The 230,686-nt window shown below is 62.5% G+C and carries 206 protein-coding genes, 10 tRNA genes and 2 pseudogenes (2 of these 218 cut by a window edge); 151 read left to right on the top strand and 67 right to left on the bottom strand.

The window, feature by feature from the left end; genetic code table 11:
* From HCH03_RS00895 to HCH03_RS00975, 17 genes are all read right to left on the bottom strand, one after another.
* A protein-coding gene (locus HCH03_RS00895; protein WP_221687990.1) for a 4Fe-4S dicluster domain-containing protein crosses the window boundary here: on the bottom strand, window positions 1-484 show its 5' portion. The gene continues 137 nt to the left of window position 1, outside the view; only the first 484 of its 621 coding nucleotides appear in the window; it begins with the start codon at window positions 482-484; the stop codon falls past the left edge of the window.
* Between the two features lie 15 nt (window positions 485-499).
* Entirely contained in the window at window positions 500-2,980 is a 2,481-nt protein-coding gene (locus tag HCH03_RS00900) for a molybdopterin-containing oxidoreductase family protein (protein ID WP_221687991.1), read from the bottom strand.
* Window positions 2,981-3,352: 372 nt separating this feature from the next.
* A complete protein-coding gene (locus HCH03_RS00905; protein ID WP_080144121.1) occupies window positions 3,353-4,060 on the bottom strand; it encodes a response regulator transcription factor in 708 nt (235 codons plus the stop codon).
* A 42-nt stretch (window positions 4,061-4,102) separates the two neighbouring features.
* Complete coding sequence (locus tag HCH03_RS00910) at window positions 4,103-5,755, bottom strand: ATP-binding protein (protein ID WP_221687992.1); 1,653 nt, start codon at window positions 5,753-5,755, stop codon at window positions 4,103-4,105.
* A 105-nt stretch (window positions 5,756-5,860) separates the two neighbouring features.
* Complete coding sequence (gene rsgA / locus HCH03_RS00915) at window positions 5,861-6,859, bottom strand: ribosome small subunit-dependent GTPase A (protein WP_221687993.1); 999 nt, start codon at window positions 6,857-6,859, stop codon at window positions 5,861-5,863.
* A 143-nt stretch (window positions 6,860-7,002) separates the two neighbouring features.
* Window positions 7,003-7,635: a hydrolase gene (locus HCH03_RS00920; protein ID WP_246599543.1), complete on the bottom strand. Its 633-nt coding sequence runs from the start codon at window positions 7,633-7,635 to the stop codon at window positions 7,003-7,005.
* Between the two features lie 5 nt (window positions 7,636-7,640).
* Window positions 7,641-9,179 carry a TrkH family potassium uptake protein gene (locus tag HCH03_RS00925; protein WP_185903978.1) on the bottom strand — a complete coding sequence of 513 codons (1,539 nt, stop codon included), beginning with the start codon at window positions 9,177-9,179 and terminating at the stop codon, window positions 7,641-7,643.
* Window positions 9,180-9,229: 50 nt separating this feature from the next.
* Window positions 9,230-9,367, bottom strand: a complete 138-nt coding sequence (locus tag HCH03_RS00930) for a hypothetical protein (protein WP_221687994.1) — start codon at window positions 9,365-9,367, stop codon at window positions 9,230-9,232.
* Window positions 9,368-9,625: 258 nt separating this feature from the next.
* Window positions 9,626-12,286, bottom strand: coding sequence for an ATP-dependent chaperone ClpB (gene clpB, locus HCH03_RS00935; RefSeq protein WP_221687995.1), 2,661 nt, complete (start codon window positions 12,284-12,286; stop codon window positions 9,626-9,628).
* A 52-nt stretch (window positions 12,287-12,338) separates the two neighbouring features.
* Entirely contained in the window at window positions 12,339-12,731 is a 393-nt protein-coding gene (locus tag HCH03_RS00940; RefSeq protein WP_080144125.1) for a heat shock protein transcriptional repressor HspR, read from the bottom strand.
* The gene (locus tag HCH03_RS00945; protein ID WP_080144126.1) at window positions 12,728-13,684 is read right to left on the bottom strand and encodes a DnaJ C-terminal domain-containing protein; all 957 of its coding nucleotides are present in this window, start codon (window positions 13,682-13,684) and stop codon (window positions 12,728-12,730) included. The genes HCH03_RS00940 and HCH03_RS00945 overlap by 4 nt, the downstream gene beginning before the upstream one ends.
* A gap of 136 nt (window positions 13,685-13,820) precedes the next feature.
* A complete protein-coding gene (locus HCH03_RS00950; RefSeq protein WP_221687996.1) occupies window positions 13,821-14,594 on the bottom strand; it encodes a nucleotide exchange factor GrpE in 774 nt (257 codons plus the stop codon).
* A 4-nt stretch (window positions 14,595-14,598) separates the two neighbouring features.
* Window positions 14,599-16,509 carry a molecular chaperone DnaK gene (dnaK, locus tag HCH03_RS00955; RefSeq protein WP_185903981.1) on the bottom strand — a complete coding sequence of 637 codons (1,911 nt, stop codon included), beginning with the start codon at window positions 16,507-16,509 and terminating at the stop codon, window positions 14,599-14,601.
* Between the two features lie 430 nt (window positions 16,510-16,939).
* A complete protein-coding gene (locus HCH03_RS00960) occupies window positions 16,940-17,128 on the bottom strand; it encodes an ATP-binding protein (RefSeq protein WP_080144129.1) in 189 nt (62 codons plus the stop codon).
* Between the two features lie 186 nt (window positions 17,129-17,314).
* A complete protein-coding gene (hypE, locus tag HCH03_RS00965) occupies window positions 17,315-18,337 on the bottom strand; it encodes a hydrogenase expression/formation protein HypE (protein ID WP_080144130.1) in 1,023 nt (340 codons plus the stop codon).
* Between the two features lie 153 nt (window positions 18,338-18,490).
* Window positions 18,491-18,913 carry a nickel-responsive transcriptional regulator NikR gene (gene nikR, locus HCH03_RS00970; RefSeq protein ID WP_080144131.1) on the bottom strand — a complete coding sequence of 141 codons (423 nt, stop codon included), beginning with the start codon at window positions 18,911-18,913 and terminating at the stop codon, window positions 18,491-18,493.
* Between the two features lie 9 nt (window positions 18,914-18,922).
* Entirely contained in the window at window positions 18,923-19,177 is a 255-nt protein-coding gene (locus HCH03_RS00975; protein WP_080144132.1) for a dynein gamma chain protein, read from the bottom strand.
* 114 nt (window positions 19,178-19,291) lie between these two features.
* Between HCH03_RS00975 and HCH03_RS00980 the strand changes: the two genes are divergently transcribed.
* Window positions 19,292-19,774 carry a hypothetical protein gene (locus HCH03_RS00980; RefSeq protein ID WP_368042399.1) on the top strand — a complete coding sequence of 161 codons (483 nt, stop codon included), beginning with the start codon at window positions 19,292-19,294 and terminating at the stop codon, window positions 19,772-19,774.
* Between the two features lie 113 nt (window positions 19,775-19,887).
* Here HCH03_RS00980 and HCH03_RS00985 read toward each other — a convergent pair whose 3' ends face one another.
* Complete coding sequence (locus tag HCH03_RS00985) at window positions 19,888-21,300, bottom strand: phosphoglucosamine mutase (protein ID WP_221687997.1); 1,413 nt, start codon at window positions 21,298-21,300, stop codon at window positions 19,888-19,890.
* 888 nt (window positions 21,301-22,188) lie between these two features.
* Between HCH03_RS00985 and galE the strand changes: the two genes are divergently transcribed.
* Window positions 22,189-23,319 (top strand): UDP-glucose 4-epimerase GalE, encoded by a 1,131-nt coding sequence (gene galE / locus HCH03_RS00990; RefSeq protein ID WP_221687998.1) that lies wholly within the window; start codon window positions 22,189-22,191, stop codon window positions 23,317-23,319.
* An 84-nt stretch (window positions 23,320-23,403) separates the two neighbouring features.
* Here galE and HCH03_RS00995 read toward each other — a convergent pair whose 3' ends face one another.
* On the bottom strand, window positions 23,404-25,254 hold the full coding sequence (locus HCH03_RS00995; RefSeq protein ID WP_221687999.1) for a GGDEF domain-containing protein: 1,851 nt from the start codon (window positions 25,252-25,254) through the stop codon (window positions 23,404-23,406).
* 351 nt (window positions 25,255-25,605) lie between these two features.
* Between HCH03_RS00995 and HCH03_RS01000 the strand changes: the two genes are divergently transcribed.
* On the top strand, window positions 25,606-27,354 hold the full coding sequence (locus tag HCH03_RS01000) for a DUF6020 family protein (protein ID WP_221688000.1): 1,749 nt from the start codon (window positions 25,606-25,608) through the stop codon (window positions 27,352-27,354).
* A 201-nt stretch (window positions 27,355-27,555) separates the two neighbouring features.
* Here the strand turns inward: HCH03_RS01000 and HCH03_RS01005 are convergent, their stop codons facing one another.
* Window positions 27,556-29,085, bottom strand: a complete 1,530-nt coding sequence (locus HCH03_RS01005) for an LCP family protein (RefSeq protein WP_246599432.1) — start codon at window positions 29,083-29,085, stop codon at window positions 27,556-27,558.
* Window positions 29,086-29,435: 350 nt separating this feature from the next.
* On the opposite strand from HCH03_RS01005, the gene HCH03_RS01010 reads away from it, so the two are divergent.
* Window positions 29,436-29,753, top strand: coding sequence for a helix-turn-helix domain-containing protein (locus HCH03_RS01010; RefSeq protein ID WP_221898845.1), 318 nt, complete (start codon window positions 29,436-29,438; stop codon window positions 29,751-29,753).
* Here HCH03_RS01010 and HCH03_RS01015 read toward each other — a convergent pair.
* The 9 genes from HCH03_RS01015 to HCH03_RS01055 all read right to left on the bottom strand — a co-directional run bounded on the left by HCH03_RS01015 (window position 29,727) and on the right by HCH03_RS01055 (window position 41,430).
* Window positions 29,727-30,218, bottom strand: a complete 492-nt coding sequence (locus tag HCH03_RS01015) for a VanZ family protein (RefSeq protein ID WP_221688001.1) — start codon at window positions 30,216-30,218, stop codon at window positions 29,727-29,729. The genes HCH03_RS01010 and HCH03_RS01015 overlap by 27 nt on opposite strands.
* Before the next feature lie 26 nt (window positions 30,219-30,244).
* Complete coding sequence (locus tag HCH03_RS01020; protein WP_221688002.1) at window positions 30,245-31,120, bottom strand: ParB/RepB/Spo0J family partition protein; 876 nt, start codon at window positions 31,118-31,120, stop codon at window positions 30,245-30,247.
* 6 nt (window positions 31,121-31,126) lie between these two features.
* Window positions 31,127-31,822: an HAD family hydrolase gene (locus tag HCH03_RS01025; protein WP_221688003.1), complete on the bottom strand. Its 696-nt coding sequence runs from the start codon at window positions 31,820-31,822 to the stop codon at window positions 31,127-31,129.
* Between the two features lie 60 nt (window positions 31,823-31,882).
* Window positions 31,883-31,957 (bottom strand) — tRNA-Gly (locus HCH03_RS01030).
* Between the two features lie 131 nt (window positions 31,958-32,088).
* Window positions 32,089-32,634, bottom strand: coding sequence for a MarR family winged helix-turn-helix transcriptional regulator (locus HCH03_RS01035; RefSeq protein ID WP_221688004.1), 546 nt, complete (start codon window positions 32,632-32,634; stop codon window positions 32,089-32,091).
* Window positions 32,635-33,096: 462 nt separating this feature from the next.
* A complete protein-coding gene (locus HCH03_RS01040; protein WP_166521699.1) occupies window positions 33,097-33,249 on the bottom strand; it encodes a DUF5679 domain-containing protein in 153 nt (50 codons plus the stop codon).
* Between the two features lie 147 nt (window positions 33,250-33,396).
* A complete protein-coding gene (locus HCH03_RS01045) occupies window positions 33,397-36,690 on the bottom strand; it encodes an aminopeptidase (protein WP_246599433.1) in 3,294 nt (1,097 codons plus the stop codon).
* 63 nt (window positions 36,691-36,753) lie between these two features.
* A complete protein-coding gene (locus HCH03_RS01050; protein WP_221688005.1) occupies window positions 36,754-38,124 on the bottom strand; it encodes a hypothetical protein in 1,371 nt (456 codons plus the stop codon).
* Window positions 38,125-38,151: 27 nt separating this feature from the next.
* Window positions 38,152-41,430, bottom strand: a complete 3,279-nt coding sequence (locus HCH03_RS01055) for a helicase C-terminal domain-containing protein (RefSeq protein ID WP_246599435.1) — start codon at window positions 41,428-41,430, stop codon at window positions 38,152-38,154.
* 493 nt (window positions 41,431-41,923) lie between these two features.
* Between HCH03_RS01055 and HCH03_RS01065 the strand changes: the two genes are divergently transcribed.
* Window positions 41,924-42,565 carry a hypothetical protein gene (locus HCH03_RS01065; protein WP_246599437.1) on the top strand — a complete coding sequence of 214 codons (642 nt, stop codon included), beginning with the start codon at window positions 41,924-41,926 and terminating at the stop codon, window positions 42,563-42,565.
* Window positions 42,566-42,763: 198 nt separating this feature from the next.
* Here HCH03_RS01065 and HCH03_RS01070 read toward each other — a convergent pair whose 3' ends face one another.
* Window positions 42,764-43,711 (bottom strand): D-alanine--D-alanine ligase family protein, encoded by a 948-nt coding sequence (locus HCH03_RS01070; protein WP_221688007.1) that lies wholly within the window; start codon window positions 43,709-43,711, stop codon window positions 42,764-42,766.
* Window positions 43,712-43,856: 145 nt separating this feature from the next.
* Here HCH03_RS01070 and rlmN point away from each other — a divergent pair, with 145 nt between their 5' ends.
* Entirely contained in the window at window positions 43,857-44,888 is a 1,032-nt protein-coding gene (gene rlmN, locus HCH03_RS01075; protein WP_221688420.1) for a 23S rRNA (adenine(2503)-C(2))-methyltransferase RlmN, read from the top strand.
* A gap of 101 nt (window positions 44,889-44,989) precedes the next feature.
* Here rlmN and HCH03_RS01080 read toward each other — a convergent pair whose 3' ends face one another.
* A complete protein-coding gene (locus tag HCH03_RS01080; protein WP_221688008.1) occupies window positions 44,990-46,045 on the bottom strand; it encodes a ParB/RepB/Spo0J family partition protein in 1,056 nt (351 codons plus the stop codon).
* Complete coding sequence (locus HCH03_RS01085; protein WP_438821530.1) at window positions 46,038-47,024, bottom strand: ParA family protein; 987 nt, start codon at window positions 47,022-47,024, stop codon at window positions 46,038-46,040. Before HCH03_RS01085 ends, HCH03_RS01080 begins: the two co-directional genes overlap by 8 nt.
* Before the next feature lie 296 nt (window positions 47,025-47,320).
* On the opposite strand from HCH03_RS01085, the gene HCH03_RS01090 reads away from it, so the two are divergent.
* A complete protein-coding gene (locus HCH03_RS01090; RefSeq protein ID WP_221688009.1) occupies window positions 47,321-47,701 on the top strand; it encodes an endonuclease domain-containing protein in 381 nt (126 codons plus the stop codon).
* An 85-nt stretch (window positions 47,702-47,786) separates the two neighbouring features.
* Here the strand turns inward: HCH03_RS01090 and rsmG are convergent, their stop codons facing one another.
* From rsmG to rpmH, 6 genes are all read right to left on the bottom strand, one after another.
* Window positions 47,787-48,440, bottom strand: coding sequence for a 16S rRNA (guanine(527)-N(7))-methyltransferase RsmG (rsmG, locus tag HCH03_RS01095; protein ID WP_221688010.1), 654 nt, complete (start codon window positions 48,438-48,440; stop codon window positions 47,787-47,789).
* 218 nt (window positions 48,441-48,658) lie between these two features.
* Window positions 48,659-49,192: a protein jag gene (locus HCH03_RS01100; RefSeq protein WP_221688011.1), complete on the bottom strand. Its 534-nt coding sequence runs from the start codon at window positions 49,190-49,192 to the stop codon at window positions 48,659-48,661.
* Between the two features lie 80 nt (window positions 49,193-49,272).
* Window positions 49,273-50,043 (bottom strand): YidC/Oxa1 family membrane protein insertase, encoded by a 771-nt coding sequence (locus tag HCH03_RS01105; RefSeq protein ID WP_221688012.1) that lies wholly within the window; start codon window positions 50,041-50,043, stop codon window positions 49,273-49,275.
* Between the two features lie 48 nt (window positions 50,044-50,091).
* Window positions 50,092-50,334, bottom strand: a complete 243-nt coding sequence (yidD, locus tag HCH03_RS01110; protein ID WP_185903996.1) for a membrane protein insertion efficiency factor YidD — start codon at window positions 50,332-50,334, stop codon at window positions 50,092-50,094.
* Window positions 50,335-50,344: 10 nt separating this feature from the next.
* Window positions 50,345-50,674: a ribonuclease P protein component gene (gene rnpA, locus HCH03_RS01115; RefSeq protein ID WP_080144155.1), complete on the bottom strand. Its 330-nt coding sequence runs from the start codon at window positions 50,672-50,674 to the stop codon at window positions 50,345-50,347.
* 14 nt (window positions 50,675-50,688) lie between these two features.
* On the bottom strand, window positions 50,689-50,823 hold the full coding sequence (gene rpmH / locus HCH03_RS01120) for a 50S ribosomal protein L34 (protein ID WP_041239173.1): 135 nt from the start codon (window positions 50,821-50,823) through the stop codon (window positions 50,689-50,691).
* An 859-nt stretch (window positions 50,824-51,682) separates the two neighbouring features.
* Between rpmH and HCH03_RS01125 the strand changes: the two genes are divergently transcribed.
* From HCH03_RS01125 to HCH03_RS01160, 8 genes are all read left to right on the top strand, one after another.
* Window positions 51,683-52,525, top strand: coding sequence for an ATP-binding protein (locus HCH03_RS01125; RefSeq protein ID WP_185903997.1), 843 nt, complete (start codon window positions 51,683-51,685; stop codon window positions 52,523-52,525).
* Window positions 52,526-52,659: 134 nt separating this feature from the next.
* Window positions 52,660-54,258, top strand: coding sequence for a chromosomal replication initiator protein DnaA (gene dnaA, locus HCH03_RS01130; protein WP_221688013.1), 1,599 nt, complete (start codon window positions 52,660-52,662; stop codon window positions 54,256-54,258).
* 731 nt (window positions 54,259-54,989) lie between these two features.
* A complete protein-coding gene (dnaN, locus tag HCH03_RS01135) occupies window positions 54,990-56,090 on the top strand; it encodes a DNA polymerase III subunit beta (protein ID WP_221688014.1) in 1,101 nt (366 codons plus the stop codon).
* 31 nt (window positions 56,091-56,121) lie between these two features.
* A complete protein-coding gene (gene recF, locus HCH03_RS01140) occupies window positions 56,122-57,246 on the top strand; it encodes a DNA replication/repair protein RecF (RefSeq protein ID WP_221688015.1) in 1,125 nt (374 codons plus the stop codon).
* A complete protein-coding gene (locus HCH03_RS01145; protein WP_080144159.1) occupies window positions 57,243-57,863 on the top strand; it encodes a hypothetical protein in 621 nt (206 codons plus the stop codon). The genes recF and HCH03_RS01145 overlap by 4 nt, the downstream gene beginning before the upstream one ends.
* Before the next feature lie 346 nt (window positions 57,864-58,209).
* Complete coding sequence (gyrB, locus tag HCH03_RS01150) at window positions 58,210-60,180, top strand: DNA topoisomerase (ATP-hydrolyzing) subunit B (protein ID WP_221688016.1); 1,971 nt, start codon at window positions 58,210-58,212, stop codon at window positions 60,178-60,180.
* An 11-nt stretch (window positions 60,181-60,191) separates the two neighbouring features.
* A complete protein-coding gene (gene gyrA / locus HCH03_RS01155) occupies window positions 60,192-62,954 on the top strand; it encodes a DNA gyrase subunit A (protein ID WP_368042400.1) in 2,763 nt (920 codons plus the stop codon).
* A gap of 586 nt (window positions 62,955-63,540) precedes the next feature.
* A complete protein-coding gene (locus HCH03_RS01160; RefSeq protein WP_221688017.1) occupies window positions 63,541-65,265 on the top strand; it encodes an MATE family efflux transporter in 1,725 nt (574 codons plus the stop codon).
* Between the two features lie 52 nt (window positions 65,266-65,317).
* Here HCH03_RS01160 and HCH03_RS01165 read toward each other — a convergent pair whose 3' ends face one another.
* Complete coding sequence (locus HCH03_RS01165) at window positions 65,318-65,821, bottom strand: bifunctional nuclease family protein (RefSeq protein WP_080144163.1); 504 nt, start codon at window positions 65,819-65,821, stop codon at window positions 65,318-65,320.
* Between the two features lie 236 nt (window positions 65,822-66,057).
* Here HCH03_RS01165 and HCH03_RS01170 point away from each other — a divergent pair.
* Together HCH03_RS01170 and HCH03_RS01175 are read left to right on the top strand one after the other, a co-directional pair.
* A tRNA-Ile gene (locus HCH03_RS01170) sits at window positions 66,058-66,134 on the top strand.
* Between the two features lie 112 nt (window positions 66,135-66,246).
* Window positions 66,247-66,322 (top strand) — tRNA-Ala (locus HCH03_RS01175).
* Window positions 66,323-66,380: 58 nt separating this feature from the next.
* On the opposite strand, the gene HCH03_RS01180 is transcribed toward HCH03_RS01175, so the two are convergent.
* Window positions 66,381-67,274, bottom strand: a complete 894-nt coding sequence (locus HCH03_RS01180) for a TraX family protein (protein WP_221688018.1) — start codon at window positions 67,272-67,274, stop codon at window positions 66,381-66,383.
* A gap of 93 nt (window positions 67,275-67,367) precedes the next feature.
* On the opposite strand from HCH03_RS01180, the gene HCH03_RS01185 reads away from it, so the two are divergent.
* From HCH03_RS01185 to HCH03_RS01390, 42 genes are all read left to right on the top strand, one after another.
* Window positions 67,368-68,219 carry a CPBP family intramembrane glutamic endopeptidase gene (locus HCH03_RS01185; protein WP_221688019.1) on the top strand — a complete coding sequence of 284 codons (852 nt, stop codon included), beginning with the start codon at window positions 67,368-67,370 and terminating at the stop codon, window positions 68,217-68,219.
* Between the two features lie 500 nt (window positions 68,220-68,719).
* Window positions 68,720-69,274 (top strand): J domain-containing protein, encoded by a 555-nt coding sequence (locus HCH03_RS01190; RefSeq protein ID WP_221688020.1) that lies wholly within the window; start codon window positions 68,720-68,722, stop codon window positions 69,272-69,274.
* Window positions 69,275-69,370: 96 nt separating this feature from the next.
* Window positions 69,371-71,182 (top strand): translational GTPase TypA, encoded by a 1,812-nt coding sequence (typA, locus tag HCH03_RS01195; protein WP_080144166.1) that lies wholly within the window; start codon window positions 69,371-69,373, stop codon window positions 71,180-71,182.
* Window positions 71,183-71,666: 484 nt separating this feature from the next.
* On the top strand, window positions 71,667-72,971 hold the full coding sequence (locus HCH03_RS01200) for a SurA N-terminal domain-containing protein (protein WP_221688021.1): 1,305 nt from the start codon (window positions 71,667-71,669) through the stop codon (window positions 72,969-72,971).
* Window positions 72,972-73,075: 104 nt separating this feature from the next.
* Window positions 73,076-73,837, top strand: a complete 762-nt coding sequence (locus tag HCH03_RS01205; protein WP_368042401.1) for an ABC transporter ATP-binding protein — start codon at window positions 73,076-73,078, stop codon at window positions 73,835-73,837.
* 65 nt (window positions 73,838-73,902) lie between these two features.
* Window positions 73,903-73,994 (top strand) — tRNA-Ser (locus tag HCH03_RS01210).
* Window positions 73,995-74,088: 94 nt separating this feature from the next.
* Window positions 74,089-74,181 (top strand) — tRNA-Ser (locus HCH03_RS01215).
* 245 nt (window positions 74,182-74,426) lie between these two features.
* Window positions 74,427-76,202, top strand: a complete 1,776-nt coding sequence (kdpA, locus tag HCH03_RS01220) for a potassium-transporting ATPase subunit KdpA (protein ID WP_221688023.1) — start codon at window positions 74,427-74,429, stop codon at window positions 76,200-76,202.
* Window positions 76,203-76,236: 34 nt separating this feature from the next.
* The gene (gene kdpB / locus HCH03_RS01225) at window positions 76,237-78,330 is read left to right on the top strand and encodes a potassium-transporting ATPase subunit KdpB (protein WP_246599439.1); all 2,094 of its coding nucleotides are present in this window, start codon (window positions 76,237-76,239) and stop codon (window positions 78,328-78,330) included.
* A 115-nt stretch (window positions 78,331-78,445) separates the two neighbouring features.
* Complete coding sequence (kdpC, locus tag HCH03_RS01230) at window positions 78,446-79,048, top strand: potassium-transporting ATPase subunit KdpC (RefSeq protein WP_221688024.1); 603 nt, start codon at window positions 78,446-78,448, stop codon at window positions 79,046-79,048.
* 289 nt (window positions 79,049-79,337) lie between these two features.
* On the top strand, window positions 79,338-79,859 hold the full coding sequence (locus HCH03_RS01235) for a hypothetical protein (RefSeq protein WP_221688025.1): 522 nt from the start codon (window positions 79,338-79,340) through the stop codon (window positions 79,857-79,859).
* Between the two features lie 632 nt (window positions 79,860-80,491).
* Window positions 80,492-80,695: a hypothetical protein gene (locus HCH03_RS01240; protein ID WP_221688026.1), complete on the top strand. Its 204-nt coding sequence runs from the start codon at window positions 80,492-80,494 to the stop codon at window positions 80,693-80,695.
* A gap of 172 nt (window positions 80,696-80,867) precedes the next feature.
* On the top strand, window positions 80,868-83,348 hold the full coding sequence (locus HCH03_RS01245; RefSeq protein ID WP_221688027.1) for a molybdopterin-containing oxidoreductase family protein: 2,481 nt from the start codon (window positions 80,868-80,870) through the stop codon (window positions 83,346-83,348).
* Between the two features lie 3 nt (window positions 83,349-83,351).
* Window positions 83,352-83,777: a 4Fe-4S dicluster domain-containing protein gene (locus tag HCH03_RS01250; RefSeq protein WP_221688028.1), complete on the top strand. Its 426-nt coding sequence runs from the start codon at window positions 83,352-83,354 to the stop codon at window positions 83,775-83,777.
* A 319-nt stretch (window positions 83,778-84,096) separates the two neighbouring features.
* Window positions 84,097-85,347: an MFS transporter gene (locus tag HCH03_RS01255; RefSeq protein ID WP_221688029.1), complete on the top strand. Its 1,251-nt coding sequence runs from the start codon at window positions 84,097-84,099 to the stop codon at window positions 85,345-85,347.
* A gap of 287 nt (window positions 85,348-85,634) precedes the next feature.
* Window positions 85,635-86,765, top strand: coding sequence for a hypothetical protein (locus HCH03_RS01260; RefSeq protein ID WP_221688030.1), 1,131 nt, complete (start codon window positions 85,635-85,637; stop codon window positions 86,763-86,765).
* Between the two features lie 90 nt (window positions 86,766-86,855).
* On the top strand, window positions 86,856-87,986 hold the full coding sequence (locus HCH03_RS01265; RefSeq protein WP_221688031.1) for a hypothetical protein: 1,131 nt from the start codon (window positions 86,856-86,858) through the stop codon (window positions 87,984-87,986).
* A gap of 62 nt (window positions 87,987-88,048) precedes the next feature.
* Complete coding sequence (locus tag HCH03_RS01270; protein ID WP_221688032.1) at window positions 88,049-89,374, top strand: MFS transporter; 1,326 nt, start codon at window positions 88,049-88,051, stop codon at window positions 89,372-89,374.
* A gap of 2 nt (window positions 89,375-89,376) precedes the next feature.
* A complete protein-coding gene (locus tag HCH03_RS01275) occupies window positions 89,377-89,796 on the top strand; it encodes a NifB/NifX family molybdenum-iron cluster-binding protein (protein ID WP_221688033.1) in 420 nt (139 codons plus the stop codon).
* Complete coding sequence (locus HCH03_RS01280; protein ID WP_221688034.1) at window positions 89,781-91,484, top strand: PucR family transcriptional regulator; 1,704 nt, start codon at window positions 89,781-89,783, stop codon at window positions 91,482-91,484. The genes HCH03_RS01275 and HCH03_RS01280 overlap by 16 nt, the downstream gene beginning before the upstream one ends.
* Before the next feature lie 472 nt (window positions 91,485-91,956).
* Entirely contained in the window at window positions 91,957-92,250 is a 294-nt protein-coding gene (gene rpsF / locus HCH03_RS01285) for a 30S ribosomal protein S6 (RefSeq protein ID WP_080144173.1), read from the top strand.
* Between the two features lie 53 nt (window positions 92,251-92,303).
* Window positions 92,304-92,777 carry a single-stranded DNA-binding protein gene (locus HCH03_RS01290; protein ID WP_080144174.1) on the top strand — a complete coding sequence of 158 codons (474 nt, stop codon included), beginning with the start codon at window positions 92,304-92,306 and terminating at the stop codon, window positions 92,775-92,777.
* Window positions 92,778-92,800: 23 nt separating this feature from the next.
* Complete coding sequence (gene rpsR / locus HCH03_RS01295) at window positions 92,801-93,061, top strand: 30S ribosomal protein S18 (protein WP_080144175.1); 261 nt, start codon at window positions 92,801-92,803, stop codon at window positions 93,059-93,061.
* Between the two features lie 15 nt (window positions 93,062-93,076).
* The gene (rplI, locus tag HCH03_RS01300; RefSeq protein WP_221688035.1) at window positions 93,077-93,634 is read left to right on the top strand and encodes a 50S ribosomal protein L9; all 558 of its coding nucleotides are present in this window, start codon (window positions 93,077-93,079) and stop codon (window positions 93,632-93,634) included.
* Between the two features lie 330 nt (window positions 93,635-93,964).
* Window positions 93,965-95,377 carry a replicative DNA helicase gene (dnaB, locus tag HCH03_RS01305; RefSeq protein ID WP_221688036.1) on the top strand — a complete coding sequence of 471 codons (1,413 nt, stop codon included), beginning with the start codon at window positions 93,965-93,967 and terminating at the stop codon, window positions 95,375-95,377.
* Window positions 95,378-95,416: 39 nt separating this feature from the next.
* Window positions 95,417-96,700: a metallophosphoesterase family protein gene (locus HCH03_RS01310; RefSeq protein WP_221688037.1), complete on the top strand. Its 1,284-nt coding sequence runs from the start codon at window positions 95,417-95,419 to the stop codon at window positions 96,698-96,700.
* A complete protein-coding gene (locus HCH03_RS01315) occupies window positions 96,697-98,910 on the top strand; it encodes an ATP-binding protein (RefSeq protein ID WP_221688038.1) in 2,214 nt (737 codons plus the stop codon). Before HCH03_RS01310 ends, HCH03_RS01315 begins: the two co-directional genes overlap by 4 nt.
* A 117-nt stretch (window positions 98,911-99,027) precedes the next feature.
* Window positions 99,028-100,425 carry an ATP-binding protein gene (locus HCH03_RS01320; RefSeq protein ID WP_221688039.1) on the top strand — a complete coding sequence of 466 codons (1,398 nt, stop codon included), beginning with the start codon at window positions 99,028-99,030 and terminating at the stop codon, window positions 100,423-100,425.
* A gap of 175 nt (window positions 100,426-100,600) precedes the next feature.
* Window positions 100,601-101,917, top strand: coding sequence for an adenylosuccinate synthase (locus HCH03_RS01325; RefSeq protein WP_221688040.1), 1,317 nt, complete (start codon window positions 100,601-100,603; stop codon window positions 101,915-101,917).
* Window positions 101,918-101,929: 12 nt separating this feature from the next.
* Window positions 101,930-103,219 (top strand): phosphoribosylamine--glycine ligase, encoded by a 1,290-nt coding sequence (gene purD, locus HCH03_RS01330; protein WP_221688041.1) that lies wholly within the window; start codon window positions 101,930-101,932, stop codon window positions 103,217-103,219.
* A 175-nt stretch (window positions 103,220-103,394) separates the two neighbouring features.
* Window positions 103,395-104,702: a coproporphyrinogen III oxidase family protein gene (locus HCH03_RS01335; RefSeq protein ID WP_221688042.1), complete on the top strand. Its 1,308-nt coding sequence runs from the start codon at window positions 103,395-103,397 to the stop codon at window positions 104,700-104,702.
* Window positions 104,703-104,918: 216 nt separating this feature from the next.
* Window positions 104,919-108,875 carry a type II secretion system protein gene (locus HCH03_RS01340; RefSeq protein ID WP_221688043.1) on the top strand — a complete coding sequence of 1,319 codons (3,957 nt, stop codon included), beginning with the start codon at window positions 104,919-104,921 and terminating at the stop codon, window positions 108,873-108,875.
* A gap of 41 nt (window positions 108,876-108,916) precedes the next feature.
* A complete protein-coding gene (locus HCH03_RS01345) occupies window positions 108,917-109,534 on the top strand; it encodes a hypothetical protein (protein WP_221688044.1) in 618 nt (205 codons plus the stop codon).
* Window positions 109,535-109,877: 343 nt separating this feature from the next.
* Window positions 109,878-110,423: a hypothetical protein gene (locus HCH03_RS01350; protein ID WP_221688045.1), complete on the top strand. Its 546-nt coding sequence runs from the start codon at window positions 109,878-109,880 to the stop codon at window positions 110,421-110,423.
* Window positions 110,424-112,124 carry a GspE/PulE family protein gene (locus tag HCH03_RS01355; protein ID WP_221688046.1) on the top strand — a complete coding sequence of 567 codons (1,701 nt, stop codon included), beginning with the start codon at window positions 110,424-110,426 and terminating at the stop codon, window positions 112,122-112,124.
* A gap of 163 nt (window positions 112,125-112,287) precedes the next feature.
* Window positions 112,288-113,343: a type IV pilus twitching motility protein PilT gene (locus HCH03_RS01360; protein WP_185904028.1), complete on the top strand. Its 1,056-nt coding sequence runs from the start codon at window positions 112,288-112,290 to the stop codon at window positions 113,341-113,343.
* Window positions 113,343-114,551 (top strand): type II secretion system F family protein, encoded by a 1,209-nt coding sequence (locus HCH03_RS01365; RefSeq protein WP_221688047.1) that lies wholly within the window; start codon window positions 113,343-113,345, stop codon window positions 114,549-114,551. Before HCH03_RS01360 ends, HCH03_RS01365 begins: the two co-directional genes overlap by 1 nt.
* 116 nt (window positions 114,552-114,667) lie before the next feature.
* Window positions 114,668-115,048 carry a type II secretion system protein gene (locus HCH03_RS01370; protein WP_246599561.1) on the top strand — a complete coding sequence of 127 codons (381 nt, stop codon included), beginning with the start codon at window positions 114,668-114,670 and terminating at the stop codon, window positions 115,046-115,048.
* A gap of 84 nt (window positions 115,049-115,132) precedes the next feature.
* Window positions 115,133-116,044 carry a prepilin peptidase gene (locus HCH03_RS01375; protein ID WP_246599441.1) on the top strand — a complete coding sequence of 304 codons (912 nt, stop codon included), beginning with the start codon at window positions 115,133-115,135 and terminating at the stop codon, window positions 116,042-116,044.
* 218 nt (window positions 116,045-116,262) lie between these two features.
* Entirely contained in the window at window positions 116,263-117,255 is a 993-nt protein-coding gene (pilM, locus tag HCH03_RS01380) for a pilus assembly protein PilM (RefSeq protein WP_221688050.1), read from the top strand.
* Window positions 117,252-118,025 (top strand): hypothetical protein, encoded by a 774-nt coding sequence (locus HCH03_RS01385; protein ID WP_221688051.1) that lies wholly within the window; start codon window positions 117,252-117,254, stop codon window positions 118,023-118,025. The genes pilM and HCH03_RS01385 overlap by 4 nt, the downstream gene beginning before the upstream one ends.
* Window position 118,026: 1 nt before the next feature.
* Window positions 118,027-118,614: a hypothetical protein gene (locus HCH03_RS01390; protein ID WP_246599443.1), complete on the top strand. Its 588-nt coding sequence runs from the start codon at window positions 118,027-118,029 to the stop codon at window positions 118,612-118,614.
* Between the two features lie 5 nt (window positions 118,615-118,619).
* Here the strand turns inward: HCH03_RS01390 and HCH03_RS16530 are convergent, their stop codons facing one another.
* The gene (locus tag HCH03_RS16530; protein ID WP_281421036.1) at window positions 118,620-121,169 is read right to left on the bottom strand and encodes a GGDEF domain-containing protein; all 2,550 of its coding nucleotides are present in this window, start codon (window positions 121,167-121,169) and stop codon (window positions 118,620-118,622) included.
* Window positions 121,170-121,494: 325 nt separating this feature from the next.
* On the opposite strand from HCH03_RS16530, the gene HCH03_RS01400 reads away from it, so the two are divergent.
* A tRNA-Phe gene (locus HCH03_RS01400) sits at window positions 121,495-121,570 on the top strand.
* A 69-nt stretch (window positions 121,571-121,639) separates the two neighbouring features.
* Here HCH03_RS01400 and HCH03_RS01405 read toward each other — a convergent pair.
* The gene (locus HCH03_RS01405; protein ID WP_221688052.1) at window positions 121,640-124,672 is read right to left on the bottom strand and encodes an EAL domain-containing protein; all 3,033 of its coding nucleotides are present in this window, start codon (window positions 124,670-124,672) and stop codon (window positions 121,640-121,642) included.
* Window positions 124,673-124,966: 294 nt separating this feature from the next.
* Window positions 124,967-125,092, bottom strand: a pseudogene (locus HCH03_RS01410) (twin-arginine translocase TatA/TatE family subunit); the annotation flags it as partial.
* 257 nt (window positions 125,093-125,349) lie between these two features.
* On the opposite strand from HCH03_RS01410, the gene HCH03_RS01415 reads away from it, so the two are divergent.
* From HCH03_RS01415 to HCH03_RS01445, 7 genes are all read left to right on the top strand, one after another.
* Window positions 125,350-126,015, top strand: a complete 666-nt coding sequence (locus tag HCH03_RS01415; RefSeq protein ID WP_246599444.1) for a TetR/AcrR family transcriptional regulator — start codon at window positions 125,350-125,352, stop codon at window positions 126,013-126,015.
* 126 nt (window positions 126,016-126,141) lie between these two features.
* Window positions 126,142-126,612, top strand: a complete 471-nt coding sequence (gene purE / locus HCH03_RS01420; RefSeq protein ID WP_080144197.1) for a 5-(carboxyamino)imidazole ribonucleotide mutase — start codon at window positions 126,142-126,144, stop codon at window positions 126,610-126,612.
* Between the two features lie 39 nt (window positions 126,613-126,651).
* Window positions 126,652-128,604: a thiamine pyrophosphate-dependent enzyme gene (locus HCH03_RS01425; protein WP_221688053.1), complete on the top strand. Its 1,953-nt coding sequence runs from the start codon at window positions 126,652-126,654 to the stop codon at window positions 128,602-128,604.
* Window positions 128,597-129,205 (top strand): indolepyruvate oxidoreductase subunit beta, encoded by a 609-nt coding sequence (locus HCH03_RS01430; RefSeq protein WP_221688054.1) that lies wholly within the window; start codon window positions 128,597-128,599, stop codon window positions 129,203-129,205. The genes HCH03_RS01425 and HCH03_RS01430 overlap by 8 nt, the downstream gene beginning before the upstream one ends.
* A 212-nt stretch (window positions 129,206-129,417) precedes the next feature.
* A complete protein-coding gene (locus HCH03_RS01435) occupies window positions 129,418-130,359 on the top strand; it encodes a diguanylate cyclase domain-containing protein (protein WP_246599447.1) in 942 nt (313 codons plus the stop codon).
* Window positions 130,360-130,578: 219 nt separating this feature from the next.
* Complete coding sequence (locus HCH03_RS01440; protein ID WP_080144203.1) at window positions 130,579-131,814, top strand: phenylacetate--CoA ligase family protein; 1,236 nt, start codon at window positions 130,579-130,581, stop codon at window positions 131,812-131,814.
* Window positions 131,815-132,637: 823 nt separating this feature from the next.
* Entirely contained in the window at window positions 132,638-134,182 is a 1,545-nt protein-coding gene (locus HCH03_RS01445; RefSeq protein ID WP_221688056.1) for a sodium:solute symporter family protein, read from the top strand.
* Window positions 134,183-134,193: 11 nt separating this feature from the next.
* Here the strand turns inward: HCH03_RS01445 and HCH03_RS01450 are convergent, their stop codons facing one another.
* Complete coding sequence (locus HCH03_RS01450) at window positions 134,194-134,715, bottom strand: hypothetical protein (protein ID WP_221688057.1); 522 nt, start codon at window positions 134,713-134,715, stop codon at window positions 134,194-134,196.
* Between the two features lie 328 nt (window positions 134,716-135,043).
* Between HCH03_RS01450 and HCH03_RS01455 the strand changes: the two genes are divergently transcribed.
* Both HCH03_RS01455 and HCH03_RS01460 read left to right on the top strand, forming a co-directional pair.
* Window positions 135,044-136,045 (top strand): YdcF family protein, encoded by a 1,002-nt coding sequence (locus HCH03_RS01455; RefSeq protein ID WP_221688058.1) that lies wholly within the window; start codon window positions 135,044-135,046, stop codon window positions 136,043-136,045.
* A gap of 264 nt (window positions 136,046-136,309) precedes the next feature.
* Window positions 136,310-137,968, top strand: coding sequence for a Na+/H+ antiporter NhaC family protein (locus HCH03_RS01460; protein WP_221688059.1), 1,659 nt, complete (start codon window positions 136,310-136,312; stop codon window positions 137,966-137,968).
* 30 nt (window positions 137,969-137,998) lie between these two features.
* Here the strand turns inward: HCH03_RS01460 and HCH03_RS01465 are convergent, their stop codons facing one another.
* Window positions 137,999-138,622 (bottom strand): 5-formyltetrahydrofolate cyclo-ligase, encoded by a 624-nt coding sequence (locus tag HCH03_RS01465; RefSeq protein ID WP_221688060.1) that lies wholly within the window; start codon window positions 138,620-138,622, stop codon window positions 137,999-138,001.
* Between the two features lie 348 nt (window positions 138,623-138,970).
* On the opposite strand from HCH03_RS01465, the gene HCH03_RS01470 reads away from it, so the two are divergent.
* On the top strand, window positions 138,971-139,444 hold the full coding sequence (locus tag HCH03_RS01470) for an RrF2 family transcriptional regulator (protein ID WP_080145265.1): 474 nt from the start codon (window positions 138,971-138,973) through the stop codon (window positions 139,442-139,444).
* Window positions 139,445-139,513: 69 nt separating this feature from the next.
* Here the strand turns inward: HCH03_RS01470 and HCH03_RS01475 are convergent, their stop codons facing one another.
* The 6 genes from HCH03_RS01475 to HCH03_RS16245 form a co-directional block, all read right to left on the bottom strand.
* Window positions 139,514-140,893: an Nramp family divalent metal transporter gene (locus HCH03_RS01475; RefSeq protein ID WP_246599449.1), complete on the bottom strand. Its 1,380-nt coding sequence runs from the start codon at window positions 140,891-140,893 to the stop codon at window positions 139,514-139,516.
* 4 nt (window positions 140,894-140,897) lie between these two features.
* Window positions 140,898-142,250, bottom strand: coding sequence for a magnesium transporter (locus HCH03_RS01480; protein WP_221688061.1), 1,353 nt, complete (start codon window positions 142,248-142,250; stop codon window positions 140,898-140,900).
* Between the two features lie 182 nt (window positions 142,251-142,432).
* Window positions 142,433-142,509, bottom strand: a tRNA-Arg gene (locus tag HCH03_RS01485).
* A 299-nt stretch (window positions 142,510-142,808) separates the two neighbouring features.
* Window positions 142,809-142,976, bottom strand: coding sequence for a hypothetical protein (locus HCH03_RS01490; RefSeq protein ID WP_221688062.1), 168 nt, complete (start codon window positions 142,974-142,976; stop codon window positions 142,809-142,811).
* A 143-nt stretch (window positions 142,977-143,119) separates the two neighbouring features.
* On the bottom strand, window positions 143,120-144,034 hold the full coding sequence (locus HCH03_RS01495; RefSeq protein ID WP_246599451.1) for an ATP-binding cassette domain-containing protein: 915 nt from the start codon (window positions 144,032-144,034) through the stop codon (window positions 143,120-143,122).
* Window position 144,035: 1 nt separating this feature from the next.
* Window positions 144,036-145,808: an ABC transporter permease/substrate-binding protein gene (locus tag HCH03_RS16245; protein ID WP_246599566.1), complete on the bottom strand. Its 1,773-nt coding sequence runs from the start codon at window positions 145,806-145,808 to the stop codon at window positions 144,036-144,038.
* Window positions 145,809-146,202: 394 nt separating this feature from the next.
* Between HCH03_RS16245 and HCH03_RS01510 the strand changes: the two genes are divergently transcribed.
* Window positions 146,203-147,552, top strand: a complete 1,350-nt coding sequence (locus HCH03_RS01510) for a citrate/2-methylcitrate synthase (RefSeq protein ID WP_221688063.1) — start codon at window positions 146,203-146,205, stop codon at window positions 147,550-147,552.
* 707 nt (window positions 147,553-148,259) lie between these two features.
* Here the strand turns inward: HCH03_RS01510 and HCH03_RS01515 are convergent.
* From HCH03_RS01515 to HCH03_RS16725, 4 genes and pseudogenes are all read right to left on the bottom strand, one after another.
* Window positions 148,260-149,432, bottom strand: coding sequence for a tyrosine-type recombinase/integrase (locus tag HCH03_RS01515; protein WP_221688064.1), 1,173 nt, complete (start codon window positions 149,430-149,432; stop codon window positions 148,260-148,262).
* A 94-nt stretch (window positions 149,433-149,526) separates the two neighbouring features.
* Window positions 149,527-150,291: a hypothetical protein gene (locus HCH03_RS01520; RefSeq protein WP_221688065.1), complete on the bottom strand. Its 765-nt coding sequence runs from the start codon at window positions 150,289-150,291 to the stop codon at window positions 149,527-149,529.
* 2 nt (window positions 150,292-150,293) lie between these two features.
* Window positions 150,294-150,743 (bottom strand): LexA family protein, encoded by a 450-nt coding sequence (locus HCH03_RS01525; RefSeq protein ID WP_221688066.1) that lies wholly within the window; start codon window positions 150,741-150,743, stop codon window positions 150,294-150,296.
* 45 nt (window positions 150,744-150,788) lie between these two features.
* Window positions 150,789-150,962 (bottom strand): annotated as a pseudogene (locus tag HCH03_RS16725) (helix-turn-helix domain-containing protein); the annotation flags it as partial.
* A 125-nt stretch (window positions 150,963-151,087) separates the two neighbouring features.
* Here HCH03_RS16725 and HCH03_RS01530 point away from each other — a divergent pair.
* The 50 genes from HCH03_RS01530 (at window position 151,088) to HCH03_RS16545 (ending at window position 185,711) form a co-directional block, all read left to right on the top strand.
* Entirely contained in the window at window positions 151,088-151,306 is a 219-nt protein-coding gene (locus HCH03_RS01530; RefSeq protein ID WP_221688067.1) for a hypothetical protein, read from the top strand.
* A gap of 196 nt (window positions 151,307-151,502) precedes the next feature.
* The gene (locus HCH03_RS01535; protein WP_221688068.1) at window positions 151,503-151,715 is read left to right on the top strand and encodes a hypothetical protein; all 213 of its coding nucleotides are present in this window, start codon (window positions 151,503-151,505) and stop codon (window positions 151,713-151,715) included.
* A complete protein-coding gene (locus tag HCH03_RS01540; protein WP_221688069.1) occupies window positions 151,708-151,875 on the top strand; it encodes a hypothetical protein in 168 nt (55 codons plus the stop codon). Before HCH03_RS01535 ends, HCH03_RS01540 begins: the two co-directional genes overlap by 8 nt.
* A complete protein-coding gene (locus HCH03_RS01545) occupies window positions 151,872-152,285 on the top strand; it encodes a hypothetical protein (protein WP_221688070.1) in 414 nt (137 codons plus the stop codon). The genes HCH03_RS01540 and HCH03_RS01545 overlap by 4 nt, the downstream gene beginning before the upstream one ends.
* On the top strand, window positions 152,282-152,665 hold the full coding sequence (locus HCH03_RS01550; protein ID WP_221688071.1) for a RusA family crossover junction endodeoxyribonuclease: 384 nt from the start codon (window positions 152,282-152,284) through the stop codon (window positions 152,663-152,665). Before HCH03_RS01545 ends, HCH03_RS01550 begins: the two co-directional genes overlap by 4 nt.
* Entirely contained in the window at window positions 152,659-152,919 is a 261-nt protein-coding gene (locus tag HCH03_RS01555) for a hypothetical protein (RefSeq protein WP_221688072.1), read from the top strand. Before HCH03_RS01550 ends, HCH03_RS01555 begins: the two co-directional genes overlap by 7 nt.
* Before the next feature lie 4 nt (window positions 152,920-152,923).
* A complete protein-coding gene (locus HCH03_RS01560) occupies window positions 152,924-153,886 on the top strand; it encodes a DUF1351 domain-containing protein (RefSeq protein ID WP_221688073.1) in 963 nt (320 codons plus the stop codon).
* Entirely contained in the window at window positions 153,883-154,740 is an 858-nt protein-coding gene (locus HCH03_RS01565) for a hypothetical protein (protein ID WP_221688074.1), read from the top strand. Before HCH03_RS01560 ends, HCH03_RS01565 begins: the two co-directional genes overlap by 4 nt.
* Window positions 154,741-154,748: 8 nt before the next feature.
* Window positions 154,749-155,378 carry a Lin1244/Lin1753 domain-containing protein gene (locus tag HCH03_RS01570; RefSeq protein ID WP_221688075.1) on the top strand — a complete coding sequence of 210 codons (630 nt, stop codon included), beginning with the start codon at window positions 154,749-154,751 and terminating at the stop codon, window positions 155,376-155,378.
* A gap of 9 nt (window positions 155,379-155,387) precedes the next feature.
* Window positions 155,388-155,990, top strand: coding sequence for a hypothetical protein (locus HCH03_RS01575; protein ID WP_221688076.1), 603 nt, complete (start codon window positions 155,388-155,390; stop codon window positions 155,988-155,990).
* Entirely contained in the window at window positions 155,984-156,169 is a 186-nt protein-coding gene (locus HCH03_RS01580; RefSeq protein ID WP_221688077.1) for a hypothetical protein, read from the top strand. The genes HCH03_RS01575 and HCH03_RS01580 overlap by 7 nt, the downstream gene beginning before the upstream one ends.
* Window positions 156,166-156,393 carry a hypothetical protein gene (locus HCH03_RS01585; protein ID WP_221688078.1) on the top strand — a complete coding sequence of 76 codons (228 nt, stop codon included), beginning with the start codon at window positions 156,166-156,168 and terminating at the stop codon, window positions 156,391-156,393. Before HCH03_RS01580 ends, HCH03_RS01585 begins: the two co-directional genes overlap by 4 nt.
* Before the next feature lie 76 nt (window positions 156,394-156,469).
* Entirely contained in the window at window positions 156,470-156,811 is a 342-nt protein-coding gene (locus tag HCH03_RS01590) for a hypothetical protein (RefSeq protein WP_221688079.1), read from the top strand.
* A 65-nt stretch (window positions 156,812-156,876) separates the two neighbouring features.
* Entirely contained in the window at window positions 156,877-159,363 is a 2,487-nt protein-coding gene (locus tag HCH03_RS01595; protein WP_221688080.1) for a DNA methyltransferase, read from the top strand.
* Window positions 159,360-160,427: a DNA polymerase III subunit beta gene (gene dnaN / locus HCH03_RS01600; protein WP_221688081.1), complete on the top strand. Its 1,068-nt coding sequence runs from the start codon at window positions 159,360-159,362 to the stop codon at window positions 160,425-160,427. Before HCH03_RS01595 ends, dnaN (HCH03_RS01600) begins: the two co-directional genes overlap by 4 nt.
* A gap of 24 nt (window positions 160,428-160,451) precedes the next feature.
* Complete coding sequence (locus HCH03_RS01605; protein WP_221688082.1) at window positions 160,452-161,612, top strand: hypothetical protein; 1,161 nt, start codon at window positions 160,452-160,454, stop codon at window positions 161,610-161,612.
* A gap of 276 nt (window positions 161,613-161,888) precedes the next feature.
* Window positions 161,889-162,092 (top strand): hypothetical protein, encoded by a 204-nt coding sequence (locus HCH03_RS01610; protein ID WP_221688083.1) that lies wholly within the window; start codon window positions 161,889-161,891, stop codon window positions 162,090-162,092.
* Entirely contained in the window at window positions 162,089-162,256 is a 168-nt protein-coding gene (locus tag HCH03_RS01615) for a hypothetical protein (protein ID WP_221688084.1), read from the top strand. Before HCH03_RS01610 ends, HCH03_RS01615 begins: the two co-directional genes overlap by 4 nt.
* The gene (locus HCH03_RS01620; protein WP_221688085.1) at window positions 162,253-162,567 is read left to right on the top strand and encodes a hypothetical protein; all 315 of its coding nucleotides are present in this window, start codon (window positions 162,253-162,255) and stop codon (window positions 162,565-162,567) included. Before HCH03_RS01615 ends, HCH03_RS01620 begins: the two co-directional genes overlap by 4 nt.
* Window positions 162,568-162,885 (top strand): hypothetical protein, encoded by a 318-nt coding sequence (locus HCH03_RS01625; RefSeq protein WP_221688086.1) that lies wholly within the window; start codon window positions 162,568-162,570, stop codon window positions 162,883-162,885.
* On the top strand, window positions 162,882-163,004 hold the full coding sequence (locus HCH03_RS16535) for a hypothetical protein (RefSeq protein ID WP_281421038.1): 123 nt from the start codon (window positions 162,882-162,884) through the stop codon (window positions 163,002-163,004). The genes HCH03_RS01625 and HCH03_RS16535 overlap by 4 nt, the downstream gene beginning before the upstream one ends.
* On the top strand, window positions 163,004-163,222 hold the full coding sequence (locus tag HCH03_RS01630) for a hypothetical protein (RefSeq protein WP_221688087.1): 219 nt from the start codon (window positions 163,004-163,006) through the stop codon (window positions 163,220-163,222). The genes HCH03_RS16535 and HCH03_RS01630 overlap by 1 nt, the downstream gene beginning before the upstream one ends.
* Window positions 163,219-163,446 carry a hypothetical protein gene (locus HCH03_RS01635; RefSeq protein ID WP_221688088.1) on the top strand — a complete coding sequence of 76 codons (228 nt, stop codon included), beginning with the start codon at window positions 163,219-163,221 and terminating at the stop codon, window positions 163,444-163,446. The genes HCH03_RS01630 and HCH03_RS01635 overlap by 4 nt, the downstream gene beginning before the upstream one ends.
* Before the next feature lie 32 nt (window positions 163,447-163,478).
* On the top strand, window positions 163,479-163,949 hold the full coding sequence (locus HCH03_RS01640; protein ID WP_221688089.1) for a hypothetical protein: 471 nt from the start codon (window positions 163,479-163,481) through the stop codon (window positions 163,947-163,949).
* A 193-nt stretch (window positions 163,950-164,142) separates the two neighbouring features.
* Window positions 164,143-164,526 (top strand): hypothetical protein, encoded by a 384-nt coding sequence (locus HCH03_RS01645; protein WP_221688090.1) that lies wholly within the window; start codon window positions 164,143-164,145, stop codon window positions 164,524-164,526.
* 226 nt (window positions 164,527-164,752) lie between these two features.
* On the top strand, window positions 164,753-165,172 hold the full coding sequence (locus HCH03_RS01650) for a hypothetical protein (RefSeq protein WP_221688091.1): 420 nt from the start codon (window positions 164,753-164,755) through the stop codon (window positions 165,170-165,172).
* Window positions 165,144-166,835, top strand: a complete 1,692-nt coding sequence (locus HCH03_RS01655) for a terminase large subunit domain-containing protein (RefSeq protein WP_221688092.1) — start codon at window positions 165,144-165,146, stop codon at window positions 166,833-166,835. The genes HCH03_RS01650 and HCH03_RS01655 overlap by 29 nt, the downstream gene beginning before the upstream one ends.
* Window positions 166,836-166,869: 34 nt before the next feature.
* Window positions 166,870-168,042 (top strand): phage portal protein, encoded by a 1,173-nt coding sequence (locus HCH03_RS01660; RefSeq protein WP_221688093.1) that lies wholly within the window; start codon window positions 166,870-166,872, stop codon window positions 168,040-168,042.
* Window positions 168,029-168,862 carry a head maturation protease, ClpP-related gene (locus tag HCH03_RS01665; protein WP_221688094.1) on the top strand — a complete coding sequence of 278 codons (834 nt, stop codon included), beginning with the start codon at window positions 168,029-168,031 and terminating at the stop codon, window positions 168,860-168,862. Before HCH03_RS01660 ends, HCH03_RS01665 begins: the two co-directional genes overlap by 14 nt.
* Before the next feature lie 3 nt (window positions 168,863-168,865).
* The gene (locus HCH03_RS01670) at window positions 168,866-170,086 is read left to right on the top strand and encodes a phage major capsid family protein (RefSeq protein ID WP_221688095.1); all 1,221 of its coding nucleotides are present in this window, start codon (window positions 168,866-168,868) and stop codon (window positions 170,084-170,086) included.
* Window positions 170,087-170,099: 13 nt separating this feature from the next.
* On the top strand, window positions 170,100-170,429 hold the full coding sequence (locus tag HCH03_RS01675) for a hypothetical protein (RefSeq protein WP_221688096.1): 330 nt from the start codon (window positions 170,100-170,102) through the stop codon (window positions 170,427-170,429).
* A complete protein-coding gene (locus HCH03_RS01680; protein WP_221688097.1) occupies window positions 170,392-170,751 on the top strand; it encodes a hypothetical protein in 360 nt (119 codons plus the stop codon). Before HCH03_RS01675 ends, HCH03_RS01680 begins: the two co-directional genes overlap by 38 nt.
* Entirely contained in the window at window positions 170,748-171,110 is a 363-nt protein-coding gene (locus HCH03_RS01685; protein ID WP_221688098.1) for a hypothetical protein, read from the top strand. Before HCH03_RS01680 ends, HCH03_RS01685 begins: the two co-directional genes overlap by 4 nt.
* On the top strand, window positions 171,103-171,510 hold the full coding sequence (locus HCH03_RS01690) for a hypothetical protein (RefSeq protein WP_221688099.1): 408 nt from the start codon (window positions 171,103-171,105) through the stop codon (window positions 171,508-171,510). Before HCH03_RS01685 ends, HCH03_RS01690 begins: the two co-directional genes overlap by 8 nt.
* A gap of 16 nt (window positions 171,511-171,526) precedes the next feature.
* Window positions 171,527-172,105, top strand: a complete 579-nt coding sequence (locus HCH03_RS01695; RefSeq protein WP_221688100.1) for a hypothetical protein — start codon at window positions 171,527-171,529, stop codon at window positions 172,103-172,105.
* Between the two features lie 13 nt (window positions 172,106-172,118).
* Window positions 172,119-172,406: a hypothetical protein gene (locus tag HCH03_RS01700; protein ID WP_221688101.1), complete on the top strand. Its 288-nt coding sequence runs from the start codon at window positions 172,119-172,121 to the stop codon at window positions 172,404-172,406.
* 62 nt (window positions 172,407-172,468) lie between these two features.
* On the top strand, window positions 172,469-172,870 hold the full coding sequence (locus HCH03_RS01705) for a hypothetical protein (protein WP_221688102.1): 402 nt from the start codon (window positions 172,469-172,471) through the stop codon (window positions 172,868-172,870).
* Window positions 172,871-173,042: 172 nt separating this feature from the next.
* A complete protein-coding gene (locus HCH03_RS01710; protein ID WP_221688103.1) occupies window positions 173,043-177,461 on the top strand; it encodes a phage tail tape measure protein in 4,419 nt (1,472 codons plus the stop codon).
* 1 nt (window position 177,462) lies between these two features.
* Window positions 177,463-178,308 (top strand): hypothetical protein, encoded by an 846-nt coding sequence (locus HCH03_RS01715; protein ID WP_221688104.1) that lies wholly within the window; start codon window positions 177,463-177,465, stop codon window positions 178,306-178,308.
* 3 nt (window positions 178,309-178,311) lie between these two features.
* Entirely contained in the window at window positions 178,312-178,776 is a 465-nt protein-coding gene (locus HCH03_RS01720; RefSeq protein ID WP_221688105.1) for a hypothetical protein, read from the top strand.
* A gap of 1 nt (window position 178,777) precedes the next feature.
* Window positions 178,778-180,478, top strand: a complete 1,701-nt coding sequence (locus HCH03_RS01725; RefSeq protein WP_221688106.1) for a phage tail protein — start codon at window positions 178,778-178,780, stop codon at window positions 180,476-180,478.
* The gene (locus HCH03_RS01730) at window positions 180,479-180,772 is read left to right on the top strand and encodes a hypothetical protein (protein ID WP_221688107.1); all 294 of its coding nucleotides are present in this window, start codon (window positions 180,479-180,481) and stop codon (window positions 180,770-180,772) included.
* Between the two features lies 1 nt (window position 180,773).
* Window positions 180,774-182,165 (top strand): hypothetical protein, encoded by a 1,392-nt coding sequence (locus HCH03_RS01735; protein ID WP_221688108.1) that lies wholly within the window; start codon window positions 180,774-180,776, stop codon window positions 182,163-182,165.
* Window positions 182,166-182,168: 3 nt separating this feature from the next.
* Window positions 182,169-183,344 (top strand): hypothetical protein, encoded by a 1,176-nt coding sequence (locus tag HCH03_RS01740; RefSeq protein WP_221688109.1) that lies wholly within the window; start codon window positions 182,169-182,171, stop codon window positions 183,342-183,344.
* Between the two features lie 9 nt (window positions 183,345-183,353).
* Window positions 183,354-184,013 (top strand): carbohydrate-binding protein, encoded by a 660-nt coding sequence (locus tag HCH03_RS01745; protein WP_221688110.1) that lies wholly within the window; start codon window positions 183,354-183,356, stop codon window positions 184,011-184,013.
* A gap of 5 nt (window positions 184,014-184,018) precedes the next feature.
* Entirely contained in the window at window positions 184,019-184,426 is a 408-nt protein-coding gene (locus HCH03_RS01750; protein WP_221688111.1) for a hypothetical protein, read from the top strand.
* Window positions 184,427-184,438: 12 nt separating this feature from the next.
* Complete coding sequence (locus HCH03_RS01755; protein ID WP_221688112.1) at window positions 184,439-184,687, top strand: phage holin; 249 nt, start codon at window positions 184,439-184,441, stop codon at window positions 184,685-184,687.
* Entirely contained in the window at window positions 184,677-184,811 is a 135-nt protein-coding gene (locus HCH03_RS16540) for a hypothetical protein (RefSeq protein ID WP_281421039.1), read from the top strand. Before HCH03_RS01755 ends, HCH03_RS16540 begins: the two co-directional genes overlap by 11 nt.
* Window positions 184,798-185,583 carry a hypothetical protein gene (locus tag HCH03_RS01760; protein ID WP_221688113.1) on the top strand — a complete coding sequence of 262 codons (786 nt, stop codon included), beginning with the start codon at window positions 184,798-184,800 and terminating at the stop codon, window positions 185,581-185,583. Before HCH03_RS16540 ends, HCH03_RS01760 begins: the two co-directional genes overlap by 14 nt.
* 2 nt (window positions 185,584-185,585) lie before the next feature.
* Window positions 185,586-185,711, top strand: a complete 126-nt coding sequence (locus tag HCH03_RS16545) for a hypothetical protein (RefSeq protein ID WP_281421040.1) — start codon at window positions 185,586-185,588, stop codon at window positions 185,709-185,711.
* Between the two features lies 1 nt (window position 185,712).
* Here HCH03_RS16545 and HCH03_RS01765 read toward each other — a convergent pair whose 3' ends face one another.
* A complete protein-coding gene (locus HCH03_RS01765; protein WP_221688114.1) occupies window positions 185,713-185,958 on the bottom strand; it encodes a hypothetical protein in 246 nt (81 codons plus the stop codon).
* A 79-nt stretch (window positions 185,959-186,037) separates the two neighbouring features.
* Between HCH03_RS01765 and HCH03_RS01770 the strand changes: the two genes are divergently transcribed.
* Window positions 186,038-186,805 (top strand): hypothetical protein, encoded by a 768-nt coding sequence (locus HCH03_RS01770; RefSeq protein ID WP_221688115.1) that lies wholly within the window; start codon window positions 186,038-186,040, stop codon window positions 186,803-186,805.
* A gap of 51 nt (window positions 186,806-186,856) precedes the next feature.
* Here the strand turns inward: HCH03_RS01770 and HCH03_RS01775 are convergent, their stop codons facing one another.
* A complete protein-coding gene (locus tag HCH03_RS01775) occupies window positions 186,857-187,075 on the bottom strand; it encodes a hypothetical protein (RefSeq protein ID WP_221688116.1) in 219 nt (72 codons plus the stop codon).
* Between the two features lie 75 nt (window positions 187,076-187,150).
* The gene (locus tag HCH03_RS01780; RefSeq protein ID WP_368042402.1) at window positions 187,151-187,360 is read right to left on the bottom strand and encodes a helix-turn-helix domain-containing protein; all 210 of its coding nucleotides are present in this window, start codon (window positions 187,358-187,360) and stop codon (window positions 187,151-187,153) included.
* Window positions 187,361-187,713: 353 nt separating this feature from the next.
* Here HCH03_RS01780 and HCH03_RS01785 point away from each other — a divergent pair, with 353 nt between their 5' ends.
* Window positions 187,714-187,986, top strand: a complete 273-nt coding sequence (locus tag HCH03_RS01785) for a hypothetical protein (protein WP_221688117.1) — start codon at window positions 187,714-187,716, stop codon at window positions 187,984-187,986.
* A 235-nt stretch (window positions 187,987-188,221) separates the two neighbouring features.
* On the opposite strand, the gene HCH03_RS01790 is transcribed toward HCH03_RS01785, so the two are convergent.
* Window positions 188,222-188,309 (bottom strand) — tRNA-Ser (locus HCH03_RS01790).
* A 104-nt stretch (window positions 188,310-188,413) separates the two neighbouring features.
* Here HCH03_RS01790 and HCH03_RS01795 point away from each other — a divergent pair.
* From HCH03_RS01795 to HCH03_RS01815, 5 genes are all read left to right on the top strand, one after another.
* Complete coding sequence (locus tag HCH03_RS01795; protein ID WP_221688118.1) at window positions 188,414-188,902, top strand: nucleoside deaminase; 489 nt, start codon at window positions 188,414-188,416, stop codon at window positions 188,900-188,902.
* Between the two features lie 13 nt (window positions 188,903-188,915).
* The gene (ispE, locus tag HCH03_RS01800) at window positions 188,916-189,992 is read left to right on the top strand and encodes a 4-(cytidine 5'-diphospho)-2-C-methyl-D-erythritol kinase (RefSeq protein WP_246599454.1); all 1,077 of its coding nucleotides are present in this window, start codon (window positions 188,916-188,918) and stop codon (window positions 189,990-189,992) included.
* A 219-nt stretch (window positions 189,993-190,211) separates the two neighbouring features.
* The gene (locus tag HCH03_RS01805; RefSeq protein ID WP_080144217.1) at window positions 190,212-190,766 is read left to right on the top strand and encodes a LemA family protein; all 555 of its coding nucleotides are present in this window, start codon (window positions 190,212-190,214) and stop codon (window positions 190,764-190,766) included.
* Window positions 190,767-191,024: 258 nt separating this feature from the next.
* Entirely contained in the window at window positions 191,025-192,950 is a 1,926-nt protein-coding gene (locus HCH03_RS01810; protein ID WP_221688119.1) for a hybrid sensor histidine kinase/response regulator, read from the top strand.
* Between the two features lie 94 nt (window positions 192,951-193,044).
* Entirely contained in the window at window positions 193,045-193,422 is a 378-nt protein-coding gene (locus HCH03_RS01815) for a guanylate cyclase (protein ID WP_080144220.1), read from the top strand.
* A 141-nt stretch (window positions 193,423-193,563) separates the two neighbouring features.
* Here HCH03_RS01815 and HCH03_RS01820 read toward each other — a convergent pair.
* A tRNA-Ser gene (locus HCH03_RS01820) sits at window positions 193,564-193,654 on the bottom strand.
* A 62-nt stretch (window positions 193,655-193,716) separates the two neighbouring features.
* Here HCH03_RS01820 and HCH03_RS01825 point away from each other — a divergent pair.
* Complete coding sequence (locus HCH03_RS01825) at window positions 193,717-195,738, top strand: DUF2207 domain-containing protein (RefSeq protein WP_368042403.1); 2,022 nt, start codon at window positions 193,717-193,719, stop codon at window positions 195,736-195,738.
* Window positions 195,739-195,787: 49 nt separating this feature from the next.
* On the opposite strand, the gene HCH03_RS01830 is transcribed toward HCH03_RS01825, so the two are convergent.
* From HCH03_RS01830 to HCH03_RS01840, 3 genes are all read right to left on the bottom strand, one after another.
* Window positions 195,788-195,874, bottom strand: a tRNA-Leu gene (locus tag HCH03_RS01830).
* Between the two features lie 126 nt (window positions 195,875-196,000).
* Window positions 196,001-196,582, bottom strand: coding sequence for a sugar O-acetyltransferase (locus tag HCH03_RS16250; RefSeq protein ID WP_246599455.1), 582 nt, complete (start codon window positions 196,580-196,582; stop codon window positions 196,001-196,003).
* Between the two features lie 19 nt (window positions 196,583-196,601).
* Window positions 196,602-197,867: an MFS transporter gene (locus HCH03_RS01840; RefSeq protein WP_221688120.1), complete on the bottom strand. Its 1,266-nt coding sequence runs from the start codon at window positions 197,865-197,867 to the stop codon at window positions 196,602-196,604.
* A 139-nt stretch (window positions 197,868-198,006) separates the two neighbouring features.
* Between HCH03_RS01840 and HCH03_RS01845 the strand changes: the two genes are divergently transcribed.
* The 3 genes from HCH03_RS01845 (at window position 198,007) to HCH03_RS01855 (ending at window position 201,124) form a co-directional block, all read left to right on the top strand.
* Window positions 198,007-198,963 (top strand): helix-turn-helix transcriptional regulator, encoded by a 957-nt coding sequence (locus tag HCH03_RS01845; RefSeq protein WP_221688121.1) that lies wholly within the window; start codon window positions 198,007-198,009, stop codon window positions 198,961-198,963.
* A gap of 228 nt (window positions 198,964-199,191) precedes the next feature.
* On the top strand, window positions 199,192-199,545 hold the full coding sequence (locus HCH03_RS01850; protein ID WP_221688122.1) for an Hpt domain-containing protein: 354 nt from the start codon (window positions 199,192-199,194) through the stop codon (window positions 199,543-199,545).
* Window positions 199,546-199,597: 52 nt separating this feature from the next.
* A complete protein-coding gene (locus tag HCH03_RS01855) occupies window positions 199,598-201,124 on the top strand; it encodes an HD domain-containing phosphohydrolase (RefSeq protein WP_185904054.1) in 1,527 nt (508 codons plus the stop codon).
* Window positions 201,125-201,175: 51 nt separating this feature from the next.
* Here the strand turns inward: HCH03_RS01855 and HCH03_RS01865 are convergent, their stop codons facing one another.
* Complete coding sequence (locus HCH03_RS01865) at window positions 201,176-202,870, bottom strand: helix-turn-helix transcriptional regulator (protein ID WP_246599457.1); 1,695 nt, start codon at window positions 202,868-202,870, stop codon at window positions 201,176-201,178.
* A 336-nt stretch (window positions 202,871-203,206) separates the two neighbouring features.
* On the opposite strand from HCH03_RS01865, the gene HCH03_RS01870 reads away from it, so the two are divergent.
* The 9 genes from HCH03_RS01870 to HCH03_RS01915 all read left to right on the top strand — a co-directional run bounded on the left by HCH03_RS01870 (window position 203,207) and on the right by HCH03_RS01915 (window position 215,623).
* Window positions 203,207-205,639: a DMSO/selenate family reductase complex A subunit gene (locus HCH03_RS01870; RefSeq protein ID WP_221688123.1), complete on the top strand. Its 2,433-nt coding sequence runs from the start codon at window positions 203,207-203,209 to the stop codon at window positions 205,637-205,639.
* A 3-nt stretch (window positions 205,640-205,642) separates the two neighbouring features.
* Window positions 205,643-206,260 carry a DMSO/selenate family reductase complex B subunit gene (locus HCH03_RS01875; RefSeq protein WP_221688124.1) on the top strand — a complete coding sequence of 206 codons (618 nt, stop codon included), beginning with the start codon at window positions 205,643-205,645 and terminating at the stop codon, window positions 206,258-206,260.
* A gap of 1 nt (window position 206,261) precedes the next feature.
* Complete coding sequence (locus tag HCH03_RS01880) at window positions 206,262-207,110, top strand: dimethyl sulfoxide reductase anchor subunit family protein (protein WP_221688125.1); 849 nt, start codon at window positions 206,262-206,264, stop codon at window positions 207,108-207,110.
* A gap of 95 nt (window positions 207,111-207,205) precedes the next feature.
* Window positions 207,206-208,495, top strand: a complete 1,290-nt coding sequence (locus HCH03_RS01885; protein ID WP_185904058.1) for a Fic family protein — start codon at window positions 207,206-207,208, stop codon at window positions 208,493-208,495.
* 22 nt (window positions 208,496-208,517) lie between these two features.
* Window positions 208,518-209,420, top strand: coding sequence for a dimethyl sulfoxide reductase anchor subunit family protein (locus HCH03_RS01890; protein WP_221688126.1), 903 nt, complete (start codon window positions 208,518-208,520; stop codon window positions 209,418-209,420).
* Window positions 209,421-210,118: 698 nt separating this feature from the next.
* Window positions 210,119-212,323: a serine/threonine-protein kinase gene (locus tag HCH03_RS01900; RefSeq protein ID WP_246599458.1), complete on the top strand. Its 2,205-nt coding sequence runs from the start codon at window positions 210,119-210,121 to the stop codon at window positions 212,321-212,323.
* A 192-nt stretch (window positions 212,324-212,515) separates the two neighbouring features.
* On the top strand, window positions 212,516-213,025 hold the full coding sequence (locus HCH03_RS01905) for a GNAT family N-acetyltransferase (RefSeq protein WP_221688127.1): 510 nt from the start codon (window positions 212,516-212,518) through the stop codon (window positions 213,023-213,025).
* A 204-nt stretch (window positions 213,026-213,229) separates the two neighbouring features.
* Window positions 213,230-214,126: an acetamidase/formamidase family protein gene (locus tag HCH03_RS01910; RefSeq protein WP_080144234.1), complete on the top strand. Its 897-nt coding sequence runs from the start codon at window positions 213,230-213,232 to the stop codon at window positions 214,124-214,126.
* 81 nt (window positions 214,127-214,207) lie between these two features.
* Window positions 214,208-215,623 (top strand): APC family permease, encoded by a 1,416-nt coding sequence (locus tag HCH03_RS01915; protein WP_221688128.1) that lies wholly within the window; start codon window positions 214,208-214,210, stop codon window positions 215,621-215,623.
* Window positions 215,624-215,733: 110 nt separating this feature from the next.
* Here the strand turns inward: HCH03_RS01915 and HCH03_RS01920 are convergent, their stop codons facing one another.
* Both HCH03_RS01920 and HCH03_RS01925 read right to left on the bottom strand, forming a co-directional pair.
* Window positions 215,734-216,609 carry a PfkB family carbohydrate kinase gene (locus HCH03_RS01920; RefSeq protein WP_221688129.1) on the bottom strand — a complete coding sequence of 292 codons (876 nt, stop codon included), beginning with the start codon at window positions 216,607-216,609 and terminating at the stop codon, window positions 215,734-215,736.
* 136 nt (window positions 216,610-216,745) lie between these two features.
* A complete protein-coding gene (locus tag HCH03_RS01925; RefSeq protein WP_185904063.1) occupies window positions 216,746-216,943 on the bottom strand; it encodes a DUF6724 family protein in 198 nt (65 codons plus the stop codon).
* Between the two features lie 169 nt (window positions 216,944-217,112).
* Here HCH03_RS01925 and HCH03_RS01930 point away from each other — a divergent pair, with 169 nt between their 5' ends.
* Window positions 217,113-219,854 carry an ATP-binding protein gene (locus HCH03_RS01930; protein WP_221688130.1) on the top strand — a complete coding sequence of 914 codons (2,742 nt, stop codon included), beginning with the start codon at window positions 217,113-217,115 and terminating at the stop codon, window positions 219,852-219,854.
* 86 nt (window positions 219,855-219,940) lie between these two features.
* On the opposite strand, the gene HCH03_RS01935 is transcribed toward HCH03_RS01930, so the two are convergent.
* A complete protein-coding gene (locus HCH03_RS01935; protein ID WP_221688131.1) occupies window positions 219,941-220,900 on the bottom strand; it encodes a hypothetical protein in 960 nt (319 codons plus the stop codon).
* An 881-nt stretch (window positions 220,901-221,781) separates the two neighbouring features.
* Between HCH03_RS01935 and serS the strand changes: the two genes are divergently transcribed.
* The 9 genes from serS to HCH03_RS01985 all read left to right on the top strand — a co-directional run.
* On the top strand, window positions 221,782-223,071 hold the full coding sequence (serS, locus tag HCH03_RS01940) for a serine--tRNA ligase (protein ID WP_221688132.1): 1,290 nt from the start codon (window positions 221,782-221,784) through the stop codon (window positions 223,069-223,071).
* A 36-nt stretch (window positions 223,072-223,107) separates the two neighbouring features.
* Window positions 223,108-224,289, top strand: a complete 1,182-nt coding sequence (locus tag HCH03_RS01945; protein ID WP_221688133.1) for a hypothetical protein — start codon at window positions 223,108-223,110, stop codon at window positions 224,287-224,289.
* Window positions 224,290-224,709 (top strand): cyanophycin synthetase family protein, encoded by a 420-nt coding sequence (locus HCH03_RS01950; protein WP_221688134.1) that lies wholly within the window; start codon window positions 224,290-224,292, stop codon window positions 224,707-224,709.
* On the top strand, window positions 224,706-226,055 hold the full coding sequence (locus tag HCH03_RS01955; protein WP_080144242.1) for a PLP-dependent aminotransferase family protein: 1,350 nt from the start codon (window positions 224,706-224,708) through the stop codon (window positions 226,053-226,055). Before HCH03_RS01950 ends, HCH03_RS01955 begins: the two co-directional genes overlap by 4 nt.
* A gap of 188 nt (window positions 226,056-226,243) precedes the next feature.
* The gene (locus tag HCH03_RS01965) at window positions 226,244-227,230 is read left to right on the top strand and encodes a D-alanine--D-alanine ligase family protein (protein WP_185904068.1); all 987 of its coding nucleotides are present in this window, start codon (window positions 226,244-226,246) and stop codon (window positions 227,228-227,230) included.
* Between the two features lie 50 nt (window positions 227,231-227,280).
* Complete coding sequence (locus tag HCH03_RS01970; protein ID WP_221688135.1) at window positions 227,281-227,772, top strand: hypothetical protein; 492 nt, start codon at window positions 227,281-227,283, stop codon at window positions 227,770-227,772.
* Between the two features lie 168 nt (window positions 227,773-227,940).
* Window positions 227,941-228,621, top strand: a complete 681-nt coding sequence (locus HCH03_RS01975) for a PspA/IM30 family protein (RefSeq protein ID WP_185904070.1) — start codon at window positions 227,941-227,943, stop codon at window positions 228,619-228,621.
* 251 nt (window positions 228,622-228,872) lie between these two features.
* The gene (locus HCH03_RS01980; protein WP_221688136.1) at window positions 228,873-229,997 is read left to right on the top strand and encodes a hypothetical protein; all 1,125 of its coding nucleotides are present in this window, start codon (window positions 228,873-228,875) and stop codon (window positions 229,995-229,997) included.
* 65 nt (window positions 229,998-230,062) lie between these two features.
* Window positions 230,063-230,686, top strand: the 5' portion of a protein-coding gene (locus tag HCH03_RS01985; protein WP_185904072.1) for a PspA/IM30 family protein. Its footprint extends 57 nt past the window's final position; the window shows 624 of its 681 coding nt (coding positions 1-624); the start codon lies at window positions 230,063-230,065; its stop codon lies beyond the right edge, outside the window.

Below are 230,686 nucleotides of genomic sequence, written 5' to 3' on the forward strand. Positions count from 1 at the left end.
GCTGCATGCAGGCGGGAACCTCGCCGCGATCGATGAGGTTGTGGCAGAACGTGCACTTCTCCACCGTGCCCGCCTTGTGCGTGGGAGCGTCGAACTCGCCCACGACGACGTCGAGGTAGTATTCGGGCTCGGTGCTGATCAGCGTGCGCACGCCTTCGTACGGGCACGCCTTGATGCAAGACTCGCAGCCGATGCACAGTTCGTTGTCCACCCACACGATACCGTCGTCGCGCTGCTGCGTGGCACCCGTGGGGCACACGGCCAAACACGCCGGTTTATCGCAATGCTGGCATTGCATGGGCAGGAAGTCCAGCGTGCAGTCGGGGTAGGTGCCCGCGGCGCAGTCGTTGCTCGTTCCGCCCACGGTGAGCACGCGGTTGTACACCAGATCCTTCGGCAGGTTGTTGGCCACTTTGCATGCGGCGGCGCACGTTTGGCAGCCGTAGCAGCGGGTCATGTCGATAGCCATTCCGTAACGCGTCATGATCAACCACGCTCCCTACATCTTCTCGATCGCGACGGCAACGTCGTTGAACGCCTGATTCGCGCATACTTGGTTGTACTCCCTCGAGGGCAGACTGGCAAAGTGGCCGTCGATGAAGTCGTCTATCTGCCAGCTACGGGCGGAGCTTATCATCTTGCGCGGCAGGCCCGCGTTGATAGCGGCCTTCATAACCACGAAGCCCTGATCGTTGAAGAGCTTCACCACATCGCCTTCGGCAATGCCCATTTCCGCAGCATCGTCGGGGTTGATGCGCACGATGGGCTCCGGCTCGTATTCCTTCACGTACTCGCAATCCCACCACTGTGTGTGGGTATGAGTGCGCATGTGCTCGGACAGCAGGTGGAATGGGTAGGTCGCGCGATACTCGCGATCTTCGCCCGCGAACGTGGGCGTCTCCCAGTGCAGGCCTCGTTCGATGGACTCGTCCACTTCGTGGGCAGATACGTAGGCGCGTTTCACCTTGTCTTGGTACAAGTTGATGCGCCCAGTTTCCGTGCCGAACACCTCGGCCGACGCTATCTTGTCGCCTTCCGGGTAGATGCGGGCGGCCTTGTCATTCTTCAGCTTCTCAACCGTGCAGCCGACGCTCTTCCAATATTCGGTGTCGAGCAAGGTTTCGAGGTACTCCTCCTCGGTGATGTTCCAGAACTCGCCTTTGCCCATTTTCTCCAGCAGCAGGCCGAATATCTGGAAATCGGGCTTGGCCTCGCCAAGCGGTTCGACGCACTTGTCCTGCCAGAGCAAGTAGGGATGGGAGGAGAACAAGAATCCCAGATCAACCTGCTCGAACCAGTGAGCGGACGGCAGGACGATGTCGGCATGCTTGCACGTCTCCGTCATGCACATATCGGCCACGACCACGAATTCCAGTTTGTCGAACCAACCCGTCGTGTAGTCGTGGTCGCACATGGTGACCACCGGGTTCGAGCAATGGATGTAGGCGCTCTTGATAGTGAGGTCCTGGCCCAGAAGCTTGCCCGTTTCCAGCACGTCTTGAATCTGAACCGTGTGGATGAGGTTCGCCTGGCCCGGGCACGGTTTGCCCGAGGCGTCCGTCGGATAGCAGGCGGCCTTGCTGTTCGAGTACACCATTTGCGGCAGGTACTCTTCCGATTGGCCGATGGCCGCGCCGGGTTTGCCGACGTTGCCCGTCAAAAGCGACACCAGATACACGGGCCAAGCGCTGTAATGTCCGTTGCGGTAGTGGTTCATGCCCATCATAATCTCGGTGGTGACGGGGCCGTCCTCATGGTAAATGCGGGCGAGCTCGCGGATGTGGTCTTCGGTGAGACCGCAGATCGCGGCCGCCGTCGCAGGCGGGTACTGGGAGATGTGGCTCATGGCGTTCTCGTACACCGTCTGAACCTTCACGCCGTTGACGTCGGGAACGCCCTCGAGAGCGGGAGCGGTCGTCTCGCTGAAGGCGACGGCCTTGCTCGCGGCCCCGTCCCACACTGCCGGCGGATCGATGACCGTAGGCTCTCCGGTCAGCGGATCGGGGTCGCCCTTCGTAGGTTCGACGCCCAGCTCGCTCATGCGCAGGAACGTTCCATCCTCCTTGATGAGAAGGCCGCAGTTCGTCTTGTTGCGCAGCGTGTCGTCGTCGATCCAGCCGTTCTCGAACATGACGTTGAGCACGCTCAACGCCAAGGCGCCGTCGGTGCCGCCCTTCACGGGAACCCACCAGTCAGCCTTGGAGACCGTGGCGTTGTACACCGGGTCGATCACCACGAAGCGCGTGCCGTTCTCCTTGGCCTCCAAGAAGAAGTGCATGGTGTGCATGAGCGAGATCGTAGGGTTGTTGCCCCAAATGACCTGCGTTTTAGCGTTCTTGCGGTCGGTGAGCTCGTTGGCCAGGTCGATGCCGCCCGTGGCGCGCGAGCTGCCGAAGCCCACGGCGGCGTCCACATCGAGGCTGCAGTACGAGCAGCCCATGGCGTTGACGAAACGCTGGTACGCGCCCACGCTGTTGCAGGAGCCGCTCAAGGCGGCGTAATTCCCCGAACCCAGGAAGAACATGATGGCCGTGGGGCCGTACTGCTCGGTGTAGCCCTTCCACTTCTCGGCGATGGTGTCGAGCGCCTCGTCCCAGCTGATGCGCTCGAAATCACCGGAGCCGCGCTCGCCCACGCGCTTCATGGGATACATGACGCGGTTCGCGCCGTACATGCGTCCCACATGGGTCAGGCCCTTGGTGCAGATGCGGTTGTACTGGGGATCGGGCATGTCGCGCGCCGAGGTGCGTACCACTTGCCCGTCGCGCACATGCACGTTCAGGAAGCATCCGCCGCCGCAGTTGCCGCGGCACGTGCCGGAGAAAATCTGATCGGGCGATTCGGCAATACTCGAATCGACTTTATCCTTGTCGTCCGTCTTGGGCGCACAGCCCACCAGGGCGCCGGCTGCCGTGAGAGCGGCGGCCCCTTTGATGAAACTCCTGCGCGAGAAACCGCGCGGCTTCGACGTTTCCGTCATGCGATACTCCTCTCGTCCTTGTGCCGAAGCCGACGCGTGGAGTGGCTCACTGCGACACTCCACGCGTCGACCCGAGTGGCCTCACCTGCGGAGGAGCGAGGAGGGAGGGTTACCGCCCCCGCACGGCAAGGTTCGAAAAGCCATTCGCTTCCCCCAGCTTTTCGTTGCATCCCACTCTATAAAGCTTCGAGGCTAATTACGATAAACCCGAAATAAGATTTGGATTAAGTAGTTGTTAACCACGTATTAATGATTTATATGCACATCTATTACGCCTTCTGCGCCCGCTAGCTTTGCGGCTCCCGAAAGCGAGCTCTGCCATCAAAGGAATCTGCTCTGCGCAACATGAAACGCCTTTCCACTCGGGCGATCCTATAGCGCATCGGTCATCTTGTAGCCTACCCGTTGCACGGTGAGCAGGTATTTCGGCTCGGAGGGGTTCTCCTCGATCTTCTCGCGGATCTTGCGCACGAACACGGTGATGCTGTTCGTTTTCACGTCGGCCTCGCCTTTGCCCCAGATGTACTCCTGAATCTGGTTGCGCGTGAACACCTTTCCGGGGTTCGACGCCAGAAACGCAACGATCTCGAACTCCTTCGTGGTGAGCGTCACGGGCTTGCCGTGCACGAGCACCTGGTACTCGTCGAAGTGCACCTCCAGATCGCCGATGCGCGCCACGCCCTCGCGGTTGCAGCAGCGCGCGAACTCGATCGTGTCCTTGTGGCGGCGGATGTTCGCCTCGATGCGCAGCAGCAGCTCGGTGGCGTTGAAGGGTTTGGTGACGTAATCGTCGCCGCCCGCTTTGAAGCCGATGCTCTTGTCCACGATGTCGCATTTCGCCGAGAGGAAGATGATGGGGATGCGCCGCCCCTCCTCGCGTATGCGGTGGCACAGGTCGAACCCGTTGATGCCGGGAAGCATGACGTCGAGCAGCAGCAAGTCGGGTTTCTCGTCGGCCAGAACCGCCAACCCGCTCTCCCCGTCCTTTGCGCCGCAGAACTCGTAGCCGTTCTGCTCGAGCAGTTTCCTGATAGCCTCGTGCAGGTTGTCCTCGTCGTCGATGAGCATGACCTTGTACATAGTGCGTCCCTCCCCGGGCGCGCAGCAGCGCGCCCCACTCTTTTAGCCGACGATCGCGTCGGACGGTATGGTGATTGTGAACGTGCTTCCCTGCCCTAGCTCGCTTTCCACCGACACGGAAAAGCCCTGCACGGCCGCGTACTCGCGCACGAGCGCCAGGCCCAAGCCGCTGCCGTTGTACTTGCGCGTGGACGTGCTGTCCACCTGGAAGAACCGCTCGAATATGCGCTCGTGGTCCTCGGGCGCGATGCCGATGCCGTCGTCGATCATGCGCAGGCGCACGCCACCTTCGCCCACGTCGACGCGCAGTTCCACGGTGCCGCCGTCGGGGGTGAACTTGATGGCGTTGCTGGCCAGGTTCTCCAGCATGCGCTGCGTCTTTTCGAAATCACCGTTCACGAGCGGCACGTCAGACGCCACGCGCGTGCAGAACGCCACGTCGTATTTCTGGGCGAGCGGAGTCATGGTGCCCCTCACCGAGGACACGATGTCCCCCAAATCCATAGGCTCGCACGCTGTGCGGATGCTGCCCGCGTCGGAACGGGCGATATCGAGCATGTCGTTGATCATGGCCAGCAATATCTGGCTGTTCTTCTCGATCTCCTCCCACGAATGACGCTCGCTCGCGCGGTCGGGCGGACATGCCTCGCGGGAAATCTGCGCGAACGTGATGATGGACGTGAGCGGCGTGCGCAGCTCGTGGTTCACCATGGACAGCAGATCGGACTTGAACTGCGTCTCCTTGGCCAGCTCGACGTTGAGGCGCTCAAGCGTGTCACGCTGCCGCTCGAGCGCGGCGTTCGCCTTCCGCAGCTCGTCCGTGCGGCTTTCAACCTGCTCTTCCAGATGGTCGTACATCGTATGGAGCTCCGCCGCCGTGCTGTTGAACCGCTCGATGAGCCGGCTGATCTCGCGGGCGGCATGGGCGTCGTCCAGCGACACGGCCAGCCTGCCCTCGCCCATGTCGGCGAAAGCGAGTTTCATGCGATCGAGCGGGCGGAACACAAAGAACGTGGTGACCGCGTACACCACAGCCCCGATGAGCAGCGTGATGAACAGGAAGTACGCCACGTCGCGCACCACGTTGTCGCGCATGGCCTGCTGTTGCTGGTCGAGCGGGATGACGATGCTGATGGCGCCGCCCACGGAATCGAGCGTCCAACCCTCCTTCGCCTTGCCGGTGATGTCGATCTCGCCCGCCGGCTCTCCGTGGCACTCCAGGCAGCTCTTGTCCACTTCGAGCGCCTGAGCGTAACGGAAGCGCTCGACCCCCTGGAAGTCGGTTACCCCGTAATGCTCCGTGACCGCGGCGTCGGCGTTGAATTTCTCGAGCGCCTTCGTCTCGAACGCGTCGGGCTCGTCTTGAAGGTTGCGCGGGTTGAAGTTGGTGTAGCGGATGGTGTAGTCGCTGCCTTTCGAGAACAACCTACCCACGCTCTTGCCCACGCGTGAGCAATGAAGACCCTTGAATTCATATATCCCGTCCGACGTGGTGTTGATGACCGGCTGCGAGATGTCCATGAATTGCCAAACGGCGTCCATCTCGCGCGCGAACGTGCGCGCCTCCTCCAGCATGGCCGCCTCGGTCTGCCGCTGCTGCGATTGCAGATCGAACAGCACGAACATGAGAAACGACACGGCGAACACCGCAGAAAGCGCGACCAAGTAGATGGTCTTCAGGCTGACTTTTTTCATATCTCCCCCGGCGGACTGCGGCCAAGCGGCCGCCCCTCCCCGCTCGCGCAGACTTTATCACGAAAGAGGGGGATACGCAAAAAGGTCAGCGATTCGGACGGCCGCTCAGCGCTTCTTCCTGCGCGCTTTCCCGCCGCGAGGCTTGGCGCTGGTGGACGCTTTCTCGCCGCGCATGCGACGCGCCTCCTCGCGGCGCTCCTTCACCTGCACGGTTTCCTGGCGCAGAGCCTGGTAGGAAGCGAAGCGCGCCTCGCTCAGCTCGCCGGACTCCACGGCGGCGCGCACGGCACAGCCGGGCTCGTCCACATGACGGCAATCGCGGAAACGGCAACTCTCAGCCAGCTCCTCCACGTCGGCGAACGCGGCCTCGATGCCTGCGTCGGCGTCCCACAGGCCCAAGCCCCGCACGCCGGGCATGTCCACCACGTAACCGCCGTTCGGCACCCGTATCATCTCGCGGCTCACCGTGGTGTGGCGGCCCTTGCCGTCACCCTCGCGCACCTCGGCCGTCTCCTGCACTTCGTCGCCCACCAGCAGGTTCACCAAGCTCGACTTCCCCACGCCGCTCTTGCCTATGAACACGGCCGTGGTGCCCGGCGGCACGAGCGCGCGCACGGCCTCCACGCTGGCAGGGTCCTCGGCCGACACGACGACGGTTTCCGCAGCAGGCCCGGCCAGATCGTGCACGCGGGCGCGCACGGAGCGCACGGCCTCGTCGCTCTCGGCGAGGTCGGCCTTCGTCAGCACCACCGCCACATCGGCGCCCGTCTCGTAGGCCAGCACGAGCTCGCGCTCGAGGCGCTTGAAATTCATGTCGGAAAGCGGTTGCGCCACGAGCACGCGGTCGAAGTTCGCGGCCAGCACCTGGGGAAGCGCCCGCTCGGTGGGATCCTTGCGCACGAACTCCCGCGAGCGCGGGCAGATACGCTCGATGATGCCCTTGTCGTGGCCCTCGGGGGCGTCGACCTCGACGAAATCGCCGATGACGGCGCGAACCCGCTCGCCTTTCACCAACGCCGTGGCGTGCTCGCAGCGCACCAGCCGTCCTTCGTCCGTCCGCACGAGCGGATACCCGCGATCTAGCTTGACAACTTGTCCCCGCAAACACGCCTCCTTCGGTCATCGGTTCCTGTTGTTTTTCGCGCTGCGCGCGAGCGGGCGCTCTGAAGAACGCCCCTACGGCCTACCTACCGCAACGTGCCAACGCCTACGCGGCATCGATGCCCGCCGTTGCCCGTCGCCCCGCATCAGCGCTGGCGCTCCCGCAAATAGTAGAACACGCCCAAAAGCACCAAGCCCACCGCAACGGCGACGGCTCCCGGCACGAACGCGCCCGCGTCGAACGCATCCTCGTGGAGCTTGCCTTTCTCGACCACCGTCACGATGTCGGCATGCAGGTCCGTAAGCCCCTCGTGCTCGGAGCACACCAGATGGAACGTGCCGCGCACCTGGAGCTTCGTGCCCGTGGTGCCGTACTTTCCGTAGGTGTCGATCTTCGCGGCTTGTTCGGCCGTCATGTACACGGACACCGTGGCGTCAACGCCCTTTTCGATGGCCATGAGCGTGATCCACCGGTGCCGACCGTCCACGCCTTCGCGGATGCTGTCGCCCACAACCTCGCCCACAACCTGCACGGTTTGGTTGTCGTAGTACGCGTCGGCCTCGCCCAAGGCGGCGATAGACGTGTCGTAGATGAACGAGCTGTCGGGCCGCTGCTGAGGATTCACCAGGTTCTCGTCATCGTCCGCGAATGCCGACAACGGGGAGAGCGCAACCGCCAGAGACACGGCCAGCGCAAGCGCGATCAACATCCAGCCCATGCGGCACGAGCGAAGAGCGGCGCAAAAGCCGCCCGGCGTTTTCGTCGTTCTGTCGAGCATCGTTCTCACCGAGCCGCCCTCTCCCGCTCGTGGGGCGCACGACGGCGCGGCTTGAACGATACGAATATCTCGACGACGAGCGCCAACAGCGTCACGAACTCCAAACGGCCGGCCCACATCTGCACGATGTAGAACACTTCCAAGGTGGCCGGCATGCCGGGCGAGGCCAAAGCCGAAGACACGCCGCCGTTCGAAGCCATGGAAATCGATTCGAAGACGGCTTGCGTGGCATCGTATCCGTGAGCGATGCCCACGAGCGCCCCGACAACGTAGGTGAGCGCGTACAGCGTGAACACCGTCATGGCCTCCTTCACCACCTCAGGCGTGATCATACGGCGCCCGACATGGTTGTACGCCACCACCACGCGCGCCGAGTCGGGCGCGAGCGCTTCCTTGATGGTTGCCACGATGGATTTCGCGATGATGCCCATGCGGCTGAACTTCACGCCGCCCGACGTGGACCCGCCGCTGCCGCCCACGGCCATGAGGATGGCCACCACCAGAAACGCGCCCGACGACAACGCGCCGGTGAGCTGGTTCGTGGTGATGTTCTGAAAGCCGGTGGTGGAGAACGCCGAAACGATCATGAACACGCCGCGGCGAAGCATGGCCGGCAGATCAGAAAAGTTCAAGCTGGCGGACAACGAAGCCGCGAACACGCACGTCATCACGGCCAGCCACAGCACCATGGTGCGTATCTCAAGGTCGCGGAAGAACACGGCGACGTGGCCTTTCCACAGCTCGGAATGCAGCACGAAGTTGATGGAGCCCAGCAGCATGAGCAGCATGAGCACCACCTCGATAGGGAACGAGTGGTAGTACATGATGCTCTGGCTCATGGGGGCGAAGCCGCCCGTCATGAATCCCGACACGGACAGCCAAAACGATTGAAGCACCGCGCGCAGCGGTTCCATGCCGATGGCCAGACACATGACCGAGAGGACGGCCGTGGCCGCGATGATGAACCCCATGCCGATCTTCGCGATGAACTGCGTGGTTTGCACGACGTTGGGCACCACGTGCTCGCTTCGACCCTCCGACGAGTACAGGCTCGCGCCGGAACGCTTGCCGAACAGGCCGAACGACAGCGCCACCACGATGAGGCCGAAGCCGCCCAGCAGATGCATCATGAAGCGCCACATGTTGTCGGCGTACGACAGATGGTCGAGGTCGATGACGATGCTCGCACCGGTGGTGGTTATGCCGGACACGCCGTCGAACAGCGCGTCGAGATAGTTGGCGTAGTGACCCGACATGAACAGCGGGATGCTGGCCACGACCGCGAGCACGATCCACGCGAACCCCGTGACGGCCAGCGCCTGCTGTCGGCCGAGCCGACCCGGCTCGATGCGCAGAAAGCGCAGCCCCGAGCCCAAGATGAGCGTTATGCCGATGGTGAGCAGGTAATGGGTCGCGGGCACCCACTCGCCGCATGCGATGGCCGTGAGCAGCGGCACGAGCAGCGCGATGGTGGAGAACAGCACGAGCACGCCCAGATAATGGCCGATGACGCGTATGTCATAGAGGGAGAATCGCTGCCACATGGCCTATCTCCGTCGAAGGTCGCCGCGCGCCGCGACCCGGCAGCCCGTCGTCATCCCGCCACAACCCGCACCAAGATAGTGAGCGTCCACAACAGCAGCAGGAAGCACACGAGAAACAGCAGCACGATACCGTACCCGATCAGCGGGGTGGTAAGGCGTTGCCGTATGCTCTGCTTCGAAGTGCGCATGCCGGTATTCTAGTACAAAAGCCCCGCGCGCGATACGCCCGGCACGGCAACACCGCGAAACGTTGATGCTACGCAAACGGAGCCGCGATCGCTCGCAGAGCGCAACTGCGGGCATTCCCAAGGCGCGAACTGCGAGGGACCGGACTTCCCCTGTCATCCTGAGCGAGCGAAGCGAGTCGAAGGATCGAGCCGCTAGCGACGAGATCCTTCGACTCCGGCGTTTGCGCTGCCTCCACTCAGGACGACAAGGGAGGGAAGCTAGTTTTCCAGCAGCAGGTCGTCGAGGGCGGTGGCGTCGAACTCCAGCGGCTGCTCCACCTTGCACTCGTAGTTGCCGTCGGCGTCGATGTCGATGAGCACGTGGCTGCGGTCGCGCAGCTGGCCTTCCACCACCTTCTGGGCGATGCGGTCCACGATCTCGCGCTGGATGAGGCGCTTCAAGGGACGGGCGCCGAAGATGGGATCGTAGCCGTCGATGGACAGGTGCTCCATGGCTGCCGGGGTCACGTCGAGCGTGACGCGGCGGTCGGCCAGGCGGTCGCGCACCTCTTCCAGCTGCAGGTCCACGATGGGCTCGATGTTCGTCATGTTCAGCGCGTTGAACACCACCACGTCGTCGATGCGGTTGATGAACTCGGGCCGGAACGTGGCGCGCAGGGCGCCGTCGATGGCCTGCTTCATGGCCTTCTCGTCTCCGTGCTCGGCGAACTCGCGGATGAACTGCGAGCCCACGTTGCTCGTCATGATGATGATGGCGTTCTTGAACGACACCACGCGGCCCTGGCCGTCGGTCAGACGGCCGTCGTCGAGCACCTGCAACAGGATGTTGAACACGTCCGGGTGAGCCTTCTCGATCTCGTCCAGCAAGATGACGCTGTACGGCTTGCGACGCACGGCCTCGGTCAGCTGGCCGCCCTCGTCGTAGCCCACGTATCCCGGAGGCGCGCCGATGAGGCGCTGCACGCTGAACTTCTCCATGTACTCGGACATATCGATGCGCACCATGGCCTTCTCGCTGTCGAACAGGTACTCCGCGAGCGCCTTCGCCAGCTCCGTCTTGCCCACGCCCGTGGGGCCCAGGAACAAGAACGAGCCGATAGGACGGTCGGGATCGGAAAGCCCCGCGCGGTTGCGTCGGATGGCGCCGGCCACCGAGGACACGGCCTCGTCCTGGCCCACCACGCGCTCGTGCAGCTTCTCTTCCAAATCAACGAGCTTCGCCATCTCGCCTTGCATCATCTTCTGCACGGGGATGCCCGTCCACGTGGACACGACCTCGGCGATCTCGTCGTCGGACACCTCCTCTTTGAGGATGGCGCCGTCCTGCTGCTTCACGTTGAGCTCTTCCTCGGCGGCATGCAAGCGCTGCTGCAGCTCGGGAATGCGGGCGTAGCGGATCTCGGACGCCTTCACCAGGTCGCCCTCGCGGGTGGCGCGCTCTTCCTCGAGCTGGGCCCCTTCGAGTTCGGACTTGAGGGCCTGGACGTTCTCGATGACGTCCTTCTCGTTCTGCCACTCGGCCTTGCGCTTGTCCAAGTCCTCCTGGGCGGCGGCGATGTCGCGACGCAGCGCTTCGAGGCGCTCCTTGGAGGCCTCGTCGCTCTCCTTCATCAGGGCCTGCTCCTCGATCTGCATCTGGGTGAGCTTGCGGTCGGCGGCGTCCACCTCCTCCGGCATGGAGTCGATCTCGATGCGCAGGCGGCTGGCGGCCTCGTCCATGAGGTCGATGGCCTTGTCGGGCAGGAAGCGGTCGGATATGTAGCGGTTCGAAAGCTCGGCTGCGGCCACGATGGCGGCGTCGGTGATGCGCACGCCGTGGTGGATCTCGTACTTCTCTTTCAAGCCGCGCAGGATGGCGATGGTGTCCTCGACCGAGGGCTCGGTCACCAACACGGGCTGGAAGCGGCGCTCGAGGGCGGCGTCCTTCTCGATGTACTTGCGGTACTCGTCAAGCGTCGTGGCGCCGATGGCGTGCAGCTCGCCGCGCGCGAGCGCGGGCTTGAGCATGTTGCCGGCGTCCATGGAGCTGTCGCCGGTGGAGCCGGCGCCCACGATGGTGTGCAGCTCGTCGATGAACAGGATGATCTGCCCCTCGCTCTGCTTCACTTCGCGCAAAACGGCCTTCAAGCGGTCCTCGAACTCGCCGCGGTATTTCGCGCCGGCCACCATGGAGGCCAAATCGAGCGCCACGATGTCGCGGTCCTTGAGCGAGGAGGGCACGTCGCCGGCCACGATGCGCTGGGCCAGGCCCTCGACGATGGCCGTCTTGCCGGTGCCGGGCTCGCCGATGAGCACGGGGTTGTTCTTCGTGCGGCGGCTGAGCACCTGGATGGTGCGGCGGATCTCCTCGGCACGGCCGATGACCGGGTCGAGCTTGCCCTCGCGGGCCTGCTGGGTGAGGTTCTGGCCGTACTGCTCCAAGGCCTCGAACTGCACCTTGTTCTGCTGGTCGGTCACGCGCGTGTCGCCGCGCAGCTCCTCGTAGGCCGCCTCGATGGTCTTGCGCGTCACGCCGGCCACGTTGAGGATCTTGCCCGCCGCGCCCTTGTCCTCGGAAAGGGCGATAAGTAGATGCTCGCTCGTGGCGTAGCTGTCGCCCAGTTTCTCGGCGATCTTCACGGCGTTGTCGATCACGTTCATGAGCGCAGGTCCCGGCACGCCGCTCATCATCATGCCGCCGCTGGCGCTCACCTTCGGCATGTGCAGTATCTCGTCGTCCACGTTGGCAAGCAGCTGGAACGGCTCGGCGCCGATGCGCTTGATGATGGCGGACAGGTTGTTCTCCTTAGACTCGAGCAGGGCCTTCAGCATGTGGATAGGCTCCGCTTGAGAAGCTTCCGCTTCGGAGGCGATGGTGATGGTTTGCTGCAGGGCCTCCTGCGCGGTAAGGGCTAATTTGTTCAGATTGCCCATGTTCATATAACGTTCCTCCTTCGCTTTCGTCCAATGGCAAAAGCCGAGAATGCAGTGGTTACGGCAGACGCCGCAGGGCCGTGGTTATGTCGGAGGCGCGCACGAGCGAGTTCACGCTCTCGCGCGTTTCCAACTCGTGCACGCGATCGGCCAAGCGGCGCACGCGCTTGTGCAGGTCGTCCAGCTCGGTATCGCGCTCGTCCAAGCGTCCCTGGAGGTCCAGGATGCGGATGACGCCGGCCAGGTTGATGCCCTCGCCGGTGAGCTCGTTGATGAGCTCGAGCCGCTCGATGTCGGCCTGCGAGTACATGCGCGTGTTGCCGCTCGTGCGTTGGGGCGTGACGAGGCCCTTCTGCTCGTAGGTGCGCAGCGTCTGCGGGTGCACGCCGGCGAGCTGGGCGGCCACGCTTATCATGTAGAGCGGCCGGTTGCGGTCGTTCCGATCGTTCATTGCCAGCTCCTCACGTCGTCCGTCGTGGCCGCCAGGAAGTCCTCCATGGCCTTCTTCTGGCCGTCGTTCATGTTCTTCGGCACCTGCACGTCTATCTTCACCTTCAAGTCGCCCGTGCCTTCGCCTTTCACGCGCGGGGCGCCCTTGCCCTTGATGTTGAGCACGGTCTCGTCCTGCGTGCCGGCCGGCACCTTCACGCGCACCTTCGTGCCGTCGGGCGCGGGAACCACGATGCTGGCGCCCAAGGCGGCCTCCGCCACGGTCACGGGAACGCTCACCTCCACGTCGGCGCCCTTGCGCGCGTAGTAGGGATGCTCGTCGATCTTCGTTGTGATGAGCAGGTCGCCCGCCGCGCCGCCGTTCTCGCCGGGGCCGCCCTTGCCCTTGAAGCGCAGCCGCCCGCCGTCCACGGCGCCGGCCGGGATCTTCACGGTGAGCGTCTCTTTGTCGGCCCTTCCGGGAACGCGCACGGTCACAAGCTTCTCGGCACCCTTGAACGCCTCGTCGAACGACACGTTCAGCGTCACGTTCATGTCCTGGCCCTTGCGCGGGCGCGGCTGGCGTGCGCCGCCTCCGAAGCCCGACAGGTCGCCGAAGTCCCAATCGCTTCCGAAAGCGCCTTCGCCGTGGCGGATGCTCTCCAGGATGTCGGCCCAGCTGCCGAACCCGCCGCCTCCGCCGCCGAAGATGTCCTCGACGTTCACGTTGCCGCCACCGCCCCAACCTTGGGGGATGTGGTTCTCGTTCGCGGTTCCGTACTGGTCGTACAGCTTGCGCTTCTTGTCGTCGGACAGCACTTCGTACGCTTCGTTGAGCTCCTTGAACTTCGCCTCGTCGCCACCCGTGTCGGGATGGTGCTTGCGGGCGAGCTTGCGGAACGCCTTCTTTATCTCGTCGGCCGTGGCCGTGCGTGGAACGCCCAGCGTCTTGTAATAGTCGGGAGTCGCCGCCATGCGCTCCACCTCCTTTTCAATCGGACGGGACTTCGAAAGGTCGTCTGCATCGCCTTGAAGCCCCCGTTGCTTCCATTGTCGTCAAACCCGTTTCTACGCGGAAGCGGGCCTTATATCCGCCCGCTTCCGCCTGCCTCTATTTCTTGTCGTTGCCGCCTTCGTCAGGCGTCTTCTCGCGTTTCGGACCTCCGCTGGTCACGGTCACCATGGCTGGTCGCAAGACTTTCGATCCCATCTTGTAACCTTTCTGGTAAACCTCGGCCACCGTCTCGTCGGGCACGCCGGCGTCGTCGACCGTCGCCACGGCTTGCGCCTCGAGCGCGTCGAACGCCTCGCCCTGCGGGTCGATGATCTCCACGCCGTCTTTCTTCAGCACGTCGACCATCTTCGTGTGCACGGCGCTTACGCCGTCCAGCAAACCCTGCTCGCCGTTCTTCGTCGCGTAGTCGATGGTGCGCTCGAAGTCGTCCAGCACGGGAAGCAGGCTCGACACCAGCTTCTCGGCAGCGCGGGCTTTCTCCGCCTCGCGCTGCTCCGTGGTGCGGCGGCGGTACGTGTCCCACTCGGCATGCAGCCGAAGGAACTTGTCCTGCCATTCCGCGGCCTCGGCCTTCGCGGCAGCCACTTGCTCGCTGTCGGACGGCTGGGCGTCCATCGGCTCTCCTTCGAGGGCGGCCTCCGCCTCGGCCACGATGCGCTCGGCATCGCTGCCCGCGGCCGACCCGTTCGGGTCGGCCGCCTGGGCGGTGGCGCCGGGCTCAGAGGAGGGGGAAGAGGAGCCGGCGCCCGTGTCGGCGGGGTTCGCGGAGGATCGAGAAGCCTCGGCCCCTCCGCGCGTGTCTTCAATAGGGATGTTCTTGCCTTCGCCGCGCGGCGAGCGCCCCGGCGAGGGTGTGCTCGGCTTGGCCATGACGTTACTTCCCTTCCTTGCCGTCGTTCTCGTCGACGACCTCGTAGTCGGCCTCGATGGTGTCGTCGGCCGGAGCCGTCTCGGCGGCGGCAGCGGCGGCGCCGTCGGCCGCGCCCTGCGTGGAGTACACGACCTCGGCCAGCTTGTAGCCCGCCTGCTGCATCTTCTCGGTGGCAGCCTTGATGGCATCCAGGTCGGAGCCCTCGAGCGCGCTCTTAGCCTCGGTGATAGCCTCCTGCGCGGCGCTCTTCACGTCCTCGGGGGCCTTGTCGCCCACTTCGGACAACGTCTGCTCGGTGGCGTTCACCAGCGCGTCGGCGTTGTTGCGGATCTCGACTTCTTCCTTGCGCTTCTTGTCTTCCTCGGCATGCTGCTCGGCGTCCTTCACCATGCGCTCGACCTCGTCGTCGTTCAACGCGGTGGAGCCGGAGATGGTGATCTGCTGCTGCTTGCCGGTGCCCAGGTCCTTCGCAGACACGTTCACGATGCCGTTGGCGTCGATGTCGAACGTGACCTCGATTTGCGGAACGCCGCGGCGCGCGGCCGGGATGCCGGTGAGCTGGAACTTGCCCAGCGTCTTGTTGTCGCCGGCCATCTGGCGCTCGCCTTGCAGCACGTGCACCTCGACGGACGTCTGGTTGTCGGCGGCCGTGGAGTAGATCTCGGTCTTGCGCGTGGGGATGGTGGTGTTGCGGTCGATCATCTTCGTCATCACACCGCCCATGGTCTCCACGCCGAGCGACAGCGGGGTCACATCGAGCAGCAGGATGCCCTCGACGTCGCCGGCCAGCACGCCGCCCTGGACAGCCGCGCCCATGGCCACGACCTCGTCCGGGTTCACGGACATGTTCGGCTCTTTGCCGGTGAGCTTCTTCACGATGTCCTGCACGGCGGGCATACGGGTGGAGCCGCCCACGAGGATGACCTCGTCGATATCGCCGGCCGCCAGACCCGCGTCCTTGAGCGCCTGCTCCACAGGCTTCTTAACGCGGTCGAGCAGGTCCTTCGTGATGCGCTCGAACTCGGCGCGCGTCAGCGTGTAGTCCAAGTGCTTCGGGCCGGAGGCGTCGGCCGTGATGAACGGCAGGTTGATGTTGGCCTGCGTGGTGGAGGACAGCTCCATCTTCGCCTTCTCGGCAGCTTCCTTCAAACGCTGCAGGGCCATCTTGTCCTGGCGCAGGTCGATGCCGTTCTCGGCCTTGAACTTGTCGGCCAGCCAGTCGATGATGCGCTGGTCCCAGTCGTCGCCGCCCAGGTGGTTGTCGCCTGCGGTGGCCGCAACCTCGAACACGCCGTCGCCCAGCTCGAGCACGGACACGTCGAACGTGCCGCCGCCCAGGTCGAACACCAGGATCTTCTCGTCCTTGTTCGTTTTGTCAAGGCCGTAGGCCAGCGCCGCCGCCGTGGGCTCGTTGATGATGCGGAGCACTTCGAGACCCGCGATCTTGCCGGCGTCCTTCGTGGCCTGGCGCTGCGCGTCGTTGAAGTACGCGGGCACCGTGATGACGGCCTGCGTCACCGGGGTGCCGAGCTGCTTCTCGGCGTCGTTCTTCAGCTTCTGCAGCACCATGGCGGAGATTTCCTCCGGGGTGTAGTCCTTGCCGTCGATGTCGACGACCGCGCGGCCGTCCTTGCCCTTCTGCAGCTTGTAGCTCACGGTCTTGCGCTCTTCCGGCGTCTCGTCGAACGAGCGGCCGATGAAGCGCTTCACGGAGGACACGGTGTTCTCCGGGTTGGTGACCGCCTGGTTCTTCGCGGCCTTGCCGACGACGCGCTCGCCGTCCTTGCGGAAGCCTTCGACGGACGGCGTGGTGCGATCGCCTTCCGCGTTCACGAGAATTTCGGGCTCGGAGCCCTCCATGACCGCCATGGCGGAGTTCGTGGTGCCCAAGTCGATGCCGAGAATCTTAGCCATTATCGTTCCTCTCTGTTGGAGTTGTTACCTAGTTCGTCGTGCTCGGTGGTTCGCGTTCTATGCAAAGAGGCGCGCTTTCGCGCACCCGTTCGCCGTCCGAACATCGGGCGGCGGCGTTGAGCTCTTTGCCACTCAATCTTCTTTCGACGTTTTGCACTATATAATCTAAGTCTCTTGTTGTCAAGTTATTTCATATATCAATGTAGATGTTTTGTAACAATGCAAACTATACTCATGCCGAAGCGATGCGGGCGGCGCGATAGCGAGCGTTACGGCCCTTGCATGCGTTCGTTTACTACACGATTCCCGAACGGTCCGCATGTGTGCGAAGGATGGAGGGAAGCCGCCTGAACGTAAAAGAGCCCCCGCTCCGTTCGGAAGCGGGGGCTCTTCGGCCGATTGGGTATCGCCGGATACCCTGCGACGAGCGCTAGTCTTCGACGACCTCCGGGATGGCGCCCATGGGGCACTCCTCGACGCAGTCGCCGCATGCGATGCAGGCGTCCTCGTTCACGACGTCGGCCTTGCCGGCAACCACTTCGAGCACTTCCTGCGGGCAGGCGTCAACGCAGATACCGCAGCCAATGCACTCATCGGCATCGATAACCGGGTGAGACATGTCATTCTCCTTCTCGTCCGAAAACCCGCGGAACACGGGCAACTTCCCCAAAAACTTACTGCCCGCAAGATACCATGGTTCCCTGCAAATGCAAGAAAAAACGACGATTTTTCAGGGTGCGGTATAAAAATGTTCACCAGCACGTCGCAGGCCGCCCGCCAAAGCGGGCCGCGCTTGCGAACCGCGCTAGCAAATCCTCGGCAGCTGTTCGCCTACGAGCATGTCCAAGATGCGCGTTCCGCCGAACGCCGTGCGCAGGAACACCTTCGAACCTCGATCGGGCTGCGAAGCGGCCACTTCGCCGATGACGGCGGCGTCGGCTCCGTAGCGGTTCGCGCGCATGGCAGCGAGCGCGGCGTCGGCCTCTTCGGCCGCCACCACGCACACCATCTTGCCTTCGTTCGCCACCTGCAGCGGATCGTAGCCCAGCATCTCGCAGGCTCCAAGAACCGCCGGCTTCACCGGCACGGCGTCTTCGTCGACCGTGATGTCGGTGCCCGACTGCGCAGCCAGCTCGTTCAGCGTGGAGGCCAGGCCGCCGCGCGTGGGGTCGCGGAAGCAGCGCGTATGCGGCGCGGCCGCCAGCACTTCCGCGATAAGGTGGTTGAGCGGAGCGGCATCGCTTTCCAAATCGGACGAGAAGGACAGCGACTCGCGGCAGCTCATGATGGTGATGCCGTGATCGCCCAGCGTGCCGGTGACGAGCACCTTGTCGCCGGGGCGGCACTGGGCGCCGCCCAGCTCCACGCCTGGGGCGAGCGTGCCCACGCCGCTCGTGTTGATGAACACGCCGTCGCCGTGGCCGCGGTTCACCACCTTCGTATCGCCCGTGACCAGCGCGACGCCCGCCTCGCGCGCGCATTCCGCCATGGAGGAGCAGATGCGCTTGAGGTCCTCGATGGGAAAGCCCTCTTCCAAGATGAAGCCGCAGCTGAGGTAGCGCGGCGTCGCGCCGCTCGTGGCCACGTCGTTCACCGTGCCGCACACGGCCAACCGTCCGATGTCGCCGCCGGGGAAGAAATGGGGCGTTACCACAAAGCTGTCGGTGGAGAAAGCCAGCCGCTCGCCCGATGCCGGCGTCGGCAAAACGGCGGCATCGTCGCCGCGTAGAAGCTCGTCGCCCGCATAGGCGGCGAAGAACACGTCGTCGATGATGCGCTTCATCATCGTCCCGCCGCTGCCGTGGCCGAGCATGACCGTGGTGTCCATAAAGCTCCAATCATCGAACTTTGTCATCCTGAGCGGAGCCGCGCAGCGGCGCGGTCGAAGGATCCCGTGCGGCGTTAGCAGGAGATATCATGGCTAACGCCGCACGGGATCCTTCGACTTCGGCCTACGGCCTTCGCTCAGGATGACAACACACTATATATGCTGCCCGGTGGTGGTGACCACCAAGCGGCCGTTCTTCACGCCCTTCGTGCCCAGGATGAGGTTCGCGATATCCTGCACGAGGCCCGTCTCGCCGCGCAACACGATGACTTCGAGGCAGTTGTGCTCGTCGAGGTGCACGTGCATGGACGACACGATGGAGTCGAGGTATTCGTGCTGGATGGCGTGCAGCTTCTCCTGCAAGTCGCTGGCGTGGTGGCTGAACACGATGGTGAGCGTGCCCATGACCTCCGTGCCGGGCGTCGCGCATTCCTCTTCCACAAGCGCATCGCGCACCAGATCGCGCACGACTTCGCTGCGATTCTTCGCCAGGCCGCGACGCGCGACGAGCCGGTCGAACCGCACGAGCAGGTCCTCGGGCATCGCCACCGAAAATCGCATGAGGTCGTTGCTCATGAGCGCGCCTTAGACCAGGTTGACGGTGACGCCGCCAGCTGCCTCGGCGTCATCCTCGAGCGCGTCTTTCGCCTCGTCGAGCAGCGCGCGCACGTCGTCGAGCATCGCCTGGGCGGCGTGCATCTTCTCGGACACGGTGGCGAAGCCGGCGTCGCCCGCCATATGTCCCAGCGTGTGCGCCCAGCGGCGCTCCAGCTTCAGGTGGTCGTCTATCTGCTCGATCATCTGCTCGAATTGCCCGGTGTTCACTCCGTTGGTGCACATAACATGCCTCCTGTATCGTTTTGCGGCGACCGCCCATACGTGCGTCGCCGTTTCCGTTTGTTCTTGCTATCATGATCGTTATACGTGGAACGCCCGGCGACTGCAAGGGACAGTGTGAAAAATTCCGCAAAAGGTAACATGTACGAGGCGACGCTCGAAGAGACGCGGGAGCTGTTCGCGCCCTATCTGGAAGGCGCGCCCTCCGGCGTGGTGTGCGTCGTTGCGGCGCGGACGCTCGGCGACCAGGCGCGAGGAGCCCTTGAAAGCTCGGCGGCGGCGCTGGGATACGGACGCTCCTGCTGCATGTACGCCACGTTGCGCCCCGTGCATGCGGAAGACGATGCTGCGCTCGACAGCCAGGCGCTGTTCTTGCTGATGGAAGGGCTTGACCCGCTGGTCGTTGTCGCGGCCGACGCCGAGGCGGCCCGGGCGCTCGGCGGCGCGTACCGGCAAGACGTTCCCGTCGACGCGCCCTGCCGCCTGTTCGGCCGCGACGCCGTTGCGTTCGCCTCGTTCGAAGGCATGCTGGACGATCCGCAGAGCAAGCAGACCGCCTGGGCCCTGCTGAAGAAGCTGCCGAGGTTCGGCGAACGCTAGAGGCAGGTTTGCGTCGAGCGCCGCCGGGGGCTTAGCGACTGCTGCAGGTTGGCCGACACCCTTGCCTTGAGCGGGTCGAGCCGCTTCGCTCGACCCGCATTTCCACGGTGCGCTTACGCGGTCACCACGCGTTCGGCAGCGTCCAGCAGGTCGCGCACCTCATCCACCGTCTCGGCCTCGGCGTACACGCGCACGAGCGGCTCGGTGCCGGAGGGGCGCATCATCACCCATGCGTCGCCCTCCAGGTAGAACTTCACGCCGTCGCGGCGGTCGACGTCCACGACCTTCTTGCCGCACACCTCGTCGGGCGCGTAGCCGGGCACGACGCTGGCACGGAAGTTCGCCATCTGCTCCTCGGTGATCTTGAGACCGCGGCGCTCGAACTCCAGCTTGCCCACCTTCTCGAACATGTCGTCCACCAGCTGGCCCAGGCTCATGCCGCGCTGCGCCATGGTCTCGGCCAGGAGCAGCGCCATGAGCAGGCCGTCGCGCTCCATCACATGGCTGGGGATGCCGATGCCGCCCGACTCCTCGCCGCCCAGCATGACGTCGCCCTTCTCCATCTCGGCGTAGATCCACTTGAAGCCCACCGGCGTGCTGGTGAGCTCCAGCCCCAGGCGCTTGCACTGGCGCGCGAGCATGGCAGATGCCGTGATGGTGGACACCACGCGGCCGTGTTGGCCTTTGTCCTCGGCCAGGTGGGAAACGAGCAGCGTGATGATGCGGTGCGGGTTCACGAAGTTGCCGCGCTCGTCCACCGCGCCGATGCGGTCGGCGTCGCCGTCGTTGATGAACCCGGCGTCGAAGCCCAGCTCGGGCACCTTGGCGATGCAGCGGTCGACCCAGGGCGGAATGGGCTCGGGGTGCAGGCCGTCGAACGTGGGGTCCTCGGCGTTGTTGATCTCGCACACCTCCACGCCCAGGTCGCGCAGCAAACCGGCGAGGTGCTTGCGGCCCGCGCCGTACAGCGGGTCCACCACCACGCGCAGCCCCGCCTTGCGGATGGCGTCGGCGTCGACGCCCTGTTTGAGGGTGTCGAGATAGGCGGTCATGAGGTCGGTTTCCTCGCAGGTCCCGCGCGCGTCGGTGGCGGTTTCGGGCAGCATGGCCTCCACGCGGTCGGTGAACTCCTTGCCTGCCGCGCCGCCGTCGGCCATGCGCAGCTTCACGCCCAGGTACTCGGCCGGGTTGTGGCTGCTGGTGAGCATGATGCCGCCCACCGCGTCGGCGTCCTGCGCCACCGACCAGCACAGCGTGGGCGTGGGGCAGTAGTCCTGCGTGAGCAGCGCGCGGAAGCCGTGGGCCGCCGCGACCTCGGCTGCGAGGCGCGCGTAGGCGTGCGCGTCTTGGCGGCAGTCGTGCCCCACGATGAGGGTGCCGGGGGCGTCGGCCGCACGGCCGGCCGCAACGGCGTCCTCCTTGAAGATGCGGGCCGCCGCGTCGACGACGCGCACCAAGTTGTCGTTCGTGAAATCTTCGCCGATGATGGCGCGCCATCCATCGGTGCCGAAGTGTATGTCTGCCACTGGTTGTCCTTTCCACATGGGAAGCTTCGGGGGCGAGTAGAAAACCTCGCTCGCCATGTTCTCGTATTATAGTCAATGGCTTCGGCGCGCGGCCGAATCTAGCCAAGTCGATGCAGGATCATCATCGACCTCGCAAAAACATCGGGAAAACCCAAGGCGAAGCGAAGGACCCGAAAAAATCCGAAGGACCGGAAGAGTCCGAAGAGTCCGAAGGATCAGAAAAACCGAACTCAATTTTTCAGTGATCAAAAAATCATCGTCGTTATTTGGCGATCGGAACAGCATCGCTGACTTTTGTCGATCGAAGAACCATCGTCCGTTTTTGTGGTGCTCGGGGAATCGTCATCGTTTTTGCGATGCTCGAGGTTGGGAAGTCGCCGTCCATTTTTTGGTGGTTGAGAAACTCATTGCTGTTTTTTCGGCTGTCTTTTTTGGATGCCGATTTTCGAAGCGCAGCTCCTTTTTGGTTCCGAAAATATCATGCCGAGACTTCGAGCACTTCCTTGAAGGACAGCTCAGAAGCGATGGCTCTAAGGATGTGATTCCCCCGACGCGGCGCCGGAATGTTTCACGTGAAACGAAGGCTGAACGCAGATCGAGGCCGCAGGGGGGAGCGCGGCCTCGATCTGGACGAGTGAAGAGAGAAAGAGTGGAGGAGTTTTTCTCTTGCTCGCGGCATATCTTATCGGACTAATTATACTTTGTCAAGAATATCTTTATGTTCGGATAAATAATAGTTCATGTGTGTTGCGCAAGCGTTACGCCTCGTTAGCTACTGTGTTGCTTTCGACGAGGACGTTCCTCACCCGCTTCGTTGCCGTTACAATATCCGCGACGGACAAGCTCACACGCGGCGCAGCGGCGCCGGAAACGAAAGCGAGAATTGCCATGGCGAACAAGAGCCTTGCGAAGGATCATGCCGACACCTGCGTACTCGTCACCGGGGGCGCCGGCTTCATCGGCAGCCACACGTGCGTCGAGCTGCTGAACCAGGGATACCGCGTGGTCGTGGTGGACGATCTGAGCAATTCGAGCGAAGTCGCGCTCGACCGCGTGCGGCGCATCACCGGCGTGGACGACGACCGGCTCGCCTTCTACGAGGCGAACGTGCTCGACCGCGCGGCGCTCGCGCAGGTTTTCGAAGAGCACGACGTCGACGCCATCATCCACTTCGCTGGTTTCAAGGCCGTGGGCGAAAGCGTGCAGAAGCCGCTTGAGTACTACTGGAACAACTTCGCCGGCACGCTCGTGCTGTGCGACGTGGCGCGTGACCACGGCGTGAAGAACATCGTGTTCTCGTCGAGCGCCACTGTGTATGGCGAGCCCGAGTTCATCCCCATAACCGAGGATTGCCCGAAGCACGAGGCCACCAACCCGTACGGCCAGACGAAGAGCATGCTCGAGCAGGTGCTCACCGACCTGTACGTGGGCGACAACGAGTGGAACGTCGTGCTGCTGCGCTACTTCAACCCCATCGGCGCGCATGAGAGCGGCCTGATCGGCGAGGACCCGAAGGGCATCCCGAACAACCTGCTGCCCTACGTGGCGCAGGTGGCCGTGGGCAAGCTGGAGCGCGTGGGCGTGTTCGGCGACGACTACCCCACCCACGACGGCACGGGCGTGCGCGACTACATCCATGTGGTCGATTTGGCGCGCGGGCATGTGGCGGCGCTCGACTGGATGGGCGGCAAAGTGGGAACCGGCAAGGCCGACACGCTCGGCACCCTCGCCGGAGAGCCGGCCGACGATGGCACGCGCCGCGGCGTGGATATCTTCAACCTGGGCACGGGCACCGGCTCGAGCGTGCTCGACGTCATCCATGCCTTCGAGCGCGCGTGCGGCAAAACGCTGCCCTACGAAGTGAAGCCGCGCCGCGCGGGCGACGTCGCGGTGAATTACGCCGCTTGCGACAAAGCCCGCGAGGAGCTGGGATGGACGGCCGAGTACGACCTCGAGCGCATGTGCGCCGACGGTTGGCGTTGGCAGTCGCAGAACCCGAACGGCTACGCCACGGCCTAACGCGCGGAAACGCGAAGCGCTTCGCCGCGATTGCAAGGCCCTCGGCACACGAGCCGGGGGCCTTGCCTTTTGCGGGGCCCCGGGTTAACGGTGCGTCCGCTTTTCCTGGTACATGGCGCGGTCGGCGGCGTCGAACAGCTCTTGATACGTCGTTCCATCGCCGGGATAGCGCGCCACTCCCACGCTGAGGGTGACCGGTACGCCCATATCGCGCGAAACGATGGCCAGGCGGTCGCGAAGCGCCGTGCGCTTCGCCGCGATGGCATCCGCGTCCTCGGCGCCCGCCGCGAACGCGACGAACTCGTCGCCGCCTACGCGCCCCACAGGATCGTCGCGACGGAACACGTCGAACAACGCTTCCGCGATGGCAACCAGGGCCTGGTCTCCCATGCTGTGCCCGCAGCTGTCGTTGATCTGCTTGAAGCGGTCCACGTCGATCACGAACAACAGCCCGCGATCATGCTGGAGGAGCGCCTCGGCGATCCGCTCCTCCGCGGTGACCTTGTTGAGCGCTTTCGTCAACCCATCCATCTGGGAGCGCATGGTAAGCTGCTCTTCCAAAGCGCGCTGCTGGGTGACGTCGACCATTTTCCCCACGACGGCGTACGGTTCGGAACCTTCGTACAAATACCGGAAGGTGATCGAGAACCAGCGGTACTCGCCGGTGAGCACGCGCACGCGGACGGTGGACTCACGCGTCTCGCCCGGCGGCGACGGATGCTTCAACACCTGGTCGATCTCGGCAAGATCGTCTTCGTGGAAGTCGACGAGTTTCAGATCCCGTTCCAGATAGCGCTCCCGTCGCAGGCTGTCGAGCGCAAACACGTTGCGGGCGTTGGGAGTTAGCTCCAAAACGTCGTCGGCGTAGGAGTACTCGAACAGCACCGTGTCGGAAAACTCCGCGAGCACCGCGTAGCGCTCGGCCTCCCGCAGCGCGCGACGCCGAAAACGGCCGATGACGAGCGCCACCACGATGCAGGAGATGGTGCTGACAACGATGAGCGCCGCTCCGGCGAGCACGGTGTCTTGCAAAATGACCTGGGAGTGCTCGGCGATCGTGTTCTCTTCGGTGAAGTTGACGATGGTCCAATCGTTCACGTTGAGCCGCACGGACGTGAAGAACAGCATCTTGTCGTCACGCTGCCCGATGGACACCGTGGCGACATCGTGCTCGTTTTCCACGTTTGCACGCATCTCTTCCACGGTGGGGTCAGAGAACCCGTTGTCGCGCAGAACGTCGTACAGGTTAAGGCCGTCGTAGGCCTCCGACTCTCCCGAGTCGATGATGATGGTGCCGTCGCCCTTCATGAGCACGGATCCCAGCAGTATCACCTGCGATTTGATCTGGTTGGTCTCGATGAGGGTGTGCGCATCGACCACGCTGCGCAATACGCCCACGACTTCGCCGTCTTTCGTCACCGGTTCGGCGATGCTGTAGAAATACCCGTCCAACCGGTTCGACTTGCGAACCTCCGATACCACGTCCTGACCGGCCTCGAGCATCCTGAGCGTTTCCCTATCTCTCGCGTGCTCGGAGGATTCGTCAACCCCCTCTTCGAGCGACGCGATCGAGGAGTACGTCACCCGATATGACCCGCGCTCGTTCCAGGTATCCAGAAACTTCGAGAACGCCTCACCTTCGGGATCGACGTCGGACGACTCCGCCAACGTTCTGATAGTCGATATCGTGTTGCGGATCTCGCTCATCGACGATTCCACTTCGACCTTCTGCGCCGTGGTGAAATCGTTCATCCCCTCACTCGACATCTTGTAGAACTCGCTGTTCAGAGACGCGGAGTACGCAGAGAACACACCGTAGATGATAAGCCCCACAACAAGGATCGGCGCAGCGAAAAGGATGACCGACCGCGGAGAGTCGAACAGGCGGCGCAGAACATGCCGCCTGCCTAACACATTGTCGCCAAGTTTTCCCATCTACGGATTGTTTCCTCGCTATTGATAGCCAACCTGAGAACGCAAGGGTTCCCGGCCGTCGACTGCATCGCGGAATCGTCAGTATGCCTCGAACAGATAGAAAAAACAAGCCTGAAGGAAGACGAGGCTGTTTCGTTACGCGCCGTTTCGCCTGCCACCGAGTAGGCGGCGGCAGGCAGGAGTGCGGTCGGTTCGAGCGCAAGGTTTTAGGAGAGGCGCGAAGCCGCAGCCGAAGAACCTTGCATTATAATGAAATCGCTCCCGATAAGAGAAAAGACGATGCCAGCTTTGACTTCCCCACGTCCACTGACTGCACGCTCCAAAATTCGGCTGCTCGGAAAGCCGTCGACCATGCTTGTAGCATTGCTCTCGATTTTCTTCGCCGGAACCGGTGTGCTTGGGACAATTGGCTGGTCGGCATACCAGTCGGGAACTTTCGCCCTTGACGAATCGTTGGCGAAGGCGCTTGTTGCCGGGCTTCCGTTTGCCCTATTCTGCGCGATCGCCTGCTTCTTTGCACTCCTCACCGTGTTCTCCCGCCTGAAATACCGCTCGGAGCTTCGCATCGAGAACCCAGACTCGGCTTCGACCGACGAGAACGAACGGAAACACGCAGCCGCTCGAAAGGGCATCGCTTTCTTCACAGGCTCGTGGTCGGTGCGATGCGTTGCGAGAACCGCACTGCTCGTGCTCGTCTGTTGGATTCCCTATCTCGTGTTGTACGCGCCAGGCGTTCTCACGTTTGACCCCCTTTGGTCTATCATGCAATGCTTCGGATCGGGTGCCCTTCCCATGATCACGCCCCTGGACGGCGGAGGGGCGTTCAGCGCCCACAAGCCTCTTGTACATACGTGGATATTGGGCGGCTTTTTGCTGGCGGGCAACGCGTTCGGCAGTCAAACGATCGGATTGTTCCTCTACGTGCTTCTGCAGTGCGTCTGCATGGCAGCTTCCTTGGCCGCTGCCTGTTGCTACCTTGCGAAGCTGGGCGTTTCGTGGCGCGTGCGATGCGGCGCCCTGGTGTTTTGCGCGGCGTTCCCTTTCATCCCCCTCTATGCCGTGAACTGCTTCAACGACGTCATGTTCAGCTGGATATACCTTTTGTTCCTCATAGCCACCATCGAGGTGGTGAGAACCCGAAGCACCGTTTTGCATCGCGTCGGGTTCACTGCCACGTATGCCTTTCTAGGCGTGGCGCTCGCCTGCACGAAAAATCCGGGAATATACTTGGTGCTGATAACGGTGGCCATCGAAGCCCTCGTCTACCGACGAAACCTGATTCGATTCGCCATCCCCTTCTTCACCCCCCTTTTGATTTCAGCCTTCGTTTTGCCGATGTTCGTCTACCCCGCCGCAGACGTCGTCAGCGGTTCGAGCAGCGAGGCTTTGGGGCCGCTCTATCAATCGACCGCCGCGTACGCGAACCGTTATCCCCAGGAGATAACCGACGACGAGCGCTCTGCGATAAATGCGGTTCTGGAATACGATGCCTTGAGCAGCACGTACGATCCCGTCACTCAGGACCCCGTCAAGACGCTCCAGCGAACGGAAGCGACCGGCGAGGACAAACTGCGCTACTTCGCCGCGTGGGTCCACATGGGAATGAAACATCCCGAAATCTACCTCGTGTCCATCGGCCTGGTACCCATGCCCTTTTGCTGTCCTTCGGCTGAATTCACCTATTACGACAACAGCGCACCGACCACGATCGACTATTACCTTGAAGGCTTCGATTCCCCATCCCCCCAGCTTGCGCAGGCAATGGCGCACCTCGATGTGAACGAGAACCCCGCATTCGACGAAGCCCGAACGACGCTGAGAACAGCGCTTTCGACCGTGGGGAGCATCCCCGTGCTGGGATGGCCGCTGGGGCTTGGATTCTGGGCCTCCTGGGTACCTCTATTCTGCGTAGTCGGAATCTGCGTATCCCGGAGACGCTGGACGCCCACTCTTGTGCCCACCTTCCTCTCGGTCGCCCTGCTCGCCCTTTCACCTTGGGCGATGGCGCGTTATGCGCTGCCCTTGGTGCTTTCGGCCCCCTTGCTCATCGGAGTCTTGTATGCGCGCATCGAACCCTATCCACCTTCGGCTACGAACTGAAGAGGGACTATGCGACATGCAAGAGGTATCGTCGGCTTCGAGGAACCTCCCTTGCGGCTTGTGTGGAAAATAGACCTAAACCGGGACGATAGACCTGAAAAGCGGCAGGCTTCGCTTCCGCATGAGCGGAAAGAACTGCGTTGAACGACACGGTGCGCTTTGGCAGGTCGACGCTATGCGTCGCGATGTCGAATAGGCCGCCTATGCGGCGTAACCCGCTCCGTCGTTGCTCGAGGGGTAGTCGTTGCCGCCGTAATCCTCGTAGCCTTCAGAGTAATCGTACCCTGAATCGTAATCGGATCCGCCGCCTTGCGTTTGCGAACCGTAATTCGGTTCATAGTTGGGTTCGTAGTCCTCGCTGTACGCCTCGCTATAATAACCAGTGTTCCCCGAGCCAGTCGAGCCCAAGTGCGAACTCGAAGATCCCGTTGAGCCTGTTCCATTAGAGTAGCCGCCCGGTCCCGAGCCGGTAACACCCACGATACCGCTCGGATCACCGCCTTCCTCGATCGTCTTTATCATCTGCTTCGTAGCGGTGGGATCGTTTAGAACGTACGATTGACCGTCAACCAATTGATCCATAAAGACGGTCGGCACCATGGCCGAATACACCGTCAGGCCTCCTTTGTCTTTGAACTGCTGGGCCAAGGCGACGATATCGGTAACGGAAAGGTCTGTGGACACGCACTTCGCAGCGCTTTGGATAATGCCGGGAAGTTCGGTGACGGGCAGTTCGAGCACTTTGTTCACTATGGCCATGATCAGCGCACGCTGGTTGGAGGTACGTGTGAAGTCACCGTCAGCGTAAGCACGGCTTCGAGCGAACACCAATGCTTCTCTACCGTTTAGATGATGCATCCCCTCTTCGAGAATGACAGGCTCGGCGTTTGGATCCCATGAGCTGTTATCCGCATCGGGGTCATCTATGCGCTCCGTCACCTCAACGTCGACGCCGCCCACGGCATCGACCAAATCGATCAAGTTGTCGAAGTTCACCTCAGCATAATGCGAAATGTCCACATTGAGCAACTGACTAGCTTCCCTGATGGTAGCCGATACCCCTCCGTAATTGAAGGCGGCGTTGAACTTCGCACGCCCTACATCGTCGATCTCGATCATGGTATCGCGAGGAATGGAAAGAAGGGAAACCTGGTTCCTCGTGGGGTCAACGTACACGACGATGTTCGTATCGGAACGCGCGCCGTCCTCGTCGCTGCCCGCTCGCTCATCAGAGCCCACGAGCAGCATGTAAAACGGTTCGTCGAAGCTTTTCTTCGGAGCGAGAACGTCTTGGATGGCCTGCATCTCCTCCGACGTCTTGTTACCGGAAAGCTCGCTGTTGATGGAGTTGACGTACAGGGCGAACGCCGTGCCGCAGCCGACGACGGCTACGAGAACGGCGGCGAGCACGCCGATGGCGATTTTCTTGCCGCGCCCCATGCGCCTGCCCGCGTTGCGGGAGTACTGGGGGTTGTTGCGGGAGTACTGGCTTGCCGCCGTTTGCCGCGAGTACGCGGTGTTGGCGCTGCGTCCCTGGCTGCCGGGCGTGTAGGCCGACCGATACGCCGAAGGGCTCGCCTGCTGCCCGCCCCGGGAGAACTGCTCGGCCGTCCCCCGCGAGGCGATGCGCCCCGACTGGGCCGCTTTCGCCGAGCGAACGGCGCGCGCGGACTGAGGGGCGCGCGACGAGCGCGCGACCGGTCGGTTGGTGCGAGAGTTTCGTGACGCCATGTACTTCTCCTCAACAGCCACGGCCCCGCGGCGCTCCTGCGCGACGCGGGGCCGGCGGGCGCGCCGCCGCCGATTTTCCCGATGGCGTCGGCCGCGCAGGCGAAGCTCGCGTCAAACGAGCGCCGATCCGCGCCGCCGCGGTCCCACCCGGGCGACGTTCGCTCCATCGTCCGAGGTGGTATGCGCAAACCGCACAACATACCCGTATATTCTAACACCGATGGGCGATTCGCCATAAAAAGGGCATGGCGTAGGGACAAACCATTCACAGCCAAGCATTTCTCGGGAATTCGCCAAAACGTATTCTTGCGGTTACATCATAAGCCTCAAGAGCGGCTAGGCTTTTGCCCATGGTGAACAAAGTCGGACAGACGACGGACGTTTTGCACGCGAATCCAGGCGAGGGAAGCGAAGTTTCCAGCGTGTTGGGCCGCAACGTCACGCGTTTGCGCAAGCAAGCCAAGATCACCAAGCAGAAGTTCGCCCTCATGGTGAACGTGGGCCGGCCCTTCCTCAACCGCATCGAGAACGGCACCGCCGATCCGCGCCTTTCCGTCATCCTCCGGCTCGCCGCCGCATTGGACACCACGCCGCAAGAGCTGCTGACCGACCGCAGCGACAACCCTGCTAGAAACGACGTTTCACCGCGCCATGCGCGTCTCGGCTGATCGCCCTTCCTCCGGCGAAGCGGTTTTCGCGCGCCGCCTGAGCAAAAGGTAGGCCAGCCCGCTGCCGAGGCTGCCGCCTGCGGTGTCAACGAGCCAATCAATCGGATCGCACATACGTCCCGGCACGAACAGCTGGTGGAACTCGTCGCTCGCGCCATACAAACTGGCGCACGCGATACCCACGAGACAGGCGCGACGCAACGGCATATGGCAGCGCAACGCATTCGCCAAAAGCGCTCCGAACAGCGTGTACTCGCAGAAATGGGCGAAGGAGGATACCACGTCCGCATCGGGACCCAGCACGTGGGCTTGCAGGGATTTCAGCTCTTGGAACAGGTACGAAAGCGGCCCCAGATCGTGGTCGAGGCCGGTGTCGGTGTTCGACGACATGAAGAATATGAAGCAGGCCCACAGCACGACGAGCGCCCAGCTCGCAACAACGAAAGCCGTCGGTTTCCTTGACATGGCAGCATTCCCTTCTTGGCGGTTCTTCACAGCTGATCGATAAGGCTGCGCAGCTTGTGCACGAGGCCTTGGGGTATCGGCACGTTGTCCCGGGCCATAACCTGTACATCCTCGACGCATTTGACGGCCGTCTGCAGGGCGCGGCGAGCATCGTCCTGCGTCTTGGGGCGCAGCTCGCGGATGCGCGCCTTGAGCTGCGCGGGGGTGAGTTCGTCGCGTTGGTATTGGACGAACAGGTCGGACTGGCGTGGGGCGGGAAGTTCGGATATCTCCTTGAGCGTGAGCGGGTCGATAAGCCCTGTGGAAGCTTCCGTGCGCCAGTTCTCGTCGAGTTCGCCGGTGAGCTTCTCGGCCTGCTCGCGCGCTTCGCGCATACGCCGCTCGGCGGCTATGGCCCGTTTGACCGTGGCCGCGCTCACCGCTTGGCCGGTCTCTTCCGTGACGATGCGGGCGATGATGTCGTTCGTGCGCACGCCCTTGAGCGACGGGTCGGCGGCGCGCAAAGCCGGCACCTCTCGGCCGATGGCGGCGTAGCGCGCGCCCCGTTCCTCTTGCGACAGGCGACGGGCGACGAGGTTCGTCACGTTCAGCAGCACGGTGGCCTGGCTGTCGTTCAAGCCCTCCACCAGCGTCACCGGCAGCTCGCCGTAGGCCAGCGGGTCGCGCTCGGCCAGGCGCCGGTACGCCTCGAGGCGGCGGTGCCCGGCTATCATCTGGTACGATCCGTCGCCCAACTGCCGAACGAGGGGAAGCTGGCCCAAGCCGTCGGACGCTATGGAGGCGACGAGCTCGGCAAGTTCGTCTTCGTCCATGGAGTAGTCGTTGTCCGGATGCGGCTCGATCACGTCGAGAGGCAGCGACAACGTCGTGTACGACGAGCGCGTGGAAGCGTTTCGGCCCATGGCCGCCTACTCCATCAAGCCGACGAGGTCGCCCGGAGCGTCTATCAAAAGATCGGGCGCCGCCGCCCGCAAACGCTCGACGTCGTGGTACCCCCACGTCGCCGCCACGGCAAGCGTGCCGGCGTTGCGCGCTACCGCCACGTCGCCCGTCGAGTCTCCCACGTAGGCGGTGCGCTCGGGAACGGATCCGAGCTCCGCTATCGTGCGCAGCAGTCCGGCGGGGTCGGGTTTGCGCGGTATGTCGGCGCGCTCCCCGTGCGCGACGGAGAACAACCCGGGCAGATAGGCTCCGATGACGTCCTGCACGCCCGCATCGAACTTGTTCGACAGCACCGCCAGCTTCGCGCCGCGGCGCTTGAGCTCGGCCACGGTCTCGGGGATGCCGGGATAGGCTTTCGTCAGCTTGTGGCCGTACTGGGGATAGAGCTCCTTCCAGCGGTCCATAGCGCCCTCGACGGCTTCTTCGTCCGCGTCTGCGGGAACGGCTTGGTACATGAGGGCCTTAACGCCGTTGCCCACGAAGCTGAGTATCTCAGCGGTGGTCCGCTCGGGGAAGCCGCATTCGCGCAGCACCGCGTTGGTGAGAGCCACCAGGTCGGGCAGCGTGTTGAGCAGCGTGCCGTCGAGGTCGAACACGAAGGCGTCGATGCGCGACGAGGCGCCGGCATCGGTGCGCGTGGAAGGAGCGTTTGCGATTTCCATGGCGTTACCTCGGCTCATGATACGAAAAATCCAAGCCGCAGCTTGGATCGTGGTTTGTTATGGAGCGGGTGACGGGACTCGAACCCGCGAATACAAGCTTGGGAAGCTTGGGCCTTACCACTTGGCGACACCCGCACTATCACGAATTATAACCTTACATTCCCCCATCTTTGAAGAAGATCAGCGAATAATCCATCTATGGACCGAGGCGCAGGTTCCGAACCGGTCAAGATCGCGTTGGTGCGGCCCTCGGGGCGAGCCGCGCTTCAGTCCGACGCGTCCGAAGTCTCTAGGCCCCGCTCGAACGCGTCGACGTAGGCGTCGACGTAGCGTGCGGCGGCTTCGATGTCCTCCACCTCGAGCTCTTTCAGAGCAGCGTTCTCTAAGTTATGGAGTTCTGAGAAAACACCGTCGCAAAAACGCAGGCCATCCTCGGTTAGAGAGACCACTTTCGCCCGTCCGTCCGCAGGCGAACCGGATTCTCCAACATACCCTTTTTTCTTCAGGTTCGAAAGGATCGATCCCACCGTTTGCTTGGGAAGCCACAGCGCCTCGCTGATAAGGCGCTGGCCGCACGGTTCCTTCGCATAGCGGATAACCATCAGCACGAGCAGCGAGTTGAAGTTGAGCCCGTGCCGTTTCGCGAACCGCTCGTAATGCGCAAGGCTCTTCAGAAGCACCTGGTTCAATCTCAAAGTCGGCAGGAAGTAGCTGTCGGGCAGGCCCTCGCTGTACATCGATTGGACGCTGGTGAGGAAATCGTCGCGGAAGGCCTCCGCATTCTCTCCTCCGGCGTTGCCTTTCGTCGACATGGCTCTCCTTCCTTTCAAGGCCGGGAGGAAAGCCCGGCCAATTGCTGCTGCCATTATCCCCGTTCGCAGGGTTCGTTGCATCAAGGTCGTTCGAACTACAAAGAATTGACTGATTTCGGTTTATTTCTATGGACTTCTGGCTTTTACTTTGTTAGGCTCATATAGTCCGAATTCAGTCTATTAGAAAGGGATGCTATGTCAGATCTTGTGCATATGAGTCCTGCGACGCTCTCGAAGGGGCGTTTGTGGGCACAGCGCCCATCGACGATGTCGTGAACAGCATGGAGGCTCTAGCCCCTCCCCGATGGCTCGTGGGTGCAGCAGCGCTTTGAGAATATGAGCATTCACGGCTCCCAGCCACGCTGATGGGGTCGTTTACCGCTCGTTTCGCGAACCAGACGCAAAACGACCCCGGACAAGCCGGGGTCGCGGTTCTTTCGTCTGCGTTTGGAGGCGCCGAAGCTACTTCTTGGCAGCGCCGATGCGGCAGATGGTGGTGCCGCAGTCGGGGCACTTGCCCTTCGTGATGGGCTTGCCGTTCTTCGTCGTGCTCTCGACGGGATCCTGCATAATCTTCTTGGCCTTGCACTTGACGCAATACGCTTCGATAGCCATGGCTTCCAAACACCTTTCTTGTCTTTGTTGAAACGGGCAGCAAGCCCGCGTTAGATCACGCGAGATTCGTGGAGAATCTTACGAGAAACATACGGCCGACATTATACGGCACCGCACAAGGCGCGCGCCGGTGATGCCGGCGCGCTATTAGATATTCTTTAACAACTCCATAACGAATTCAGCGTTGTTATTCAAAGTTTCTTCATCTATGTTCTCGAGAACGTCGTCACCCTGTGCGAAGAAAGCCGGCTTCGCTCCGTCCATGCCCGCAAGGTGCATGGCCTGGAACCCTTGCTTGATGGCTATCGAAGCCGCGCTGTCGTCCCACAAAATGGAAGCGGTGTCGATGGACAGGCCGGTGGCTTGCGACGCCTTCTTCGTGTAGCGCTTCATGCGCGACGAGGCCTTCGACTTGCGGTACATGCCCTCGCGGTCGATCATGCTGAGATCGCCGGCTCCGAGCGCATCGATATCGATGATGATGGAACCCCGCAGGTCTTGGTTGTGCTCGGCCAGGAAAGCGCGCATGCCTCCGTGCTGGGCAAGTTCCGAGCCGAGCGCGACGAACCACACCTCGGTGTTGATGTCGGGGTTGCGGAACTGATAGATGTCCTTGAGCTCGGGCGGCGTGCCGTCGTCTTGGCTATACGCCGGGATATCGTTTTCGAGCGGATCTTCGGGCATCGGATCGCTCGCGCGGCCCATGCGCAGCCGCGAGAAGCCGCCGCCGTTCCAGCGGTGACCCTCGTCGGAGCGGAACGCGTCATCGTCGTACTCTTCCACATCGTCGAGCGAGAAGTCGTCTTCGACGAAATCGACCGACGAAGCGGAGGCGACCCCTGCGAACGTATCCTCGGGACTCGCGGCGGCGAACGGCGCCAGATACGCGTCGTTCTCATCCTCTTCGAGGATATCGCCCCCGTCGATCGGCTCTTCGTAGTAGTCCTCTTGGTCGCCCTGGTCCTCGCGGAAGCTCTCCCAACCGCCGCGCGCCGCACCTGCGGTGCGGGCATCGAAGGACTCGTCGACCTCGAGCCACTCCTGAGGCGTGGGCTCTTCTTCCTCCTCCTTGCGCTTGCGGAAACGCAGCTTGTCGAAGAAGCGATGCGCTCGCGATTTGGGCATGTCCACATAACCGGTGCCGGCGAAGGCGCCGGTTTCGGTGTACTCGCCCTCGTACGCGGAGTCGTCGGCGTCGTCGACGTAGATGTCGTCGGGGTCCACGTTTTCGAGCAGCTCGTCGCCCACGGGAGCGAAAGCGCCTGTGGCGCCGGCGGGAACGAACGCGCCCGCCGCGCTGACGGCGCCGTCGTCCTGACGGGCGATAGCACCCGACAACGAAGGAAGCGCGGCGCGCAGGTCGGCGCGCTGCGGCACCGGGGCGGCAGGAGCGGAAACGTCCTCGGTCGGAGCGCCTGCAGAGGAAGGCTGCGCGGGATCGATGGACGGCAGCATGGTGAGCAGGCTCTTGGCCGCGCTCTTGCCGGACGTCTCCGCTTCGGCGAGCGGCGCGCGCTGCTTCGGCAACTCGGTGATGGGGGCCAGGTTGGCCGCGGACACGCCGATGTCGGGAAGCACGATGGGACGGCGGTGCGGTGCGGGGGCGCCTTCCCTCCCCGCTGCGGGAGCTTGGCTCGCAGGGAGGGGCTGCTCCCCTTCTTGCGCGGGAAGTTGCTCGATGCGACCGCTGTCGCCGATGACGGCCGCCGTCACGTCTACGCGGTTCGAGGTTCGATTCACCTCTCCACGCTCCTCGAGCTTCTCGGCCTGCGCTTTGGCGGGATCGAGGAACGAGGGCATAGGCACGTCGCCCATCGGCGGAACGTCACCAAGGCGCAGTTCGCTCACGTCGATCGGAGGCATGGCGCAGGTCGCGCCGGCATCGGAAGGTGCTTCACCGGGCGCCTCGAAGCGGATTTCGGGCATCGTCGCAGGTTGAGGCGAAGGAGCCGCGTCGGATGACGTCTCGGTGGGCATCGGAGCCTCGGCCTGGGGCTCGTTCGCAACGGCGCTGTCACGGGGCGCCTGCGGAGCCTTGACCTCCATGATGCCGTCCCTCACGGACTGCAGACGAGCTTCCATTTCGGACAAAGGCGCGTCAGTCTGCTCTTCGGGTGCGCTTTCGGTTTCGGCGAGCGCGGCGTCCAACGCATCCGCGTAGCGCGACCGGTGCACCTGCTTGTTGTCGACAGGCTTCTTGGCTTTTTCCTGAGCCTTTTTGAACCAGTCCGGAACGCCGTCGGACGGGGCGGGCGCAGGAGCCGCAGGAGCAAAAGACGTCGGAGCGCCCGCTGCGGCAGCGGCCGTGTCCACGGCGTTTTTGGCAGCGGCTTCGGCGTTCGCGAGGGCAGCCTGCACCGTCTCGGGAGGGATGACGGTGAACGCTTCGCGCGTTTCGTCGCGCTGCGTCTGGAAATCGGCGTCGGTCGGCACCGCCAAAGGAGGCTCCTTCACCTGCACCAGGTTCTCGGCAAGGTCGGACGGAGAGCGCCCGCTCACCGGTTTTCCGGTGAGCGCCGCCACGGCCGCTTTCGCGGCCGCGAGGCGCGCCGCCTCGCTCTGCGGAGCCGGCTCGGGAGGCTTGACGTTGGATGCGGCATAGACTATCTCGGCGCCTTCGGGCACAAGGCCCGCCGCGCGGGCGGCCTCCTCGCCATGGACGACGGCCCCGTCGCCACGCTCCGCAAGGGCGGCGTCGCTCACGCGGCCGCGACCCACGCGGCGAGCCACGTCGAGCAATACCGCAACGCCCGACGCGTTGCAGTTGGCAGCCTCGTTGTACGCGGCGAGCTTATGGAAAAGAGCCGCCAATACCGGCAACGCCACGAGCAGGAGGGCGATGACCATGATCACGTTGAGAACGATATCGGTTACACCCTCGGCATGGAGGAACAGCGTCAACCGCAAAACGAGCAGGATGGGAACGAGAACCATGGCCCCCAGGTTGATCCAACGCAGCACGGGAAGCGCAGACACGAAGGGCGATTTCAGCTCCGAGCGCACCTTCCCGCTGTCGTAGCGTGCCACGAGAACGATCTTCCGGCGACGCGAGCCGCCTGTTTCGGCGGTGTAACCGGGCTCGTACTTCGCCACGATGTTCTGGCTGACGCCGCGAGCAAACGCTTTGGAGAGGATGGGACGGTCGAACACCTCGGCGGCCAACAACAGCAAAGCGATCAGGGACACGACGAGGGCCGGAATGACCATAACCGACAGGAACAGCGCCAACACGGCCACGATCAAAGTGACCCCGCAGCAAATGGCGCGCGGCGCGTCGGCGCTGCCCGCACCGGTAAAGTCCTCGATAACCGCCGACAAGCCGGCTTCTTTCTGCATCTGCTCGGTGATGTAGAGCGCGGCCTGCTGCTCTTCTTCCGTCCCGGCCGGACGTGGCCCGATTTGTTGCGATAAATATGCAACGTGGTCTAGTATTTCCGGCATACCCTTTGCCTTTCGCTCACGATCTTGTGACATCCTACTAGGCATATATTCCGTCAGTATACGCTATTTGCTAGTCGTTCCCAAATAATCACGAAGAAACGCATCCGCTGATCCAGCTTGTGAACGAGCCGTTGAATACGTCTCGAAAATCGGGGCGGTAGCCTGGTCGTATGCATCGAGAACCGGCTGCGCGGGGTCGGTCGGGAGGGTTGCGGCAATGGTTGCGGCTTCGGCGTCGGCGCGGTTGTAGGCGTCGTTTTGGGCGACGGCCTCCTCTTTGTTCTTCGCCAGGAACGCGTCGTCGGAAGCCAGGGCGTAGCCCATGGCCTCCAAACGCTTGGCAACGTAGTCGATCAGCGCCGCCACGTCGGCGTCGGGATTCTCGTAAGCAAGTTCCTCCAAACCGTTCTGGGCTGCCGTGAACGCCTCGATAGCTGCTTCGGTTTTCTCCTTCGAAGCCGTCACATGCTCGTCGGTGGTGTCCACGACGAGGGCGGCCGCATCGCGAGCGAGCGCATCGGCCTTGATAACCCCTTGCCACGTCTCGCGCGCGGCGCGGGCTGCGATGTCTGCCTGCTTCGCCTGTTCGACGATCTGCCGGCCGCTGTCGAGCAGCGCGGTGCGGGCTGCCACCGCCGCCACCGTTTGGTTCGCGGCCTCCTTCTCTTCCGATTCGCGCAGTTCGATCGACAGGCGCCGTGCGATGGCGTCGGCTTCTTCCAGCTGCTCGAATGCGGAGGGCAGATCGCCGAGCACACCGTCGGCGGCGGCGATGGAGGCGGGATCCAACGGCTTCGACACCAAGCCGTCGAGCGCCACCACCGTTTCGTCGGCCCCCCTGATAAGGTCGAGGGCGCCGTCGAGCTGCGACACCTGGCTCATGTGCCGTTGATGATCCTGGTACAGGTACCATCCTCCCGCTCCGGCCAGAGAAAGGCCGACGAGCACCACCAATACGGCCGCCAGCACGCGATGCCGACGGCGGCGAGCCTTACGGCGGGCGATCTCGTCCTCGGAGGACAGCGCCTTTTTCGAGGAAGACGCCCGGCCGAGGGCGGAAGCCGGCAGAGACGGCGACCCGTCGCCACGCGACGACGGCGGCACCGTCGCCGCGCTCGATTGGGGCGACCCTACGTCGACCTTCCCCACCGGCGCGGGCGCGGGAGCGTCCTCAGCCGAAGCGAACTCTCCGTTGGACAGCAGCAGACCCCGCTCTTTCGTAGGGGTCGCGATGCTCTTCTTCCTGCGCAGCGGCAAGGTGAACAGGGATATGTGGCCGAACCGGGAAGGACGGACGGCGGTGTCCTTGCCGCTGTCTCCGTCGAGCTCGTTTTTGGCCGCGTCGAGCACGCTGAGCGATATCTCGTTGGACGTGCCCACCGTATGCCGTTTGATATGCGCGGCGCGACCGAGTTTGTCGTTTTGCTTACCCATGCATCAGCCCCGGAAACGAGCCGACCTTCACGTCCGCGGCGCGCCGTCGGACGCGGCCGAGGCGGCAAGGTCGGCCGCGATCTCCTCGCACGTGCACACCTTGATGGTACGGCTGGGCAGCGAGTTCAAAAACGCCTTGCCGTACCCCTTGGTCACGAGGCGCTTGTCTGCGAGAATGAGCACGCCGGTGTCGTCGGCTTTGCGAATGAGGCGCCCTGCGGCCTGCTTCGTTTCCAACACCGCTTGCGGCAGCACGTAACGACGCCATGCCTGGTCGTCCCGCGCCGCCCGCTCGCACGAGAGAGGGTCCGTGGGCTTGGCGAACGGAAGCTTCGGAATGACCACGCCCTTGAGCGTGGCCCCGGGCGCGTCGAAGCCTTCCCAGAAGCTCTTCAGGGCGAACAGGGACAGATGCTCGTCCGCGAGGAAGTCGTCGCGCAAGCCTTTGACGGACACGCCCCATTTTTGGCAGACCAAGCGCAAATCGTCGGATTTGATGGCGGGTTGCACCACGTCGAAGCAGCGCTCCATCTCCCTGCGGTTCGTGAACAGCGTCAGCATCGACCCCTGTTGCGCGCGATGGACGTCCACCAGCAGGCTCTGCAGCCGGTCCAGATACGCGGGATCGTTCGGCTCGGGCATGTCCGAAGCCACGTACACCGTCATATGGGCGTCGAAATCGTAACTCGAATCCAACTGGCAGGGACGGCAGCGCGACAACTCGCCCGCGTTCAGACCGAGCGCCGATTCGAAGGCGTCGAACGTTCCGTCCACGGCCAAGGTCGCACTCGCGAACACCACGGAATGGGTGCGCGCGTACAACGTCTCGTTCATGGCGTCGCCCACATTGACCAGCAGGGCCTCCAGCTTGTCGGTTGCCTTGTCGTTCTTGCGGCAGAGCGACGCCGCGTAGGCGTAGTTGTCGGGCGCTTGGTCGAGAATGGTTTCTACTGCTCTGAGCTGGTCTTTCAATTCCATGGCTATCGAGGCTATCTCGCGCTGCACATCGGCCGCGCCGTCCACGTCCTCCAGATAGCCCACGAGTTCTTGGCAAGCGGTGACCAGCTTCTCGGCGGCGTCGGCCATGGCGCGCCCGAGCGAGGCGATCAACGCGAACGTCTCGCTGCGCCGAATGTCGGCGTTGAGCCACAGCTCCACGTAGTCGTACTGCTTACCGCGTTTGTTCCCGTCGAAGAACAACAGGTCCTTGAGATGCGCGGTGAACTCGCGCGCGGCGTCGGCGTAAGCCTTGCCGGCAGCGCGCCCCTTGCCGGTGAGCGCGTAGAACAGCACCGCACCTTCACCTTTTTCCGGCGCGACCACCCGGCGTTCCGCGCGCACGAACACGTTGCGCGACGCCTCTTCGGCAGACACCTTTGCGACCAGGCGCAGGATATCCTCCGCGGAGAGCGAGAGCGAAAAGGCGCGACGCGCTTCGGCTTCGGCTCCATGGGCCTCGTCGACCACCCAATAGCGGATGGGAGGCAGCAAGCCCCCGTCGGCGGCTAGATCGCAGAACAGAAGGCTGTGGTTCGTCACCACGATATCTGCGGACTCGGCTCGGCGGCGGGCGCCGTGCACGAAGCATGACGGGCCGAAGTAGGGGCATTTCCGACGCAGGCAGTCGTGGCTCGTGGTCGTGATGGCGAACCGCGGCAACACGCGATAATCGATTTTGAGGCCGTCGATGTCGTCGTATTCGGTTTGCTCGATGTAGGACAGCAACGCGGCGAGTGCCGGCGCTTGCGTCTGCTCCTTCCCGGCCACAAGCCGCATGCCGGGTCCCTCGGATGCCAGCCGGTCTATCTTGCGAAGGCACGGATAGTGCGAGAAGCCTTTAAGCGCGGCGTACGTGAGCTCGCTCGGCCCTTGCTCGCCGGCGTTCGTGGTGCCGTCCGGCGAAGGGCACGACTTCGACAAAGCCTTGCCAAGTGCGGGAAGCTCATGGTATATCAGCTGGTCAAGTAAGGCGTTCGTCTTCGTCGCTATACCTACGGATATATTGTTCATGCGCGCCGTCAAGGCGGCGGGAACCAGGTACGCCATGGATTTTCCAACCCCGGTGCCGGCTTCCACCATCAAGTTGTCGGAAGCGGCGAAGGCGCCCCTTACGGCTTCGGCCATGGCGAGCTGTTCGACGCGCGGTTCGAAATCGTCGTATAAGCTCCCCACTAGCCCGTTCGCGGCGAAGGCGGAGGCGATGTCTTCAGACGTGGGGAACGACAGGTCGCGCAAAGGATCCGCGGCGATGGCGTCGGCGTCGGTCTTCGGCTTGCGATCGAATTTCCCAACCCGTTCTCGACGTAGCGAACGCAAGGAGAACCGTTCGGTCTTGCCGCCGCAAAATCCGAGGTCAAGCTGCTCACCGTGTGTTATCTCGCTGTCCTTCTTTTCACCGATCGTGTTTTCGCCGCTGGTTTCTATGTCGCTCGTTTTGACGTTGCCGGCATCTTCGCCGCTTGTTTTGTCGCCGCCGGTCTCTTCGCCGCTGCTCGTTTTTTCGTCGTTCGTTTTTTCATTGCTGCAATATCGAGCATCCTGCGCAAGCACCGATGTTTCGACCGCTTCGCCCCGCTCTGTTTCGAGGCTTTCGGCGGCGAAGTAATCGAACACCACTTGGGTAGGCCATTGTTCCGGCGTGGCCATGCGCGCTATCTCGCGGACAAGAGGCCGCGGCATCGAGGCTACGGCGGCTAACAGGATGCGGAAGATGGCGCAGGTCGCTTCAACATCGGCATCGGCGCGATGTGTGGAAAGCGGCGCGCCGAAAGCTTTCACCAGATCGAGCAAACGATGGGATTTAAAGCGCGGAAGCGCTATGCGGGCTAGGTCGAGCGAGTCGATCCACGTGTTCTCGAGCAGCGGATACCCGCTAGGGTGCCGCGTGGTGAACGTTCGGTCGAACTCGGCGTTATGGGCGATTATCTTCGCGTCTCCAACGAAAGCCACCAGATCGGCAAGAGCATCGGAGGGTTGGGGTGCATCGGCCACGTCTTCGTCGTGAATGTCGGTGAGGTGGGCTACCTCTTCGGGAATGGGTTTTCCCGGGTTCACGAACGTGATGAACCATTCGACTATCTCGCCCCGCTCCATACGAGCTGCGGCTATCTGCGTCAGCTCGTCGTGGTTGAACGAGAAGCCCGTCGTCTCGGTGTCCAGTACGACGATGTTGCGATCAAGATCGCCGTAATCGCTCGAAGCGGCGATTTCCGGAAGAGAGGCGTACCGCCTTTGGACGGCCTCAGGTGTGCCGTCGCTTATGAAACCATGCAGGATACCGTGCGCCTGCTCGCTGTGCTTTTCCATAACGATCAGCCTACCATCTCTCTACTATTCGCACAAACGAAACATCCTCGCCGGATATCAATCTCCATCTCCAACTCCGCCCCACGCCCACTCCCTGCCTTTTGTCCGCTCCCCTTTGTTCAGCAATATTCCGCTCTTCGCCAATGCCCTTGTCTATTTTCTCTCTCCCCAATTCCCACTACATTTTCTATTTCAGCTCACGATGTTTCACGTGAAACATCGTGAGCTGAAATAAAGTCTTGGGTCATCAACTTGTTTCTTCACTTACTTCACTTTCTTATCCCGTTTTACGCAGTTCTCGCATCGTGTACTCGTTCAAATGACTTCCCTGCTGTTTTCTACTGCGTCCCCTCACTTTTATGCGTATTTACCACAAACAGCACATATGTTCTTGTTTATTGAGTACTACCATGTAGCTTACCCAAATCAACAAGCTCTCCGAATCGTTCATGGTACACTTCTTTTCGCATTGAAGATATTCGAGGGGATGAAGATGGAAACCACGTACACCGGGTTCTATGCACGATTCAACACGCTATCAAAAAAAGACGCGGCAGTGCTTCTCGGCGCTGACAATCTCGTCGGAGACGTTTTTGACATCGAGTTCGTCACCGATGACACCCGTTCTATCGCATGGATGAAGAACCGTTTTGGGAAACTCGTTGGATTTTTCGATCCGGAAACTACAAGGCGCTTGCGCGTTCTGCATGCGCGCGATTGGAACCTGAAAGCAATCCTGTCTTTCGTTGCCTATACCGACAATCCCGAACCGGGAGAATACTGGGGCGAGGCAGCGCTGCTTTGCTATGCGCCCGAGCATGAGCAGATTTTCACCACTTTCCTTCAAAACACGTCGGCGCGCCTCACCGACGGCGTGCGACCGGAAGTCGACCTTGGTGAACAGGCTATCAAACAGATACTCGATAGCAACGGAACGTGGGCGCCTACCAAAACCGTGCCATTGCCTGCCAAGAAAAACGGTACGGTCATCATGAAAAGCCATCGCAAAGCGTCGGAGAAGCTGATAGAACAAGGACGAAAAGGGAACAAGGGTTGTTACGTTGTCAGCTGGCTATTCATATTGGCTGTTGTAGCGCTCGGCATATTCGGACTGAAATCCTGCGGCGTGTTCTAATTTCTACTGGTGGCTTTTGCCTTTGGTGACCTTCGCCGGTAAATTCTTTCAGATAAATCTGCGAATGTTTCACGTGAAACATTCGCTGCCTATCGCCTTAAAGACTGCTTGCTCAGCAAGCGTCTCACAAAATCAGTCAACGACACTGCATCTCTATATCGCCCATTGTTTCACGTGAAACAATGGGCGATATCTTATTTATTTCTTTTCCAATGCATAACCGATCAGCATAGTGCACAATTGCGCAAAAGATATTCCTGCAGCGCGCGCCGCGTCGGGGAGCAGGGAAGTTCCCGTCATGCCAGGAATGGTGTTCGTTTCCAGGATCCAACAAGTTCCATCGTTATCCAAGATGAAATCCGAACGGGATACGCCTGAGCAGCCAAGCGCTAAATGAGCCTTCACCGCCAACTCTTGAACACGTTGCGTCGTTTCATCGGATAAGCGAGCGGGACATATATGCTGAGAAGCGCCCGGAGTGTACTTCGACTCATAATCGTAGAATTCGTTGACCGGAACGATCTCGATTATAGGAAGAGCGCGTGGATCTTCATTCCCTATCACCGCAACCGTCAGCTCTTTGCCTTCGACATACTTCTCGACAAGGATTTCGTCATCGAAGTCCCAAACCTTTTCAATAGCTTCCTGGATCTCGTCTTTTCCTTCTACGATAAAGACCCCCAGCGCGCTGCCTTCCGTTGCAGGTTTGACCACGCAATGATCTCCAAGATCATCCACAAGGCTGTCTATGTCTACCTGATTGTCAGCATACAGGGTGATAGAAGGAGGGACCGGTATATCGGACATCTGGTAAAAAACCTTCGATTTGGCTTTATCGATAGCCAGAGAGCTCGACCACACTCCAGAACCTATATAAGGCAAACCTATCATCTCGAGCAATCCCTGCAGCGTGCCGTCTTCCCCGTACTTACCATGTAAGCAGATAAATGCGACGTCAAAATCGCCATCGATAAGGGTTTTCAAATCGGTTTTGACTGACGGATCAAGAACGGTGACGTTATAGCCCGCTTCTTCCAAGGCCTGTCGCGCTCCATCGCCAGAAGCGAGAGACACTTCACGCTCGCCGCTCGCGCCGCCGACAAGCAGGGCAACATGGCAATGTCGTGGATCAACGCATTCAACCATGAAACAAACCTTCTTTCATCAACATGAAGCCTATAGCTTGATGCAGTATAGCAAATACCCCCTTCTGCCACGGTTTTCTCTTGCCATGGTAAGCAATGTTTCACGTGAAACACTTCAAACAACAACCATAAGATATAATGCGAGTATGACAAAACCAATTAAATCATTCACGATTGATGAGCTACAGGATCTTATGAAAGACCTGAAGCAGCCTGCTTTTCGGAAAAAGCAATTAATCGAATGGCTGTATCTCCACCATGTCGATAACTATGATGATATGACTAATATTCCTTCTTCTCTACGGGATTCGTTAGCACGTGAGCATCCTCTGCACGTTCCAACTATCGCTGATATGCAAACTTCTATCGACGGCACGAAAAAATTCGTACTCTCGTTTTACGATGGAGCATGCGTGGAGACAGTTGCCATACCATCAAACGACGGAAGGTTGACCGTTTGCTGCTCCACCCAAGCCGGTTGCCCGATGGGATGCGCTTTTTGCGCTACAGGAAAAGAAGGCTTCACTCGAAATCTCTCTGCTGGAGAAATCGTCGATCAAATTTTCATCGTTCAAGACCATATGGAAAAACGCGTATCAAATATCGTAGTGATGGGTCAAGGAGAGCCTTTCCTTAACTACGATCACACCCTTTCGGCGTTACGTACGCTCAACGATGAAAAGCTTTTGAACATTGGAGCTCGCCATATCACGATTTCCACGTGCGGCATTATTCCCGGCATCGATCGCCTTGGCAATGAACCGGAACAATTCACCTTGGCCGTGTCTCTTCACGCTGCGCTTCAGCATACTCGCGACACTATCATGCCAGGCGTATCGAAATACCCGCTTATTAATCTGAAAGCAGCTCTTTTAAAATATGTCGAGCATACGAATCGCCGGATTACCTTGGAATACGCCATGATTCAAGGAGTTAACGATAGCGCTGCTGATCTGGAAGCTTTAGTCGATTTCTGTACCGAGTTGCTCTGTCACGTAAATCTCATCCCTCTGAACGAGATCGAAGGATCAGAATTTCAGCCCAGTTCTTCGAAGACGATGGAATATTGGCATATGATGCTGAACAAGCATAGGATTGAAACCACCGTAAGAAACTCCCGAGGAAGCGACATCGCGGGAGCATGCGGACAGCTGAAGAACGCTTTGAAAACACGTTGATAAAGCACGATCGGAGTGTTTCACGTGAAACACTCCGATCGTTCTCGTCAAAAAAAGATCCTCTAAGAGGCTCTTTTTTTATTGATGTTTCACGTGAAACATTAAGAAGTGGATGCGATCAACTCTTCAAAGAGCTTTTCAAGCTCGTCTTCATCTTTGAACTCAATCTCTATCTTGTTCTTCCCTTGAACGGTTTTAACTCTAACATTAGTGTGCAGAACGTCTCTGAGAGCTTTTGCTACCGTTTTAAACGATTTCGGCGTCGGTTGGCGTTGCTGTGAAGCTTCGGAGCTCTTCTTTCCAGCAAGCAAGCGAGCTATTGCTTCCGTCTCCCTTACAGAAAGCTTCTCATCTACCAGCTTTTGAGTGAGCTTCAGTCTTCCTTCTTTCGAGGGAATAGACAGAATGGCACGCGCGTGACCGGCCGTGATCTTCTCCTCGAACAGCAACTGCTGAGCTTCTTCCGGCAATTCAAGAAGCCTCAAAGCGTTGGCGACCGTCGACCGCCCTTTCGACATGGCCTGTGCTACCTCGGATTGAGTAAGGTTTCGACGCTCCATCATGCGTCGATACCCATATGCTTCCTCGATGGGATTCAGATCCGACCGCTGCACGTTTTCAACCAATGCCAGCTCGAGCGCCTTATCGTCGTCGGCTTCCTTGATGCGGATGGGAACCGTCTTCATTCCAATCGACTTGCAGGCTTGCCAACGCCGTTCGCCTGCGATTATCTGATATTTGTTAGAACCGACCGATCTTACGAGAATAGGTTGAAGAAGGCCGTCTTTTTGAATAGAGGACGCAAGTTCCTCAATTTCCTCTTGTTTGAAGTTGGTTCGAGGCTGATCGGGGTTGGGGGACACCGAATCAAGGGGAACCTCGTCGGTTTTCCGTTCCACCACGCTTTTAATAGTCACATGATCCTCGTCTTTAATGAACTCCTCACGAGGAACATCATCGTGTTTTGTCGGTGTTTCCGTATTTCGAGCTGGAACCGTCGGAGGTACCGCTCGTTTCACAGGCGCAGGAGCCTCTTCGGCGTCGACGGTTACACGAGGAGCCGGTTTGGCGGGCTCGGGCGGAACCGCTTCTTCATAGGAGCCGCCTAACAACGAATTCAGACCGCGTCCCAATCCGCTTTTCGTTGATTTAGCCACGGTTAATCACTTCCTTTGCAAGATCAATATAGGATTGAGCACCTTTTCCGGTTGGATCATACTGCGTGATCGGTTGACCGAAGCTAGGTGCCTCGGAAAGCTTCACCGTTCGGGGAATGAGCGTTTCGAAAACGGTTTTACCAAAATAGCTGCGAACCTCTTCTACAACCTGTTTGGAAAGGGTCGTTCTTCCGTCGTACATCGTCAACAGCACCCCAAAAATATCCAAAGACGGATTGAGGCGCGTTTTGACACGTTTCATCGAATCAAGGAGTTTTGTCACACCTTCCAATGCATAGAACTCGCATTGAATAGGAATAAGCAGCTTGTCTGCAGCAACCAGTGCGTTCACGGTCAGCAATCCCAGCGAAGGCGGGCAGTCGATGAAAACGTAGTCGTATTTTCCCCTCAACGAACCTACCGAGTCGCGCAAACGGTTTTCACGCGCCATCTCCGACACAAGCTCTACTTCAGCGCCGGCGAGGTTGATAGTTGCGGGGATAACGTCCAATCCTTCGCACACATCGGGGATGATAACGTTCTCAACTGGTACATCGTTCAGAAGAACGTCGTAAATGCAGTGATCCACACGACTTTTCTCAATACCGAGACCGCTTGACGAATTCCCCTGGGGATCAAGGTCTACAAGAAGAACCTGCTTTCCCATTTCACCTAAAGCCGCCGACAAGTTGATCGCGGTCGTTGATTTTCCAACGCCGCCCTTCTGGTTGATAATGGCCATGACCTTCGTCTGACCGATAACATGCTTAACAGGAGCTTTGTCTTTGAAGGATTTGATAGGTTTGAGAGGAATTTCCTTTTCCTCTTCATGAACCACTTCACGCTCGATGACTTCCACATCTTCGATAACGATGCTGTCCTCGTAGCTCGAGTCTTCGATCGTGCTGGGTTCTTCGGTTTGCTTGGTGACAGTCTCGGCTGTTTTTCTATCTCGTTTCAGACTATCGAACAGTCCCACAAAGGGCCCCCTTTCAAGAGCAGTATAGCCAGTATACCTTGTTTGTGTTTCACGTGAAACACTTTACCCGTGTATTGTGTTTCACTACCTTGCAGGAATTCCTTTTTCACACTCGGAATCAGATTTCTGCAAGCTTTGCGCAAGTTTTTGGAAAACGTTGTGCAAGAATCCAACGGTTGATCCGTTAGAACCATGCAAGGTTTTAGAGAACTCTGCGAAGTATGGCATACGGTTCACATGCAAGGTTGAGGAGTTATCCTTTATCTCGGTTTTCGCTTGGATCAAAGGAGGCTTACATGAATCGTGCGGAGCGATCGAGATTGGCAGAGCATGCCCGTTTTATGAGAAGGAATATGACAGCAGCTGAAAAGAAGCTCTGGTACCAATTTCTCTGCGACTATCCTATTCGTTTTTCCAGTCAAATCATTGTCGGTCCTTACATCGTCGACTTTCTGTCTCGAAAAATCAAGTTGAGCATCGAACTTGACGGTTCTCAACATTACGAAGAAAGTCAAAGAAAATACGACGAGGTACGCACAACGTATTTGGAAATGGAAGGCATCAAAGAGCTCAGATTTCCAAACTCGTACATTTGGGATAATTTCGAAGGTGTTTGCGAATGCATACATCAAGAAGTGCAAAAGAGAAGAAACGATCTATGGACCATACCTTTGTAGTTAGTTAAAAACAAACGGTGATGTTTCACGTGAAACATCACCGTTTGAACCCCGCGTTGCGAATCCGGTGCTTCACGTGAAACATCTATAAAGGCTTTTTTTGAGCCAATCCCACACGCCTTGGCAGCTTCATTTTTGGTTTCCCGATTTTTTCAAAGCAGATGATTCTTCTTAAGGTTTCGCCATCGCTCAGGGTTAACGCCCTATCGGAAAAAAGGCTTAGACCCAATTTATCCTGAAGAGAAAGCGCATGATCCCATTCATCATCCTGTACATTCGCTTTATAACAAATCAAAAGGCCGTTTTTCGAAAGAAGCGGACTGGCAAGTTCCATCAGCACCGACAGTCTCGACAAAGCACGAGCGGTTAACGCCGTGAACGATTGAGGATGCTCGTTCGCGAGATCTTCTATTCGACCACTGTAAGTCGAAATCGAATCATTTAAACCCATATCGGAAAGAATAGACTCCACGATGGCCATTTTCTTTCGAACCGAATCCACAAGCATCGTTTTCCTACCGGACTCGATTGCAAGCGGCACTCCAGGGAAACCGCCACCCGTCCCCAAGTCGCCATACAAACCTTTTGGAGCTTGCTGAAGTTCTTGCAATCCCGCTAAGGAGTCTTCAATATGAAGTTTGCGCGCCTCTTCAAGCGAAGAGATACGCGTTAAATTCGTCGTTTCATTCGCTTCAAGAATTTTTAACAAATAATGGTCGATAAGGGCTTCGTGTTGCATTGGCAATCCTTCATGATAATAAATTCGCAGCAATAGAAACACAGTGAAATTCTTACCACATCTTACCTTAGATCGTGTATACGAAAAGCAATTGTTTCACGTGAAACAATTGCTTTTCGTATACTGGGGAAGGTGCTGTAGTTGGATGTTTCACGTGAAACATCCAACAAAAAGAAAAAGGCCTTCGATTTGAAGGCCTTTTTCTTTTTGTTGTTTAACTAGCGGGGAAGGATAACAACGTGGCGGGCGCTTCCTTCTCCTTCGGAAGCTGTTTCCACGCGATCATCGTCTCTCAAAGTGATATGAATGATGCGGCGTTCGTACGGCGTCATGGGACGCAATTTCACGCTTCTGTTCTGGCTAGCCGCCCTATTGGCAGAAGAACGAGCGATCGATTCGAGCTTTTGACGCTGACGACCTTTGTAGCCCTCGATATCGACCACAACCGGATAGCGATAGCCAATCGTGCGAACCGTGATAGCGGATACGAGGAACTGCAGTGCGTCGAGCGTTTTTCCATGGCGTCCGATAAGCACAGCGAGATCTTCGCCGGTGATATCGAGGATCAGTTCGCCTTCGTCTCCTTCGTACTCGTCGATCGTCACTTCGCCGACGTTGAAGTATTTGAGGATGTCCTGCAAGGCGGCGATGGCCGTGTCGGCAATACGGTCGAGCTCCTCATCTGTCAACTCGACGGGCTCTTCAACGGTTTCCTCGGTATCCTGCTTTTCTTCGATAACTTCATCAGCCATGGCAGACTCCTTTGATATGCAACCCACGTGAGCCCTATCGAATCGAGCTCATTGTTTCACGTGAAACATGTAACCAAAGTTTAGCGCTTCTTCGTCGGGCGCGGCTTCTTCACCTTGCGCGTGACGTCGACTTCGATCGGCTTCACTTCGATGGTCTCGGCAGCCTCAGCGTCCCGCTTTTTCATGATGCGCATGGAAATCTGCTGCTGGCCGAGGCCAATGAGCGACGACGCGCCCCAGAACAGCAGAACGCCGGCAGGCGAGCCCCAGCTGATCCACAGCATGAACAGGCTCATCACACCGGACATGATCATGGTTTGCTTGCGCTGGGCGTTGTCCTTGTTATTCATCTGCTGAAGAACCATGGGAAGGAACGTGGCGCCTGCGAAAATAACCATAAGGATCAAATAAGGAACAAATGTTCCAAAACCCTGGGCGAACGCTTCGGACGGACGCTCGACCAAACTCGGAACCAGGTTGTAGAACTCGTAGGTCGACCCTTCGGTACGGGCCCCCATCTCGGAAAGAACCTGGAACAAGGCCATGAAGATCGGCATTTGGAGAAGCATGGGCAAGCAGCCGGCCAAGGGGTTGAACTTCGCCTCGGCGTACAGCTTCTGCATCTCTTCCTGCTGGCGCTGAGGGTCGTCGGCGTACTTGGTCTGGATCTCCTTCATCAGAGGCTGAACCTTCTGCATCTGGAAGGACGACTTCGTTTGCTTGTGCATGAGCGGCGAGATCAGCACGCGGAAGATAACCGTGACGATGATGATTGAAAGGCCCCAGTCTCCGCAAAAATTGTAGAAGAACTGAATGATCTGGAAAATCAGATCCTTAAATGCGTCCCACATGTAGCTTTTTCCTTCCTATATACCTAGGAAGCCAACCGAATCGCCTGTTCAAGGGACAGGATCGTATCCGTGTGGACCTCCTGGACGGCATCTTAAAATCCGTTTCACCGTCAACTTCAAGCCTTTCCAGAACCCATAGCGCTTGAACGCGATGATCCCGTACTCGGAACAAGTTGGCGTGAAACGGCAGCACGAGGGAAAAAGCGGAGAGATAGCCGCGCGGTAGAACGTGATCAAAAACACCGCAATAGTGCTTGGCAGGCGTTTTATGAAATCGGAGATCGTCCCCATCGCAAGAACCTCATCGCACCCCGGCTCGCTTCAACGTATCGTCACATGCTGCTAGCACTTTACTATAAGACGAGCTCACGATGTTCGACTTTGCGAGGAAAATCACATCGTAGCCCTTCCAAGGCCCGTGAAGTTCATGGCACACGGCCCGCATACGCCGCTTGGCGCTGTTTCTCCACACCGCGTTGCCTAGTTTCTTCCCAGCAATAAAAGCAGCACGACCTGCTTGGTCGTGCTGCTTTTCGTTGCGTACCACAATAAACGTGAGGTAAGGCGTGTGCAAACGCTTGCCACGCGTAAACAGGGAAGATATCTCCGCGTTGGATTTTATGGTCTCCAACCCAGAACCCCTGGCTACACGCAGAGGCGCTTGCGTCCCTTGGCGCGACGAGCAGACAGAACGGCACGGCCGCCCTTCGTCGACATGCGGGCACGGAAGCCGTGGCACTTGGCGCGCTTGCGCGTGTTAGGTTGATACGTGCGCTTCATGGTCATTTCCCTTTCAATACTTTCAAGAGCAACCTCCAAAGTATATATCATGTTGCCGTGCCGTCAAGCGTTTTCACGCGTGCCCAGGAACGTTCTCCTTAAAAAAGCCGGGAAGACCGTTCGCGAAGAAAATCGCGAACGAGTCGTATGGATCGGGACTCCTTCGGTTTTCCACCAAAAGAAGGAACACTCGTTCACTTTGTTCGTTCGCTCTTTGCATCAATCGTGAAAAAACACGTGCTGCAGCGCATATTGATTGGGTTATTCTAAAAAACCAACGCGCTCCGTAGGAAAAAGACGGCTGGAATTGTGGAAAATGGGGAAAACTGAGATTTCATTCGAAAAGCATTGTGGAAATCTCCATCGAAGATCGTTTGTCAAGGGTGCGTTTAAAAGAAGTTTACAAAGCCCCTATCAGCCATTTTAATTTCCACTTTTAATAAACAGCTATCTGAACAGGACTTTTAAATCAATCGGCAACAAAAAATATTTCGATGCGTTTCACTTCGTAATGTTTCGTACACCGAATTGACATCGCCTCGGATTGCTGACAAACGCTATCTGGGAAAACCGTTTCCTTATAAAAGTCAATGAAAATTTCAACAACGCCCTTGTTTTTCAACGTTTCCCACCGACTTTCATTCAGCTTGATTTTCACTTTTCCACTTTTTCTGAATAAAATGTTGAAAACTTTGAAAAAGCCTCGTCTGTATAGGTTTCAAATTCAGGAATGAATGAATACCAATAAATTCAACTCGTGAATTCCGCAGGTGAATAGATTCAAGTGATAAAAAACGCTACAATGCCATTGAATGTCTTTGAAAAATGTTGAATATCGAATCTGAAAAACGGAACACCATTGAACGACCAGATTGAACATTCAAATCGTGACAACGAATCTGCAGGTGGCAATGCAGGTTCGTTCGATTACACCTTCGTGCAGACGGTTGCGCGCATCGCGCAATACGACGATCTGCGCAGCGCCCCTCGCATCACGGAGATACAACCTGCTCCTACGGCGGAATTCATCGAACAGCTCGCCTCCAAGATCTATGAGCAGGCGAAAATGGCCGGCGGAACGATACCGTACACGGTTATTCGAGAAGTGTCGGAGAATTTCATCCATGCGCGGTTCGCCGAAATCATCGTTTCCATCCTCGACGAGGGAAACACGATCCGATTCGCAGACCAAGGTCCCGGCATCGTTCAAAAAGACAAAGCGCAGCTCCCAGGCTTCACTTCGGCCGTCGAGCCGATGAAGCATTACATCCGCGGCGTCGGATCCGGGCTCCCCATCGTGAAGGAGTATCTGGACTTTTCCCACGGGACCATATCCATCGAGGACAACCTGGGCACGGGCGCCGTCGTCACCATCAGCCTGAAAAACGATGAACAGGCTTTCCCGTTCCCGCAGAACCAAGCTCGCGAACCCTATCCCCCCATGGGCGGCAGAGGCGGCGGGCAGAGAACCCAACCGGGAGCCCTCGTTCCCCCTCTTTCGCAGCGAGAACGCGATTTCCTGCCCATTTTCCTCAGCGAGGGCGCTTTGGGGGTCACCGACCTCTCGCGTCTTACCGGCGTGCCGCAGTCGAGCACGTACGTGACCCTCTCGAAGCTGGAGGAAGCGGGTTTGATAGAGAAAACCGTCGGGCAGAAGCGTATTCTGACTGATCTAGGATACAACGTAGCGAATTCGCTATAATCGCCATCAAGAAACATGTACCGTCCGAAGAGGGAAATCCGCCCGCATGAGCGGCGCTAGGGAGCCTATCGGCCCTTACCGACAACGGAAAACCTCAAGCACTGTAAGGAAGACCTCGGCACGAGGGGAACACCATGGAAAGCGAAAAGCTCGAGCAGGTATGGCGCACCGTGTGCGACCAGGTGAAAAGCTACAACAACATAGATCCTTCCCAGATCAACGCCTTCTTCTCGCGCCTGCAGCCCCAAGCTATGAGCGAAGACTTCCTCATGCTCACGGCCGACAACGACTTTATAAAAACGTGGATCGAGCGCCACTACGTCGATTTCATCAAGCAAGCGCTCATGGATCTGTACCATACGGCGTACACCGTGGTCATCGAAGTCGACATAACCGCGGAATCCTCCACCGGCGGCCAACCCCGTGCCGAAACACGCGCGGAGACGCCGGTGCAGAACCCTCCTTTCGAGGGTCGTCCTCCGTTCGGACACCCTTCGCCAGGAGCTCCTTCGAGCGGAGACATGCGAAACAGCACCGACGCGATCGGAGGACGCGACGAGCGCTCGGCGGGCGAAGAACCCTACCGCCGCCGTGAATTCGCCGAACCCGATAGCGGGCGGGACGACCTCCCCGCGCCCTTCAACGCGTACGACGATGACGGCGGCGAAGGCCCCGACGGTCCCACCTCCACGCTCACCTTTGAAAACTTCGTCATCGGAGACTCGAATCGCATGGCCTACTCCATGGCCGTGGCCGTGGCCGAGATGCCGGGAAAGGCCCACTTGAACCCCTTGTTCATCTACGGGAAATCCGGCCTCGGAAAAACGCACCTGATGAGGGCGATTCAAAACTACGTGCACGAGACCATGCCCAGCCTTTCCGCCATCTACGTGGATTCGGCTGAACTGCTCTCCGACTACATGGAAGCGAGCGCGGCGCACGACAAGGAGAAGTCCAGCTACAAGAACTTCAAAACGCGCTACGAAGAAGCCGACGTGCTGCTCATCGACGACGTGCAATACCTGCAGGGCAAGAAGCAGACGCTCGACATCGTGTTCCAGATATTCAACAAGCTCACGGGACAAGGTCGCCAAGTCGTGCTCTCGGCCGACCGCGCGCCGAAGAACATCGACATCGACGAGCGCTACAAGAGCCGTTTCAACTCGGGCGGCACGTTCGATATCCAGCCCCCTGAGATCGAGACGAAGCTGGGCATCGTGAAGAGCTTTGTGGAAGAGTACAAGGACAACGAGGGCAAGGCCGACTTCGCCATACCCGACGACATACAGATGTACATCGCGGAAAGCTCCAGCTCGAACATCCGCGAGTTGAAGAGCGCCGTGACGAAGGTGATCTACCAGATGACGTTCTTCAACCAGCCCGACCTGAGCCTGGACGACGTGCGCAGCCTGCTGGAGAACCACTTCTCGGGCGGCCCGTCGAAGCGGTTGACCATCGCCGACATCCAGAAGGAAGTGGAGACGTTCTACAAGGTGAGCCACGCCGATTTGGTGGGGAAGAAGCGCACGCGCAACATCATCTACGCGCGGCAGATCGCCATCTACCTTTCGCGTCAGATGCTCGACCTGCCGTTCAACGACATCGGCAAGAAGTTCAACCGCGACCACTCCACCGTCATGTACTCGGTGACGAACGTGGAGGAGAAGATGAAGGAAAGCCGCGAGCTGCGCGAGGAGCTGGAAGCGCTGAAGCAGCTCATTCGCGAGATATAAACCCTTCGCTCAGTGTGGAAACAAGGGCGGATCCGGTGCAGTGAATCAATGGCGCGCATGGAAAACGCCTGATGCAGCGCGTGCAGGGAGAGTGTTTCACGTGAAACACTCCCGATCGATTGCGAATCTTCGTCCTTCCTATGCCCGGTAAAAACGACCCGAACGAGCGTTCGGCGGAAACATGACTGAAAGACGACTGGCAACTTGGTGAAAACCACGGGTTGGCATGGGAAAGATAATGAAAGCGATAAAACCTGTTGAGGGCCGGTACAGGCTCTAAACGTTTCAAACAGGAATAAAAACATGGTTTGACTTGGCGATATCGAAGTTATCCACAAATCCACCGTCCTTATTATTATGATTATTAAAACCTTAGTTAATTAAAGGAAGACCTTGAAAACAAAGGTAAGACCGAAGAAAGGGTGTTCCGGTATGATAGGGATCAAACAACCGCGGAAGCGCTGACGACGATTTCAGCAGCAGCTGCGATTCCAAGAACAACAATACCGACAAACTTGTCGACAGCACCATCGCGACAAGAACAGCAGCAAACATGTTCGTACGAGTGAGCTCTTCTCGATGCCTTGCTCCCTCGAAAGGAACCAAGGCGGCACGGGGCAAAACGCATCGAACAAAATAACCGGGAGAATTTATAATGGCATCGCACGGGCGCGCGATGTTTGCCATACTGGACGGAGCTGCCTGCGCAGCATTCGAGAGAAAGGGACGCTTTGAAATTCAGCATTAATCAATCGGAGCTGCAAAACGCGCTCAGCGTGGTCCTCAAAGGCGTGGCGACCCGCTCGACGCTTCCCATCCTCTCGGGCGTGTACCTCGACGCGCAGAAAGACTCCCTCACGCTGCAAACGACCGACCTCGAACTGTCGGTTCAGTACACCGTGGCGGCGCTGGTGGAGGAGCCCGGCAGGGCCGTCGTCCCCGGCAAGCTGTTCGCCGACATCGTGAAGAACCTTCCCGACGCGGCGGTCCATGTGGAGGCCGACGTGGAATCGGCCGTCATAACCTGCGACACGGCCTCGTTCTCCATCAAGGCCCTCGACCCCGAGGACTTCCCCGGGTTCCCCCATGTGGACGTCACCCAGAAAATAGACATACCCTTCGCCCAGTTCTCTTCCATGGTGCGCCGGGTCGCCCGCGTGGTGTCGAAGGACGAGAGCCGCGCCATCCTCACCGGCGTGCTCATCACGATAGAGGACCAGCATCTCAAAATGGTGGCGACCGACTCGTACCGCCTGGCCATCACCGAAGCCGAAATCGCCGAGCCGGCGGCCGAGGAGTTCCAGGCCGTCATAGCCGGCACGTTCCTGCAGGACATCGCCGCGCTGCCCAAGACCGACGACCCCGTTTCGTTCGCGCTCGCGGAAAACCAGATCGTGGTGACCTACCAGGACACGGTGTTCGTGAACCGCCGGATCGAGGGCAACTTCCCGAACTACCGCCAGCTGCTTCCCGATTCCTACAACACGCGCGTGAGCATGCCGGTCGAGCACCTGGTGGCGGGTGTCAAGCGCGCGTCGCTGCTGGGACAGGCTTCCTCGCCGGTGCGCTTCGACATCAACATCGCCTCGCAAACCACGCAGCTCTCCTCGGTGGCCCAGGACGTGGGATCGGCGCAAGAGACCATCGCCTGCGCGGGGGAAGGCGAGGACGTGGAGATCGCCTTCAACTACGCGTACCTGCTCGACGGTTTGGCCGCCGTGGGCACCGACGAGGTGTTCCTGGAGGTGCAGTCGTCGCTCAAGCCGGGCATCTTCAAAGCGGCCGAGCCGGAGAACTTCCTGTACCTCGTCATGCCGGTGCGCATCGCGTAAGGCGGCCTCGGCCGTCGGGGCGTTTGAGCTCATGGACCTGCGCATAGAACGCATATCGTTTCGCAACTTCAGGAACTACGAACGCTTCGAGCTTTCCGACCTGGGTTCCCTGACGGTGCTCGTGGGCCCGAACGCCGTGGGGAAGACCAACGTCGTGGAAGGCATCCAACTGCTCACGGCGCTCCAGTCGTTCCGCCGACCGACGCTCGAGCAGATGGTCCGCCATGGCTCCGATTTCGCGCGCCTCGATGCGGACGTGAGCGACGGCAGCCGCGCGCTGTCCCTTTCCCTGCAGGTGAGCGAGGGAAAGAAGCGCTACCTTCTCAACGGGAAGGGAAAGCGCACCGCCGACTTGAAAGGGCTCGTCCCGTCCGTCGCATTCACGCCCGACGATTTGGAGCTGGCGAAAGGCGCTTCGGCGCCGCGCCGCGCCGCGCTCGACGCCTTGGGCTCGCAGCTTTCGGCGAACCACTACGTGATAAAGAAGGACTACGAGAAGGTGGTTCGGTACAAGAACCGCCTGCTGAAGGAAGAGGCGTCGGCTGATCTGGTGGCCAGCATCGACGAGACGCTCGTCACCTGCGGCGCGCAGCTGGCCTGTTACCGCTCGGCTCTGTTCGAGAAGCTCGCCCCCATCGTGCGATCCTATTACGCAACCATCGCCGACGGGCGCGAGGATATGGACCTGTGCTACGTTCCCTCGTGGGAGGACCACGATCCTTCGGTGCCGGTCACGTACTCCTTCGGCCGCGACGAGGCGCGCGAGCGGCTCCAAGGGCAGCTTTCGCGGCGCCGGGGCGACGAGCGCGCCCGCAAACGCGCGCTCGTGGGCCCCCATGCCGACCATGTGGAGTTCTTCATCGGGGGCCGCAACGCCGCCCTGTACGGCAGCCAAGGACAGCAGCGCTCGATCGTCCTGGCGTTCAAGCTCGCCGAAGCGGCGCTCATTCGGGACATGCTCGGCCAAAAGCCCGTGCTCCTGCTGGACGACGTCATGAGCGAGCTCGACGCCGACCGGCGCAACGCGCTCGTGTCGTTCATCGAGGGCGACATCCAAACCTTCATCACCACGACGAACCTCGCGTACTTCGACGAAGAGCTGCTGGCGCGCGCCCGGGTGGTCGAGCTGCCCTTGGAAGGGGAGGGCGCGCAATGAAAACGCTGAAGTCGAGCCTCGACCAGCTCAAGGCGATTCTGGAAGAGAAAAACCCCGGCGGCGCCGAAGCGCTGCGCTACGCCGAGGTGAACGACCTGTGGAAAAACGCCGTGTCGGCCGTGTTCGGGGGTGATTCCGCCGCCTTGGTGCTCGACCATACGAACAGCGTGTACGTGATGTCGGGAGAGCAGGGCGGCAACCTGCGCCGCTTCGACCGCCCCCGCAGCGAGACGCAAGGCGTCGTGGCGGGCAAGGTTTTGGCCGTGTACTGCGACGACAGCATGGTTCGATCGGAATTGGACAACCGCCAGGAGCTTCTTAAGATGAAGTTCAAGGAGCAAGGCGAGGACGTGGAGGCTTTGAAGATACTTCCTTCCACGCGCGACATGAAGAACCGCCATCCCTTCCGAGAGGAGGCCGCGCAAGCGGGATCGAAAGACCGATCGTTCGTCCGTCCGACCCGCACGGCACGCGCTTTGACGGAAGAGGAGCTGGCCGCCGTCCACAAAAGGGCGGCGCAGGTGGAGGATCCCGTCGTACGCCGCGCCCTCTACCGTGCCATGCTGGCCGAGGCGGCTCGCCGCGAGGAGCCCGAAGACGCCGGAAGCGCGTTTTAGACGCTTTCTCCCTTCCTGCCAGCGTTTTTGAGCTTCATTTCCGCACGGGCGGCGATATCTGCCCTCACAACGGGTGCATGGAAACCCTGATTTCCCGAAATCGGCGTTTTCGACAAAAATACTACACATTAACCTTTCCTCCCTTCATACGCTTTCTGAAAGCCTTTGAATGAGGTGAAAACTGTTGGTACCGTACCCTTGTTATGCTACAATTTTCCAGTTGTCGTCATTCAGCTCGGCCGCAGCGGTGTCCGCTCGGTTCGAAACGACGCGCAACGCTCGCGCCGCCCGTGCTCTCTTGCAGGGGAAACGGCGCGTTCTCACGAAAACGCACTGAAAAAGGAGCATGTCAGTGGCAAACAAACCTGACCATTACGACGGTTCTGACATCCAGGTCCTCGAGGGCTTGGAAGCGGTCCGCAAACGTCCGGGCATGTACATCGGCTCGACCGGCCCGCGCGGCCTGCACCACCTGGTGTACGAGGTCGTGGACAACGCGGTCGACGAGGCGCTCGCCGGCTACTGCGACACCATCGAGGTGTGGATTCATCCCGACAACTCCATCACCGTCGACGACAACGGCCGCGGCATTCCCGTGGACAAGCATCCCAAGGAGAAGATCCCTACGGTCGAGGTCGTCCTCACCATCCTGCACGCCGGCGGCAAGTTCGGCGGCGAGGGCTACAAGGTGTCCGGCGGCCTGCACGGCGTGGGCGTGTCCGTGGTGAACGCGCTGTCCTCGCGCGTCGAGGTGAGCGTGTTCAAGGAGGGCGTGCAGTACGACATCTCGTTCGACCACGGCAAAACGGCCGAGAAGCTGCGCGAAGTGGGCAAGGTCAAGCGCGGCAACGGCACCACGGTGACGTTCTGGCCCGATCCCACCATCTTCACCGACACCACGGTGTACGACTACGACACGCTGGCCAGCCGTTTCCGCGAGATGGCCTTCCTGAACAAGGGCCTGAAGATCATCCTGCACGACGAGCGCGCGAACCCTGGCAGCACGCTGTCCGACCTGGCTCCCGAGCCGCGCACCGAGGTGTTCCAGTACGCCGGCGGCATCGTGGACTTCGTGAAGTTCCTCAACGAGGGCAAGGAGACGCTGAACAAGCCCATCTACTTCGAGGCCGAGAACGACGACGGCACGGTGGAGGTGGCCATGCAGTGGTCGTCGTCCTACTCCACGAACTCGGTCATGGCGTTCGCGAACAACATCAACACGCACGAAGGCGGCACGCACCTCGACGGCTTCAAGCAGGCGGTCACGCGCACCATCAACGAATACGCCCGCGCGAAGGGCATCCTCAAGGAGAAGGACTCGAACCTCTCCGGCGATGACACGCGCGAGGGCTGCGCGGCCATCGTGTCCGTGAAGCTGCACGACCCGCAGTTCGAAGGCCAGACGAAGACGAAGCTGGGCAACACCGAGATACGCCCGCTCGTGCAGAACGCCGTGACCCAGGGACTCGCCGAGTACTTGGAGGAGAACCCGAAGCCCGCCAAGCGCATCATCGACAAGGCCACGCAGGCGCTCAAGGCGCGCGAAGCCGCCCGCAAGGCGCGCGAGATGACGCGCCGCAAGGGCGTGCTCGACTCGTTCGCGCTGCCGGGCAAGCTGGCCGACTGCTCGTCGAAGACGCCGGCCGATTCCGAGATATTCATCGTAGAGGGCGACTCCGCAGGCGGCTCGGCCAAGCAGGCGCGCGACCGCAAGACGCAGGCCATCCTGCCCCTGCGCGGCAAGATCCTCAACGTGGAGCGCGCGGGCCTGCACCGCTCGCTGTCCAGCGACACCATCAGCTCGCTCATCACGGCCATCGGCACGAACATCGGCGACGACTTTGACGCCGACCAGGCGCGCTACCACCGCATCATCATCATGACCGACGCCGACGTGGACGGCGCGCACATCCGCTGCCTGCTGCTTACGTTCTTCTACCGCTACATGCCCGAGCTCATCAACCGCGGCTACATCTACATCGCGCAGCCGCCCATCTTCGGCCTGAAGAAGAAGAACTCGCGCAGTCCCAAGATCGAGCGCTACATCTACGACGAGAGCGCGCTGGGGAAGGTGCTCGCGGAGTACGACAACCCGGACAAGTTCGACGTCCAGCGCTACAAGGGCCTCGGCGAGATGGACCCCGATCAGCTGTGGGAGACCACGATGGAGCCCGAGACGCGCACGCTTCTGCAGGTGAACATCGACGACGCCGCCGAAGCCGAGCGCGTGGTGAGCGAGCTCATGGGCGACCAGGTGGAGCCCCGTAAGGAGTTCATCCAGAAGCACGCCCGCGACGTCCGTTTCCTGGATATTTAAGGAGAATCTAAGTGGCAGACAACAACGATTCTTTCGACGAGTTTCTGAACCGCGCCGACGCGGGCGAGGGGGCCGAGGAAGAGGATGACCTGGAAGGCGCGCTTTCCGACGCCGAGGACGCGGACGACGACGAGGGCTTTTCCGCCCCCGGTTCCGTGATCTCCGACGAGATGCGCGCGAAGGCCCTCATCAAGGACGATTTGCCGAGCGCCCACGGCGAGATCGTGGAAGGCGCCAACGGCGGCAACGGCACCATCGTGCGCACGGCGTACCTGGGCAAGGAGATGCAGACGTCGTTCTTGGAGTATTCCATGAGCGTCATCGTCGCCCGCGCCCTGCCGGACGTGCGCGACGGTTTGAAGCCGGTTCACCGACGCATCCTCTACGCCATGAACGAGAGCGGCTACACCCCCTCGCGCCCGCACATGAAGTCGGCCCGTACCGTGGGCGACGTCATCGGCAAGTACCACCCGCACGGCGACTCGGCCGTGTACGACACCATGGTGCGTCTGGCGCAGCCGTTCTCCATGCGCGTGCCGCTCATCGACGGCCACGGCAACTTCGGCTCCATCGACGGCGACGGCGCGGCGGCCATGCGATACACCGAGGCGCGCTTGGACAAGGCGGCCATGGAGCTGCTCTCCGATCTGGACAAAGAGACGGTGGACTTCCAGCCGAACTACGACGAGAGCCTCGAAGAGCCCGTCGTGCTGCCCGCCCGCTTCCCGAACCTGCTGGTCAACGGATCGCAGGGCATCGCCGTGGGCATGGCGACGAACATCCCGCCGCATAACCTGGGCGAGACGATCGACGCCACGTGCCTCATGCTGGACAACCCCGACGTCACTACCGACGAGCTGATGTGCGCCCTGCCCGGCCCCGACTTCCCCACGGGCGGCATCATCATGGGCAAGAAGGGCATCATCGACGCGTACGAGACGGGCCGCGGCTCGCTCACCGTGCGCGCCCGTTGCGAGGTGGAGGAGAAAAAGAACGGCCGCAGCTCCATCATCGTGAAGGAAATCCCCTACATGGTGAACCGCCAGCGCCTGCTGGAGAAGCTGGGCGAGCTCGTGCGCGACAAGAAGCTGCCCGAGATCTCGAACATCCACGACGGCGCCGATCGCCACGGCATCGACATCATCATCGACCTCAAGCAGAACGCCATCCCGCAGGTGGTGCTCAACAAGCTGTACAAGCACACGCAGCTGCAGGTGGGCTTCGGCGCCATCATGCTGTCGCTGGTGGACGGCGTGCCGCGCGTGCTGTCGCTCAAAGAGATGCTGCACTACTACATCGCGCACCAGGAAGACGTCATCGTGCGCCGCACGCGCTACGAGCTGGCGAAGGCCGAGGAGCGCGCTCACATCCTCGAGGGCTTGGTGGTCGCGCTCGACAACATCGACGAGGTCATCTCCATCATTCGCTCGTCGCAGACCGACGCCGAGGCCGCGGGTCGCCTCACCGAGCGCTTCGGGCTGTCGAAGAAGCAGACCGACGCCATCCTGGAGATGAAGCTGCGCCGCCTGACCGGTTTGGAGCGCGGCAAGATCGAGGAAGAGCTGGCCGCCCTGCGCGAGAAGATCGACTACTACAAGCGCGTCCTGGGCGACATGACGCTCGTGCGCCAGATCATCAAGGACGAGCTGCTGGACATCAAGAAGAAGTTCGGCACGCCGCGCAAGACCAGGCTCTCGGCCGACGCCAAGGACATCGACGTGGAGGACCTCATCGCCGACGAGAACATGGTGGTGACGGTGACGAAGGCCGGCTACGTGAAGCGCCTGCCCGTGGCCACCTACCGCCAGCAGAAGCGCGGCGGCAAGGGCATGCAGGGCGTGAACCTGAAGGACAACGACTACGTGGAGCATCTGTTCGTGGCTTCCACGCACGCCTACATGCTGTTCTTCTCCACGGCCGGCAAGGTGTACCGCTTGAAGGTGTACGAGCTGCCCGAGGCGTCGCGCCACGCGCGCGGCACGGCCATCGTGAACCTGCTACCGCTGGCGAAGGGGGAGACCATCTCGGCCGTCATCGCCACGAAGGACTTCCCGGCCGACGAGTTCCTCATGTTCGCCACGTCGCACGGCATGGTGAAGAAGACGTCCATGGAGCTGTACGACCGCACGCGCCGCGACGGCCTCATCGCCATCAACCTGAAGGACAACGACGAGCTCATCTCGGTGAAGCGCGTCGCGCCCGGCGAGAAGGTCATCATGGTGTCGAGCGCCGGCAAGGCCATCAAGTGGGACGAGGGCGAGGTGCGCGGCATGGGTCGCGACACCATGGGCGTGCGCGGCATGAACGTGCCGCCCATCGCGCGGGTGCTGGGCATGGAGATAGCGAAGCCGGACACGGAGCTGTTCGTCATCACCGAGAAGGGCTACGGCAAGCGCACTCCCGTGAGCGAGTACCCCGACCACCATCGCGGCGGCCAGGGCGTGTTCACCATCACCATGACGGAGAAGAAGGGCCTGCTGGCCGCCATGAAGATCGTGGCTCCCGACGAGGAGATCATGATTATGTCCGAGGAGGGCGTGGTCGTTCGCACTCCGGTTTCCGGCATTTCCGAACTGGGGCGTTCCACGCAGGGAGTGTGCGTGATGAAGGTGGGCGACGGCGACCGCGTGACGGCCGTGGCCATCTCGAGCCGCGCTAAGAAGAAGCGTGCGGCAGGCGACAAGCCCGGCTCCGAGGACGAATCGCAGATCGACCTCTTGGAAGAAGAATCCGAGGAAGGCGATCTGGCCGAGAACGAGATCGACGGGGAGTAGCTTTTCCCTTCAAGCCGACTTGAACCGAATGACGGGCCCTTACCAGGGCCCGTCATTTTTTCACCCCCCCAATCGATACCTCCTCCCAACAACGTGATTCGTTTTTTCATTTTCTTTTTTCGACGCGACTTCCCAACACGCGAATTCCTTTTCCATTTCCCTATCGATTTTCCCTCTCAACAAAACGCGCCGTTGTTTCATTCCCTTTCATCGACTCTTCCTTGGTAACGCTGCTCTATTTCTATCTCGTTCTTCGATTTTCTTTTATCCCCGCTCTCTCATTTCTCAAATATCATCTTCTCGAATTTACTTCAACCAAGTAACCCTCCCTCCCTCTTCGTCAGTGCTTTCGGTTTTCTGAAGAGTGTTTCACGTGAAACAGTAGTGTCCATTATTTATAACTATTTAAATCATCAATAACTTTTTCGTTGTTGGTTAGCGAACGTTCGTACTCATGAATGCGGAAATCGTGGACGGGTTTCGTGTCCGGCACGTCGGTGTTGACGTGCCGTATACTGCACGCTTCGCGAATGTTGCCGCGCCCGTTTGAATCGGGCGCTTCGTATGAAAGGGGGCGGAGAAGCCCATGTCCATAACCGCATTGGCCCAAGGAGCGCTCGGGTGCGCGCAAGGAGCTTGGGGTCATGCGCAGAGCGCCGGGCGGCGCGCGAACGTGGCGCGCAAGGCCCGCGCCGGCCGCGCGCCGGCCGAGAAAACCACGTCCGGCGACGTGTTCGTGTTGTCCGTCCCCTTGTTCGTCGAGCTGTTCATGCAGATCATGGTTGGCAATGTGAACCAGATGATGCTGGCCCCGCAGGGAGTCGAGCCCGCCGCCGCGGTAGGCAACGCGCTGCAGATACTCAACATCATCACCATCGCGCTTTCGGCCATGGGGACGGCGTCCACCGTGCTCGTTACCCGCGTGCTGGGCAACGCCTCGTCGAAACGCACGATCTCCGAGATAGCCACGGTGGCCTTGGTGGTGAACATGGCGCTGGGCGCGCTCATGACGGCGGCGCTGTTCGCGTTCTGGCCGCAGTTCTTCTCCTGGCTGCACATAGACTCGTCGCTGCATGCCATGGGATCGTCGTTCCTGCTCATCGTGGGGTCGACCACGATCATGCAAGGCGCGTTCTTCGCCATCACGGCACTGCTGCGCAGCTTCGCCCGGGTGGGCGACGTCATGGGAGCGAGTTTGGCCATGAACGCCGTCAACATCGGGTTGTGCCTCGTGTTGGTGAACGGAACGGGCGCCATTCCGGCGCTCGGCGTGGAGGGGACGGCCGCCGCGAACGTGGTCGCCCGCGGCGTGGGGCTTGCACTGGCCGTGTTCATGCTGCTTCGACATACCGACGTGCGTCCGTCGCCGCGCTTGCTGCGCCCGTTCCCGTGGAAAACGCTCAAGAACATGCTGGGCGTGGGCGTTCCCTCGTCGGGCGAGCAGATGAACTACGACTTGGCGCAGATCGTCATCTTGTCCTTCATCAACGTGCTGGGCGCGACGGTGGTCACGGTGAAGGTGTACTGCTCTATGCTGGCGAGCATCGCCTATCTGTATTCCATCGCTTTGTCGCAGGCCACGCAGATCGTGCTGGGCTACCTGTTCGGCGCGGGAAAGTTCGACCTGGTGCGCCGCCGCGTGTGGATGGCCGACCTCATAGCGGCCGTGCTCACCACGGCCGTGTCGCTTACGCTATGGTGGAACTTCGACGCCGTGGTGGGCCTGCTCACGGCCGACCCGCTCGTGCACGAGCTCGGCCGGCAGATCATGCTGGTGGAGGTGTTCTTGGGGATAGGCCGCAGCCTGAACATCGTGATGGTGCGCGCGCTCATCGCGCTCGGCGACGTGCGCACGCCGGTGACGGTGAACGTGGCGTTCTCGTGGGTGTTCGCCGTGGGCGGCGGCTGGCTTTTGGGCATCGGCTGGGGTTGGGGCCTCGTGGGCATGTGGATAGCCATGTGCATCGACGAATGGCTGCGCGCCGGCTTCCTCATATGCACGTTCGCGCGCGGTGGATGGAAACGCCGCGCACTGGGCGATGAGCGCGAGCGGGACATGATCGAACGTGACATACACGAGCGGAACGCGATCGATGAAGGGAATGAGAAGGTGCCGCGCGGCATCGGGAAAATCCCCGATCGGGAAGGAGCGCCCGGCGGTTTGCCCGTTCCCAGCGCGTCTTTCGCTCCCGCAGGCGTGAAGCAAGGGGAGATCGTCGGCGTCAACGCTCCCTCGTTCGTGGCGACGACGACGCTCGACGGCCACAACGCCCCGACGCCCGTCGACGATATTCTGGCTTCGTTCTGGTAATCTGCGCCCGGCGGCGGCTCGCCGTCCCTATGGGCGGCGAGCCGCCGCGTTGCTATCCCTCGAAATCCTCGGGGGCCAGCTCTTCCAAGAACGAGCGGAAATCCGCGAGCTCCTCTTCCTCGTCCGGAGCGCTTTTGAACACGTAGGGGAACGACGCCCGCTCGAGCACGTCCTCCTCGATGTAGATGGGTGCCTGTTGGCGCAGTGCCAACGCGATGGAATCGGAGGGACGTGCGTCCAGATCGATAAGGCGGTCGTGCTGTTTGAGGGTGAGCCGCGAGAAGAACATGGCCCCCTTCACGTCGTTGATGACCACGTGGTCGACCCGCGCATCGAGATTCGTGAGCGCGTCGAGGAACAGGTCGTGCGTCATGGGACGGGCGAAACGCGCTTTTTCCAAGGCGATGCCCAGCTGCGTGGCCTCGTTCACGCCGACCCATATGGGAACGATGCGGCATTTGCCGGGTTGCGTGGGCTCCTCGATCGGCTGCAGCACGATGATGGAGGGCGCCGGCGCGGCCGAGACGATCAGGGTTTGCACGTTGACAGGTACCATGAAAGCTCCTCGTTGCATCAGGGGACCGGTTCCCCGGGTGCTTCGATTATACCGCTGGGTTGCCATGCGAACGGTTGACGAAGAAGGTGTTTCCCATGCGTGACGTCTGCGCCTCTTTTCGGAGCTCATGTTTTTCAACGATGGGAAAGTGCCCAGTTGACCTTTTAAAATTGCCTAGAAAAAGTGCTTGACCAAAACGTTGATTGTGGGTTACAGTGTTCAGGCACTTTTTTTGCGGGCCCGTAGCTCAGTTGGTTAGAGCGCACGCCTGATAAGCGTGAGGTCGCTGGTTCAAATCCATTCGGGCCCACCATTTTTTGCGATAAACGCTCCACCGTGAGCCGAGTTAGCCGGTGGAGCGTTTATTAGTATCTGGAGCAAGTCGGCCGCTCGCGTGCTGAATCCAACCGCGGCGCCGATCGAACGGGGCATTAGCTCAGCTGGGAGAGCGACGGCTTTGCAAGCCGTAGGTCAGGGGTTCGATCCCCCTATGCTCCACCATTAAATCGGACGGATCCTGCAGGGTCCGTTTTTCGTTTCCCGACAGTTTTCAAGAACTCTAATAGGTTGGCATGGTTCCGAAGAGAACCAGGTGCGCCACGCCCAAAACCGCGATATGCAACGGATAGTAGGCGTAGAAGAACCACTTCATGGGAAGGCCCCGGCGTCCGCGATAAGCACGGAGGAGGGGAATGGTGAGCGTGCATCCCACCAACGGATAGAGCACGAAGGGGAGCAGCGACCAGTCTCCCGCCGTCGAAACGCCGGTTGCGAGCGTGGCGAGCAGAGGGAGTCCGTCGGCCACCACGACCAGCAACACAGGCGCAGCGACCGCGCCGAGCGGCGTCTTCAACGCGGCCGGCACGAAATCGCCTCCGTCGGCTTCGCCACTGCCCGTTTCCGTATCTCGCTGCGTTCCCGCTCCCAGCACCTTGAACAGGAATGTCATCACCACGCCGACGAATCCCCAGTTGCATACGAGGCTCGCGAACAGCGCTGCCGCGAACAGCGCCCAGAACGCCGCCCGGTTCGCCACGTGGTCGTGCGCGTACAGCACGCCCAACCCTATGAGCAGCGTGAACAGCACGTTGGCATCGCCCGCCAGGAACAGCGCATAGGGAATCTGCGACACCGCGGCGAACACGCCCAGCCGCAGGGCGTATTTCTTCACGTTCGAGGTGTGGCGATACCCCTCTACCAGCAGAAACGCCATAACGGGGAAAGTGAGTCCGCCTGCCGCGTACAGCAAGCACCGCGCCGCGAAGGGCAGCTGAGCGTCGAAGAGGTAGGCGGCATGGTTCGCCGTCATGCCCACGATGGCCACCATCTTGAGCGCGAACGACGACAAGCCGCCCGCGTCGCCTTGGGTTCGGGCGCACGCGCCTTCGCAGACTTGACCGCCCGCGCCACCGCGCGCGTGGTTGCTCGTCTTGTCCCGACCGCCGTCTGCCATGCCTTCGCCTTCGCATCCGTTTCGCGCGTTTCTGCTCGATCCGGTCTGCGGTGGGGGAGCGCGCGCCGGAGAGACATCGATTATACTGCATATATGAGCCTGCAAAAAATCAGGAACAACCACCCCCTTGCCTACGCGGCCGCAGCGTGCGCGCTGGCTGTGGCGTGCTTTACCGTGGTCCCGGCGGAAGGGCTCGACCCGCTGGTGGCGTCGCTTGTTCAAACGGCTCTCGCCGCGCTCTGCATGCTCTGCGTGCTCGCGGCATTCGATCCGTCGTCGCTGCGCTGGAAGATGCGTCGCGGCACGCAAAGCCGAACGGCGTTGTTCGCGTGCGGCGTCTTGGCGCTCGTAGCGCTTGCGGCCGGCGTGGCCGCAGCGTTGCTCTCCGCGCTGGGTGGACGAGAGGGTGGGTCGCTCTCCTTCTTCGTCTCACCCATGGCTTCGCCGGGCGGCGTCGCCCTGTTTCTTCTGCTCTGCCTCGTCACCGGCGTGTTCGAAGAAGCGTTGTTCCGCGGTATCGTGTTCAAGGGGTTCGCCACCGCGTTGGAAAATGAGGAGCGCCCCCGCCCGGTTCTGGTGGCGGCCGTCGTGCAAGCGATGGTGTTCGGACTGCTGCACGTGACGACGTCGACCTCCCTAGAATCCGCGATCTTTACTGTCGCCGCTGTCCAGACGCTGGTCAAACCGGTGCAAGCCGCGCTGTTCGGGTTCGTTATGGCCGGCCTGCTCGCCCGCACGGGGAACCTCTGGCTGCTCGTCGGCACCCATGCGGCCTTCAACGCGCTATCCGAGGCACTGTTGTTCGCGTTGACAGGCGCGCTTCCCGCCACGTACGCCACCGGCCAACCCGCCGACTTGGCCGTGCTTCTTGCCACCACGGTGCTGCTCGTTCCGTTCGCCATCCACGCCGCATCCTGTTTGAAAAAACCCGATGGTTGCTTGTAGCGGGTTTGCTCCTTTTCCAAGTTCCCGGTTTCGCCGGGTGCGTTTCCGTTGCTCCTGTGGATTCCATCGATGGCGCTCGTGGACAAAATCGGCGGCTATGGTAAATATCACGCTTGCATGCACGGATGCAAAACGGGAAAACGCCTGATGGTGAAAAATTCCTCGCAAATTTTCTTCGGCTGAATCGACCACAGCTCGAATATCTGTCCATGATGATTTGGGTTATATTAATCGCACACGCTGATCAGAAACCGGGAGCGGTGGCATGTGTTGCGAAACGGCGCGTTTCCGCAAGGCAGCAGGCGTCCCGCGACGCAAGCGCGTCTCGTCCGGCGTCGTGCACGCCCGGTGCGCCTTATATGCCAAGCGCGCTCATTCTGTGACGCGTTCCCCTGCGGTTCGGCTTTTCACGCTGGCGTGGTACCATGCTTCCTTGGAAAACGAATGCGCGGGCGTGTCATGATCGCGAGCGCGCCACGACAACGATTCTGCGGGGAGTTATGAACCGGACGGAAGCACTGCGCATCTTGGGCCTCGACGAGGATGCCACGCTCGACGACATCAAGACGGCTTACAAGGAGACTGCGCAGATCCTCCACCCCGACCGCTTCGCCACCAATAAGAAGCTCCAAGATCGCGCCACCGAGCAGTTCAAGAACCTGCAAGAGGCTTACGAATGCCTCACCAGCGGGAAGGGTTCTCGCTCAAAGGCGGGTCGCGCCGCTTCCACCACGCGCGCCTACACGCCAGCCAGCGAGATGGAGGCGCGCCTAGCCGGCATCGCCGCCGCGCGCACGCAGTTGGTGAGCCAGCGCGACGTGGTGTACGACGAACGCCGCAACGGGCTCGTCATGGCGGGCATCGGCGCGGTGGTGGCCATCCTGTTCCGCAAACCGGGGCCCTTGCTCATCCTGGCCACGGCGGGCGTGACGGCCGTGGTGTGGGGCATCGTCCAAGCGGTGGGCGCACAGCGCACTATCGGCACGCTCAACGAGCACATCGACGAGCTCAACAAAGAAGAGCGCCGCCTCGCCGAGGAGTTGGATGACATGTGACGTCGCATTCCCGTGCGGGGCGTCCCCGCACCGGCTTGCACCAGGATCATCGCCGCGCCGCTCAGGTGCGGCTTGAATAGAAAGAAGAAGCAAGGCATGAAACAAGAGAACCTCCGCAACATCGCCATCATCGCCCACGTCGACCACGGCAAGACCACGCTCGTGGACCGGCTGCTGTACACGAGCGGCGTGTTCCGCGAGAACCAGCAGGTGGACGAGCGCGTGCTCGACAGCAATGACCAGGAGCGCGAGCGCGGCATAACCATCCTGTCGAAGAACATCTCGGTCACGTACAACGGCGTGAAGATCAACGTCATCGACACGCCCGGCCACGCCGACTTCGGCGGCGAGGTGGAGCGCGTGCTGAACATGGCCGACGGCGCCCTGCTCATCGTGGACGCGTTCGAGGGCCCCATGCCCCAGACGCGCTTCGTGCTGAAGCACGCGCTGGCGCTGGGCCTGCGCATCATGGTGGTCATCAACAAGATCGACCGCCCCGGCGCGCGTCCGGAGGAAGTGGTGGACGAGGTGTTCGACCTCATGGTGGAGCTGGAAGCCTCCGACGAGCAGCTCGACTTCCCCATCATCTACGCCAGCGCCGTGAACGGTTACGCGCGCTTTGCCCCCGAAGACGAGAACATGGACATGCTGCCGCTGCTCGACACCATCTTGAAGGAAGTGCCCGCGCCCGACTGCGAGCCGAACGGCCCCGTGGCGCTGCAGATCTGCACGGTCGACCACTCCAGCTTCGTGGGCCGCATCGGCGTGGGGCGCCTGTTCTCCGGCACCATCCACAAGAACGAGCAGGCTCTGGTCATCAAGAACGACGGCACGCGCTACAACACCGTCATCAAGGACGTGTTCACGTTCGAGGAACTGGGTAAGAAGAAGCAGCAGGAGGTGCACGCCGGCGACATCGTGGCCGTGGTGGGCGTCGACGACGCCGACATCGGCGACATGGTCACGAGCCGCGAGAATCCCGTGCGCCTGGACCCCATCGAGGTGGAAGAGCCCACGATGGCCGTCGTGTTCGAGGCGTCCACCAGCCCGCTCATCGGCCGCGAGGGCGATATCGTGGGCGCGCGCCAGCTGAAAGAGCGTCTCATGCGCGAGGCGGAGAGCAACATCTCCATGCGCATCGAGGAGCTTGAGGACAAGAGCGGCGTGGAAGTGGCCGGCCGCGGCGTTCTGCACCTGTCCGTGCTCATGGAGACCATGCGTCGCGAGGGCTTCGAGTTCCAGGTGGGCCGCCCGCGCGTGCTCATCAAGAAGGACGAGCAGGGGCGCAAGCTCGAGCCCATCGAGGAGGCCACGGTGGACGTGCCCAGCGAGTACGCGGGCAAGGCCATCGAGGTGTTCGGCAGCGCCGGCGGCGAGATGGCCGACATGTTCCAGCGCGGGGACCAGACGCACCTCGTGTTCAAGATTCCCACGCGCGGCACGATGGGCCTGCGCACGCGCCTGTTGAACGTCACGCGCGGCGAAGCCACCATGTTCCACCACTTCAGCGAGTACGGCGCCTTCCGCGGCGACTTCAACGGCCGCAAGAACGGCTCCATGATCTCCATGTCCACCGAGAAGAGCGTGGCCTACGCGCTCGACACGCTGCAGGAGCGCGGCAAGCTGTTCGTGGGCCCCGGCGAGGACTGCTACGAGGGCATGATCGTGGGCGAGTCGGCGAAGGAAGGCGACATGGTCGTCAACATCGCGAAGTCCAAGCAGCTGGGCAACCAGCGTTCGTCCGGCGCCGACAAGGCCATCCAGCTCACGCCGCCGCAGACGTTCACGCTGGAAGAGGCCCTGGAGTACATCGAGGACGACGAGCTGGTGGAGGTCACGCCCAAGAGCATCCGCCTGCGCAAGCGCATCCTGAGCTCCATCGAGCGCAAGAAGGCGAACAAGAACTAGCGGGTTCCAACCGCTCCGCGGTTCGATACCCTTCCGTAAGGGCGGTGCCAGCCGGAGGCGTTTCCGGCTGGCACCGCACGGGATACTTCGGCTCCGGCGGCTCGCGCCGCCTCCGCTCAGGATGACAAGTTGGAACGGTATACGGCCTCAGCTCAGGATGGCAAGCTGGAGCGCCCTGCGGCCCGACGCTTTGCGGCGTCTCCCTGCGCCCGCTCCGCGTGCCCGGGGCCTCGACGGTCCATCGGACTGCCGAATGATCAGGATGACCACAGATAGCGTCTTCCAAACCTCCGTTCCGCATATCACCTCCTCATTTGCGCGACGTCGCTCTCGCGCTCGTGCCTAACGTCCGTGCTTCGTGAAGCGAAAGTGGGCATATTGTGCATCGGCGAGGACACAATTGCCGTGTGTGCGAAAATACCGCTCAGTAACTTACATCATGCTCGGTCGCCTTGGCGGCCCGCATGTTCGAGGGAAGGGTCCTATGAAGACTGCGAACATCATGAAGGCCGTGTGCGTTGCCGGGTTGGCGGCCACCTGCGTTTGGGGTTTGGCGGCGTGCTCTTCGGCCAACGCGAACGGCTTGACCGGCGGGGTTGCCGCCACGGTCAACGGAACGGAGATCCCCGAAGACGACGTCACCAACATGATCCAGGGCATCCGCTCCCAGATGGGCATGGACGGCGAGGACGAGTGGGGCCAGTGGCTCGCCGACAACGCCATGACTCCCGAGTCCGTCCGCGAGCAGATGATCGATTCGTTCGTGCAGCAAGAGCTGATCAAGCAGGGTGCGAAGGAAAAGAACATCAGCGTGGACAGCTCCGAGATCGACAGCATCGTGAACACCATGAAGGCCAACTACGACGGCGATGACAAGTGGTCCGCGGCGTTGGAGCAGGCGAACTTCACCGAGGAATCCTATCGCGAGAACATCGAGAACCAGCTGCTGCAGAAGAAGCTGACCGAGTCGTTCGCCAGCGATGAGGAGCCCAGCCAGGAAGATCTGCTGCAGTACGCGCAGATGTACGCCTCCGCTTACGACGGTGCGAAGCGTTCGTCGCACATCCTGTTCGACAGCGGCGACGAGGCCACGGCCCAGAGCGTGCTCGACCAGATCAACAGCGGCGAGCTCGACTTCGCCGAGGCGGCCAAGCAGTACTCCAAGGACAACGACAACGGCAACGGCGGCAGCGCTGCGAAGGGCGGCGACGTGGGCTGGGACAAGCTGAACAGCTTCGTCACCGAGTACACCGATGCCCTGAACGGCCTTGAGAAGGATCAGGTCAGCGGTTTGGTGACCAGCCAGTACGGCATCCACATCATCAAGTGCACCGATGTGTTCAACGCCCCGAAGGCCGCGGGCGAGGACGGCACCGAAACGGTGACCATCACCAGCACCGACCAGATCCCCTCCGAGTTCCTGGACAGCATCAAGGCTTCCCTCAAGCAGCAGAAGCAGAACGAGGCCGCCCAGACCTGGTTCTCCGAGTACAAGGAGTCGGCCGACATCGTCATCAACCCGATGCCGGAGGGCCTGCCCTACGCGGTGGACATGTCGAAGTACACGCCGGCCGAGGGCTCTACGGGAGCAACCCAGAACAATAGCGACGGCACCGACACCGGCGACGGCGACACCGCGAACAACGCCGGCGACAACGCCGAAGGTTCAGGCGATGCCGCGTCCGGTGAGAACACCGAAGGCTCTGGCGACAACGCCAACGCCAATGCGAGCGACCAGCCTGCCGAGAGCGGAGACGCCGCGAACCAGCAGCCTGCCGAGGCCGCGTAAACCTGAAGCGAATGGCGCCCGGAACAGCAACGAGCGAAGCGAAAGCGGCTGCGGAGAACCCGCAGCCGCTTTCTTCTGCGCCCTTTCTCCAATTGCGCGGCGCCGTGGTCAGGCGCGCCGGTCATGCGATCCTCTCGGTCGACGCGTTCGTCCTCGCCCAAGGCGAGAACATAGCCCTTCTCGGCCCGAACGGCTCGGGCAAGTCCACGTTCGTCAAGCTCATTACGCGCGAGGTGCTGCCGTTGCATCGCGACGAGCCCCCGGTGCTGTTCAAAGGCCGCGACCGGGCGACGCTTGCCGAGGTCAAGCAGTGCCTGGGCGTGGTGTCATCCACCATGCAGGATCAGATGACGGTGCATTTGCCGGCAGTGGACGTGGTGGCCGGCGGCCTGTTCGGGTCGCTCGGCATCCTGCCGACAGTGGACGCCGCCGAAGCCGATGCCGCCCGCGCGCGGGCGCGCGACACCATGGACCTGCTTGGCATAGCCGACTTGCACGACCGCGACGTCATGACGCTGTCCACCGGCCAGGCACGGCGGGCGCTCATCGCCCGAGCGCTCGTGCACGATCCCGAGACGCTCGTGTTCGACGAGCCGTGCACGGGGCTCGATCCCGAGGGCATGTACTACGTGCGTCGGAGCATGCGCACGCTCGCCCAGGCGGGGAAGTCCATCGTGCTGGTAACGCACTATCCCGAAGACGTTATTCCCGAGATCGGGCGCCTCGTGCTCATCAAGAACGGCGCCGTGTTCGCCGACGGCCCAAAGGAAAGCCTGCTTGCCGACGATTCCATGAGCGCGCTGTTCGACGTTCCCTTGAAAATTAATCGATCTGGGTCCTATTATTCGCTTGTGAGCGCCTATTAGCTGTTGTATACTACGTAGCTGCTGCACGTTCGCGCACGGCGCGAGCATGCACGTTTCGACGAAGCGGAGAGATGACCGAGCTGGCCGAAGGTGCACGATTGGAAATCGTGTGTGCGCCAAAAGCGTACCTAGGGTTCGAATCCCTATCTCTCCGCCATTGAAATTCCAACGACCGAATTCCCGGTCGAGAGCGCACCGCCGGAGCACGGCGCGTGCCGGTCGGCGAGGACCAAGCCGGCCGCATCCCACGCGGAGGGGTGGCAGAGTGGTTGAATGCGGCGGTCTCGAAAACCGTTTTACCCGTAACCCGGGTAACGAGGGTTCGAATCCCTCCTCCTCCGCCAGTTTCCACTAAGCGCCTTCGGGCGCTTTTTTGCATCTTTACGCCTTCTTAACCCTCCGTCCCTCACCTTAACGGTGCGTTAATCCGCTCTTCCTTATCGTCTACCTAGCTTGCAGAAGATGCCGCTGCGGCGGCCTGGAAACAAGAAAGGAAGACGATGGACATCGTAACCGGCGTCGTCGGAGGGCTGAGCGTGCTGGTCGTGCTCTACCTTTTCGTGGTGTTGCTGAAAGGGGGCGATGAGCGGTGACGGACGAACTGCTCGAATACGGGATCTACCTCGCCTTGCTCGTGGCTTTGGCCATTCCCTTGTCGGCATATCTCAACAAGGTCATGGCAGGCGAGAAGACCGTCTTCACGCGCGTCCTCGTTCCTGTCGAGAACGTCATCTACCGATGCATACGCGTCGACAAGAACGAGGACATGGGGTGGAAGAAGTACCTGGTCAGCGCACTCGCTTTCTCCGCCATTTCCCTGGTGGGGCTATTCGCCATCCTCATGCTGCAGGGGCTTCTGCCGCTCAACCCCGAGGGGCTTCCCGGCCTTTCGTGGGATCTGGCGTTCAACACCGCCGTCAGCTTCGTGACGAACACGAACTGGCAGGCGTACAGCGGCGAGTCGGCGCTGAGCTACTTCTCGCAGGCGCTCGGCCTGACCGTGCAGAACTTCGTGACTCCGGCGGTGGGCATCGCCGTGCTGTTCGCGCTCCTTCGCGGCATGGTGAGCGAGGGGCATCTGGGCCTGGGCAACTTCTTCGTTGACGTGACGCGCGCCACGCTGTTCGTGCTCCTTCCGTTGGCCCTCGTGGTGACGGTGGTGGACGTGTGGCAGGGCTCCCCGCAGAACGTTAACGATTACGAGACGGTGCAGCTGCTGGAGCCGGTGGGCGTTGACGAGGCGGGCAACATCGTCGATGCGGACGACCCCGCCGCCGTCGAGACGATCGACCAGGCCACGGTTCCCATGGGCCCGCAGGCCAGCCAGGTTGCCATCAAGCAGCTCGGCACGAACGGCGGCGGCTACAACGGCGTGAACTCGGCGAGCGCCCTGGAGAACCCCACGCCGCTGACGAACCTTATACAGTGCCTGTCGCTGTTGCTTATCCCCGTGGCCTGCGTGTTCAGTTTCGGACGCTTCGTCGCCGATCGGCGCCAAGGACGCGCGGTGTTCGCGGCCATGTTCATCTTGCTGGTGGCGGCCTTGGTGGCGATAGCCGTGTTCGAGCAGATGGGCACGCCCCAGCTTGCGGCCGACGGCCAGGTGTACATGGGGGTTGACGGCCAGTCTGGCGGCAACATGGAAGGCAAGGAAACGCGTTTCGGCGTAACCGACTCGTCGCTGTGGGCCGCGTTCACCACGGCCGCGTCGAACGGCTCGGTCAACGCCATGCACGACAGCTTCACGCCCATCGGCGGCATGGTGCCCATCATATTGATGGCGCTGGGCGAAGTGGTGTTCGGCGGCGTGGGCTGCGGTTTGTACGGCATGCTGGGCTTCGTCATCCTCACGGTGTTCATCGCCGGGCTCATGGTGGGCCGCACGCCCGAGTACCTGGGCAAGAAGATCGGTCCGAAGGAGATGCGCATGGCCGTTATCCTGTGCATCACCACGCCGCTGCTCATTCTGGTGGGCGCAGGCATCATGAGCCTCGATCCGGCCACGGTGGACAGCCTGAACAACCCCGGCGCGCACGGGTTCTCGGAAGTGCTGTACGCGGCCACGTCCGCCGGGGGCAACAACGGCTCGGCTTTTGCCGGCTTCAACGCCAACACGCCGATGATCAACGTGGTGCTGGGGCTCGAGATGCTGGCGAACCGCTTCATTCCCATCGTGGCGGTGTGCGTGCTGGCCGGCAGCCTGTGCACGCGGCCCAAGGTTGCCACGAGCGCCGGCACGCTGTCCACCAGCAATGCGATGTTCGTGTTCCTGCTTGTTCTCATGGTTCTGCTGATCGGTGCGCTCACGATGTTCCCGGCGCTTGCGCTGGGTCCCGTCGCCGAGCAACTGATGATGGCGCTGTAGAAAGGCGGGTGAGAGAAAGATGACGACAACTGCTATGAAAAACACTGCCATGAGCTCGCTCGCGAAGCGTGCGGTGCTCGATGCGTTCGCAAAGCTCAGCCCGCGCGAACAGGCCAAGAACCCCGTCATGCTGATGGTGTACCTCTCGGCCATCCTCACGCTTATCCTGTTCGTCCTATCGCTGTTCGGCATCGCCGACGCGGCGCCGGGCTTCATCCTGGCGATATCCGCGGTGCTCTGGCTCACCGTGCTGTTCGCGAACTTCGCGGAAGCGCTCGCCGAAGGCCGCGGCAAGGCCCAGGCAGACTCGCTGCGCGCCGCCAAGCGCGACGTGCCGGCGCACAAGCTCAACGAAGGGCTGGTGGCGAAGGGACACCATGTGGACGACCCCGCCGAGTTCTTCCGCATCCAGGCGGACGAGGTGAGCTCGGCCGTTTTGAAGAAGAAGGACCTGTTCTTCGTCGCGGCGGGAGAGCAGATCCCCGCGGACGGCGAAATCGAGCTCGGTGCCGCGTCGGTGGACGAGAGCGCCATCACCGGCGAGTCGGCCCCGGTCATCCGCGAGTCCGGCGGCGACCGCTCGGCCGTCACGGGCGGCACCACCGTGCTGTCCGACTGGCTGGTCGTACGCGTGACCGCCGACGCGGGCCACAGCTTTCTCGACCAGATGATCGCCATGGTGGAGTCGGCCGCGCGCAAGAAGACGCCGAACGAGATCGCGCTCGAGATACTGCTCGTGGCGCTCACCATCGTGTTCCTCATCGTGTCGGTGTCGCTGTTCGCGTTCAGCGGGTTCGGGGCGAACCAGGAGGGCATCGCGAACCCCACCACCATCACCTCGCTCGTGGCGCTGTTCGTGTGCCTGGCGCCCACCACCATCGGCGCGCTGCTCTCCGCCATCGGCATCGCCGGCATGAGCCGCCTGAACCGGGCGAACGTGCTGGCCATGAGCGGCCGCGCCGTGGAGGCCGCCGGCGACGTGGACGTGCTGCTGCTGGACAAGACGGGCACCATCACGCTGGGCAACCGCCAGGCCGCCGAGTTCATTCCGGTGGACGGCGCCTCCGAGCGCGACGTGGCCGACGCGGCGCAGCTGGCGAGCCTCACCGACGAGACGCCCGAGGGCCGCAGCGTGGTGGTGCTGGCCAAGGAGCTGTTCGACATCCGCGCCCGCGAGCTGGAAGGCGCGGGTATGACGAGCATCCCGTTCACGGCCCAGACGCGCATGAGCGGCGTGGACTTCGAGGGCCACGAGATTCGGAAGGGGGCGGCCGATGCCGTCAAGGATTATGTGGAGTCGCGCGGCGGCGCGTACAGCGCTCAGTGCGCCGGAGTCGTTGAGGATGTCGCGCGGGCAGGCGGCACTCCGCTGCTCGTTGCTCGCGATCATCGTATTCTGGGCGTCGTTCATCTGAAGGACATCGTGAAGCAGGGTATCAAGGAGAACTTCGCCGACCTGCGCACCATGGGCATCAAAACGGTTATGATCACGGGCGACAACCCGCTGACCGCGGCGGCCATCGCGGCCGAGGCCGGCGTGGACGACTTCATCGCCGAGGCGACCCCCGAGACGAAGCTCGAGGCCATTCGCCAGTACCAGGCCGAGGGGCACATGGTGGCCATGACGGGCGACGGCACGAACGACGCGCCCGCGCTCGCCCAAGCCGACGTGGCCGTGGCCATGAACAGCGGCACGCAGGCGGCGAAGGAAGCCGGCAACATGGTGGACCTGGACTCGTCGCCCACGAAGCTCATCGACATCGTGCGCATAGGCAAGCAGCTCCTCATGACGCGCGGCTCGCTGACCACGTTCTCCATCGCCAACGACCTGGCGAAGTACTTCGCCATCGTCCCGGCCTTGTTCGTGCCGCTGTACCCGGCGCTCGAGGCGCTGAACGTCATGCACCTCACGAGCCCGCTCACGGCCATCCTGTCGGCGATCATCTACAACGCCCTCATCATCGTGGCGCTCATCCCGCTGGCGCTGAAGGGCGTGAAGTACCGCGAAGCCACCTCGCAAAGCCTGCTCGGCCGCAACCTGCTGGTGTACGGATTGGGCGGCATCGTTCTGCCCTTCGCGGCCATCAAGCTGCTCGACATGGGCCTGACGGCGCTGGGCGTTGCGTAACTATCAAGGCTGGCCTCAGACGGCCAGGGCGTTTACACGGGAGGATGCCGCAGGTGGTTTCCTCCCGACCCAGCGCGAAATGTGCGTCATGGGAGCGAACGAAAGGACGAATGACATGAAACAGGCGAAAACATGGGGGAGCGCAGCGCTGTTCTTCCTGGTGACAACGGTGTTGTGCGGCGTGCTGTACACCGTTGTGTGCACGGGCATCGCCCAGCTCGTCTTCCCCTACCAGGCCAACGGCTCCATCATTGAAGTCGACGGCACGAAGTACGGAAGCGAGCTGGTGGGGCAGCAATTCACCGACGACGACCATATGTGGGGCCGCGTGATGAGCCCCAGCACGGGCACGTTCACCGATGACGAGGGCAACGACGTGCTGTGGTACGGCGCCTCGAACCTGAGCCCGGCGGGCGACGATTTCGCCAGCGCGGTGCAAGACCGCATCGACCAGATCCACGCGGCCCATCCCGAGAAGGGCGACGAGCCCATCCCCAGCGACCTGGTGACGAACTCCGGCAGCGGTTTCGACCCCCATATCTCACCGGCGGCCGCCGAGTACCAGGTGGAGCGCTTGGCGAGGAACACCGGCAAGAGCGCGTCGGAGATCCGCAACATCATCGAGCGCTGCACCGAGCAGCCGCAGCTCGGGGTTCTCGGCGATGCCCGCGTGAACGTGCTCAAGGTGAACCTCATGCTCGACGGCATCTTGCAGTAACGGAACGCGCCTCGCGCTGCGAGCGAGGGGTTGCTGCGACGGAGCTGCGGGCTGCAGGTGGCGGCCGCACGATCCCGCGAGCCATGTACGTCGACTTGTGAGAGCGCTGCGAGCTTCGGGGTAACGCGACGGTGCCGATATCTGAAGATACGCCGAATAACCCCGTCGCGGCGCGGGCTGGCGGGCTCGAAAGCCCTACACTGGTCGGCAACGGAAAAAAGAGGGCTGGTGGGACGCTCGCGCACGGATGCGCGAACACCGTCTGCCGGCTGATTGAAAGGACGTTGCCATGACCGATCGTGTGGTGGAGAGCTCGGACGTCGAGGTTCCCGAGATCCCCGAGATTCTGGAAAAGGTGCTGCTCTTCACACTTGAAGAGGCGAAGGAGAAAATGGCCCAGGGAGCCGACGTGGTGCCCTTCACCGCGCTGGTGGTGAAGGAGAACCTGTTCCTGGAGAACCATCCGGGCGAGTCGGCGGAGGAGTGTTTCAACTTCGCGCGCCACACGGTGGAGAACGCGCGCGGCGCCGAGGCGTACGCGCTGTGCTACGACGGCTACGTTGAAGTCGACGACGAGACGAAGGACGCCCTCATCGCCGAGGGCGGCATCCCCGGCGAGGACGAGGGCGTGGCCGTGGGCTACCTCTACACCATGGACGACGAGGGCACGCCCACGTTCGAGTCCGAGCCGGCCTATATCGGCGAAGCCCCGAACTTCATGAGCGGCCTCAAAGAAGCCGACCAGTACGACGAGGAAGAGATCGACGAGAAGTACCTGGACGACGAGGACGTCGAGGACGAGGTCGAGTAGATAGCGTCCCCTCCGTCATCCTGGGCGGAGCCGACGCGCCTCCTTCCCTCTGTCATCCTGAGCGCAGGCCGAAGGCCGGAGTCGAAGGATCTCGGCGATGAGAGGCCGCCCGTGTCGAAGATGCTTCGACTCCGCGCTGCGCGTTGCGACCAGGATGACAGCTGGGGCGGGGCTTGCACCGCCCTCCACGCCGCGCGCTCTGCAAAAGGCCGCCTGTAAACGCTCCTAGTTCGAAAGCCGTCTGCCGGTTGGCAGGCGGCTTTTTCACGTTTCAGGCCTCTTGCCCGGCCCTCCGCACTTTGTAGGAAAATGCATCCTCCAAACTTCAAAGCATCGCGGATATGCAGGCGAAAATCCGCCGATTAAACTAAGGGCACGCCATGGCTCGGTAGACCGCAGGCGAAGCGGAAAGCTTCGCTTGCGGAGAAGCTTCTTCGTAAGAGGAAGAGGACTTGCTGCGGGCCGGCACCCCCCTGACTGCCGTTGCTGACATCCGCTCGCGAGCGATCGCATGCGAAGCGCTGCCACGTTGCAGGTCCTCCTCTCCTCCGCGAACCGGCTGCAGAGCCCGAAAGCGATACGCGAGCCTTGGCGCTTGCCCGTCGTTTAGATCCTGAGAGAGAGGATGCATCATGTGCTTCAGACCTTCGACCGTATCAACGCAGAACCCCGACGCCGCCAACCCGGGAGCCCCCGGCGCCCCGGCGGCCCCCAAGAATCCCGGTGCTCCCGCGCCGAAGAACCCCGGTGCCCCGGCAGCCCCCAAGAACCCGGGTGCCCCGGCTCCCAAGAACCCCGGAGCGCCTGCACCGAAGAACCCCGGCGCCACCGAGTAACCCGTCGTTTTCGTCGGCGAGGAAGGCGGGGGAATCCGCGCTTCCTCTGCAAGGCGCGACCTTGGACAAAGGCGAAAGAGAGAGGGGGAGCATCAAGGAGGAGAGGGCCGCGCGCCGAAAACGCGGCGGGCGGCGGCAAATCGAGACCAAACAAGGAAGAGAGAGGTCAAGAATGAGTGAAAACGAGAACTTCGTCTACACTGCATGCCAAGGCTGGGGATGCCACGACCACTGCATGCTGAAGACCTACGTGAAGGACGGCGTTATCGAACGCACTGAGCGCGCCGTGTTCCCGGGTCCGCGCCCCGAGCGCAACCGCACATGCCAGAAGGGCATCATCTCCGCGAAGCTGCCCTACATCAAGGAGCGCATCCTGCACCCTATGAAGCGCGTCGGCAAGCGCGGTGAGAACAAGTTCGAGGCCATCAGCTGGGACCAGGCTGCCGAGGAGATCACGGCCAAGCTTCGGGAGATCCGCGCCAAGTACGGTGACGCCTCCGTGATGATCAACACCTTCTCCTGCGGTGTAGCCGGTGGCCAGTGGTCTCTGCCCACCGTGCTCGCCAACCGTTTGCTCTACACCTCTGGGGCCACGCGTTTCCACTTTCCCATCATCGACGTGTCCGGACAGTGGACGTACAACATCGAAGAGGGTAATCCCGGCAACGTGCTCCAAAGTGACACCGATAGCATGATCAACGCCAAGTACATCATCAATTGGGCCGGCAACCCCATCGGCTGGACCCGCGGTGGTCATACGACCGCAACCATGCTCGATGCCCAGGAGGCCGGCGCGAAGATCGTGCACATCGGTCTCGTGTACGACTGCACCGCCGCCAAGGCCGACCAGTTTATCCCTGTCAAGCCCGCCAGCGACGGCGCTATGGCATTGGCCATGGACAAGATTATCGTGGACGAGGGCCTTTACGACGAAGAGGCTTTGCTGAAGTACACCGTGGCCCCGCTGTTCGTACGCGATGACAACGGCCAGTATCTGCGCGCCAGCGACCTTTCCTCTGTCGAGGGCGGCGAGAGGGACTTCATTTGCTGGGACAAGAACATCGACGCCCCGGCCATTCTGGGTCCCGTGGTTGACGAATCCGGCATCGTCCGCGGTGGCACCGCCGCCGGCAACGCCTATGCCGTCATCGGTGCCAGCTCCGGCAAAGCCAGCGAGAATGTGGAGCCTTTGCTGGAAAAGGTCGCCGTCATAGACGGCATCGCCTGCAAGACCGTGTTCGTGAAGCTCCGCGAGCACTTGGCTCCTTGGACGCTGGAAAAGCAGGAGGAGATCACGGGTGTTCCTGGCGAAGTCGTCGATACGCTCGTCCACGAGTACATCGCCGCCGATCCCGCGACCATCTGCCTGCAGGACGCCATGCGCTATTCCAACGGCGGTCAGGCGTACCGCGCCATCAACCTGCTGAATCTCCTCTCCGGCAACTTCGCCAAGGTCGGCGGCCGCATCATCCTCTCCGCCCTGGGCGATGGCGAGATGGTCTCTTTCAACGAGCCTGCCATCAACTGGCCGAACGGCATCGCCGGCGTCAACGCCACCCAAGCAACGTGGGACGAGATCCTCGACAGCCCGAACCATCCGGAGAAGCAGCAGTACAAGGCCTACATCAACACGTTCGTGAACCCCGTGCACGCGTGGCCCCACCCCGACGTGTTCTGCGGCCAGTTCGTCGAGAACCTGGAGCTCATGATCGCCCTCGACTTCCGCGAGACGGACACCACCGCCTGGGCGGACTACATCCTGCCTGAGTGCACGCCGTTCGAACACGAGGAAATCTACGCGAACTCCGACTGCATCATGCTGCAGAAGCCCGCTATCGAGCGCCGCGGAGAGTCCCAGACTGCGTCCTTCGTCTACGAGCTACTCTCCAAGGGCATGGGCGTGCATCAGTACTTTGAGGGCATGGAGGACGCCGACTGGACGCGCCTGCGCCTTGCCAGCGGCGATCCCAAGCTCGAGGGCATCACCTACGAGCGCCTGCTGGAAGAGCAGGTTATCCCTATGAACGGAGCTACGGGCAAGCTCGACATCTACGAGAAGATCCCCTGGACTTACGACACTGAGACCGGCCGTCACCAGTTCTATTGCGAAGAGCTCGCCGATGTCGGAGGCGCCTTCGGCGGATACGTGCCGTCCCGCCTCGTCACCGACGACGACGAGTACAAGGAGAAGTACCCGCTGCAGATGTATCCGGGCCGTCATCGCGTGTTCATGCAGACCCAGTTCACCGAGTTCGAAGAGCTCCGCGCCATCGGCGGCGACAAGCCCTTCGTTTCGATGAACCCCGCGACTGCCAAAGAGCGCGGCATCAAGCCCGGCGACCTCATCGAGATCGAGAACAAGAACGGCCGCATGACGTCGGTCGCGGCGCTTTCCGAGGCGTTCCCTCCGGGCATGGCGCACGTGTGGTACGCCTACCCGAAGAAGGACCACAGGGACAACCCGCCGACGGTGCTCTCCACCCCGCTTTCTGGCCCCGACTCGCATACCGTCGTGGCCGACAAGTGGGAGTCCATCAACCTGCCCCGCAGCTTGGAGAACGGCATCCCGCGCGCGCTCGTGTACAACGGCCTCGACCGCGCTGAAACGTATTGGGAGGACCGCTGCGAGGTCCGCAAGATCAAGGAGGCATAAGCCATGGCTACACCTGCAATCCTCGTGAACGTCAACCGCTGCACCGGCTGCTGGACCTGCTCCATGTCGTGCAAGGTGGGCCACAAGCTCGACCTGGACGAGTACCGCGTGCACGTGAACACCATCGGCAGCGGCAACGGCGTGGACAGCCCGGGCGGCACCTGGCCCAACGTGTTCATGAAGTGGGAGCCCGTGTACGGGAAGTCCTGCACCATGTGCGCCGAGCGCACGGTGGACGGCCTCGAGCCTATGTGCGTGTTCAACTGCCCGGCCAAGGCGCTCACCTACGGCGACGCCGACGATCCGAACAGCGCGTTTAGCAAGCGCGTCGAGGAGCTGAAGGCCAAGGGCTTCGGCGTCTCGCAGAAGCCCGTGTGGGAGGGCACGCGCGACAACGTCTACTACGCCGAGAGGGTCACGGCCATCTAGACGCATAGAATTGCTCCTCGTCCTCTGGGCTCGGGCTCAACCTAAGACCAGGGGGCGGATAGGAGTTGCACCCGCGTCGCTCCGCTCGATGTCGGAAAACAGGCGAAGGCTGAGCGGCGCGGTGTTGAAAGAGGCAAGGGGAACATTTGATTCGTAACAATTTGCACCTTCGAAGCAAATAGTCAGACAAACGTTTTCGTCGCTCACGAAGGCACGCCGCACCAGTCCCACGCCTGCTGCTTGGTTGGATGGGCTTGGATGGCGCTGCGCTTCCGGTGAAGGTGCAAGGACAATTCCACAGAAAAGGGGAGTGGGTTGTATGTCGAAAAACAACGGTAAACCTCACTACGCATGGGCTGTTCTGGTAGCTTGCTGCAGCTTGGCTGCCGGATGCGGCATCCTTATCATGACGGGCGGTCAGTGGTTCGGCTCCGTCACCGGTGAATTGGGCTTCAGCGTCACAGAGCTCACGCTGTACATCTCTATCGCGACTTTGGGCTTCGCCGTGGTGGCGCCCATAGCCGGAAGGCTTCTTCTCAAGTTCAACGTTCGAGTGCTCCTTACGGGGGGTTACATCCTCTGTATCTTGGCTTTCGCGGCCATGTCGCTTTACAATGCGCCGTGGCAGTGGTGGATTTCTGGAGCGGTGCTCGGCTTCGTGGGAGGATGCGTCTTCCTTATTCCCGTACCCATCATCCTCACCAACTGGTTCGCTAAAAAAACTGCTCTTGCCATTAGCATTGCCATGTCTTTTCTGGCCATTGGGTCGGCGATCGTAAATCCCATTGCGGCGGCTCTTATCGCATCGGTGGGCTGGCGCACCGCCTACGTCGCGGTGGCCCTCATCGCTGCGGTGGTCGTGCTTCCTTGCACCATGCTCCTCATTCGCTTCAAGCCCGAGGACAAGGGGATTTTGCCGTACGGCATTGACGCTGCATCCGAGAGCGGTGCCGAGGAGGCTGCCGCCATCATGAACGAGGGCGTGTCCGCCAAGCGCGCTTATCGCTCCGCATCCTTCTGGATCCTTGTTCTGATATTCGCAGCGTTCGCTTTCCTCAACTCCATTTCGAACCTGCTCCCGCTGTACATGGAGAGCATCGGCATGATTGCCATCGTCGGTCTCATTTCCACGATGACCATGGCGGGCCAGTTTATCAGCACGCTGGGTCTTGGAGGCCTCGCCGACCGCTTCGGCGGCACGGCGGCAGGCGTGACGGGACTGGCAATTGCGGGTTGCGGCTTTTTGCTTCTGATCTTCTTCGGCCAGATGGTAGCCGGGGCTTTGGGCGGCGGCGCGCTCTACGGAGTTTTCGGAGGCTTGTCCTCCATCGCTCCTCCACTGCTCGTTCGCGCTGCGTTCGGCAACAAGGACTTTGCCAAGCTGTATTCCAACTTCATGCTCGTCGTCAACGGCATGGGCTTCTTCGCGCTGCCCATAATGTCTCTGACGGTTGATATGACGGGCGAGTTCAACTTGGCGCTTTGGCTGGCTTTCGGAATTTGCGTGGCGTGCATTCCCATGATCATGGCATCCATGCGTTTGGCGAAGAAACTCCCCCGCGAGGCATAACAAGGGTTTCGAGAACTACGTCGGATTGTGAGCCTATGCGCCCCGCTGGTGTTTGAGATGGCTACACCTTCATTGACAACGTCTACTACGCCGAGAGGGTCACGGCCATCTAGGCGGATTTTCTCGACGCATCGCTCCCGGGCTCAGCTTGACTACCAGGTCCGGGAAGCGGGCATCGGCCCGGCTAGGTAGTTTCGTTCCGTCGTCACGGGCGAGCGAAGGCGTTGTTGTTTTCAGAGTTTTTGCCGCGCAGCGGCTAGTTGTTAAACGACAAGGGGGCATGGGTTATGAAAAAGATACGGACAGTGCTTGGCGACATCGCACCGAAGGATTTGGGCACCACCATGATCCACGAGCACGTCACCGCCGACCTTTCTGAGGCTATGAAAGGGACGTGGGGGCTCTTTCCCCAAGTAAGCAGCGAGATGCTTTCACTTGAGACGCGGAACTTCAAGTTTCTCCAAAGCGGTGCATGGTCGATTTCGCCCGATGCGATGGATCCGTCGGGTGACGATTACGTCGACTTTATCGTAAGAGAGTTGGAGGAGTACAAGGAACTCGGCGGCAAAGCCATGTGCGAATGCTCGGTCTACGGCTTGATGGGACGGCCTTACGAGGACCTTGTGGAAATCTCCAAGAAGTCCGATATCCATCTTGTTTGCGGCGTTGGGATGTACTGGGATGTCGTGCGGCCTGTCAAGTTCAAGAACATGGGCGAGGTCGAGTTGAAGGCGCTGTTCGAGTCTGACCTCGATAACGGCTTCGGCGATTCGGGCGTGAGGCCGGGCTTCCTCAAGGCGACGTTCTCGGGTTTGACGGAGGACGGGTTGCCGCTGCCGGGCGAACTTGACGTGTTTCGTGCCTGCGCTTGCATATCCGCAGAACGCGGCATGCCGTTGATGTTTCATATCAATATGCCGCCATGGGGCGGGGACAAGATCGCAGAACTTGCGAAACGAGCCGTATCTATGGGCGTCGATCCCGGCAACCTTCTCTTTTGTCACGTTTTTTCGCTCGTTAATCATCCTGCCGGGGAGCAAGAGACCATTTTGGACGTAATCAAGAACCATGGACAGCGCTTCAGCATCGAGCCTCACAAGAAATTGCTCGATTTGGGTGTCAGCATCTCTTTCGACAACTTCGGCAACATGGCGACTGCCGTCTCCGAGCTCGGCACAGGGAGTTTGGTTAACGACTACACCACGGTAAGCGCCATCTACGAGCTGCTGAAGCTCGGTTACGGCGGCCAGATCATGCTCGGACACGACTTCGTGTGCAAGATATGCGCCAAAGCTTACGGCGGCTACGGCTACACGCGCGTGCCGACTTTCGTGCGCGACACGTTGGGCCAGTTGGGCTATGCGGACGCCTACGAGCGCATGGTCGTCCAAAATCCTGCCGAGTTCCTAGCTTTTTAGGGGAAATCGTGGCGTAGACGAGCTTGCTGGCATCGATATCCGTTTTCCAGAGAGCTAAGTTGCACTATTCAATAGAAGGAGACCAGTTATATGAAGAAGATACGAACCGTGTGCGGCGACATCGCACCTGAGGAGCTCGGCACCACCATGATCCATGAGCACGTCACCATTGACCTTCGGGACGTTGTCAAAGGGACGCGTTCGGTTTTTCCCGAAGTGAAAGATGAGCAGTTGACGTTCGAGAACCGCAACCTTCAATTCCTCCAACATAGTGCTTGGACGATGTCGCCCGACACCATGGATGTGTCCGGCGATGACTACGTTGATTTTATCGTGCGAGAATTGGAGGACTACAAGGCAGTCGGCGGCAACTCTTTGTGCGAGTGCTCGGTTTACGGCATGATGGGCCGGCCCTACGAGGACTTGGCGACCATATCCAAGAAGGCGGGCGTTCACATTATCAACGGCGTCGGCATGTATCAGGACTTTTCCCGACCCGCCGAGTTCAAGGACATGGGCGAGGTCGAGTTGAAGGCGCAGTTTGATTCTGTCATTGACAACGGCTTCGGCGATTCGGGCGTGAGGCCGGGCTTCCTCAAGGCGACGTTCTCGGGTTTGACGGAGGACGGGCTGCCGCTGCCCGGAGAGCTCGACGTGTACCGGGCGTGCGCGCGCATCTCCGCCGAACGCGGCATGCCGTTGATGATGCATGTCGAGGCACCGCCGATCAGTGGGGATATTCTGGCGGAGCTCGTCAAGCTGGCGATCTCTCTGGGCGTCGATCCCGGGAAGCTCCTGTTCTGCCATATGCAAGGCCTTATCAGCCGTCCTGACGGCGTACCGCAAACCATTTTGGACGTCGTCAAAAACCACGGCCATCGCTTCAGCATCGAATCTCACAAGAAACTGCTCGACTTGGGTGCCAACCTTTCGTTCGACTGCTTCGGCAACATGGCAACCCTGCCTTTCGAGCTTGCCGGAATGAGCCAGCCCGACGACTACCTCAAGCTGAGCGCCGTTTACGAGTTGCTGGAACTGGGCTATGAAAGCCAGATCATGTTGGGGCACGACTTCTGCAGCAAGGTGTCGGCTAAGGCATGCGGTGGCTACGGCTACACGCGGGTGCCCACCTTCGTGCGCGACACGTTGGGCCAGCTGGGTTATGCGGACGCCTACGAGCGCATGGTGGTACAAAACCCTGCCGAATATCTCGCCTTCTAGGCCCCTCGGCTTCAGAAAGAGCAAGGCAAGCTTCTATTCAATCACGAAAGGAACGTAGTTCTATGGAGGAAAAAAAGAAGAAGATCCATTACGCATGGGTCGTGCTTGTCGCCTGTTGCGGCATGACGTCGAGCATGGGTATACTCTTCAACTCAAGAGGACAGTGGCTCCTTCCTGTGACTACGGAAATGGGCATGAGCACCACCGAGTTTGCTTTGCTCTTCACCTTGGGTTCTATCGGGCTGGGCATTATGGCTCCCGTTGTGGGGAGGGCGCTTCCCAAGGTCAATGTCCGCATCCTGCTAACCGGCTGCGCCATCGTTGTCTTGGCGACATGCTTTGCGATGGCGTTTTTCAACGAATCGTGGATGTGGCCGGTCTCGGGTCTGGTGATTGGCATCGCCGGCGCGTTCGTGTTCATTGTTCCCACGCCTATCATCCTCGGCAACTGGTTTGTCAAAAAGACTGGATTCGTGACCGGCATCGCGTTGGCCGCCATGGGCATCGCGGGCGCTATCGCCAATCCAATCGCCGCCGCTCTCATATCTTCGATGGGCTGGCGCTCCGCCTGTTTGGTCATCGCCGCCATCGGCGCTGTGGTTCTGCTCCCGTGCACGATCTTTCTCGTTCGCTTCAAGCCAGAGGACATGGGCCTTCTACCCTACGGCGCCGATGCGGTTTCCTCCGAGAGTGCCGAGACTCCCGCAGTTGCGCTGGCGAACGAGGGGGTTTCGGCGAAGCGGGCGCTCCGCTCCCTTTCGTTCTGGCTCATGTTCATTTCGATCACCGTGTTCTCTATGCTAGGCGGATACGCTCAGCTGCTGCCCATGTACGCCGAGAGCCAGGGCTTGCCCGAGATCGTCGGTCTCGTTGCGACAGCATGCATGGCGGGGATGTTCGTGGGTAATCTGCTGCTCGGTGCTCTCGGTGATCGGTTCGGCGGGCTACCCACAACCATTATTGGCACTATCATCCTTGTGTGCGGCATCCTGCTGCTCATGTTCTTGGGTTTCGCTGCGATCCCGGTTTTGGTCGGCGGGCTCCTCTACGGCGTTGTTCCGTCTTTAACTCAGGTGGTTCCGCCTTTGGTATGTCGCGAGGTGTTCGGCAACAAGGACTTCCCCAAGCTGTATTCGACGCTGAATGTCGCCGTTTCGCTCGTGGGCGCCTTTGGTGCCGTGATTGTCGCGCTGATCCTCGATACAACCGGCAACGATTTCATAGTCGCTTTCTCCCTCGGCCTCGGTTTCGCCGCCTTCGCCGTCGTGGCGATTGTGTTCTCGATGGTCTCGGGAAAGAAGATCGCGGCAACGCCTGATCGGCAAGTCGCTGGCAACAAAGAAACAAGCGTTGCATCGTGTGAGATGATTGCTAGGAAAGAGAGGTAACCATGAAAGAGACTATGAAGCTTGCGGTGCCAACGCTGGGCTCCGGCGGGTTCGCGTCGAAGCGGTCCGATCATTTTCGCCGCTGCGATTGCTTCACCGTCGTGGATATCGTCGACAACTGCATCGTGGATGTCTCGGAGCTGAAGAACCCGTCGGACGAAAGCGGCGTGCGTCTCGTGCAGACGAACTTCGGATGGCACGCCTTCAACGTGCGCAACGACTCGGAGCACGAGGAGGTCGACTGCCTGCGCGTTGCCGAGCTGCTGTCCCGTGCCGGAGCGAACGCCATCGTGGCGGCCGATATGAGCTCGCGCGCGGTCGCGGTGTTCGGCAACGCCGGCATCGAGGTGCTCACCGAGCATCGCGCGTCGAGCGTGGGCGATGCGGTGGAGGCGGTAACGAAAGCATGCGCGTTGCCTTGACGGCCCCTGCCGGTAAAAAGGGGCTCGATCGGTATTGCCCGAGCATCGTCCTGCTTGATATGATCAGCGAAGCGTGTTTGCCAAAAGCGGGTTCGACGAAGCGCGTTCGAGTCGATTTCAGGGGGCAGCGCATGGAGTTGGGATACAGCTATATAAAGGAGTACCTTTCGGAGCGGTTCACGGTTCTCGCGTCCAGCAAAGACCGCGATGCCCGGTACAGCGGCCCCCTGATCTACCGAAAAGACAAACCCATCGAGCACAGGTGCGTTTACGTGGCTCGTTTCGAAGAAGCGGACGCGCGCTTGCTGGGTGAAGACGTGCTGGCTATCGTTTGCTACGATCCAGCTCGAGCGTGTTTCGCAGGTCAGGGCGACGGCGAGCGCTTCTCTAAGAGGAGCCGCAGCTTATGCGTGGAGATTCCCGAAAGCGATATGGAGCGTCTGTACGAATGCCTGCTCGACTTGTTTCACCAGGAAGATAAGTGGAGGGACGCTCTCTGGTTGCTGCATTTCAACAAGGATAGCAGCTCCATCAAAGATTATCTTGATGCGAGCATAAACCTATTCGAAGGCGCGCTCACGTACGACCCTGCCGGAGAGTGGCGAGAAAGCATACATTCGACGCGAGGCGATTTGAAATCCTCTTTGCTGGGAGGATTTATCGACGAGGACGGAATGTGTTCGGAAGCGATAGACTTTAGCAATCTCGAGAAGGTTATCGGTTCTCATGAGCCTGCCATGGTGAAGCTGACGGATCGGTTCGGTGCCGACATCGACATTCTGGCGATATCGGTAAGGGGAGTCGACGGCTCCTATCTGGGGGTGTTGAAAGCGCCGCTCGCCGACAGCCAGGCGACTCAAGCGCAGCTATGGCATATATCCGAGCTGCGAGACGCCTTGGAGACGTTCTTCAACGCCACGTTCTCGACAGGCGGATCCGAGGTGGTCTCGTCCCACTCGCTTTTGAGGATGCTCTTGTCCGAGAACATCGGCAACGCTCGCTCGGTTAAGAGGTATCTCAAGATGTACGGCCTGCCGCATTACGGCAACTACATTTGCGGCGTTATTGATATCGGCAACGGCGACAGCTACAAATCCATTCCCCTGTGGCGCCATCGTGCCACTATCGAAAGCGCGGATGAAGGTTGTTTGACGGTGGAGTACGACACCACTATCCTCGCCCTCATCGACACCAACCGATGCAAGCTAGAGCCCGAGGCATTCTTTCAAAAGGTTATCAAGTACTACCACATCTTCGACATGCACATCGGGGTGAGCTTCCCGTACTGCGACATACTGCTCACGAGCAAGTACGCCCAGCAGGCGAGAGCCGCGCTCGAGATGGGGGTGGAAGTCCACCCTGCGCGACGGGTTCACCTGTTCACCGACGTGGCCATTTTCCACATACTGCGCTACGGCACCGAAAGGCTGCCAGCCCGTATGCTGTGCGTTCCCGGCTTGGTCGACCTGCAGAAGCAATCGGATAGCGGCGTCGACTACATCGCCACGCTGACCTCCTACATACAGAACCTCTACAATGCCGCGGTAACCGCCAAGGAGCTGGACATTCACCGCAGCACGCTCCAGTACCGCCTGAGCCGCATCAGCGACATCACCCGTATGAATCTGGACGACCCACACGACCGCCTCTACCTCGAGTTCTCAGTGGCGCTGCTGAAGCAGCACTAACCCTCGCGCGCCGAGTCCAAGCGGGCGATTCGCCTTTCTCGGGTTTGCACCGGCCCCTTCCACGTTGGATCCCTGCACGGTTTCCGTTGGTTTCGCGTTGGACGCGCGTTGGATCGGCACGGTCGATCTGCAAGGTTCGTGCAAGGTCGAGGCGGTTCGCGGACGGTCGAATTACGGTCGCCCGGCAAGGTCGCGTTGCTATACTTCGATGCGGAAAGAGTTCGGCGGACGAACGGGATGCAGCGAGGGAACTTGGAAACCCAAGACGACCCGGCCGAAAAAGCCGGAACCCCTCTGGCCGCAAGCGTCTTCCGGCGCGCGCAAACATGGTGAAAGCATGTGCGCACAGCCGGCGGATCAAGTTTTCCTTGTGGCCGACGAGGGCCTTTGCTAGAATAGGCAAGCTAATCCTGCTCCGGGTTAACTGCCTTCACCAGCCCCGGAGCCGCTAAAGACCAAAGGAGGTGAGCTGATGAAGGCTTATGAATTGCTGTTTTTTGTTGCTCCGTCTATCGACGAAGAATCCCGCGCCGCTGTTATGAAGCGTATTGAGACCACGATCGCCGAGGGCGAGGGTGTTGTCGACAACGTCGACAACTGGGGCAAGCGCAAACTCGCTTATGAGATCAACGGTCTGACCGACGGTGACTACACTCTCATCGATTTCCATGCTGATCCCGCTAACGTTGCTGAACTCGACCGCGTTCTTCGCATCAATGACGCCGTTGTGCGCCATATGATCGTCAAGCGTACGGATCGCGACTAAGAGCACGTGGCATCGGGCGCGCAAGCGCCCCAGCATGAGAAGAGGTAGGAAACATGAGCATTAACCGAGTTATCATCAGCGGAAACCTGACGCGCGACCCCGAGCTGCGCTCTACGGCGAGCGGATTGCCGGTGCTCGGCTTCGGCGTGGCCGTGAACGACCGTCGCAAGAACCAGCAGACCGGCGAGTGGGAGGACTATCCCAACTTCATCGACTGCACGATGTTCGGCGCGCGCGCTGAGAGCCTGTCCCGCTTCCTCAACAAGGGCACGAAGGTGTCCATCGAGGGCAAGCTCCGCTGGAGCCAGTGGGAGCGCGAGGGGCAGAAGCGCAGCAAGATCGAGGTGATCGTCGACGAGCTCGAGTTCATGTCGAGCCGCAACAGCGATTCGTCTTCCTACGGTGGCGGAAACTCGTCGTCGTACGGCGGCAACGCGGGCGGCTACTCCCCGGCTCCGGCACCTGTGGTGGCCGCGCCGGTGGTCGATGCCTCTTCTTCGGTCTACGATGAAGACATCCCGTTTTAAGCGAAACGAAAGAGGTTTGTGAAATGTCCGATTACGCGAAGCAGCCGCGTCGCAAGTTCTGCCAGTTCTGCAAGGACGAGGCGAACTACGTCGACTACAAAGACACGCAAATGCTGCGCAAGTACGTTACCGATCGCGGAAAGATCAAGCCGCGCCGTGTGACGGGTGCCTGCACCCAGCATCAGCGCGACGTCGCGAACGCCGTCAAGCGCGCCCGTGAGATGGCTTTGATGCCGTACGCGGTGCCCGCCGTCAGCGGCCGCGGCGATCGTCGCAGCCGTTAAGGCGAAGGAGGAACCATGAAAGTCATTCTGCTTCAGGAGTTGAAAGGCAAGGGCGGTGAAGGCGACGTCGTAGACGTGGCCCCCGGCTTTGCCAACAACTACCTGCTCCCCCAGAAGCTCGCCATCCAGGCGACGAAGGGAAATCTCAAGCAGCTCGAGCAGCGCAAGCACAACATCGCCAAGCGCGAAGAGAACCGCGTTTCCGACGCCGAGAAGCTGAAGGCCGCCCTCGAGGGCACGGTCGTCAAGGTCGAGGCGAAGGTCGGCGAGGAGGGCCAGCTGTTCGGCTCCGTCACCGCCACGATGATCGCCGACGCCATCAAGGCCACGACCGACCTCGATGTGGACAAGCGCCGCCTCGAGCTCGGCCACGCCATCAAGACGGCCGGCGAGCACGAGGTCGTGTACTCCATCTACCGCGACATCAAGACGTCCGTCAAGCTGTTCGTGGGCGACCCCAACGCCGAGGCTCCGGCCGAGGAAGAGGTCGTCGAGGAGATCGTCGAAGTGGTCGAAGAGGTCGAGGCTCCCGCCGAGGCCGACGAAGCCGCCGAGATGGCTACCGAGGAATAAAAACTTTTCCACAGGCTTATGTTGTGGAAACTGGGGAAAACCCCCTTTGCCCCGATGGCGGGCGAAGGGGGTTTTCCGTTTCCGGTGGATAACTTCGCAGCGCGTTTTTTGCATAAAAATAACGCGTGATCTGCGGTAACACATAAGGTACTATGGAAAACCACACACGTCGCCAAACAGCGGCAGCGACCGAGCAGGTTGTCATCCTGAGCGGAGGCCGTAGGCCGGAGTCGAAGGATCCCGTGCGGCGTTAGCGGAAACGTCACGGCTGGCGCCGCACGGGACGGCGTGCATGTTGAAAGCAACCACGAAGGAGTGCGAAGAGCCATTATGCCGGCAGCGAACCAAGCCCCCGCAGGAAGCACCGATTTCAACGACGGGTCGGCGCCTCGGAACAAGCCGATGCCGCAGAACATCGAAGCCGAGAAATCCGTGCTCGCGGCCTGCATGCTCAACGCCGAGGCCGTGGAAGAGCTCATCTTGAAGCTGAAGCCGGAGTCGTTCTACCGCCCGGCGCACCGCATCATCTTCGAGGCTATCTGCGAGCTGAACACGCGCCGCATCCCCATCGACCAGATATCGCTGGCCGACAACCTGAACGCCACCGGCCAATTGGAGGCCGTGGGCGGAAAGCCCTACCTGGTGGACCTGGCCGACAACACGTTCGCGCTCACGAACTGGCAGAACCATGCCGAAATCGTGAAGCGCACCGCCATCCTGCGCGAGCTCATCTACGCCGCCGCGTCCATCAACGCGCTGGCCTACGACGCGCCCGACAACCTGGACGAGGTGGTGGAGGACGCGGAGAAAACGCTGTTCAACGTCACCGAGAAGCGCGTGTCGTCCACGTTCGCGAAGATGGACACCCTGCTCACCGACGCGTTCGAGGAGATAACGAAGCTCGCCGAGCAGCAGAACCACATGGCCGGCGTGCCCACGGGCTTCAAGGACGCCGACGACCTGTTCCACGGCTTCCGCGGCGGCGACCTGGTCATCTTGGCCGCCCGTCCCGGCGTGGGCAAGACGTCGTTCGCGCTGAACCTGGCCGTGAACGCCGCGAAGTCCGGAGCGGCCGTGGCCTTCTTCTCCCTGGAAATGAGCGCGGGCCAGCTGGTCCAGCGTATCCTGTGCGCCGAGGCGCGCGTGAGCCTGTCGAAGATTCGCGCGGGCTTCATCTCCGAGGGCGACTGGGGCGCCATCGCCGACGCCTCGAACACGCTGTCGAAGCTGGAGCTGTACATCGACGATTCGCCGGGCCTGTCCATCCTCGAGGCGCGCGCCAAGGCGCGCCGCGAGCTGCGCCGCGCCGAGGGCAAGGGCCTCATCATCGTGGACTACCTGCAGCTCATGCAGCCGCCCTCCACGCGCCGCGACGGCAACCGCGCCGTGGAGGTCGGCGAGATATCCCGAGGTTTGAAAGTGTTGGCGAAGGAAATGGACATGCCCGTCATCGCGCTGTCGCAGCTCTCGCGTGCCGTGGAGATGCGCGGCAAGAAGCGTCCGATGCTCTCCGACCTGCGCGAATCGGGCTCCATCGAACAGGACGCCGACATCGTCATGTTCATCGACCGAAGCATGGACGAAACCGAGGCCGAAAGCGAAGACCGCCCGGACCTCGGTCAGGCCGAGCTCATCGTGGCCAAGCACCGCAACGGTCCCACCCGCGACATACCGCTGGCGTTCAACCCGGAGTACACGCGCTTCATGGATTTCATCGACGATTCGCGCGCGGGCGGCTACTAGCCGGCCCGGGCGGGGCCCTCACGCGCTACACTGGTACGCATGCGCAAGCGAATCACATTCATCCATGCGGCCGACCTCCATCTCGGCGCGCCGTTTCGCGGTCTGCGCGCCTTGTCGGAAGCCTGGGCGAACCGGTTGCTCACCGCCATTCCCGAGGCGTACGACCGCGTGATCGACGCCGCCGTGAACCGCGGCGTGGACTTCGTGGTCATCGCGGGCGACATCTTCGATGACGCTCGCGCGTCCTATGGCGATTACCTGCACTTTTTCGAGGGCCTGCGCCGCCTGGACAAGGCGGGCATTCCCGCATATCTATGTACGGGCAACCACGATCCCTTCACGTCGTGGAGCCGCGATTTCTTCGCGTTCCCTCCGAACACCGTCATGCTTCCCGCCGACAAGCCGGGCTTCGCGGCCTACCGCAAAGACGGCGAGACGCTCGCCCTCATCGGCGGGCGCGGCTACTACAACCAAACATGGCCGGCCGACGAGGACATAGCGGCGGGCGTGACCCGCGCGGCGGCCGAGGCGGCGCTCGCCGACACCGTGCCCGACGCCGCCCAGGCGCCTTTCTGCGTGGGACTTCTGCACACGGGGCTCGACCTCGATCCGGTCAAGGCTCCTACGAACCCGGCCGCGCTCATGCGCGCGGGCATGGACTACTGGGCGCTCGGCCACATACATATGAAGTACGCCCACCCCTCCTTCGACGATCCGCGCCTGGTGTTCTCGGGATGCATCCAGGGCCGCGACATCAAGGAGACGGGCGAGCGCGGGTGCTTCGTCGTCACGCTGGAGGAGGACGTCCGTCCTGCGCTCGAGTTCGTTCCCACGGCCAGCGTGGTGTGGCAGCGCATGGACGTGGACGTGGCCGACTGCGCGAACGTGGCCGACGTCACGGACAAGATCATGCGCGAGCTGTTCCGCGTGAACGGCAAGGCCCACTGCGAGGAGATGTGCGTGCGCGTAACGCTCACGGGCACCACGCCGCTTCATGCGGTGCTCGCGCGCCCCGGCGTGCTGGAGGACCTGCGCAAGCACATCAACGACGGCTACCCGTCGTTTTTCTGCGACGCGCTCGTCGATGCCACGCTGCGCCCGCGCGACGTGGAGGCCCTGCGCCGCGAAGGCCTGTTCCCCGCCGTGTTCTTGCAGGTGGCCGACGCCATGCGCGCCGATCGCGACGACGAGGTCGCCTTCATCCAAGAGGAGTTCCTGCGCCGGAACATCCAGCTTCCCAGCGCCTACACGCGGCGCATCGACGAGCTGGCCGAAGACGCCGAGAACCTGGTGCTCGACCTGTTGAACAGGGGCGAGGAATGACGGCCGAACGCGGCGGCGCGCCGTTTCTCAAACGCATCAATATCACGAGCTTCGGCGCCTTCACCGACAAGGTGGTGGGCCCCTTCACCCCGCACCTCAACGTGGTGTTCGGCGAGAACGAAGCCGGCAAGTCCACGCTCGCCTCGTTCGCAGGCGGCGTGCTGTTCGGCTGGGAAGAGGCGCGCGGCGTGCGCAACACCTACAAGCCGAAGAACGCCGAGCGCGCCGGCTCCCTGTTCTTCGCGCCCCGCCCGGCCGAGGGAGACGCCGACGACCCCGACGCCGAGCTCGTGCTCTCGCGCGTGAAGAACGTCGACGGCCTGCAGGGCCCCGCCGGGCTGGTGGACGACATCGACCGGGAAACGTTCCAGACCATGTTCTCGCTCACGAGCGACGAGCTGAGGTCGCTGCGCAACACCACCGACGTCACCGCGAAGCTGCTCACAGCCGGATCGGGCACGGGCGCGAGCCCCGCCCACGCGCTCGCCGAGGTGCAGGCGCGCCTGGCCGAGTACACGTCGAAGGCCGCCGGCATCGAGCATTCCATCGTGCGCCTGGCCGCCGAGCAAGACGAGTTGCGCGCCCAGATGACCGCCGCGGCGGAGGAGGCCGAGCGCTACAAGGGCCAGGACAAGGAGTTCCACGAGCTCGCCCCGCAGCGCGCGCAGCTGCTGGCCCGGCTGGACGCGCTCAACACGTCCATCGAGCAGCTGACGGCGCAACGCGCCACCTTGGAGAAGCTCGACTCCCAGCGCGAGACCCTGCACCGCCAGCGCGACGAGCTGCGCGAGGACGAGGCGGCCCTCGCCGCCGAGCATCGCGTGCGCGAGCAGATATCCGACCCCGCGCTCGTGTCGCTGGGAGCCGCCGACGAGCGCGCGCTGCGCGACCGCATCGACGCTCTGGCCGAGGAGCAGGCAAAATGCGCGCACAGCGTGGACCTGGCCAAAGAGAACTGCGCCACGTCCACCGCCGCCTACGAGGCGTTGCTCGAAACCGACGACGCGCAGGAGGCGAACGAGAAGCGCCGCAGCCAGCGCAGCGTGCAGGTGGGGCTTTCCATCGCGCTGCCCTTCGTGTTCGTGGCGGCTGGCGTGCCCTTGTTCATGCACGGTCGCGAGATAAACAGCCTGTCGTTCACGGCGCTCGGCATAGGCTTGGTGGTGTTCGCCCTCATGCTGGCCGCCGCCGCGCTGGTCATGCTGTTCCGCCCCGACAAGGCCGCCGAGGCCCTGGAGGCCCGCAAGCAGGACGCGCAGTGGGTCATGCTGCAGGACAAGAAGAAGCTCGAAACGTGCCTTGCGGCCCAGCAGCAGCTCTCCGCGCGCATCCGCGCGCAGCTGGACGCGTCCGGTTTGGCCGCCGCGCAGGGGTCCCTTCGCAGCGCCCGGTCGCTCCTGTCCGAGGCGAAGGACGCCCGCGCCGAGGCCGGGCTGTTCCAGCAGCGCCAGCAGGCCTTGGCATCGCGCCTTTCGGCCGTGGAGGACAACCTGGCCGACGTCGAGCGCCAGCGCGCCCGCCTCATCGAGCGCGCCGGGTTGCACGAGGACGCCACCGTGGCCGGCATCGACGCCGCCATCGACCAGAAAACCAGGCAGCGCGCGGGCCTTCTGGAAACGAGCGAGAACCTGAACCGCCGCTACGGCGAGCTGAAGCAGGAGCTTTCCCAGGCCAAGCGCGCGCACAGCTTCGACGAGATCAAGCTGCGCTACCAGCAGGTGCGCACGCGCCAAGACGAGAGCGCGCAGGATTACGCCCGCCTGCTGCTGGCGCGCCGCATGCTGGAGGCCGCCATCGGGGCATGGGAGAGCAAGAGCCAGCCCGAGGTGTACCGCCAGGCCAGCCGCCTGCTCTCGCTCATGACCGACGGCCGCTGGGTCAAGGTGGCCATGACGCCGGAAGGCCGCCTGCAGGTGACCGACTCCGTGAAAACCGAGCGCGAGCCGGTGCATCTGTCGCTGGGCACGTGCCAGCAGCTCTACCTGGCGCTGCGCATCGCGCTGCTCATGACGGCCGAGAACGTGGGCCGCTCCGTGCCCATCCTGGCCGACGACATACTGGTGAACTTCGACGCCCGACGCCGCCTGGGCGCCGCTCGCGCGCTGGCCGAGCTGTCCCGCACGCGGCAGGTGATCCTGTTCACGTGCCATGAAGAAATAGTAGAGTCCATGCGCTCGGTCGATCCAGCGCTGAACGTGGTGGAACTGTAAGGGAGCAGCGGGAGAAGCCAACATGCGAAATGGCGTCTTGCCTTGAGATTGAAATATTCTACCTGAAGGCAAGATGGATGGCTGTGGCAGCGCACGAGCGAAACGAGGGGAGGGTTCATGCCTGAAAGCCAGAACATCGAATGGAAGCAGAGCTGGCGCGACGAATACTTGGAATGGGTATGCGGATTCGCCAATGCCGAAGGAGGCTCTCTCTACATTGGGAAGAACGACCGCGGTGTCACGGTTGGACTAGCGGACTCAAAACGTTTGATGGAGGATATTCCCAACAAGATAAGAAGCTGGCTGGGTGTTGTGTGCGACGTGTCGCTTCATGCCGAAAAAGACGGACGCGAATACATTCGGATCGATGTGAGCCCTAGCTCCTATCCAGTCAACTATCGGGGCAAGTACCATGTTCGTACCGGAGCCACCAAGCAGCAGCTTTCTGGCAACGAGCTTACCCGCTTCATCTTCGAGAAAACCGGCATGTCATGGGAGTCGGTTTCCGTGCAAGGAGCTTCCGTTTCCGACTTCAGACACGACTCGTTCGACATATTCAAGGAGCGTGCCCTCAAAAGCGGGCGCATGAAGGAAGATGATTTTGACTGCACCGATGGAGAGATGCTGGAAAAGCTCGGCCTCATAGTTAGCGGACAAATCACTCGTGCCGGCATCCTCCTGTTTCACCATGCTCCCGAACGATGGCTTCCCCTCTGCTACACGAAGGTAGGGCGCTTCGCGAACGATGCGGATATCCTGTACCAAGATGAGGTGCACGGATCGCTGATCGAGCAGGCCGAGAAAGTGATCGACCTCTTGTACACCAAGTACATGGTTGCGCCCATCGCTTACGAGGGGGTGACGAGGGTCGAGTCGTACCCGTTCCCTATCGACGCCGTGCGCGAGATGATTTACAACGCGCTCGTGCATTGCAACTGGGCGCGTATGGTTCCCATTCAGATAAGCGTGTATCCTGATAGGCTGTACGTCGCCAACCAAGCTGTGTTGCCGAGAGACCTTACGGTGGAGAGGCTTCTCTCGAAGCACAAATCGGAACCCTATAATCCGCTTATCGCCCAAGTGTTCTACCGGGCGGGGTTCATCGAGTCGTGGGGCCGGGGTATTGAGAAGATACGGCGAGCGTGCGAGGCCGACGGCATTCCCATGGCTTCATACGAGCTGGATGCCGATGGAGTGATGGTGATGCTGGAGTCAGCTTTGCCAGATCAAAAACCTGACAATGACCTGACACATGTATTTGCTGATGAGGTGAGTTTTTCAAGCGAAAAGGAACAGTTAAAACCTGACAATGACCTGACACGGAAACTGCTGACTCTGACAAAGAGGCAGCGTGCGGTGTTCGACATGATAATCGCTCGCCCGGAATCTACGCAGCAGGAAATAGCGGACGAACTTAATGTGTCGCGCAGCGCGGTAGGCAACCATATTATGAGCTTGAAGAAAGCTGGCCTCGTGGAGGGCAAGACAGGGGAGAAGTGGGTGATCCTTATCTAAGCTGTGTCCGTTTCCTTGCGGCTCCTGCTTGAAAGGCGAGTTTCGCGTGAGCGGCCCCTGACCACCGTCCCGTGTTCCTTATCTTTCTCATGTGAAGGAGGGCTCTTGAGCTCGTTTTGCCATATAATATTTTATTTGCGGTAGGAAAACCTGCATCGTCCCGAAAGGAAGCGATATGCCCAGCACGGTACTCGTCGGCGCCCAATGGGGAGACGAAGGCAAAGGCAAGATCACCGACCTGATCGCACGCGAGTACGATTACGTCGCGCGCTACCAAGGCGGCAACAACGCCGGCCACACGGTCATCCACGGCGACAAGAAGCTGGCCCTGCACCTCATGCCCTCCGGCGTCATGTACGAGAACGCGGTGCCCGTCATCGGCAACGGCGTGGTCATCGACCCCGGCGTGCTGGTGAAGGAGATGGCCCTGCTCGAGGCGGAGGGCGTTTCCTGCAAGCGCCTGAAGATCTCGTGCAACGCGCACATCATCATGCCGTACCACAAGGATTTCGACGGCGCCGACGAAAAGCGCCTGGGCGAGAACAAGATAGGCACCACGAAGCGCGGCATCGGCCCGTGCTACCAGGACAAGGCCGCCCGCAAGGGCATCCGCGTGCAGGATCTTCTGGACGAGAAGATTTTTCGCCTGAAGGTGGAAACGGCGCTGGCCCAGAAGAACCCCATTCTCGAGAAGATCTACGGCCTGCACACTTACACCGTGGAGGAGATTTGCGAGGAGTACCTGCCCTACGCGCGCATCCTCAAGCCGTACATGGACGACACCACGCGCCTGCTGAACGAGGCGCTGCGCAGCGGCAAGAGCATCCTGTTCGAAGGCGCCCAAGCCACGATGCTCGACATCGACCACGGCACGTACCCCTACGTCACGTCGTCGTCGTGCAGCGCGGGCGGCGCGGCCATCGGCACCGGCGTGGGCCCGAAGGCGTTCGACCGCGTGCTGGGCATCCAGAAGGCCTACATCACGCGCGTGGGTGAGGGCCCGTTCCCCACGGAGCAGCGCTTTCCCGAAGACGGCGGCACCGGCGAGGAAGCCGAGGTCGGCGAGCTTCTGTGCAAGGTGGGCCACGAATACGGCGTGACCACGGGACGCAAGCGCCGTTGCGGCTGGTTCGATGCGGTCATCGCGCGCTACGCGGCCGAGGTCAACGGCCTCACCGACGTGGCGCTCACGAAGCTCGACGTGCTCTCGGCGTTCGACACCATCAAGGTGTGCACGGCCTACGAGTACGAGGGCAAGGTGTACGACTACTTCCCCATGCAGCAGAGCGTGCTGTTCCACGCGAAGCCCGTGTACGAGGAACTGCCCGGCTGGAAGGACGTCGACATCTCGGAGTGCCGCACGTTCGAGGATCTGCCCGAGAACGCGCAGCGCTACGTGGGGTACCTGGAGAAGATCACCGGCGTGCCCGTGAGCATCATCGCCGTGGGCCCCGACCGCGACCAAACCATCATGCGCGGTTGGGACAGATAGAAAGGAACGATTGTGAACATCTTGGTCTTGGGCGGCGGCGGCCGCGAACATGCCATCGCATGGGCGCTTGCGAAATCCCCGCGCACGGACAAGCTCTACGTGGCTCCGGGCAACGGCGGCACGGCCGACGTCGCCCGCAACGTGCCCGACCTGGCGGTGGAGGACGGTCGCGCCGTGCTCGCGTTCGCCGAGGAGCACGACATCGACCTCGTGGTGATCGGCCCCGAGGCGCCGCTCGTCGCCGGCGTGGCCGACGAGTTGCGCGAAGCGGGCATCGCCGTGTTCGGCCCCGACGCGCAGGGAGCCCGTCTCGAGGGCAGCAAGACGTTCAGCAAGCGCTTCATGGACGCCCACGGCATTCCCACCGCGCGTTACGGCAGCTTCGACGACCTCGAAGAGGCGTTGGGCTACCTGGCGGCGATGGACATCCCCGTGGTGGTGAAGGCCGACGGCTTGGCGGCGGGCAAGGGCGTCATCGTGGCCGAGGATCGGGAGACGGCGGAAGAGGCCGTGCGCTCCTGCTTCGACGGCGCGTTCGGCGAGGCCGGCTCCACCGTGGTCATCGAGGAATGCCTCACCGGCCCCGAGTGCTCCATGTTGGCCTTCGTGAGCAACGGCAAGGCGCACTGCATGGCCACGTCACAGGACCACAAGCGCGCCTTCGACGGCGACCGCGGCCCGAACACGGGCGGCATGGGCGTGTACTCGCCGGTGCCCATCGTCACGGCCGACGAGCTGGCGGCCATGCACGACATCATGGAGCGCTCCGCCGCCGCCACGGCGAGCGAGTTCGACTACGATTACCGCGGCGTGCTGTACGGCGGCTTCATGCTCACGCCCGAGGGTCCGAAGGTGCTGGAGTTCAACGCGCGCTTCGGCGACCCCGAGACGCAGGTGGTGCTGCCACGCTTGGAGGCCGACCTGGTGGACATCGTGCTGGCCGTGGCCGAAGGCCGCCCCGACGACATCGACCTGCGCTGGAGCGAGCAGTGGGCCGTGTGCGTGGTGCTGGCCAGCGAGGGCTATCCCGGCGCGTACGAGAAGGGCAAGGTCATCCTGGGCATCGAAGAGGCCGAGGAGCTGGGCGGCGTGACGGTGTTCCACGCCGGCACGGCCCGCAACGCCGACGGCGAGCTGGTCACGGCCGGCGGCCGCGTGCTCAACGTGGTGGCGCTGGGCGACTCGTTCGACGACGCGCGCGAGAAGGCCTACGAAGCGTGCAACCTCATCAACTTCGAAGGCAAGCAGTACCGCACCGACATCGGCAAGAAAGCCGCCGCCGGCCGCGAAGCCTGGAACTAATAGTGTTGCGCCGCTCTGCCGAGCGGCGCAAGGTGTCGACGCTGCGGCTTCGCGTGGCACTCGATCTCGCTCCTTTTTCGCTTGCCCTCGCGTGCGGAGCACGCTCGGCCGCGAAACGAAGCGATCTCGGGCACCACGCGAACCCTCGCTGACGTTTTTTTGGACAGAGGAGTCTATGTTATCCGAACGCATGCTCACCGCCGTGGTACGGCAGTGCACGAAGAACTACCTGAAGCTCCAACCCACCGACGACGTGCGGGTTCCCGCGCCGAAGCCGGGGCAGAAGTACATGCTGTACATGCACGTGCCGTTCTGCGAGCGCCTGTGCCCGTACTGTTCGTTCAACCGCTTCCCGTTCGCGGAGGAGCGCGCCGTGCCGTATTTCGCCAGCATGCGCAAAGAGATGATGATGCTGAAAGATCTGGGCTACGACTTCGAGAGCCTGTACGTGGGCGGCGGCACGCCCACCATTATGATCGACGAGCTGTGCGACACCATCGACCTGGCCAAGGAGACGTTCTCCATCAAGGAAGTGTCGAGCGAGACGAACCCGAACCACCTCATTCCCAGCTATCTGGACAAGCTGCAGGGCCGCGTGCAGCGCCTGAGCGTGGGCGTGCAGAGCTTCGACGACGGCCTGCTCAAGCAGATGGACCGCTACGACAAATACGGCAGCGGCGCGGAGATCCTCGAGCGCATCGGCGAGGCCAGCCCCTACTTCACGTCGCTCAACGTGGACATGATATTCAACTTCCCCGCGCAGACCGAGGACATCCTCATCAACGACATCGAGCGCGTGGTGGAAAGCGGCACGAGCCAGACCACGTTCTACCCGCTCATGGCCAGCCCGAGCGTCGCGCGCCAGCTCGCTCGCACCGTGGGCCGCGTGGACTACGCCCGCGAGCAGACGTACTACCAGATCATCGACGAGCTGCTGGCCGGCGGCACCGACCCGCTGTTCGACCACGGCAGCGCCTGGACCTACAACAAGCGCGGCACCGAAGCCGCGGGCGCGGACGCCATGATCGACGAGTACGTGGTGGACTACGAGGAGTATCCCGCCATCGGATCCGGCGGCATCACGTATCTGGGCGAAAACCTGTACGTGAACACGTTCTCCGTCAACGACTACAACGCCGCCATCGCGCAGAACCGCATGTCGCTCATGGGCAAGACCACGTTCAGCAAGCGCGATCGTATGCGCTACCGCTTCATGATGCAGCTGTTCGGCCTGCGTCTGGACAAGCGCCAGTTCGAGCACGATTTCGGCTGCACGGTGGAGGCCGGCTTGCCCGTGGAGATGGCCTTCATGAAGGCGTCCGGCGCCTTCGACCGCGACACGCGCGATGAGCTCACGCTCACGCCGAAGGGCCGCTACCTCATGGTGGTGATGATGCGCCAGTTCTTCATCGGCGTTAACAACCTACGCGACCAAGCCCGCGCCGCCCTAGTGGGCGAGGAACGCGAGCTGATCTTCGGCTAGTGCGAAAGGTTTAAACCGCCTCCGCAAACGCGTTGCCACCCATAAATGCGAATCGAAAAGATCACCCTTCTACCTGGGAATAAAAGGACAGAGGGGTGGTTTTTTATTATAAGATGTGGTCAAATACCTTTTGAGGGTGGCTTGGTCTCAATCGCTGCGAGATACTGGAATGTACGACTCGGGGCAACATGACGAGAAGGGGTCGATATTTCACGTATGATAGCCCGCACAAAGCATAACGCTGGTTTCACGCTCGCCGAGCTTTTGATCGTGATTGCCATCATCCTCGTCCTCGCCGCTCTGGCAATCCCCTCGATCATCACCGCGCAGAACAACATGCGCATGCTCGAACTCAACAACGCCGCTGAATCCATAGCCAACGCCGCCCAAACCCAGATGACCGCCAAGAAGGTGGCGGGCTCGTGGCTGGCGCTCGTAGAGAACGACGACGGCAAGAACGTCTATCCTGCTGCCAAAAATGCGACCGATGAGGATATACGGTACATGGTGGCATCCAGCTCGGGGTCGGGAACTGCGGCGGTGGAGGGCGCGCGCGACAACGACATCATCCCTTCGCTCTCCATCGACGACGGCGTTCGCAACGGCGATTATGTCATCGTGTTCAAGAAGTCGACCGCTTCGGTAGTGGCCGTCTATTACACCGATGGCAAGACGGGTTTTTTCGGCTCGTCGCCGCAAGGCGGCACGACCGCAGCGCAGATCTACTACGAGAACGAAGGCGCCTCCACCGATCAAACAACGCGCATGAACCACAGCCCTATGATCGGCTACTACGAGGGAACCCCCGCTAATGCCACCAACGAGGTTGCCCTGAAGAAACCCGTCATATGGGTGAGCGAAGAGGGGATACTATGCATTCAGAACGCCAACCTGCTCGGCGACAATAAGAAAATGAATACAGCGCTCGAAGCAACCATCTCCAAAAAGGACGATTCAAGCGTTGCATTCAAGATATCAGGATTGGATGAAACGGCCCAATCATGCGTGGTGAGCAAAAACGACGGTTCGGACGGGCTGCTTATCTCTAATTCAGGGAAGATAATATACAAGCTTGTTTCAAAAGATGTCGCAACCTCATCCACTACCACACCCGACGCAGCCACTCCTTCTGGCGACGTGTTTGCTATCGACCTCAACGAGCTCAAGAAAGCGATTGATGAAAAAGCTGATGCAGTCGAGCTCGCAATGGTGATCGATCAGTTCGAGGCCGGCAATGACATTGAGACGAACGCCCGCGTTTTCTCTGTTTCTCCCAGCATTCCGGTGACGGCGCGCGCGTACATACAATGGCCGGGGAAAGTGGCGAAGCTGTCGCTGTATATAACGAACCCCGCATTAGATTCCGTAAAAAATGAAGATCATGCGACGGCCAAACACATCGAGGGGACCTACAATGCGCCGGAAGTAAAAATGGTTGCAGCGAGCGGAGCGGATATTGTTACCGGTATCGAAATCCAACCCGACAGTGAAACATTCGCCGTAAAGGCAAACGATGTCATAAAAAACGAGAACATTGAAGCCACTCGCCAGGCGTATTCCGGCGGGTGGGTCCGTCTCGCCAAGGCCTATGAACAGAAAGCCAACGTTAAAGCGACCGTGGGGTCGTATTCAACCAAGCCCCTTACGGCCGATGACGGTACGATCATCGCGGCCGGTACGACTCACCAGTATCAAATCTATGAAATGTGGGTCAGTCGCGGTGATGAACGCGAACGTGTGGGGTACCTGAGCAAGAATGCATGGGTATGGGAAGAAAGCGACGCGGCCGATACGTTCAAAAACTGCGTGATAGGGCTTGACGGAGGGAACGTCACCACCAATGTAACCTCGGTGACCATAGATGTTGAGAAGCTCTACGAGTCCATAGAAAACCCCGACGACGAAGGGTATGGCGTCTATCTGCGAACCACGCCCAACCTGGAAGAGGTGCAAAAGTTCTTCTCTTCCGAAGCGGAAACGAAAGCTATAGCAGGCGAGCTTTCCTGGGACAGCCAGAACGGCGTGAAAGTTGGTCGTACGGGTTGTCGTGGCCAGAACCATGGCAAGGGCATCCGCATGGCGTTCGAAAACGAGTTCGGGGCGCCCTCGACGGTGGCAAGCTGGAGTGCGACAAGCTATCAAGGCGAATCGGAAATGTCGTCGATTGCCGGCAAAGCCTTCCCGGCGTCGGGCGATCTGCGTATTTACTATTCGGCAACGCCGGCTATCGCTTGGGGTGACGGATCGTACAGCGGCAATTCCCTGTATACCGCTTTGCCGAGTGCCGTGCTCTGGCTTTTCGAAAAGCAGACAGGCGGAAGCTTCGCTAATCAGCCGGCAGCGTTTGTGCGAGATTCGCGTTTAGGACCGGACAACAACTTCGCTCTAACGAAGTCGGGCTCCGCTGACTTCGAGATACCTACTGAACGCGATTACCTGTTCTATCGTGTTCTCTGCTACTGTGACGAAGATGGCAACCGGCTGGCTGATTTCAAACAGCAGGATCAGTACGTTCCCTATACCGCGCAAGACGATGCCGCCTACGCCACTATCGCGCCTGGCCCGACGAAAGAGGGTTATATTTTCACCGGCTGGAAAGTTGAGAGTGCGTACACCTACAACAATGGCGAAAAAACTCTCTCTATTCCGGCTGGTGCCAAAGTGAGCGACTACGACAATATCCTCGCCTTTGGCCCCGTCGTCTTGAAGGCGCAGTACGTAAAAGTGGGTGTAGGACTCATTTACGCAGAATTTGGTGATGGTGGTAATCTCGTAGGATGGGCGGGTTACATAAGCAACAGTCAGGGCGAATTTGAAGGCAACAAGCTAACAAAATACGGCGTTGAAATTGCCTCCTTTGGCTATTACGTTGTGGTTTCTCATGGCCAGGTGCCTACCACGGTAAATGCAAACGACTATCAGGAACGATCATTGCAGAAGCAGCATGAAAACGTCGATCTTGTCGGCGATGGTGCCGGCTATGATCTATATAGAATCGGAGGTTATTCGTCGGCCTCTGTGAACGGCTATAGCCCAATGCGCCGTGAATCCCGTACAGTGACCTATCGATGCGGAGATCAAGAGGAAACCTACACTTTCAACCTCAATTTTGCTGCAGCCGTTGTCAAAAAGGGCGACGAGTCGGTCGATTCTCCTTCGGATTGGGGTACGGAGCAATCGCCGTGGATCGTGCGCCATGGCATGCAATTCCCAGGAGCCCTTCCCTGGAACGAACAGGGTAATTCGGTACAAGCTGCATATCAGAACGCTTGCTTCAAGCAAACGAATGACATTGATATGGCTGTAACAACGGCCAGCTTGGCAAACAAATACGAATGGACATTCAGGGGATCGTACGATGGGCAGGGATTCTATATCTTGAACCTCCACAGTCGTTTTCTCGCCGGTGGAGCGGGTATCAGAATGCAGGATACGAACACGATAGCGTGGGGACTCTTTACGTGTGCAGTGGGTGCGTCGAAAGAAAAACCTTGCAGGCTCAGCAATGTGATTATCAAGGAAAGTCCTGGTGAATGGTCAATGGCCGCGAGTATCGGGTTTTCGGTTGGCATGCTTGTGGGCTATACGGAAAACTGCGAGATAGAGCGTTGCCAAGTCCAGGGCTCCGGAGCAACTGTTTCGATGGCATCTTCTTATAACAGTGGACCGGCATGCGTTGGGGGTTTGGCGGGCGAAGTCGTTTCCTCGGTCATCCGAGATTCTTCTGTTGACAATTTGGATTTGAAGCTTTCGGCGAACAGCAATTGGATCAAAATACCTTGCATAGGTGCATTGGCCGGTCGCATGTCGGATTCGACTATCAGCTCAAGCGAGGGGATTCCCATACTGGTTGCGTCTGACGTCACCCTGACGATTTCTACCGCTCCTAAACCGGGATCGGGGATGCTGTCGTTCGGAGGCGTGGTGGGCATTGCGGACGACAGCCAAGATACGTCGAAAATAATCAACTGCTATGCTCGTCGGGTTTCAATGAGCGGCCCTGTGCAGACTGGCAAAGAGGTCACAGCCTACTTCGGTAGATACGTGGGCACGTATTATGGTACAGGAGATCCAATTTCGGGAAATGGGTATCCTGAAAGCATTACTTATCGTTATGGAGAAGACCCCGAACCCTACCAATCGGTGGAAAACGACATCGGTGGACGCTCATGAGGCGTGCTTGCTTGCATGATTTAAATTGCTTGCGTAGGACAGTGACGGCCAAGCTCCGTAACACCTCAGGCGCATCTATCATCATCGCGTTGGTGTTCTTCCTCATTTGCGCCATCATTGGATCGGTGGTGCTGACGGCGGCATCGGTGCAGGCCAAGGCGGCGCAGACTCATACGACGGCGCAGCGGCAGGAATATGCGGTAAGCTCTGCTGCGAGCGTTTGGGCGGATCAGTTGGGGAAAGCTTCGGTGACATGGACCTACGCGTCTAACGATCAGACCAAAACTCCGTCAGCTTCGGTAACGGGATCGGACTTCGCCAAAGCTCTATGGGATAAATATGCTTCGGACGCATGGAGCGTATACAAGTCGCGTACTGGCGATCCGCTTGTAATAGGACGTGACGATCCCTTCACATTCAAGTCGGGCGACGTCAGTGGGTTTCAAACAATGTATGGGGTTGTGTCCATCGATTCTGACTTCAACGTCTCGGTCGAATTGTCCACCGATTCACATATGGCGCCTGATACCGAATACAACCTCACGGTGTTCCTGCAGTGCATTCCCACCTATGACTTCCAAGGCGCATTGAAGAAAATCGAGTGGGATGCTCCGGTTATCACGAAAACCGAAGCACTGGCGAAAGACGGTGGAAAATGATGGGCCGTTGGAACACCCTTCGCTGTCTGCGCCGGTTTTTTGCCAACGTTCGTGGCGACACGCTGGTGGAGGCTCTGGCAGCTTTGCTCATTGCTGCGTTGGGAGCGGCTGCCCTTGCGACGATGGTTATGGTAGCCGTGAGCGCATCCACGACAAGCAAAGCTGCAATCGATAGCTCGTACAGATCTGAGAGCGGCTTGGCGGCGATGTCGGATCGCACGAGCGCAGGGACCCTCTCCATATCCGGAGGCGGACTTGGGAACTCATTCTCTGTCGCGCTCGATGTATACGTCGATGGCGGCTTTATGCGCTACGAGCCTTCGACGGGGGGAGGCGGCAACTCGTGAGTACGCACGGTTTCCTATGTCGCCTTGCGGCGAAGCTACGTGACAACCGTGGCTTCATGTTGGCGGAGCAGCTGGTCAGCGTCATCTTCATAGGGTTGCTCGGCATTATGGTGGCGGCGGGAATCGGCGCGGCTATGTCGGCTTACCTGGGCATCACGGAGCAAACACAGGCCGACCACGTGCTTTCCCAAGCCGTGGAGGTTGTCAGCGACGAGCTGGCGTTCGCGACGTTCGAGGATGACAGCGCTGCCGTGCCCTACAACGACCCGCCGTTCGTCAGCCGCACCACCAACACGCTGGTGCAGCTCGTTGACGGCAGCGATTCGGATCGCGGCATCGTGCTCAAGTACGCTGGCCCCACAGGCGGCGCCACGCCCGCGCCATCCCTCATCGTGCCCGCCTCAGGCAACCTCGTCCCGAAAATAAGCAACGTCACCTACACGCAGACGAGTAAAACATGGACGTTCACCATCACCGTAGACGGCACGGCCGTTTCCGGTTCAAACACCACCACGATGACCGTGAAAAGGATAGGATCGTAAATGGCATACAAGCGCTTGGGAGACGTGCTGACCGATGCGGGGCTCATCACCGATGAGCAGCTGGGGCATGCGCTCGCGCAACAGAAGGAATCGAAGCGGCGCCTCGGCGACGAGCTCATCGCCGAAGGGGTCATCACGGAAGCCGAGCTCATCGAGGCACTGCAGATGCAGCTCGGCATCGAGTTCGTCGACCTCTCGCAGATCGACCTCGACCCCGAAATGAGCCGCGTCGTCTCGAAGAACGTGGCGCGCCAGTACAACGTCGTGCCGGTGCGCACCACGCCCGAAGACGTGTACCTAGCCATGAGCGACCCGCTCAACTTCATGGCCATCGAAGCGGTGAAAAACGCCACGCGCAAGCGCGTCGTTCCCATGGTGGCCACGAGCGATTCGGTCATGCGCGCCATCATGACGCTCTACGGCAACGAGGGCGCCGCCCGCGCCATCGAGGAGATGAAGCGCGACGCCCGCGCTGCTGGAACCGATGACGCGGGGTCGTTCCAAACCTCCACGCTGGGCGACGACGCCGATGCGCAATCCGCCCCCACGGTTCGTCTGGTGAACAGCATCATCGAGCGCGCCGCCACCGAGCGCGCCAGCGACATCCACCTGGAGCCGCGCGAGCTGGACCTGCATGTGCGTATGCGCATCGACGGCGTGCTGCGCACCATCCTCACCGTGCCGAAAGAGCTGCAGGCGTCCGTTATCTCGCGTCTGAAGATCATGGGCGGCATGAACACGTCGGAGCGCCGCGTGCCGCAGGACGGCCGCGCGAACATCCGCCTGAAGAAACAGGACATCGACCTGCGCATCAACACGCTGCCCACCATCCACGGCGAGACGGTGGTCATCCGCCTGCTCGACAAGAACGAGTCGCTGTTCGACCCCAAGGGCATCGGCCTCGCGGGCGGCAACCTGGAGAAGTACAACCGCCTCATCCACGCGAACAACGGTATGGTGCTCATCGTGGGCCCCACCGGGTCGGGCAAAAGCTCCACCATGTACACGATGATCCGCGAGCTGAACGACGACTCGGTGAACCTTGTCACGCTGGAAGACCCCGTGGAGTACAACATCGACGGGGCGAACCAGGTGCAGATCAACGAGAAGACGGGCATGACGTTCGCCAGCGGCCTGCGCGCCATCCTGCGCCAAGACCCCGACATCGTGGCCGTGGGCGAGATCCGCGACGGCGAGACGGCCGAGATAGCCATGCGCGCCGCCATCACCGGCCACTTGGTGCTCTCGACCGTGCACACGTTCGACGCGGCCTCCACCATCGACCGCCTTATCGACATCGGCGTGGAGCCCTACCTCATCGCCAGCGGCGTGCGCGGCATCATCTCCCAGCGCTTGGTGCGCCTGGTGTGCCCGCACTGCCGCGAGGAGTACGCGCCGGATCCGGAGGAGTTCGAGGCGCTCGGCATGGCGTACGATCCGAACGCGAAGTTCTACCGCGGCGAAGGTTGCCCCATGTGCTTCGGCACCGGCTACCGCGGCCGCACGGGCGTGTTCGAGATCCTGGTGCTCGACCGCGCGCTGCGCGCCCGCATCACAGGCGGCGCCACGCGCGAGGAGCTGCAAACCGCCATCGAGCAATCGGGGTCGTACCACACGATGGGCGACAGCTGCCGCGAACTCGTGCTGCACGGCGTGACCACCGTCGAGGAGGCCCGCAAGACCATAACGGCGCTGGAGTAAAAGGCGAGATCCTTCGACTCCGCGCTACGCGCTCCGCTCAGGATGACAGGCAGTGAGCAAGCGAAGCGCTCTGGGTTGCCTTCAAGGCAGAGAAATACCCCTGGTTGTCATCCTGAGCGAGCGAAGCGAGTCGAAGGATCTCTCGAAGAAGAAGGACCGCAATATGAACATCGAACAACTCATCTCCCATGCGCACGATGCGAACGCCTCCGACGTGCACCTGGTGTGCGGCTTGCCGGTGAAGTTCCGCGTGAACGGGCATTTGGTGAACGCGGGCATCGACGGCGACGCGCCGCTCACGCACGAGGCGTGCGAGCATTTGGCGCGCGATCTGGCCGGCCAAGATTACGCCCACATCGAACGCAGCGGCGAGCTCGACCGCGCCGACACCATCGCCGGCGTGCGCGTGCGCGTCAACCTGTTCCGTCAGCAGGGCCACGTGAGCGCCGCCCTGCGCCTGCTGTCCGACGTCATCCCGCCGCTCGAGTCGCTCGGCCTGCCCCCCGCCGTCATGGACTTCCCGAAGATCCAGCGCGGCATCGTGGTGGTGACGGGCGAAACGGGCAGCGGCAAATCGACCACGCTCGCCGCGCTCATCGACACCATCAACCACACGCGCGCCGAGAACATCATCACCATGGAAGACCCCATCGAGTACATCTACACGCCGGATCGCTCCATCATCTCCCAGCGCGAGATCGGCCAGGACACGGAAAGCTACCACAACGCTCTGCGCGCCGTGCTGCGCGAAGACCCCGACATCATCCTCATCGGCGAGATGCGCGACCTCGACACCATCCAAACGGCGCTCACCGCCGCCGAGACGGGGCACTTCGTGCTGGCCACGCTGCACACGAAGAGCGCCGCCGACTCCATCGACCGCATGGTGGACGTGTTCCCCGAGGGGCTGCAGCGCCAGATCCGCATGCAGATATCCACCACATTGGTGGCGGTGCTGTCCCAGCAGCTGCTGCCCAGCCGCGACGGCCAGGGCCGTGCGCTGGCGTGCGAGCTCATGATGGTGACGCCCGCCATACGCAACCTCATCCGCGAAGGGAAAACGCCGCAGATCCAAAGCTCGCTGGCCACGTCGGCCGCAGCGGGCAGCGTCACCATGGACAACGCGCTGCTGAACCTGTACCGCAACCGCGCCATCGACGCGCAAACGGCGCTCGAGGCGGCCCACGACCTCGACTACGTGAGAAAGAACGTTCGCTAATGCCCACTTTCACCTACACCGGACTGTCCGACGCGGGCGAGAAGATCACCGGCGTCGTGGAGGCCTACGACGAGATCGAGGCCATGGAACAGGCGCGCGACCTGTGCCGCATCGTGCAGAGCGTCAAGGAGGTGCGTGAGGGCAAGAACCTGCTCAACATGAACATAACGAAGCCGCGCGCCAAGCCGAAGCAGCTTGCCATCATGTGCTCGCAGTTCGCCATCATTCTGCAGGCGGGGCTCTCCATCGCCCGCGCCGTTTCGCTGGTGGCCGACCAAACCACCGACAAGTACCTGCACCAGATACTGGCCGAGGTCGCCACTGACGTGGCGAGCGGGCACGGACTGGCCGACAGCTTCGAGAACAAGGGCCCCGAGCTGCCGCGCGTGCTCGTGGAAACCGTGCGCGCCGGCGAGGAGAGCGGGCATCTGCCCGAGAGCTTCACGCGCCTGCACAAGTACTACGACAAGCGCGCGAAGGTGGGCGCGAAGGTGGCCAGCGCGCTCACGTACCCCATTTTCGTGCTGATCATCGCCGTCGTGGTGGTGGCCGTGATGATGGTCATGGTCATACCCGCCATCGCGGGCATGGTGTCGTCGCTGGGCACCGACATGCCGGGCATCACTCAATTTTTGATTGACGCTTCCAACTGGATGTCGGCGAACTGGCTCATCTTGCTGGTGGTGCTGGTGCTCGTTGTGGTGGGTGCGCGGCTGTACAGCAAAACCGAGGCGGGCAAGACGATGCTCGCCAAGATGAAGCTGAAGATTCCGGTGCTGGGCGTGGTGGGCGAGTACTCCGGCGCCTCCCAGTTCGCGAACACCATGTCCACGCTCATCGCGGCCGGCCTGCCCATGACGCGCGCCGTGGCGGTCACGGGGCGCGTCATGGGCAACTACGTGCTATCGCGCGAGGTGGGACGCATGGAATCGGGTTTGGAGGAAGGCCGTACGCTGGGCGAGTGCATGGAGCAGTGCCGGTACTTTCCGCGCACGCTCGTGGAGATGTGCGCCGTGGGCGAGCAGACCGGCGAGCTGGAGGCCACGCTGGACACTATGGGCGAGTTCTACGACAACGAGACGCAGCGCGTGACCGACCGTGCCCTGTCGCTCATGGAGCCCGCGCTGCTGGTGCTCATGGCGCTGTTCGCGGGGTTCATAGTCATAGCGCTTTACCTGCCGTTATTCACTATGTACGCGAACATGTAGGCGGTTATGCTACCGGGGCTGTGTTAAATGGTGTATCATCGTGCACACTGTGAAGGGGTCCGAGTTCCGACGGCGCGAGGCTGTCGGAGAAAGAAAGGAAAGCAATCGTGAAGGAAATGATCAAGAGGGTGAGAGAGGAAAAGGGCGGCTTCACGCTGGCCGAACTGCTGATCGTCGTGGCGATCATCCTCGTGTTGGTGGCCGTGGCTGTTCCGGTGTTTACTGGGGCTTTGGACAACGCAAATACGGCCACAGCGCAATCAAACTTAGGTGCAGTTCGATCTTCGGCTGGATACAAAGCGGTGTCTGACAATGAAACGACGTTCCCTCTGTACTACGAGGCAAAAATTGACCGTCATGGAAAACTGACAGATTTGAAGAAGTCGGCTTCAACTACGGAAACAACCGAAGCCAACATCAAAGATTGGCTTTCTGGCGACGATCCGACTTATACTGTAGTAGTAAAGATTGAAGATGTCGAGGCTGTGACTTCGTAGCTAACCTTGTCTCTCCCGCTCAACATCTTCACCACCACGCAAGCGGCGATCCTTATCGGGATCGCCGCTTTGCTCGGTGCGGTTATGGGCAGCTTCATCAACTGCCTGGCTTGGCGTGTTGCCAACGGTGAAAGCGTGCTCAAAGGTCGCAGCCATTGCACGAGCTGCGGGCACGCGCTCGGAGTGCTCGATCTCGTTCCCATCGTGTCGTGGCTCGCGCTGCGCGGGCGCTGTCGGCACTGCGGGCAGCGCGTCAGCCCGCGCTACGTGGTGGTCGAGACGGTTATGGCCGCGCTGTTTGTCGCGCTGCTCGTCGTGTACGGTGTGGGCGTACCTTGGTTGGCTTATGCGGCGCTCGCCTGCATCCTCATGGGGGCGTCGCTCGTCGACCTGGACACGTTCACCATCCCCAACGGCTTCGTGCTGGCGGCGATCGTCGTGTGGCTGCTCATGATGGCCGCGTCGGCCGCAGGGGCCGTGGCTTGGCCTTTGGTGCCCGAAGGCGCGCGCGTCGCCTCGTCTTCTGCGGCCGTCGACGTGCTCATGGCTGGCGGGACCTCCGGGGAAGCCGTGTCGATGTTCGGCGTGGGAAGCATGTTCGTTCCGCTGGTGGGTGCGGGCTGGCTGGCCGGCCTGCTCGACGGGCTTGCCGGGGCGGTGCTGGTGGGCGGCGGCATCCTGTTGTTCTCGCTCGCGTTCGACGCGGTCACGGGCAAAATGTCGCTCGGCGGCGGCGACGTGAAGCTGCTGTTCGCCGTCGGGCTGTTCCTCGGCGTGGCCCTGTCGCTGCTGAACCTGCTGGTGGCCTGCGTGCTGGGCCTGGTGTTCGCAGCGATTCGCCTGCGCTCGCCGCAGGGAGGTGCGGAGGTGCAAGACGCGGGCGACGGTTCGCCCGGCGCCAAGGCTTTCCCTTTCGGGCCGGCCATCGCCGCGGCCGCCATGCTCACGGTGCTCGGCGGCCCCTTCGTCCTCACCTGGTACGTCGGACTGTTCTAGCGTTGGTTCTATCGTCTCCCTCCCCTGTCATCCTGAGCGGAGGCGGCGCAGCCGCCGGAGTCGAAGGATCCCGTGCGGTGCCAACTGGAAGCGCACGGAAGCGCACGTGAGCTTCTTTTGATGAGTGCGGCATCTTGTTGCAACAACGGCGCGATATTCGCTGGTGAATGATATAAACTGTCCCTAAAGGGAATGCGGGATCGAAAGGACTTCTCCGCATGGGTAAAACGTACACGGGGGTCGACATCGGCAACGCGAGCGTGAAGCTGGCGGTGTGCGACGGCGACGCCGTTAGAACCATCGTGGTCGAGGCTTTGCCGGAGGGGCTGATGGCCGAAGGCCGGCTCGTCAGCTTCGACGCCATGGCCGATTTCATCAAGGCGTTGGTGAAGCGCACGGGTGGCGTTGCGAAGGATGCGGCGCTCGTGCTGTCGTCGGCCGACTGCCTGGTGCGCCGGCTTTCCGTTCCCGCCATGACGGAGAAGGAGCTCGAGCTGAACCTTCCCTACGAGTTCCGCGACTACATCGCCCAGGGCAAGGACCGCTACTACTACGATTACGCCGTGCTCGTCACGCGCCTCGATTCCGAAGGCGTGCCGGAGAGCATGGATCTGCTGGCAGCCGCCACCATGAAGCAGACGGTGGACGACTACCTGGAGATGTTCCGTCGCGCCGGCATGCGCCTGCGCATCGCAACGCCTTCGGCCGCGGCGTTCCAGAACCTCGTGGGCGGCAACCCGCGCGCGCTCGCCAACTGCTGCGTCGTCGACTTCGCGCACACGGGAACCAAGCTGCACTTCTTCGCGGACGGCGCGTACGACGTCACGCGCGTCATCGACATCGGCGGGGCCGACATCGACCGGGCCATCGCCGCCGAGCGCGGCGTGGACGTGCACGTGGCGAACGGCTACAAGCTGGCCGATTACGAGGGCGTGCAGCAAAGCGCCGCGGCCTTCGAAGTGTACGAGTCCATCGCGGTGGAGATAGGGCGCGCGCTCAACTTCTACGGCTTCAACAACCCCGACACCAACGTCGAGGTGGCGTACTGCTGCGGCGGCGGGTCGTCGTTGCAACCGCTGGTGAACGCGGTGGCGGCCCATCTCGACATCGAACTGCGGTCCGTCGCCGACATCATGCCCGAGGCAAGCGGCGACGACGATCTGCGCGCGCAATGCCCCGGCGCCGTGGGCGCGACCATGAAGGCCAGGTGATCGCTGTGGTCGATCTCAACCAGAACATATCGTTCGGCTCGTTCGGGCGAAAAAAGGAAAGCGGCGCTGCCGCGCCGGACCCTGGAGCGCCTTCCGGCGCTCCAGGGTCCGGCCGCCGCGCTACGCGCGGCGGCCGGGGCAAGGTCGTGTATCCCACCAAAACGACCATCAATCTGGTCAAGCAGGAAGCTGCCCAGGGCAACATAGCCGTGCAAGTGGGCCTTTTCCTGGTCGTTATCGTGCTCATCGGCGTGTTCGCGAAATTCGCCGTGGTGGACCCGCTTGCAAGCGGCCTCGACAGCTCGGCGCAAGTCTCGGCCGCCCAAGCGCAGCTCGACGAGTTGGTAGCCGCGAACGAGAACTACGCGACCCTCAACGAGAAGTACGCGCGCTACGTGGTGACGGGCCTGACGGACGACGAGCTGAGCCTGGCCGACCGCAACGCGCTGCTCGACCTCATCCGGTCGAACCTCATGTCCGTGGGGTACCTGTCGTCGGTCAAGGTGGTGGGCAACACCGTGACGGCAACGTGTTTGGGCGTCGATCTGACGGAGGTGTCGCGCTTGGTGGAGCGGCTCGAGTCCGACAGCCGTGTGTCGCACGTCACCGTTTCCACGGCCCAGGGCAAAGACGACGCGGGAACGTCGGCGACCATCGAGGTCACGCTCAAGGACGCGCTTGATACGGAGGCCGGAGCGGCTGCCGGCGGAGCCGGGGCCGCAGCGTCCGGCACGGCGGCGGGAGAGGGGGCCGGCAATGGCGCGGCGTAGCATGTTGAACCGGTCTTTCTCCACGCGCGAGAAAGTGCTCATGTTGGTGTTGGCGGTGTTGCTCGTAGCGGCGTGCTACTACTTCCTCGTCATCAAGAACGTGGCCGACACGAAGCTCGAGAACGATCTGCAGCTGCAGGAGATACAGCAGCAGATAGACACGCAAACGGCGCTGGCCATGGCGCGCACGCGCATGGAAGGCGAGCTGGAGAAGCTCGGCGACGTGAACAAGCTTCCCGTGGTGGCCACGTACGACAACATTCGCAACGAGCTCGACGAGCTGAACGCGCTGCTCGCGGGCGTGGGCACCTACGACGTGAAGTTCGGCCAGCCCGAGCTCGAGGGCGAGCTGGTGCGCCGCCCCGTCACCATCACGTACACCGTGCCGAGCTACGATGCGGCGCTCAATATCGTGCAGTCGCTTCAGAACGGTTCGTATCGCTGCGACATAACCGACTTCACCCTCACCGGCAAGATGCTCGCCGACGGCAGCATCGAAAGCGTGAACGCCACGCTCGACGTCACCTATTTCGAAACGACGCGGGGCGCCACGAACCTCAGCGGATTGGCGGAGGGCAAGGCCTCCTAAGCGCGCTATTTCCTTGCGACCTTCTCCAGCACGAACCGGTCCTTGCCCTCTTCCTTCGCGCGGTAGAGGGCGCTGTCGGCTTGCTGGTAGGCGTTGCGATACGAGATGGGCTCATCCTTCAGCTCGACGCCGCCGATGCTGAGCGTGATCGAGTGCTCCATGTCGGCCTGGTCGACGTACGCCACGCCCTCTCCCACGATGCGCGCGCACCGCTCGACCAGCTGGTCGTGGTCGATGGATCCGTTCAAGCACACGGCGAACTCGTCGCCGCCCAAGCGCCCGACCAAATCGTTCGGGCGGAAGGCCCGACGGAGGGCTTCGGCCGTCTGCCTGAGCGCTCCGTCGCCCGCCAGGTGCCCGTACGTGTCGTTCACGCCCTTGAAGTTGTCGGCGTCGATGATGAGCAGCGCTCCCGCCTTGCCCGCGGCCAGAAGCTCTCCCGCGCGCTCCTTGAACGTCTCCCAGTTCAGCAGCCCGGTGAGGCCGTCGTGATGCGCGCGCTTGGAAAGGTCCATGCGCTCGCGTACCTCGTCGTCGATGCGCACGACCTTCCCGATCACCGAGATGGGCCGCCCCTCGTCGTTCGTCACCAGGTTCGAGATAATGCGGAGCCAGCCTTCGTCGCCGTTGGCGAAATGGTACGGCAAGTCGGTCACCAGGCGGTTCGGCGAAGTGAACGCGTCGAGCATCTCCGGGTCGGAGTTGACGGCTATTTGGGCATGGGCGTGGTGAAGGACGCGGTACGAGCCGTCTTCCGATTGCTCGCTGGCGGGTATCTCGGCGATGGCCTCGGGACCCTTCGGATTCGACAGGATCAGCGTGTCGTTTTCCATGGAGTACTCGAAAAGCTGCTCGTTCGTCAAGCCGTAAAGTTTTTGGAAGCGCCGGTTCTCCTCGCGCATGCGCCGTCCGGCGCGCGTGCGCGTGCGCAGGTACAGGGCCAGCAGCACGATAACGACCATCAGAAGCGTGATGCATCCCGCCGCGATTTCGAGCAGGTGGTCTTGCAGGAACAAATTCACCTGCTCGCTTTGGTCGATGAGCGCGTTGTCGTACATGATGGAGTCGCGTTGCTCGGCGGGCAGGCCGCGCAAAAGCTTGTCCACCACGAGTAGCAGCTCCGGCTCCACGGGGCGCACGAAACCGAAGGCGGTTGTGCTGGTGATGGTGGATTGCGGCAGGGTGAGCACGTTGCCCAGGTTGCCGATGCTCGTGTAATACGGGGCCGTGTACGTGTTCGCGTACGTGTAGTCCGCCTCTCCGTTGTTCACGGCTTCGAGGCAGGCTTCGATCGTGTCGTACACCGCGATGTTGTCCCTGTTCTTGGCAAGGGAGGAAAGCTCCCAAGGCACGGCGAGCTTCTTGGTGGGGAACTCGTCGGGGTTGATGAACTTGTTGTACACGATAAGCGTCGATGCGGTGAGGTAGGGGGCGGAAAGCGACAGGTCGAGGCTTTCGGAAACGCTGTAGTTCGCGTCGATGCCGGCCACCATATCCACGTCGGCCGCTTTGATGGCCGCCGCCATGTCGTCGGATCGCTCGAGCGGGACTATCTCGAACTCCAGGCCGGCCATGTCCGACAGGTAGTCCAACACGCCGCGCGTCACGCCCTTGAGTTCTCCCGTGGCGGGGTCGATGGATTGGACGGGCTGCTTGTCCGACAGCACGCCCACGCGCAGCGACCGATGGTTTTGGGCGAACGCCAGCTCGTCTTCCGTCAGCGCGTAGTTCTCGTTCGATTCCATGAAGTATTTGCTGCGCAGCGTGTTCTGCAGCGTCGGATCGCTCTCGTTGATGCGGGCTATGGTCGCGTCGAGCTCGTCGATGATCTCGCGCTGCCCGTGCGGCGCGGCGAAGAAGTAGGGCCGGGCGGCGAACCAGGCCACCATGTCGAACCCGTCGTGCACGTTCACGTCGACGTCGAGGAGCGCGTCGGCCTCGCCGGAGAGCGCGAGGTCTTGCATCTCCTCGAGCGACGTGCATTCCACGGTTTCGAGCTTCAGCTTGTTCTGGCTGCAGAAGTATTCCAGCTCCTCGCGGCGCTGCTTGGCGCTCTGGTACAGCGCCACGCGCAGCGTGCCGCGCGTGGCCAGGTTCGTTTGCGTGAGAGCGCCGTTCGACGGCGCGAACAGCGCGGTGTGGGCCGTGCCGTAGCTGTTCTGGGGGTACTCGTACAACTCGGCGAGCTGCTCGCTGTACACCATGTTGCCCTCGAGGTCCACTTCCCCGGTGTCGAGCATGTCCAAAAGGGCCAGCGCGCGCTCGTTTTCGGTCTCTCCCTGCGCCTCAACGAACTCGTAGGTCCATCCGGTGTACTGGGCGACATGCACGAGGTAATCGTAGGCGTAGCCGCTGAACGATCCGTCGTCGTTGCGCTCGATCATGCCTTTCAGGTTGATGTACCCCACCTTCACCACGCGCTGCTGCGCAGGTTCTGCGGCGTTCGAGGCGGCTTCGCCCGTTTGGGCGAAAGCCTGGCTGACCTCGGCGGTTGGGAGGGTGGGCGCGAGGGTGAGCATGCATGCCAAAAGCATGGCGATCGCGGACCGCGTCATAACGGTCGAATATGGCGATCGGAACCGGCTTATGGCGAATACCCCCTCAGCGAAATGCGCGAACCCCGATGGGCTCGTCTCAATTCGTAGCGCATGAAGATGATTATAACTCCCCCCTGTTGATGATACCGGCGGCGTAGCAGATATCGGTTGATTCAATATTTTGCTGGATGCGCGATGCCGCCGCCCGCCGCGCCCCGTTTGGCTCGAAGCGGCGGCGTTGCGCATGGTCGGCGAAAAAGCTGGGGGAAATGCGGTGCGGTCGCTTGACCCGGACGCGGCCGACCGGTACAATATCGTTCCACGTCCTCACGGACGCTCATGTGGTCGGGTAGCTCAGTTGGTAGAGCAGCGGACTGAAAATCCGCGTGCCGAGGGTTCAAGTCCCCCTCCGACCACCACGCTATCAAAAGCGCCCCGCGAACCAACGGCTCGCGGGGCGCTTTTTCGCTTGCGCGCGGCTTCCCGTCTCATTCCCGGTACAGGCAGACCTGGTTCTTGCCGCGCTCCTTGGCTAGGTACAGGGCCGCGTCGGCGTGCTTGTACAGGTCGTAGAACGAACGGCCGTCTTCGGGGAAGCGCGCTATGCCCATGCTTGTGTGCAGATCGACGGAAGGGTCCTCCTCCCTGCAAAGGCGCGCTATGCGTTCGATAACGTCTTCTCCATGGGCGAGGACATCGGCCGACGACGCGCCGCATGGCTCGACCGTCACGAACTCGTCCCCTCCGATGCGCCCCACGAGCTTGTCGGCGTCCTGCTCCTGCAGCGCGCCCGCCACCGAAACGAGCATGCGATCGCCTACCAGGTGGCCGGCTCGATCGTTGATGTCCTTGAAGTTGTCGATGTCGATGATGGAGAACGCGAAGTGGTCGTCCGGCCCGGCGTGGTCGAGCGTGGTTTGCGCCATGCTTTCGACGGTGATCTTGTTGTACACGTTGCACAGCAGGTCGGTGCGCGACTCGTGCACGAGCTCGTCGCGCTCGCGCTTCTCCGCGTCGATGTTCTTGATGCGCCCGAACACGGTGGTGGGCTCGCCTTCGGATGTTTCGGCGCAGTTGACCGAGAGCGAGCACCAAAGGTACTCCTCGTCGCCTTTGGGAGCGATGCGCATCTCGATGGGGGAGGGAACCTCGCCGCGCTTCGCCTGCTCGATGCTGTTCTCGATAACGGCGCGGTCGGCTTCGGGCGACAGCGCCAGCTGCTCGGCGAGCGTCTTGCGCGGCGGCGCTCCCAGCTCGTTTTCGTAGTTGTCCGTGAACTCGACGATTCCCGTGTCGACGTAGAGGTTGAACAGCACGTCGCCCCAGCTTTTCGAGGCGGTTTGGTAGCGGTTCTCCAAAAGCAGCCCTCCGCTCTGCGCATTGGGCCCTTCCACGGTCGTCACCACGGACACGAAATAGCATTCTCCGTTTTCGTCGGGCTCGCTCAGCTTGGTCTTCGTTTCGATCCAAAGCAGGCGCCCGTCGCTTGCGCGCAGGCGGTAGCACAGGCCGAATTCTCGGCCCGGCTTTGCCGCTTTCTTCACGGCGGCCAGCGCGGTTGGTATGTCGTCGGGATGCATGAGGTTGAGATAGCTGTTGTCGAACCGGTCGCGCACCTCTTCGCGCGTGTAGCCGATGACGGCAAGGAACTCGGGAGACAGGTATTTGACGGTGAACCGGTCGTCGTCGGCAAGGCATTTGATGGCGGCCGGCGCGTCGTCGAGGATCCCCCTGGTCATGGCAAGCTCTTTGGCGACGCGAAGGCTCTTGCGCTTGAAGCGGTCGGTGTCCATGATGACCACGACGAGGTACGGCGTGCCGATTTTCGGCCTTACGACGTTGCCCGTGCCGGTGATCCACAGGAAGCTGCCGTCGGCGCGCACGATTCTGAACTCGATGAGCACGGTGTCGCCCTGCCCGAGCTGCCGGCGTATCTCTTCGTTCACGGAGGCCATGTCGTCGGGGTGCACGATGGCGAGCGCGCGGTTGCCCAGCTTCGTGGCTATCTCGGGCGCCGTGTAGCCCAGCATGCGGCGGTAGCCCTCGTTGCAGGTGATGAACGTGAAGTTCTCGTCCATGGCCACCTGGAACACGCCCGCATGGGCGCGGTCGATGAGCTCGCTGGGCGACAGCGGCTGCACCGGCTGCGCGCGAGCGTACACCAGCGAGGCGACGTCGCTCGCGGCTTTGCCCTGTTTGCGTCCGTCCAAGTGCTTCTCCTCGAACGCCGCGGCGTCGAGCGGCCGATCATAGAGGTACCCTTGGATGTAATCGGCTCCCAGCGCGCGCACCACGCCGAGCACTTCCTCGGTCTCGACGCCCTCCACGCACACGGACAGGTTCATGCGGTGGCACAGATCGATGATGCTCGACACGATGCGCTGGTCGTTCACGTCGTAGGTGATGCGCTCCAGAAAGCTGCGGTCCACCTTGAGTTCGTCGGCGGCGATGACGCGGAACAGGTTCAGCGACGCGTAGCCGGTTCCGAAATCGTCGAAGGCCACGCCGAAGCCCTGGCTGCGCAGGAAGTCGAACGTGCCGCCAAGATCCGCCGCGTCGGTGATCATGCCGCTTTCCGTGAGCTCCAGCATGATGTTCCGCGGCTCGACCCGATGGGTTTTCGCGGTTTCCACGATGCGGAACTTGAAGGACGGGTCGTCCAGCACGTACTTCGAAAGGTTGATGTTCATGACGAACGAGGGGTCTTTCGCCGTCCAACGCGCGGCCTTCTCGAAAGCTTCGTCCATGAGCCACGAGGTGGCCATGCCGATGAGCCCGCTTTCCTCCAGGTACGGTATGAACTCGAAAGGCGTCACGCCCTCGGGGAACAGCTCGTCGCTCCAGCGCATGAGCACTTCGCAGCCGTGCAGCTCTTCGGTTTGCGCGTCCACGATGGGCTGGTAGCGGGCGGAGAACCCTTCGAATCCGTGGGCTATGCAGGCCTGAAGCGTTTCCATGAGAAGCAGCGTCTTGTGCGACGCTTCGCAGAGTTCGGGCGTGCACACGGTGCAACGCCCCCGGCCTCGGCGCTTGGCGTCGATGAGCGCAATGTGCAGGTTGCGGTAGAGCTCGTCGGGAGTCAGGCCGTTGTCGGGGTAAACGCAGATGCCGCCCGAAACCTTGAACGCCACAACCGCGCCCTCGATGGTGAACCCCGCTGTCGTTTCAGCGAGCACGCGCGCGAACAACGCGCGGAGCGCGTCGGCGTCGACGACGCTGGGGATGATGGCGCCGTAGCAATCGCCGTCGAATTGAAGCGTTTCGGCGTCTTCGGGAAGCAGGTCGCTCACGAGCTCCGCCAGCTTGTCGAGAACCAGGTCGCCGAACGCGTACGAGTACAGGTTGTTGATGCGGTCGAAGTTGTCGACCCCCACGGCTAGGACGCCGAACGGCGTGCCGGTCCGCACGTATTCGCCGAAGCGGGCGCGCAGGGCGCCCTCGCCGCTTGCCAAACCAGCTTGCGCGTCATCCGCATGCGAGACTCCCTGACGGGGTTGGGCATCCGGGCGAGCTTCTCTCATGCGGCCACTTCCTCTCGAGGCACCAGTGCGGTTACGCGCTCGGCTCAGGTGCGGCGTTCCGGTCGGGTTCGCATGCGGGCGCCGGATCGTCGTTAATACCTAAGCTGAAAAGTGGGATATAAGTATAGCGACTGGTTGGGGCGGAGAAAAGGGGGTGTTCGCTTTTGCTCGCGCAAGGCCAAACGGCCCTCGGAGCCGAAGCTTCGAGGGCCGTTTTCCGCGTTTTATACCTAGGGAGCGGGCTTACGCTGTTTGCTTACCGCTTGCGGGCGCGTCGTCGTCTTCCACGCGGCCGCGTATCTTCTTCACGGTGCGACCGAGCATGCCGCCCAGCTTGGGGAGGTTCTTGGGGCCGAAGATGATGAGCACGACCGCAAGGATCAGGATCAGTTCGGGCAGTCCCATGCCGAAGATTTTCATTTGTCCGCCCCTTTCGCGGTCGATCGCTCTTGAACACCTTGGTTTTCGCGCGATACGGGCGGCCGGCACGTTTGGTGCCGGCCGCCCGGGCCAGCACGACCCCGCCGCTCCTCGCATCGCACTTTTCGCTTCCAATAGTATAGCAGCCATAAATTTATAGTGACTATAAAATTGATGCGAATAAACAGTTACATCGCAAAACTTCCGTATAATGCAGGAAAAGCGCGAGCACGATTCGAGAAGGGGAGGGCCAAGACATGGCCAAGTCGGACCAGGCGGAAAGCATGTCGACGGGTGTCGCAGACGAGCCCCCTTCGGAAACTTTGCGGGAGCGGAAACGCCGCGAGACGCGCACCGCTATCGAGCACGCGGCCATATCGCTGGTGGACGAGCTGGGCTACGACAACGTGACCGTGTCCATGATCAGCGAGCGCGCGGTGGTGTCGCAGGGCACGTTCTTCAACTATTTCCCCACCAAGGACGCTGCCATCGTGGGGCTGGGCCCCGTGAACCTCGATCCCGCCGCGGTCCACGCCGCCTACGACCGCCTGGCGCCCGCCACGCCGTACCACGCCACGCTCATGCTCTTCCTGAAGGTGGTGCGCGACCTGGACTGGACGAGCGAGATAGCCGCCATGCGCGCCCGCCTGGTGGCCCAGACGCCGGCGCTCATGAAGCTGTTCTTAGACGGCACGTTCGGGTTCGTATCCGACTTCCGCAGCATCCTCACCGCGTACCTTGAGCAGCATCCCGAGATCCGCACCTGCGCCGTCGAGCTCACGCCCGCCGAGGAGGCCAACCTGGTGGTGGCGGAGGCGCTCGAGGCGGCCAAGTTCGCCCTCGCCCGCACAACGGCCGATCCCGGCGCCCCGCTCCCCGAAGCCGCCGAGGTGGAAGCCGTCGTCAGGAGGATCGTGGGGTAGGGCGCATCTCCTGCGGGAAAATGCGCGCGCGAGCGCACGCGGGCTTTCCGAAACCCGTACAATAGGAATTGCGAATGGACAGGCGCCCCACCGCGGTCGGCGCGCCTCGTAGACGAAGGAGATCGTATGTCTTGCGAACAGAAGAACCCGGTCATCGGCATCATCATGGGCTCCGAGAGCGACATGCCGGCCATGGAGCCGTGCATGAAGCAGCTCGACGAATTCGGCGTTCCCTACGAGGTGAAGGTGGCCAGCGCCCACCGCAAGCCGACCGAGGTGCACGACTGGGCCAGCACGGCCCACGAGCGCGGCATCCGCGTGATCATCGCCGCGGCGGGCAAGGCAGCCCACCTAGGCGGCGTCGTGGCGGCTTACACGCCCAACCCGGTTATCACCGTGCCCATGAAGACGAGCGACCTAGGTGGCTTGGACTCGCTGCTGTCCATGGTGCAGATGCCCTCCGGCGTGCCCGTGGCGTGCGTGGCCATCAACGGCGCGAAGAACGCCGCCATCCTGGCCGTGCAGATCATGGGCACGGGCTGCGACGGCGCCCGCCAGAAGATCATCGACTTCAAAAAGGCCATGGCCGAGGCGTAGATCGGCTACCGGGGGCGAGAGACGGGACAGGCAAGAAGCATGACGAAGAAACTGCTGATGGGAAACGAGGCGTTCGCGCACGCGGCGCTTGAGGCCGGGGTGCGCGTGGTGGCGGGGTATCCCGGCACGCCGTCGTCCGAGCTCATCGAGACGGTGGCGAAGCTGCACGCGAGCGGTGCGGCGCGCGGCGTTCACGTGGAGTGGTCGACCAACGAGAAGAGCGCGCTCGAGCTGTTAGCCGGTGCGTCCTACGCCGGCGCGCGCTGCTTGTTCACCTGCAAGCAGGTCGGCCTGAACGTGGCCAGCGACCCGCTCGTGAGCCTGAACTACGTGGGCGTGAAGGGCGGCACGGTGCTGTTCGTGGCCGACGATCCAGGTCCCATCTCGTCCCAAACCGAGCAGGATACCCGCCGCTTCGCGGCCTTCGCGAAGATGCCCGTGCTCGATCCGTCCACGCCCGACGAGGGCTTCGCCATGATGCAGGCTGCGTTCGACCTGTCCGAGCGCTACCGCACGCCCGTCATCGTGAGGCCCACTACGCGCATCAACCATGCCTCGACGTTCTTCGACGTCGCGGACGCCACCGACGCGCGCCCGGTGCCCGAAGAGGGTTTCGAGCGCGATCCGAAGTGGATCATCTTCCCGCGTCGCGCCTACCAGGCGCACGGCGAGATCAACGAGCGGCTTGCGCAGATCGCGCACGACTTCGCGCACGAGCCCGCCTTTGCCGCGTTCAACCCGGTGGTCGAAGGCGGCGCGACGGATGAGGGCGCGCCGCGCTTGGGCATCGTGGCCGGCGGCGTGTCGGCGGCTTATGCGCGCGAGGCGCTGCGCATGGTGGAGGCGCGCGCGGCCGAGCGGGGCGTCCAGGTGCCGGCGTACCGCTTTTGGCAGGTGGGAACGCCGTACCCGTTCCCCGAGGAAACCGCCGTGCGTTTCGCCGAGGGCCTGGAGCAGGTGCTCGTACTGGAAGAGCTCGACCACGTGCTGGAAGACGAGCTGCTCAAACACGCCGGTCGCGCGCATGCGCCCTATCAGGTGAAGGGCAAGCTCACGGGTGATGCGCGCGACCGCGGCGAAAACGACGTGGACGACGTCGTAGCCCGCATCGCGCGGTTCCTGGGCATGCCCGAGGCTGTCGCGGCCGACGAGCCCCTGGCGTACGACGCCGCTGACGATCCGCTGCCGGTGCGCCCGCCCGTGCTGTGCGCCGGCTGCCCCCATCGCGGCAGCTTCTACGCGGTGAAGCGCGCGCTGGGCAAGGCACCCGCCGTGCTGTGCGGCGACATCGGCTGCTACACGCTGGGCAACGCCATGCCGCTCGACGCGGTTGACACGTGCCTGTGCATGGGCGCGGGCATCACCATGGCGCAGGGCTTCGCCGTGGCCGAGCCGCACAAGAAGCACGTGGCGTTCGTGGGCGATTCCACGTTCTTCGCCAGCGGCCTGCCGGGCATTGTTAACGCCGTGTACAACGGCCACGACATAACGGTATGCGTGCTGGACAACGCCACCACGGCCATGACCGGCTCGCAGCCGCATCCCGGCACCGGCGTCACGCTCATGGGCCCGAAGCGCGAGCCCATCTCCATCGAGCGCGTGCTGGAGGCCGTGGGCTTCGATTGCATCGTGCATGCCGATCCGCTCGACCTCGAAGGCTCCGTTTCGGCGGCGAAGGAGGCGCTCGACTACGAAGGCCCCAGCGCCATCCTGTTCGAGTCGCCGTGCGTGCAGTTGGTGAAGCCGGGCGCTCCCGCGACCGTCGATGCCGACGCATGTACGGGCTGCAAGAAGTGCATCACCGAGATCGGCTGCCCCGGCATCGGCTTCGACGCCGACGCGCGCGGTCCGAAGAGCCGCGAGCGCGGCCAGGCGTTCGTCGACGCCAGCCTCTGCAACGGCTGCGGCCTGTGCACGCAAGTATGTCCGTTCGATGCGTTGGGGGTGCCAACGGCGGAAAACTCGTCGTCGGAAGGAGGTTCCCATGCGTAACGTTTTGCTTGCCGGCGTGGGCGGCCAGGGAACCGTGCTCGCGGCCAAGGTGCTGGCGCAGGCTGCCCAGAACAAAGGGTGGAAGGTGCGCACGGCCGAGACCATCGGCATGGCGCAGCGCGGCGGCAACGTGGTGTCGCACGTGCGCATGGGCGATCGCGGCGAGGACGTGTTCGCACCTTTGCTGGCCGAGCGCTCGGCCGACCTCGTCATCGCGTTCGAGCCGGCCGAGGCCGCGCGCGTGCTGCCGTTTCTGGCTCCCGAGGGCGTGCTGGTCACGGCTACAACGGCGCTTCAGCCTGTCACGGCGGCGCTGGCGGCGAAACCCTACCGTGCGTCCGACATCGTGCAGCGCCTCGAAAGCCAGCTGGCGGAAACGGCCGCGACCTTCGTGGCCGTGGACGACGCCGCGCTCACCGGGCGCGTGGGCAGCCGGAAGGTGCTCAACACGGTGCTGCTCGCCAGCGCGTTGGCCGCCGGTCACATCGAGCTCGACTTGGACGATTTGCGCAGCGCCATCGAGGTGTGCGTCAAACCCCGCTTCGTCGCGCTCAACCTTACCGCCATCGACGAGGTGGACGCCTCCCGAAAAGGTGCGTAACGCGGGCCGTTTTCGCTTTCCCTCCCTTTTTAGCATCCCCCATGAGGTAAAACGGGAGGGGATGCTGGTATACTGATGCGATTGAAGCATCGGTTGAAGCTCCGAGGGAAGAGCTCGGTACGCAACGAAGGGCTTGGGCGTTTCCCTAGGTCGAAAGCGAGGCGGCAATGCGGCAGGAAATGGATCGTGCATGGCTCGACCAAGCGGTTCACATGACGCAAGCGCTGTGGCGCGCCTACGTCATCGAGCCCTCGGATGAAGGGCTTCAGTTCATTCTGGCGTCTCTTGATCCTGAAGAGCTCTCCCTTATCGGCACGGGCAAGCACGAGTTCTACCGCGACTTCGAGTCGTTCCTCCAGGGGTTCCAAAACGATCAGGCGGAATCGCAGGGCGTCACCTTCGAGATACTCGACGAGTACTACGAGGCTCGCCAGCTCGGTTCGGATTCGTGCATCGTGTTCGGAACGCTCTGGGTGCGCGAGAAAACGGACCAGCCGAAGCCGTTGCTCGTGGAGATGGACACGCGGTTCACCCTGACGTTCCGGCGCGAGGGCGACCGATGGCTCGTGACCCATCTGCACCATTCCATGCCGAACGCCGACCAGCAGCGCGACGAGTACTATCCCAAAACCGTCACCGAGCAGGCGAACGCCGCGCTCAAGTACTCCAAGGCGCTGGAGCGCAGGGCCGAGCTCGACTCCATGACCGAGTTGCTGAACCATGCCGCGTTCGAAAAGTACGTGTCGTCGGAGCTGATCGACGGCGGCACGGGCAGCGCGTTCTTCATGATCGACCTCGACTACTTCAAAGAGGTGAACGACACGCTGGGACACCCCGAGGGCGATCGGGTCATCCGCGAGTTCGCCGACGTGCTGGGGCAGGTGTTCGAGCGCGACGCGCTGCTCGGGCGCCTGGGCGGCGACGAGTTCGCCGTGTTCACCACGTGCGCAGTCTCGGTCGAAGAGGCGGAGGCCAAGGCCCAGGAGCTCATCGACACTTGGAAAGGACGCTCGCAGGGCAGGCCGGTTCGCCTAGGGTGTTCGGTGGGCATCGTGCGGGCCGTTCGCGGCGACACGTTCTACGATCTGTACCGGGCGGCAGACGGCGCGCTGTACGAAAGCAAGCGCGGAGGCAGGGGCAGGTTCAGCTGGTAGGCGCCCCGAGAAGGCAGCGGCCGCTTTGTCCTTCGAAAAACGGCTTTGCTTTCGCCGTTCGTTCGCCTAAAATGGACGCATGGAACACGCATCCGACATTCTCTCCTCCCCAGCCGTGGTTTCGGCGGGGCGATGGCTTTAGCTTCAAGACTCGCGTTCGCGGGCTTGAAGCATTTTCGTACCCGGTAGAAGATCATCGTCTGAGAAGAGGATACTCCCATGCAGATCACCAACGATCAGTTCACGCTTATCAAAGACCAGTTCAAGACCCTGAAAGAACGCTCGCCGTTCTACGCCATGAAGTTCGAGGGCATCGACCTTGCCGACGTGCAATCCCAGGAAGACTTCGAGAAGCTGCCGTTTTCCGAGAAGGACGACCTGCGCCGCGTGTACCCGCTGGGCCTGCAGGCCGTGCCCGACGAGGACGTCGTGCGCATCCACTCGTCCTCGGGCACCACGGGCACGCCGGTCATCATCCCCTACACGCAGCAGGACGTTACCGACTGGGCCATCCAATTCGCGCGCTGCTATGAGATGGCGGGCATCACGAACCGCGATCGCATCCAGATCACGCCGGGCTACGGCCTGTGGACGGCGGGCATCGGCTTCCAACTGGGTGCCGAGCGCCTGGGCGCCATGGCCATCCCCATGGGGCCGGGCAACACCGAGAAGCAGCTGCGCATGATGCAGGACCTGAAGTCCACCGTGCTGTGCGCCACCAGCTCCTACGCGCTGCTTTTGGCCGAGGCCATCGCCGAGCAGGGCATCGGCGACAAGATCTGCCTGCGCAAGGGCGTCATCGGCTCCGAGCGCTGGGGCGACAAGATGCGCAAGCGCATCGCCGACGAGCTGGGCGTGGAGCTGTACGACATCTACGGCCTGACCGAGGTGTACGGCCCCGGCATCGGCATCTCGTGCGACGAGCACAACGGCATGCACATCTGGGACGACTACGTGTACTGCGAGATCGTCGACCCCAAGACGGGCAAGAACGTGCCCGACGGCGAATCGGGCGAGCTGGTCATCACCACGCTGCGCAAGCAGGGCGCGCCGCTCATCCGCTACCGCACGCACGACCTCACGCGCATCCTGCCGGGCGATTGCGCCTGCGGCTCGCACCATCCGCGCATCGACATCCTCATCGGCCGCACCGACGACATGGTGAAGGTGAAGGGCGTCAACATGTTCCCCGCGCAGATCGAGGAGGTCATCCGGTTCACCGACGGCGCCTCGTCGGAGTACCAGGTGATGATCGACCACCTGTTCGGCAAGGACATACTCACGGTGTTCTTCGAGACCGAAGCCACCGGCGAGGACAAGAAGCGTGTGGAGGAGGAACTGGCTTTCATCTTCAAGGGCAAGATCGGCTGCACGCCCGTTGCCAAGGGCGTAGCCATCGGCGAGCTGCCCCGCTCCGAGAAGAAGACCCAGCGCATCTTCGACAACCGCTACTAAAAGCGCCATCCAACAAGCATTCGAGCGCCCGTCGCCCTCCAAAGGCGACGGGCGCTCGTGCTTCATGACGGGTATGTCGCTGTCGCCATCCAGCGGTGTGAGCGTGAACTCAATGATATATGAGTGCAATCATCATGGACAAAATCGCAACCTATGGCAATTCCCCCGTTTGCTAAGAAATTGCGACCTGGGCTTTTATCGGTCGCAAAAGCCGGCGGATGCGAGAAACGCCTCCCAAACATGCCACAAGTCCAAATTTTATCCACGCCTTCGCCGATGCCGAAAGCGGTTTTCGAATGCTTCACATGAAGCGTCCGTTCGCTAGCGGGCTATTTTGCTTACTTTTTGCCTTGTGCCGATGCTCCACTGTGGTAAAGTATGCGCATGAATTCCGCGAAGGGACATATGGCCGTTGAGCAGCGCTGGCGCTTCGAGCTGGCCGTTGCGGCCGCTTGGAGGTCCTTCGCTCCCCGGTCTTCCGAGTCGTTGGCGACGTTCGCCTCGGGTCGGGCGGCTTCGTCCAACGAGGCTTCAGCCTACCGGGCCCTTCCTTACTATTCCTACCGATACCTCTAGCACATGGGTTTGCCCGTGGTGCTGCGACGTGTCGGATTCCGACATGGCGCGCCCGCAGCCGGCAGAGTCATGTGCGCCACCGCGCGGGCCTGTTCCCGGCGCGTTGTTTCACGTGAAACATTTGTTCTCATATTGTAGTATGCGGCGACAAGTGTTTCAGATGAAACCCGTCAAGGCGAAGAGGTTCCGAAACTCATTGGCACGCGGGCAGCTCGGAGAGGCCCGCTTGAGACGATAGGAAATTCCGATGATCGAAAAGATATGCATGGTGCTCATTTTCGTGGGCGTGGCGGTGGGCGTGGGCATTTACTGCCGACGACACACCGGCACCGTCGACGGCTTCATCCTGGGCGGGCGCAACGTGGGGCCGTGGCTTTCGGCGTTCGCGTTCGGCACGAGCTACTTCTCCGCCGTCATTTTCGTGGGCTACGCCGGCCAGTTCGGCTGGAAGTACGGCGTGGCCGCCACGTGGATCGGCATCGGCAACGCCATCCTGGGCAGCTTGCTGGCCTGGTGGGTGCTCGGCCCGCGCACGCGTGAGATGACGCACCGCCTGGGCGCGTCCACGATGCCCGAGTTCTTCGGTGCGCGCTACCAGTCGAAGGGTTTGCGCATCGCGGCCGCGGCCATCATCTTCGTGTTTCTCATCCCGTACACGGCCAGCGTGTACAACGGCCTGTCGCGCCTGTTCGGCATGGCGTTCGGGCTGCCGTACGAGTGGTGCGTCATCGGCATGGCCGTCATCACGTGCATCTACGTGGTGCTGGGCGGCTACATGGCCACCGTCATGAACGACTTCATCCAGGGTATCGTCATGCTGTTGGGCATCGTGGCCGTGATCGTGGCGGTGCTGGTGAACAACGGCGGCTTTACCGAGGCCATCACCACGCTCTCGCTCATCCCGGCCGAAGGCTCCGAGATGGCCGGGCCCTTCGTGAGCTTCTTCGGGCCGAACCTGCCCGACCTCATCGGCGTCATCATCCTCACCAGCCTGGGCACGTGGGGCCTGCCTCAGATGGTGCAGAAGTTCTACGCCATCAAGAGCGGCCCGGCCATCAAGCAGGGCGCCATCATCTCCACGGTGTTCGCCATGATCGTGGCGGGCGGCAGCTACTTCCTGGGCGGTTTCGGGCGGCTGTACGGCGGCCAGGTGGAGATGACCGCCGCTGGCACGCCGGTGTACGACTCCATCATCCCCACCATGCTATCCACGCTGCCTGACCTGCTCATCGGCATCGTCATCGTGCTGGTGCTGAGCGCGTCCATGTCCACGCTGTCGTCGCTCGTGCTCACGTCGTCGTCCACGCTCACGCTCGACCTCATCAAGGACAACCTGGTGAAGAACATGAGCGAGAAGAAGCAGCTCTCCTACATGCGCGTGCTGCTGGTGGTGTTCATCGTGATCTCAGCCGTGCTGGCGCTCGTGCAGTACAACTCGTCGATCACGTTCATCGCGCAGCTCATGTCCATCTCGTGGGGCGCGCTGGCCGGCTCGTTCCTTGGCCCGTTCTTCTGGGGGCTGTTCTCCAAGCGCATCTCGCGTCCGGCCGTGTGGGCCAGCTTCATCGTGGGCGTGGGCCTGACCACGGGCAACATGATTTCGGGCTTCGTGGGCACGCCGTTCATCGCCAGCCCCATCAACTGCGGCGCCATCGCCATGGTGCTGTCGCTGGTTGTGGTGCCGCTGGTGAGCCTGGTCACCAAGCGCGTGGACTTCGAGGTCGACCCGCCGCACGTGGAGGGCGCCATCGACCGCGAATACGAGATGGAGTTGGAAGAAGAGGACGAGTAAAGCACGCTTGATTAGAGCGTCGGCCACACCAGCAGTTCGCGCGAGTACATGTTGATGGGGGCCACGGCAACGAGGATGTCGCTGTCGAATTGGTTGTATTTGTTGGGTGCCGCTTCCTCCACCCACTCGATGCCCAGTTCCTCGGCGATGGCGAATGCGTCGGCAGCCAGCGATTCGCCTCGATACACGACGAGCGCCACTGGATAGTCGAAAGACGTAACGTGGCGCACGTCGTAGCCTTCGTCGACGAGAGTCGCGGTCATGGAGTCGGCCAGCTCTTCGGATCGTGTGTTCGCTTGTACGATGATAGAGACACTGCTGCGGTCCCCTACGCGCGGACCGTCGGCTTCGGTCGGCCGCGAGCCGTCGTCCAGACGTGGAGTCACATGCTCGGACGTTTTTTTCGCTTGCACGTACTGATCGTCGATGGTGTTCGGGCCCGTCGAAGACGGAGCGTCGTCATTGTTCGACGTGGTGGCGCTCTCGTCGTTCGTCTCGGGCGCCTCGATCGGTCGGTCGGATGCGGTTGGCATGCTGTTGGGTGCCTGCTCCTTCGGCGCGTTGCTCGCGCATCCGGCGATGAGCACGCCTATCAGGCAAAACGAGGCAAGCAACAGAAAGGTTCCGAATACCGTTGCGGGGCTAGCGAAGGGACTGCGGTTCGATCGGCTGCGGCTGAGGGGCATGGCTATCACCTCTGTTGGTTGGACCGATGGCTTCTTCCCCACAGTATGCGCTTCGACAAAGAGGAATGCACGTGCGTTTCTCCTTGTTGGTGTTAAAAGAACAATTTTGTGACAGCGGTGCGCGAACGCTATACTGTCGGGTGATATCGTCACGCCTCTTTTCGAAAGCGCTCGCATGGTCTTCCAGCTCGTTGCCATATACTTTCCCGCGCTGGTGTTCGGCTTCCTGTTCGTGCGGAATTACCGCAAGGAGCCGCGGCAGTTCCGCAACGCGCTGTACTTCCTGTTGCTGTGCCTGTTCGCGTTCTACGGCCTATCCGTTCAGTTCGACGCTCCGGGACTCGTGCTCTTGGGCCTGGCTGCGATCCCGTTCGGCACGGTGGCGTTGGTCGTGTTCCTGTTCGCCAACGCCGTTGTGGTGGTGAAGCGCGAGGGCTTCTCGCTCGCGCACGTGCTGCCGGGGCTGTTCGCCCTGTTTATCGTGGCGGTGTGCGTAGCCATGCCGGTGTTCGTGATGTTGCAGGCCTCGCCGCTCGTTTTGCTGCTGTCCCTGTTGGTGGTTATGGAAGGCTCGTATGTGGCGTTCACGTTCGCGGCGCTGCTGCTGTACTCGTGGCTGTACCGGCGCCTGCCCAAACGCCTCGACTACGATTACATCGTCGTGCACGGTGCGGGCCTATCGGGCACGAAGCCCACGCCGCTTCTGGCGGCTCGACTCGACAAGGGGGTCGAGCTGTGGAAGGCGGGCGGCAGCCGCGCGCTTATCGTGGCATCGGGCGGGCAGGGCGCCGACGAGCAGGTTTCGGAGGCTCGGGCCATGCGCGACTACCTGGTGGAAGAGCGCGGCGTGCCGGCCGACGCGGTGATCATGGAGGATCGATCCGCCACCACCATGGAGAACCTGCGCAACTCCAAGGCCATCATGGACGCGCGTTCGGGCGCGAACGCCTACCGCGCCGCCGTGGTCACGAGCGACTACCACGTGTTCCGCACGGCCGAGTACGCCCACAAGATCGGCTTGGCCGCCGACGGCGTGGGCAGCAAGACGGCCCGCTACTACTGGCCCACGGCCTTCATCCGCGAGTACGTGGCCGTGAGCGCTGCACATAAATGGCCGTTCGTGGTTATCTTCGCGTTGTGGCTGGTGCCGGCTGCTTTGGTGCTGTTCCGGCTGTAGCCGAACGCGCGATCGGCGTTCGGGCGGCCGTCTTCGGGCACCGCGCCCGCCGCCGGTGCCCCGGTGGTTTTCAGGCGTCGCGCGCTGCGAGCGTCCGCACGGCGAGCAACGCGCGCCGCACTCGCCACGGCGCGTCGTGTCCGAAACGCCGCAAAACGCCGCGTCTTTGCTGTCCGAATCCTTCTAATACCGTATACTTATGCGCATAATTCGGCGTTGGGGTCATCGACGCCCATGGATCCGATGCGACTAAAGGGGACGCATATGGAAGGTTTCGACCTTATCAGCACGGGCGTGTGGTCCATCATCCCGCCCATCCTTGCGCTGGGGCTGGCGCTCATCACGAAGGAGGTGTACTCCTCGCTCGCCATCGGCGTGTTCACCGGCATGGTCATCTACCAGTTCAGCCTGAACGGCGCCGGGTTCGAGCAGCTGGTCGACTCGTTCACCATGGTGCCGCAGATGATGGCCGAGCAGATAGCCGGCAACGGGGCGCTGCTCTTGTTCCTTGCGTTGTTGGGGGCGCTCGTGGTGGTCATAGCCGGCGCGGGCGGCTCGCGCGCGTACGGCGAGTGGGTTGCCACCCATATCAAGAACGCGAAGATGGCGCAGATCCTCACGGCGGTGCTGGGCATCATCATCTTCGTGGACGACTACTTCAACTGCCTCACGGTGGGCGCGGTCATGCGCCCCGTAACCGATCGCTTCCACATCAGCCACGAGAAGCTGGCGTGGATCATCGACTCCACGGCGGCGCCCATATGCATCATCGCGCCCGTGTCGTCGTGGGCCGTGGCCGTGGGCGGCTATCTGGGCGAAGGCGGCTTCACCACGTTCGTGCAGTCCATCCCGTACAACTTCTACGCGCTGCTCACCATCGTGTTCGTGTTCTTCATGTGCGCCACGAAGAAGGACTTCGGCCCCATGCGCGTGGCCGAGGCCGAGGTGCAGCAACCGGCCGAGCAGCAGCGTCGCATTCCGCCGAAGGAGAGCGCGCTCGAGTCCATGTCCACGGTGGGGCTGGATGCGAGCGAGGCCGACACGCTGCCGCCGTTCAACATGGAGACCGTGGTTGCCGAGCGCGACGAGCTGGACGAGGCCGCTCAGACGGCGGTGGAGGAGTTCAAGGGCATCGCCATCTCCGAGAAGGGCCGCGTGTTCGACCTCATCGTGCCCATCGTGGTGCTCATCATCTTCTCCATTCTGGGCATGCTGTACGCCGGCGGGTTCTTCAAGGGCGTCGACTTCTCCACGGCTGTGGGCGAGAACCCCGTGTTCGGCCTGTGCATCGGCGTGTGCGTGTCGCTGGTGGTGGCCGCCATCATGTTCCTGCCGCGCAAGCTCATGACGCTGTCGGGCTACATGGAGGGCATTTCGGAAGGCGTGCGCTCCATGGTGGGCGCCATCATGATCCTCGTGCTGGCGTGGAGCCTGGGCGGCACCTGCCGCTACCTGCTGGGCACGGGCGAGTTCGTGAGCGGCTTCTTGAACGGCATCGGCGTGGGGCTGGCGCTGCTGCCGGCCGTGATCTTCGTGGTGGCCGCGTTCATCGGCTTCGCCATGGGCACGTCGTGGGGCACCATCGCGCTCATCCTGCCCATCGTGATCGGCGTCTTTCCCGCCGACAACCCGCTGTTCCTGGTGGCCATCGGCGCCACGCTCGGCGGCGCGGTCTACGGCGACCACGTGTCGCCCATATCCGACACCACCATCCTGTCGTCGGCCGGCGCGCAGTGCAACCACCTGCGCCACGTGGCCACGCAGCTGCCCTATGCGTCGGTGGTGGCCGTGGTGTGCCTGGTGGGCTACCTCATAGCCGGTTTCACGGGCAATCCGTGGATATCGCTTGCGGTGGGCATCGTGCTCATGGTGGTCGCCGTGCTGGTGCTGCACAAGTCGAAGTACGGAGCCGCGAAGGCGTAGCGTTCAAAGTGAGCGCGTGCGCCGTGCGGCTCACGCGCTCACGATATGCGGCAGCGGACGGTCGTGCGGCTCGCACGGAACGGCGGCCGTGCGCTGTTCGTCGAATGCCACGCCGACGACGAGCGCGTCGGCTCGCAAGCGCGGCAGCAGGCGGTCGTAGTTGCCGCCGCCGTAACCCAGGCGGTTGCCCGCATCGTCGAACGCCACCAACGGCACGACCACCACGTCCAAATCCGCCGGGTCCACTTCCTCGTAGCCGTGCTCGGCGAGCTCGCCGCAAGGCAGGCAGCGCAACGGGTGATCTAGGAACTCCGCGCGCGCTCCGTCGAAGCGGTCGATCGGCACGGGGTAGAACGCCATGCGGCTTTCGGCGTGCGGCTCGTCGCGCACCATGCAGGGGAAGCAGGGAATCCAGCCGCGGGCGTACACCGTTTCAACAAACGGTTGCAGGTCCACTTCGCTGCGCATGGCGGCGTACACGGCAACGCGCGGCTTCCGCCCTTCTCGCTCCGTCGCAGCGGTGCGATCCAAAGCCTCGGCCGCCAAGGCGGCGACCTTCGCGCATACGTTTCCGCTCTTGCGGGCGCGTGTCTCACCGTCCAGCGCGTCGCGCTGGGCAAGCTTGCTCGCGCGCAGGTTTCTCTTCTCGTCCATGCGGTCAGTATAACATTTTGGCAACGTGGCAGGCGTTCGCTGGCACCGGGTGTTGAAAAGTTATCAACAGTCGATAACTGCAGGTCAAGATTGCGTAGACGTAACCGTTTCGATTCGATTTGCTATGCAAACGGCTCAATGACCTTGCTATAATCATTCTGCTTTCGGTACACTCAAAACGTCCTGGATCGCTCTGCCGCTGCCGGAGCGGAACGGTCGGAAAGGCGCTGTTTCGCAGCGTCTTTTGTGCTATCAGGGACAAAGTAAAGTAACCGACTAATATATATGGAAGCAGCTCATCGGATATTGGCAATGCGAAGCCGGTGCAGCAGCGAGTTAGGAGACAACGTGCAATTCAAGGCATCGACGGACTATGGCATGCGCGCCATCTTGTACCTGGCCGCACAAGGTACCACGTGCTCCTCGAAAGACATTGCGCAGGACATGTCCATACCGCGGGACTATCTCATACAGCTGGCCCAGTTGCTGCGCAACGCCGGCCTCATCGAGGCGCGGCCGGGCAAGCACGGCGGCTACCGGTTGGCCAAGGAGCCGTCCGACATCACCGTGCTGCAGATCATGTCGGCGCTCGAAGAGGATGCGAAGGCGTCCACCCGAGCCAAGCGCTCTTCGCGCAAAGGCGGCGCCATGGTGCAGGGCGTCAAGCAAACCTACCAGCTCATCGAAGAGAGCTTCGACGCGTACCTGGACAGTCTGACCATCGAGATGCTGCTCGAAAGCGTGAAGAACGGCGACAACCGCCGCACGTTCTTGGCCGAGCGCCTCGAAGACGAGGGCAAGCGCCTCGCTCAGACCGCTTAGCCAACGGAAGCGCGCACGGTCGGCGAAGGGCGGAGCCCGCCCAACTTCAGCCGCAGCGCGCCTCTGACGCTACCCTATGCCCATCAGCTGCATGATCAGCAATGCGGCCGTGAGCACCGTGACGATACCCACGGTCAACCATATGATCACCCGCGAGACCGGCCGCGAGCGATACTTCCCCATGACGCGCTTGTCGGCCGAGATGATGGCCATGAACACCAGCAACACGGGCAGGATGAGGCCGTTCACGAACTGCGCGGTGAGCATGACCCCCATGAGGTCGATTCCCGGAACGAGCACCACGATCGCCGAGAACGCGATGACGAACGTGAAGATGCTCTTGAACAGCGGCGCTTCCTTCCATTTGAACGACACGCCCGCTTCCCAGCCGAACGCCTCGCAAATCACGAACGACGTGGTGAGCGGCAGCACGCACGCCGCCAGAAACGAAGCCGCGATGAGCCCGATGGCGAACAGCGCCTCGGCGTAATGTCCCGCGAACGGCGCGAGGGCCTTGGCGGCGTCGGCGGCCGATTCGATCTCGATGCCCTGCGGGAACAGCACCGCGCCGGTGGTCACGATGATGAACCACGCCACGAGGCACGCGGCGATGGTGCCTGCCACCACATCCACCTTCTGCGAGAAGAAGTCCTTCACGCTCACGCCCTTCTCCACCACGTTGCTCTGGTTGAAGAACATCATCCACGGGGCGATGGTCGTGCCTATCATGGCTATGACGAGCGACACGAAGCTCTGGTCCTGCACGATGTGCGGCACCACGGTGCTGGTGAGGGCCTCGTCCCAGTTCGGATTGGCCATGAACGCGGCCACGATGTACGTGACGAACACGAGCGACAGGATAAGGAACACCTTCTCCACGCGCTTGTAGCTGCCGCCCACCACCAAAAGCCATACGGCGACGGCGGCCACGGGCACGGCCAGGTACTTCGACACGCCGAACATCTCCATGCCGCTGGCGATGCCGGCGAATTCCGAGAACGTGGTGGCCACGTTGCCCACGAGCAGGGCCAGCATGGCCAGCGCGGTGAGTCGGATGCCGAACCGCTCGCGGATGAGCGCGGCGAAGCCCTTGCCCGTGACGGCGCCCATGCGCGCGGCCGTCATCTGCACCACGATGAGCAGCACGCACATGATGGGGATGACCCAGAGCGTGGCGAAGCCGAACTTCGCTCCCACGGTGGAGTACGTGGATATGCCGCCGGCGTCGTTGCCGGCCATGGCCGTGACGATGCCGGGTCCGAGCGCCGCCAGCAGAAGCCAGAGCTTGCTCGGCTTCTTCGGCTGCTCGATCGGCTCCGCCTGGTCGTTGACCACGGCGATGCCGGTTTCGGCCTCGGAGCCTATCTGGCCGGTTTTGAAGCTGCCCCACTCGCGTCCGCCGCGCTTTCCGGCCCCGGTCTTGCGCGCGTCGGTGTTCTTCACCATCATGGCGCTACCTTCCGGTGTAGCCGATAACTTGCAGCAGCACCAGCGTGTACAGGCCCAGGAACAACAGCGAGGCCAGCACGATGCCCACCACCTTGAGGGCGGTGGCCTTCGTCTTGTCGCCGCTCACATCCTCCTCGATGGCGTCCCATGCGTCGTCCACCGTGACGATGCCCAGCAGCATGTTGTGCTCGTCCACCACCGGCATGGCGGGCAGCTCGTATTTGAAGATGTCCGCCGCCACGTCCTCCTCGGTCTCGTCGGGCGTTGCGGAGATCACGTCCTCGTACATGACGTCGCCCACGGGCTTCGCGTCGTCGGTGAGCACGAGGGTGCGCAGGCTCAGCACGCCTTCGAACTCGTCGTACTCGTTGAGCACGTACACGTAGTGCACGGTGGGATGGTCTTCGGGCAGCTCGCGCAGCACTTCGATGGTCTGGCCCACGGTGTCGGTGGCGTGCACGGCCACGAACTGCGTGGTCATCATGCCGCCGGCCGTGCCGTCCTTGTAGCCCAAAAGGCGGCGGATTTCGGTGGCGTCCTCAACGCCCATCAGGCGCAGCAGCGTCTCGGCCTTCTCGTAGGACAAATCGCGCACGATGTCGGCCGCGTCGTCCGGGTCCATGTTGCCCAAGAGGCCGGCGGCGCGGGCGTCGTCCAAGTCCTCGATAAAGTCGGCCTGGTACTCGTCTTCCATCTCGGAGATGGCCTCGGTGGCCTGCGTTTCGTCCAGGTGCTGGAACACGTTGGCGCGCTGCTGCGGGTCCAGCTGCTCCAAGATGTCCGCCACGTCGGCGGGGTGCAGCTCGTCCAGGCGCTTGTGCGTCACGGACAGCTGCACTTCGGACAGGTCGCGGTCGAGCAGGTCCATGTAGTTCCAGGCGATGATCTGCTCGTCGATCTTCTTGCCGAACACCTTCGCCACGGTCACCACGGCGCGCTCGAGCCACGGGGCCAAGCCGCGCAGGATGCCGCGCGTGCCCACTTCGGCGCCCAGCAGGCGCAGCTGCGTGCCCGATATGGACAGTTTCAAGTCGTTCACGCGCACGACCTTGAGGCCCTGCGTGTCCACGATCTGGCGGTTCAGCAGGTCGCGCGCGAGCAGCACCTCGTCGGGCTGCAGGTAGCTGAAGCGGATGTCGTGGGCTTCCACGGTGAGCGTGATGCCCTCGTCGTCGAACTCGTCGACGTATTTGCGCCACGAGATCATGAAGGGGACTTTGCCCGGCCCTTGGAAGGCCAGGCTCGTGATGCGCGGAAACACCTCGCCGGTGGAGATGGCCAGATCGGAGATCGTGCCGATCTTCTCGCCGGACGCGTCGACGACGGGTTTCCCCATTATTTGAGAGAGATAGAGCATGTGAGTTCCCTTACGTGTTTGCTCGCAGGCAGTCGTCCTTCGACTGCCGACGTAAGGGAATCGAAGGAGGACTACTTACTGTGAGGTTTCGATTTTCGAACCTTCAACAAAGTCCCTTTCGTTCGACCAATAAAAAAACCGCACGTGCTGCTGCCAGTCGTTGCGGAATGAAAGTGCTGAAATGGTGCGCCGTGAGGGATTCGAACCCCCGACGTACTGATTCGTAGTCAGTCCCTCTATCCAGCTGAGGTAACGGCGCACGTCGAAACAGCAAAAGTTATTATGCCGGTAATGTCGGGCGCTGTCAACGACTATTTTCAGGAAGTTGCTAAATCACAAACCGCTTGCGTGGGGGCGGACGCCGAAAGCGAGCGGGGTCGGGGATCGATGTTGGCAAGGGAGGTGGAAAACGCGCTCCGGACGGGGCGCTTCGGCTGGCGCCGCGCGGGATCCTTCGACGCCGAGCCGGCTGCACGCGACGGAAGCCGTTGAACGAAGGCGGCCCCGCGTCGAGCGAGACGCGGGGCCGCGGGCTTGGGGTGCGGAGGACTCGGGCAGCTACTTGGCTTCCGGCCAGTCCTCGATGATCTTGGCGGACTCCTTGTTGCCCACGTCGATGACGTCGATCTCGTCGGGCGTCTCGATGACCTCCAGGACCTCTTCGTTGCTGGGGATGACGATCTTTTCCTCGGAGATATTCTCGTCGGACGGCTTCTTGTCTGGCATGGTTGGCTCCAATCACTCGAACGAACGGATACGTGCATCCAAGGTACGCCGTGCGCTTTGCACGGGCAGCGCGCACGGCGTATCGTTCACGATTGCGTAGCGATTGCGTTGAGGGGGCGTTGCCGCCGAGTGCGCCCCTTCCGCTAGCGGGCGTACACGGTGCGTTTGCGGGTGACCAGGCGGTCGACGAACGCGGTGGCGGGCGCGCGTAGGATATCGCAGGGCGGCGCGAACTGCACGGCGCGGCCGGCCTCCATGACCAGCACCTTGTCGCCTAGGTCGAGAGCCTCGTCGATGTCGTGCGTCACGAACAGGACGGTGATGCCCGTTTGCTGGTGAATGCGCTTGATCTCGTCTTGCAGGCTGGCGCGGGTGATGGCGTCCACGGCGCTGAACGGCTCATCGGCGAGCAGCACGTCGGGGCTGGCTGCCAACGCGCGGGCGATGCCGACGCGCTGCGCCTGGCCGCCCGACAGCTCGGCGGGGTAGCGGTCCATGATGTCGCGCGGCAGCTCGATGATGTCCATCCACTTCGCCACGGCCGCCTCGGTTCGATCCTTGTCTCCGCTGTTCAGCAGCGTGGGCACGTACGCGATGTTCTGCTCGACGGTGAGGTGGGGGAACAGCACGCTGCCCTGGATGGCGTAGCCGATGTTGCGGCGCAGCTCGATGGGGTCGGCGCTCGACGTGGCTTGACCGTGCACGAGCACCCGGCCTTCGTCGGGCATCACGAGGGCGTTCACCGTTTTCAGCAGCGTGGTCTTGCCGCAGCCGGAGCTGCCGATAATGGCGACGAACGCGCCGTCGTCGATGCGCAGGTCCACGTCGTCCACGGCGATCGCATCGCCGAAGCGCTTGGTCACATGCTCGAACACCACCGCAGCCTGTTTGTCATCCTGAGCCCAGGCGGCAGATCGTCCGGCTTTGTCATTCCGAACGCGGGCGGCAGATCGCTCCCCTTTGTCATCCTGAGCGGAGGCGACGGAGTCGCCGGAGTCGAAGGAGTCGCCGGAGTCGAAGGATCCCGTGGGGCGCATGTGCGCGGACGAGTTTTCCATGCTATATCAGCCCCTTCTCGGCAAGGAACGCGTCGGCCACTGTTTTCGGCTCCTGGCCCTGCGTCTCCACGGCGTTGTTCATGCGCGCCATGTCGGCATCGGAGATGGTGCCTTGCAGCTTCAGCAGCTCGTCGCGCAGCTCGGGATGCTTCTCCAGCGTGTCCATCCGCACGACGTTGCAACACAGATACGACGGATAGAAGCCCTTGTCGTCTTCCAGCACCACCAATCGGTCGTCGGCCACCTGCCCGTCGGTGGTGGACACCACGATCGCGTTCACCTGCCCCTCGAACAGCGCCTGGTACTTCAGGCTTATGTCCATGTCGCGCGTGGCGGCGAAACTCATGCCGTAGGCTTGCTGCAGGCCGGGGTATCCGTCTTGGCGGTCGAAGAAGTCGGGCTCGGCGCCCAAGGTCAGCTCGCCGGCCGCCCGCGCAAGGTCGGAATACGTGCGCAGGTCGAACCGGTCGGCCACGTCTTTGCTCACCGCCAGGCCGTACGTGTTGTTGAAGCCGTACGCGCCCACCCAGGTCAACCCCAGCTGCGATTCGTACTCCTGCTGCATGGCGTCGAACAGAGACTCGTCGTAGGTGTCTTCGTGCTTGAGCACGGCGTTCCAACCGGTGCCCGTGTACTCGGGATACAGGTCGAAATCGCCTCGCTCCATGCCGGGTTCGATGTTCGACGTGCCTCCGCCCACCCCTTGCGTGAGCTCCACGTTCAGGTCGGTGTCATGCTCGATGAGCGTGTTGAGCATCTCGCCGAGGATGTACTGCTCGGTCATGGGTTTCGTAGCGATGTGCACGGTGTCGCCGCCCGAGCCTCCGCGGTTGGCGAAGGCGAAGGCGCCTCCTACCACTATCGCCAAAGCGGCGACGAGGGCGATCACGGTGACGCCCCGCCGTCGCGGGGTGAGGGCGGCTGCGATCGCGCGACGGGACTCGGCCGCATCGGCGTTCTGGAATTCCGGCATGCGCCCCGCTTCGCCGTCGTCGAGCAGCACGTCTGCGGCGTCGAGGGCCGTGTCGGAGACGGAGGCGCCCGCGCTGTCATCGTTGCGGCCCGGGGTTCCGGCCGTAGCGCCGAGCGTCGCGTGCTGCGGGCGCAGGATCCCGCCGAACGCCGTGCGGGCGCGCGAACGGCGCGGCTTCGGCTCCACATACCTCCGTGTAGCCTTCTCGGCAACGCCCAGCAGCAGGTCGACCGCTATGGCCAGCGCCGCGATGAGCACGCTGCCCGCCAACGTCATGGCGAGGTTGTTCGTGGTGATGCCGCGGTAGATGGCCACGCCCAGCCCGCCCGCGCCGATGAACGACGCGATGCCGGCCAGCGCGATGGTCATGGTTGCCATGCTGCGGATGCCGTTCATGATAACGGGCGCGGCCAGCGGCAGCTCTATGCGGTAGAGCAGCTGCCGGTCGGTGGATCCCATGCCGCGCGCCGCTTCGACGATGGCGGGCTCGATGGTGGTGAGGCCGGTGTAGGTGTTGCGCACCATGGGCAGCAGCGCGTACACGGTCAGCGCCACCACGGCCGTGAGGTCGCCGATGCCCGTTACGGGAATAAGGAAGCCGAACAGCGCGATGGACGGGATGGTGTACACGAAGTTCACCAGCGCCAGCACCGGCTTCGCCCCGCGCCGCCATTGCGCGATGGCGATGCCCAGCGTCAAGCCGATGAGCGCGGCCAGCACGATGGATACGAGCGATATGCCTATATGCTGCAACAGCAGGTCGAAAAACCAGTCGCGACGTTCGACGAGCAGGGAAAACATGGTGGATATCACGCGCGCCTCGCTTTCTCGCAGGTCGAAGGTGGAGGGGGAGCACGCCGGGGACGCACGCCCGATGCTAGCGCATTTCAAGCAAGGGCTTGTTCGAACGGCATACTCGAAGACGAACCGTCATCGATCGGTGAAGTGCGCACCGTGGTCGAAAACGCGCTCGGTGGAAACTGATCAGCGGTTATGCTCTTAAGATGTCGGGATTCCCTCTGTTATTCGCCTAAAAGTACTGTTGCGAGGTGCTACGAGGCTTTATCATACTAAAGCACGAACGGACGACTATCCGATTTCCCAGCCAATCGCCCAGCGCCGCAACCGGCTCCTGCCGGCTGTTCGGCGATGCGCGAGGGAAGCCGACGGCCGTCCATGACGCAGGGAGGTTTGCATGCACGACGAAGAAAAGAAGATCGCTCTCTACGAGAATTTCAAAACCATCAACTCCATCGATCCCACCTACTATGAACAGTACGACGTGAAGCGAGGCTTGCGCAACGCGGACGGCACCGGCGTGGTGGCCGGCTTGACGAACATCGCGAACGTGCACGGCTACATCGTGTCGGACAACGAGAAGATCGCCGACGAGGGGCATCTGCGCTATCGCGGCTACGACATCTACGATCTTTTGGGCGACCAGTCGGCCGAGCACCGCTTCAACTTCGAAGAAGTGGCCTATCTGCTGCTCATGGGCGATTTGCCCACGCGCGAGCAGCTCGATCGCTTCATCAGCGTGCTCGATTCCGAGCGCGAGCTGCCCGACGGCTTTACCGCGTCCATGATCATGCGCGACACGCCGCCCGACATCATGAACGTGCTGGCCCGCACCATCCTGTTGCTGTACGCCTACGATCCCGACGCCGAGGATCGCTCGGCCCACCACGAGATACACACCGCCATCTCGCTCATCTCGCGCCTGCCGCGCATCATGGTGCTCACGTACTACGCCAAGCGCGCCCGCTACAACAACGAGTCCATGATCATGCACCGCTTCATTCCCGGCCAGTCCACGGCCGAGACCATCCTGTCCATGCTGCGCCCCGACCGCCAGTTCACGCCGGACGAGGCGCGCATGCTCGACGTCATGCTGTGTTTGCACGCGGAGCACGGCGGCGGCAACAACTCCACGTTCACCACACGCGTGCTGACCTCGTCGGACACCGACCCGTACTCCACGTACGCCGGTGCCATCGGCTCGCTCAAGGGTTGGAAGCACGGCGGCGCGAACCATCAGGTGCTGGCCATGCAGCAGGAGATCAAGGAGAACGTGGCCGACTGGTCCGACGAGGGTCAGGTGGCCGATTACCTGGCGAAGATCGTGCGCAAGGAGGCCTTCGACAACACGGGCCTGGTGTACGGCATGGGCCATGCGGTGTACACGAAGTCCGACCCGCGCGCCATCATCTGCAAGCAGTTCGCCCAGAACCTGGCCGCCGGCACGGAGTACGAAGCCGAGTTCAACCTGCTCAAAACCGTGGAGCGCCTTGCGCCGGAAGTCATTTTGCGCGAGAAGGGCACGAGCAAGGACATGTGCGCGAACATCGACATGTACTCCGGCTTCGTGTACTCCATGATGGGCATTCCCGAGGACCTGTTCACACCGTTGTTCGCATGCGCCCGCATGTCCGGCTGGGCCGCCCACCGCTTCGAGGAGATCGTCTCCGGCAAGCGCATCATCCGCCCCGCCTACAAGTCCACCCGCAGCGGCAAACGCGACTACGTGCCCATGGACGAGCGGTAAGGAGCGCCGCCTCGAAGCGCGCGTGCGTTGCCATGGGCAAACGGCGCGGCGGCAACTTTGCGGTTATCGGGGGAACGCGCTGCGGCGAGCGGCGATAGTGGTGCCGAAGGCGTTCCGAATCGAAGATGTTTACCGAAGGCGAGCACGGGCGAAATGCCCGTGCTCGCTTGCTTCCTCCGCGTTTTCGGGCGCTTTACCGGCTTTCCACCCCGCGTGCAACACCAAAGAACGGGCAACCGGTCACTCTCGATGCAAGTCCGCTTCGCGAAGAGGCGAGGCCATTGAAAGTTTGGGAGCACTTCTCGTTGCTGCGCTTTCGGGAGTCGTTCGTCTACGTGTTTTGAAACGTCCAGCCTGTACGCATCGCGAATATGCTTCTCAGAAGTCATTTCTGCTGCAAAATGACGGTTGTGCATGATCATGTTCGAGAATAAATGAAAACGGAAATACTCCCACCTGGTCTTTTTATTTAATTACTCTATTACTAATATATAAAAGCTCTCAAAAAATCGTTCACAAACGCCCTTTTGAAGCACATATGGAAGAATACGACGAATTTGTCTCTGCATGCGAACGGAATAAACAGGGAACGAGGGGGGAAGGACTCGAATTCTGGCGGAGGCGGTAGGATTTGAACCCACGAAGCCTTGCGGCTTAACAGTTTTCAAGGGTGCTGGGAAAACCTCTTAAGCTGTTATAATACCAGATCAAACGCCTGTATAAGGTTCGAGCCATGTGCCAATCTGTGCCATATCCGTCTCCTCGGCGATCAGCTCGGCCAGGCGATCGGCTATGAGGATGTTCCCGCGTCGCGTCGCGCTCTGGTAGCTGCGCCCCCTGGTGGTGCCGTCGGAGTGCCCCATGGCCCGCTGGACCAGGGAGTCGGGCGATCCCGCTTCGCCGTGCATGGTCGACCACGATTTGCGCAGCTTTCCCGGGCGCACGTACTCGACCCCGTTGTCCGCGCACCATCGCCTGTAGCTGTTCGTGAAGCTCACGGGGGAGACGTAGTGGCGCGCCTCCCACGGCGATCCCGGCTCGTGTTCCACGCGGCAGTTGGAATACAGCGGCCCCTCGCCCTCCGCGAGCTCGAGGAGGCGCTCGGCGAACGGCCACCCTATCACCGACTTCCGTTCCGAGAAGCCGTTCTTCGTGCCTTTCAGCTCTCGGCCGTTGCGCGTGGAGACGAGGGCCTTTTCCACCACCGCTTCGGCGTAGACCCTGCCTTTGTGCTCGAGCCTCAACACGTCCTCCTTCAGCAGCGCGATGCCCTCCTCGGGGCGCAGGCCCCCGCCGGCCTCGGCGAGCAGCACGGCCTCGTGCTTGAGGCCCCTGATCCTCTCCATCCATTCGACGACCTCGGAGGCGTCGAGGATCCTCCGTTCGACTTCGGGCAGGCGGTCGAGCCTGATGTAACGATCCACGGGGTTGTCCGTGCGGATCTTCTCGCGGATCGCGAGGTTGCACACCTTCTTCCACAGCTGGTAGGCCGATCGCTGCACCCAGGGGGAGTCTATCTTCCTGAGCACGTCCTCGGCCCGGCTATACGTCGTGGAGGCGACGCGATCGCGCCCGATGCGCGGCTTTAGCTCGCGCGCCCATACGCGCTGGTGGTTCTCCACCGTCTTGGTGGCGAGCTCGTCTTTCGCGAAGGACGGCTCCACCTTCGCCGCCCAGAACTCGTCGTACGTCGTGGTCTCATCGCAGCCGAGGGCGTTGATCTTCTTAACGGCAAGGAACAGCTCGGCGTCGTCCCGGGTTCCGTTGACGATCCTCGACGGCCTGTTGCGCTTGCCGTCGCCTTTGCGCCCGGCTTCCCACCACACGCGGTACTTGCCTTTGGAGACGTACTGGATCGTGCCGAAGTTCGAGCGCGACATGGTGTACAATCACCTTGCCTTTCCTGTATGGGATTGGTATTAGTCGAAGCTCCGCGCTAGGGTTGCCGCCCTGTGATGCGCGGGGCTTTTTTGCCTAAAAGATGTTCGGAACGATGTAGACCTCGAATGAATCGTGTTCAGGTACGGGGCTTCCGAATGGGTCGATCTCAAATGACGCGGTTGTCCCTCCCGCAACCGCATCAAACATCAAGTTATTGTTGAATCCGCCAACGATCTGGCCTCCGTTGAAGAGGACGACGGTCGGGGTAACTCCCTTGTCCATCGGCTTGTCAGAGGGGTTTGTGAATTCCCCTGCCCAATTAGTATCTCCGTCAGAAGTCGGGTTCTCAACGGCTCCGCTTACTGAGAAATCGGTAACCCGATACATTTCGTCGTACGACGCTGGTTCTTGCTGCCCCGTTCCAAGCTCAATGATGACATCTGCGGGTTCTGACGAGAGCATGTCCGTTCTTCCGACAACGGGCATGACATCGCCTGGTCCTACGAACGTCGCATAAGCCGTCTCCGATGCGATAACGCTTCCGTTGGCATCCTTGACGGTGATCTTGATGGTTTGATTTACCGTCATGTTGCTCTTGTCGGTGTTTGCCAGAATCAACGCGTAGTTAACCCACATCTGGCTTTCGTCGTACTCGTTTTTGGACAAGGACCATCCGCTTTCTGAAATAATGGTTTCCGCTTTTTCAGGTGCTTCTTCAGCAACGGGCGTTGCGCTGTCGATTGGGTCATTTGTTTTCGGTTCTATGGTGTTCGGCTCCCCCGAAGAGCATCCGGCGAGGGTCGCCGCAAGGGCGGCTCCGCAGCCTATCGCTGCCGCCTTTTTCATGAATCCGTTCATGTCTACTCCATCTCCTCCTTGGCTTGGAACCATACTACCTTCCCGCCGAACGTGACCGTGTGGTCATCGTCCGACGTGATAACTATGTCCTTGTGCTCCGGGTTGTGGCTGTCCGGCGAGAGCACGAGCGTGTTGGGCGTGCGGTACATGCGCCTCATGACCGCGTCGCTCCCGTCGATGGTCACGACCGCCACGGATCCGTTCTGCGGCTCCTTGTTCGGCGATATGACGATGATGCAGCCCTCCGGGTACACTTTGTCCATGCAGTCGCCCTCGGACTCGCATGCGTACGAGTCGGGGTCGGCCTCGAGCAGGAAGCGAGGGACCATGACGGTCTTTCCTAGCTCGTCCAGGTTCTCTGGCTCGGTTGCCTTTCCGGCGTGGACGCGGCCGCGAAGTGGGACGGCCACCATGTCGGCACCGGCGACAGGGAGGGCGCCTTCAGGAACCAACCCGTGTTCTTTAGCAGCAAGGCCGACTTTATCCGACAAGATGTCGTCTTCTTCGAGACCGAAGTACTCGCAGATTCTGTTGATAGAGCTTTTTCTCGGCCACGATCCTTGACGCCATCTGGTAACTGCAGATGGGGCGACGTCGGCGATGCGAGCCAAACAGTCTTGATTGATGTCATATTTGACTAGCAGGGCGTCGATATTCTCAGGGATGCCCATGGTACTCTCCTATCGATTCCGATAAACCGTATTGTACTACCATTAAATGCAATTTTGATAAAATACTATTTGCGTTTAACAGAAAAGTGGGATATGATACCGGAAACGATAGGAGGTGACACAAGGTGATTTCTAAAGACAAATTCGTTGCAGCACGAAAGGCTTCTGGTCTTTCTCTTGAATCCGCAGCTGAAAAGGCGGAAATGTCAAAGCAGGGATATGTAAATAGGGAGAAGCGCCCGGAGCAATTCCGCCTCTGTGAGCTGGCAAAAGTGTACGAGGCTCTGTCTGATACTGCGAAACCGATTCTAAAGGACGCTGTATCGGATATTTTTTTGCCCTAATTATTCTGTTAAACAGAATTTGCACCTTCAAAACCGAATACCCGGAAACGCGGCTGCTGGAAAGGAGCCGCCACGCCTCCGGGTATTCGACCTGGTGCACCGCACCTTGACAATTCCATACCCGCCGACCGCAGAGCCATCATCCGGCCATGACGCGCGAGGCGTGGCGCATTCGAAAACGAGGAGAAAGGAGGCCATGGTGCCAGTCTACATGAACGTACCCGAACTCGCGTCTCAGCTCGGAACCAAGCCCGAGACACTGCGCGAGTACGCGTGCAGGTCGGACGACCCGCTGCCGATCCACTACATACGCGGGAAGGAGCGGAGCGGGTTCGTGATCGTCGCCGAGCTGAACGAGTGGCTTGAGCGGAACACGTGCCTTCATCTGGAAAGGAAGGACTATGCCTGAGAAAAGGAAAGCGCGCCCAGCCGTGGAAAGCAAGCGCGCATCCGTCAAGAAAGACGGCTACATGATACCACGAATCGAATGGGAGCGGGGATGCGGGATCCTCCCGCTCGCGTTCGCCCTCGCGACGGCGGCCTACGCGGCATGGGAGGTGCTTGTATGAACGCCCGCCTGCAAGCGGAGCGCGTCTGCTGCTGGATCAAGGAAAACCCCAGGGCGCTCAACGTGCTCATGAGGATCGCCCACGACTACGTGGATGCAGGCAGGCCGCGCCTCACGAGGAGCCGGGCCTACAGCATGGCCGAGGACCGGGGCATCGCGATAACCGACCGCGACGGGAGCCCCGACGAGGACGTGGCGCGCAACCACAACTTCTGGCCGTGCCTCACGCGCTACATGGTGATGCTCCGCCCGCGCCTGGCGCGCACCCTTCACTTCCGCGAGAGCGCGTTCGACGAGATCGACCTGCAGGAGGTTTGGCGCAACAACGTCAACGCGGGGACGGTGTTCTTCGCGTCCGACCGCAAGGAGGCCCAGCGCCTCGTGGAGATCGGGGACGTGACGGCCCTATGAAGCAGGTATTCACCATCCCCGGCCGCCTGGACGGCCTGAACGAGTACACGGCGTCCTGCCGCTCCCATGCCCAAGTTGGGGCGAGGGTCAAGCGTCGCAACCAGGAGGCGGTCTGCTGGGCGATCAAGGCCGCGCGTCTCAAGCCCATGGAAACGCCCGTGAACGTCAGGATCACCTGGTTCGAGAAGCCGAAGCGCAAGGGGGCGATGATGCGCGACCGCGACAACATCCAGTTCGCGGTCAAGTTCATTCTCGATGCCCTCGTGGAGATGGGCATCATCCCCGACGACGGCTTCAACGACATCGGGGACGTCAACCACAAATGCTACCGGGCATCGGACGAAGCCCGAATAGTAGTCGAATTGGAGGAAATATGCTGACGAAGATGAGCTACGGGGAGGTTCCAGGGTATCTGCGCCGCAGCAACCCGAACAAGAGCTTCGCCGCTAAAACCATCGAAGAGTTCCTGGAGCTGAACTGCGACGCCGCAGAGGTGACCGGTTGGCCGCTAAAAAGCCAGACCGTGCAAACGAAGGCCGCCCACCTCAAAGCGGCCGTGAAGGAGCGAAACTGCGGGCGCACCGTGAGCGTGTCGAGCAGCGGCGATAGCGTCTACCTGATCAGGGCCAGGTGATCGCATGGGCGAACCTATCAAGGTGGAAGCGGAGGTCATCGAGCCGGTGAACCTCGCGAAGGCGCCGGAGCCCGTCATCACGTACACGCTGCCGGCCGTCAAGGTCGGAAACATGAAGGAGATCGACGGTTTCGTGGCGAACGTCGAGAGGTTCTTCTCGTCGGTCGAGATCGACCCCGACGACAAGAAGCAGGTCAAGGAACTCGCCGACGTGGCGTCGGACGTTAAGAAGGCGGCCGACGGCATCAACTCAAAGCGCATAGCGATGGGCAAGGAGATAAAGGCCGCGACGGCGGAGTCGACCGACGCGCTGAACGGCCTGCGCGACCGCCTGATGGCGGTGTACGACGACATGCGCGCGAAGGTGGGCGAGGCCGAGGAGCGCCAGAGGCAGGCGCGCATCAGCCTCCTGGAACAGGAGTACGAGGCGGTGGCGCCCGACCTGATGGAGCTTATACCGCTCGATTCCTTCATCAAGAAGGAATCGAAGCTCGTGAGCCGCGACAAGCGTTTCACCGGAAACAAGGCGTGCGACCTGCTCGACGACCTCATAGCCGACGCGGTTCACGACCGGGCGCGCCTCCGCGAGGGAGACATCGAGTTCTCCACCGAGGCAGACATGGTGTATTGCAAGACGCTAGATTTGCGAAAGGCGCTCGACGAGAACGACCGCCTGAAGCGCGAGAAGGCGGAGAGGGAGAAGCACAAGCAGGCCGCCACCAAGCTGGAAGCCGCCGTGGGAAGGGCGCACGATGCCGTCTCGGTGCCGACCTCGTCCGAACCCGTCCCGACGCCCGAACCGGCGAAGAAGGGGCCGGAGAAGCCGTCTGATCCGCCCAAGCGGTACCTGTTCCGTCTGGAGTTCGAGGCCGACGACGCCGACTGCGCCAAGGTGCGCGACTTCATGCGCACGCTACCGGGCCTGCAGGGCAAGCTCTTCAAGAAGGTTCAGGAGGTGGCGTCATGAGCGGCGAGCTTTCGACGCTCGGGAACGTCGTCGCCGTCGACCAGATCAAGGGACGGGTCAACGCCATCCAGCACTGCATGCGCGACGTCATGAAGGAGGGCACCCACTACGGGAAGATCAAGGGTTGCCGGGACGAGAACGTGCTTCTGAAGCCGGGCGCGGAGATGCTGCGCGTCATGTTCCAGTTCGGAACGCGCTTCGACGTCGACGTCAAGGACCTCGGCGACGGCCACCGGGAGTACGTGACCACGTGCCACGTCACCAACCCCGACGGCACGACGTGCTGCGACGGCATGGGCTCGTGCTCCACGATGGAGAGCAAGTACCGCTACCGCACGGGCCCGGTGGAGTACACCGGGCAGCCGGTGCCACGCGAGTACTGGGACGGGCGCGACCAGAAGGTGCTCGGCGGCAAGGGGCACGTTGCGAAGAAGAACCCCGACACGGGGCTGTGGGAGATCGCGGTGCAGGGGTCGAAGGTCGAGAACCCCGACATCGCCGACGTGTACAACACCGTCCTCAAGATGTCGAAGAAGCGCGCTTTCGTGGACGGCATGCTGGCCGCCACGGGGGCGTCCGACATGTTCGTCCAGGACCTCGACGACGAGCTGGAGCAGACGGCTCCGACGCCGGACGAGACGCAGCCGCCCGACCCCATGGACATGTACCGCGACGCGCTCACGCGGGCCAAGAACGAGCGCGGGATACCGGTCGAGGACGCGATGGCGGAGGTCGACAGGCGCATCGGCAAGGACCGCAGCGAGTACGACCGCGCCGACATAGTGGAGGCGTGCGGCATCGTCGACGCCATGGCCGCGAGCGCCGAAACGCTCGACGAAGACATACCGTTCTAGGGGCCGCCATGAGGTACTTCGACCATTCGACCGACGCGGCCACCGACACCGGCATCATGCAGTTGCGGCTGGAATGCGGCGGAGCCGCCGTAGATGCCTACTGGTACCTCGTCGAGCAGATGCACAGAGACGAGCGCGATGTATGCGTCGGCAATGCACGTGCAATGCGCGTGCATTGCCACACGCTTTGCTGCACCGAAAACGACCTCGAAACATGGGTTGGCGCCATGGTTTCCGCCGGCCTTTTCGAGGCTGGCGAAACCGACGGGACGATCCGGTCAAAGCGCGCCATGGGAAACATAGAGGCGTATCAGGATAAGCGAAGAAAAGCCACGTCAGCAGCCGAATCCAGATGGAAAAATGCGGACGCAAAGCAACCGCATAAGCGTCAGCATAGCAAACGCAATGCGGACGCAATGCCAACAAAACAAAACAAAACAAAGGTTAGTAGTGCTTTAGCAAGCACTACTAAACCTAGCGCGTCCGGCGACGCGGCTGCGGCCGATGCCGCGCCGCCTGCCGCGGAACCGATGTGCCCCATGTGCGGGGTCAGGGTTTGGCGCAACACGCAAACCGGACGGTATGACTGTAACAACTGCCTCGACTCGTTCGACGCCGACGCGGTTGCGTGGAGATAGGGGGATTCGATGAAGACCAACGACGAGCACCGGGCCGACCTCATGGCCGACCCGGACGACAGGCGCCACGGCACGGCCAGGGGCGCGGGACTGATGTGCCCGTGCCCGGCGTGCTCGGAGAAGCGCGCCGAGATCAACGCCGAGCGGCGCGAGCGCGACCGTAAGAAGCGGGCCGCGAAAGTCAAGGCGAGCTACCAGAGGCCGCCCCGGAAGCGGCACCGGAAGCCGTCCAAGGACGTCTGCACGGTCGACGCGATCCTGCTGCCGATGATGGGCAAGCCGTCCGTCGATAACGAGGCGCGCGTGTGCTGCATCTGCGGCGCTCCGGCGACGGACAGGCACCACATCGTCAGGCGCGGGGCAGGGAAGCTCGTCAGGGACGGCCGCGAGGTAGCCAAGCCAACGATCAGGCTGTGCGGCGACGGCAACGCGGGCGGGTGCCACGGCAAGGCGCACGCCGGGATGCTTCACTTCCGCTGGGTCGGCACCGAGCAAACCGACAGGAGGACGGGAAACGTCCTGGTAGGCGGGCACTGGGAGTTCCTGGAAACCGACGAGCCCACGAAGTACCAGACGGCGCTCGAAACGGACGGATGGAGGCCGCTATGCTGACGTGCTCCGTGCCGCTGTGCGAGAGGTGCGCGAACTACGATTGGGAGCGCACGGGAGAGATCAAGGCGGTTTTCAAGGCGTCGGTCATCGAGGAGCCGAAGAGCATCTGGTGCAAGGCGTCCGACCGACCGGAGGACATTCGCTGGAACCGTTGCGAGCTGTTCGAGGCCCTGCGATGACACCGCACGAGCGCAACCCCATCTTGCACGCTCCGGCCGAGTACGCGGACTACGTGACGTGCCGAACGTGCGCCAAGTGCGATCTGTACGAGGTGTCGCTCTCGTGCCCCTGCTGCGGGGCCGACGTCTACGGAGACGTCGGCATGTGCGGCGAGTGCGGCGATCCGGTAGACGTCGACGATCAGAGGACGGGGAGCGACGCGGAATGCTGGGTGCCGCGATGACCTCGCTCGCGTGCTTCGCGCTGGCGATCCTGGCCGCAGCCGCCGTTCTGCGGCTGTCGAAACGAAAGGATGAAGCATGGACTTCGAAAGGCAATGCGAAGGGTACGACATCGAGACGATGACGGACGCCGACCTGCTCGCGTGGGCGAACGGCCTGCAGGTGTGCAGGTTCGAGGCCAACGAGGAAGGGGCCGTCTGCGCCGGGAAGAAATCGTCCATACGGCTCGACTTCGGCCGTTTCGACGATTCGGTCCCTGGCAAGGGCGGCATGCGGCACGTCGGCATCTACGCGGAGGACGAGCGCGGCGATTACCACGGATGGTGCGCCGGGTACGCCGACCTGCGGAAGGCGGCCGAGGTCATCGAGCGGCGCGCCTCCGAACTGGGGCTGATGAGCATGCAGCTCTCGCTCTTCTAGCGTTAATCGAACTTTAAGCAGGTTCGGCCCCTCGACGGGGGCCGTTCCTCGTCATGGAGGATGCAATGGACTACATCGAGTTTCTGGAGGGCAAGCGAACGCGCGTCCCCTCGTCGGGGTTCGACCCGGGCGACGGCGTGAGCGACGTCCTCTTCGGCTTCCAGCGCGACATCGTGCGCTGGGCCGTGCAGGGGGGCCGGCGCGCCGTGTTCGCGGCGTTCGGCTTGGGAAAGTCGCTCATGCAGCTGGAGATCATGCGGCTGGTGGGCGAGAGGGAGGGAGGCAGGCAGCTGATCGTGTGCCCGCTCGGGGTGCGCCAGGAGTTCAGGCGCGACGCGGAACTGCTCGGCTTGGAGCCGACGTTCGTGCGCCGCACGGAGGAGGTAGGCGGCGACGGGCTCTACCTCTCGAACTACGAGAGCGTCCGCGACGGCAGGCTCGACCCCTCGCTGTTCGTCGCGGCCAGCCTGGACGAGGCGAGCGTTCTGCGCTCGTTCGGCAGCAAGACGTACCAGACGTTCACGGACCTGTTCGCCGACGTCCCGTACCGGTTCGTGGCGACCGCCACGCCGAGCCCGAACCGCTACAAGGAGCTGATCCACTACGCCGGGTTCCTGGGCGTCATGGACACGGGCCAGGCGCTCACGCGTTTCTTCAAGAGGGACAGCACCAAGGCCAACAACCTGACGCTGTACCCGCACAAGGAGCGCGAGTTCTGGCTGTGGTTGGCGTCGTGGGCCGTGTTCGTCCAGAAGCCGAGCGACCTAGGGTACTCGGACGAGGGCTACGACCTGCCGCCCATCGAGGTGGCGTGGCACGAGATACCCGTGGACATGTCCGAGGGCGCGCCGGCCGACCGCGACGGCCAGGGGCGCCTGTTCCGCGACGCCGCCCTGTCGGTGACGGACGCGAGCCGCGAGAAGCGCGCCACCATGGCCGCCCGCGTGCAGAGGGCCAAGGAGATCGTCGAGGAGTCGCCGGGCGACCACTTCATCCTGTGGCACGACCTGGAGGACGAGCGCCGCGCCATCAAGGCCGCCATACCCGAGGCCGTCGAGGTGTACGGGAGCCAGGACATCGACGAGCGCGAGCGGCGCGTGGTCGACTTCTCGGACGGCAAGTCGCGCATCCTCGCCACCAAGCCGATCCTATCAGGATCCGGCTGCAACTTCCAGCGGCACTGCCACCGGGAGGTGTTCGTTGGCGTCGGGTTCAAGTTCAACGACTTCATCCAGAGCATCCACCGCGTCCAGCGTTTCCAGCAGACGGATCCGGTGCGCATCGACGTCGTCTACGCCGAGAGCGAGCGCGAGGTGGTGCGGGCCCTGAAGGAGAAATGGAGCCGCTACGAGGAGCTGAACGCGAGGATGCGGGAGATCATCAGAGAGCACGGCCTCGCCGACACGTCCGAGGCCATGAAGCGCAGCATCGGGGTTGAGCGCGTCGAGGAGTCGGGCGAGGGATGGACGGCCGTCAACAACGACACGGTCATCGAGACGGCCGCCATGGAGGGCGATTCGGTCGACCTGATCGTGACGAGCATCCCCTTCAGCAACCACTACGAGTACACCCCCAGCTACAACGACTTCGGCCACACCGACGACGACGGCCACTTCTTCGACCAGATGGACTTTCTGACCCCCGAGCTGTACCGCGTCCTCAAACCCGGGCGCATCTACGCGTGCCACACCAAGGACCGCATCAACTTCGGATCCGTCACGGGCGCGGGCCTGCCCACGGTGCAGCCGTTCCACGCCGAGGTCATAGCCCACGGCATCAAGCACGGTTTCGACTACCTCGGCATGGTCACGGTCGTTACCGACGTGGTGCGGGAGAACAACCAGACCTACCGGCTCGGGTGGTCTGAGCAGTGCAAGGACGGAACGAAGATGGGCGTCGGAAGCCCCGAGTACGTCCTGCTCTTCCACAAGCCCCAGAGCGACCGCACGCGCGGCTACGCCGACGTCCCCGTGACCAAGGCGAAGGACGAGTACACGCGGGCGCGCTGGCAGGTGGACGCCCATGCGTTCTGGCGCTCGTCGGGCGACCGCCCGCTTTCGCCGGACGACTTCGCGGGACTCGACGTCAAGGGCGTCATGGAGGCGTTCTCGGAGCACTCGCTTTCGAGCGTCTACGACTACGCGGGCCACGTCGCCCTCGGCGAGGAGCTTGACGGGGAGGGCCGCCTCCCGTCGTCGTTCATGTCGCTGGCGCCGGCGAGCTGGCACCCCGACGTGTGGACGGACGTCAACCGCATGCGCACGCTCAACACCGAGCAGTCGCGCAAGCGCCAGATGATGCACGTCTGCCCCCTGCAGTTCGACATCGTCGACCGGTTGATCGAACGATACAGCAACCCCGGGGAGCTGGTGTACGACCCGTTCGGCGGGCTCATGACCGTTCCCCTGCGCGCCATGGCGCTCGGGCGGCGGGGGAGGGCCACGGAACTCAACGATCAGTACTTCCGCGACGGCGTGAGGTACCTCAAGGCGGAGGAGCAGAGGCGTTCCATGCCCACGTTGTTTGACTACTTGGAGAGGATATCGGCATGAAGTTCAGCATCAATCGAGGCGAGCTGCAAGCGGCGCTCACCGGAGCGGCCCGTGTGGCGGCGGGGTCCAAGACGAACCTGCTCGCATGCGCGAAGCTGGAGGCCGGCGATGGCCTCTCCGTGGAGGCCGCTGACGGCGACCGGTCCCTGCGGGTCGAGGCCGCCGCGCTCGTCGAGCAGGGAGGGGCCGCGCTCGTGCCGGCACGCAGGTTGCTGGAGATCGTCAATTCGCTGCCGGACGAGGCGGTGGAGGTCGCGGCATCGGCTGGGTCGGCGTCGGTGCGGTGCGGGAATTCCTCGTTCCGCGTCCCGGCGCTGAACCCGTCCGACTTCCCGGGCTTCCCGGAGGTCGAGGCGGAGCAGACGCTCGAGGTTCCGGGCGTCGTGTTCGCCGAGATGGCCAAGACGGCGGTCCCGTTCGCCGCCAAGTCGGTCGACGACGCGGAGATCCCGGTTCTGGCCGGCGTGCTGGTCGAGCGCGACGGCGACGTCCTGCGCATGGTGGCGACGGACAGCTACCGATTGTGCCGCTGCGAGTTCCCCATCGGCGAGGGGGCGCCGTTCAGCCTCGTATTCCCGTCCGGCTTCATGGCGGAGGCCGCCTCGGATTGCTGCGGCGACGTTTCCATCGCGTCATCGGGGCGGCAGGTGAGGGTGTCGTCCGGCGGAACCGTGATGACGTCGCGCCTCATCGACGGCAAGTACCCGAAGTGGCGCTCCATGATGCCCGAGACGGTGGCGAGCAGCGCCGTTTTCCGCCGCGAGGACGTCTTGGGCGCCCTGCGCATGTGCGCCGCCGGAAGCGGGGGCAAGAGCCCCGTCACGTTCGTCTACGACGGTGCGGTGTCGACCTGGTCGAGCGACGGCGAGGACGGCTCGGCCGTCTCGCACGCGGCCTGCGAGTGCGACGGGAGCGGGCGGGTCAAGTGCTCGATCAGGATGCTGGAGTCGGCGGTCAAGGCGTGCGATTCCGACGAGGTGACCATCGGCCTCAACGGCCCGATGAAGCCGATCATCGTCACCGGCGGCATGTGCCGAAACATCGTCATGCCGATGCGCGATTAAGCAACCGATGGAAAGGAGGCCGACATGGCCGATAAGGAAATGAGCGGAATCGAGCGTCTGAGGGAGTTAGCGGAAGATACCACGAACGCACCGCTCTGGAGCTACTTGAGATACGAATGCTGTGAAAAGTGGGGAGCGAAGCCGTTAGGCGTAACTTTCGAAGCAACCCTACGATCCATCGCCGACCAGATAGAACGCGAGCGCGAAGCATGCAGCGTCGACAACCTGGCCGACTCCTATGACCACATGGTTGAGTTCCGCGCTCGCGTTGCCGGTGCCCTGGGAGTGCCGCTCGAAGGCGACCCGGCGACCGTGCACGAGGCCGTGTTCGCCGAGCTGGACAAGCGCCTGATGCCCTGCGATCTGACTTGGCCTTGCTGGGACGACGGTTCGCCGATCACGCGCGACGACGCGCCGGAGCACGTGACGGCCGTCGCTCTGCACCTAGACGGCAGCGGCTACGGCTTGCTCGATGCCATCCTCGAACACGCCGCAGGAGAGCGCGTCAAGCGGCCCGAGCCCGAGGTGCTGGGCGCTGACGGGTTGCCGATCAAGGATGGCGAGACGATGTACACGCTGGACGGCAAGCCTTTCGTCGTCGAACAAATCGATCGCGGTGTGGTGTGGTGCGTCGGCGGAGGATGGATGCCTCCCGAAAAGCTCACCCACACCCAGCCCGACACCCAGGAGCGCATCGACGAGGACGCGACGATCGATCCGGCGACGTACTGCGACAGTGTACTTGGATGGAGCTCTGAAAAGATCGTCCACCTCGCCGACTATGCGGCCCAGAACGAGGCCATGATAGCCGACCTGCTGCGCCGGCAGCGCGAGCTGGACGCCAGGACGATGGGAGGACAGCAGATGAAAATGGACGATCTGGAGAAGAGCGCGTTCGACTGGGACGCGCTCAGGCGCAACGAATTCGTGGTGAACTGCAAGACCGAGGAAGCGGCGAAGGACTTCTGCCGCGCGATGCACGACCACGGCATGGCGTGGAAAGGAGGCGATAGCTATCTTAACAAAGAAATGTACGGGATATACAGAGACCGAACGTGCTACACGGGCACTGGGATGTTCGCGTTCGATGAATACTACACGAGTAACGATAGAAAAATCGTCGAGTGGAAGGTGGGCATGGGCGACGAGCGGACGGCAGCGTGCGTCCCGACACGGCGCGCATAGTGCGGGACTACCGGATGGTGCGCGAGTGCGAGCGTGCGAACGGAGGCGAGTAGCCATGCCGCGATTCGAGGGAAAAGACAAGTACGTCGCTTGCGCTGCGTGCTCGCACGTCATCGCCACGACAGGGGAGGACCTCGTCACGACGCACAGGTGCTCGCTCGGCCTCGGGTTTCCGCGCTGCGTGATCCGCAGACGCGGCAAGAGGTCGCCGGGCGGCAAGCCGTGGCGGACGAACGTGTACGAGTGCCAGCGATTCGAGAGAGGAGGCGATGCGGCATGAGCGAAACGATCAAGTTCGAGGTCGTCTCCGGCTGCGAAGGCCCGAGCCTTTATGTTGACGACGTACGCATCGCAGGGCCGAAGCCGTGGGGAGGCGGAACCGTCTCATACCGCTTCGACGTGCGCGTCGATAGGCTGCTTGGCGGTATCGAGGATTTCAAGCGCAGGCTGCGGAGCAAGACGGGAGGTGATGCGGCATGAAAACCCACGAGGAGCTGTGCCGCATGACGGTCAAGCAGCTGAAGGAGTACGCCAAGGAGATAGGCTGCTGCCTGGGCTACGACGGATCGAGAAAGGACACGACCGTCAACGCCATCGAGCAGTACCAGCGGTACCGTCAGTACATAGAGAGGGGCCTGAAATGACCGATTTCGCATACACGTTCCCGCCGACGAAGTGGGCGCGCGATTGCAGCGTGAACCAGCTGATCCAGGGCGCGTCCATCGCGCATGAGGTTTACGAGGCGTTCTCGGAGGCTTGCGATCTCTCGCACGGAAAGACGGACGCCGACGCCGTCGCCGTCGAGGTGGTAGACGTCATCCAGGCGTGCGAGACGATGCTGCGCATCCTCGAAAGGGATAACGGCATCGACGCGGGCGACGCCGTGCGAGCAGTGTACGAGAAGAACGCCGCCAGGGGCTACTACGACGTCCAGGGCGCGAAGGAGGCGGTGTAGATGGTAGAGCTTAAGCCGTGCCCGTTCGGGCACGACCACGACGTGTGGATTGGAGTACACGACGACGAGGGCAACTACCACGGAAGGATAGGGTGCGATTACGAGTCCGACCCGTGGAGCGGATTGTCGTACTGCTTGCACCATGAGGGATGGGACACGTGCCCGCTCTGCACCGACGGCAATTACGACTACATGGGCGGCATGTTGTTCGACACGCCCGAGGAGGCCGCGCAAACGTGGAACGCCCGCTACGATCCCACGTTCTCCACGATCACGGATATCGAGGAGATACGCGTTCCGGGAAGCGATGGGCGATGATGCTCGCATGGATCGCCATCGTGGCGTTCTCGGCCATGTTCCTGGTGTGCCTGTGGGCTCTCGTGCCGGCCGTGGCGCTGCTCGTGGAGGATGTCAGACGATGGAGAGGAGGCCGCTAGTGGCCGAGTACGTAGTTGATTCTGACGAGACGCGGGTGCCGAAAGCATGGTTCCTGTCCAACGGGTGCGCGAAGTTGGTGAGGTGCCGGGACTGCGCCATGCTCGGCGACGGCGCCGTGGACGAGCGCGGCGGCCCGTACCTGTGGTGCAAGCGCACGCTGTGGAGGACGGAGCCGGGCGGGTACTGCGCCTGGGCGGAGCGAAGGGAGGACGCATGAGTAGAATAACTACAGATATGCAGTGCACGATCAGTGCTCCTGACTACGTGTACCGAACGAATCAAAAACTCCCATTGCTTAAAAGCGCCGACACAAGCCGCATGGGCAAGCACGAGTGCCCTCTGTGCGGAGGCGACCTGGTCCCGATGGGGTGGTTCCGCGCAGGCGGCCTGCACGAGCTGCTGCACAAGTGCGAGCGTTGCGGGATGGCGGTTTTTAGATGAGTACGTCTTTGCTGTAAAGGAGAGGTTGCTTTTTGGAAACGATAACCTTCGAGGGCATGGAGTACCACGTGCTGGCCTACCTGGTTGACATAGCGGGCCGCGTTAAGGAGATCGACCGTATCAGGGAGCGGATCGCCGAGATAGAGAACGACCTCGGCGTCCACGGGATCGCGTATTCCGGCATGCCGAAGTCGCCCAACGCTTACGGCCACGCCGTACCAGACGGCGTGGCTCGCCTCGTCGAGCAGCGCGAGCGCCACGCCGACGCGCTCGCCGCCAACGCCGACGAGATAGACAGGGCGTGGAGCCTGTGCAGCCCAAGAATCTCCTCTAACCGCCAGGTGCTGTGGCTCAAGTACGTGCAGGGCATGCCGTGGAGCAAGGTCGCGGCGGCCCTGCACGTGAGCGAGCGTCACGTCTATCGGATGCGCGTCGACGGCATAACCGAGTTGTACGGCCGCATGCCGGAGCGTTGGAGGGTCAACTCCCACGATGCCGTCTGAAAGTCGGCAGTGTTTGGCAGTCGATATCCTGCTATAGTGATATCCAGGTAAAGCCGTCCGCAAGGGCGGCTTTTTTCATGCCCCGAAAAGGAGGTCTGGCAAAAGGTGGTGAAACACTACGGCAGAACCGGGCGGTCCTCTGAAGGAGCGGCAGCTGAAGGTGTTCGGCATCAAGCATTAGGGAGGCGTTCGCATGAGGGTTCCGGCGGACAGGTCGCTAGCCGACTGGGTACGCTGCCTGATCCATGATGACAAGCTATACAAGTTCTACCAGACATCCGACTGGCGCGACCTGCGCGCGGCCGTGATGGAGGACCACCACAACGAATGCGAGTTCCACAAGGACAGAGAGGACCTGCCGATCGACAAGCGGTACGCGAGGGCAGACACGGTGCATCACGAGTTCGAGGTGAAGAAGCGGCCCGACATGGCGCTGACGCGATACGTCGACGAGCCTGACGGCACGAGGCGCGAGGTTCTTCACCCGCTGTGCAACGACTGCCACAACATCGTGCACGGCCGGAAGCTCATGGGCAATCCGAACAAGAGGAATCCCGTCACCGAGGAATGGTGGTAGCGGAGAGCCGCCTTGACGGCTCGGAACCGATCGAATCGGCAAAGCAAACCGAAGCATACCCCCCGGCCCCCCCTATTGGGGTGTTCAGCCGGGGGGCGATGCAACGCGGGGGGCATCAGCCTCCGGAAAAATCTTTCCTTAAACCCAAAAAACCAGAGGAGGTGACCGCCCCATGGCGAGGCCCAGAGACCCAACCGCCCTGAAAATCGTCAAGGGCAAATCGCACATGACCAAAGACGAGATAGCGGACGGGTTGGCGCGCGAGGTTTACGCGGCTAGCGGCGGCGTTTCGCCTCCTGCCTGGCTGAGCGGGACGGCCCTCGAACACTTCGTGAAGAACGCCCGCTACATGGAGGCGATCAACGCGATGGCCGGCCGGAACGTGTACGGGAGCATCGACGTCGAATCGCTCGCCCTCATGTCGGTTTCCTACCAGAAATCGTGCGAGTACCTCGACGAGGAGAACGCGGCCGAAACGCTCGACGACGAGAAGGCGGCCACCGCCGCTCAGAAGAAGCGCCTAGCCGAAGACCGGTCTTACCGGGAGTTTTCGAAGATGCTGAAACTTGACCCAGGGAACCGTGTCGACGTTGGGTCGCGCGGGGACGGTGATGGGAATGGAGACGAAACCGCCGCTCTCCTCTAAGTTCAAGGCGCGCAAGCGCAAGCGGATCCAATGCCCGGAGATTACCGGCTATCTAAGGTTGGTCGAAACCGGCAAGGTCAGGTCGTGCGAGCGCCAGAAGAAGCTGTGCGCATACGTTCGCAAGGTGTTCGCCGAAGAAGAGCTCGTCATCGACACCGACCGGATCGCCGCCTACTCGAAGCTGCTACAGTTCTTCCCGTTCAAGGAGCTGTTCCCATGGGAATGGTTCGTGCTGGTTCTGTTCCTCTGCGTGTTCAAGAGGGACGGAGAGCCGCGATGGGACGAGCTTTACTGCATCGTCGGACGCGGCGCGGGCAAGAACGGCCTTATCTCGTTCATGTCGTTCTGCCTCGTTACGGCTTCGAACGGCATCCCGAACTACAACGTCAACATCTGCGCCAACTCGGAAGACCAGGCGAAGATCTCGTTCGAGGATATCCGGGTCATCCTAAACGGCGACCGCGAGCGGTTCAAAAAATCGTTCGATTGGAACAAGACCGAGATAACGTCGCAGTCGACCGGATCCGTGATCAAGTACCTCACGAGCGGCGCGAGCAGCAAGGACGGCGGGCGCCCTGGGCTCGTCGTGTTCGACGAGGTGCACGAGTTCGTCAAGTGGAAGCTGATCGAGGTTCTTACGACCGGCCTAGGAAAAGTGGACCACAGCCGCATGGCGATAATCTCGTCGAACGGGGACATCCGAGATGGCGTCCTCGACACGGTGCTTGAAACCTGCGACGAGATACTGAACGGCGAGGAGGAAGACAACGGCATCCTGCCTTTCGTCTGCACCCTCGACAGCGCGGATGAAGTGCACGACGAGAAGAACTGGGAGAAGGCCAATCCGTCGTTGAGGTACCTGCCGGCGCGGTTCATGAACAAGATCCGCAAGGAGTACCGCAAGTGGAATAAGAACCCGGCGGGAGGAAACGCGTCGCTCATGACGCGCCGCATGGGCATCCCGCAGGGCGACGTCGAGCACGAGATAACGTCGCGCGAGAACCTGATGAAGGCCAGCAGGGAGCTTCCGGACCTGTCCGGCAGACCGTGCGTGCTCGGTTTGGACGTGGCGCAGAAGAACGACATGTTCTCCGCCGTGCTGCTGTTCAAGGACGGCGACCGGTACGACGCGATCCACCATTCGTGGTTCTGCCTGAACTCGCGCGACAAGGCGCGCATCAAGGTGCCTCTCGACGAATGGTCGGACCTGGGGATCATAACGCTAGTCGACGACGTCGAAATACACACGTCGCTCGTCACTGACTGGATATACGAGGCGCAGCGGAACTACGACATCGTATGCGTTGCGATGGACGACTTCCGCTACGACATCGTGCATTCCGAATTGCGCGATCTCGGCTACGACGCGAAGGACGGCACGGTGTTCAAGGTCCGCCCATCCGACCACGCCCGCGTGCAGCCGATCATCAACTCCGCTTTCATGACCGGGAACATCGTCTGGGGAAACGACCCGGCGATGCGATGGTTCACGAACAACACCAAGATCGTCCCTTGGATGAACGGGAACTTCAAGTTCGAGAAGATCGAGCCGAGGGGCAGGAAAACCGACGGGTTCTTCGCGCTGGCCGCCGCCTTCCGCATCGCCGACAAGATACCCGAGACGTCGGAGCTCACGTTCTTCTCCCCGCTCATCTACGAATAAAAAACGCCGCATACCGCAAGAAAGGATGGTGCGCATGGCCAATTTCCTGACAAGGCACTTCAACTTCCTGTCGAACAGGATCGTGGACGCCGAGTTCGAGGCGGCCTTCGACTCCCTGAGCGACCGGGTTGCGTTCAAGAACCTCGCGCTCCACATCGCGACAACCTACATATCGAACGCCATCGCAGGGTGCGAGATCAAGGTGTACGACAAGGGCGAGGAGGTCAAGAACGACCTCTACTACAGGCTGAACGTGTCCCCTAACCCGAACCAAACCGGAACGGAGCTCGTCGACTACATCGTGCAGCGCATGTGCTACGACGGGTCGGCGTTGGCCGTCCCGTATCGATCGAAGTACATCTACGCGGCGGAGAGCTTCAGTCCAGACCGCGTGCCGATGAAGGAGCATCTTTTCAAGGGAATCGTCATCGACGGCCAGGCGATCAAGAGGGAGTACAAGGCCTCCGACGTCTTCCACTTCAAGCTGAACGATCGGAACGTGAAGTCCTTCGTCGACTCGCTCTACACGGACTACGGGAAGCTGATCGGGGCCGCCATCGACGGCTTCAGGGCCACAAGGGGCCGCAAGTACAAGCTCGTCCTCGACAACGTCAGGGTCGGCGACGACAAGTTCGCCAAGGAGTACAACGACGTGGTCAAAGAACAGCTCGACGCTTTCATGAATTCACCGAACGCCATCTACCCGCAGTTCAAGGGGTACGACCTGCAGGAGATGAAGCACGAGACGGCGGGCGACGCGAGCGACATCATCGCCATGCGCAAGGAGATATTCGACTGCGCCGCGCAGGCGTTCAAGATCCCGAACTCGATGATGTACGGGAACATGACGAACACGGGCGAGGTGGTGAACCAGTTCCTCACGTTCGCGGTCGATCCCATCGCGTCCGTCCTGAACGACGAGTTCACGCGAAAAAGCTACACCTACGGCGAATGGCTCGGCGATTCTAAGGTCGTCGTCGACACGAAGCGCATCAACCACGTCGACATATTCAACGTGGCGAACGGGATCGACAAGCTCATTTCCAGCGGCGCGTTCTCGATCGACATGGTGCTGGCGAACCTCGGCTACCAGCCGCTCAACACGGAATTCTCCAAGGCCCACTTCATCACGAAGAACTACAGCCTTGCAGAAGACGCAATGAACCGTCTCAACGAAGGAGGTGAAAACGACAATGGCAAGCAATAGGTACTACTCGCTCGTCCAGGAAGGCGCCACCGCCCAGATCGACATATACGGCGACATCACGTCGTGGCCGTGGCTCGAATCGGACGTGTCGGCCTACAACCTGTCCACGCGGCTCGACGAGCTGTCCGGCGTCGACACGATCGAGGTGAACATCAACAGCTACGGCGGCGAGGTGGCGGAGGGGCTGGCGATCCACAACTCCCTCAAGCGCCACAGCGCGAAGGTCGTCACGCGCTGCGACGGATTCGCGTGCTCCATCGCGTCCGTCATCTTCATGGCAGGCGACGAGCGGATCATGCACGACGCGTCGCTGCTGATGATCCACAACGCATGGACGTACGCGAGCGGCAACGCCGCCGAGCTGCGCAAGACGGCCGACGACATCGAAGCCATCACGCAGGCTTCGAAAAACGCCTACATGGCGAACGTGAGCATCACCGAGGACGAGCTCACCGCCCTCATGGACGCCGAATCGTGGATCGCGCCGGCCGACGCCGTGGAAATGGGCTTCGCGACCGGCATCGAGTCGTTCGACGCGAAGGCGCCGAGCCAGAACGCCCGCAACGCCGTGTTCGCGAAGGTGACCGCGAGCGGAGAGCCGCAGAACCACGATCGCGCACCGGCGGCGCAGGCCCAACCGGAGCCCGACGATCCGCCGGCCGAACCGGACCCGCCAGCCGAGCCGGGGCATGATCCCGACCCGCATTGCGGGCAGCGAACGGAGCCGGCAGAACCGCCGGCCGAACCTGGAGAGCGGAGGGCCGAAGAGGCCGTCTGCTCTTTCTTTGCGAGCGCATTCCAAAACCGAAAGGAAGATTAACCTATGGCAATCAAACTTAACAACTCCACCATCGGAACCGTCATGGCGGCGGCGATGCAGTCCGGCGACCAGGCGCAGATCGAGCAGGCGTGGGAGCAGTTCCACGCGCAGCTTGCCGAACAGATCGTCCAGGACTTCGAGGACGTGAAGGCGTCCAACGACTCCACGATCCTCGCGCAGCGCGGATACCGCCAGCTCACCAACAAGGAGATGCGGTACTACAAGAACCTCGCCGAGGCGTTGAAGTCCGACAACCCGCAGCAGAAGTTCACGGAGATCATCGGGTCCGACGAGGAAGACGCCCTCATGCCGGACACCACCATCGAGTCCGTCTTCAATGACCTTAAGGAAGACCACGAGCTTCTGTCCAAGATGAGCTTCACCTACGTCAAGTACGCCGTGAAGTGGATCCTGAGCGACCACACGAAGCAGAAGGCCGTGTGGGGGAAGATCACCGACGCGATCACCAAGGAGATCACGTCCGGGTTCCGCGTCATCGACATCCACCAGTCCAAGCTGTCCGCATACGCGTTCATCGAGCGCGGCATGCTCGACCTCGGCCCGGTGTTCCTCGACGGCTACATCCGCACCGTCCTCATGGAGGCCCTGTACTGCGGCCTCGAGGCCGGCGGCATCGCCGGAACCGGCGTGGAGGAGCCCATCGGCATGGACCGCGACATTCACGAGGGCGTTTCCTTTTCGACCACCGACGGCTACCCGCGCAAGAATAAGGAGACGGTGACCGACTTCACGCCGGCGACCTACGGCGCGCTGCTCGGCAAGATAGCCAAGACCGAGAAGGGTGCTTTGCGGAAGTTCTCCAAGGTCCAGATGATCGTGAACATGAGCGACTACCTCACGAAGATCATGCCGGCAACGACCGCGCTCAACACGGCAGGGAAGTACGTCAACGACCTGTTCCCGTTCCCGACCGAGGTCATCGTATCCAACGAGCTCGGCGACGGAGAGGCCCTGCTCGGCCTGCTCGAAGAGTACAACATGTTCCTCGGCGGCGACCGCAACGGCCAGATAGACTTCTCCGACGATTTCAAGTTCTTGGAAGACACCCGCTACTTCAAGGTGATCCAGTACGGCACGGGCCGCGCGTTCGACAACACCTCGTTCCTTCTGCTCGACATCAGCAACCTCGACCCGGCGTACATCACCGTCAAGGTCGGCGGCGCGGTCGACGTGAACGGCGCGAACGACGCGCCGACCGTCTAGGCGGTGAGGGCCGATGGGCGACGGGCTTTTAGATCAGGTCAAGCGCAAGCTGCGCATCACGTGGGACGATCCCGACACGGACGAGCGCCTCGAAGGCGACATCATCCCGAGCGCCGAGGCCGATATCCGCTTCAAGGTCGGCATTCCGGATTCCGTCGAGTTCGACTTCGCGGAGCCGGGGATCGAGCATCGCCTGCTCCTTGCCCACTGCTACTACCAATGGAACGACGCGGACGACGACGAGTTCGCGGACAACTACTCCGGCGACATAGCGGTTGCGCGCCAGAAATGGGAGGTGACGGCCTTTGCTGAAGCGAAAAAGCAGGCTCCCGACCTACCCTGACGGCATGGTGGCGGTCTACCGCGAGAAGGATCGCAAGACCGACTTCGGGGCGAAGCGCAACCCGCGCTCGCTCGACCACATGGAACACGTCGCGACGCTCGCGTTCGCCCAGAAGTCCTGCCGAGAGCAGGACTTCTCGTTTGCCGAACAGCAGGGGTTCACGCTTTCGATGAAGGTTAGGACCCCCGCCTTCGGCGGCATCGACTCCGCATGCAAGGCCGTCATCGGCAACGACCTGTTCGACCTGTCGCACATCGACAGGTCGAAGCGGGAAATGTTCCTGTACCTGTCAAGCGCCGGAGAATTGGAGGGCCGAACATGATACTCGACGACATCCAGGAGAAGCTGCTGGAAATAGACCCCAACGTATTCTACGGAACGGCGGAAAAACTCGACCGGAAGAAGCCGTGGGACTACATCGTCTTCTCGCGCCGCGCCATGCGCCCGAACTCGGCCAAGACCGGGTACGCGGACGCCTTCGAGGTCGCGATAGTCCGCGAGGAGTTCGTGCCAGACGGTCTGCCCGAAAAGGTGATAGAAGCCGTCACGTCGATAAAGGGCGTGAGGCTCGCAGACGTCAACGGCGTTTACGACTACGTCGTGAAGCCGAACACGAGCGACACGGTGGAAGTCCTCGCGCTCGAGTTCGTCAGGCCGAGAAAGCGGCTTCCAGATGCATGAGGTCGATTACACGAGCCTTGAAACGCTCGAGCGCCGCATGGGGGAGTACGGCCAAGGGTGCGGGCGGGTGGTCGACGGCGTGCTGCACGGCGAGGGCGCGAACATCATCAAGCGGGCCGTCCCCGGACTGATCAACCCTTCCGGTCGGAAGTGGCCGGGAAAGACGGCGTCTATCGCCGGCAAGCCAGGCGGCGCGAGCCGCCTTTCGCAGGACAACGGGAGCCTGCAAGTGACCGTCGCGGCGCGTGGAAGGCTCGGCTACCTCTACTTCCCAGACGACGGGACCAGCACGCGGAAGCACGCCGGCAACCAGCGGTTCATGCTTCGCGGAGCCGAATCGAAGCAATCAGACATCATCGACCGATGCATCGCAGGATTGGTCGACGACTTCAACCAATGAAAGGGGTTGCTCATACATGGCAATCGTAAACGAAACCATTTTCTCGGAATACGACGTGAAGGTACTCAACTTCATCTTCGGCGAAGGGGAGAACAAGGAAGTGTGGCCCGTCAAGGTCATCGGAAAGCTCGAAGAGGAGAGCGAGGTGCGCAAGCTCATCAAAAAGGGACGAGGCGTGACCATCAAGAACCGCACCTGGGGAACCGGCGCGGGCACCTTGAAGCTGACGGCGCACATGCCGTACGCGCTCTACATCAAGCTGCACGGCATGGACGCCGAAGACCTCGCCGACGGCGTGAGCGCCTACGGCCGCGACTCCCGCCATCCGGCGGCGACCGTCACGGGCGACGTGTTCGACGAGGACGACGTTGAGAAGTTCAAGGCTTGGCCGTCCTGCGTCGTGTCGACCGGACCCGCGCGCTCCATCGAGAACGGCGCGGAGGAAGTCGCCGAGACCGAGCTCGAAATCGGCTTCTCCCCCGACGAAACGGGGCGCGGCATGTACGAGGCGCTGGCGGCCGGGCTCTCCGACGCCATCAAGACCGGCTGGATGGAATCTTTCACGCCGGACCTCGTCGCGGCGCCGAAAGCGTAAGGGGGCGTCCGACATGGGCGAAACGCGAACCACCGCCAGCAAGACAGCCGCCAAGAACGCGGCGAAGGAACCAGCCAAAGAAGCCGTGTGTCCCGAATCCATGGAAAACACCGGGACGGAAGCATCCGTGGAAGCAACCGGGACGGAAGCCGAGCAGGTGCACATGGTCGCGGTCGTCGTCACGAGCAAGTTCAAGGACCGCTGCACGGGAAAGCTCAACACGGTTGGCGACGTCATCGAGGTCACGCAGGAACGCCTCGACGAGATCCTTGCGGCAGGCGATTACGTCAAGAAGCAGTAGCAATCCAAGAGCGGGGGGGGGCGGTCATCCTGCCACCCCGCTCCTTTCGGAGGTAGTTCCAAATGGGAAAAGAATACCCGAGCACCACCATCGTCTACGAGATGATGGACGGAGAGGCGCGAATGACGCTGCAGATGCACGCGCTCTACCAGCTGTGGAAACGGAACAAGGAAGTATGGGACGACTACAACGGCATCACCACGGGCAAATCTGAAAACGGCGAGCTCGACACCGCGAAGCTGCTCTACGCGGCCTATCTTTGCGCCTGCTACAGGGACGGTGCGGACGACCGGTACGGCTCGTTCGAAGAATTCCTCATGAACCTACCGCCCGACCGCGCCGCGATGCGCAGGGCGTACCAGGAGATGTGCGCTCCAAAAAAAGCACGGCCTTCCGCGACGCTTTCGAAGAGCGCGCCCGTGGAACGAAGCAGAAAATCAAGGTTCCGTCGTTCGAGCTCCTAGAGCCAGACGACTACTACACCTATTACGTGATGGTCCTCGGAATATCCGAGGGCCTTTTCTTTCACGCGGATTTCTCGTTCGTCCGGGCCGTCGCGGACAGTAAAGGCGCTTACGACGCATGGCTTGCGGGAGAGCGCGAGCATCTTGCCGAGAAAAACAGGGGGTGAAAAGAATGGCAAGCAAGAACGAGGCCAAGGTAATCTTCAAAGCCGTGGTGGACCAGTTCGAGCAGGGTATAGAGCAGGCGAAAACCTCTGTAACCGGGCTGAACGCGCAGCTCCGGCTCAACTCGCAGGAGATGACGAAGAACGGGACCTCGACGCAGCTCCTGTCGCAGCGCGTCGATCTTCTGACGAGCAAGCAGCGCGAGCAGCAGGCGGTCGTCGGCGGCCTGGAAAACAAGCTCGAGGCGGCGCGCTTCGTCTACGGCGAGAACAGCACCGAGGTCAAGAAGCTGGAAAACCAGCTCACGAACGCCAAGGCGACGCTCCAATCGTACGCGAACCAGACCGAGCAGGCGCGCCAGAAGCTCGCGCAGTCCAAAACGGAGTACGGCCAGACCACGCAAGCGATAAAGCTCCAAGAAGCGGAGTTGAAGCAGCTGAAGCAGGAGTACGCCAACGTGGTCGTCGCCGAGGGCAGGAACTCCGATTCCGCCAGAGAGCTCGAAGCGAAGATCAGGGGCCTTTCGACAGAGCTGGGCCAGAACAAGGAGAGGCTTCAGCTCGCCGACGACGCCGCCGACAAGCTGGGTGACAGCTACAGGACCGCCGCGCAGAAAGCCGACGCGTTCAAGGAGGCTACGCAGAAGGTCGGCCAGGGCATGCAGGCGGTCGGGCGCGGCTTGACCGTGGGCGTGACGATGCCGGTCGTAGCTGCCGGCGCCGCCACGGTCAAGGCGGCGGTCGACATCGACACGGCGCTGACCGGCGTGAGGAAGACCGTCGACGGAACCGAGGAGCAGTACCAGCAGCTGAAGCAGGCCGCCATCGACTTCTCGCTGACGAACGCGGTCGAACCGTCGCAGATCCTCGACATCCAGGCCCTCGGCGCTCAGCTCGGCTTCGCGATCGAGGAGCTCGACGAGTTCGGGCAGGTGGTCTCCGGCCTCGACATCGCCACGAACATGGACGCCGACCAGGCGGCCACGGAGATGGCCCAGTTCGCGAACATCACGAAGATGAGCCATGAGGAGATCAGCAACTACGGCTCGGCGATCGTCGGGCTGGGGAACAACTTCGCCACGACCGAGTCGGACATCTCGTCCATGGCCATGCGCCTGGCGGCGTCGGGCACGCAGGTCGGCATGAGCCAGGCCGACATACTCGGCCTCGCGACGGCGCTCAGCTCGATGGGCGTGGAGGCCGAGGCCGGCGGCACGGCGATCAGCACCATCATGGCCCAGATCGACAAGGACATCGCCCTAGCCGGCGAGGCCATGGCCGGCACGACCGGCATGACGCAGAAGGAGATCGACAAGGTGAACGGCGCCCTCGAGACGTGGGCGTCGACGGCCGGCATGTCTGCGCAGGAGTTCTCCGACGCGTGGAGGAACGACCCCGTGCAGGCTCTCTCGGCGCTGCTGTCCAACATGGAGGCCACGACCGCCGAGGGCGGCAACATGTCCGTTATGCTGCAGGATCTCGGGATCGACTCGATCCGGCAGGCCGACGTCATGAAGCGCCTCGGCGGAAACTCGCAGTTCGTGGCCGACGCGGTGTCGAAGGCCAACGCGGAATGGAGCGCCAACACCGCGCTCTCGAAAGAGGTCGACAACCGCAACCAGTCGCTCGCCGCCCAGTTCGATATGCTGAAGAACCGCGTCACCGCCGTAGCGGACGACGTGGGAGGGCCGCTCGCGGCCGCTCTTCTCGATGTGGTCGAGTGCGCGGAACCGCTCATAAAGGCGATAGCGGACGGTGCCAAGCAGTTCTCCGAGATGAGCGAGGGCGAGCAGCGGGCCGTCCTGCAGGCGGTCGCGCTGTCGGCGGCCATCGGCCCCGTCCTCAACCTGTTCGGCAAGGGCGTGAGGAACATCGAGACGTTCGGCAGCGTGCTGCAAAAGGTATCGAAGTTCTTCGCGACGGTCGATCAGAACACGTCGCAAGCCGGACGCTCGATCAAGGGCTACACGGCCGAGACGAAGGCGTCCGAAACCGCCGTGAAGAAGCACGCGGACACGGTCAAGATGTCGTCGGTCGCGATGGGAGCCGCCAAGACGGCCGCCATGGGCCTCGCTGCGGCATTCGTCGGTTCCCTGGTGATGGCCGTCATCGACTTCGCCAGGGAGATGGGAGAGGCGGAGAAGCGGTCGAAGGAAATGAAGGCCGCGAACGAGCGCCTGTCATCATCCCTCGACGGCCTGCACTCCGGCACGTCCTCCGCCTCGGCGTCGCTGAAGGAACTTGGCGCCACGGCGGCAGACGTGAAGGGGAAGGCGGACGAACTCGCGCAGGCTCACGCCGATCTTGCCGACTCGCTTGCCGACACCATGAACGAGGCGGGGTCGAGCGCCGGCATGCTCGGGCATTACATGGACACGATCCACGAGCTCGGCACCAAGTCAAACCTTACGGCTGGCGAGCAGGCGCTGCTGAAGGACGCCCTCGACAACGTGAACGAGGCGTGCGGAACGTCGTTCCAGATGACGAACGACGCCAACGGAGCCCTGTACGGCCAGGTCGACGCCATACAGGCCGTCGTGGCGGCGCAGCAGGAGCGCCTTCGGTACGAGGCGGCGAGCCAGGGCCTCAAGGACCTGTACCAGGACGAGGCCGAGAGCCTGATGGAGATAGCCCGCCTCGAGTCCGAGCGCGACGCCCTGACGGAGAAGATGAAGGGCAAGAAGGTGTCCGAGTGCCGCGAGGAGGCCGAGGCCTACACCCAGGTGATCGACGCGCTCGACGAGGAGCGCGCGCACCACGACGCCACCAACGACGCCATCAAGCGGTACAGCGACTACCTCGCGGAACTGGGGTCGCAGATCGGCTCGACAAAGGAGGACATAGCGGGATTCATCGCCAGCAACGGCGAGCTCTCGCAGGCGCTTTCCGACTCCGGCGTCGACGCCGACGCCCTGTCGCAGGCTCTTTCCCAATGCGGGATCTCCACGTCCGACCTGTCCGCTAAGTCGGCCGAGGAGCTTTCGGCCATGCTGTCGAGCTTCGACGGCAACCTATCCAGCATCGTCGGCATGTGCGACGCGTACGGAATCGAGATACCGGGCAAGATCGCAGACGGCATCTACGAAGGCTCCGGCCAGGTGACGTTCGCGGCCGGATCAATCGGCGAGAAGGTCATAAGCGAGCTCACGGGCAAGGACTACAGCCAAACCGGCGTCACGGTCGACCAGGGCATGGCCGAGGGCATGGGAGACGGCCTGGAAGCCGCCCTCGCCGCCGCAGGATTGGGCGACGAGGTCATCAAGGCCATCATGGAGGCCCTCGACGCGCACAGCCCGTCCCGCAGGGCCAAGGAGGCCGGCGAGACGGTTCCCGCAGGGCTGGCCGAGGGGATCAACGGTTCGAGCGAGCCGGGAAGCGCGGCCGCCACGCTCGGCGACATGGTCGTGGACGCCCTGGGCCAGGCCGTCGAAGGAGCCTTCGGCATAGGCGAGGCGACGGGCTCGGAGTACGCCTCCGGCGTCGGCTCGCAGACGGGCAGCGCGCAAGGGAGCGGCGCCGGCGTCGCAGGAGGCGCCACGTCGGGGCTTTGGACGGGCGACGCGTCGGGCGGCTCCGCCCTCGGCGCCGCGTTCGCGAGCCTTCTCGGCGACCAGTATGGAAACGCGCTCGCACAGGCTACCGGCGTCGCGTCCGGGGCCACCTCCGGCCTCGGAACGGGCGACGCGTCGCCCGGGTCGAAGCTCGGCGGCGAGTACGCCTCCGGAGTCGGCGGCCACGCCGGCAACGCGCGCTCCCAGGGCGGCGCCGTCGCGTCGGCGGCAGGCGGCGGGCTCCGCTCGCAGAACGACAACGCGTCGTCGTGGGGCGGCCACCTGGTGCAGAACTTCGCGGCCGGCATACGGGGCATGATCGACTTCGTGGCCGGAGCCGCGAACGCCGTCGCTTCAACGGTTGCGGGCATCCTGGGCCACACGGTGCCCAAGGAGGGCGTCCTTCGAGAGGGCGGCAAAGGCGAGGCGGTCTGGGGCGAGCACTTGGTGCGGAACATTGCAACAGGCATGCGCAACGCCCGACCCGAGATCGATGCGGAGGCCGATGCCATTGCCGCGTCCCTTGCAGACATTGCGAGAACATCGGCCGTCATCGACTTCTCAGGAGGCGGAGCATTCGGGTCGCCTCTGGAAATCTCGATGAGAGGAAAAGTGGATTCGTCGGCGATGAGGAAGACGCTGAACGACGAGCTCAACATGCGCGTGCAAGATTCACGGCGTATCGAGGCGGCCACGAGTGCCGCCGTTATAAACGACAGGTCGGCTGATCGGATCGTCTCGGCCATCGAAAAGCAGAACGAGTCCATATCGAAAATGCGCATCGACTTGGACGGAAAGTCGGTTGGGACCATCGCAACACCGTTCGTCGATCGGGCGATGTCCGTATCTTCAGCAAGGAAAGACGGGGGGTTTTAGAGTGCAGGAAGAATGCATCGAGGCGGGCGGGCTCAGGTCTGACGATATGGGCTTTTCGATTCAGGTCGAAGATACACCTCCGCAAGGCAAGTTCTACACCATCGACATCCCCGGCGGAAACGGCGTCATCGACGTGACCGAGGCACTCGCCGGTGATGTCGTTTTCTCGAACAGACGCCACGTAATCACGATGACTCACGAGAATCCCGAGGTAGATTTCGAGCGCGTGAAAACGAAGGTGATGAACGCATGGAACGGCAGGCGGTTGAAGTACCGCCTGAGCCGCGACCCTGGCTACACCTACGACGGCAGGTTCAGCGTCACTGCATTTTCAGACGATTTCGAGCCATTCCCGGTGATCACCGTGACGATTGACGCGCAGCCTTACAAATCGAAGGGTGTGCAGACCTTCCGAGTTAACGCGGCGGGCGGCATCGTCGTAACGCTCGAAAGCGGCCGCATGCCGGTGTGCCCCACGTTTGAATTTGCCTCGGAAACCATAGTGGACGCCAACGGCTGCTTTGCCCGGATGCAACCCGGAAGTTACAAGATAAACGACCTGTGGCTGTCCGAAGGCACCAATGAAATCTACCTCAACAGCTACCTCGGAGACGGAAACGTCCCCATGTCCACTTACGCCGATGACTTGATCGGCGACTATGCGCGCAACCGCATATCCGATCTCATTTGGGACGGCGTCAGGGCCGGGGCCGTGCTCATCTCGGATTGGGAGCTCGACACCATCGGCATGCACGCTGGCGAGCGCATCGTGGATGCCGAGTTCGGCGTGAGCGCCGAAAGCGAGAGATACGCCGTTTACATCGACTACGATTGGAGAGATTTGTAGACCATGGATAGCACAACCAACATCAATCTTGAAAAACCCGCACAGTCTGACACATTCGCCCAGTTTCTCGAGGCAATCAACCTTAATTCTGACAAGCTCGATGCGCTACCGCTTCCGGTTGGATATGGGTCCAACTCGCAAATGGAGTACCTGAAACTGGCATGCGGCGTTATCGCAATGTGGGGGCATTTTGACCACGGATCCAATTACAAATGCACAACCACGCTGATACCGGGAACAAGCTACTGCTCGAAGAGTTTTAAGGTCAACTACCCGATACCTCTCGTCGACAGCAATCCGGTTGTCCTTACGAGTTGCGTCGACTCTGCAGCAATCGAGTGCAAGGCCAGTCCGCGCGCGGCGAGCTACTCCAGCGTCGACATCATCTACTACTGCCCCACCGAAGAACCAAGCAACTCTACGCGTACTAAATCGTGCGATATTCTGATCATCGGAAAGTGGAAGTAAGATGTATCGGATATTGTGCGGCAACGATATAGTCCACGACGCAAGGTCAGACGTAGAAATCGCCTTTGAAAAATCATGCGACTTCAATCTGAACGCCTCCGATACCCTTAAATTCAAGCTGGCGAGAACGCATCCGCTTTACAAAAAAATCGAGATAAAGGACAAAACGCGCGAGCTCGTCCTTGTCGATGGGGACACGGTGAGGTTCCGCGGCAGGGCGCTTGATTGCGAAGAAGATTTCGACGGCAACGTGCTCTACACGTGCGAAGGAGAGTTGTCGTACTTGAACGACAAAACGCTCCCGCCGTACTCGACGACATCGGACGACGTGCCAAGCACGGTTGACGGCTTGTTTAACTGGTACATTTCGCAATACAACGCGAAAGCGGATGCGCGAGATCGGTTCATCGTCGGCATAAACGAGGGCGCCATGCTCGACCCGAACAATCACATCCTGCGCGAATCGAGCATGAGGCCGAATGTTTCGAGCGAAATAAAGGAAAAGCTGCTCGGAAAACTGGGCGGATATGTGAGGGTGCGCCACGAGGGAGATTTGCGTTATATCGACTACCTAGCCGGTGGGGGAACCACAACCGCGCAACGCATAGAGTTCGGCGTGAACTTGCTCGATTTCGCAAGGCGAAGAGACTCGACTGGCTTTTGCACGAAGCTCATCCCGATCGGAAAAGGCGGCGACAAAGAAGTAACGATAGACCAGCTGCCCGATGGCCCTCTTCAAGCTGGATTCGAGAAAGCGGGAAACGGCATTGTCAGCGTAGGCAATGCGAAAAAATACGGGATTATCGAGCGCGTTGTCGAATTCGAGGATATCACGCTCCCCGAAAACCTGCTGCAGGCTGGCATGCGAAATGCCGCCAACGTTCGGTTCGGGGACACGATGGAACTGACTGCGGTCGACTTGCATATGATCGATGAAAATATCGACCGGCTTATTCTCGGCAACTACATCAGGGCCACTTCGAGGCCGCATGGGTTCGACGAGTACTTTATCTGCACGAACATGCACCTCGACCTCGATAACGCAGATCAATCGAGGTATACGCTTGGCAGCGAATACGACACCCTCACCGGCAAACAATCATCGAAGATCGCCTCGCTAAACTCCTCGATCAATAAGCAGTACGAGGCGGTACAGGGCATCGACCAGACGGCCAAGGAAGCCGCCGCCAAGGCCGATGCCGCCGTGGTGGACTCGTGGGACGAGTACGCGGTGTCCGACAGCAACAGCGACCCTCCGGCGGACGGGTGGTCGTCCGACCAACCAAAATGGGAAGAAGGCCGCTACATCTGGCGCAGGCCCGTCACGGCGCGCGGAGACGGCACGACGGTGGAGGGCTCGCCGGCCGTCATGACGGGCAACCCCGGCAGGGACGGCGAGGACGCGGTGCTGGTGCACATCGACTCGTCGGCAGGCAACGCGTTCAAGAACAACTCCGTCTCGACCGTGCTGCGCGCCGTCGTGTTCCACGGGACGCGCCGCCTGCCGGACGGAGCCGCCCTGAGGGCCGAGTTCGGGCCGACGGCGCGGGTCGAGTGGCGGTGGCAGAGGATGGGCGAGGACCGGTTCGGGACCATCAGCGCCTCGGACTCGCGGCTGTCCGAGGACGGGATGGCGCTTGCGATCAGCCCGGCCGACGTGGACGAGAAGACCGACTTCCTGGCGAGCCTGGTGGTCGGGTAGATGGGAGGACTCATGGAAGGACCGGGATTGGCGCTGCGCGCGCGGGTCGTCGACGGCAGGTACTCGATCAGGGCGGTCGTCGTCGACGGCGGCGGCGCCGAGCTCACGCCGGCGGAGGCGCGCGCCGAGTATGGGGACGGCCTGCGCGTACGGTGGACCGAGGAGCCGGACGGCTGCGAGCCCCGCGGGATCGGCGCGGACGACGGGCGGGTCGGCGAGGGCGGATGGGCGCTGTCGGTCGATCCGGCGAACACGACGATGACGGCCGAGCTGGTCGTCGACGAGGAGGCATGACATGGCGGTATTGGGCACGGCCCAGATAACGCTCGTCGACCTGACCGACGCCTACGGCGTCGTCATGACGAGCGAGTCCCACACGTTCCCCGGATCGACGAGCGCGGCGCTCGCCGGGAGCGTCACCACGCAGATCGTCGCGATGCGCGGCGCGGAGCAGGTGCCCGCGAGCGTCGTGCTGTCCGAGGTGTCCAAGCCCGCCGGTGTCACGGTGACGATGGACTCGGACAAGACCTCGCCGACGCTCACGGTGGCGGTGAGCGGGAGCGTGACCTCGGGCGGCGTCGTGCGGATCCCCGTGCACATCGGGGACGTGACGATCGTCAAGGAGTTCAGCTTCGCCATCGCGTTCAAGGGGGCGACGGGCGCGCAGGGCGCTGCTGGCGCGTCGGCCACGACGGTCGTATGCGGCAACGACTCGCAGTCAATCCCCTGCACCTCCGCCGGATCGACCTCGGCGGCGAGCACGATCACCATCCCGTTCGCCGGGTACGTCGGCACCTCACGCGCGGCCTGCACGGTCGCGGCGAGCGGGCTCCCGAGCGGAATCTCGGTGAGCGCGAACACGGCGGCCACGGACTCGGCCGACGGCTCCCTCGTGCTGGCGGTCGAGGCCGGCTCCGCGCTCGGCTCGGCCGCTGCGCTCTCGGGCACGATAACCCTGACGTTCTCGTGCAACGGCAAGACGTTCGCGCGATCCTTCGGCTGGTCCAAGGCCAAGGCCGGGGCCGCGGGCGGAACGGGGGCTCAGGGAGCGCCCGGGATGCCGGCGACCAGCGTCGTGTGCGGCAACGAGGCGCAGGCCATCCCGTGCACGGCGGGCGGCCTCGTCGCCGCCGCGTGCACGATCACCATACCTTTCGCGGGATACGTCGGCACGTCGAGGGCCGCCTGCACGGCCTCCTACTCGGCGCTGCCCTCGGGCGTGACGCTCGGGAGCAACACCGCCGCCACCGCGTCCGCAGACGGCTCCCTCGTGCTCAACGTGGCCGCGAACGCGACGCTCGGAGCTGCGGCCACGCTCACGGGCGCGATCGAGCTGACGCTCTCGTGCAACGGGCAGAAGCTGGCGAAGCTCTTCACCTGGACCAAGGCGAACAAGGGCCAGACCGGGGCCACGGGCGCGACCGGCTCGCCGGGGGCGGACGCGCTCACGCTCGTGGTCACGTCGAGCAACGGGACGATCTTCAAGAACTCGTCCGTGTCCACCGTCCTCACCGCGCACGTCTACAAGGGCGGCGCGGAGCTGACGGCGGCGCAGATCGCCGCCCTGGGGACGGTCAAGTGGTACAAGGACGGCGCCGCGTCCGCGACCGCGACCGGCACGACGCTCACCATCGACGCGGGCGACGTCGCCAACAAGGCCGACTACGTGGCCAAGCTGGAGGGCTGAGCCATGGCCGTCAAGGCCAGCGGCAGCATAACCCTCGCCGTCGTCGTCGACGTCGCAAGCGTCGCGCGCTACTACAGGCTGCAGTCCTCCACGCTCGCCAAGCCCGCCAAGCCCACGGCGAACCCGCCATCGGGCTGGACGGCGACGGAGCCGGCGTACACCGCGGGCGCCACCAACAGCCTCTACACGTGCGAGCTGACGGTGCTGTCGGATAACACGTGGTCGTACTCGGACGTGTCCCTGTCCAGCTCCTACGAGGCCGCCAAGCTTGCGTACAACGAGGCCAAAGCCGCCCAGGACGCGGCCGAGGAAGCGGCAAAGACGGCCACGAGCTACCTGGAGTACACGAGCGCCGGCCTGGACGTCGGCAACAGGTCCGGCGGCAAGTGGAGCGGCTTCCGCACGCGCATGGCTGCGTCCGCCTTCCAGGTGCTCGACGCGGCGGGGGCGGTGCTCGCGAGCTACGGGGCGTCCGCCGTCGAGCTGGGGGTCGGCGCGGCCAACGCCGTCATCAAGATGTGCGGCGGCAGGGCGCGCGTGTCGTACGGCGGAAACACGCTCACGGTGGCCTCCGACTCGGGGGCCGGAGGCGCGCGCATCAGCTCGGGGGCGGCCGACGTGGCCACGTCCACGGTCGCGAGCGTGATGGCGCACAACAAGGGATCGATCCAGACCGAGGGCGCGAGGGTCGACATCGCGTCGACCGACAAGCCCCGAGCCCTGCTGTTCGCCCACGAGCTCGCGCTGTGGAACAACGCCGACCTCAACAATCCGGTGTACCTGGCCGACACGGGCAGGGCCGGCGCGATGCTCTCTGGACGCGACTGGGTCGCCTACAGCGTGTCGGGGTACTCCGGCCTCCGCCGCGTCCTGCCGGGGGGCCGCGTCGAGGTCGTCGGCACGGTCGTGAGGACGATGGGCGACTACCATTGCGACCTCATGAGCTTCGACACCCTGCGTTCCATCCTCGGGGCGACGGCGGCCCAGGTGCCGACCGAGTCCCCGAGCATCCACGTGGCCGTGACCAACGGGCACTGGGAGGCAAACGCCGCCAGCCTGGAGTCGCCGCAGGCGTCCCAGACCGGGGTGATCCGCGTCACCAAGCGCGACCCGGCGGGATCGTGCGTGGGCTCCATCCGCATCAACTACCGCATCCTGCTCACCAACACGACGCTTTAGGAGGCGCGCATGGTAGACGAGGAGATGATGATGGCCGCCGTCGTGGCGGCGGGCGGGGCGGAGTACGCCGCCGCCGTCTACGGCGACTCCCTGGCGTTCGAGGGGGACGCCCCGCCCGTCGGAGAGGTCTTCGAGGCCGTCTCGATAGCCTACGCCAACGGCGACTCCTACGAGTCGTCCGTGCCGGTGGCGTTCGAGGCGGCGCGAGGCCCGGAAGGCGACGGTCGGGCGTGGGCGCGCCTGGCCCCCGCAGAGCCGGTCGAGCGCGCCGCGCGCGAGGCCCGGACGGCAATGGCGGTGGGGCTCGTGCTCATGGGCGCCGGCCTGCCCGACGAGGCGGCCCTGCGCGTGGCCGAACTCTACCCGGAGTGGGAGGCGGGCGAGAACTACGAAGCCGGCCAGGTCGTGCGCTTCGGCGGCCTCTACCGCTGCGCGCAGGCGCACGCCTCGCAGGACGGTTGGGAGCCGCCGAGCGTCCCCGCCCTGTGGATCGCGATCGCCCCGCCCGGCGACGTGCCCGAGTGGGCCGCCCCGGGCGGGGCGCACGACGCCTATGCGGCTGGCGACCGCGTCATGCATAACGGAGACATATGGGAGAGCCTGGCGGACGGCAACGTGTGGGAGCCTGGGACGCAGGGTGCGCCCTGGGCGCTGGCAGAGAGGGGGTGATGCATATGGACGACCTCATGGCGGCGATAGGCGCGTCGCTGGCCCACGCAGGCCCCGAGTACATCCTGGCGCTCGGAACCATAGCGGTCGCGGCATGGGTGGCCGCCAAGGCCATGCCGCTCTACGCCGACAACCGCGACAAGCGCCTCGACATCGAGGCGGCGCGCGAGCAGCGCAAGGCCGAGGAGTCGGCGCGCATGGACGAGCGCGACCGGGAGCGCGCCAAGCTGGAGGGCCGGTGGCTCGAGCAGTACGAGCACGCCACGCAGGTGCAGCAGCAGACCAACGCCGTCATGGCCGGCGTGGAGGCCCAGATGACCACGCTCAACGCCACGCTGTCGGACAGCAAGGACAGGAGCCGGGACATGGCCAAGGAGATGCACGAGGTGCACCAGGTGATAGTCAATCAGTAGAGAGGATCGGACATGGAGAAGGGCAATTGGACAACCGAGCGCGTCATCGCGATCGCGCGCCTCGCGTGCAGCCTGGCGGCGTCGGTCGCGGCCGGATGCGGCCTGGCGCTGGACGCGGACGCGCTGTACATCGGCGTTACCTGCGTGCTGGCCACGGCGTGCTACGCGTGGAGCTGGTGGAGCAACAACAACGTCACCAAGGCCGCCCAGGACGCTCAGGCGTACCTGGACAGCCTGAAGGGGGGCGGAGATGGACGCTAAGACTTTGGAAGAGCTGGTGGCCGAGACATGGCCGGAGGCGGAGCGCATGGAGCCGACCGAGCCCAGGGCGATGACGCCCGAAGAGGCGGCGGCGGTCATGGAAGGCGAGCATGGCGACGCCTAGCGAGGTGGCGGCCCTGCTCCACGCGCACCTCTGCGAGCACGGATGGCACGGCTACACGCAGGGGCCGGGCCGCTGGGGCGACGGGGAGGGCGTCTGCTCGCTGGACATCGACGGCGAGACGTACTCGGTGGGGCAGGGAGACCGCGACTGCTCGAGCAGCGTCATCGACTGCTGGCGGCAGGCGCTCCGGGGCACGCCGTGGGAGGGCAGCCTGGACGGGGCGACCTACACCGGCGACATGCGCCGCGTGTTCGTCGCCTCCGGGCTGTTCGACTGGCGTCCCATGGGGGACGGCTACATCGCGCAGCGCGGCGATATCTACCTCAACGAGCGCGACCACACGGCCATGTGCCAGTCGGCCGAGCCGGACATGCTGAGCGAGTTTTCGATCAACGAGTACGGCACCATCACGGGCGGGCAGGTGGGCGACCAGACGGGCCGCGAGAGCCGCGTGCGCTCGTACTACGACTACCCGTGGGACGGGATACTGGCCTACAACCACAAGGCGGACGGACATGCGCCCGCATACGATACGGAGGCAACCATGCAATGCATCATCCAGCCCAACGGACTGGGCAAGCTGTGCTGGTTCGACGGCCAGCGAATCCACTACCTGCACCACCCCGACGAGGTGACCGCCCTCAACATGGTCCACCGCGCCTGCTGCGGCCGCGACATCCCGTGCATCGCGCTCGGGGAGCCCGACGCCCCCTGGGCGAGCCGCCTTCTGCAGGCGGTCGGCGAGGACGATCCGGGATTCGAGTCGTTCTAGCGATGGCCGTCTTGGTGGCGCGGGCCGTGCTCGCCGTCGTCGCGCTGGCAGTGCTGCTCGACTGCCTGCACGGCATCGTGCACGTGCCGACCAAGGACGAGCGGCGGGAGGCGTGGCGGCACAGGTGAGTCAGTTGAACGGTATGGCGGGAGACAGCGACGCCGCGTCGGCGCTGGGGCGCGGCCTCTCCCAGTCGGCCATGAACGTCGACAGGCCGCCGTAGGACATCCTGCAGGTGCGCTCGCCGTCGCCCACCTCCACCTCGAGCGACAGCCGGTCGCCTTCCACGATCTCCACCAGGTAGCGCCTGCCGGCGAGCACGGCCATGCCGCCCTCAACCCTGCTGTCGCCCCTGTACACGAGGTACGCGCCCACCGCCGTCTCCCTTCGCCTTGGCTTACGGGCGTATAATACAGACCGGATCGGTAATGTTCAACGTCTGGAGGGAGCAGCGATGGGAAACGATATGACGCGCAAGGGGTTCCTGGCGGCAGCGGCGGCTGCGGGCGCTGCAGCTCTGGTTCCGAGCGTGGCGGTGGCCGAAGAGCCGGACGGCTCGGAGGCGGCCCCGCTGGCCGCGCTCGACGTGGAGCCGGTGGAGGGAGCGGAGGCGCTCGCGGGGAGCGAGTGGGCGGCGATGGCCGCAGGCTCCCCGATAGACGTCGTGAAGTCCCACAGCGGCATGCACGTCATGAACGCCCCCGGGTACTTCGTCTTCACGGGATGGGACGAGGAGCACGACTGGCCCGCAGACCTCGGGTTCGGCTTCACAGGGGAGAGCTTCGCCGTGAAGGCTCGCGACTTCAACATTTCGACATTCGGCGTCCACGGGAAGCTGGCCGACTGGGTGGTCGAGTCGGGCACGTACGGGCCGTGGAGCTACAAAAAGTACGCGAGCGGGACGGCCGAGTGCTGGATACGCCGTAGCTACGACGTCCCGATGGACGCCTGGTCGCCGTCGAGCTTCTACCCGCAGGGCTACGCGGCGAGTGCCGGGTACTGCTCCGGACTGCTCGACTACCCGTTCCCCTTCTCGGAGCCGCCTTGCGAGACCTTCTCCCTTCTCGGGGTCGAGGGCGGCCTGTGCGAGGCCTTCGCCCATTCGATCCAGCCGAACACCTCGACCAGATCCGGGTACTACCAGGTGTACCGAACCGCCTTGCCGGAGGCGGCGACGGTCACGATGTCGTACTCGATGGCCGTTCGCGGCAGGGCGTCCTAGCGGCCGCCCCAGTTTCGGACGGGGCCGCATCGCGCGATGCGGCCCTTGCGCCTAGCCCTCGTCTATCCCGTCGAGGGCCGCGTCGGCCTTGTCCAACGCGGAAGTGAGGTCGACGAGCATGTTGCGCGCAATGTACACGACGCTCGACACGTCGCGCATGTCGGCTGCGCCCTGCATGTCCTCGTACACGAGGTCCATTATGTAGGCCAGCCCGTCCAGCGTGTCGGCCGCCACGGATATCGCCCTGCTCGCTTCTCGCTTGTCCTCCATTTTCCAAACACCGTCCTCGTCGATAGGGAGGTCCCTCGGCGGCGTTCCCTGCACGGCGCCATTCTCGCCCAATCGTCAGTCGTCCGGCACCCTCACGAGGATGTCGCCAGGCTGGCAGTCCAGCTCCTCGCACAGCGCGTCGAGCGTGGCGAAGCGTATCGCGCGGATCTTGCCGGTCTTGATATGGGACAAATTGGCGTTCGTGAGGCCGACCCGCTCGGCGAGGTCTATCAGCTTGACCCCGCGCTCGGCCATGACCTCGTCGAGTCTCGTCTCTATGGCCACGGCGACCCTCCTTCCCGGTGCCGCCCGTTCGTGCGCATCTGGGCAAACACCATCTTTGACCTGCGGAGATAGATTAGCCGGATCGTAATTTTATTGACAGATGATAAATCTGGCGGCATAGTATAGCAGAGGGATTCCACGGGCCGGCTGAGGCATTCCGGCAAAACAAAACTGTTGAAAACAGCGTATTCGTGCTGTGGGCGGAGCTTTGCCTGATTGGGTTGAGAGATGTGATTGGAGGTGATTTTTGAGGAAGTTCGTGCGGGCAGAAAAGAGGGCATCCCCGCGCCTAGGAAACGTATGGGATGCCCGACAAACAGCAGGCTTACAGCCTGTAGTAAGGACATTTTAACATGAAAGACGATAGCGTGCTCAACGGTGGAAATGCATCGCAAAAATGCTCTGAAGGGGCAGACGAAGAGTTTTTTGACATCGATGATCTGTGCTCAGACAGGCTGCGAGCGGCTCGGTTAATCTGTGAAACTATAGCGCGAAAACTCAACGTTGTGCAGAGATCCATCAATCAGTCAGATAGTTCGGTCGTCTCTGAGTTTACCAAGCAGAGCGTCAAGGAAATCGGTCTTTACATTTTGCTGCTTCGAGACGCTCTCCAAGTATGCCGATGATCGTGCAGCGCGATAATACATCGTGCCGTTAAGATATTGTCCGTTCGCTGCAATTTAGTTGATGACTCATCACGATGGCACAGCAATAGAGCTTACTCCACGGGGTGCCAATTACTGTGCCATCGTGTGCCATCTTAGGGAGTTTTAAGGGGCTTTAGAGTATAAAACGAACATAAGTTTCCATAAAAGCCATTTAGTTTGATAATCAAAATCATTTATTTGATCAGGTAAAATATGGCGGAGGCGGTAGGATTTGAACCCACGAAGCCTTGCGGCTTAACAGTTTTCAAGACTGCCGCCTTCAACCACTCGGCCACGCCTCCGCATCGATGGGCGCATGTCGGAACGAACGCGCAGCGCGTGCGCGTGCGGTGCTTTTCGCATCGTATTCCCGAATGCACAGGTAGGATACCATATAATAGACGGTATGACCGATGAAGACTACATGCGCCTGGCGCTGGAGGAAGCGCGGCGCGCCGCCGAGCTGGACGAGGTTCCCATTGGGGCCGTGGTGGTGTACGAGCCCATCGACCCGGCCACGCGTCGACCTTTGGCCGAGCCCCGGGTGATCGCGCGGGCATGCAACCTACGCGAGACGACGCGCGATCCGGCCGGGCATGCGGAGTTCCTAGCCATGAAGCAGGCGTCGGCTGAGCTCGACGCATGGCGGCTCATGGGGTGCACGGTCTACGTGACGCTGGAGCCGTGCATCATGTGCGCGGGCCTCATGCATCAGGCGCGTATCGACCGGTGCGTGTTCGGCGCACCCGACCCCAAAGCCGGTGCCTTGGGCACGCTGTACCGCATTCACGAAGACGAGCGACTCAACCACAACTTCGAGGTGGTTTCCGGCGTGTTGGGTGACGAATGCGCCGATGCGCTGCGGGCGTTCTTCGCGCGCAAGAGAAGGAAATGAACGGAGTTCTGCGATGACGCAATCGAATGAAGACAACCGCCTCGACAGCCTATCGGGCACCGCGCGGCCGACGCCGCCCGCGCCAGCCGCTGCGGGCGCGGGCGATCCGCACGCGGTCGACATGCTGGCCGCGGCGCGCGCGGCCCAGAAGGTCGACGTCGCCCCGTTCTCCGGTCCCGATGCCGTGAAGCTCATCGCGCCCGCGAAGGTCAACCTGTTTTTGGGCATCGGCGAACGGCGTGACGATGGGTACCATGAGGCGCTGAGCGTCATGCATGCGCTCACCATGCACGACGTGCTTCGCATGAAGCTGCTCCCGGCTCGCCCCGGCCCTGCGGGTTTGAGCATCGACCTGGAGTGCCGCTTGGCCGAAGGGCTCGCGCCGCTGGACGTAGCGCTCGAGGACAACATCGTGAGCAAGGCCATCCGCCTGCTCGCGCAGGCCGTGGGAAGAGACGTCGACGAGACCATGGCCGTTCACGTGGAGAAGCGCATTCCCGCCGAAGCGGGCTTGGGCGGAGGCTCGTCCGATGCCGCCGCCGCGCTGGTGGGCGCCGCACGGTTGTGGGGGCTGCGTGCCGACGATCCCCGCATCGAGGATACCGCACGCTGCCTGGGTGCCGACGTGCCGTTCTTCCTGCATGGCGGATGCGCCGTGTTCGACGGGGTGGGCGATGCGTTCGTGCATGAGATCGCGCCCATGGGCTCACCGGTCGTGCTGGTGAAGCCCGAAGGGGGCGTTTCCACGTCGGCTGCGTACCGCGCGTTCGACGAGCGCCCCGTGCCGGTTTCGCCAGCCGACCGCGAGGCGGCGCTCGGGGCCACGCGCGCGCAGGACGTGCCGTTGCGCAACAACCTGGTGGGCGCCTCCGAGTCGTTGCTGCCTGCGCTTGCCGACGTGCGCGCCTGGGCGGAAGAATGCCCCGACGTGGAGCAGGCGCTCATGTCGGGGAGCGGGTCCGCAGTGTTCGCTCTGTGCGACACGTTCGAGGCCGCTGGCCGCGCGGCTGCCCAGGCGCGCATGCGTGGATGGTGGGCGCACGCCACCACGTTCGGACGCGTGCGAGCCGCGGAAGTTCCTGCGAGCTAGCCGTTTTCGGCGGTCGCTCTATTGGGCGGCTCTCCTTCAGGGGAGCCGCCGTGCCGACGATGCGGCGTTGGGATGGTGGCCGACGGGCCGCGTTCGGTACCCTTTCGAAAGTTTTTTCCAAAATCCAGTGGGATAGTTATATTTACAAAACCATTCCTTATTCCTCTTATATGCCTTGTGATGATAGAATCCCAGTTACGTAATAGCTAAGGAGGACTTATGAGCATCCCACTGATCGTCATCCTCGTCATCGTCGTTGTTCTGGTTATCGCGATAATCGGCCTGTACAACAACCTGGTGAAGCTGCGCAACATGGTGGACAACGCCTGGGCGCAGATCGACGTACAGTTGCAACGCCGTCTCGATCTCATTCCGAACTTGGTGGAGACCGTCAAGGGTTACGCCTCGCACGAGCGCGGCACGTTGGAAGAGGTCACCCAGGCACGCACGGCCGTGATGAACGCGCCTACACCCGAAGGCAAGATGCAGGCCGACGGCATTCTGACCGGTGCGCTCAAAAACCTGTTCGCCGTGGCCGAAGCCTACCCCGATCTCAAGGCCAATACGAACTTCCAGCAGCTTCAGTCCGAGCTGTCGAACACCGAGGACAAAATCAGCTACATGCGTCAAAGCTACAACGACACGGTCATGAAGTTCAACACGGCTATCCAGACGTTTCCGGCCGTGCTGTTCGCCGGCATGATGGGCTTCAAGCAGCGTGACAGCTTCGACGCTGAGGCCGGGGCGGAAGTCGCTCCAAAGGTCCAGTTCTAGCAGCGATCATCCAGCGCCCGCCCAACACATGCGGCGGGCGCCCCTTTTCAATCAAAACTCTGTCTCCGCATCGTCGTTGGACGGCGGTGCGGACGGGCCCGCCCGGGGTTGACCCTGCCTTGGCGCGCTTACCGCAGACAAGAGGTCGGAAGTGGTTCTATGACGCGCGTATCCCATAGAGTGAGAGGGCTTGGTCGCGAACATGTCGCGCAGGCCTTCGACGCTCGCATGCTCTCGTTTGCAACAACGGTCGTTCTCGTGGTTCTGCTCGTGGTGTTCTATGCGGTGATGATGGTGAACATGAAGGCGATCTCCGACAGGATCGACGAGATCAACACGCACCCGTACCCGGTGACCGTGGCCGCAGGCGAGGCGGAGACCTATCTGGTGCAGTTGCGCACCCTGGCCGAGCGCCTTGCCTACGTGAGAACGCCCGAGGCCGTCGACGCCGTGGAGGCCGAGTACGAAAGCATCGACCGAGAGATCACCGAGCCACTTGCCGTTATCGCCGATCAATGCAGGTCTTCCCCTGAAGCGGCCGCCGCACTTGTCGAGCGCTACGATACGTTGAAGGCGGAGCAGCGGCACTTGATAGCCCAATGCCGCGATCCCCTCTCTGCGGACGCCGACGTGCAGCACACGGTCGACGAGCAGGTTGATCCTCTGATCGACGGCATGCTGGAGCTCAACGCCGAGGTTATCGACCACTCGCGCCAGTCGTTCTCGTCGCTGTTCGACCTGGCTGTCAAGGCCTGCACCGAGACGGCGGTGTACGCCAGCGTCCTTATGGCCGGCGTGCTGGCCGTGCTCGCCATTTTCCTGGTAACCGTCAGGCGCAGGAATGCCGAGCGCGACCGGTTGCAGAAGAATCTCGAGGCCGCCCTCGAAACGGCGCGTTACGCGAGCAAGGCCAAATCCCAATTCCTCGCCAGCATGTCGCATGACATCCGCACGCACTGCTCGGCCATCGTGGGATTGACGGAGATAGCGGAACGCCACGTAGACGACGTGGAGCGGGTGAGCGAATGCCTATCGAAGATATCGCTTTCATCGCATCATCTGATCAGCCTGATAAACGACGTGCTCGACATGAGCAAGATCGAAAGCGGGCAGCTCATGCTGAGCGACGAGCCGTTCAGTTTGGAAGAGCTCATTTCCATCATCGAGGTGATCGCGCAGCAGCAGGCGCATACGAAGCAGCTCTCGTTCGTCGTGGAGGCCGCGAACGTCGCCGGGGTTTACGTGCGCGGCGACGCCCTGCGCGTGCAGCAGGTGCTGTTGAACCTTATCGGCAACGCCGTGAAGTACACCGAGCCCGGCGGCAAAGTGCGCCTGCGCGTGGATTTGGAAAGGCCGGGGTGCGTTTCGGCGGATCGGGCACGTTGCAGGGAATCGATTATGGTCTTGCGCGACGAGCTTCCCACCAGCGGTTTTCCGAATGTTCCGTGCGGCGGGCAAGGGTCGTGCGGAATCGTGCTGTACCGGTTCGAGATCGAAGACAACGGCATAGGCATGACGGCGGATTTCGTCGGCCGCATATTCGATCCGTTCGAGCGGGAGCGCACCGACGAGACGCGCGGCATCGAGGGAACCGGCCTCGGCATGTCCATCACGAAGAGCATCATCGACCAGATGGGCGGCACCATCGAAGTGAGCAGCGAACGGCATCGCGGCACGAAGTTCACCGTCGAGCTGCCGTTGCGCCTGGAAACCGCCGACGTCGCCACGGCGTTGACGTCCGAAGGGGAGCCTCCCGTGCTTCCGAAGCGCGTCGACTTTTCGGGCGCTCGCGTGTTGCTGGCCGAGGACAACGACATCAACGCCGAGATAGCCTGCGACATCATCGGTCGCACGCGCGCCGAGGTCACGTGGGCGCACGACGGTGCCGAAGCGGTTAAAGCCGTGCTGGAGGTGCCCGAAGGCTGGTTCGACATCGTGTTCATGGACGTGGAGATGCCGAACATGAACGGATTGGAAGCGTCCCGCGTGTTGCACGAGACCTGCGAGCGCGAGGGCCGTGCCCGGCCGGTCATCGTTGCCATGACGGCGAACGCCTACGTGGAGGATCGGACGCGCGCCTTCGAAGCCGGCATGGACGACTACGTGGTGAAGCCCTTCGGGTTCGCCGACCTGTGCGATGTGATGGACGCGCATGTGCCCGCACGCACCGTGTCGAGTACGTAGCGCCCGGTGAACGAGCAGGCAAAGCGCGCCGCAGCTTTGGTATGATGGTCGTGTTGAACGGAAAGGCTGCAAACGCGTTGAAAGGAGCGGGGCGATGATAGCTAGGCTTTCGCGCATCGTGCCGCTGCTCATCGTTTTGGCCGTGGTCGCGGCCATCGTGTACTTGGTGGCGGCGTGGCGCTACTCGCCCAACCGCGGCAAAGAGATACTCATCAAGGCCTTCACCTGGCTGACGGGGATTCTCTCGGGCGTTTTTGCGCTGGTGAGCCTGTACGCGCTTCTCGACGGCAACGAGCTCATACTCGACTTGGGGCTGAGCTTTCTCGTCGCCGCGCTCATCGGCCTGGCGATCACGCGCATCTGCCGCGCCGTGTTCGTGCGGAACCACCCTGGCTGGAAGAAGAAGCCCATGAAAACGACGCGGCCGGACGACCACCCCCGGCGCCCGTTCACCCCGCCGTGGAAAAGGTAAGACACTCGAGAGGGACAGGCCCTTTTCCGAGATAATCCCACCCTATGAGGCTTGGATCCACGAAAACCCCGCGTGCCTACAACCCGGCGGTGGCTCCTGAAAAAGAAAACATCCCCGGTGGGGATGTAGATGACAAATAGGTGGCGGAGAAGCAGGGATTCGAACCCTGGATACCCTTGTGGGGTATACTCACTTAGCAGGCGAGCACCTTCGGCCTCTCGGTCACTTCTCCGCTATAATAGGTGCGATTCGCTATGATACCGTGACCACCTCGAACTTGCAAGGAGATTGACCGTGCAAATCACGAGTGATCCTCATAATGCCGCTGTCGCGCCCGTCCGGCGCTTCCTTGCGACCCGCGTCGCGCTGATTCTCGCTGCGGCGGTTCTCGCGGCGGTTGCGCTGTTGGCCGTGTCGCCCTCGTCGGCGTTCGCCAAATCGTACGACATGACGAAGGTGGACATAACCGCCCAGGCCGAGACAGACGGATCGCTGCATGCGGTGGAGCAGCGCACGTTCGACTTCAACGGCGACTTCACGGCCGTGTGGTGGACGTTCAGCGGGCTGCCTGCGAACGCCGAGCTCAAGGTGAACTCCATGCGCATGGCCCAGGTGGACGCAAGCGGCAACGTGACGGGGGAGTGGGAGACGCTGCCCAGCGTACCGTTCGTGCTGAGCTGGCGCGATTCCGGCGGTCCCGGCACGGATGCGTACTCCGTCGACCTGCCGAAGAACACAGTGTACGCCTTCTTCAACGTGTCGGACGAGAAGGCGGTGATAGAGCTGGACTACACCGTGGTCAACGGCGTGCAGGCGTACAAGGACGTGGGCGAGGTGACTTGGAAATACGTTTCCGACCAGTGGGAGGAGGCGTCCGAGAACGTCACAATGACGCTGGCGCTGCCGGTTCCGCAGGGTGCGGACGTGGTGCCCGGCGAGAACGTGCGCGCTTGGGGGCACGGCCCGCTTGACGGATCGCTTTCCATCAACGCCGACGGCAGCATCACGTACACGGTGCCCCGGGTGAACGCCGGGCAGTACGCCGAGGCGCGCGTCGTGTTCCCTGTGGAGTGGCTCACGAACCTTTCGCCCGAAGCCGCGAAGCTCCATTCGAACGTAACCCATCTCGACCAGGTGCTCACCGAAGAAGCGGCCTGGGCCGACAAGGCCAACCGCGATCGCGTGCTGTCGCTGGCCTTCATCATAGGGTGCGGCGTGGTGTGCGTGCTGCTCATCGCATGGGCGCTGTGGTCCTACTTCAGGTTCGGGAAGGAGCACGAGCCCGATTTCACCGAAGAGTATTGGCGCGACGTGCCCGATCCGAGTGTACATCCCGCCGTTATCGGGCGGCTGTGGCGTTGGGATCGCGAAAGCCAAGACGACTTCACGGCCACGCTCATGCACTTGTCGCACGTGGGGGCCATCCGCATCGACCGCGGCAGCTACGAGAAGCCCAAGAAGTTCGGCGGCACGGAAACGGTGGAGGACTACTACCTCACGCGCGTGCCTGCCGTGGCCGACACGATGACGAACCCCATAGACACCCAGACGCTCGGACTGCTGTTCGGCACGATAGCCGGTGGACGCGATTCGCTGTGGTTCGGCACCATCCAGCAGTATGGCAAAGACCATCCCGACGACTTCGTCAGCTCCATGAAAGGATGGCAGGGCATCCTGTCGGCCGAAACCAACCGTTGCGATTTCTTCGAGGCCAAGGGCAAACGCTACCAAGGGTATCTCGTGGCCCTCGCCATCGTGGTGGCGCTGGCGGGCGTGGGCATCGGCGTTATGACGGAGAACTTCATCCCGCTCGTGTTCATGCTGCCCACGGCTATCGCGCTGGGTGTGATAGGCAACTACATGCCGCGCCGCAGCGTGGCGGGCAACAACCTGGTGGCGAAGTGCAAGGCGTTGCGCAATTGGCTGCGCGACTTCTCGTCGCTCGACGAACGTCCGCCCACCGACGTGAAGGTGTGGGGCGAGTTCATGGTGTACGCCTACGTGTTCGGCATTGCGAAGCAGGTCATGCACGAGTTGCAGACGCGGGTGCCCGAGCTGTTCGAGCCCGATGCGGGCATGGCGTACGGCTACGGTTACGTGCCGTGGTGGTTCTGGTACGCGCCCACGCACGGTGCCAGCGGTGCGATCATGCCCTCGGCGAGCGATCTGCTGAACACATCCGTGACGAACACCATGAACACCGCACAGGCTGCGATTTCAGGTGCGAGCGGCAACTTCTCGAGCGGCGGCGGCTTCGGCGGCGGCTTCTCCGGCGGCGGAGGCGGCGGCTTCGGCGGAGGCGGCGGCGCGCGGTAGCAGAGACAACGAAAAGAGCCCCGGACTCCGGGGCTCTTTCAATTTCAAATGGTGCGGGTGAAAGGACTTGAACCTTCATGGGGTTGCCCCCATACGGACCTGAACCGTACGCGTCTGCCAATTCCGCCACACCCGCACAACGCGGCTTCTTATCGAAGCGGTTGATTATGATACCTTAGTCCACCGTTTGTGACAAGAAGAATTTTACATGACGCCCGTAGCGGCGCATTCGCACGATCTTGCGCCGACCAGGGTATCTGGTTTATTCGACATCGTTTTCCAGCTCCTTCACGATCCGTGCGGGCACGCCCGCCACCACGCAGTTGTCCGGCACGTCCTTGGCCACCACGGCTCCGGCGGCCACAACGACGTTGCTGCCGATGGTCACCCCGGGCAGGATGGTGCAGTTGCCGCCGATCCACACGTCGTCGCCGATGGTCACGGACTCTCCCGTCGCCAGCTTCCGACGGCGGCCCGCCGGCGACAGCGGATGCCCCACCGACGTGATGAGCGTGTTCGGGCCGATCATGCAGAAGTCGCCTATGCTCACCGGCGCGATGTCCAGGATGGTGACGTTGTAATTGGCTAGGAAGTCCTCGCCCACGTGGATGTTCTTGCCGTTGTCGCAGTTGAAGCCCGGCAGCACGTTGGCCACCTCGCCCACGGAGCCGAACAGCTCCTTGACGATGGCGTAATGTCCCTCGTAGTCGTTGGGATCGAGCGCGCGCAGCCGGGCGCACTGGGCGGCGGCGCATTTCTTGCGTGCATCGACCTCGGGATCGAGCACGCAGAACTCATGCCCTGCATCCAGCTTCTCCAGCTCGGTCAGACGTTCAGCGTTCATGGCGTTCCTTTCGTTCGCGTTACGGGCGCGCCCCTTCTGGCGATGCGTCCCGTTCTTTCGAGGTCGAGGTCGCTGCCAGCTTGATGCGAAGCAGCGCGGCCACTCCGCATGCCGCCGCAGCCAGTGCCGCTCCCACCGGCCCCAACCAGGCGTAGCCGCCGACGCCGGCCAGCGCAGTGCCGCCCACGAGCGAGCCGACCGTGATGCCGATGTTGTAGAACGTCGGGTTCAGCGAGGACGCGAAGTTGAGCGCCTGCGGGAAGCTTTCCTCGGCAACCTCCATGAACAGCACCTGCACCTGGGAGTTGTGCAGTGCGGTGACGTAGGCGAGCGCCAGGCAGTTGGCCATGCCGAGCACGGGGCCCGCCGCGGTGCTGAAGGGGAGCGCCAGCAGGAGCGCGGCCAGCGCACCGTACACGAACGGCAGCGCGCGCTGGCCCCAGCGATCCGCGACGACGCCCGCCGACAGGTTCGAGAGGATGGCCATCGCGCCGTAGGCGGAAAGCGCCAGGGGTAGGGCCGCCTCCGGCACGCCGACCACCTGCACGAGCAAGGGGTTCAGATAGGTGTAGTAGACGTAGAGCCCCGCCATGGAAAGCAGGATCTGCAGGGCGTTCAGCACGGTGCGCGGTTCCTTGAGCACCGCCAGCTGCGAAAGCAGGAAGGCCGCACCGCCTTTGGAGCCGGGCACAGCGTCGCGGGCTTCCTCTTCTTCCCCTCCGCCGCGAGGGAGCACCGCCGCCAGCACGCCCGTCACCACAACCAGCAGCGCGCTGATCGTCCAGAACGCCGCATGCCATCCTGCGGCCTGCGTGATGGCGGTTCCCAACGGAACACCCAGAACAGAGGCCACGCTGAACCCTGCGAAGATCACCGCGATCACCTTGGGGCGCAGCTCGGGCGCGGCGATGTCCTTCACGAAGGTCATCGACACCGTGCACGCGGCCCCCGACACGCTGGCGGCCAGAACCCGCGCGACTAACAGCATCTCGTACGACGGCGCGAGGGCCGCCGCCACGTTGCCGACGATGAACACCGCGCACAGGGCCATAAGCAGGCGGAACTTCCGCACGCGGGCGGTCGCCAGCGCCAGCACGGGCGTGCAGACGGCGTACACGCCCGCGAACACCCCCACCAGGTTGCCCACGAGCGTGATCTCCACCGCGAGCGACCCCGCGATCTCGGGCAGGATGCCCACGACGATGAACTCGCTGCAGCCCAGCGCGAAGCTCAAGGCCACCAGCGCCACTACCGGGATCGAGAGAACGCCGCGCTTCGTTTCCATGCTCGCTGCTCCTTTTGCCGTCGTTTCGGCCACCTATGGTATGCTTCGCCTTGTTCGAAGACAGCGCTAAAAGTTCAGGTGCCGGTGGCTATTCGTAAGGCGGCGCATCGCGGCTTTCGAGAAGGGGAGGAGCACGTTCATGGCGCAGGGGAGGCTCGAAGCGGCCATCGAGGAGTTGAAGGCTCAATACCCGAAGCTCGACTTCACGTACCGGGACTTCCCCTTGGGCGAGCCGGGGGAGAAGATGTTCGCTTGGCCGGGCCCTCCCGACGAGGACGTGCTCGTGGTGGTCCATCAGTGCGCCGGCGTGCGTGAGCTGTTCCATCGGCACGACTTCTTCTACTTCAACTACACGTACCGCGGCTCCTACGAGTCTTTGAGCCAGCGCTACGACAACCGCATCACCGTGCGCGAGGGCGAGCTGTACGCCGGCCAGCCGTTCGCCGGGCATGCTTTGCTGGCGCACGACGACGCGGACGTCGTCATCATCGGCGTGCTGGTGAGGAAGGAGGCGTTCTTCCGGTCGTTTTTGCCCATGCTGTCGTCCGATTCGCGCTTCATGCGGTTCCTGCTCGACCCGTCCACCGACTGCTTCGCCGACGAGTTCATCCACTTCGAGCTGGAGGATCAGTGCACGACGCGCGCCCTCCTCGAGATGATGGTGGTGGAGTACGCGAACAAGCGTGACGACACCCAGGAGGTGCTCAAGCCGCTCGTGCTGTCGTTCCTCATGCAGGTGGCGCGGCAGTACGCCTGTAGCGGCGGCGGGCAGGAGCCGGACAAGCTGTCCGAGCGCATCGTTCGCTACATGAACGAGCATGTGGACACCGTCACGCTGAAGGCGGTCGCCGACAAGTTCTCGTACCACCCTAACTACGTTTCCACGCTGCTGCGGAAGGAGACGGGTAAAAGCTTCTCCGAGCTGCTGCGCGAGCAGCGCATGGACCGCGCCGCGGTCCTGCTGGGCGGAACCGACCTCCCCGTATCCGAGATCGCGCGGCTTCTGGGGTACTCCAACACCTCGAATTTCCACAAGGCGTTCCGCGCGCACTACGGCACTTCGCCGCGCTCGTACGCCCGAAGCCGCGGCGTCTGACGCGGCGTCTGACGCGGCTTCGCCCCTCTCCTAGAGCGTCGCGTGAAGCGACCCCTTCCGACCAAGGGCGCCGCCGTCGCCGTTTCCAAGGGGCGCGCACGGGGGCTTTCGCGCAAAAGAACGTGGCCGGTGTTTCTAAACGGGTCCGTCTGTTGAAAGGAGACAAAAACAGCTACAATAGAATATACGCAGGTGGAGCGCACGAGGGCAAGGCTGGAGGCGTAGCATATGGGGATGCGCGAACTGTACGATGCGATGGGGGTCGAATACGACGACGTGCTCGCGTTGTTGCGGAGGGAAGATCGCATCAAGCTGTATTTCACGCAGATGATGGACGACCCTTCGTTCGGCGAGCTCGAGCGGACGATGGAGGAGAGGGACTACCCGGCGGCCTTCAGAGCGGCCCATACGATCAAGGGCATGTGCGTGAACCTGATGATCGAGCCTCTTGCCAAAGCGTCCATCGCCTTGGTGGAGTGCCTTCGTTCCGAGCCGGTCGACGAAGCCGAGGCGGCCTCTCTCTACGCGCAGGTTCGCAACGAGCACAACCTGCTTCTGTCTCGATGGGACGACCTGCTATGAAGGTGATTCTTCGGGTGCAGGGGCCAAGACCGTCGACGGAGGGCGCGCAGCAATGGGTGTAGCCGCACGACAGACCATTCTCATCGCAGACGACACAAAGCTCAATCGCACGATGCTCTCCGACATCCTTTCGGACGACTACGACGTCATCGAGGCTTGCGACGGCCGCGAGGCGGTGGAATTGCTGCGTGACCGGGAGGGCGCGATCTCGCTGCTCCTGCTCGACATCGTCATGCCGAATATGGACGGGTTCGAAGTTCTCGCGTACCTGCATCGCAGCCGATGGAACAACGATCTTCCGGTGATGATCATCTCCGCCGAAACGTCGCCGGCGTACATTCGCAAGGGTTTCGAACTCGGGGTGAGCGATTACATCAGCCGTCCGTTCGATCCCGAAGTCGTGCTGCAGCGCGTGCGCAACACCATCGCGTTGTACGCGAAGCAGAACAAGCTCAAGGACGTGATAACCGAGCAGGTGATGGAGCGTGAGAAGGCGAACACGCTCATGGTGGACATCTTGAGCACTATCGTGGAGTTCCGCAACGGCGAATCGGGCTTGCATGTCACGCGCATCCGCATCATCGCAGAGCTCCTGCTCGAGGCGTTGAAGCGCCGCTTTCCGGAATACGGGCTTACCAGTTCGAAAATCGCGCTCATATCGAACGCTGCGGCACTGCACGACATCGGCAAGATCGTCGTGCCCGACGAGATACTCAACAAACCGGGTAAGCTCACGCCCGAAGAGTTCGAGATCATGAAGACCCATGCGGCCTTGGGCGACGAGATGCTCGACGGGCTCCACTTCGGCAAGGACGAAGAGCTTGTGAAGTACGCTCGCCAGATATGCCGCTGGCACCACGAGCGCTGGGACGGCAGAGGATATCCCGACGGCCTCAAAGGCTCCGAGATTCCCATTGCCGCTCAGGCGGTGGCGCTCGCCGACGTCTACGACGCCCTCGTGAGCGAGCGCGTGTACAAAAAGGCGTACTCGCACGAGACGGCCGTCTCGATGATAGAGAACGGCGAGTGCGGCATGTTCAACCCCGATCTTATGCAGTGCTTTCGCGCTGAGGCCGACAGCTTGAACGAGATCATCTTCATTCGAAGCGATCCGGCGAAAGTCCTCTTCGATGCGGACAAGCTCTCGCGCGAAGTCCTCGAGCGCAGCGAACCGGGCCTGTCGGGCAGGACGGTGCTTCTGCTCGAGCGCGAACGGGCCAAGTTCACGTTTGCCGCGTCGTTTTCCGACGGCTTGCTGTTCGATTACGATTCCGAAAGCGATACGGTCGCGTTTTCGGGAAAGGATCGCGAGCGCTTCGGCTACCCGAAGATCATCGCGGACAGCGCGGCCTCGCTGATGGGAGAGGAATCCCCCGAAGCGCTCGCCGTCTTGCAGCAGCGCATAGCGAGCACCTCGCCCGGGGATCCCGTGACGAACGCCTGCGTGGAGTTGACGTTGGCGGATGGAATACGCCGAGCGTGCGAAGTGACATGCCTGGTCGTGTGGGCCGAGGACGGAGAGGAGCCGAGAAGGCTCGGAGTCGTCGGCCGCGTAGCCGTGAGAGAGTCGTGCGCATAACCGACGCCGCCGGTCCTGTCAGAGACGGCTGCGTCCGTCGGGGGAGAGCGCTCACGCTTCCATCTGGTCGATCAGCACCAGCAGCTCCTGCTTCTTATGGATGCCCAGCTTGGCGTAGATGCGCTTGTTGTGCGTGCGCATGGTGTTCTCGGATATGAACAGCATCTCGGCGATGGCGGGCCCGGAGTGGCCGCGGGCGATGAGCTCCATAACCTCGGTCTCGCGTCCCGACAGGCCGTACAGCTCGCTCAGCTGCTGACAGCGCTTCGAAAGGCGGTCCACGATGGGCGCTTCGGGACGGTCGCGTGGGGGCGCCCCGACCGCCATGGCAACCGCTCGCCGTTCCTCGCTGCCGAGCCGCTTCTCCCGCCGTCTCGCGCTGCCATCCCGCCCAGCGCTTCCGTGCGAGGCGCCGGGCTCGCCGCCCTCCGATGCCGGCATGGTTCCGGCCTCCTCGCCGTCGAGCGCGACAGCCTCCTGCTTTTGCGCGCGCACGGCTTGGGTCACGGCTATCTCGGCCGACGTGTCCTTCTCGCGCGCCCGCGGGGTCAGCATCAAGAATTCCAGCCGGTTGGTGTGCAGCTTGCCCACGCGCCGGCCGAACAGCGCCGCCAGCAGCATCACGTACAGCGACACCAGCGCCACGAGCGACAGCTGTTCCACGCCCAGCGTGTTCTCGCTGCCCGATACATAGCCCACCAGGTAGCCGCACATCTGCAGGAAGTACGTGATGGTGCCGTAGAATGCGAACACGAACACGGGGTTGATGCCGCTGTCGCGCGAGATTTGCCCGCAATGCATCATCATGAGCACGGTGGCCAGCATGAAGCACGCGTACGTGATGCCGATGCCCGCGTCCGCGAACGCCTCGCCAACGAACGGCAGCACGATCAAGCACGTCGCCACCACGGGGAACAGCACCCGGAACACGCTCATCAAATCCACGTGCAGCGTGCGCCTGCGCCACACGAGGTAGAAGGTCGCCACCACAGCCAGCAGCGCGAACATGGAGAAGATGTTCAGCGTGCTCATCAGCTCCTGGTGGGTGACGGCGATGAAGCGAATGGCCCCCGAGCAGAACCCGAGCGCTCCGATGGACAGGGCGGGCAGGAAGCTCTCACGCAGCGCGTTGCGGTACACGAGGGCGTGCTCGCGCGGCACGTCTTGGAACATGGGCTGCTCGCTCACCGTGGCGCGCGCCGCAAGCCACAGGCACAATCCGGCCAGCGGCACGAGGACGAGCGGAATGAGGTAGGCGGTGAGCGCGGCGGGAATGAAGCACAGCCCGAAGTACAGAAGCGCCGAGAACCCGGTTCCCTTGATGAGCGCCAGGTTCCCGGCGGCGCTCTCAGATGCCGCGAACACGCGCTGCCAGCTCATGAGGAATCCAGCGGAGCCTGCGCCGATGAGTGCCGCTGCGCACACGATGAGCGCGGGTGCCGCAGATTCCAAGTACATGGCTCCGATGAGCATGAGCGGTCCGAAGGCCAGCGGCAGCGAGAACGCCAGCACGTGAGCCCGCTTCGCAAGACCCGGGCGTTTCCAAGTGAGCGCCATGGCCGTGCAGAAGGCCAGCCAGAACACGGCGATCTGCACGGTGTAGAACACGATGGTGGTGAGCGAGGTCTGGCAGGAAGACGGAAGGTACGGGAAGATACCGCCCCATATGGACGTTGCGTTGATGGACAGGAACGTGGCGTAGCCGAAGCTGGGCACGTCGGGTCGAACCGCCGAAGCCGAGCGCATGTCCCTTGCAACCCCCTCTCGAAACGGCGTCCGCAAAAGCGTCCGCAGCGCCTCGTTTGCTGCGGGCCGTGGCGTCATTCTAGCAGACGCGCACGGCGCCACCTGTGTGGCTTGGCATATGGTGATGCAATCTACCTGGGGAAACGCAAATATCACAACATTCTGGTGACAACGGTGCGCGCTGCGATTTCGTATAGTGGGGTCGGTTCGAACCGATGGATCGACTGCGAATGCGGTGCGCAGGGGCACTCCGACGCCAAGGGGCAAGGGCCGTCTGGCGCGAATCCCGCAGTCGGGATACGATTGAAACGACCAAGAGGAATCGGAGGGGGTTGCATGTTGGATACGAGCATGACGTTGAACCGCCGCACGTTCGTCAAGGCGACCGGCGCGCTGGGCGCGCTGGCGGCGGCGGGCGGCGTGGCGTCGAGCGCGCTGTTCTCGGGCGGGGCCGAGCCGGCCTTCGCGGACGGCGAAGAGCACATCGTTTGGAGCCACTGCCATGTCAACTGCGGCGGCGCATGCGTGCTGCAGTGCCATGTGAAGGACGGCGAGCTGGCCTACGTGGAGTCGGACAACGCCGGCGACGCGTCGTTCGGGGGAGTCCAGGCGCGCGCCTGCCTGCGCGGCCGGTCCATCCGCCCGTGGCTGGGCAGCGCCGACCGCTTGAACTACCCCATGAAGCGCGCGCAAGGCACGAAGCGCGGCGACGGCCAGTACGAGCGCATCAGCTGGGACGAGGCGCTCGACACTATCGCCAGCGAGTTCACGCGCATCAAGGAGCAGTACGGGAACGAAGCCATCTTCATCCAGGAATGCTCGGGCGTCGAGCAGAACATCATGATGAACAACCCGTTCTTCCGCCTGTTCAACCTGCTGGGTGGAGAGGTCACGCGCTATGGCAGCTATTCCAGCGCGTCCATCTCCTTCGGCGCGTACCCTTACGTGTACGGCAAGTCGTGGGGCAACCGCTCGTTCAAGACGCTGCAGGACGACCAGCTGGTGGTCATGTTCGGCTTCGCACCCAACGACATGCGCATGGCGGGCGACGGCCCCGGGTACGACCTGAACGTCGCGCGCGAGAAGAAGCGCGTGCGCATCATCAACATCGACCCGCGCCGCACCGAGACGTGCACGAACCTGGGCGCCGAGTGGATCCCCATCGTGCCGGGAACCGACGCCGCGCTGGTGGCGGGCCTTGCGCATGAGCTGATCGAGAGCAACCTGGTGGATCTCGAATTCCTGCACACGTACGTGACGGGCTTCGACGAGGACACTATGCCCGAAGACGCCAAGGGCGCGAACGCCTCGTACTACGACTACGTCATGGGCACGGGCTACGACAAGGTTGAGAAAACCCCCGCCTGGGCAAGCTCCATCACGCGCATTCCCGAGGAGCGCATCAAGCGGCTGGCCCACGAGATCGGCGAGGCGAAGCCGTGCTTCATCTGCCAGGGCCTGGGCATGCAGCGCCACGCCAACGGCGACAACGCCTCGCGCGCCGTCATGGCGCTGGCGCTCATGGTGGGCCAGGTGGGCAAGCCGGGCACCACGTCGGGCGGCACCATCGGCAACGGCGGCATCGGCTTGGACTCGCTGCCCACGGGCACCAACCCCGTGAAGACGAAGATCCCGCAGTACCTGTGGCCCGAGGCCATTCGCGACGGCGCGAAGCTGACGCGCGAGCACGACGGCGTCCAGAATGCCGACGCGCTCAAGGTGGGCATCAAGATGCTGGTGAACTACGGCAACAACATGATGGCCAACCAGAACGGCGACATCAACTTCACCACCGACATCCTGCGCGACGAGAGCCTGTGCGAGTTCATCGTGCAGTACGACGTGGCGTGGACCGACTCGTGCAACTGGGCCGACATCGTCCTGCCCGACCTCACGCCGCAGGAAACCTACAGCCTGACGGCCGCCGGCGAGACGAACGACGTGGCCGGCATCCGCTTCGGCCAGCCGCTCTACGAGCCGAAGTTCGAGCGCCGCGAGGTCTACGAGGTGTGCGGCGAGCTGGCACGGCGCCTGGGCGTGTACGACGAGTATTCCGCAGGCGGCATGACCCGCGAGGACTGGTGCCGCAAGCTCTACGACGAGCTGTGCGAAGACGCCGGCGACGACTACGACCTGCCCACCTACGACGAGGGCGTCGCCATGGGCGCGTTCACCTACGATATCGAGCCGTCCGCGAAGGTCGACCCGTTCATCGAGGACCCCGCCGCCAACCCGCTTAAAACGGCAACGGGCAAGGCGCAGATATTCTCCCCCGAAATCGCCGAGATGGCGAAAACGTGGAAGCTCGACGAGAGCGAGAAGAACGCGATCACGCCCATCCCCACGTACGTTCCCGGCCCCGACAGCGCCGAGGACGTAACGGACGAGTACCCGTTCCAGATCCTCGACTATCACTGCAAGGGCACCACGCACTCCACGTACGCGCACAACCCGGTGCTGAACAAGATCACCCCGTTCCAAGCGTGGATCAACCCGATCGACGCCGAGCGCATGGGCATCGCAGACCTCGATCGCGTGCGTTTGACCAGCGCCCAGGGCAGCATGATCACGCAGGCGCGCGTGACCAACCGCGTTATTCCCGGCGTCATCGTGCACCCGCAGGGCGCGTGGCACCGCGCCCCCGCCGAAGGCGACCGCACCGACGAGGGCAGCTGCACCAACACGCTCACCAGCCGCCAGCGCAATCCCATTTCCAAGGGCACGGGCCAGCACAGCGTGATCGGCATGATCGAGAAAGTGGAGGGGTAAGCCATGACGCAGTACGGTTTCTACTTCGACGCGACGCGCTGCACGGGTTGCAAGACCTGTGAAGCGGCTTGCCGCGACTACCATGACCTGCCGCTCGACCTCACGTACCGTCATGTGTACGAACTGGAGGGCGGTACGTGGATCCAGGCGGCCGACGGCACCTGGACCACGGATTCCTATACCTTCTACACCTCGTTCGCCTGCAGCCATTGCGATAACCCCGCCTGCACGCAGGTGTGCCCGACGGGGGCCATGCACAAGGGCGACGACGGCCTGGTGCCGGTGGACACGCACCGCTGCATCGGCTGCGGCTACTGCGAGCTGGCCTGCCCCTACGGCAATCCGCACGTGGACCGCGACAAGGGTCACAGCGTGAAGTGCGACGGTTGCGCCTCGCGCGTGGCGGCGGGAGAGCAGCCCGTGTGCGTTGAGGCGTGCTCCATGCGCGCCCTCGAGTTCGGCCCCGTGGAGAAGCTGAACCAGGGGGACGGGCGCGCCGCGGTAGCGCCGCTGCCCGACCCGAGCGTGACCGCGCCGAACTTCTACATCAAGAACTGCGCCGCGGCGCAGCCGAGCGGCTCGACCTCCTGCGTCGTGGCCAACGAAGCGGAGGTGAAGTAGCATGGGTTCCGGATTCGAGCACGCCGCCCTGGCGGTGTTCACCACGCTCGCGCCCATGGGCGCGGCGTCCTTCATCGCGCTCGCCTATGCGTTCGTCGCGGGCAAGCCCGATGCCGAGACGGCGAAGCGCCTGGACCGGTGGACGGCCGTTCCCGCCATCGTGATGGTCGCGGGCTTCGTCGGCGCGTTCATGCATCTGGCGAACCCGCTGAACGCGTTCGGCGTGTTCGCCGGCGTGGGCTCCTCGCCGCTGTCGAACGAGATCGTGGCGGGCCTCGTGTTCGCCGTGGCGGCTCTGGTGTACTGGGTGCTGGCGCTGGCCGGCAAGCTCTCGGGCGGTGCGCGCAACGGGTTCTTGGTCGTGCTGTCGGTGCTGGCGCTGGTGTTCGCCGTGTTCTGCGGCCTTGCGTACATGATGGGCACCATTCCCACGTGGAACACCCCGCTGTCCATCGTGCAGATGGTGGGTTACGCGTTGGCCGGCGGTACGGTGCTCGGCTTCTGCGTCGTGGGGCTGGCGCATGCGGAGATGCCGAAGGGCGCTCCCGCCGTGGCCCTGGCGCTCGCGCTGGTCGGCGTGCTGGTGGACGCCGTCGGATTCGGCGCGCAGATCGCCGGACTAGACGCCATCCGCAATATCTGGGGAAGCGCCGCCGCGCTCGTTCCGGCCATCTGGGGCTTGTTCGGCACCTTCGCGGTCTGCGGCATCGTGGCCGCGGGGTTGACCTACGCGGCGGGGAAGAAGGCGTTCTCGCCCGCATTCATGATCGTGGCCTGCGTTGTCGTGGCGATCGGCATCTTCGTTGCCCGCATCGGTTTCTACGGTTTGTACATGGGTGTGGCGCTGTAGGATTGTTGGCAAGCGCCCTTTGACTGTCAGATAACTGAAACACTAGTCCTCCTTATTTCAGGTTATACTATAACCAGAAATAAGGAGGCTTTGGAATGGGCACTTTGCACAAGGAGTTTTGGCTCAGCGAGGGCGAAGGGCGCACGCGCAAGGAGCGGCGAAGCGGTGCGTTCTGCTCCTATCTGCCTTCGTTTCTGGAGGATACGAAGGTGTATCTCGAACCCGACGTGGTGGGTGATGTGGGGCGGGCGGAGCAGGCTCTTGCTAAGCTCAATGACGAGGTTGTTGCGCTCCATAGCTCCGAAGGCATCGCGCGGCTTCTCCTGCGCGCCGAAGCGGTATCGTCATCGCATATAGAAGGACTATCCATCGGGGCAAGACGGTTGCTCAGAGCGGAAATGAACCTTGCCGAGCGCGATTCCTTCAAATACGACGAGGCAGCTGCCGAAGTGGTGGGAAACATACATGCGATGGAGCGGGCCATCGATGCCGGTGCGAGCCAAGATCGCATTACGGTTGCCACCATTTTGGGAATTCATCAGGCGCTCTGCAAGGGAACGCGAATCGAGCATCTTGGAGGTAAAGTAAGGGATGCCCAGAATTGGGTAGGTGGAAATTCGTACAATCCGCTCGATGCCGAATACGTTCCTCCGGCACCAGAGCATCTGCCCGCCCTTCTGGAAGATCTAGCGGTTTTTTGCAACGACCGCATAATCTCGCCCGTTGTTCAAGCCGCGCTTGTCCATGCGCAGTTCGAATCGATACATCCGTTTCTCGATGGAAACGGTCGTACGGGGCGGGCGCTGATCCATCTCGTTTTGCGAAGACGCGGGCTCGCTCACAACCTCGTGCCGCCTATATCGCTCATTATGGCAACCCACTCAAAGAGTTACGTCCAAGGGCTCACCGAATACCGCTTCCTTGATTCGGATGATGAGGCGTCGATCCAGGGGGGTGTTAACGAATGGGTTTCTTTCTTCGCCGGGTCGTGCTTGCGCGCTTGCGACGAAGCGTCGTCGTTCGAAGAAAGCGCGCAACGCCTTCAAGCTTCATGGCGGGAAAGGCTCGACTCGGTGCGCAAGGGTTCTGCGCTCGATTCGCTTCTAGGGGAGATGGTTGGCATGCCCCTCTTCACCATCGGCACGGCGAGCGCCGGCATGGGCCGAGCGTTTAGCGCTGTTTCCTCTGCGGTCGAAAAATGCATCGATGCGGGTATCGTAAAACCGATGGGCGCCCAGAAGCGCAATCGCGTATTTGAGGTGCCCGAGGTCATCAACGAGTTCAATATCTTCGAGCGCAAGCTGGCGAGTCCTATGGGCGATACGAAGGCGGAGGGCCCCGTTCGTCCGGTGCCGGAGAACACGGCGAAGAACAAGCGCAACTAAAAGCAACGAAACGGGGAGGGGTATGGATACCGCGCTCGCTGAGATCACGCTCGTGCTGTTCACCACCATCGCGCCGGCGGGCGTCGTGGGCTACGTGGTCATGGCTCTAGCTGCCATCTGCTCGCGTGAGCGGGAGCGCGCCGATCGTGTCAGCCACTACTTTGTGGTTCCCCTGGTGCTGGTCATCTCGGGACTTATCGCGTCGGCCACGCACTTGGGCACGCCGGCGAACGCCCTCTATGTGATAACTGGGGTGGGACGCTCGCCGCTGTCCAACGAGGTGGTGGCGGCCGTCGCCTTCCTCGTGCTGGGCGGCGTGTATTGGATCGTGTCGTTCCGCGATGACATCGGACGCGCGATTCGCATCGCGTGGCTTGCGGCGACGATGCTCGCGGGGCTCGTGCTGGTGGGGTTCGTCGCGGTGGCGTACACGGTTCCGTCCGTGCCCACGTGGAGCCTGCCCACGGCGCCGGCCACGTTGTGGCTGAACGCCCTGTCGAGCGGGCCGGCCGTCGGGCTGTTCGGTTTGCTGTTGGCCGGCGTCGATCCCGGTAGAAAGATGTCGGCCATCGTGCTGGCTGTGGCGACGGTCGCCGCTGTTGCGAACGTCGTCGTGCTCGCGTTGGAATGGCAGGTGCTCGTCGGGGTGGTTACCACCACGACGCGCGCCGTCGATCTCGTGCCCGCCTTTCCAGGCGTCGTCGCCGGTTACGCGCTGCTGGAAGCGGTGTCCGTCGCGCTGTGCGCCGCAGCGTTGCTGCGTCGCCCGCGCAAGACGGCCGACCCGTTCGCGGCGGCCGCGTCGGCCTCTCGCGCGCGCCGGGGGCGCCTCGTGCTCGTCGGCGCCGGCACGTTGCTGGCCCTGATCGCCTGCTTCGCGGTTCGCTTCGCCTTCTACGCCATGCACATGACCTTGGGCGTGTAGGATTGCCGCACGGCGTGCCGACGCCTTCGCGCGCATAGCACCCCCTTTGCGCTGAATCGCCGCCGACGCAACCCGAGTCGGCTGTCGCCGTGCGGCGATGCGCCGCTGAGACGCGATCGCTCGACCGCGATTCGCCGAATGCAAGCGGAAGGTCGTTTTCTGAGCAGAAATGACAGTAGGGTACGGATTACGCAGCTCCAAACCCGGTTTGGAGGAACAAGAACACCTTCTGAAGACTCTTTTGCATCCATGGGCTTGATTGCCAAACCGCGCGACCAGGGGAAACGTTGCTGCCTAGTCCAAGTGCCAAAGCTTCGGCGGTACCCTACCGTGATTTTTGCTCAGGAAACCGGGTTTGTTTTGCACGGAGCTGATTCTCGATACCGCGTTCCGCTTTGTGGTGCACCAAGAGAGCACTGTTGGCTTTGAAGCAAAGCCGCTCGGACAAGGTTGGGGTTGCGCCGCAGGATCGGCCTCGGCACGACCACCGAATGGCTCACCGGCAACGCGGCAAGGAGCAACGCGTTGCCCATGAGCGTGCCGGCAGCGATTTGATCCGGGAGCCGCGGCCTTCGCTGGCCGTCTGGCGGGTGCTGTGCTCTGAAGGAGAATGCGAAATGCGTTATCATGGTCGTCGCAGGCTCGAAACCCCGTCTGCCGCTTTCTGAAACGAACCCAAACGACCGCAGAGAAGGCGCATGGCACGCAACCAGCTCATATTGGATCGGTACCGGCCCATTGGAGAGTCGCGCTCGGGCGGCTTTGGTACGGTGCGCGTGGCATGGGACACGCGTATCCAGCGCAAGGTTGCCATCAAATGCATCGAGCTCGACGAGGGCGATGCGGCGCGCGCGGCGCTGCCGGGAGCCGATGCGGTGCGCCGGCCCCCCTCCGATGCGGACGACTACGCCTATCTCGAACAGGCGGACACAGCCGCCATGCCCAGCTTCGACGAAGTGGATTGGGACGACGTGCCGCCGTGGGAGGATCCTGTCGAAGCCGACGCGTTTCCATGGGATTCGTCCGACGTGCCCCCTTGGGAAGACCTCCCCGCCGCTCCGCCCCCCGACTTCGAAAGCCCCTTCCGCAAGAGGGACGAGGCTGAAGCGCGTCGAGCCGCAACTGAGAAGCACGGCAACCGCTCCGCCGCACGCTCGGCCTATGACGATTCGGCCGCTGGTCGTCGGGAAGGGGGAGCCGCCCTCGCCCGACGCGATCCGGCCGATGACCTTCAACCGGTGCGCTCGCTTTCGCGCATCCCCGGTTTAGACGAGGCTCGCACGGCCGCCATGCTCACCGATCCGAACATCGTCACCGTGTACGACTTCGAGGTGCAGGGGCGCACGGCCTACCTTATTATGGAGTACATCGAGGGCATCACCCTCACCGAGCTTCTGCGCGACTACGCCAGCTACCTCACGCTCGACATGGTCGCCGCCGTGTTCGGCTCGATCGCCCACGCGTTGGAGGTGGCCCACGAGAACCAGGTGCTCCACCTGGACATCAAGCCCGACAACGTGCTCATCAACCGTCAGGGGCAGGTGAAGGTCACGGACTTCGGCCTGGCCACGTTGGCCGACGCCGGCGGCTTCGGCGCGGCTGGCGGCGGCACCATCGGCTACATGCCGCTCGAGCAGATGCGCGGCCAGAACCTAGACGCGCGCTGCGACGAGTGGGCGCTCGCCTCCGTCACCTACGAGATGCTGGCGGGAGAGAACCCGTTCATCGCTCCCGACCTGACCCGTGCGGAATCCGCCATTGAAGACGCGGAGCTCGTGCTACCGTCGCTGTGCTGGGACGACCTCGATCCGGCAGCCGATGACGTGGTGTTCTACGCGCTCGACCCCGACCGCGAACAGCGCTACGAGAGCGTCACGGACTTCGCCGAGGAGATGGAGAAGTTCCTAGGCGAGCCGAAACAGGGTCATCGCGAACTGTCCGTCATTGTGGGCGATGCGCAGGGCGAGGGCGACGATGAGGAGGAAGCGGAGGTCGAGCGAGCGCCGCGCGCTCCTCGCGTGCCGTTGCGCGACCGTCTTACGTCGCGTCAAGCGACCATCGCCGCGCATGTCGTGGGGGCGGCCGGAAGCGGGGCGGTGGCTTTCGTCGCGTTGACGAACCTGCCGCAGATCGGCGGCTTGAACGGCATTTTCGGGCTGGCCGGCCCGATGGCGCTGCTGTTCTGGGGGCTGTTCGCGCTCATCTTGCTGGCCGGTGCGCTCAAGCCGCACCTGGGCGCGCTTTTGGCGTACTTTGCGCTGGCGGCCGCCCTTATCGCGCAGAACGCGCCGGCCATCGGATGCGTGCTGCTGGCGGCGACGGCGGTGTGGTGGTACTTCGCCGGTCGCGCGGGCAATGCGGCGGCGAACGCGGCGCTCGTCGTGCCTCTCGCCGGAGCTGTGGGCGGCAACCAGTTGGCGCCCGCTGCGGCGGGGTTCTTCCTTCCTCCCGCGAAAGCGCTTGGCACGACGGCGTTCGCGCTGCTCGTGGCTGCGATATTGGCGTCGTTCGGCACGGGGAACCTGCTGGGGTGGGACGCGTTCGCCTATGGGCAGTTCGCCGGCGTCGACGTGCAGGCGAACCTGGGCGCGCTGCTTTTGCAGCCCGCCACCTGGTGCGTGGCCGCGAGTTGGCTGGCCGCCGCAGGCGTGCTCGCCGTGTGTCGCCGCCGCCCGTCCCGCGTGCTCGAGGTTCTGGGCGCGGTCCTTGCCTCGGCGGCCCTGGTGGCCGGCATGTGCGCGACCGCCTGGCTCGCCTCGGGGCAGCACACCTGGATGCCCTCGGTGTCCGCCGTCGTGTCCACGGTCGTGGCCGTCGTCGCCATCGCCGTCGCCAGCTACTTGGCGCCCCCTCGCGCAGAAGAGTGGGCCGAATGGCCGGAAGAAGAGGCGTACGAAAGCTAGCGTCGAGCAGGGAGAGGCCGCGTAAAAGGCCGAAAAGCCGCACGTCGTTGGCGGCCGTGCCGTAGGACAAGGGCTCTGCCCTTGCCGTCGAACTGAGGAAACGCCGCATGTTGAGCGACAAGGGAAGAGCCCTTGCCCCACGGGTTCAGTCGAGCGGCGTTTCGACGCGGCTTTTGCAAAGGAGGCGCCGCTATGGAATGCAGGTTGGCTGCGGAAGAAGACTTGCCGCAGATCAAGCGTATGTACCGAGCGATAATCGAGCGCATGGACGCCGACGGCATCCGCATATGGGACGACGTGTACCCCTGCGAGTTCTTCCAAGGCGATATCGAGCACGGTCGCCTTTACCTTTTGACGGAGGGCGACGAGATGGTCGCCGCCTTCGCCCTGAGCGACTCGAATCCGGGGGAAAGCTCCGTGAAGTGGAGCGACGCCCAGGCCAAAGCATGCTACCTCGATCGTCTGGGCGTGAACGTGCGATTCGCGAGGAGAGGCGTCGGCAGCGCCGCGCTGCGGAGGGCGCAGGATCTCGCTCGCAAGCGCGGCGCTCGTTACCTGCGCCTTTTCGTCGTGGACATTAACGTGCCGGCTATCAACCTCTACCGCAAAAGCGGCTTCTCCCAAGCGGATGGCGTTCGCGTCGAGCGAATCGACGTCGACCTCGTCCTGCAAGAGCTCGGCTTCGAAATCGCTACGACGTAGGCAAGAGGTTCGCGACGCGGATGATCCCCTACGGTGATCGCCGCCGTCCCGTTGTCTTTCCAAGCTCTTTTCTTCTTCAAATAATGCGTGCGCTCTCCTGTTGCCAGGAGTATTCTGGATGCGCCATGGTAGCGTGCTCTACTGCGACGAAGAGCGCGCTTTCCAAACAGCAGACAGGAAACGAGACAGCGAAAGGAGAAGCCCATGCAGCAATTGGGAGACGAGCGCGTCCTGTTCGCGTTCGCCCGCGACCTCGAACCGGCGCTTACGGTGGCGTCGGGGGAAACGGTGCGCATCCGCACGCAGGATTGCTTCGGCAACCAGGTGCAAACGCCCGAGGACCAGCTGGACGAAATCGACTGGGACGCCATCAACCCGGCCACGGGGCCCGTGTACGTGGAGGGCGCGGTGCCCGGCGGCGCGTTGAAGGTGAAGATCGAGAGCATCGAGCTCGATGCGCAGACGGCATCGTGTACGGGCAAGGACGAGGGCGTGTGCGGCGACCGCTTCGACGCGTGGAGCACACACCTGTGCGCCGTCGAAGACGGGAAGCTGGTGTGGAACGAAAAGCTGTCCATTCCGCTCAACCCCATGATCGGTGTTATCGGCGTTGCTCCGGAGGGCGAGCCCGTGAACTGCGGCACGCCGGGCAGCCACGGCGGCAACATGGACAACACCGCCATCACCGCGGGGGCCACGCTGTACTTCCCGGTGGCCGTGGAGGGCGCGCTTTTCGGCTGCGGCGACATGCACGCGGCCATGGGCGACGGCGAGATCAGCGTCTCGGGCGCCGAAGTGGCCGGCTGGGCCACCGTCACGCTCACGGCGCTGCCCGATTTGCGCCTGACGGACCCGCTCATCGAGAACGACACGCACTTCGGCGTGATCGCGTCGGCCGAGACGCTCGACGCGGCTGCCGATCGCGCCGTGCACGAGATGGTGGACCTGTTGCACGACCGCACCGGCACGCCCGAGGACGAGCTGGTCATGCTACTGTCGCTGGTTGCCGACGTGCAGGTGTGCCAGATGGTCGACCCGGAGAAAACCGTGCGGTTCATGGTGCCCAAGTACGTGCTGGACGCGCTCGGCTTCGCGCTGTAAGACGGCGATCGGCCGCCGGTGACGCCCGGCCCGCCGGAACCGTCGCAAACAATTGAAACTTCGAAACAGGGGGATACTGTCATGACTGAAGAGCAGAAAGCGGTTTCGGCCGCCAACGCCGCCGCCCAATCCCAAAGCGCCGCTAGCGAGGCCGCGCTCGAGGCGATGGGCTACAAGCAGGAACTCAAGCGCGCCATGTCCGTGCCCGACATGCTGGTGTACGGTCTCATCTTCATGGTGCCCATCGCGCCGTTCGGCATCTACGGCGGCGTGTTCGGCGATTCCGGCGGCATGCCGGCCCTCGTGTACCTGGTGGGCATGATCGCTATGATCTTCACCGCGTTCTCCTACGCCACGCTTTCGCAGGCGTTCCCCGTGTCCGGCTCGGTGTACGGCTACACTAGCCGCGGCATCAACAAGCCCGTGGGGTTCGTGACCGGTTGGACCATGCTGCTCGACTACCTGCTGGTTCCCACGCTGCTGTACGTGGTGGCGGCCCAGGCCATGAGCGGCATCGTGCCGGAGGTGCCGGCGCTCGTGTGGGGCATCCTGTTCGTGGCCATCAACACGTTCGTGAACATCCGCGGCATCGAGCTCACCGTCATCGTCAACCGCGTGGCCGTGGTGCTGGAGCTGCTGTGCCTGGCCGTGTTCGTGGTCATGGGCGCGCTGTGGATCGCCACCGACCCGCTGTCCAACGGCTTCACCCTGCAGCCGTTCTACAATCCCGAGACGTTCAACCCGGGCCTCGTGATGAGCGCCGTGTCGCTGGGCGTGCTGTCGTTCCTCGGGTTCGACGGCATCGCCACGCTGTCCGAAGAAGCGAAGGACGCGAAGAAGGGCCCGTCGAAGGCCATGGTGGGGTCGCTGCTCATCGTGGGCTTCCTGTTCATGCTGCAAACCTACATCGCCGGGTGCCTGAGCCCCGACGGCGCGGTGTTCGCGGACGATCCGGACAACGCGTTCTACCTGGTGGCGGAAATCGCAGGCGGCAAGTTCCTGTACGTGCTGTGCGCGCTGGCCACGGCCATCGCCTGGGGCATCTTCAACTCGCTGGCCGCGCAGACGGCCATCAGCCGCATCCTGTTCGCCATGAGCCGCGACGGCAACCTGCCCAAGGCGCTGGCGAAGGTGCATCGCAAGTACCAGACGCCCTACGTGGCCGCCGCGTTCGTGGGCGCGCTGTCGCTCATCCTGGTCATCGTGTTCGAGCAGCTGGGCATCGACGCCATCTCGCGCCTGGTGAACTTCGGCGCGCTCACGTCGTTCTGCGTGCTGCACGTGACGGTGGTGTGGCACTTCTTCATCAAGAACCGCGACGGCAAGGTGTTCACGCACCTCATCCTGCCGCTTCTGGGCTTCATCATCGTGGGGTACACGTGGATCAGCCTCGACCCCGACTCGAAGACCATGGGCATCATCTGGGTTGTCGCGGGCATCGTGTACTACTTCGTGCTGCATAAGGTAATGAAGAAGAACGTGGACTTGGAAGTGTAGCGTTTGGCTGTGCCCGTCGCCGCGGGCGCCCGTTCGCCGCATGAACGAAAACGGCCTGGGGAGCGCTTCCCCAGGCCGTTTTCGTTCATGCGGCGATGTGCGTGCGGCCGCTACAGCAGCTCGCACACCTTGCCCAGCAAGGGCTCGAAGCTCACGCCGCGGTCGCGGAACTCGGGCTGCTGGGCGCTCACGATCATGGCGTCGTGCACGAAGTCGCCGGCGAAGCGCACGGCCTCTTCCAGCGAACGGCCCGCCATGACGGCGGCCAGCAGGCACGACGCGTACAAATCGCCCGTGCCGTGCAGCATGTAGGGTAGGTACTCGTTGTGCACCTCCACGGTTTCCGCATCCACGCCGCCCACGAAGTTGCGGATGCACGTCTCGCCCTCGCGCTGGATGCCCTTCAGCACCACGTGCTTCGCGCCCTTCGCCACGAGAGCGTCCACCAGGCGGTGCGCCTCCTCGTCGGAGATGTCGGTGCCGCCCCAGTCCTCGCCGATGGGCTCGCCCAAGATGATGGCGGCCTCGGTCAGGTTCGGCGTGAGGATGTCGGCGCCGCAGGCCAACTCGGCCATGGCGTCGCAGAGCTCGGGCGTGTAGGTGGGGTACACCTTGCCGTGGTCGGCCATCACCGGGTCCACCACGCGCAGCGCGGCGGGGTACATGGCGTACAGATCGCGGATGCGGTCCACCTGCTCGGGTGCGCCCAGGAAGCCCGAGTACACCGCGTCGATCTCCACGCCGATGTTCTTCCACGCCGCCAGGTAGTCGGCCAGCATGTCGGTGGTGTCGTGCATGTACCAGCCGGGGAACGCCGTGTGCGACGAGAACAGGCCGGTGGGCACGGGGCACACGTCGCAGCCGGCGGCCGACAGCACCGGGATGGCCACGCCCAGCGAGCACTTGCCGTAGCCGCACAGGTCGTGCACGGCGGCCACGCGGGGGATGTAGGCGCCTTCGCGCTGGTACAGGGTGGTTTCGCTCATAAGTCGCTCTTTCTCGAAAGGGTTTTTGCGTTAACGATAGAATGCAGATTTCGTGGCGCGCGAATCGTTACCGAGTTGAAAACGGGCGCCGTGGGCGCCCGCGGTGCTTCATCTTTGAATGTGAAACGATAACGGCTTACTTCTCTTCGTCTTCGTCATCGTCGTCGAAGAACGACCAATCGTCTTCGCCCGCCTCGTGGTTGGCGAAGCGCTTGCGGGTGCGACGCTCCATGATAATGCAGGCGATTATGCTGACAACCAGCCCAATACCAATCAAGCATCCGATGCCCGGGATCGTCTCGAACAGGAAATGGTACACTTCACCGAAGTCCATGGCAGCCTCTTCGTCCTATCTATGCAAAGCCCGCCAGCAGGCGGCGCTTGTCCGATTTCGACATATGGGTAGAGTATACTATGCCCATGCAAATACGGGATACCTCCGCGGCGAGAATCCTTGATATACGTGAACGTATCGATCTGAATAATGCAAAGGTTGTGGGCGCATGTGCGCTGGAATCCGAGCGAAGCGCCATCGGCAATTCGCCGTCTACATCGTTGCCGCCCTTGCCGCGGTCGTCGTTCTGGGAGCCTCCTTCGGGCTTGTGGGCTACATCGACCACAAGCTCAAGCAGGGCGCCGAGCAGCAGGTGGTCACGTTCACGCAGCAAACCGCCGGCAACGTGTCGGATCGCGTCTACGTCATCCAGAACACCATCGGGGCCTTCGAGGTGCAGTCGGCCGACCCCGCTGCGGTCGTGCCGGCCCTCAAGAGCTTGCGCGACCGGTTCGGCTTCGTGGAGGTGGCGTTCGTCGGCATGGACGGCAAAGGGTACCTGTCCGACGGCGGGCCTTTCTCCGTCGACGATATGGAGCAGCCCGAAACGGCGCTTTCGCAAGGCAAGGAGTCGTATTCTCCCACGTTCACGCTCGAGGACGGCCGCGGCGCGCGCATGGCGCAACGGCCGCTTTACCTCAATGGACGGCAGGTGGGCGCGCTGTACGTGCAAATTCCCCTGAACATGTTCTCCATGCCCCGCAAGCTGGACATGTTCGACGGTCGCGGATACTTCATGCTGTTCCAAAAGTCGACGGGGGAGATACTGGTGCCTCCTTCCGAAGACACGAAAACGCCGATAGACGAGGGCATGACCGTGTACTCGTTCCTCGATCAGGCGTCGAACTACGAGCCGGTTGCGGGCGAGAGCAGCTTGGCGGATTCCGTTGCCAGGTCGCTCGGCAACGACACGGAGAGCCTGTCCGCCTTGGCCGACACGGTGGCGGCAGGCGAAACGGGGCTCGCCACGGGGCCGGTGGACGGCAAAGAGAGCTACGTGTGCGTCGCCCCGGTGGCAAAGGGCGGATGGTACGTGTGCAACGTCATCCCCGTGGAGAACGTGCGCGCCGAGGCCTCCATCGTGCTCACGGCGTTCAAAGTGGTGTTCGCCGTGGTCGTGCTGTGCTTCGTGGCGGTTATCGCGCTCATGTTCTCCGCGTATCGCAAGCGCATGCTCGAGCGCAACGTGGCCATGAAGTCGCGCCTGTACAAGGCCCTGTCCGACAGCTTGGACATGGCGGTGAACCTGTACTGCCCCGCCGATGGCACGGTCACGCCCATCGTGGCGAAGGCCGTGCACATCTTGGGCTACACCATGCCCGAGATCATGGCGAACCCCCGCATCGCCGACCAGCTGGAGCTTTCCGACGAGGGGGTCGACCTGCTCGATCGTCTGCGCAACGACGCGGTGGGCGGCTTGCAGCAAGGCGAGTTCTCGTTCGTGCACGTGCAAACGGGCAAGGTTCGCTGGATATCGTATTCCGCCAGCCCGCTCGACTACGAGGACAAGCGGCGCATCATGGTGGTGTTCCGCGATGCCACGGTCGAAAAGGAGCTGCAGCTGTCCATGAAGGACGCCATGACGGCCGCCGAGGCCGCCAACCAGGCGAAGTCCGAGTTCCTCTCGCGCATGAGCCACGAGATACGCACGCCCATGAACGCCATCATCGGCATGCTGCAGATAGCCAAGCTGCACGCCGACGACCCGGAGAGAACGGCCGAGAGCCTGGGCAAGATCGGCGCCGCGTCGGACCACCTGCTCAACCTCATCAACGACGTGCTGGACATCTCGAAGATCGAGAGCGGCAAGATGGTGCTCGCCAGCGAGCCGTTTCGCCTGTCGGTGCTGATGGATCGCGTGACGGCCGTCATCAGGCCCCAGTGCGAGCAGAAGCGGCAGACGCTCGAGGTGGTGAAGCCGCCCGAAGACGAGGTGTTCGTGGGCGACGCCGTGCGCCTGCGCCAGCTGCTCATCAACCTGCTGACGAATTCGGTGAAGTACACGCCCGAAGGCGGGCACGTGCGTTTGGAGGCGACGGTCGGCACCGACTCGGTCGTGGCGTACCGCTGCGTGGCGTTCGTGGTGGCCGACGACGGCATCGGCATGACGGAGGAGTTCCAGAAGCACCTTTTCGAGCCGTTCGCCATGGAAAGCCGTTCGACCTCGCAGGGCACCGGCTTGGGCATGCCCATCGTGAAGAACATCGTCACCATGATGGGCGGCGACATTCACGTGCGCACGGCCGTCGACCGGGGGACCACGTTCACGGTGGCCGTGAGCCTGCGCGTCGCGTTCGAGCCCGAGCGCCGTGCGTTGGAAGAGGCCGAGCACGCGGAAGCCTCTTGGGACGACGAATTCGACGTTTCGGGACGCCCTCGCGAACTTCCGGTGTCGAGCGCGCTCGACGTGGCTTTCGACGGCCTGTACGGCACGAAGTCCCGCGTGCCCACCCCTTCGCACCTGGTCGCCGACACCGCAGGACCCGCGACGTCCCCCCTGCCCCCGGCAATCTGCCCGCCGGGCACCCGCGTGCTGCTGGTCGAGGACAACGATTTGAACGCCGAGATCGCCCGCGAGCTTTTGGGCGAGTCGGGCCTGGTGGTTGAGTGGGCTGAAAACGGCGAGGTGGCGTGCCGCATGTTCGACGAATCGGAAGAGGGCCACTACGACGTGGTCCTCATGGACGTGCAGATGCCGGTGATGAACGGGTACGAGGCCACGCGCTGCATCCGCGCGCTCGATCGGTCCGACGCCGGCAGCGTGCCCATCATCGCCATGTCGGCGAACGCGTTCGCGGAAGACGTGCGCGCATCGCTGGAAAGCGGCATGGACGCCCACCTCTCCAAGCCCATCGACATGCAGCGCGTGATGGAGGCCATAGCCGTGCACCTGCGCAAGCGCCGCGCGTAGCGCGCGTGGGGCATGGGGTCGTAGAGCCTGGAGGGTCGGGTACGCCCGTGCAAGCACAGCGCAGTGCCCGGCCGATGGGGACGCTGCTAGCGCCTTGGTTGCGCGAGCAGCGTCGTGCGCAGCCGTAGCCGGCGTGCCGGGAAGTCGTCTCGCCGCACGCGCACGCGGCGTCCTGTGTGCTTGGCTAGCAGTCGGGCCGCTTCGTCGAAATCGCGCACGCTTTTTAACTGATCGTTCGTCATAGACACCACGTAGACGCCTGCCCGGCCGAGCGTGCTGCGGCGTTTCGAGTCGTGTGCGATGTTCCGTGGTGCCGCGTGATGGCGATCGCTGTCGTATTCTACGGCCAATCTGTGTTGGGGCCAGTACAGGTCGCAGTAGAGGGTTTTCGCAACGGAACCGGCCGGCGTGACCTCTTTGATCTGTACTTCGCGATTCATTTGGGGTATTTCTAGGCCGTAGCCGCCTTCGGCATGGGGAAGGCACAGCAAGGCGGCCGTGACGGTCTCGCGCGGCGAGGCCGAGCGGTCGGACAGGAACTCAGCTGCTCGCCGTGCTTTCTTCACGCCGGCGAAACCTTGCATCCGGTTCGTGAATGCGAGCAGCTTTGCCGCACTGGAGACCGGGCGGGCTTTCACGAATCCGCTGGGAGCGTCGTTCGAAAGTCGGTAGTACCCGCAGAGCTCGTAGCCCACCAGCGTCAGTTCGGGAATGGGAAGCTGCGACGCCATCAAGAAAAACGTGAGTTCGGGAGAGGCGACGTACAGGTTCTTGCCCACTTTGACAAACGAGCCGGCAGGCATCGGCTGGGAAAGCACATGGCAAACCACGCGTTTCGATCGGTTGCGGCCCGAGGAGCTCGCCGTCAGAATGTGCAGCGGGCTTTCCCTCATACCGAGCATTTTGCAAGGAAACGTTGTGATTTCGCGAATGCCGGTTGTGGCGTTCGCAAGCGAAGGACTGTGCGACAGACGGGCAGGCGGCCGTCCCAGCGGATGGGTTCGCCAATACTCCAATGCCGAGCTATGACCGATAAAAAGAGCCATGTACAAAGCCTATCACGCAGGTAGCGGAAGGTTGTGGGACAGTCTTCGCAAAAATGCCTCATTGCAGGATTTTGCATCGCATTCTCAGGCGTGATCGGTTCCATCTTTAAACGCGCACGCAATGTAGTCATGCTGGCGATTGGATCGCGTTCCGGGATCGTGCCCACGATGGCTGGTCCCACAACGAATCGCGTCCGTGGCCAAACCGGTTCTATGGCAAATCGCGTCCATGTCAAAATCGCGCCTGAACGAAACCGGCACGGTGACGAAACCGGTTCCGCCGCTTGCGCTCGTAGTCGAACCGGTTGTGACATGCACGCCAGAAGAAGGCGGCCCAGGATGGGCCATCAGACGGGCCGTCGGCCTTAGGTGGAGCCGCGATGTCGTTTCCGTTTCCAAAAATCGAGCGTATGTGGGTCAAAAAAGACGATATTAGGGGGTTTTGAGAACATTGTTCTTTCCCAGCGTGTTGCCTTTTTTGCGACGCCATCGCTTTGACCTGCGCGTTTAAGTAAGTTCTGCAGAGTGCGGTTTTCTTCTTGTCCGATTTCGTCGCTCAAACCCCCTAATATCGTCTTTTTTGACCAAGACGGGCAAAATTTCAGGAAATTGGATTTTGGGATGACTCTCAAGCGCGTTTTCCGATGCTGCTCTGCTGGAAGGTGGATATCTCGACCGAGAGCACCATCGCGGGATCATGTGAATGGCGCGCGCCATCAATGTCGCCCAGTTCACTGGCAGAGGGAACGCACAGGGCGGCATCGCGCGGTCTTGCGGGCAGCGGGAGGGAGCATGACAAGGGCGTGGAGGATTGCGGGAGGCGGTTGCTGGTAGGTTATACTAAAACGATAACAAGTTCCTACCAAGAAGGAGCGCGTCCCATGCTAGACATCAAATTCGTTCGCGATAACCAAGAAGCCGTCGCCGAGGCGATGAAGAACCGCCACGCTTCGTGGGATGCCGCGCGCTTCTCCGAGCTCGACGAGACGCGCCGCGCCGCCATCGCGAAGGAAGAGGCTCTGCAGGCCGAGCGCAACGCCGCGTCGAAATCCATCGGCGCCATGATGGCCGCCGGGCAGAAAGACGAGGCCGAGGCCGCCAAGGAGCGCGTGCGCGCCATCAACGACGAGATTTCCGCCATCGGCGCCGAGCGCGAAGCGGCCGACGAGGCCCTGCGCGAGTTGCTGCTGGCCACGCCGAACATGCCGGCCGACTCCACGCCGGTGGGCGACGACGAGGACGACAACCCCGAAGTGCGCCGTTGGGGCACGCCGCGCGACTTCGTCGCCGAAGGCTTCGAGATGAAGCCGCACTGGGACCTGGGCCCCGAGCTGGGCATCATCGACTTCGAGCGCGCGGTGAAGCTGGCCGCCAGCCGCTTCATCCTGTTGGGCGGCCTGGGCGCCCGCTTGGAGCGCGCCCTCATCAACTTCATGGCCGACACGCACGCGTCGCGCGGCTACAAGGAATGGTGGTGCCCGGCCATGGCCAACGCCGAGACGCTCACCGGCACCGGCCAGCTGCCGAAGTTCGAGGAAGACCTGTTCCACACCACCGAGGGCCTGTACCTCATCCCCACGGCCGAGGTGCAGCTGACGAACATCCACGCCGGCGAGGTGCTGGACGCCGGCCAGCTGCCGCTCAAGTACTGCGCGTTCACGCCGTGCTTCCGCGAGGAGGCGGGCAGCGCCGGCCGCGACACGCGCGGGCTCATCCGCGTGCACCAGTTCGACAAGGTGGAGATGGTGAAGTACGCCAAGCCCGAGGAGAGCTACGATGACCTGGAGGCCATGGTGGCCGACGCCGAGAACATCCTGCAGCTGCTGGGCCTGCCGTACCGCGTGATCAGCCTGTGCACGGGCGACATCGGCTTCTCCGCCGCCAAGACCTACGACCTGGAGGTTTGGCTGCCCAGCTACAACAACTACAAGGAGATTTCCTCCTGCTCGAACTGCACGGACTTCCAGGCGCGCCGCGCGAGCATCAAGTACCGCGACCCCGGCGCGTTCAAGGGCTCGCGCTACGTGCACACGCTGAACGGCTCCGGCCTGGCCGTGGGCCGCACGATGGCCGCCGTTATCGAGAACTACCAGCAGGCCGACGGCACCGTGCGCGTGCCCGACGTGCTGGTGCCCTACATGGGCGGCGTCGAAGTCATCGCGCCGGAATAAGCGCTGCGGCAACTCGATCGGGTTTGAAGGGCGCGCGTGGCGACAAAACGTAAGTCGGTGAAGAATGCGAAGAGGGTTGCCGGTTCCACGGGGCCGGTGACCTCGCGCCCTGCCGTCGAAACGGGTGAGGCCAAGGCGAAGCCGGCAACCGCCTCCGGAGGGCCGGGCGGAGCCAAGGAGAAGGCCCCTGCCGCCAAGGGGCGGGACGAGGCGAAGGCTAAGTCTGTTCCTACAGAAAAGAAGAGCGCGGCGAAGCCGAAACCGTCGGTCGCCTCCGCGCGGAAAGTCGCCATCCCGCCCGCTGCGCCTCCCGCTGCCTCGACGCCGGCCGCCTCGTCGCAGGCGAAGAAGGCCGCGAAAAAGGACCGGGAGGTCGAGAAGCGGACGGCTGCGGCCCCCGGATCGCCCGAGGCTCCCGAGGGCTCGAGCGAAAACGCGCCGCGCGCCGAAAAGCCGCGCGGGCGCAAGACGGCCAAACGCCGTTGGCCGTGGTACGTGGCGCTGGGCGTCGTCGCCGTGCTGATCGTGGCGGCGGCCGCGTTCTCGTGGGATCGGTGGCTGCGCTACGACGACGCGCGCGAGCTGCAAGGGGAGTGGCAGGTGGCCGACACGACGAGGGTCGTCGTGGTGAACGGCGAGTCCATCAAGCTGACCGACGACGTGGCCTACTCCTACGCCATCGACCCTGCGGCGAAGACCATCGAGTTCACGTTCGGGAACATGGAGGGCAAGGGGCGCTACCGCTTCTCCGCCGATCGGTCGCAGCTGGTCATCACGGAAGGCGACGCTTACTCGACGGCTTCCACCTTGTTCGAGGACCTGGGCTGGATGTGGGACGGTTTCGTGCGTTCCGTGCAAGGCCAGGAACCCGTGCAGCCGAAGGCGGGCGACGGCACGACCGTGCTCGTGCGCGTCTCGCACGACGCCGAGGCCCAGCCGCGCGACGTTCCCGAGCTCGCCGCAGGCGCTGCCGCTCAGGATGACGCGTCGAAGGCCGACGCCGCTTCGACTGGCGATGGAAGCCCAAGCGGGGAAGCGGCGAAAACCGAGGAGCCGGAGGGCCCTCAGGGCGAGGCTTCCGAACACACCGATGCGGCCGACGAGCCTGTCGGGTCCGGCGACGCTTCCGGCACGGCCGATTCCGGATCGTCCGGCCAGGCAGGTTCGGGCTCGTCGTCACCCGGCGACCTGTTCGACGTCAGCGACATCGGAGCCTAGGTGGACGCCCTGTCCGTCAAACGCTTCGTGGTGGGAGACGGTCGCATCGGCTGCGACGTGGCGCTGGCCCCGCATGCGCCGCGCACCACCACGCCGACGCTTGCCGCGCACGTGCGTGCGGCGTTTCCCGACCTGCCGAGCCACGCCTGCGTGAACGGGGCGGGCGACACGTTCGGCGCCGTCATGGAGGCGACGTCGCTTCCCCATATGCTGGAGCATCTCGTCATCGACCTGCAAACCCGGGCCGCGCCGGCCGGCTCCCGGCCCGACGTCGTCTACGTGGGCGTGACGAGATGGACGGACGAATCGGCAGGGCGGGCGCATATAGAAGTGAGCTTCACCGACGATTTGGTAGCTTTGCGGGCTTTTCGCGACGCTGCGCGTTTTCTGAACGCCGCGGTGGTAACCTGTTCGCCATGACTTCGGCTCACCTGACATTTGACCAGACGGGCGACAAGATCGCCGAACGCGTCGTGAAGATGCGGTCTTCGGCCGTGCGCGACCTGTTCGCCGCCGCCTCCAACCCCAACATCATCTCGCTGTCGGGCGGCATGCCCGACGTGTCGCTGCTCCCGCACTCCGCCATCCGCACGGCCACCCGCGCCGCGTGCGACGACGAGCGCGCCGTGGCGCTGCAGTACGGTTCCACCGACGGACGTGTGGAAACGAAGCAGGTGTTCTGCGACCTCATGCGCGACATCGGCGTGCGCGCCAAGCCCGAGAACGTCATGATAACCACGGGTGCCCAAGAGGCGCTCGACCTCATAGCAAAAACGTTCATCGACCCCGGTGACATCATCTTGGCCGAGGGTCCCACGTACCTGGGCGCGCTGCAGGCGTTTTCCGCCTACGAGCCCGACATCCGCTGCATCCCGTTCGACGACGAGGGCATGCGTATGGATCTGCTGGAGGAAGAGCTCGCGCGCATCGGCAAGGGCAACCCGCGGCTGAAGTTCCTCTACACCATTCCGAACTTCCAGAACCCCGGCGGCGTGACCATGGTGCCCGCCCGTCGCAAGCGCTTGATAGAGCTGGCCGACGAGTACGGTTTCATGGTGGTGGAGGACGACCCGTACGGTCGTTTGCGCTACGACGGCGGGCATGTGCTGCCGCTGAAGGCGCTGTCGGACGATGTGGTGTACCTGGGCACGGTGTCGAAGGTGTTCGCTCCGGGCCTGCGCACCGGTTGGATCGTGGCGCCGAAAAGCGTGCTTGCGAAGATAAACCTGGTGAAGCAAGGTACCGATCTGTGCGGCAGCGCGTTCAACCAGGTGGTGGTGGAGCACTACTTCACCGACACGCCGTGGCAGAAGACGCTGCAGAAGTTCGTGAAAACCTATCGCACGCGCCGCGACGCCATGCTGGCCGCGCTGGACGAGTACTTCCCGGCCGAGGCTTCGTGGACGCGCCCCGAGGGCGGGTTCTTCGTGTGGGTGACGTTGCCGCCGTACGTGGACACCGGCTCCATGCTGTCCGTGGCGCTGGAAAACGGCGTGACGTACACGCCGGGCGACGGCTTCTACCCCGGCGGATCCGACGGCAAGAACAGCATGCGCATCGCGTTCTGCTTCGAAAGCCCCGAGAATCTCACCGAGGCCGTCAAGCGCCTCGCGGCGGTCATCAACGACCGGTTGGAGCTGTACCGAGCCTTCATCGAAGCCGGGGCCATCAAGGTTCCGACGGCTTGCCAGCCGTCGGACCGGGTCGACGCTGCGGCTTCCCGCAGCACCCAATCTTCGCGCGATGACGAAGGCTCACGTACCTAAGTACGCTTCGCCTTCGCCATCCCACGAATCTTGGGCACTGCGGAAACCCTCGCTGACTTTGGTGAACCGGGGGGGGGCGAAGGCGTTTTTGAACATGGCAGTTGTCATCCTGAGCGCAGTCGAAGGATCCCGCGCGGCGCCAGCTGAAGGAGCCGCCGGTTGAACAGGTGGAAGGAAGCAACATGGGCATGAAAGTAGCAGTGTTGATGGGCGGCGCCTCGTTCGAGCGCGAGTTCTCTCTGGCCAGCGGCAAGAACGTGTGCGCGGCGCTCGAGGAGGCCGGCCACAAGGTCGTGCCGCTCGACACCACGAGCGACCTCGTTCCCACGCTGCGCAGCGAGCGCCCCGACGTGTGCTACAGCGCCTTGCACGGCAAGCACGGCGAGGACGGCACCATCCAGAGCCTGCTCGAGTTCGTGGGCATTCCCTTCATCGGCTCTCCGTCGCACGTGTGCCATCGCACGTGGAACAAGGACTCCATGCACTACGAGCTGGCCACGTACCGTGCCATTACCGGCGACGCCCCCGTCGCTTCTTGGCCGCAGGGACTCTACATCGCGCGCGACGCGTTCAAGGACATGGGTGCCGCAACGGCGCTCGACCTGGTGGAAGAGCGCGTGATCGGCGGCTATCCCGTGGCGGTGAAGCCCGCGCACGGCGGCTCGGCCCTGGGCGTGCATCGCGTGGATTCCGTCGATGACTTGGGCGAGGCCATCCTCGACGCGCTCTCGTTCGACGAGGCCGTGGTCATCGAGCAGTGGGTTGAAGGCGTGGAGATGGCCGTGTCGGTGCTGGGCACCGGCTGGGACGCCTACGCGCTGCCGCCGGTGGAGATCGTGCCGAAGCAGGGCTTGTACGACACCGCCGCCCGTCTCGACCCCAACGCGGTCGATTACATCGCGCCGGTGCGCCCGTCCTCCTTGTCCGACGACGAAGGCGACGCCCAGGCCATACGCGCCGAGATCGAGCGAGCCGCGCTCGAGGTGTACCGCGCCTACAACGCGCGCGACCTCGCCCGCATCGACCTCATCTGGGACGGCGCGCAAGCCCGCGTGTTCGAGGTGAACGTGTCGCCCGGCATGGCCGAGCGCTCCCTGTTCCCCGCCGCCTGCGCCGCCGCCGGCCTCTCCCTGTCCGCCGTGCTGAACGAACTGGTGACACAGTACGCGAAGTAAGTATGTGCTTTGGCATGACGGTGTCCAGGTATAGATGCTGCGCCCTGTGCTTGGCCGTGCTTTTAGTGCTTGGCGCGGTGCTTTGCGCTTTCGGCCCGGATGCCTATGCTTTGAATCCGACTTCGTCTTCCGAGGGCATTGCCATAGGCGTTTCGGAGCCGTCCGGAGCGGTTTCTGACACGCGCAGCCAAAAGCCCTCTTCGTCCGAAAGCGGCAGCTCGGAAGATTCTCTTGACCAGCTCGCTTACGATATGGCGTTCGTGATGGTTGTCGTCATGCTCGTTCTCGGTCTTCTATCGCCGCCTGCATTGGTGGCCGTCATCGCTTTTGTGCTTACCAGAAAGCGACGTAAAGAGAAGCGCATGTCGGCTTCTGCGATGCCGCCGATGATGGCCGGACCGCCCATGGGGAGCGTTCCTGTTGATGTGTCCTACGGAAGCCCTGATCCTCAAGCCCAGCTTGTGAAATTCAGCGACGAATACGTCGAGCAGCTTGCGCGCAAGTACGAGTCGGCCGACGCGGAACCGGGCGCCCCGCGATAAAACTGTCGGCTGGGCGCCCGTCGAAGGCGCGTTCGAGTCGCGATCTCCGGTGTTGATCCACACCACTATGCTACACTTTTGCCCGAGGGTCGGGTACGGCGCGGTGCATGCGAAGGCGGTATTTCGCAGGAGGCGCCGACGGAGCGTCAGACAGGAGAGGGATAGACGATGGGTATTCTGGACCGTTTTTCCGACATCGCCAAGGCGAACGTCAACGACCTGCTCGACCAGTGCGAGGATCCCTCGAAGATGATCGACCAGTACCTGCGCGACCTTACGGAAGACCTGATCGAGGTGAAGCAGGAGACCGCCGGCGTTATGGCCGAGGAGACGCGCACGAAGCGCCTGGTGGATGAGAACGTCGGTCAGATCGCGCGCTTCGCGGGGCTCGCCCGCAAAGCGCTCGCGGCCGGCAACGAGGATGACGCGCGCGTGTTCCTGGCGAAGAAGCAGGAGTTGGAGGCGGAAGGCGCCGACTTGGCCGTCATCTACGGGGCGGCGCACGAGAACGCGAGCAAGATGCGCCAGCTGCACGACAAGCTGGTGGACGACATCGAGGAGCTCAACGCGCGTCGCGAGATGATCAAAGCCAAGGTGTCGGTGGCGAAAACGCAGAACCTGGTGAACGAATACGCGCCCCGCACGGACAAGGCGTCGGGTGCGCTGGACGCGTTCGACCGCATGGAGGACGCCGCCGACGCGCTGCTCGATCGGGCGAACGCCGCCGCCGAGCTCGATAGGGGGCCGGTTGACGAGGCCGCGGCCCTCGAGGAGAAGTACGCCGGCATGCGCGGCAGCGCGGCGGTCGAGAACGAATTGGCCGAGCTCAAAGCGGAAATGGGCCTGTAGCGCCGAAGACGCGCGGAAAGGGAGGCGCTATGGGTAGATCGGGAGGAGGAGGCTCGGGAGGCCGTTCCGGAGGAGGGCGGTCTGGCGGCGGCTTCTCGGGAGGCGGCCGTTCGTCGGGCGGGTTCTCCGGAGGCCGTTCGTCCGGAGGCTCGGGCGGAAGGTCGCTCTTCTCCGGCGGCGGTTCAGGGGGCTCGGGATCCGGTGGCGGATCGGGCAATCGAGGATCGGGGGGATTCCGCATAGGCCCTATCGTGCCGATCTTCATCAATCGCGAACGGCGCAGGGACGGCGGCGCCCCGCGCGGAACCGATTCGGGCTACGGCTACCCGCCGAACGGCTATCCTCCTACGGGTTCCGGGGCGCCTTACGAAAGCACCCCGAACGCCGGGTCGGGGTACGGCACCTCTCCTTACGGCGCGCCTCCCAACGGCGGCGCTCCCAACACGTACCCATCTTCTCCCTATCCCGGCAACGCGCCTTCCTACGCTCCGCCCCCGGTCGGCGCGCCGAGCGCCGGAACAGGGTCGACGAAGAAAGGATGCGGCTGCTCCACCATCCTGTTGGTGCTGGGTTTGCTGATAGTGTTGTCTTCCGTGGTGAGTCTGGCGTTCTCGTGCGCGGGCACGAAGATCGACGGCACTCCCATCGTCGAGCGCGCGCCGCTGGCCGCAACGGCCGTTGTCGAGACCGGCTACTACACCGACGAAGACGGCGATTGGGTGCACAGTCCGAGCAAGCTCGAAAACGGCCTGCGCGAATTCTACCGGCAAACCGGCGTGCAGCCCTACGTGTACATCCTGCCGAACGGCACGACCACCTCGACGCAGGAACTGGGCACGCTCGCCGAGCAACGCTACGACGAGCTGTTCTCGGACGAGGGCCATTTCTTGCTCGTGTTCTGCGATGACGGCGACGGCGGGTTCAACTGCGGTTACGCGGTAGGCTCGCAGGCGCGCTCCGTCATGGACGACGCTGCTATCGACGTGTTGGCCGACAACCTCGACAAGAACTACCGCAACTATTCGCTCGACGAAGAGGAGATCTTCTCCAAGGCGTTCGCCGACACGGCGGAAACGATCATGAAGAAAGACGACACGGTGTACAACGCCGTCGTGTCCCTCGTCACGGTGCTGGTCATCGTGCTGGTGTACGTGGCGTACCGCGTGGTGCGCACAAGGAAGCAGGAGAAGGAGCGCGCTCGCCAATTCCAAGAGGAGCTGCTCAGAACCCCGCTGGAAAAGTTCGGGGACCAGGATGTGGAGGAGCTTTCGCGCAAGTACGAGCAGGCTCCCGTCCAGACGCCGCCGACCGCCGGCGGCGCGCCGGTTCCGGCACCTTCCGACACTGCCGAGCCGCCCCGGCAACCCGGCGCCTAACCAAGGAACGGCCCCGCCGAAGCGCGGGGATACCATACACGATGCAAGACAGGAGAGCGATAACCATGGGAATGCTCGATCGATTCACCGACATCATCAAGGCGAACATCAACGACCTGCTCGACAAGTGCGAGGACCCTGCGAAGATGATCGACCAGTACCTGCGCAACCTCACCGAGGATCTTGCCGAGGTGAAGCAGGAGACCGCCGGCGTCATGGCCGAGGAAACGCGCACGAAGCGCCTGGTGGACGAGAACGCCGCCGAAGTGGCGAAGTACGACGATTTGGCGCGCAAGGCGCTCGCGGCGGGCAACGAGGACGATGCCCGCACGTTCTTGGCCAAGAAGCAGCAGTTCGACGCCCGCGCCGCCAGCCTGCAGGAATCCTACGAAGCGGCCTGCGCGAACGCGGCCAAGATGCGCCAGATGTACGACAAGCTGGTGAGCGACATCGAGGAGCTCAACGGCCGCCGCGATGCGGTGAAGGCCAAGGTCGCCGTTGCCAAGACGCAGGACAAGGTGAACAGCATCGCGTCGGGCGTGGACAAAAGCGCGGAGGCCATGGGCGCGTTCGCCCGCATGGAAGCCAAGGCCGACGGCATGCTCGACCGCTCCAACGCCATGAGCGAGCTCAACGCGAAGCCGGTGGACGAAGCGGCCGCGCTGGAGGCGAAGTACGCCGCGGCCGGC

The sequence above is a fragment of the Gordonibacter massiliensis (ex Traore et al. 2017) genome, from assembly GCF_019731765.1.
Taxonomy (GTDB): domain Bacteria; phylum Actinomycetota; class Coriobacteriia; order Coriobacteriales; family Eggerthellaceae; genus Gordonibacter; species Gordonibacter massiliensis.

Bases quoted from the DNA above. Each gene is read 5' to 3' on its own strand.
- HCH03_RS00900 (WP_221687991.1), bottom strand. From the start codon at position 2,980: ATGACGGAAACGTCGAAGCCGCGCGGTTTCTCGCGCAGGAGTTTCATC.
- HCH03_RS00905 (WP_080144121.1), bottom strand. From the start codon at position 4,060: ATGTACAAGGTCATGCTCATCGACGACGAGGACAACCTGCACGAGGCT.
- HCH03_RS00910 (WP_221687992.1), bottom strand. From the start codon at position 5,755: ATGAAAAAAGTCAGCCTGAAGACCATCTACTTGGTCGCGCTTTCTGCG.
- HCH03_RS00920 (WP_246599543.1), bottom strand. From the start codon at position 7,635: ATGCTCGACAGAACGACGAAAACGCCGGGCGGCTTTTGCGCCGCTCTT.
- HCH03_RS00925 (WP_185903978.1), bottom strand. From the start codon at position 9,179: ATGTGGCAGCGATTCTCCCTCTATGACATACGCGTCATCGGCCATTAT.
- HCH03_RS00930 (WP_221687994.1), bottom strand. From the start codon at position 9,367: ATGCGCACTTCGAAGCAGAGCATACGGCAACGCCTTACCACCCCGCTG.
- clpB (WP_221687995.1), bottom strand. From the start codon at position 12,286: ATGAACATGGGCAATCTGAACAAATTAGCCCTTACCGCGCAGGAGGCC.
- HCH03_RS00940 (WP_080144125.1), bottom strand. From the start codon at position 12,731: ATGAACGATCGGAACGACCGCAACCGGCCGCTCTACATGATAAGCGTG.
- HCH03_RS00945 (WP_080144126.1), bottom strand. From the start codon at position 13,684: ATGGCGGCGACTCCCGACTATTACAAGACGCTGGGCGTTCCACGCACG.
- HCH03_RS00950 (WP_221687996.1), bottom strand. From the start codon at position 14,594: ATGGCCAAGCCGAGCACACCCTCGCCGGGGCGCTCGCCGCGCGGCGAA.
- dnaK (WP_185903981.1), bottom strand. From the start codon at position 16,509: ATGGCTAAGATTCTCGGCATCGACTTGGGCACCACGAACTCCGCCATG.
- HCH03_RS00960 (WP_080144129.1), bottom strand. From the start codon at position 17,128: ATGTCTCACCCGGTTATCGATGCCGATGAGTGCATTGGCTGCGGTATC.
- hypE (WP_080144130.1), bottom strand. From the start codon at position 18,337: ATGGACACCACGGTCATGCTCGGCCACGGCAGCGGCGGGACGATGATG.
- nikR (WP_080144131.1), bottom strand. From the start codon at position 18,913: ATGAGCAACGACCTCATGCGATTTTCGGTGGCGATGCCCGAGGACCTG.
- HCH03_RS00975 (WP_080144132.1), bottom strand. From the start codon at position 19,177: ATGTGCACCAACGGAGTGAACACCGGGCAATTCGAGCAGATGATCGAG.
- galE (WP_221687998.1), top strand. From the start codon at position 22,189: ATGGCGAACAAGAGCCTTGCGAAGGATCATGCCGACACCTGCGTACTC.
- HCH03_RS00995 (WP_221687999.1), bottom strand. From the start codon at position 25,254: ATGGGAAAACTTGGCGACAATGTGTTAGGCAGGCGGCATGTTCTGCGC.
- HCH03_RS01000 (WP_221688000.1), top strand. From the start codon at position 25,606: ATGCTTGTAGCATTGCTCTCGATTTTCTTCGCCGGAACCGGTGTGCTT.
- HCH03_RS01005 (WP_246599432.1), bottom strand. From the start codon at position 29,085: ATGGCGTCACGAAACTCTCGCACCAACCGACCGGTCGCGCGCTCGTCG.
- HCH03_RS01010 (WP_221898845.1), top strand. From the start codon at position 29,436: ATGGTGAACAAAGTCGGACAGACGACGGACGTTTTGCACGCGAATCCA.
- HCH03_RS01015 (WP_221688001.1), bottom strand. From the start codon at position 30,218: ATGTCAAGGAAACCGACGGCTTTCGTTGTTGCGAGCTGGGCGCTCGTC.
- HCH03_RS01020 (WP_221688002.1), bottom strand. From the start codon at position 31,120: ATGGGCCGAAACGCTTCCACGCGCTCGTCGTACACGACGTTGTCGCTG.
- HCH03_RS01025 (WP_221688003.1), bottom strand. From the start codon at position 31,822: ATGGAAATCGCAAACGCTCCTTCCACGCGCACCGATGCCGGCGCCTCG.
- HCH03_RS01035 (WP_221688004.1), bottom strand. From the start codon at position 32,634: ATGTCGACGAAAGGCAACGCCGGAGGAGAGAATGCGGAGGCCTTCCGC.
- HCH03_RS01040 (WP_166521699.1), bottom strand. From the start codon at position 33,249: ATGGCTATCGAAGCGTATTGCGTCAAGTGCAAGGCCAAGAAGATTATG.
- HCH03_RS01045 (WP_246599433.1), bottom strand. From the start codon at position 36,690: ATGCCGGAAATACTAGACCACGTTGCATATTTATCGCAACAAATCGGG.
- HCH03_RS01050 (WP_221688005.1), bottom strand. From the start codon at position 38,124: ATGGGTAAGCAAAACGACAAACTCGGTCGCGCCGCGCATATCAAACGG.
- HCH03_RS01055 (WP_246599435.1), bottom strand. From the start codon at position 41,430: ATGGAAAAGCACAGCGAGCAGGCGCACGGTATCCTGCATGGTTTCATA.
- HCH03_RS01065 (WP_246599437.1), top strand. From the start codon at position 41,924: ATGGAAACCACGTACACCGGGTTCTATGCACGATTCAACACGCTATCA.
- HCH03_RS01070 (WP_221688007.1), bottom strand. From the start codon at position 43,711: ATGGTTGAATGCGTTGATCCACGACATTGCCATGTTGCCCTGCTTGTC.
- rlmN (WP_221688420.1), top strand. From the start codon at position 43,857: ATGACAAAACCAATTAAATCATTCACGATTGATGAGCTACAGGATCTT.
- HCH03_RS01090 (WP_221688009.1), top strand. From the start codon at position 47,321: ATGAATCGTGCGGAGCGATCGAGATTGGCAGAGCATGCCCGTTTTATG.
- rsmG (WP_221688010.1), bottom strand. From the start codon at position 48,440: ATGCAACACGAAGCCCTTATCGACCATTATTTGTTAAAAATTCTTGAA.
- HCH03_RS01100 (WP_221688011.1), bottom strand. From the start codon at position 49,192: ATGGCTGATGAAGTTATCGAAGAAAAGCAGGATACCGAGGAAACCGTT.
- HCH03_RS01105 (WP_221688012.1), bottom strand. From the start codon at position 50,043: ATGTGGGACGCATTTAAGGATCTGATTTTCCAGATCATTCAGTTCTTC.
- yidD (WP_185903996.1), bottom strand. From the start codon at position 50,334: ATGGGGACGATCTCCGATTTCATAAAACGCCTGCCAAGCACTATTGCG.
- rpmH (WP_041239173.1), bottom strand. From the start codon at position 50,823: ATGAAGCGCACGTATCAACCTAACACGCGCAAGCGCGCCAAGTGCCAC.
- dnaA (WP_221688013.1), top strand. From the start codon at position 52,660: ATGGAAAGCGAAAAGCTCGAGCAGGTATGGCGCACCGTGTGCGACCAG.
- recF (WP_221688015.1), top strand. From the start codon at position 56,122: ATGGACCTGCGCATAGAACGCATATCGTTTCGCAACTTCAGGAACTAC.
- HCH03_RS01145 (WP_080144159.1), top strand. From the start codon at position 57,243: ATGAAAACGCTGAAGTCGAGCCTCGACCAGCTCAAGGCGATTCTGGAA.
- gyrB (WP_221688016.1), top strand. From the start codon at position 58,210: ATGTCAGTGGCAAACAAACCTGACCATTACGACGGTTCTGACATCCAG.
- HCH03_RS01160 (WP_221688017.1), top strand. From the start codon at position 63,541: ATGTCCATAACCGCATTGGCCCAAGGAGCGCTCGGGTGCGCGCAAGGA.
- HCH03_RS01165 (WP_080144163.1), bottom strand. From the start codon at position 65,821: ATGGTACCTGTCAACGTGCAAACCCTGATCGTCTCGGCCGCGCCGGCG.
- HCH03_RS01180 (WP_221688018.1), bottom strand. From the start codon at position 67,274: ATGGCAGACGGCGGTCGGGACAAGACGAGCAACCACGCGCGCGGTGGC.
- HCH03_RS01185 (WP_221688019.1), top strand. From the start codon at position 67,368: ATGAGCCTGCAAAAAATCAGGAACAACCACCCCCTTGCCTACGCGGCC.
- HCH03_RS01190 (WP_221688020.1), top strand. From the start codon at position 68,720: ATGAACCGGACGGAAGCACTGCGCATCTTGGGCCTCGACGAGGATGCC.
- typA (WP_080144166.1), top strand. From the start codon at position 69,371: ATGAAACAAGAGAACCTCCGCAACATCGCCATCATCGCCCACGTCGAC.
- HCH03_RS01200 (WP_221688021.1), top strand. From the start codon at position 71,667: ATGAAGACTGCGAACATCATGAAGGCCGTGTGCGTTGCCGGGTTGGCG.
- kdpB (WP_246599439.1), top strand. From the start codon at position 76,237: ATGAAAAACACTGCCATGAGCTCGCTCGCGAAGCGTGCGGTGCTCGAT.
- kdpC (WP_221688024.1), top strand. From the start codon at position 78,446: ATGAAACAGGCGAAAACATGGGGGAGCGCAGCGCTGTTCTTCCTGGTG.
- HCH03_RS01235 (WP_221688025.1), top strand. From the start codon at position 79,338: ATGACCGATCGTGTGGTGGAGAGCTCGGACGTCGAGGTTCCCGAGATC.
- HCH03_RS01240 (WP_221688026.1), top strand. From the start codon at position 80,492: ATGTGCTTCAGACCTTCGACCGTATCAACGCAGAACCCCGACGCCGCC.
- HCH03_RS01245 (WP_221688027.1), top strand. From the start codon at position 80,868: ATGAGTGAAAACGAGAACTTCGTCTACACTGCATGCCAAGGCTGGGGA.
- HCH03_RS01250 (WP_221688028.1), top strand. From the start codon at position 83,352: ATGGCTACACCTGCAATCCTCGTGAACGTCAACCGCTGCACCGGCTGC.
- HCH03_RS01255 (WP_221688029.1), top strand. From the start codon at position 84,097: ATGTCGAAAAACAACGGTAAACCTCACTACGCATGGGCTGTTCTGGTA.
- HCH03_RS01260 (WP_221688030.1), top strand. From the start codon at position 85,635: ATGAAAAAGATACGGACAGTGCTTGGCGACATCGCACCGAAGGATTTG.
- HCH03_RS01265 (WP_221688031.1), top strand. From the start codon at position 86,856: ATGAAGAAGATACGAACCGTGTGCGGCGACATCGCACCTGAGGAGCTC.
- HCH03_RS01270 (WP_221688032.1), top strand. From the start codon at position 88,049: ATGGAGGAAAAAAAGAAGAAGATCCATTACGCATGGGTCGTGCTTGTC.
- HCH03_RS01275 (WP_221688033.1), top strand. From the start codon at position 89,377: ATGAAAGAGACTATGAAGCTTGCGGTGCCAACGCTGGGCTCCGGCGGG.
- HCH03_RS01280 (WP_221688034.1), top strand. From the start codon at position 89,781: ATGCGCGTTGCCTTGACGGCCCCTGCCGGTAAAAAGGGGCTCGATCGG.
- rpsF (WP_080144173.1), top strand. From the start codon at position 91,957: ATGAAGGCTTATGAATTGCTGTTTTTTGTTGCTCCGTCTATCGACGAA.
- HCH03_RS01290 (WP_080144174.1), top strand. From the start codon at position 92,304: ATGAGCATTAACCGAGTTATCATCAGCGGAAACCTGACGCGCGACCCC.
- rpsR (WP_080144175.1), top strand. From the start codon at position 92,801: ATGTCCGATTACGCGAAGCAGCCGCGTCGCAAGTTCTGCCAGTTCTGC.
- rplI (WP_221688035.1), top strand. From the start codon at position 93,077: ATGAAAGTCATTCTGCTTCAGGAGTTGAAAGGCAAGGGCGGTGAAGGC.
- dnaB (WP_221688036.1), top strand. From the start codon at position 93,965: ATGCCGGCAGCGAACCAAGCCCCCGCAGGAAGCACCGATTTCAACGAC.
- HCH03_RS01310 (WP_221688037.1), top strand. From the start codon at position 95,417: ATGCGCAAGCGAATCACATTCATCCATGCGGCCGACCTCCATCTCGGC.
- HCH03_RS01315 (WP_221688038.1), top strand. From the start codon at position 96,697: ATGACGGCCGAACGCGGCGGCGCGCCGTTTCTCAAACGCATCAATATC.
- HCH03_RS01320 (WP_221688039.1), top strand. From the start codon at position 99,028: ATGCCTGAAAGCCAGAACATCGAATGGAAGCAGAGCTGGCGCGACGAA.
- HCH03_RS01325 (WP_221688040.1), top strand. From the start codon at position 100,601: ATGCCCAGCACGGTACTCGTCGGCGCCCAATGGGGAGACGAAGGCAAA.
- HCH03_RS01335 (WP_221688042.1), top strand. From the start codon at position 103,395: ATGTTATCCGAACGCATGCTCACCGCCGTGGTACGGCAGTGCACGAAG.
- HCH03_RS01340 (WP_221688043.1), top strand. From the start codon at position 104,919: ATGATAGCCCGCACAAAGCATAACGCTGGTTTCACGCTCGCCGAGCTT.
- HCH03_RS01355 (WP_221688046.1), top strand. From the start codon at position 110,424: ATGGCATACAAGCGCTTGGGAGACGTGCTGACCGATGCGGGGCTCATC.
- HCH03_RS01360 (WP_185904028.1), top strand. From the start codon at position 112,288: ATGAACATCGAACAACTCATCTCCCATGCGCACGATGCGAACGCCTCC.
- HCH03_RS01365 (WP_221688047.1), top strand. From the start codon at position 113,343: ATGCCCACTTTCACCTACACCGGACTGTCCGACGCGGGCGAGAAGATC.
- HCH03_RS01370 (WP_246599561.1), top strand. From the start codon at position 114,668: ATGATCAAGAGGGTGAGAGAGGAAAAGGGCGGCTTCACGCTGGCCGAA.
- HCH03_RS01375 (WP_246599441.1), top strand. From the start codon at position 115,133: ATGGGCAGCTTCATCAACTGCCTGGCTTGGCGTGTTGCCAACGGTGAA.
- pilM (WP_221688050.1), top strand. From the start codon at position 116,263: ATGGGTAAAACGTACACGGGGGTCGACATCGGCAACGCGAGCGTGAAG.
- HCH03_RS01390 (WP_246599443.1), top strand. From the start codon at position 118,027: ATGTTGAACCGGTCTTTCTCCACGCGCGAGAAAGTGCTCATGTTGGTG.
- HCH03_RS16530 (WP_281421036.1), bottom strand. From the start codon at position 121,169: ATGACGCGGTCCGCGATCGCCATGCTTTTGGCATGCATGCTCACCCTC.
- HCH03_RS01405 (WP_221688052.1), bottom strand. From the start codon at position 124,672: ATGAGAGAAGCTCGCCCGGATGCCCAACCCCGTCAGGGAGTCTCGCAT.
- HCH03_RS01415 (WP_246599444.1), top strand. From the start codon at position 125,350: ATGGCCAAGTCGGACCAGGCGGAAAGCATGTCGACGGGTGTCGCAGAC.
- purE (WP_080144197.1), top strand. From the start codon at position 126,142: ATGTCTTGCGAACAGAAGAACCCGGTCATCGGCATCATCATGGGCTCC.
- HCH03_RS01425 (WP_221688053.1), top strand. From the start codon at position 126,652: ATGACGAAGAAACTGCTGATGGGAAACGAGGCGTTCGCGCACGCGGCG.
- HCH03_RS01430 (WP_221688054.1), top strand. From the start codon at position 128,597: ATGCGTAACGTTTTGCTTGCCGGCGTGGGCGGCCAGGGAACCGTGCTC.
- HCH03_RS01435 (WP_246599447.1), top strand. From the start codon at position 129,418: ATGACGCAAGCGCTGTGGCGCGCCTACGTCATCGAGCCCTCGGATGAA.
- HCH03_RS01440 (WP_080144203.1), top strand. From the start codon at position 130,579: ATGCAGATCACCAACGATCAGTTCACGCTTATCAAAGACCAGTTCAAG.
- HCH03_RS01445 (WP_221688056.1), top strand. From the start codon at position 132,638: ATGATCGAAAAGATATGCATGGTGCTCATTTTCGTGGGCGTGGCGGTG.
- HCH03_RS01450 (WP_221688057.1), bottom strand. From the start codon at position 134,715: ATGCCAACCGCATCCGACCGACCGATCGAGGCGCCCGAGACGAACGAC.
- HCH03_RS01455 (WP_221688058.1), top strand. From the start codon at position 135,044: ATGGTCTTCCAGCTCGTTGCCATATACTTTCCCGCGCTGGTGTTCGGC.
- HCH03_RS01460 (WP_221688059.1), top strand. From the start codon at position 136,310: ATGGAAGGTTTCGACCTTATCAGCACGGGCGTGTGGTCCATCATCCCG.
- HCH03_RS01465 (WP_221688060.1), bottom strand. From the start codon at position 138,622: ATGGACGAGAAGAGAAACCTGCGCGCGAGCAAGCTTGCCCAGCGCGAC.
- HCH03_RS01475 (WP_246599449.1), bottom strand. From the start codon at position 140,893: ATGATGGTGAAGAACACCGACGCGCGCAAGACCGGGGCCGGAAAGCGC.
- HCH03_RS01480 (WP_221688061.1), bottom strand. From the start codon at position 142,250: ATGCTCTATCTCTCTCAAATAATGGGGAAACCCGTCGTCGACGCGTCC.
- HCH03_RS01490 (WP_221688062.1), bottom strand. From the start codon at position 142,976: ATGCCAGACAAGAAGCCGTCCGACGAGAATATCTCCGAGGAAAAGATC.
- HCH03_RS01495 (WP_246599451.1), bottom strand. From the start codon at position 144,034: ATGGAAAACTCGTCCGCGCACATGCGCCCCACGGGATCCTTCGACTCC.
- HCH03_RS16245 (WP_246599566.1), bottom strand. From the start codon at position 145,808: ATGTTTTCCCTGCTCGTCGAACGTCGCGACTGGTTTTTCGACCTGCTG.
- HCH03_RS01510 (WP_221688063.1), top strand. From the start codon at position 146,203: ATGCACGACGAAGAAAAGAAGATCGCTCTCTACGAGAATTTCAAAACC.
- HCH03_RS01515 (WP_221688064.1), bottom strand. From the start codon at position 149,432: ATGTCGCGCTCGAACTTCGGCACGATCCAGTACGTCTCCAAAGGCAAG.
- HCH03_RS01520 (WP_221688065.1), bottom strand. From the start codon at position 150,291: ATGAACGGATTCATGAAAAAGGCGGCAGCGATAGGCTGCGGAGCCGCC.
- HCH03_RS01535 (WP_221688068.1), top strand. From the start codon at position 151,503: ATGGTGCCAGTCTACATGAACGTACCCGAACTCGCGTCTCAGCTCGGA.
- HCH03_RS01540 (WP_221688069.1), top strand. From the start codon at position 151,708: ATGCCTGAGAAAAGGAAAGCGCGCCCAGCCGTGGAAAGCAAGCGCGCA.
- HCH03_RS01545 (WP_221688070.1), top strand. From the start codon at position 151,872: ATGAACGCCCGCCTGCAAGCGGAGCGCGTCTGCTGCTGGATCAAGGAA.
- HCH03_RS01550 (WP_221688071.1), top strand. From the start codon at position 152,282: ATGAAGCAGGTATTCACCATCCCCGGCCGCCTGGACGGCCTGAACGAG.
- HCH03_RS01555 (WP_221688072.1), top strand. From the start codon at position 152,659: ATGCTGACGAAGATGAGCTACGGGGAGGTTCCAGGGTATCTGCGCCGC.
- HCH03_RS01560 (WP_221688073.1), top strand. From the start codon at position 152,924: ATGGGCGAACCTATCAAGGTGGAAGCGGAGGTCATCGAGCCGGTGAAC.
- HCH03_RS01565 (WP_221688074.1), top strand. From the start codon at position 153,883: ATGAGCGGCGAGCTTTCGACGCTCGGGAACGTCGTCGCCGTCGACCAG.
- HCH03_RS01570 (WP_221688075.1), top strand. From the start codon at position 154,749: ATGAGGTACTTCGACCATTCGACCGACGCGGCCACCGACACCGGCATC.
- HCH03_RS01575 (WP_221688076.1), top strand. From the start codon at position 155,388: ATGAAGACCAACGACGAGCACCGGGCCGACCTCATGGCCGACCCGGAC.
- HCH03_RS01580 (WP_221688077.1), top strand. From the start codon at position 155,984: ATGCTGACGTGCTCCGTGCCGCTGTGCGAGAGGTGCGCGAACTACGAT.
- HCH03_RS01585 (WP_221688078.1), top strand. From the start codon at position 156,166: ATGACACCGCACGAGCGCAACCCCATCTTGCACGCTCCGGCCGAGTAC.
- HCH03_RS01590 (WP_221688079.1), top strand. From the start codon at position 156,470: ATGGACTTCGAAAGGCAATGCGAAGGGTACGACATCGAGACGATGACG.
- HCH03_RS01595 (WP_221688080.1), top strand. From the start codon at position 156,877: ATGGACTACATCGAGTTTCTGGAGGGCAAGCGAACGCGCGTCCCCTCG.
- dnaN (WP_221688081.1), top strand. From the start codon at position 159,360: ATGAAGTTCAGCATCAATCGAGGCGAGCTGCAAGCGGCGCTCACCGGA.
- HCH03_RS01605 (WP_221688082.1), top strand. From the start codon at position 160,452: ATGGCCGATAAGGAAATGAGCGGAATCGAGCGTCTGAGGGAGTTAGCG.
- HCH03_RS01610 (WP_221688083.1), top strand. From the start codon at position 161,889: ATGAGCGAAACGATCAAGTTCGAGGTCGTCTCCGGCTGCGAAGGCCCG.
- HCH03_RS01615 (WP_221688084.1), top strand. From the start codon at position 162,089: ATGAAAACCCACGAGGAGCTGTGCCGCATGACGGTCAAGCAGCTGAAG.
- HCH03_RS01620 (WP_221688085.1), top strand. From the start codon at position 162,253: ATGACCGATTTCGCATACACGTTCCCGCCGACGAAGTGGGCGCGCGAT.
- HCH03_RS01625 (WP_221688086.1), top strand. From the start codon at position 162,568: ATGGTAGAGCTTAAGCCGTGCCCGTTCGGGCACGACCACGACGTGTGG.
- HCH03_RS16535 (WP_281421038.1), top strand. From the start codon at position 162,882: ATGATGCTCGCATGGATCGCCATCGTGGCGTTCTCGGCCATGTTCCTG.
- HCH03_RS01635 (WP_221688088.1), top strand. From the start codon at position 163,219: ATGAGTAGAATAACTACAGATATGCAGTGCACGATCAGTGCTCCTGAC.
- HCH03_RS01645 (WP_221688090.1), top strand. From the start codon at position 164,143: ATGAGGGTTCCGGCGGACAGGTCGCTAGCCGACTGGGTACGCTGCCTG.
- HCH03_RS01650 (WP_221688091.1), top strand. From the start codon at position 164,753: ATGACCAAAGACGAGATAGCGGACGGGTTGGCGCGCGAGGTTTACGCG.
- HCH03_RS01655 (WP_221688092.1), top strand. From the start codon at position 165,144: ATGGAGACGAAACCGCCGCTCTCCTCTAAGTTCAAGGCGCGCAAGCGC.
- HCH03_RS01660 (WP_221688093.1), top strand. From the start codon at position 166,870: ATGGCCAATTTCCTGACAAGGCACTTCAACTTCCTGTCGAACAGGATC.
- HCH03_RS01665 (WP_221688094.1), top strand. From the start codon at position 168,029: ATGGCAAGCAATAGGTACTACTCGCTCGTCCAGGAAGGCGCCACCGCC.
- HCH03_RS01670 (WP_221688095.1), top strand. From the start codon at position 168,866: ATGGCAATCAAACTTAACAACTCCACCATCGGAACCGTCATGGCGGCG.
- HCH03_RS01675 (WP_221688096.1), top strand. From the start codon at position 170,100: ATGGGCGACGGGCTTTTAGATCAGGTCAAGCGCAAGCTGCGCATCACG.
- HCH03_RS01685 (WP_221688098.1), top strand. From the start codon at position 170,748: ATGATACTCGACGACATCCAGGAGAAGCTGCTGGAAATAGACCCCAAC.
- HCH03_RS01690 (WP_221688099.1), top strand. From the start codon at position 171,103: ATGCATGAGGTCGATTACACGAGCCTTGAAACGCTCGAGCGCCGCATG.
- HCH03_RS01695 (WP_221688100.1), top strand. From the start codon at position 171,527: ATGGCAATCGTAAACGAAACCATTTTCTCGGAATACGACGTGAAGGTA.
- HCH03_RS01700 (WP_221688101.1), top strand. From the start codon at position 172,119: ATGGGCGAAACGCGAACCACCGCCAGCAAGACAGCCGCCAAGAACGCG.
- HCH03_RS01705 (WP_221688102.1), top strand. From the start codon at position 172,469: ATGGGAAAAGAATACCCGAGCACCACCATCGTCTACGAGATGATGGAC.
- HCH03_RS01710 (WP_221688103.1), top strand. From the start codon at position 173,043: ATGGCAAGCAAGAACGAGGCCAAGGTAATCTTCAAAGCCGTGGTGGAC.
- HCH03_RS01720 (WP_221688105.1), top strand. From the start codon at position 178,312: ATGGATAGCACAACCAACATCAATCTTGAAAAACCCGCACAGTCTGAC.
- HCH03_RS01725 (WP_221688106.1), top strand. From the start codon at position 178,778: ATGTATCGGATATTGTGCGGCAACGATATAGTCCACGACGCAAGGTCA.
- HCH03_RS01730 (WP_221688107.1), top strand. From the start codon at position 180,479: ATGGGAGGACTCATGGAAGGACCGGGATTGGCGCTGCGCGCGCGGGTC.
- HCH03_RS01735 (WP_221688108.1), top strand. From the start codon at position 180,774: ATGGCGGTATTGGGCACGGCCCAGATAACGCTCGTCGACCTGACCGAC.
- HCH03_RS01740 (WP_221688109.1), top strand. From the start codon at position 182,169: ATGGCCGTCAAGGCCAGCGGCAGCATAACCCTCGCCGTCGTCGTCGAC.
- HCH03_RS01745 (WP_221688110.1), top strand. From the start codon at position 183,354: ATGGTAGACGAGGAGATGATGATGGCCGCCGTCGTGGCGGCGGGCGGG.
- HCH03_RS01750 (WP_221688111.1), top strand. From the start codon at position 184,019: ATGGACGACCTCATGGCGGCGATAGGCGCGTCGCTGGCCCACGCAGGC.
- HCH03_RS01755 (WP_221688112.1), top strand. From the start codon at position 184,439: ATGGAGAAGGGCAATTGGACAACCGAGCGCGTCATCGCGATCGCGCGC.
- HCH03_RS16540 (WP_281421039.1), top strand. From the start codon at position 184,677: ATGGACGCTAAGACTTTGGAAGAGCTGGTGGCCGAGACATGGCCGGAG.
- HCH03_RS01760 (WP_221688113.1), top strand. From the start codon at position 184,798: ATGGCGACGCCTAGCGAGGTGGCGGCCCTGCTCCACGCGCACCTCTGC.
- HCH03_RS16545 (WP_281421040.1), top strand. From the start codon at position 185,586: ATGGCCGTCTTGGTGGCGCGGGCCGTGCTCGCCGTCGTCGCGCTGGCA.
- HCH03_RS01770 (WP_221688115.1), top strand. From the start codon at position 186,038: ATGGGAAACGATATGACGCGCAAGGGGTTCCTGGCGGCAGCGGCGGCT.
- HCH03_RS01775 (WP_221688116.1), bottom strand. From the start codon at position 187,075: ATGGAGGACAAGCGAGAAGCGAGCAGGGCGATATCCGTGGCGGCCGAC.
- HCH03_RS01785 (WP_221688117.1), top strand. From the start codon at position 187,714: ATGAAAGACGATAGCGTGCTCAACGGTGGAAATGCATCGCAAAAATGC.
- HCH03_RS01795 (WP_221688118.1), top strand. From the start codon at position 188,414: ATGACCGATGAAGACTACATGCGCCTGGCGCTGGAGGAAGCGCGGCGC.
- ispE (WP_246599454.1), top strand. From the start codon at position 188,916: ATGACGCAATCGAATGAAGACAACCGCCTCGACAGCCTATCGGGCACC.
- HCH03_RS01805 (WP_080144217.1), top strand. From the start codon at position 190,212: ATGAGCATCCCACTGATCGTCATCCTCGTCATCGTCGTTGTTCTGGTT.
- HCH03_RS01815 (WP_080144220.1), top strand. From the start codon at position 193,045: ATGATAGCTAGGCTTTCGCGCATCGTGCCGCTGCTCATCGTTTTGGCC.
- HCH03_RS16250 (WP_246599455.1), bottom strand. From the start codon at position 196,582: ATGAACGCTGAACGTCTGACCGAGCTGGAGAAGCTGGATGCAGGGCAT.
- HCH03_RS01840 (WP_221688120.1), bottom strand. From the start codon at position 197,867: ATGGAAACGAAGCGCGGCGTTCTCTCGATCCCGGTAGTGGCGCTGGTG.
- HCH03_RS01845 (WP_221688121.1), top strand. From the start codon at position 198,007: ATGGCGCAGGGGAGGCTCGAAGCGGCCATCGAGGAGTTGAAGGCTCAA.
- HCH03_RS01850 (WP_221688122.1), top strand. From the start codon at position 199,192: ATGGGGATGCGCGAACTGTACGATGCGATGGGGGTCGAATACGACGAC.
- HCH03_RS01855 (WP_185904054.1), top strand. From the start codon at position 199,598: ATGGGTGTAGCCGCACGACAGACCATTCTCATCGCAGACGACACAAAG.
- HCH03_RS01865 (WP_246599457.1), bottom strand. From the start codon at position 202,870: ATGCGCTCGGCTTCGGCGGTTCGACCCGACGTGCCCAGCTTCGGCTAC.
- HCH03_RS01870 (WP_221688123.1), top strand. From the start codon at position 203,207: ATGTTGGATACGAGCATGACGTTGAACCGCCGCACGTTCGTCAAGGCG.
- HCH03_RS01875 (WP_221688124.1), top strand. From the start codon at position 205,643: ATGACGCAGTACGGTTTCTACTTCGACGCGACGCGCTGCACGGGTTGC.
- HCH03_RS01880 (WP_221688125.1), top strand. From the start codon at position 206,262: ATGGGTTCCGGATTCGAGCACGCCGCCCTGGCGGTGTTCACCACGCTC.
- HCH03_RS01885 (WP_185904058.1), top strand. From the start codon at position 207,206: ATGGGCACTTTGCACAAGGAGTTTTGGCTCAGCGAGGGCGAAGGGCGC.
- HCH03_RS01890 (WP_221688126.1), top strand. From the start codon at position 208,518: ATGGATACCGCGCTCGCTGAGATCACGCTCGTGCTGTTCACCACCATC.
- HCH03_RS01900 (WP_246599458.1), top strand. From the start codon at position 210,119: ATGGCACGCAACCAGCTCATATTGGATCGGTACCGGCCCATTGGAGAG.
- HCH03_RS01905 (WP_221688127.1), top strand. From the start codon at position 212,516: ATGGAATGCAGGTTGGCTGCGGAAGAAGACTTGCCGCAGATCAAGCGT.
- HCH03_RS01910 (WP_080144234.1), top strand. From the start codon at position 213,230: ATGCAGCAATTGGGAGACGAGCGCGTCCTGTTCGCGTTCGCCCGCGAC.
- HCH03_RS01915 (WP_221688128.1), top strand. From the start codon at position 214,208: ATGACTGAAGAGCAGAAAGCGGTTTCGGCCGCCAACGCCGCCGCCCAA.
- HCH03_RS01920 (WP_221688129.1), bottom strand. From the start codon at position 216,609: ATGAGCGAAACCACCCTGTACCAGCGCGAAGGCGCCTACATCCCCCGC.
- HCH03_RS01925 (WP_185904063.1), bottom strand. From the start codon at position 216,943: ATGGACTTCGGTGAAGTGTACCATTTCCTGTTCGAGACGATCCCGGGC.
- HCH03_RS01930 (WP_221688130.1), top strand. From the start codon at position 217,113: ATGTGCGCTGGAATCCGAGCGAAGCGCCATCGGCAATTCGCCGTCTAC.
- HCH03_RS01935 (WP_221688131.1), bottom strand. From the start codon at position 220,900: ATGGCTCTTTTTATCGGTCATAGCTCGGCATTGGAGTATTGGCGAACC.
- serS (WP_221688132.1), top strand. From the start codon at position 221,782: ATGCTAGACATCAAATTCGTTCGCGATAACCAAGAAGCCGTCGCCGAG.
- HCH03_RS01955 (WP_080144242.1), top strand. From the start codon at position 224,706: ATGACTTCGGCTCACCTGACATTTGACCAGACGGGCGACAAGATCGCC.
- HCH03_RS01965 (WP_185904068.1), top strand. From the start codon at position 226,244: ATGAAAGTAGCAGTGTTGATGGGCGGCGCCTCGTTCGAGCGCGAGTTC.
- HCH03_RS01975 (WP_185904070.1), top strand. From the start codon at position 227,941: ATGGGTATTCTGGACCGTTTTTCCGACATCGCCAAGGCGAACGTCAAC.